Source organism: Streptomyces sp. CY-1 (assembly GCF_047218265.1).
GTDB classification, from domain to species: Bacteria; Actinomycetota; Actinomycetes; order Streptomycetales; family Streptomycetaceae; genus Streptomyces; species Streptomyces niphimycinicus.
The window spans coordinates 4339423-4570108 of the sequence record NZ_CP178393.1 but is presented as its reverse complement, the minus strand read 5'-3'; the positions used below and the strand labels follow the sequence as shown (position 1 = coordinate 4570108).

185 protein-coding genes, 3 tRNA genes and 3 pseudogenes (2 of these 191 running past the window's edge) are annotated in these 230686 nt (G+C 71.6%); 110 read left to right on the top strand and 81 right to left on the bottom strand.

Features of this window, described 5'->3' with window-relative positions; translation table 11 throughout:
* The 19 genes and pseudogenes from ACK1X7_RS19300 to ACK1X7_RS19210 all read left to right on the top strand — a co-directional run.
* Positions 1–76: the end of a beta-ketoacyl-[acyl-carrier-protein] synthase family protein gene (locus ACK1X7_RS19300; RefSeq protein WP_385144461.1), read on the top strand. The gene continues 1166 nt to the left of window position 1, outside the view; 76 of the gene's 1242 nt are visible here — the last part of the coding sequence; its start codon lies off the left edge, out of view; its stop codon occupies positions 74–76.
* Positions 73–1218 carry a beta-ketoacyl synthase N-terminal-like domain-containing protein gene (locus tag ACK1X7_RS19295; protein WP_390793536.1) on the top strand — a complete coding sequence of 382 codons (1146 nt, stop codon included), beginning with the start codon at positions 73–75 and terminating at the stop codon, positions 1216–1218. The genes ACK1X7_RS19300 and ACK1X7_RS19295 overlap by 4 nt, the downstream gene beginning before the upstream one ends.
* Positions 1215–2486: a beta-ketoacyl synthase N-terminal-like domain-containing protein gene (locus ACK1X7_RS19290; protein WP_413115400.1), complete on the top strand. Its 1272-nt coding sequence runs from the start codon at positions 1215–1217 to the stop codon at positions 2484–2486. Before ACK1X7_RS19295 ends, ACK1X7_RS19290 begins: the two co-directional genes overlap by 4 nt.
* Entirely contained in the window at positions 2483–3475 is a 993-nt protein-coding gene (locus ACK1X7_RS19285) for a hypothetical protein (RefSeq protein WP_390793538.1), read from the top strand. The genes ACK1X7_RS19290 and ACK1X7_RS19285 overlap by 4 nt, the downstream gene beginning before the upstream one ends.
* The gene (locus tag ACK1X7_RS19280; protein WP_385144469.1) at positions 3475–4704 is read left to right on the top strand and encodes a beta-ketoacyl-[acyl-carrier-protein] synthase family protein; all 1230 of its coding nucleotides are present in this window, start codon (positions 3475–3477) and stop codon (positions 4702–4704) included. Before ACK1X7_RS19285 ends, ACK1X7_RS19280 begins: the two co-directional genes overlap by 1 nt.
* Positions 4701–5801, top strand: coding sequence for a beta-ketoacyl synthase N-terminal-like domain-containing protein (locus tag ACK1X7_RS19275; protein ID WP_385144471.1), 1101 nt, complete (start codon positions 4701–4703; stop codon positions 5799–5801). Before ACK1X7_RS19280 ends, ACK1X7_RS19275 begins: the two co-directional genes overlap by 4 nt.
* Before the next feature lie 25 nt (positions 5802–5826).
* Entirely contained in the window at positions 5827–6618 is a 792-nt protein-coding gene (locus ACK1X7_RS19270; protein ID WP_059148466.1) for an SDR family oxidoreductase, read from the top strand.
* Positions 6615–6941 (top strand): hypothetical protein, encoded by a 327-nt coding sequence (locus ACK1X7_RS19265; RefSeq protein WP_385144473.1) that lies wholly within the window; start codon positions 6615–6617, stop codon positions 6939–6941. Before ACK1X7_RS19270 ends, ACK1X7_RS19265 begins: the two co-directional genes overlap by 4 nt.
* Positions 6941–7348, top strand: coding sequence for a hypothetical protein (locus ACK1X7_RS19260; RefSeq protein WP_385144475.1), 408 nt, complete (start codon positions 6941–6943; stop codon positions 7346–7348). Before ACK1X7_RS19265 ends, ACK1X7_RS19260 begins: the two co-directional genes overlap by 1 nt.
* A gap of 3 nt (positions 7349–7351) precedes the next feature.
* Positions 7352–7747 carry a hypothetical protein gene (locus ACK1X7_RS19255; protein WP_382956154.1) on the top strand — a complete coding sequence of 132 codons (396 nt, stop codon included), beginning with the start codon at positions 7352–7354 and terminating at the stop codon, positions 7745–7747.
* A 50-nt stretch (positions 7748–7797) separates the two neighbouring features.
* Positions 7798–8925 carry a beta-ketoacyl synthase N-terminal-like domain-containing protein gene (locus tag ACK1X7_RS19250; RefSeq protein ID WP_385144477.1) on the top strand — a complete coding sequence of 376 codons (1128 nt, stop codon included), beginning with the start codon at positions 7798–7800 and terminating at the stop codon, positions 8923–8925.
* A gap of 38 nt (positions 8926–8963) precedes the next feature.
* A complete protein-coding gene (locus ACK1X7_RS19245; protein ID WP_413115399.1) occupies positions 8964–10025 on the top strand; it encodes an ACP S-malonyltransferase in 1062 nt (353 codons plus the stop codon).
* 34 nt (positions 10026–10059) lie between these two features.
* Positions 10060–10314 carry an acyl carrier protein gene (locus ACK1X7_RS19240; protein ID WP_211125396.1) on the top strand — a complete coding sequence of 85 codons (255 nt, stop codon included), beginning with the start codon at positions 10060–10062 and terminating at the stop codon, positions 10312–10314.
* Position 10315: 1 nt separating this feature from the next.
* Positions 10316–10777 (top strand): 3-hydroxyacyl-ACP dehydratase, encoded by a 462-nt coding sequence (locus ACK1X7_RS19235; protein WP_413115398.1) that lies wholly within the window; start codon positions 10316–10318, stop codon positions 10775–10777.
* The gene (locus ACK1X7_RS19230; protein WP_413115397.1) at positions 10774–11409 is read left to right on the top strand and encodes a 3-hydroxyacyl-ACP dehydratase FabZ family protein; all 636 of its coding nucleotides are present in this window, start codon (positions 10774–10776) and stop codon (positions 11407–11409) included. The genes ACK1X7_RS19235 and ACK1X7_RS19230 overlap by 4 nt, the downstream gene beginning before the upstream one ends.
* 34 nt (positions 11410–11443) lie before the next feature.
* The gene (fabG, locus tag ACK1X7_RS19225; protein WP_413115396.1) at positions 11444–12229 is read left to right on the top strand and encodes a 3-oxoacyl-ACP reductase FabG; all 786 of its coding nucleotides are present in this window, start codon (positions 11444–11446) and stop codon (positions 12227–12229) included.
* A 54-nt stretch (positions 12230–12283) separates the two neighbouring features.
* On the top strand, positions 12284–13081 hold the full coding sequence (locus ACK1X7_RS19220) for a 2-hydroxychromene-2-carboxylate isomerase (RefSeq protein ID WP_385144487.1): 798 nt from the start codon (positions 12284–12286) through the stop codon (positions 13079–13081).
* Positions 13082–13226: 145 nt separating this feature from the next.
* Complete coding sequence (locus ACK1X7_RS19215; RefSeq protein ID WP_361513669.1) at positions 13227–14156, top strand: alpha/beta hydrolase; 930 nt, start codon at positions 13227–13229, stop codon at positions 14154–14156.
* Positions 14157–14210: 54 nt separating this feature from the next.
* Positions 14211–15662: pseudogene (locus ACK1X7_RS19210) on the top strand (acetyl-CoA carboxylase biotin carboxylase subunit); the annotation flags it as partial.
* Positions 15663–15804: 142 nt separating this feature from the next.
* Here the strand turns inward: ACK1X7_RS19210 and ACK1X7_RS19205 are convergent.
* On the bottom strand, positions 15805–16716 hold the full coding sequence (locus ACK1X7_RS19205) for an alpha/beta hydrolase (RefSeq protein ID WP_216347012.1): 912 nt from the start codon (positions 16714–16716) through the stop codon (positions 15805–15807).
* Between the two features lie 277 nt (positions 16717–16993).
* Here ACK1X7_RS19205 and ACK1X7_RS19200 point away from each other — a divergent pair, with 277 nt between their 5' ends.
* Both ACK1X7_RS19200 and ACK1X7_RS19195 read left to right on the top strand, forming a co-directional pair.
* Positions 16994–17812: a 4'-phosphopantetheinyl transferase family protein gene (locus ACK1X7_RS19200; RefSeq protein ID WP_385140747.1), complete on the top strand. Its 819-nt coding sequence runs from the start codon at positions 16994–16996 to the stop codon at positions 17810–17812.
* A gap of 59 nt (positions 17813–17871) precedes the next feature.
* On the top strand, positions 17872–18087 hold the full coding sequence (locus ACK1X7_RS19195) for a DUF2277 domain-containing protein (protein WP_216347015.1): 216 nt from the start codon (positions 17872–17874) through the stop codon (positions 18085–18087).
* Positions 18088–18146: 59 nt separating this feature from the next.
* On the opposite strand, the gene ACK1X7_RS19190 is transcribed toward ACK1X7_RS19195, so the two are convergent.
* The 7 genes from ACK1X7_RS19190 to ehuB all read right to left on the bottom strand — a co-directional run bounded on the left by ACK1X7_RS19190 (position 18147) and on the right by ehuB (position 23155).
* A complete protein-coding gene (locus ACK1X7_RS19190; RefSeq protein WP_413115395.1) occupies positions 18147–18668 on the bottom strand; it encodes a Uma2 family endonuclease in 522 nt (173 codons plus the stop codon).
* A gap of 164 nt (positions 18669–18832) precedes the next feature.
* Positions 18833–18909: transfer RNA gene (locus ACK1X7_RS19185), tRNA-Lys, on the bottom strand.
* A gap of 127 nt (positions 18910–19036) precedes the next feature.
* The gene (locus ACK1X7_RS19180; RefSeq protein WP_385140753.1) at positions 19037–19798 is read right to left on the bottom strand and encodes an IclR family transcriptional regulator domain-containing protein; all 762 of its coding nucleotides are present in this window, start codon (positions 19796–19798) and stop codon (positions 19037–19039) included.
* A 247-nt stretch (positions 19799–20045) separates the two neighbouring features.
* The gene (ehuA, locus tag ACK1X7_RS19175) at positions 20046–20816 is read right to left on the bottom strand and encodes an ectoine/hydroxyectoine ABC transporter ATP-binding protein EhuA (protein ID WP_059142026.1); all 771 of its coding nucleotides are present in this window, start codon (positions 20814–20816) and stop codon (positions 20046–20048) included.
* A 22-nt stretch (positions 20817–20838) separates the two neighbouring features.
* The gene (gene ehuD, locus ACK1X7_RS19170) at positions 20839–21489 is read right to left on the bottom strand and encodes an ectoine/hydroxyectoine ABC transporter permease subunit EhuD (RefSeq protein ID WP_216347018.1); all 651 of its coding nucleotides are present in this window, start codon (positions 21487–21489) and stop codon (positions 20839–20841) included.
* Positions 21486–22235 (bottom strand): ectoine/hydroxyectoine ABC transporter permease subunit EhuC, encoded by a 750-nt coding sequence (gene ehuC / locus ACK1X7_RS19165; RefSeq protein ID WP_385140757.1) that lies wholly within the window; start codon positions 22233–22235, stop codon positions 21486–21488. Before ehuC ends, ehuD begins: the two co-directional genes overlap by 4 nt.
* A complete protein-coding gene (gene ehuB, locus ACK1X7_RS19160; RefSeq protein ID WP_385140759.1) occupies positions 22232–23155 on the bottom strand; it encodes an ectoine/hydroxyectoine ABC transporter substrate-binding protein EhuB in 924 nt (307 codons plus the stop codon). Before ehuB ends, ehuC begins: the two co-directional genes overlap by 4 nt.
* Positions 23156–23276: 121 nt before the next feature.
* On the opposite strand from ehuB, the gene ACK1X7_RS19155 reads away from it, so the two are divergent.
* The gene (locus tag ACK1X7_RS19155; RefSeq protein WP_211125410.1) at positions 23277–23786 is read left to right on the top strand and encodes a DUF3830 family protein; all 510 of its coding nucleotides are present in this window, start codon (positions 23277–23279) and stop codon (positions 23784–23786) included.
* A 50-nt stretch (positions 23787–23836) separates the two neighbouring features.
* Here the strand turns inward: ACK1X7_RS19155 and ACK1X7_RS19150 are convergent, their stop codons facing one another.
* Positions 23837–25252, bottom strand: coding sequence for an amidase (locus ACK1X7_RS19150; protein WP_413115394.1), 1416 nt, complete (start codon positions 25250–25252; stop codon positions 23837–23839).
* A 25-nt stretch (positions 25253–25277) separates the two neighbouring features.
* Positions 25278–26225 (bottom strand): D-2-hydroxyacid dehydrogenase, encoded by a 948-nt coding sequence (locus tag ACK1X7_RS19145; protein WP_413115393.1) that lies wholly within the window; start codon positions 26223–26225, stop codon positions 25278–25280.
* A 208-nt stretch (positions 26226–26433) separates the two neighbouring features.
* Between ACK1X7_RS19145 and ACK1X7_RS19140 the strand changes: the two genes are divergently transcribed.
* The 6 genes from ACK1X7_RS19140 to ACK1X7_RS19115 all read left to right on the top strand — a co-directional run bounded on the left by ACK1X7_RS19140 (position 26434) and on the right by ACK1X7_RS19115 (position 34400).
* A complete protein-coding gene (locus tag ACK1X7_RS19140) occupies positions 26434–27399 on the top strand; it encodes a maleate cis-trans isomerase family protein (protein WP_413116891.1) in 966 nt (321 codons plus the stop codon).
* Between the two features lie 232 nt (positions 27400–27631).
* Complete coding sequence (locus ACK1X7_RS19135) at positions 27632–28387, top strand: maleate cis-trans isomerase family protein (protein WP_413115392.1); 756 nt, start codon at positions 27632–27634, stop codon at positions 28385–28387.
* 138 nt (positions 28388–28525) lie between these two features.
* The gene (locus ACK1X7_RS19130) at positions 28526–29773 is read left to right on the top strand and encodes an EfeM/EfeO family lipoprotein (protein WP_390793546.1); all 1248 of its coding nucleotides are present in this window, start codon (positions 28526–28528) and stop codon (positions 29771–29773) included.
* Positions 29770–30990, top strand: a complete 1221-nt coding sequence (gene efeB, locus ACK1X7_RS19125; RefSeq protein WP_385140774.1) for an iron uptake transporter deferrochelatase/peroxidase subunit — start codon at positions 29770–29772, stop codon at positions 30988–30990. The genes ACK1X7_RS19130 and efeB overlap by 4 nt, the downstream gene beginning before the upstream one ends.
* Before the next feature lie 156 nt (positions 30991–31146).
* Positions 31147–33021, top strand: a complete 1875-nt coding sequence (locus tag ACK1X7_RS19120; protein WP_413115391.1) for a phospholipase C — start codon at positions 31147–31149, stop codon at positions 33019–33021.
* Between the two features lie 251 nt (positions 33022–33272).
* A complete protein-coding gene (locus ACK1X7_RS19115) occupies positions 33273–34400 on the top strand; it encodes an LLM class flavin-dependent oxidoreductase (RefSeq protein WP_203348452.1) in 1128 nt (375 codons plus the stop codon).
* A gap of 9 nt (positions 34401–34409) precedes the next feature.
* Here ACK1X7_RS19115 and ACK1X7_RS19110 read toward each other — a convergent pair whose 3' ends face one another.
* Positions 34410–36380 (bottom strand): putative bifunctional diguanylate cyclase/phosphodiesterase, encoded by a 1971-nt coding sequence (locus ACK1X7_RS19110; protein WP_385140782.1) that lies wholly within the window; start codon positions 36378–36380, stop codon positions 34410–34412.
* 318 nt (positions 36381–36698) lie between these two features.
* On the opposite strand from ACK1X7_RS19110, the gene ACK1X7_RS19105 reads away from it, so the two are divergent.
* The 3 genes from ACK1X7_RS19105 to ACK1X7_RS19095 all read left to right on the top strand — a co-directional run bounded on the left by ACK1X7_RS19105 (position 36699) and on the right by ACK1X7_RS19095 (position 40552).
* On the top strand, positions 36699–37964 hold the full coding sequence (locus ACK1X7_RS19105; protein WP_390793548.1) for a M6 family metalloprotease domain-containing protein: 1266 nt from the start codon (positions 36699–36701) through the stop codon (positions 37962–37964).
* A gap of 192 nt (positions 37965–38156) precedes the next feature.
* The gene (locus ACK1X7_RS19100; protein WP_413115390.1) at positions 38157–39800 is read left to right on the top strand and encodes an AMP-binding protein; all 1644 of its coding nucleotides are present in this window, start codon (positions 38157–38159) and stop codon (positions 39798–39800) included.
* A gap of 146 nt (positions 39801–39946) precedes the next feature.
* Positions 39947–40552: a response regulator transcription factor gene (locus ACK1X7_RS19095; protein WP_216347822.1), complete on the top strand. Its 606-nt coding sequence runs from the start codon at positions 39947–39949 to the stop codon at positions 40550–40552.
* Positions 40553–40609: 57 nt separating this feature from the next.
* On the opposite strand, the gene ACK1X7_RS19090 is transcribed toward ACK1X7_RS19095, so the two are convergent.
* From ACK1X7_RS19090 to ACK1X7_RS19080, 3 genes are all read right to left on the bottom strand, one after another.
* Entirely contained in the window at positions 40610–41902 is a 1293-nt protein-coding gene (locus tag ACK1X7_RS19090) for a sensor histidine kinase (protein WP_398159920.1), read from the bottom strand.
* A gap of 138 nt (positions 41903–42040) precedes the next feature.
* Positions 42041–44416: a TOMM precursor leader peptide-binding protein gene (locus ACK1X7_RS19085; protein ID WP_413115389.1), complete on the bottom strand. Its 2376-nt coding sequence runs from the start codon at positions 44414–44416 to the stop codon at positions 42041–42043.
* 7 nt (positions 44417–44423) lie between these two features.
* Positions 44424–44681, bottom strand: a complete 258-nt coding sequence (locus ACK1X7_RS19080; protein WP_385140797.1) for a hypothetical protein — start codon at positions 44679–44681, stop codon at positions 44424–44426.
* A gap of 182 nt (positions 44682–44863) precedes the next feature.
* Here ACK1X7_RS19080 and ACK1X7_RS19075 point away from each other — a divergent pair, with 182 nt between their 5' ends.
* The 5 genes from ACK1X7_RS19075 to ACK1X7_RS19055 all read left to right on the top strand — a co-directional run bounded on the left by ACK1X7_RS19075 (position 44864) and on the right by ACK1X7_RS19055 (position 50471).
* The gene (locus ACK1X7_RS19075; RefSeq protein ID WP_385140800.1) at positions 44864–45688 is read left to right on the top strand and encodes an AfsR/SARP family transcriptional regulator; all 825 of its coding nucleotides are present in this window, start codon (positions 44864–44866) and stop codon (positions 45686–45688) included.
* Positions 45689–45948: 260 nt separating this feature from the next.
* Complete coding sequence (locus ACK1X7_RS19070) at positions 45949–47184, top strand: FAD-dependent monooxygenase (RefSeq protein ID WP_385140802.1); 1236 nt, start codon at positions 45949–45951, stop codon at positions 47182–47184.
* Positions 47185–47277: 93 nt separating this feature from the next.
* Positions 47278–48228, top strand: coding sequence for a GlxA family transcriptional regulator (locus ACK1X7_RS19065; protein ID WP_385140805.1), 951 nt, complete (start codon positions 47278–47280; stop codon positions 48226–48228).
* Between the two features lie 103 nt (positions 48229–48331).
* Positions 48332–49123 carry an SDR family NAD(P)-dependent oxidoreductase gene (locus tag ACK1X7_RS19060; protein WP_385140808.1) on the top strand — a complete coding sequence of 264 codons (792 nt, stop codon included), beginning with the start codon at positions 48332–48334 and terminating at the stop codon, positions 49121–49123.
* 91 nt (positions 49124–49214) lie between these two features.
* Positions 49215–50471 (top strand): nucleotide disphospho-sugar-binding domain-containing protein, encoded by a 1257-nt coding sequence (locus ACK1X7_RS19055; protein WP_413115388.1) that lies wholly within the window; start codon positions 49215–49217, stop codon positions 50469–50471.
* 54 nt (positions 50472–50525) lie between these two features.
* On the opposite strand, the gene ACK1X7_RS19050 is transcribed toward ACK1X7_RS19055, so the two are convergent.
* The 7 genes from ACK1X7_RS19050 to ACK1X7_RS19020 all read right to left on the bottom strand — a co-directional run bounded on the left by ACK1X7_RS19050 (position 50526) and on the right by ACK1X7_RS19020 (position 57566).
* A tRNA-Lys gene (locus ACK1X7_RS19050) sits at positions 50526–50599 on the bottom strand.
* Between the two features lie 56 nt (positions 50600–50655).
* On the bottom strand, positions 50656–51327 hold the full coding sequence (locus ACK1X7_RS19045; protein WP_398159917.1) for a bifunctional DNA primase/polymerase: 672 nt from the start codon (positions 51325–51327) through the stop codon (positions 50656–50658).
* 114 nt (positions 51328–51441) lie between these two features.
* Complete coding sequence (locus tag ACK1X7_RS19040; RefSeq protein ID WP_385140817.1) at positions 51442–51807, bottom strand: hypothetical protein; 366 nt, start codon at positions 51805–51807, stop codon at positions 51442–51444.
* Between the two features lie 372 nt (positions 51808–52179).
* Positions 52180–53529, bottom strand: coding sequence for an AAA family ATPase (locus tag ACK1X7_RS19035; protein ID WP_413116890.1), 1350 nt, complete (start codon positions 53527–53529; stop codon positions 52180–52182).
* A gap of 32 nt (positions 53530–53561) precedes the next feature.
* Positions 53562–55205: a hypothetical protein gene (locus ACK1X7_RS19030; RefSeq protein WP_413115387.1), complete on the bottom strand. Its 1644-nt coding sequence runs from the start codon at positions 55203–55205 to the stop codon at positions 53562–53564.
* On the bottom strand, positions 55196–56647 hold the full coding sequence (locus tag ACK1X7_RS19025; protein WP_413115386.1) for a hypothetical protein: 1452 nt from the start codon (positions 56645–56647) through the stop codon (positions 55196–55198). Before ACK1X7_RS19025 ends, ACK1X7_RS19030 begins: the two co-directional genes overlap by 10 nt.
* Complete coding sequence (locus ACK1X7_RS19020; protein ID WP_413115385.1) at positions 56544–57566, bottom strand: phosphatase PAP2 family protein; 1023 nt, start codon at positions 57564–57566, stop codon at positions 56544–56546. The genes ACK1X7_RS19025 and ACK1X7_RS19020 overlap by 104 nt, the downstream gene beginning before the upstream one ends.
* 310 nt (positions 57567–57876) lie before the next feature.
* On the opposite strand from ACK1X7_RS19020, the gene ACK1X7_RS19015 reads away from it, so the two are divergent.
* Positions 57877–58470, top strand: coding sequence for a histidine phosphatase family protein (locus ACK1X7_RS19015; RefSeq protein WP_216348130.1), 594 nt, complete (start codon positions 57877–57879; stop codon positions 58468–58470).
* A 14-nt stretch (positions 58471–58484) separates the two neighbouring features.
* Here the strand turns inward: ACK1X7_RS19015 and ACK1X7_RS19010 are convergent, their stop codons facing one another.
* On the bottom strand, positions 58485–59957 hold the full coding sequence (locus ACK1X7_RS19010; RefSeq protein ID WP_390793557.1) for a tetratricopeptide repeat protein: 1473 nt from the start codon (positions 59955–59957) through the stop codon (positions 58485–58487).
* Positions 59958–60144: 187 nt separating this feature from the next.
* Between ACK1X7_RS19010 and ACK1X7_RS19005 the strand changes: the two genes are divergently transcribed.
* Both ACK1X7_RS19005 and ACK1X7_RS19000 read left to right on the top strand, forming a co-directional pair.
* Positions 60145–60705: a hypothetical protein gene (locus ACK1X7_RS19005; protein WP_398159914.1), complete on the top strand. Its 561-nt coding sequence runs from the start codon at positions 60145–60147 to the stop codon at positions 60703–60705.
* A gap of 94 nt (positions 60706–60799) precedes the next feature.
* Positions 60800–61690 (top strand): spermidine synthase, encoded by an 891-nt coding sequence (locus ACK1X7_RS19000; protein ID WP_390793559.1) that lies wholly within the window; start codon positions 60800–60802, stop codon positions 61688–61690.
* A gap of 41 nt (positions 61691–61731) precedes the next feature.
* Here ACK1X7_RS19000 and ACK1X7_RS18995 read toward each other — a convergent pair whose 3' ends face one another.
* Positions 61732–62313, bottom strand: coding sequence for a hypothetical protein (locus tag ACK1X7_RS18995; protein WP_398159912.1), 582 nt, complete (start codon positions 62311–62313; stop codon positions 61732–61734).
* Between the two features lie 42 nt (positions 62314–62355).
* On the opposite strand from ACK1X7_RS18995, the gene ACK1X7_RS18990 reads away from it, so the two are divergent.
* The 4 genes from ACK1X7_RS18990 (at position 62356) to ACK1X7_RS18975 (ending at position 67259) form a co-directional block, all read left to right on the top strand.
* Positions 62356–63069, top strand: coding sequence for a response regulator transcription factor (locus ACK1X7_RS18990; protein ID WP_385140837.1), 714 nt, complete (start codon positions 62356–62358; stop codon positions 63067–63069).
* A complete protein-coding gene (locus ACK1X7_RS18985; protein ID WP_385140840.1) occupies positions 63066–64460 on the top strand; it encodes a HAMP domain-containing sensor histidine kinase in 1395 nt (464 codons plus the stop codon). Before ACK1X7_RS18990 ends, ACK1X7_RS18985 begins: the two co-directional genes overlap by 4 nt.
* Positions 64461–64598: 138 nt before the next feature.
* Entirely contained in the window at positions 64599–65654 is a 1056-nt protein-coding gene (locus ACK1X7_RS18980; RefSeq protein ID WP_361496587.1) for a chitinase, read from the top strand.
* A gap of 267 nt (positions 65655–65921) precedes the next feature.
* Positions 65922–67259: an IS630 family transposase gene (locus ACK1X7_RS18975; protein WP_386955605.1), complete on the top strand. Its 1338-nt coding sequence runs from the start codon at positions 65922–65924 to the stop codon at positions 67257–67259.
* 50 nt (positions 67260–67309) lie between these two features.
* On the opposite strand, the gene ACK1X7_RS18970 is transcribed toward ACK1X7_RS18975, so the two are convergent.
* The 5 genes from ACK1X7_RS18970 to ACK1X7_RS18950 all read right to left on the bottom strand — a co-directional run bounded on the left by ACK1X7_RS18970 (position 67310) and on the right by ACK1X7_RS18950 (position 73951).
* A complete protein-coding gene (locus ACK1X7_RS18970) occupies positions 67310–68992 on the bottom strand; it encodes a cytochrome b (RefSeq protein ID WP_390793562.1) in 1683 nt (560 codons plus the stop codon).
* 180 nt (positions 68993–69172) lie between these two features.
* Complete coding sequence (locus ACK1X7_RS18965; RefSeq protein ID WP_385140847.1) at positions 69173–70579, bottom strand: GH1 family beta-glucosidase; 1407 nt, start codon at positions 70577–70579, stop codon at positions 69173–69175.
* 72 nt (positions 70580–70651) lie between these two features.
* Entirely contained in the window at positions 70652–71566 is a 915-nt protein-coding gene (locus ACK1X7_RS18960; protein ID WP_361496593.1) for a carbohydrate ABC transporter permease, read from the bottom strand.
* 17 nt (positions 71567–71583) lie between these two features.
* Positions 71584–72609, bottom strand: a complete 1026-nt coding sequence (locus ACK1X7_RS18955) for a carbohydrate ABC transporter permease (RefSeq protein ID WP_385140852.1) — start codon at positions 72607–72609, stop codon at positions 71584–71586.
* 7 nt (positions 72610–72616) lie between these two features.
* Positions 72617–73951 (bottom strand): ABC transporter substrate-binding protein, encoded by a 1335-nt coding sequence (locus ACK1X7_RS18950; protein WP_390793563.1) that lies wholly within the window; start codon positions 73949–73951, stop codon positions 72617–72619.
* Between the two features lie 278 nt (positions 73952–74229).
* Between ACK1X7_RS18950 and ACK1X7_RS18945 the strand changes: the two genes are divergently transcribed.
* Positions 74230–75276 carry a LacI family DNA-binding transcriptional regulator gene (locus ACK1X7_RS18945; RefSeq protein ID WP_385140859.1) on the top strand — a complete coding sequence of 349 codons (1047 nt, stop codon included), beginning with the start codon at positions 74230–74232 and terminating at the stop codon, positions 75274–75276.
* 74 nt (positions 75277–75350) lie between these two features.
* Here ACK1X7_RS18945 and ACK1X7_RS18940 read toward each other — a convergent pair whose 3' ends face one another.
* A complete protein-coding gene (locus tag ACK1X7_RS18940; protein WP_413115384.1) occupies positions 75351–76718 on the bottom strand; it encodes a glycoside hydrolase family 6 protein in 1368 nt (455 codons plus the stop codon).
* Complete coding sequence (locus ACK1X7_RS18935) at positions 76715–77887, bottom strand: glycoside hydrolase family 5 protein (RefSeq protein ID WP_390793565.1); 1173 nt, start codon at positions 77885–77887, stop codon at positions 76715–76717. Before ACK1X7_RS18935 ends, ACK1X7_RS18940 begins: the two co-directional genes overlap by 4 nt.
* Positions 77888–78204: 317 nt before the next feature.
* Between ACK1X7_RS18935 and ACK1X7_RS18930 the strand changes: the two genes are divergently transcribed.
* Positions 78205–81096 carry a glycoside hydrolase family 48 protein gene (locus ACK1X7_RS18930; protein WP_398159910.1) on the top strand — a complete coding sequence of 964 codons (2892 nt, stop codon included), beginning with the start codon at positions 78205–78207 and terminating at the stop codon, positions 81094–81096.
* Positions 81097–81153: 57 nt separating this feature from the next.
* On the opposite strand, the gene ACK1X7_RS18925 is transcribed toward ACK1X7_RS18930, so the two are convergent.
* A complete protein-coding gene (locus ACK1X7_RS18925) occupies positions 81154–82785 on the bottom strand; it encodes a N,N-dimethylformamidase beta subunit family domain-containing protein (RefSeq protein ID WP_385154962.1) in 1632 nt (543 codons plus the stop codon).
* Positions 82786–82906: 121 nt separating this feature from the next.
* Here ACK1X7_RS18925 and ACK1X7_RS18920 point away from each other — a divergent pair, with 121 nt between their 5' ends.
* Both ACK1X7_RS18920 and ACK1X7_RS18915 read left to right on the top strand, forming a co-directional pair.
* Positions 82907–83179, top strand: coding sequence for a hypothetical protein (locus ACK1X7_RS18920; RefSeq protein WP_119988754.1), 273 nt, complete (start codon positions 82907–82909; stop codon positions 83177–83179).
* Between the two features lie 88 nt (positions 83180–83267).
* Entirely contained in the window at positions 83268–84014 is a 747-nt protein-coding gene (locus ACK1X7_RS18915) for a Clp protease N-terminal domain-containing protein (RefSeq protein ID WP_385154966.1), read from the top strand.
* Here the strand turns inward: ACK1X7_RS18915 and ACK1X7_RS18910 are convergent.
* Positions 83992–84501, bottom strand: coding sequence for an STAS domain-containing protein (locus tag ACK1X7_RS18910; protein WP_413115383.1), 510 nt, complete (start codon positions 84499–84501; stop codon positions 83992–83994). The two genes, ACK1X7_RS18915 and ACK1X7_RS18910, sit on opposite strands and share 23 nt — an antisense overlap.
* Positions 84502–84614: 113 nt before the next feature.
* Here ACK1X7_RS18910 and ACK1X7_RS18905 point away from each other — a divergent pair, with 113 nt between their 5' ends.
* Both ACK1X7_RS18905 and ACK1X7_RS18900 read left to right on the top strand, forming a co-directional pair.
* Positions 84615–84992, top strand: a complete 378-nt coding sequence (locus ACK1X7_RS18905) for a helix-turn-helix transcriptional regulator (RefSeq protein WP_398159908.1) — start codon at positions 84615–84617, stop codon at positions 84990–84992.
* 56 nt (positions 84993–85048) lie between these two features.
* Complete coding sequence (locus ACK1X7_RS18900) at positions 85049–85426, top strand: MerR family transcriptional regulator (RefSeq protein ID WP_385154987.1); 378 nt, start codon at positions 85049–85051, stop codon at positions 85424–85426.
* A 30-nt stretch (positions 85427–85456) separates the two neighbouring features.
* On the opposite strand, the gene ACK1X7_RS18895 is transcribed toward ACK1X7_RS18900, so the two are convergent.
* Positions 85457–86062: a hypothetical protein gene (locus ACK1X7_RS18895; protein ID WP_385154975.1), complete on the bottom strand. Its 606-nt coding sequence runs from the start codon at positions 86060–86062 to the stop codon at positions 85457–85459.
* A 165-nt stretch (positions 86063–86227) separates the two neighbouring features.
* On the opposite strand from ACK1X7_RS18895, the gene ACK1X7_RS18890 reads away from it, so the two are divergent.
* Entirely contained in the window at positions 86228–86419 is a 192-nt protein-coding gene (locus tag ACK1X7_RS18890) for a hypothetical protein (RefSeq protein ID WP_390793569.1), read from the top strand.
* A gap of 192 nt (positions 86420–86611) precedes the next feature.
* Here ACK1X7_RS18890 and ACK1X7_RS18885 read toward each other — a convergent pair whose 3' ends face one another.
* The 5 genes from ACK1X7_RS18885 to ACK1X7_RS18865 all read right to left on the bottom strand — a co-directional run bounded on the left by ACK1X7_RS18885 (position 86612) and on the right by ACK1X7_RS18865 (position 90276).
* Positions 86612–86950, bottom strand: coding sequence for a hypothetical protein (locus tag ACK1X7_RS18885; RefSeq protein ID WP_385154981.1), 339 nt, complete (start codon positions 86948–86950; stop codon positions 86612–86614).
* A gap of 334 nt (positions 86951–87284) precedes the next feature.
* Positions 87285–87357: transfer RNA gene (locus ACK1X7_RS18880), tRNA-His, on the bottom strand.
* Positions 87358–87468: 111 nt separating this feature from the next.
* Positions 87469–88077: an oligoribonuclease gene (gene orn / locus ACK1X7_RS18875; protein WP_078641577.1), complete on the bottom strand. Its 609-nt coding sequence runs from the start codon at positions 88075–88077 to the stop codon at positions 87469–87471.
* 5 nt (positions 88078–88082) lie between these two features.
* Positions 88083–89405 (bottom strand): helix-turn-helix domain-containing protein, encoded by a 1323-nt coding sequence (locus tag ACK1X7_RS18870; RefSeq protein ID WP_385150245.1) that lies wholly within the window; start codon positions 89403–89405, stop codon positions 88083–88085.
* 496 nt (positions 89406–89901) lie between these two features.
* Positions 89902–90276 (bottom strand): hypothetical protein, encoded by a 375-nt coding sequence (locus ACK1X7_RS18865; protein ID WP_385150248.1) that lies wholly within the window; start codon positions 90274–90276, stop codon positions 89902–89904.
* Between the two features lie 498 nt (positions 90277–90774).
* Here ACK1X7_RS18865 and ACK1X7_RS18860 point away from each other — a divergent pair, with 498 nt between their 5' ends.
* A complete protein-coding gene (locus ACK1X7_RS18860) occupies positions 90775–91296 on the top strand; it encodes a universal stress protein (protein WP_093462001.1) in 522 nt (173 codons plus the stop codon).
* Between the two features lie 701 nt (positions 91297–91997).
* Here the strand turns inward: ACK1X7_RS18860 and glmS are convergent.
* From glmS to ACK1X7_RS18845, 3 genes are all read right to left on the bottom strand, one after another.
* Positions 91998–93830: a glutamine--fructose-6-phosphate transaminase (isomerizing) gene (glmS, locus tag ACK1X7_RS18855; RefSeq protein WP_014060892.1), complete on the bottom strand. Its 1833-nt coding sequence runs from the start codon at positions 93828–93830 to the stop codon at positions 91998–92000.
* A gap of 122 nt (positions 93831–93952) precedes the next feature.
* Positions 93953–94228 (bottom strand): hypothetical protein, encoded by a 276-nt coding sequence (locus ACK1X7_RS18850; protein ID WP_037953108.1) that lies wholly within the window; start codon positions 94226–94228, stop codon positions 93953–93955.
* Positions 94229–94338: 110 nt separating this feature from the next.
* Positions 94339–95247, bottom strand: coding sequence for a DUF4429 domain-containing protein (locus ACK1X7_RS18845; RefSeq protein ID WP_413115382.1), 909 nt, complete (start codon positions 95245–95247; stop codon positions 94339–94341).
* Between the two features lie 103 nt (positions 95248–95350).
* On the opposite strand from ACK1X7_RS18845, the gene ACK1X7_RS18840 reads away from it, so the two are divergent.
* Complete coding sequence (locus ACK1X7_RS18840; RefSeq protein ID WP_385150254.1) at positions 95351–96991, top strand: beta-N-acetylhexosaminidase; 1641 nt, start codon at positions 95351–95353, stop codon at positions 96989–96991.
* A 104-nt stretch (positions 96992–97095) separates the two neighbouring features.
* On the opposite strand, the gene ACK1X7_RS18835 is transcribed toward ACK1X7_RS18840, so the two are convergent.
* From ACK1X7_RS18835 to ACK1X7_RS18820, 4 genes are all read right to left on the bottom strand, one after another.
* A complete protein-coding gene (locus ACK1X7_RS18835) occupies positions 97096–98262 on the bottom strand; it encodes an acyl-CoA dehydrogenase family protein (RefSeq protein WP_385150257.1) in 1167 nt (388 codons plus the stop codon).
* A gap of 3 nt (positions 98263–98265) precedes the next feature.
* Positions 98266–99198 (bottom strand): hydroxymethylglutaryl-CoA lyase, encoded by a 933-nt coding sequence (locus ACK1X7_RS18830; RefSeq protein WP_385150260.1) that lies wholly within the window; start codon positions 99196–99198, stop codon positions 98266–98268.
* Positions 99198–101435 (bottom strand): acetyl/propionyl/methylcrotonyl-CoA carboxylase subunit alpha, encoded by a 2238-nt coding sequence (locus ACK1X7_RS18825; RefSeq protein WP_385150263.1) that lies wholly within the window; start codon positions 101433–101435, stop codon positions 99198–99200. The genes ACK1X7_RS18830 and ACK1X7_RS18825 overlap by 1 nt, the downstream gene beginning before the upstream one ends.
* A 77-nt stretch (positions 101436–101512) precedes the next feature.
* A complete protein-coding gene (locus ACK1X7_RS18820; RefSeq protein ID WP_351889157.1) occupies positions 101513–103165 on the bottom strand; it encodes a carboxyl transferase domain-containing protein in 1653 nt (550 codons plus the stop codon).
* A 93-nt stretch (positions 103166–103258) separates the two neighbouring features.
* Here ACK1X7_RS18820 and ACK1X7_RS18815 point away from each other — a divergent pair, with 93 nt between their 5' ends.
* From ACK1X7_RS18815 to ACK1X7_RS18805, 3 genes are all read left to right on the top strand, one after another.
* The gene (locus tag ACK1X7_RS18815) at positions 103259–103876 is read left to right on the top strand and encodes a TetR/AcrR family transcriptional regulator (RefSeq protein WP_385150267.1); all 618 of its coding nucleotides are present in this window, start codon (positions 103259–103261) and stop codon (positions 103874–103876) included.
* Between the two features lie 227 nt (positions 103877–104103).
* On the top strand, positions 104104–105261 hold the full coding sequence (locus ACK1X7_RS18810; protein WP_361508986.1) for an acyl-CoA dehydrogenase family protein: 1158 nt from the start codon (positions 104104–104106) through the stop codon (positions 105259–105261).
* A 59-nt stretch (positions 105262–105320) separates the two neighbouring features.
* The gene (locus ACK1X7_RS18805) at positions 105321–106211 is read left to right on the top strand and encodes an acyl-CoA thioesterase (RefSeq protein WP_385150273.1); all 891 of its coding nucleotides are present in this window, start codon (positions 105321–105323) and stop codon (positions 106209–106211) included.
* A 178-nt stretch (positions 106212–106389) separates the two neighbouring features.
* Here ACK1X7_RS18805 and ACK1X7_RS18800 read toward each other — a convergent pair whose 3' ends face one another.
* From ACK1X7_RS18800 to ACK1X7_RS18790, 3 genes are all read right to left on the bottom strand, one after another.
* Complete coding sequence (locus tag ACK1X7_RS18800) at positions 106390–107199, bottom strand: phosphatase (RefSeq protein ID WP_413115381.1); 810 nt, start codon at positions 107197–107199, stop codon at positions 106390–106392.
* 133 nt (positions 107200–107332) lie between these two features.
* Positions 107333–108724, bottom strand: a complete 1392-nt coding sequence (locus tag ACK1X7_RS18795; RefSeq protein ID WP_390793650.1) for a DEAD/DEAH box helicase — start codon at positions 108722–108724, stop codon at positions 107333–107335.
* 98 nt (positions 108725–108822) lie between these two features.
* Positions 108823–109026 (bottom strand): cold-shock protein, encoded by a 204-nt coding sequence (locus ACK1X7_RS18790; protein WP_010986199.1) that lies wholly within the window; start codon positions 109024–109026, stop codon positions 108823–108825.
* A gap of 295 nt (positions 109027–109321) precedes the next feature.
* Between ACK1X7_RS18790 and ACK1X7_RS18785 the strand changes: the two genes are divergently transcribed.
* The 8 genes and pseudogenes from ACK1X7_RS18785 to ACK1X7_RS18750 all read left to right on the top strand — a co-directional run.
* On the top strand, positions 109322–109621 hold the full coding sequence (locus ACK1X7_RS18785) for an SCO5918 family protein (protein WP_385149645.1): 300 nt from the start codon (positions 109322–109324) through the stop codon (positions 109619–109621).
* Positions 109622–109779: 158 nt separating this feature from the next.
* Complete coding sequence (locus tag ACK1X7_RS18780; protein ID WP_216344815.1) at positions 109780–110151, top strand: ArsR/SmtB family transcription factor; 372 nt, start codon at positions 109780–109782, stop codon at positions 110149–110151.
* A 3-nt stretch (positions 110152–110154) separates the two neighbouring features.
* Complete coding sequence (locus tag ACK1X7_RS18775; RefSeq protein WP_390793651.1) at positions 110155–110784, top strand: SRPBCC family protein; 630 nt, start codon at positions 110155–110157, stop codon at positions 110782–110784.
* 168 nt (positions 110785–110952) lie between these two features.
* The gene (locus ACK1X7_RS18770) at positions 110953–111876 is read left to right on the top strand and encodes an alpha/beta hydrolase (RefSeq protein ID WP_413115380.1); all 924 of its coding nucleotides are present in this window, start codon (positions 110953–110955) and stop codon (positions 111874–111876) included.
* 64 nt (positions 111877–111940) lie between these two features.
* A complete protein-coding gene (locus tag ACK1X7_RS18765) occupies positions 111941–113158 on the top strand; it encodes an acyltransferase family protein (protein ID WP_390793697.1) in 1218 nt (405 codons plus the stop codon).
* Positions 113151–114524, top strand: coding sequence for a sensor histidine kinase (locus ACK1X7_RS18760; RefSeq protein ID WP_385149655.1), 1374 nt, complete (start codon positions 113151–113153; stop codon positions 114522–114524). Before ACK1X7_RS18765 ends, ACK1X7_RS18760 begins: the two co-directional genes overlap by 8 nt.
* On the top strand, positions 114521–115198 hold the full coding sequence (locus ACK1X7_RS18755; protein WP_385149658.1) for a response regulator: 678 nt from the start codon (positions 114521–114523) through the stop codon (positions 115196–115198). The genes ACK1X7_RS18760 and ACK1X7_RS18755 overlap by 4 nt, the downstream gene beginning before the upstream one ends.
* A 180-nt stretch (positions 115199–115378) precedes the next feature.
* A pseudogene (locus ACK1X7_RS18750) lies at positions 115379–116326 on the top strand (glycosyl hydrolase family 65 protein); the annotation flags it as partial.
* A gap of 139 nt (positions 116327–116465) precedes the next feature.
* Here ACK1X7_RS18750 and ACK1X7_RS18745 read toward each other — a convergent pair.
* Entirely contained in the window at positions 116466–117458 is a 993-nt protein-coding gene (locus tag ACK1X7_RS18745) for a helix-turn-helix domain-containing protein (protein WP_413115379.1), read from the bottom strand.
* Between the two features lie 342 nt (positions 117459–117800).
* Between ACK1X7_RS18745 and ACK1X7_RS18740 the strand changes: the two genes are divergently transcribed.
* Entirely contained in the window at positions 117801–121886 is a 4086-nt protein-coding gene (locus tag ACK1X7_RS18740; RefSeq protein ID WP_413116889.1) for an ABC transporter transmembrane domain-containing protein, read from the top strand.
* Between the two features lie 207 nt (positions 121887–122093).
* On the opposite strand, the gene ACK1X7_RS18735 is transcribed toward ACK1X7_RS18740, so the two are convergent.
* A complete protein-coding gene (locus tag ACK1X7_RS18735) occupies positions 122094–122537 on the bottom strand; it encodes a hypothetical protein (protein WP_078641555.1) in 444 nt (147 codons plus the stop codon).
* Positions 122538–122720: 183 nt separating this feature from the next.
* On the opposite strand from ACK1X7_RS18735, the gene ACK1X7_RS18730 reads away from it, so the two are divergent.
* On the top strand, positions 122721–124124 hold the full coding sequence (locus tag ACK1X7_RS18730; protein WP_413115378.1) for a S28 family serine protease: 1404 nt from the start codon (positions 122721–122723) through the stop codon (positions 124122–124124).
* A 97-nt stretch (positions 124125–124221) separates the two neighbouring features.
* Entirely contained in the window at positions 124222–125004 is a 783-nt protein-coding gene (locus tag ACK1X7_RS18725; protein ID WP_385149667.1) for an SDR family NAD(P)-dependent oxidoreductase, read from the top strand.
* Positions 125005–125033: 29 nt separating this feature from the next.
* Here the strand turns inward: ACK1X7_RS18725 and ACK1X7_RS18720 are convergent, their stop codons facing one another.
* A complete protein-coding gene (locus ACK1X7_RS18720) occupies positions 125034–126971 on the bottom strand; it encodes a glycoside hydrolase family 3 protein (RefSeq protein ID WP_413115377.1) in 1938 nt (645 codons plus the stop codon).
* Between the two features lie 220 nt (positions 126972–127191).
* Here ACK1X7_RS18720 and ACK1X7_RS18715 point away from each other — a divergent pair, with 220 nt between their 5' ends.
* Positions 127192–128412 (top strand): macrolide family glycosyltransferase, encoded by a 1221-nt coding sequence (locus ACK1X7_RS18715; RefSeq protein WP_385149673.1) that lies wholly within the window; start codon positions 127192–127194, stop codon positions 128410–128412.
* A 207-nt stretch (positions 128413–128619) separates the two neighbouring features.
* Here ACK1X7_RS18715 and ACK1X7_RS18710 read toward each other — a convergent pair whose 3' ends face one another.
* Positions 128620–129534, bottom strand: a complete 915-nt coding sequence (locus tag ACK1X7_RS18710; RefSeq protein WP_216344667.1) for a LysR family transcriptional regulator — start codon at positions 129532–129534, stop codon at positions 128620–128622.
* A 97-nt stretch (positions 129535–129631) separates the two neighbouring features.
* Here ACK1X7_RS18710 and ACK1X7_RS18705 point away from each other — a divergent pair.
* Positions 129632–130486 (top strand): annotated as a pseudogene (locus ACK1X7_RS18705) (EamA family transporter); the annotation flags it as partial.
* Between the two features lie 312 nt (positions 130487–130798).
* Here the strand turns inward: ACK1X7_RS18705 and ACK1X7_RS18700 are convergent.
* From ACK1X7_RS18700 to ACK1X7_RS18690, 3 genes are all read right to left on the bottom strand, one after another.
* The gene (locus ACK1X7_RS18700) at positions 130799–131596 is read right to left on the bottom strand and encodes a sugar phosphate isomerase/epimerase family protein (RefSeq protein WP_390793655.1); all 798 of its coding nucleotides are present in this window, start codon (positions 131594–131596) and stop codon (positions 130799–130801) included.
* A 236-nt stretch (positions 131597–131832) separates the two neighbouring features.
* Entirely contained in the window at positions 131833–133650 is a 1818-nt protein-coding gene (locus ACK1X7_RS18695) for a sensor histidine kinase (protein WP_385145717.1), read from the bottom strand.
* Complete coding sequence (locus ACK1X7_RS18690) at positions 133640–134380, bottom strand: response regulator transcription factor (RefSeq protein WP_390793656.1); 741 nt, start codon at positions 134378–134380, stop codon at positions 133640–133642. The genes ACK1X7_RS18695 and ACK1X7_RS18690 overlap by 11 nt, the downstream gene beginning before the upstream one ends.
* A 101-nt stretch (positions 134381–134481) precedes the next feature.
* Between ACK1X7_RS18690 and ACK1X7_RS18685 the strand changes: the two genes are divergently transcribed.
* Genes ACK1X7_RS18685 through ACK1X7_RS18670 form a run of 4 tightly spaced genes read left to right on the top strand, consistent with a single transcriptional unit; the run spans position 134482 to position 138176 of the window.
* A complete protein-coding gene (locus tag ACK1X7_RS18685; protein WP_390793657.1) occupies positions 134482–135105 on the top strand; it encodes a hypothetical protein in 624 nt (207 codons plus the stop codon).
* A complete protein-coding gene (locus ACK1X7_RS18680; RefSeq protein WP_413115376.1) occupies positions 135098–136219 on the top strand; it encodes a peptidoglycan-binding protein in 1122 nt (373 codons plus the stop codon). Before ACK1X7_RS18685 ends, ACK1X7_RS18680 begins: the two co-directional genes overlap by 8 nt.
* A gap of 47 nt (positions 136220–136266) precedes the next feature.
* Positions 136267–136968: an ABC transporter ATP-binding protein gene (locus ACK1X7_RS18675; RefSeq protein ID WP_385145773.1), complete on the top strand. Its 702-nt coding sequence runs from the start codon at positions 136267–136269 to the stop codon at positions 136966–136968.
* Entirely contained in the window at positions 136965–138176 is a 1212-nt protein-coding gene (locus tag ACK1X7_RS18670) for an ABC transporter permease (protein ID WP_390793658.1), read from the top strand. The genes ACK1X7_RS18675 and ACK1X7_RS18670 overlap by 4 nt, the downstream gene beginning before the upstream one ends.
* A gap of 146 nt (positions 138177–138322) precedes the next feature.
* On the opposite strand, the gene ACK1X7_RS18665 is transcribed toward ACK1X7_RS18670, so the two are convergent.
* The 3 genes from ACK1X7_RS18665 to ACK1X7_RS18655 all read right to left on the bottom strand — a co-directional run bounded on the left by ACK1X7_RS18665 (position 138323) and on the right by ACK1X7_RS18655 (position 141062).
* Positions 138323–139468, bottom strand: coding sequence for a methyltransferase (locus tag ACK1X7_RS18665; RefSeq protein WP_385145775.1), 1146 nt, complete (start codon positions 139466–139468; stop codon positions 138323–138325).
* A gap of 164 nt (positions 139469–139632) precedes the next feature.
* Positions 139633–139818, bottom strand: a complete 186-nt coding sequence (locus tag ACK1X7_RS18660) for a hypothetical protein (RefSeq protein ID WP_413115375.1) — start codon at positions 139816–139818, stop codon at positions 139633–139635.
* A 293-nt stretch (positions 139819–140111) separates the two neighbouring features.
* A complete protein-coding gene (locus ACK1X7_RS18655; RefSeq protein ID WP_398159815.1) occupies positions 140112–141062 on the bottom strand; it encodes a bifunctional helix-turn-helix transcriptional regulator/GNAT family N-acetyltransferase in 951 nt (316 codons plus the stop codon).
* 256 nt (positions 141063–141318) lie between these two features.
* Between ACK1X7_RS18655 and ACK1X7_RS18650 the strand changes: the two genes are divergently transcribed.
* The 3 genes from ACK1X7_RS18650 (at position 141319) to ACK1X7_RS18640 (ending at position 143617) form a co-directional block, all read left to right on the top strand.
* Complete coding sequence (locus tag ACK1X7_RS18650) at positions 141319–142551, top strand: helix-turn-helix domain-containing protein (protein WP_385145733.1); 1233 nt, start codon at positions 141319–141321, stop codon at positions 142549–142551.
* 167 nt (positions 142552–142718) lie between these two features.
* A complete protein-coding gene (locus ACK1X7_RS18645) occupies positions 142719–143309 on the top strand; it encodes a hypothetical protein (protein WP_390793661.1) in 591 nt (196 codons plus the stop codon).
* Positions 143306–143617, top strand: a complete 312-nt coding sequence (locus ACK1X7_RS18640) for a hypothetical protein (protein ID WP_413115374.1) — start codon at positions 143306–143308, stop codon at positions 143615–143617. Before ACK1X7_RS18645 ends, ACK1X7_RS18640 begins: the two co-directional genes overlap by 4 nt.
* 128 nt (positions 143618–143745) lie before the next feature.
* Here the strand turns inward: ACK1X7_RS18640 and ACK1X7_RS18635 are convergent, their stop codons facing one another.
* Positions 143746–144795, bottom strand: a complete 1050-nt coding sequence (locus ACK1X7_RS18635) for a LacI family DNA-binding transcriptional regulator (protein ID WP_382952666.1) — start codon at positions 144793–144795, stop codon at positions 143746–143748.
* A gap of 183 nt (positions 144796–144978) precedes the next feature.
* On the opposite strand from ACK1X7_RS18635, the gene ACK1X7_RS18630 reads away from it, so the two are divergent.
* From ACK1X7_RS18630 to ACK1X7_RS18575, 12 genes are all read left to right on the top strand, one after another.
* Positions 144979–146136 (top strand): Gfo/Idh/MocA family protein, encoded by a 1158-nt coding sequence (locus ACK1X7_RS18630; protein WP_390793663.1) that lies wholly within the window; start codon positions 144979–144981, stop codon positions 146134–146136.
* A 7-nt stretch (positions 146137–146143) separates the two neighbouring features.
* Positions 146144–147091: a PmoA family protein gene (locus ACK1X7_RS18625; protein WP_390793664.1), complete on the top strand. Its 948-nt coding sequence runs from the start codon at positions 146144–146146 to the stop codon at positions 147089–147091.
* A 5-nt stretch (positions 147092–147096) separates the two neighbouring features.
* Entirely contained in the window at positions 147097–147855 is a 759-nt protein-coding gene (locus ACK1X7_RS18620) for a cupin (protein ID WP_390793665.1), read from the top strand.
* Between the two features lie 69 nt (positions 147856–147924).
* Positions 147925–149214, top strand: coding sequence for an ABC transporter substrate-binding protein (locus ACK1X7_RS18615; protein ID WP_385145747.1), 1290 nt, complete (start codon positions 147925–147927; stop codon positions 149212–149214).
* Positions 149211–150173: a carbohydrate ABC transporter permease gene (locus tag ACK1X7_RS18610; protein WP_385145749.1), complete on the top strand. Its 963-nt coding sequence runs from the start codon at positions 149211–149213 to the stop codon at positions 150171–150173. Before ACK1X7_RS18615 ends, ACK1X7_RS18610 begins: the two co-directional genes overlap by 4 nt.
* On the top strand, positions 150170–151069 hold the full coding sequence (locus ACK1X7_RS18605; RefSeq protein ID WP_390793667.1) for a carbohydrate ABC transporter permease: 900 nt from the start codon (positions 150170–150172) through the stop codon (positions 151067–151069). Before ACK1X7_RS18610 ends, ACK1X7_RS18605 begins: the two co-directional genes overlap by 4 nt.
* A 6-nt stretch (positions 151070–151075) precedes the next feature.
* Positions 151076–151660 (top strand): hypothetical protein, encoded by a 585-nt coding sequence (locus tag ACK1X7_RS18600; protein WP_390793668.1) that lies wholly within the window; start codon positions 151076–151078, stop codon positions 151658–151660.
* A complete protein-coding gene (locus tag ACK1X7_RS18595; protein WP_398159811.1) occupies positions 151657–153471 on the top strand; it encodes a hypothetical protein in 1815 nt (604 codons plus the stop codon). Before ACK1X7_RS18600 ends, ACK1X7_RS18595 begins: the two co-directional genes overlap by 4 nt.
* A 115-nt stretch (positions 153472–153586) precedes the next feature.
* Positions 153587–154747, top strand: a complete 1161-nt coding sequence (locus ACK1X7_RS18590) for a Gfo/Idh/MocA family protein (protein ID WP_385145757.1) — start codon at positions 153587–153589, stop codon at positions 154745–154747.
* Positions 154744–155913, top strand: a complete 1170-nt coding sequence (locus ACK1X7_RS18585) for a dihydrodipicolinate synthase family protein (RefSeq protein WP_385145759.1) — start codon at positions 154744–154746, stop codon at positions 155911–155913. The genes ACK1X7_RS18590 and ACK1X7_RS18585 overlap by 4 nt, the downstream gene beginning before the upstream one ends.
* A complete protein-coding gene (locus ACK1X7_RS18580; RefSeq protein WP_413115373.1) occupies positions 155910–156740 on the top strand; it encodes a sugar phosphate isomerase/epimerase family protein in 831 nt (276 codons plus the stop codon). Before ACK1X7_RS18585 ends, ACK1X7_RS18580 begins: the two co-directional genes overlap by 4 nt.
* A 285-nt stretch (positions 156741–157025) precedes the next feature.
* Positions 157026–157709 carry a pentapeptide repeat-containing protein gene (locus ACK1X7_RS18575; protein WP_398159810.1) on the top strand — a complete coding sequence of 228 codons (684 nt, stop codon included), beginning with the start codon at positions 157026–157028 and terminating at the stop codon, positions 157707–157709.
* A 5-nt stretch (positions 157710–157714) separates the two neighbouring features.
* On the opposite strand, the gene ACK1X7_RS18570 is transcribed toward ACK1X7_RS18575, so the two are convergent.
* Positions 157715–157948 (bottom strand): hypothetical protein, encoded by a 234-nt coding sequence (locus tag ACK1X7_RS18570; RefSeq protein WP_390793671.1) that lies wholly within the window; start codon positions 157946–157948, stop codon positions 157715–157717.
* Between the two features lie 687 nt (positions 157949–158635).
* Between ACK1X7_RS18570 and ACK1X7_RS18565 the strand changes: the two genes are divergently transcribed.
* Positions 158636–159610: a tyrosine-type recombinase/integrase gene (locus ACK1X7_RS18565; protein ID WP_413115372.1), complete on the top strand. Its 975-nt coding sequence runs from the start codon at positions 158636–158638 to the stop codon at positions 159608–159610.
* 43 nt (positions 159611–159653) lie between these two features.
* Here ACK1X7_RS18565 and ACK1X7_RS18560 read toward each other — a convergent pair whose 3' ends face one another.
* Positions 159654–160589, bottom strand: coding sequence for a LysR family transcriptional regulator (locus ACK1X7_RS18560; protein WP_390793673.1), 936 nt, complete (start codon positions 160587–160589; stop codon positions 159654–159656).
* A 140-nt stretch (positions 160590–160729) separates the two neighbouring features.
* Between ACK1X7_RS18560 and ACK1X7_RS18555 the strand changes: the two genes are divergently transcribed.
* Together ACK1X7_RS18555 and ACK1X7_RS18550 are read left to right on the top strand one after the other, a co-directional pair.
* Positions 160730–161974, top strand: coding sequence for an MFS transporter (locus ACK1X7_RS18555; RefSeq protein ID WP_413115371.1), 1245 nt, complete (start codon positions 160730–160732; stop codon positions 161972–161974).
* Between the two features lie 97 nt (positions 161975–162071).
* On the top strand, positions 162072–162671 hold the full coding sequence (locus tag ACK1X7_RS18550) for a cysteine hydrolase family protein (RefSeq protein ID WP_390793675.1): 600 nt from the start codon (positions 162072–162074) through the stop codon (positions 162669–162671).
* A 141-nt stretch (positions 162672–162812) separates the two neighbouring features.
* Here the strand turns inward: ACK1X7_RS18550 and ACK1X7_RS18545 are convergent, their stop codons facing one another.
* The gene (locus ACK1X7_RS18545; RefSeq protein ID WP_413115370.1) at positions 162813–165869 is read right to left on the bottom strand and encodes a Tn3 family transposase; all 3057 of its coding nucleotides are present in this window, start codon (positions 165867–165869) and stop codon (positions 162813–162815) included.
* A 110-nt stretch (positions 165870–165979) separates the two neighbouring features.
* On the opposite strand from ACK1X7_RS18545, the gene ACK1X7_RS18540 reads away from it, so the two are divergent.
* The 3 genes from ACK1X7_RS18540 to ACK1X7_RS18530 are packed head-to-tail and all read left to right on the top strand — an operon-like array spanning position 165980 to position 166855.
* The gene (locus ACK1X7_RS18540) at positions 165980–166207 is read left to right on the top strand and encodes a hypothetical protein (protein WP_390793677.1); all 228 of its coding nucleotides are present in this window, start codon (positions 165980–165982) and stop codon (positions 166205–166207) included.
* 18 nt (positions 166208–166225) lie between these two features.
* Complete coding sequence (locus tag ACK1X7_RS18535) at positions 166226–166699, top strand: hypothetical protein (protein WP_413115369.1); 474 nt, start codon at positions 166226–166228, stop codon at positions 166697–166699.
* 27 nt (positions 166700–166726) lie between these two features.
* Positions 166727–166855 (top strand): hypothetical protein, encoded by a 129-nt coding sequence (locus ACK1X7_RS18530; protein WP_413115368.1) that lies wholly within the window; start codon positions 166727–166729, stop codon positions 166853–166855.
* Between the two features lie 86 nt (positions 166856–166941).
* Here the strand turns inward: ACK1X7_RS18530 and ACK1X7_RS18525 are convergent, their stop codons facing one another.
* The 8 genes from ACK1X7_RS18525 to ACK1X7_RS18490 form a co-directional block, all read right to left on the bottom strand.
* Entirely contained in the window at positions 166942–167292 is a 351-nt protein-coding gene (locus ACK1X7_RS18525; protein ID WP_385145769.1) for a hypothetical protein, read from the bottom strand.
* Positions 167289–167921, bottom strand: coding sequence for a SigE family RNA polymerase sigma factor (locus ACK1X7_RS18520; RefSeq protein ID WP_385145771.1), 633 nt, complete (start codon positions 167919–167921; stop codon positions 167289–167291). The genes ACK1X7_RS18525 and ACK1X7_RS18520 overlap by 4 nt, the downstream gene beginning before the upstream one ends.
* A gap of 70 nt (positions 167922–167991) precedes the next feature.
* Positions 167992–168390 (bottom strand): hypothetical protein, encoded by a 399-nt coding sequence (locus ACK1X7_RS18515; RefSeq protein ID WP_413115367.1) that lies wholly within the window; start codon positions 168388–168390, stop codon positions 167992–167994.
* Positions 168391–168743: 353 nt separating this feature from the next.
* On the bottom strand, positions 168744–169139 hold the full coding sequence (rbsD, locus tag ACK1X7_RS18510) for a D-ribose pyranase (protein ID WP_385158575.1): 396 nt from the start codon (positions 169137–169139) through the stop codon (positions 168744–168746).
* The gene (gene rbsK / locus ACK1X7_RS18505) at positions 169136–170062 is read right to left on the bottom strand and encodes a ribokinase (RefSeq protein WP_390793680.1); all 927 of its coding nucleotides are present in this window, start codon (positions 170060–170062) and stop codon (positions 169136–169138) included. Before rbsK ends, rbsD begins: the two co-directional genes overlap by 4 nt.
* A gap of 65 nt (positions 170063–170127) precedes the next feature.
* Complete coding sequence (locus ACK1X7_RS18500) at positions 170128–172071, bottom strand: substrate-binding domain-containing protein (protein WP_385153239.1); 1944 nt, start codon at positions 172069–172071, stop codon at positions 170128–170130.
* The gene (locus tag ACK1X7_RS18495; protein WP_385153242.1) at positions 172061–173629 is read right to left on the bottom strand and encodes a sugar ABC transporter ATP-binding protein; all 1569 of its coding nucleotides are present in this window, start codon (positions 173627–173629) and stop codon (positions 172061–172063) included. The genes ACK1X7_RS18500 and ACK1X7_RS18495 overlap by 11 nt, the downstream gene beginning before the upstream one ends.
* Complete coding sequence (locus ACK1X7_RS18490) at positions 173626–174642, bottom strand: LacI family DNA-binding transcriptional regulator (RefSeq protein ID WP_385153245.1); 1017 nt, start codon at positions 174640–174642, stop codon at positions 173626–173628. Before ACK1X7_RS18490 ends, ACK1X7_RS18495 begins: the two co-directional genes overlap by 4 nt.
* A 241-nt stretch (positions 174643–174883) precedes the next feature.
* On the opposite strand from ACK1X7_RS18490, the gene ACK1X7_RS18485 reads away from it, so the two are divergent.
* Together ACK1X7_RS18485 and ACK1X7_RS18480 are read left to right on the top strand one after the other, a co-directional pair.
* Positions 174884–177127: an ATP-dependent RecD-like DNA helicase gene (locus ACK1X7_RS18485; RefSeq protein WP_413115366.1), complete on the top strand. Its 2244-nt coding sequence runs from the start codon at positions 174884–174886 to the stop codon at positions 177125–177127.
* Positions 177128–177278: 151 nt separating this feature from the next.
* Positions 177279–178568 carry a citrate synthase gene (locus tag ACK1X7_RS18480; RefSeq protein ID WP_059142131.1) on the top strand — a complete coding sequence of 430 codons (1290 nt, stop codon included), beginning with the start codon at positions 177279–177281 and terminating at the stop codon, positions 178566–178568.
* Positions 178569–179221: 653 nt separating this feature from the next.
* Here the strand turns inward: ACK1X7_RS18480 and ACK1X7_RS18475 are convergent.
* From ACK1X7_RS18475 to ACK1X7_RS18465, 3 genes are all read right to left on the bottom strand, one after another.
* Positions 179222–181531, bottom strand: coding sequence for a heavy metal translocating P-type ATPase (locus ACK1X7_RS18475; RefSeq protein ID WP_413115365.1), 2310 nt, complete (start codon positions 181529–181531; stop codon positions 179222–179224).
* 87 nt (positions 181532–181618) lie between these two features.
* Complete coding sequence (locus ACK1X7_RS18470; RefSeq protein WP_216342024.1) at positions 181619–181846, bottom strand: heavy-metal-associated domain-containing protein; 228 nt, start codon at positions 181844–181846, stop codon at positions 181619–181621.
* Positions 181847–182066: 220 nt separating this feature from the next.
* Positions 182067–182726: a TetR/AcrR family transcriptional regulator gene (locus ACK1X7_RS18465; RefSeq protein WP_385153254.1), complete on the bottom strand. Its 660-nt coding sequence runs from the start codon at positions 182724–182726 to the stop codon at positions 182067–182069.
* Positions 182727–182894: 168 nt separating this feature from the next.
* Between ACK1X7_RS18465 and ACK1X7_RS18460 the strand changes: the two genes are divergently transcribed.
* On the top strand, positions 182895–185279 hold the full coding sequence (locus ACK1X7_RS18460) for an MMPL family transporter (protein ID WP_413115364.1): 2385 nt from the start codon (positions 182895–182897) through the stop codon (positions 185277–185279).
* A 31-nt stretch (positions 185280–185310) separates the two neighbouring features.
* Here ACK1X7_RS18460 and ACK1X7_RS18455 read toward each other — a convergent pair whose 3' ends face one another.
* From ACK1X7_RS18455 to ACK1X7_RS18430, 6 genes are all read right to left on the bottom strand, one after another.
* On the bottom strand, positions 185311–185520 hold the full coding sequence (locus ACK1X7_RS18455; protein WP_216342028.1) for a helix-turn-helix transcriptional regulator: 210 nt from the start codon (positions 185518–185520) through the stop codon (positions 185311–185313).
* Between the two features lie 313 nt (positions 185521–185833).
* Positions 185834–186853, bottom strand: a complete 1020-nt coding sequence (locus tag ACK1X7_RS18450; RefSeq protein WP_385146005.1) for a Gfo/Idh/MocA family protein — start codon at positions 186851–186853, stop codon at positions 185834–185836.
* An 80-nt stretch (positions 186854–186933) separates the two neighbouring features.
* Positions 186934–187854 (bottom strand): sugar phosphate isomerase/epimerase family protein, encoded by a 921-nt coding sequence (locus ACK1X7_RS18445; RefSeq protein WP_390793685.1) that lies wholly within the window; start codon positions 187852–187854, stop codon positions 186934–186936.
* 193 nt (positions 187855–188047) lie between these two features.
* Positions 188048–188941 carry an ATP-binding cassette domain-containing protein gene (locus ACK1X7_RS18440; protein ID WP_385146009.1) on the bottom strand — a complete coding sequence of 298 codons (894 nt, stop codon included), beginning with the start codon at positions 188939–188941 and terminating at the stop codon, positions 188048–188050.
* 5 nt (positions 188942–188946) lie between these two features.
* Positions 188947–190017, bottom strand: coding sequence for an ABC transporter permease (locus ACK1X7_RS18435; protein WP_385146011.1), 1071 nt, complete (start codon positions 190015–190017; stop codon positions 188947–188949).
* 7 nt (positions 190018–190024) lie between these two features.
* Entirely contained in the window at positions 190025–191035 is a 1011-nt protein-coding gene (locus ACK1X7_RS18430; RefSeq protein WP_390793686.1) for a sugar ABC transporter substrate-binding protein, read from the bottom strand.
* Positions 191036–191317: 282 nt separating this feature from the next.
* Between ACK1X7_RS18430 and iolC the strand changes: the two genes are divergently transcribed.
* The 10 genes from iolC (at position 191318) to ACK1X7_RS18380 (ending at position 207292) form a co-directional block, all read left to right on the top strand.
* A complete protein-coding gene (gene iolC / locus ACK1X7_RS18425) occupies positions 191318–192265 on the top strand; it encodes a 5-dehydro-2-deoxygluconokinase (protein WP_385146014.1) in 948 nt (315 codons plus the stop codon).
* A 257-nt stretch (positions 192266–192522) separates the two neighbouring features.
* Entirely contained in the window at positions 192523–193410 is an 888-nt protein-coding gene (locus tag ACK1X7_RS18420) for a Cgl0159 family (beta/alpha)8-fold protein (protein ID WP_216342042.1), read from the top strand.
* A gap of 29 nt (positions 193411–193439) precedes the next feature.
* Positions 193440–194432, top strand: coding sequence for a 5-deoxy-glucuronate isomerase (iolB, locus tag ACK1X7_RS18415; RefSeq protein ID WP_413115363.1), 993 nt, complete (start codon positions 193440–193442; stop codon positions 194430–194432).
* The gene (gene iolD / locus ACK1X7_RS18410; protein WP_398159804.1) at positions 194429–196315 is read left to right on the top strand and encodes a 3D-(3,5/4)-trihydroxycyclohexane-1,2-dione acylhydrolase (decyclizing); all 1887 of its coding nucleotides are present in this window, start codon (positions 194429–194431) and stop codon (positions 196313–196315) included. Before iolB ends, iolD begins: the two co-directional genes overlap by 4 nt.
* Before the next feature lie 38 nt (positions 196316–196353).
* Positions 196354–197850, top strand: a complete 1497-nt coding sequence (locus ACK1X7_RS18405) for a CoA-acylating methylmalonate-semialdehyde dehydrogenase (RefSeq protein WP_390793688.1) — start codon at positions 196354–196356, stop codon at positions 197848–197850.
* A gap of 152 nt (positions 197851–198002) precedes the next feature.
* Positions 198003–200723 (top strand): hypothetical protein, encoded by a 2721-nt coding sequence (locus ACK1X7_RS18400; protein WP_390793689.1) that lies wholly within the window; start codon positions 198003–198005, stop codon positions 200721–200723.
* Between the two features lie 92 nt (positions 200724–200815).
* Complete coding sequence (locus ACK1X7_RS18395; protein WP_385146024.1) at positions 200816–201280, top strand: hypothetical protein; 465 nt, start codon at positions 200816–200818, stop codon at positions 201278–201280.
* Positions 201281–201362: 82 nt separating this feature from the next.
* Positions 201363–203477, top strand: a complete 2115-nt coding sequence (locus tag ACK1X7_RS18390; RefSeq protein WP_385146026.1) for an FUSC family protein — start codon at positions 201363–201365, stop codon at positions 203475–203477.
* A gap of 139 nt (positions 203478–203616) precedes the next feature.
* The gene (locus tag ACK1X7_RS18385; RefSeq protein WP_385146028.1) at positions 203617–204378 is read left to right on the top strand and encodes a thioesterase II family protein; all 762 of its coding nucleotides are present in this window, start codon (positions 203617–203619) and stop codon (positions 204376–204378) included.
* A gap of 103 nt (positions 204379–204481) precedes the next feature.
* Positions 204482–207292, top strand: coding sequence for a helix-turn-helix transcriptional regulator (locus ACK1X7_RS18380; RefSeq protein WP_413115362.1), 2811 nt, complete (start codon positions 204482–204484; stop codon positions 207290–207292).
* 39 nt (positions 207293–207331) lie between these two features.
* Here ACK1X7_RS18380 and ACK1X7_RS18375 read toward each other — a convergent pair whose 3' ends face one another.
* Together ACK1X7_RS18375 and ACK1X7_RS18370 are read right to left on the bottom strand one after the other, a co-directional pair.
* The gene (locus tag ACK1X7_RS18375; protein ID WP_413115361.1) at positions 207332–207982 is read right to left on the bottom strand and encodes a response regulator; all 651 of its coding nucleotides are present in this window, start codon (positions 207980–207982) and stop codon (positions 207332–207334) included.
* Positions 207975–209219 (bottom strand): sensor histidine kinase, encoded by a 1245-nt coding sequence (locus ACK1X7_RS18370; protein ID WP_385146034.1) that lies wholly within the window; start codon positions 209217–209219, stop codon positions 207975–207977. The genes ACK1X7_RS18375 and ACK1X7_RS18370 overlap by 8 nt, the downstream gene beginning before the upstream one ends.
* Before the next feature lie 191 nt (positions 209220–209410).
* Between ACK1X7_RS18370 and ACK1X7_RS18365 the strand changes: the two genes are divergently transcribed.
* The 4 genes from ACK1X7_RS18365 to ACK1X7_RS18350 form a co-directional block, all read left to right on the top strand.
* The gene (locus ACK1X7_RS18365) at positions 209411–209956 is read left to right on the top strand and encodes a hypothetical protein (protein WP_253209337.1); all 546 of its coding nucleotides are present in this window, start codon (positions 209411–209413) and stop codon (positions 209954–209956) included.
* A 76-nt stretch (positions 209957–210032) separates the two neighbouring features.
* Entirely contained in the window at positions 210033–210533 is a 501-nt protein-coding gene (locus tag ACK1X7_RS18360) for a PH domain-containing protein (protein ID WP_078641499.1), read from the top strand.
* Positions 210530–212077: a PH domain-containing protein gene (locus ACK1X7_RS18355; RefSeq protein WP_385146036.1), complete on the top strand. Its 1548-nt coding sequence runs from the start codon at positions 210530–210532 to the stop codon at positions 212075–212077. Before ACK1X7_RS18360 ends, ACK1X7_RS18355 begins: the two co-directional genes overlap by 4 nt.
* Positions 212078–212395: 318 nt before the next feature.
* Positions 212396–230686: the 5' portion of a type I polyketide synthase gene (locus tag ACK1X7_RS18350; protein WP_413115360.1), read on the top strand. It continues 6522 nt past the right edge of the window; 18291 of the gene's 24813 nt are visible here — the first part of the coding sequence; its start codon is at positions 212396–212398; its stop codon lies off the right edge, out of view.

Below are 230686 nucleotides of genomic sequence, written 5' to 3'. Positions count from 1 at the left end.
CCAGAACAACGGCCTGGCCTTCGGCGGCAACAACGCCGTCGTCATCTTCGGCAAGAGCCGAGCGGACTGGTCATGAGTCCGCTGGTGACCGGCGCCGGGGCCGTGGCGAGCGTGGGCGAGGGCGTCGACGAGGTCTTCCAGGCTCTGTGCGCCGGCATCAGCGGACTCGGCGAACTGCGCGGCTTCGACCCGGAGCGGTACCGGACCCGCCACGCCTACGAGATCGACGACCGCCCCGCGCCCGGCACCGACCTCCCGGGCCGCGCCACCGACTGGCTGCTGCGCGCGGTCGGCGAGGCCGCGGCCCAGGCCGGGCTCGGCGATGACCTCAGCGAGGTGCCCGTCCTCGTCGGCACCGGGCTGCGGGAACTGCGCTCCGCCGAACTCGCCTGGCGCGACGGCACGCCCTTCGACATCGGCCGGCTGCACTTCGGCACCGCACTGCGGACACGTTTCGGCGCGGTGCGCACCCACACCTTCTCCGGGGCCTGCTCGGCCTCCCTCTACGCGCTCGCACTCGCCGCCGACCTGCTGACCACCGGGGCCGAGGACACCGTGGTGGTGGCCGGTGTGGACACCCTCACCGAGTCGATGTACGGGCTGCTGGACCGGGTCAACAGCGAACCCCCCGACCGCGTCCGGCCGTTCGACCGGGACCGCCGCGGGGTGCTGATGGGCGACGGCGCGGCGGCCGTGGTGCTGCGCCGGGAGGAGCCCGGCGCGGGCACCGGCGCGCTCGGCCGGGTGCGCGCCGTCAGCATGAACTGCGACGCGCGCCATGTGACCGCCCCCGACCCCCGCGGCATCGCGCGGGCGGTGCACGAGGCGCAGTGGCGGGCCGGCGTCAAACCCGGCGATATCGATCTGGTGCTGCTGCACGGCACCGGTACCCAGCTCAACGACGCCGCCGAGGCCGCCGCCATCGCCGAGGTCTTCGGCCATGAGGTGCGCGGGCCCCTGATGACCGCCATCAAGTCCATGACCGGCCACACCTCGGGCGGCTCCGGTCTGCTCAGCCTGATCGTCGCGCTGGAGTCCCTGGCATCGGGCCGGGTGCCGCCCACCCTGGGCCTGGCCGAACCGCTGCCCGAGGCCGAGGCGTTCCGGTTCGTCCGGGAGGAGGCGCGGGACGGCGGGGATCTGCGGGTCGCGCAGATCGACGCGTTCGGCTTCGGCGGTGTCAACGCGGTCGCCATCGTGGAGAGGGCCGGCCGATGACGCAAGGCCCCGGCGAAGTCGTCGTCACCGGCGTCGGCCTGGCCCTCCCGGGCGCCGACACCCCCGACGCACTGCTGCGCCGCACCGCCTGCCCCGTCACCGGACCCGCCGCCGAACCGTTCGACACCGCCGCCCGGATCGGCCGCCGGGGCCACCGCTACAAGGACCGGGCCACCCGGCTGGCGCTGTGCGCCGCGCTCGACGCGCTCCGGAACGCCCAACTGATCCCCTCCGACGGCGAGGAGCTGACGGTGCCCGGCGACACCGTGGGCGTGGTCGCCAGCTCCAACCTGGGCAACCTCGACACCGCCTGCCTCACCGCCGCCGCCATCGCCGAGCGGTCGGCCGTGGACCTCAGCCCCATGAGCCTGCCGAACGCCTCCAGCAATGTGATCGCCTCGTGGGTGGCCATCCGCCACGGTCTGCGCGGTCCCAACCTGATGCTGTGCAACGGGGCGACATCCGGCCTGGACGCCGTCCACTGGGGCGCCACGCTGGTCGCGGCGGGCCGGGTCCGGCGCGCGGTGGTGATCGGCGTGGAGACGCACAACGCCGTCGTGGAGGATCTGCTCGGCCGCTCCGCCGATGAGCTGCTGGACGGTGCGGCGGCCCTCGTCGTGGAGGGCGCCCGGTGGGCCGAGGCCCGGGGGGCGCGAGCCGCCGCCGCGCTCGGCCCGTACGAACGGCGGGCCGGGCTCAGCGGCTGTGTGGCGGCCGTGCTGCCGGGCGGCGCCGCGCCCGGCGTCTGGTTCACCCCCGAGCGTTACGCCGAGGGGCCCGCCGGGGCCGGGGCCGGGGCCGGGGCCGGGGTCGTGACCGACGGGCCCGCCGGGGCCGTACCGGTGCCGGAGTCCGTGCCGCGCTACGACGTCACCAGCGCGGTGGGCCGGGCCTCCGGGGCCCTCGGGGTGCTCCAGTGCGCGGCGGCCATCGGCTGGCTGGCCCGTGCCGAGGCCGGGGCGCACGCCGAGACCGGCGCCGGGCCGCGAGACGCCGGGCCGGAAGCCGCGGAGTCGCAAGCCGCAGGGCCACAAGCCGCAGGGCCACCAGCCGGGCCGGGAGCGGGGGCCGGGAGCCGTACCGCCTTCGCCGCCGGTCCCGGGGCCGCGCCGGGCCCGGGGCCCGTGCCCGCGTCCCGCCAGGCGCTGATCACCAGCGGTGATGACACCGCGGACGCCGTGGCCGGACTGCTGCTGCGCCCCACGCCCGACCGGTGCCACCCGCACCCGCCACGTGCCCCCCTTATCTCCATGGAGTGTTCCCGATGACCGCCGCCGCCCCGCCGATGTCGACCAAAGTCCTGCTGACGGACGCCACCACCGTCCGGCTGCGCCCGCGCTACGAGGGCTCGAACATCTGCACCTGGATCGGCTTCAAACACGTCAACTACCTCGTCGAGGAAGCCGTGCTGGTGCACTTCGCGGACTCCGGGGCGCCCGCTCGCCGGCTGTACGAGGAGCACGGTCTCGGACTGGACATCGTCGCCCTGGAGACCCGCATCCTGCACGCCCTCCACATGGACGACGTGGCCGAGGCCGAGGTGACGCCGGACACCGCCGACGAGGACCGCACCCTCGGTTTCCGGGTGACCCTGCGTGTGGAGCGCGACGGTTCGGTCCTCAAGGCCGTCGCCGCCAAGGTGCGGGTCTCGCTGCGCGCCGACGCCTATCTGCCGGAGCCCGCCGAACCCCCCGCCGAATTCGCGCCGTTCGTGGTGGACCGGCTGGGGGCCGAGGGGCCCACCGGCGACCTCGCGCGGATCCGGGTGGCGATGCCGGACGGCGACGAGGACGCCGTCCTGGCCTCGCTGACCGAGGGCCGCAACGCCTACGCCTGGAAGTGGAACATCCCCTATCCGTACTGCCACTTCACCGAGCGGCTCCAGATGTCCGGCTATCTGCGGCTGATGGAGGAGGCCAAGGACCGCTTCGTGCTGGACCGCGGCATCTCCATCAAGACCCTGCTGGACGACCGCAGGTGGATACCGGTCGTCCCCCGGTCCTCGGTGCGCGTCATCGACGAGGCGGTGATGGAGGAGGACCTCTACACCGTCTACACGGTCGAGGAGATCTTCAAGGACCTCACCTACACCGCCCGGATGGACTGCTTCGTCGTCCGTGACGGCACCCTCACCCTCACCGCCACCGGCCGGATCACGCACGGCTACGCGGTGATCGAGAACCGCAGTGACTGGCGGCTGGTCCCCTTCGACCAGCGGGTGCTGGACGCGCTGGCCGGAAAGCAGAGCGGCACCTGATGGACGACGTACTGGTCACCGGCCTCGGCGCGCTGTCCCCGCTGGGCACGGGCACGGACGCCTTCTGGCGGGGGATGCACGCGGCGGACACCGCGCCGGTGCGGGTCCCCGATCCGCTCGCGCATATGGACCATCCGCTGATGTACCTGGTGCCGGAGGCCGACCTTCCGGACGGGCCGGTGGAACAGGACGGGCTGCCGCTGGGGCGCGGCTCCCAGTTCGCGCTCGCGGCGGCGCGCGAGGCGGTCACGGACGCGGGGCTCGCCGTGTTGCCGGGGCCGGATGCCTCGGGCGCCACGGGCGCCGGGCTCGATCCGCGCCGGGTGGCCGTCGCCCTCAGCACCGGTATGGGCGACACGGATCTGCACGAGGGCTGGTGGACCGGCGAGGCGCCCGCGTCCGGCCGCTGGGCGCCCGCCTTTCCGCTGGCCTCGGTGGTCGGCGGCTGGTTCGGCGCGCAGGGCGTCAACACCTGTGTCAGCAACGCGTGCGCCGCCAGCGGCTACGCGCTGTCGATGGCCGCCGATCTGATCCGCTCCGGCGAGGCCGACGTGGTCATCGCGGGCGGCGCCGAGGCGTACTCCCGGGTCGCCCTCGCCTGCTTCAACCGGCTGGGCGCCATCGACCCCGAGCGCTGCCGCCCGTTCGCCGCCGAGCGGCGCGGCACCGTCTTCGGCGAGGGTGCCGCCGTACTCGTCCTGGAGTCCGCCTCGCACGCCCGCGCACGCGGCGCGCGCACCGTCTACGGCCGTCTGGCGGGCGCCGGTTGGAGCTGCGACGCCTACCACGCGACCGCCCCCGAGCCGTCCGGCGAGCAGATCGAGCGCGCGATGCGCGTGGCGCTGCGGGAGGCGGGGGCCGGGGCAGGGGCCGAATCAGGCTCCGGCGGGCTGGGGTTCGTGATCCCGCACGGCACCGGCACCGCGCTCAACGACGTCGTGGAGAGCCAGGTGCTGGACGCGCTGACCCCCCGGACGCCGCTCTACAGCGTCAAGGCGCTCATCGGGCACACCGGCGGCGCGGCGGGGGCGTTCGCCGCGCTGGCCGCCAGTCTGGTGCTGCACCACAAGACGCTGCCGCCGAATGTGCCGATCGGCACCCCGGACCCGGAGTGCGCGGTGCCGCTGGCGTACGGCTCCGCGCCCATGACCGGGGCGTATGGGCTGGTCAACGCCTACGCCTTCGGGGGCAACAACATCTCGCTCGTCTTCGGGGAGGCCGCCGCGTGAGCGACGCAGGTGCGGCCGCCGGGCCGCGGACGGCGACGAAGGCCGCGCCTGACCGCCGCGTGGGCGGAGAAGCGAACGAGGAGGCGGCGCGCAGCGAACCGGCCGTCGGCCTGGTGGTGACGGGCATCGGCACCGTGGGCGCGGACGGCTTCGACTTCCGTACGGCGCTCGGCCGGCACGGCTACAAGTATCTGCCCGCCGCCTCCCAGTACTTCCTCGCCGCGGCCAAGGGCGCGCTGGCACAGGCGGGCCCGGACGCCCTGGAGGCGGTCGGGCCCGAGGAGCGGGGCGCCGCGGTGGGCACCAACAGCGCGGCCGTCGCCCTGCACCACGCCATGGACCGTACGGTCACCGCCACCGGGGCCGGGGATCTGTCCCCGGTCACCGCGCCCTACTTCTCCATCAACCTCTTCGGCAGCCGGCTGGCCACCGAACACGACCTCAAGGGCTTCAACCTCACCTTCACCAGCCCCCGGGTCGCGGGCCTCGAAGCGCTCCAGAACGGCCAGCGCGCCATCGCCACGGGCCGGGCCCGGTGGCTGCTGGCCGGGGCCACCGAGGAGGCGCTGCCCGAGGGCGAACCGGGGGCCGACACCTCGGAGGCCGGGGCCGTCGCGCTGGTGCTGGAGCCCGAGACGGCCGCCCGGAGCCGGGGGGCGGCGGCGCTGGGCCGGGTGGGCGTCCGCTCGTTCTTCCTGCCGCCGCGGGTGGCCGCCTCCGCCGAGGGGACCGAGCGCGCCGCGGCGCTGCTGCGGGACGCGCTGGACGCCCTCGGCCACCGGCCGGACCAGCCCCTGGCCGTCACCGCCGTCCTGGACGGCTCCCCGGTCGGCGAGGCCGTGGCGGCGGCGCTGGAGGAGCAGGCGCCGGCGGAGCAGGTGCTGGACGCGCAGGTGCCGGGCGGGCGGACAGCGGCCGGGAAGCCCGAGCGGGTCCCGGCGGGCGCGGGCGCCCTGGAGCCGGTGGCGCGCGTGGCCGCCGCCTTCGGCGCCCCGGCGGGCCACGCCCATGCCGTCGTCACCGCGGCGGCCGAGGGGAACATCGCGGTCTGCCTGGTCACCCCGAGCGGGGCCGGTGCGGAAGCGAGCAGCCGATGAGCGGACGACGGAGGGCGAGCGGCCGATGATCACCCGACTCGAGGGTTCCTGGTGCCTGGTCCTGGGCGCCTCCAGCGGTATGGGCCTGGCCATCGCCCATGAACTGGCCCGCGAGGGCGTCCACATCCTGGGCGTCCACTTCGACACCACCGACGGCCAGGAGAAGGCCGCCGTCGCCCGCGAGGAGATGCGCGGCCACGGCGTCGAGGCCCACTTCTTCAACGCCAACGCGGCCTCCGCCCGCACCCGCGAGGAGCTGCTGCCCCGGTTCGAGGAGCTGACCGGCGGCACGGGCATCCGGATCGTGGTGCACTCCCTGGCCTTCGGCACCCTGCTGCCGTACGTCGGCGCCGAGGGCGAGGACAGCCTGACCGCCCGCCAGATGAACATGACCCTCGACGTGATGGCGCACTCCCTCGTCTACTGGACCCAGGACCTGTTCACCGCGGGGCTGCTGCGCGAGGGCGCCAAGGTGTACGCGATGACCAGCGCCGGGGGCACCCGGGTGATGCCCCACTACGGCGCCGTCTCCGCGGCCAAGGCCGCCCTGGAGTCCCATGTACGCCAGCTCGCCCTGGAGCTCGCCCCCTCCGGTATCGCCGTCAACGCGCTGCGCGCCGGGGTGACCCCGACCCCGTCCATGGAACGCATCCCCGGCAGCGACCGGCTCGCCGTCCACGCACGGGACCTCAATCCGCACCGGCGGCTGACCCGGCCCGAGGACGTCGCCGAGGCCGTCTCGCTGCTCTCGCGCACCGACTCCTCCTGGATCACCGGCAATGTGATCGGCGTGGACGGAGGTGAGCTGTTGACATGACGGCCCATCTGCTGATCGAGACGGGCGGGCCGCAGACCGGACCCGCCTGCGAGCGGTTCCTCGGCGACGCCGCGCGGCTGGCCAGGGACGGCCACCAGGTGGTGCTGTTCCTCGTCGAGAACGGCGTGACCGCCGCCGTCCCGGGCACCGCGCCGGGCATCGAGACGTTTCTCGGCGACGGCGGCGAGCTGTGGGTGGACTCCTTCTCCGCCGCCCAGCGCGCCCTGCCCGCCGCCGATCTGACGCCCAGGGCGCGGCTGGTGGAGATGGACGAGGTGGCCGCCAAGCTGCTGGAACCGCGGGTCAGGGCGGTGTGGCACTGATGCCCAGGCCCGTTCCCCGTACCGATGTGCTGCTCAACCTCTTCGGCGCGCCCCACCAGAGCGACCTGGTCACCTCGGCGCTGCGGCTGGCGTCCGCGCTGCTCGCCCGGGGGGCCAGGGTGCAGATCTGGACCTGCGGCGACGCCACCCGGCTGACCGGCGCGGCCCTCGGCGAGAGCAAACCGCGCGACTACACCGACCTGGGGCGCGAGCATCCGTCCACCGCCCGCGTCGTCCGCGAGCTGATCGAGGATCACCCGGACCGGCTGTACTGGTACGTATGCCGCTACTGCGCCGAGGAACGGGGCGCCGCCGAGCAGATTCCGCAGGTGCGCATGCGAGCCCCCTTCGTCTTCGCCGAGCATGTGAACGCGGCGGACAAGAGCCTGCTCATGGGGGTGTGCTGAGCCATGGGCGATCAGGCGCGCTGGCTGGTGATCGTGGAGAAGGCGTACCGGGGCTCGATCGAGACCCAGTACGCCGACGTGCTGTACTGCGTGCCCGATCTGCACCGGCAGAGCGGCGGCTGCGACGTGGCGCTGCGCGGCCCCGCCGTCGGCTACGCCCTCGACACGGGCCCGCGGCCCACGCTGCGCCTGGGCAACCGCACCCTGGACACCCTGCCCCACCCACCCGCCTCCGTGGCCAAGCTGCTGGCCGCCGGGGTGACCGTGCTGGTCGAGCGGGACGGCCTGGCCGCGCTCGGCCGCACCGCCGCCGAGCGGCTGCTGCCCGGCGTACGCGTCATCGAGGGCGACGACCTCGCGGCCCGCTGGCCCTCCTACGAACAGGTGTGGTTTCTGTGACCCGCCCCTCCCACGGCCCCCGGGCCTCTACCGAAGGAGTACCCGAACCCATGGTCAACGCCCCCGGCGGGGCAGCCCCGGTCATCTCGGCCTGGACCGCCGTATCGCCCCTGGGACTGCGCGCGGCCGACTTCACCGCGGCCCTGCGGTCCGGCCGCGCGGCCGGACGCCCGCTGGACCCCGAGGAGTGGTCGGTGCCGTTCCGCGAGGCCGGCCTCGTGCCCGACTTCCACATCCGGCAGATCCTCGGCCGCAAGGGCACCCGCTCCATGGACCGGGCCACCGGACTGGCCGTCACCGCGATCCGCCATCTGCTCACCGGGGAGCGGGAGGACGAGGGGGCCGAGCGGCTGCCGGGGGTGGGCGAGGAGACCGGCCTTGCGCTCGGCACCAGCACCGGCTCCGCCCAGAGCATCATGGACTTCACCCGGGACTCGCTGGTGGGGAAGAAGCCCTTCTACGTGGACCCGGCCCGGTTCCCCAACACCGTGATGAACTGCGCGGCCGGTCAGTCCGCCATCTGGCACGGGCTCAGGGGCCCCAACACCACCATCGCGGGCGGCCGCGCCACCGCACTGCTCGCCCTCCGGTACGCGCTGCGGCTACAGCGCGCCGGACGGGCCCAGGCCGTGCTGTGCGGGGCGGTCGAGGAGTTCTCCTCCGCCCGCGCCTGGCTGGAGTGGCACGCCCGGGCGGACGAGGAGAGCGCCGACAGCGCCGCCGTCCTCGGCGAGGGCGCGGCCGTATGGCTGCTGGAGCCCGACGCCTCGGCGCGCGAACACGGCCGTAAGGGGCTCGCCGAGGTCCTGGGCCTGGAGTTCGGCTGCGCGGCGGACGCGAAGCAGGCCCGTACGGTGCTCGCCGAGGCGATCGGCCGGCTGCTGGACCGCACCGGCGTGACCCCCGGCGAGCTGAGCGCCGTCGCCGACTCCGGCGCCCCCGGCGCCGAGGGGGAGGCCGAGCGCGCCGCCCTCGCCGACGCCCTCGGGGGTGCGGAGCCGCCGCGGATCACGGCCGCCGACACCGTCGGGGACACCTGCGCCGCCGCGGCGGCCTTCCAGATCGCCGCCGTTCTGGCGATGGCCGAGCGCAAGGAGATCGCCTCGGGCGACACCGCCCTGGTCACCACCGTGGACCGGGACGGCGTGGTCGGCGCGGCCATGCTGCGGATCCGGTGACGGGCCGGCCGCCCCCTGAGCTGAAGGAGCTGGTTGAGATGACGGACCGAGAGACGACGGGCGACGCCCCCGGCGGAGAGGCGCCCCGTACGGCGCTGGTCTTCCCCGGGCAGGGCGCCCAGAAGGCGGGCATGGGCCAGGCGTGGCGGGAGACCGCGTCCTGGGCGCTGGTGGCCGAGATATCGGAGTACACCGGTATCGACGTCGAGGAACTCCTGCTGAAGGCCGACGACGAGACGCTGCGTCGCACCGATCTCGCCCAGATCGCCGTCTTCACCACCGAGGTGGTCGCCCACCGCGAGGCGGCGGCCGCCGGGCTGCTGGGCGGGGTGGTGGCCTGCGCCGGGCACAGCCTGGGCGAGTACACCGCGCTGCACGCCGCCGGGGCCCTGCCGCTCGCCGACACCGCCCGTCTCGTCGCCGCCCGCGGCCGGGCCATGCGTGCGTGCGCCGAGCGGTCGCCGGGCACCATGGCCGCCGTGGTGCGGCTCGGCCCCGAGACCGTGGAGGCGCTGGTCGGCCGGGTCCAGGAGGACGGCGGCCAGGTCTGGATCGCCAATGTCAACGCACCCGGCGCCATCGTGCTCTCGGGCACCGCCGAGGCCGTGGACCGGCTCGCCGAACTGGCCGTCGAGAGCCAGGGCAAGGTGATCCGGCTCGCCGTCGGCGGCGCCTTCCACAGCCCGCTGATGGCCTCGGCCGCCGACGATGTGCGCGAGGCGCTGGCCGCCGTGCGGTTCGCCGCCGAGCACCTCCCGGTCGTCGCCAACGTGGACGCCCGCCCGTACGCGAGCGGCGAGCACTGGCGGGAGCTCGAACTGAACCAGCTCACCAGCCGGGTGCGCTGGGAGGAGAGCGTCCGCACGCTCGCCGGTGAACTGGGCTGCACCCGGTTCGTGGAGCTGGGCCCCGGGCGCCAGTTGACCGGCATGATCCGCCGGATCGCGAAGGGCGCGCTCACCGTCCCGGTCGAGTCGGCCGACGCCCTCGCCGAGCTCACCACGCCCGAAACCCCTGAGGCCCCCGAGAACTCCGAAACACCCGAGAACTCCGAAGCCCCTGAGACCTCCGAAACACCCGAAGCCCCCGAACCCCGCTGAGCCTCACGCTTTGAGAGCGGAAGGAGACCCCCGCATGGCCGACGCCACCGCCGCCCTGGACATGGATGAACTGCGCACCTTCGTCGCGGATGTGCTCGATGTGGACGAGGAGGACGTCACCGACGACGCCGACTTCGTCAAGACGCTGGGCGTGGACTCCCTGATGGCCCTCGAGGTCATGGTCGTCCTGGAGAAGAAGTACTCGGTGAAGCTGGAGGAGCGGGAGATGAAGGACATCACCACGCTCCGCAAGGTGCACGATCTGCTCGCCTCGAAGCTGGGGAAGTGAGATGACGACGGCCGCGTGCGGAGCGGTCGACGGCACCGTGGAGGTCGTGGACCCCGGCGTCCCCGGTGAGCGGCCCGCCCGGTGCGTGGCCGTGGTCGGCGCGTCGGAGAAGGTGTTCGCCGGGCACTTCCCCGGGTTCGCCATCTTCCCCGGCGTCTGTGTCGTGGAGTACGTCCAGCGCGGCGCCCTCGCCACGCTGCCGGAGCGCGAACCGGGCGGACGCTGGGTCCTGGCCGCCGTCGAGTCCTCCCGCTTCCTCAGCCCGGTCTACCCCGGAGACGAGCTGACCAGCGAATACGTCTGGTCCCGCAAGGACGGGGCGGTGCGCTGCCGGGCCTCGGCGGCCACCGGGCGCGGACCCGCCGCGCAGATAAGGCTGCGCTTCGAGAACCGGGACGCCCGGGGCGCGGAGGCCGCGGCGGGGGAGTGGAGGGGCCAGGGCCGAGGAGCGGACGCCGGATGATCACCGTCGATGAGATCAAGCGGGTGCTGCCGCACCGCTACCCCATGCTGCTGGTGGACCGGGTCACCGAGCTGGTGCCGGGCGAGCGGGCCCGCGGGCTGAAGGCGGTCACCTGCAATGAGCCCTGGTACGAGGGGATGCCGGACACCGCGTCCGAGGAGGACTACCACTATCCGTGGACGGTGCTCATCGAATCCTGGTGCCATGTGGCCGGGGTGCTGGTGGCCTGGGACCAGCCCAACCCCGATGTACGCAAGGGCAAGGCGATGCTGCTCGGCGGGATCACCGACGCCGAGTTCCACCGCCCGGTGGTGCCGGGCGATGTGGTGGAGCATCATGTGCGATTGGCCCGCCAGGTCGGCGAGACCTTCGTCTTCGAGGGCGAGAGCCTGGTCGGGAAGGAGACCGTCCTCACCATCGGGCGGCTGACGATGACCATGCGCCCGGCCTCCGACCTGGACGCCCCGCCCGTGACCGCCCCGCCCGTGACCGCCTCACCCGTGACCGCCTCATCTGTGACCGGCCCGACCGGCCCGACCGGCCCGACCGGCCCGACCGGCCCGACCGGCCCGGCCGACCTGCCGGTGGCCGCGCCGCCCGTGCCCGACCCCCCTGTGCCCGACCCCCTCTGACCGAACACCACCTCCGGGAGAAGGACCTCACCGTATGTCCGACCGAATATCCGACGACACGGGCCGCGCATCCGGTGACAACGAGCCGACGCCGCGCGTCGCGCTGGTCTCCGGCGGCTCCCGCGGCATAGGCCGGTCCACCGTGCTGCGGCTGGCCCGGGACGGCTTCGACGTGGCGTTCTGCCATCACTCCAGCCCCGACGCCGCCCGTGAGCTGGAGGCGGAGGCGGCGCGGCACGGCGGCGGGCGGGTGATCGGCCGGCAGGCGGATGTCCGCGACCCGGGCGCGGTGCGCGAACTGGTCGCCTTCACCGAGGAGTCGCTCGGCCCGGTCGATGTCGCGGTCACCTCCGCCGGGATCACCCGGGACAATCCGCTGCTGCTGATGAAGGACGAGGAGTGGCGGGACGTCCTGGAGGTCAACCTGGACGGCACCTATCACCTGTGCCGTTCCGTGGTGTTCGGAATGATGAAACGCAAGTCCGGATGCGTCATCAACATCTCGTCGGTGGCCGGTGTCCACGGCAATGCGACCCAGAGCAATTACGCGGCCTCCAAAGCGGGGATCATCGGTTTCACCAAGTCGCTCGCCAAGGAGGTCGGACGGTATGGCATACGGGCCAATGTGGTGGCACCCGGCTTCGTCGAGACCGATATGACGGCGGAGCTTTCCGACCGGGTGCGCAAGGAGGCGGAGCAGAGCATCCCGCTGCGCCGCTTCGGCCGTCCGGAGGAGGTCGCCGACATGGTCGCGTACCTGGTCGGAGCGGAGTATGTGACCGGTGCGGTGTTCCAGGTCGACGGCGGCATCGTCCTCTGACGGGCAGCGTCGGCACCTTTGTTCGAGCGGTGTTCGCCGGCCGAGGGCCGCTCAATGAGCGTCATGCACGAGACGGACGAGCGAGGGGGTACGGACGTGGCAGCCAAGCGCAGCAAAGTGCCGCGCTTCTATTTCAATTTCCGCAGCCCGTACTGCTGGATCGCCTACCGTGATCTGATGGACCGCTATCCGGATGTCGCACAGGCGGTGGAATGGCACCCGTGGTGGGAACCGGACGCGGATGGTGAGCGCCGTATGGCCGAACAACGCCATCACTTTCCGTATACGGCGATGTCCCGGGAGAAGCATCTCTATATCCTCCAGGATGTGCGCCGGCTGACGACCGACCGCGGCCTCGCGGTCAACTGGCCGGTGGATCAGGACCCGGTCTGGGAGGTGCCGCATCTGCCGTACTTCCTGGCGCTGGACGCGGGGCTCGGCCCCGCCTACATCGAGCGCCTCTACCGGGCGCGCTGGCAGGAGGGCCGCGACATCTGCGACCGTACGACCATCGCGGCCATCGCCGGTGAGCTGGGGCTTCCGGCCGGCCGGGCGGCGGCAGCCGCCGATGACGAGGAGCTGCGCGGCGGCCGGGGACTCCAGGCCCTGCTCGCGCTCAGCGACGCCGGGGCGTTCGGCGTGCCGTTCTTCACCCATGGCTATGACAAGTTCTGGGGTGTGGACCGGCTGCCGGCCTTCGTCGAAGCGGTCCGCTCCGGCTCCGGGCCGCGCCCGGACTCCGGTGACCGATCCGGCGCCCGCTCCCGGGACACGCCCGCCGCCGTGCCCTCGGACACCGACTTCGCCGCCGCCCGATCGGCCGATCCGGGCCACGCCGGAGGCTGTGGCTGACTCTTCGCCCGCCCGCTCGTTCACACGTTGTCGCCCGTCCCACCCGCCCGTCCCGCCCGTCCCGCCCGCCCGTTCCACCACTCGCCGCGACCGAGACGAGAACGCCCTGACCGCCGACGGACACTCCCCCTCCTGGAGGACGCAGATGCCCGAGCCACGCCAGACGTCGGCGCGCTCCCCCTCTCTGGGAGCCCGCGCCCTCTCGGCCGCGGCCCTGCCGATCGCCCCGCTGTACGGGGCCAGGCTGGCGTATCTGGCCTTCCATCCGCGGCGCCGGGAACAGCGGGAGCACCCACGGGACCACGGGCTGCCCTGTACGGAGCTGAAGGTGCCCTTCGCGGCGCGGAAGCACCTGGACACCTGGCTGTGCCCGGCGTCCCCCGAGAAGGTGGTGGTGCTCGGGCACAGCATGGCCACGGCGAAGGACCACAGCCTCCGCCACGCCAAGTTCCTGCACGACGCCGGGTACACCGTCTGTCTGTTCGACCACCGCAACCATGGGGCCAGCAGCGACGACCGGGCGCTGTTCGGGCTCGGCGACCGGTTCGCGAGCGATGTCACCTCCGTGGTCTCCCACCTGCGCGACCAGCGGGGATACGGCACGGCCCGGATAGCCTTCTACGGCTTCTCGTTCTCGTGCTTCTCGTCCATGTGGGCGCTGACGCACGACGGATTCGAACTTGACGCGCTGGTGTGCGACAGCGGGCCGGGGCACGACGTCCCGCCGCTGCTGCGCAAGTTCCTGGAGGCGGAGGCGCTGCCGCTGCCCGCCCTGCTGAAGGGCGAGCCGGCCCGTTCGGCGGTGGCGCGGACGCTGTGCGCGGTGGGCCCGGCCATGCTCCGGGCCCAGTGGCCCCCGCCCGCGACGGGCAAGTTCGCCAAGATCCCCCTGTTGTTCATGTCGGGCGAGCACGATGCGATCGTGCCGCCGTCCTCGGTGGACGCGCTGGCCGAGCGCTATGCCCAGGCCGAGACGCACGTCCTGCCGGGAGCCGAGCATCTGCTCGGGCTGGAGACCGATCCTGAAGGCTACGCGAGCGTGGTGCTGGATTTCCTTGAGCGGGCCCTGGGGTAGCAACCTTGACCGTCCCTCTCGGGGCGGAACTTTTCGGAAGAGGGAAGAGAGAGCATGCAAAAGGTGCTCATCGCCAACCGTGGCGAGATCGCTGTCCGTGTTGCCCGTGCCTGCCGGGATGCCGGGATCGCGAGCGTAGCCGTCTATGCCGATCCGGACCGGGACGCATGTCATGTGCGCGCGGCCGATGAAGCCTATGCGCTGGGCGGTGACACCCCGGCGGCCAGCTATCTCGACCAGGCCAAGGTCCTTGCCGCGGCGGCCGAATCCGGCGCCGACGCCGTCCACCCCGGCTACGGATTCCTCTCCGAGAACGCCGAATTCGCCCAGGCCGTCCTCGACGCGGGCCTGACCTGGATCGGCCCCCCGCCGCACGCCATCCGGGACCTGGGCGACAAGGTCGCCGCCCGCCATATCGCCCAGCGCGCCGGCGCCCCACTGGTCGCCGGCACCCCCGACCCGGTCTCCGGGGCGGACGAGGTCGTGGCCTTCGCCGAACAGCACGGCCTGCCGATCGCCATCAAGGCCGCCTTCGGCGGCGGCGGACGCGGCCTCAAGGTCGCCCGCACCATGGAAGAAGTCCCCGAGCTCTACGACTCCGCCGTCCGCGAGGCCGTCGCGGCGTTCGGCCGCGGCGAGTGCTTCGTCGAGCGCTACCTCGACAAACCCCGCCATGTGGAGACCCAGTGCCTGGCCGACACCCACGGCAACGTCGTGGTCGTCTCCACCCGTGACTGCTCCCTCCAGCGCCGCCACCAGAAGCTGGTCGAGGAGGCCCCGGCCCCGTTCCTGACCCAGGAACAGAACGACCAGCTCTACGCCGCCTCCAAAGCCATCCTCAAGGAAGCCGGCTATGTGGGGGCGGGGACGGTGGAGTTCCTCGTCGGCAACGACGGCACCATCTCCTTCCTCGAGGTCAACACCCGGCTCCAGGTGGAGCACCCGGTCACCGAAGAGGTCACCGGCATCGACCTGGTCCGCGAGATGTTCCGCATCGCCGACGGCGAGGCCATCGGCTACGACGATCCTCCGATGCGCGGCCACTCCTTCGAGTTCCGCATCAACGGCGAGGACCCGGGCCGCAACTTCCTGCCCGCCCCCGGCACGGTGACCTCCTTCGTCCCGCCCGCCGGCCCCGGTGTCCGGCTGGACGCGGGCGTGGAGTCCGGCAGCGTCATCGGCCCGGCGTGGGACTCGCTGCTGGCCAAGCTGATCGTCACCGGCGCCACCCGCACCCAGGCCCTCCAGCGCGCCGCCCGCGCGCTGGCCGAGTTCCAGGTCGAGGGCATGGCCACCGCGATCCCGTTCCACCAGGCGGTGGTCGTGGACCCGGCGTTCACCAGCGAGCCGTTCACGATCCACACCCGCTGGATCGAGACCGAGTTCAACAACACGATCGCCCCGTTCGCGCCGACCGGGATGGATGAGACCGACGAGCCCACCGCCCGTGAGACCGTCGTGGTCGAGGTCGGCGGCAAGCGGCTGGAGATCTCGCTTCCGGCGGCATCGTCAAGAGCCTGAACGCGAACGTCGGCGCCTCGGTCAGCGCGGGCGCCGTGATCTGCGAACTCAAGGACTGACCCGCCGCCATGACAGCCTTACGGCGGGCTCCGAGCGGAGCCCGCCGTCAAGGACCGGCTATGTGAGGTCAGTCCTTGAGCGTCCGCTCCAGGAAGTTCAGGACGGTCTCCGCGTACGTCTCCGGCTGGGTCTTGATCCCCTGGAGATGCTCGGTGTCCGGCAGGGTGTGCACCTCGGCCAGCGGATAGCGCTCGGCCAGCGCCCGCACCCCGGACGCGGGGATCATGGTGTCGAGCTCACCGGTCAGAAAGAGCATCGGGGTGCGCTCGTACGCGCCGCCGAGCGGCGGCGGCCACTGCACCCGCAGCATCGCCACGGCGGCGGACGAGGCGACCGTCTCCACGACCGCGCGGGAGGGGCCGGTGCCCAGCGGGCCGGGGATGGGCACGCCGCCGGCCGCGACGAAGTTCCGGAACAGCGGGGCCAGCTCCAGCGCCGGACCGCTGTCGAAGATCACCGCGTCGACCGGGCAGTCCTCCCTCTTGAGCATGTAGAAGGAGGGGAAGGTCGAGATGGAGAAGCCGTAGATCGCGATGCGTGCCGTGGCGTACTCGTCCATCGAGCGCATATGCCGCACCACGGCGACCACATCGTCGGTGTGGCGGTCGCTCATGCCCCAGCCCGCGCGGTCCGCGACGCTCTTACCGTGGTTGCGGTGGTCGAACATCGCGACCGTATAGCCGGCCTCGCTGAGCAGCCGCGCCTGCGCCAGGCTCGCGGACTTGCTCAGCCCCAGGCCGTGTCCGAGGACCACGACCCGCTCGGTGTCGCCGGGGATGAGCCAGACATGCAGTCCGCGCCCCTGCTGACCGTTCAGCGGAACGTTCACATCGGTGCTGGTCAGCCCCAGGTCGGCGGGCTTCTTGTGATGTGGCCTGCGGGGCGGGTGGTAGATCATGTACGAGAGGAAGGCGCCGTACAACGGTGCCACCGGGAGGGTCACCGCCGAGGCCGCCTTGGCCAGGAATCCCGTCGCCATGGTCGTCAAACCCCTATCACCGCTCGTGCCCGGACGTGCGCGATCGTAGTGCGGACGGGCAGGTGACCGCGTCGGCCGGGAGGCGAACGTGGCCGAAGTCACCGGGTGTCCCCGATCGGTAACGCCGCCGTGCGGCAAGGGCGTTGGGGGCGCCGGAACGGGTCGGCGCGGCGCGTTCGGACGGCGGGGCGCCCACGGCGCGCCGCGCGCGCCGCTGTACCGTCAGTACGTCCACAGCGAGCGCATCATCGGCCGATAGCACGGGGGAAGCGGAACAGTGTCCTTCACCAGCCCGGTTCAGCCCGCACGAGAGCCCCGGCGATGGGCCCCGGTCGGCGCCCTGCCCGGCCCCGGAGACCGTCCCGGCCCCGGTGAGGTGGCCGTATGGCTGCTGCGGATCCCGCCGTCCGCCGCCGCTGCCACCGCCGTCGCGGAGGGCATGCTGGACGAGCGGGAGCGCGAGCGTGCGGCGAGGATGCGGACCGACCTGCTGCGCGAGCGCTATGTGACCTCCCATGTGGGGCTGCGGACGCTGCTCGGCGGCTATCTCGGCATCGCCCCGGGCGAGGTCGAGTTCGTCCGGGAGACCTGCGGAATGCCGGACTGCGACAAGCCGCACGGCCGCCCGGCCCTCGCGGGCGAGGATTCGCTGCACTTCTCCCTCTCCCACTCCGGGGACGCCGCCCTGTGCGCCGTCGCCGGGGTGCCCGTGGGCGCCGATGTCGAGGAGCGGGACCCCGAGCGCACCGGAACCAGGCTGACGGGGCTGATCGGGCAGTTGCACCCGGAGGAGCGGGCGGCGATCGAGATGCTTCCGGAGGAGCTGCGGGCGGAGGCGTTCCTGGGCTGCTGGGTCCGTAAGGAGGCGTACCTCAAGGGCATCGGTACCGGGCTGCCGGGCGGGATCAGCGCCCACCATGTCGGTCTCGCCGAGGGGCTGGCCCCTACCGACGCGCCGTCCGGCCCCGGCGGCTGGGCCTTCGCCGACCTCGAGGCACCGCCCGGCTACCACGCCGCGGTGGCCGTACGGGACGAGGCCGCCGTACGGGACGAGGCCGGGCCGGTCGTGACCCTGGCGGGGCTGCGTCTGGAGTGATGGCCGCGGCTGACGTGAGGGCCGTGGCGTTGTCGGACCCCCGGCGTACCGTCGGAGGTATGTGCAGATCCATCAAGACGCTCCGCCCGCCCTATGCCGAGACCGTCACCCAGGACGACATGCGCGCCGCCGCCCTCCAGTACGTCCGCAAGATCAGCGGCTTCCGCCAGCCCGCCCCGCACAACGCCGCCGCCTTCGACAAGGCGGTCGAAACGATCGCCGCGGCCACTGAGGAGCTGCTGAGCACCCTGGAGGTCAAGGGCCGCACAGGATGACTGCCCGGGCATGGTGGGTATGGCCAAGGCGCACCGAGGACCCGGCGCCGGGCGGGGACTCAGCGGACGTAGTTCTTGAGGGTGTCCGTATCGAGCGTGATGCCCACCGGGTCGGGCAGGGCCACCCGCTCGCCGAAGGGGGCCCGGTGGATGTCGAGGTAGCAGGCGCTCTTCGGGTCGGGATTGGTGTGGACGATGACGGCGCAGGCGTCTCGGTCCACAAGGAGGTACACGGGAATGCCCACGGCCGCGTAGGCGGCTGGCTTCTCGACGCGGTCGCGGCGGTCGGTGTCTCCGTCGTGCAAGGTGACCTCGACGGTCATCAGAACCCCGTCCGGGGCCGACCATTCACCGTGCCCCGTGAAGTGCTCATCGGGCGCCAGCACGCCGTCCGGGCGCATGCGCCCCTCGCGGTAGGGCTCGACCTTCAGCCCCCGCTCGCTCGCGTAGAGCCAGAGAACGGGGCGATGCTGCATGCAGCGCTTCTGTAGCCACCTGACGATCGCTCGGTTAAAACCGTCATGTTGCACCCCTTTCCTGGTGGAAGCCAGTGTTCCCAGGTGCCGACGCGGCCGGGGCACAAAGCTCAGTCGATCACTCCTGCGAGTGAAGGGTGGCTGTCAGACGGTGACGGGCGCGGAAACTCAGGCATGCCGGGCGGACCGTTGCGGGCTGACCAGCAGATCATGGCCGCCCAAACATGACTGGGGCCTCTCGAACGATCGAGAGGCCCCAGTCACTGCCATGGTGCGCCGCCAGGGACTCGAACCCCGGACCCGCTGATTAAGAGTCAGCTGCTCTAACCAACTGAGCTAGCGGCGCGTGCTGACGAGGTAAATACTACCTGGTCCGGGAGGGTGGTTTTGACCATCGCTCTTCGGGGCACAGCCGGAGCCCGCCGAGGGCGGCCGGGACTCCCTCCGAGGGCGGCCGGGGCCGGGATCCCGGCTCAGATGGAGAGGGAGAGCAGCATCGGGGCCGCCTCACGGTTGAGGGCGTCGGCGGCCTGGCGCAGCCGGTGGGCATGGGCCAGGGGGAGGGAGAGGGCCAGACAGCCCACCGAGCGGCCGGCGCTGACCGGCACCGCCGCGCAGACCGTGCCGATCGCGTATTCCTGAAGGTCGAGGACGGGGACGGTGGCGGGCTGGCTGTCCAGCTTGCGGAACAGCACCCTTTCGCTGGTGGTGGTCCGGGAGGTGAGCCGCACCGTCTTGTGGCGGGAGAGATGATCGCGGCGGCTGTCGTGGTCGAGCTGGGTGAGCAGGCATTTGCCGAGTGCCATCGCATGGGCGGCGGAGCGGAAGTCCACCCACTCGTTGACCTTGGGCGTCCGCGGTCCGTCCGCATACTGCGTGATCTTGATTTCGCCGTCCACATAGCGGCTGAGATAGACCGCCGCGCCCACCGAGTCGCGCAGTGCCATGAGGGAGCGCTGGAGCTTGTCCTGGACGGCGTGGCCGCGGCCGGGGCCCGCGGAGCCCAGCAGGGTCAGCGAGATGCCGCCGACATAGGCCCCGTCGGCGATCTGCTCCACATAGCCCTCGCGGCGCAGCATCAGCAGCAGCTCGGTGAGCTGGTGGGCCGGCAACCGGGTCTCCCGGGCGATCATGATGTCGCTGACGCCGGACGCGTGTTTGGCGACGACCTCCAGGATCCGGAGGGCGTGCTGCACCGAGTGGAACGGTGCGGTCGGCTCGGGCCTGAGCGCCACGATTTCCCCCCTCGCAGGTTGGCGTGGCTTTGTATCACGATAACCGCCAAGGGCCTTATCCGGATCGGCTGTTGAGGATATTGCCGAGGTGCCGCACCCCGGTCAGCGGGGGCGTATATCCAGGGCATATGACATAGGCGTGCCCCCGCGGATGGGTCGCGGGGGCAGTGCCGGTCGGTGCCCCGGCTCGGGCCGCATGATCTACCTGGCAGGGGCCAGGTGATCTACCTGGCGGGGGCCGGATGATCTAGAGAACCGCGCTCAGGAACTCCCTCGTCCGCTCGTGCTCCGGCTCGGTGAAGATCTTCTCCGGCGGCCCGGACTCGATCACCCGGCCCGCGTCGAACATCAGCACATCGTCGGAGATGTCCCGGGCGAAGTTCATCTCATGCGTGACGCACAGCATGGTGATGTCCGTCGTATGGGCGATATCGCGCAGCACATCCAGCACCCCGGCCACCAGCTCCGGGTCCAGCGCCGAGGTCACCTCGTCCAGCAGCATCACCTGCGGCCGCATCGCCAGCGCCCGGGCGATCGCCACCCGCTGCTGCTGCCCGCCGGACAGTTGTGTCGGGTACGCGTCGCACTTGTCGCCGAGCCCGACCAGGTCGAGCAGTTCCCGGGCGCGGGTCTCGGCCTCGTCCTTGCTCAGGCCGAGCACATGCACCGGGGCCTCGGTGATGTTCCGCAGCACCCGCATATTGGGGAAGAGGTTGAACTGCTGGAAGACCATTCCGATCTTCTTGCGCACCTCACGGGTGTGCTTCTCGCCCGCCGGGACCAGCGAGCCGCCTCTGTCCTCGTGGGTGAGGTAGTCGCCGTCGACCTTGATCGTGCCCTCGTCCGGTTTGATCAGCGTCATCAGCAGCCGCAGGATCGTGGTCTTGCCCGATCCCGAGGGGCCTATCAGGGTGACGTGCTTGCCGGAGGAGACCGAGAAGTCGAGGTTGTCCAGGACCGTATTGCTGCCGAAGCGCTTGGTCACCTGGTCGAAGCGGATCAGTTCACTGCCGTCCACGGCAGGATTCGTGTGGTCGGTTTCAGTGGCCAAGACGACGCTCCAGGGCTCGCATCAGAAGGGAAGCCGGATAGGCGATGACGATGAAGGCGATGCCGACCATCGTGTAGGGCTCGATGTACTGGAAGGACGACGCGCCTTCCGCGCGCGCCTTCTGAAGCATGTCGACGACGCCGATCAGCGCGAGCATCGGGGAGTCCTTCAGCATCGCGATGACGTAGTTGCCCAGGGCGGGCACCACCCGGCGGATGGCCTGCGGCAGGATCACCGCGGTCCAGGTACGGGCGCGGGAGAGGCTGAGCGCGGTCGCCGCCTCCCACTGCCCCTTGGGCACACCATCGATACCGGCCCGGTAGACCTCTGCGGTGTACGTCGAGTAGTGCAGACCGAGCGCGATCACCCCGGTGGTGAGCGCCGAGAACTTGATGTCCCAGGTCGGCAGCACGTAGTAGAAGAAGAACAACTGCACCAGCAGCGGGGTGTTGCGGATGAACTCCACGACCGCCGCCACCGGCCAGCGCACAAAGCGGGTCGGCGAGCGGAAGGCCATCGCCCACACCAGGCCCAGCGCGAACGCCAGGATCGAGCCCAGCGCGGTCGCCTCCAGCGTGATCAGCAGTCCGCGGCCCAGCTCCGGGAGGAAGTCCTTGGCCACATCCCAGTTCCAGGTCACTGGGCACCTCCCGTGATGATGTTGGACGACTGCTCGGACTCCTGGCGCGCGGACAGCTTCCGGGTCACCAGCGGGCCCTTGTCGGACTTCACCGGAGCCTGGCCGATGCCCGCCTTGGCGCGCCGTTCCAGCAGCCGCATCAGCCGGGTGAGGACGAAGGCCAACACGAAGTAGAGGACCAGGATGATCGCGTAGATCTCCAGGCTGTCGCCGGTCGCCAGCCGCGAGAGCTGGGCGGCGAAGGTGATGTCGGCGACGCTCACCGCGGAGACCAGGGCGGTCGCCTTCAACAGCTCGATCAGCAGATTGTTGAAGGGCGGGATCATCTCCGGGATCGCCTGCGGCAGGATCACCCGGCGCATCCGCTGCGCGGGGGTGAAACTGAGCGCGATGGCCGCCTCACGCTGCGCCGGGGCCACCGAGGCGATCGCGCCGCGCACGATCTCCGAGCCGTACGCCCCGTAGGTGAGGCCCAGCGCCAGCACCGCCGCCCACATCGACACCAGTTGGTACCCGAAGGCCAGCGGCATCACGAAGAACAGCCAGAACATCAGCACCAGGGCCGAGGTGCCGCGGAAGATCTCTACATAGAAACCGGTCAGAAAGCGGACGATCCACAGCCGGGAGGTGCGGGCGATCCCGATGCCGAACGCCACGGCGGCCGCGAAGACCGCGCTGAGCAGGGTGAGCTGGATGGTGATCCAGACGCCCGGAAGAAGCCAGTTTTCCCACAGTCCGGCCGTCATGAGCACAGCTCCTTGGCGGTCAGATCGGTCATCTCTTCCTTGGTGAAGCCAAAGGGGCGCACGATGCGCAACAGCTCGCCGCTCTTCTTCATCTTGTGGAGCTCGATATTGAAGGCGTCCCGGAGCTTGGTCTCCTCCGGCCGGAAGGCGAAGCCGCCGGCGCCGATGTCCGGTTTGCCGTCGACGTACGCCTGGAACGGCTCGGTGGCCTCGGCCTGTCGGCTGTTCCGCTGCTTCACCACGTTGTGGACGGTCACGGTGGTGCCCGCGAAGACATCGGCCCGGCCCTGTTCCACGGCCAGCAGCCCGGCGAGCTGGTCGGGGAGGATCAGCATCTCGCTCTGCTTGATCCCGACGGCTTCCGCGTAGCCGATCTGGGCATATGCGGTGCCGGTGGCCATTTTGGCCTTCTTCTTGGCGATGTCCTCGTAGTTGTGGATGTTCTTGGGGTTCCCCTTGCGCACGATGAACGCGTCACGCATGCGGTAGTCGGGGTCGGAGAAGATCACCTGGGCGCAGCGGTCGGGGTTGATGTACATCCCCGCCGAGACCACGTCGAACTGCTGCGAGCGAAGGCCCGGGATCAGCGAGCCGAACTCGGTCGGCACCGGCTGGACCTTGGCCACTCCCAGCCGCTTGAAGATGATCTTCGCGATCTCCGGCGCCTCGCCGGTGAACTCACCGTTCTTGTCGATATAGCCGAATGGGATCTCCCCCGCTATTCCCAGTCGGACCGTGCCTTGCGACCGCAGTCGCTCCAGCAGATTGCCCCCGTCCTTGGCGCCGGAGCCGGACACCCGGCTGCATCCGGCCGCGCCCAGCAGGCCCAGGGCCGCACCGCCGGCGAGAAGCGAGCGGCGGCTTGGACCCATTTTCGCCATTTCTCTGCTATCGGTGTCTTTCTCACGTGGTGGAGCCATGGGCGCGCGGCTACCCGACTCCGGCAAATGTATGCAGGCTGTTTCCGGCCCTTGATATAGCCGATGCCTGGGTAGGCCCCCTACGGCAGGACTGGTTCCGAAGCGACCTGGAGGAAAGTCGATGGTTGACCGAGCCGACCGGTTCATCGAGGTCTCGCTCGAGAAGCGCGGGGTGAGCTGCACGGCCAAGCTCCTCGACGAGCGAGCGCCGATCACCTGCGAGGCGGTGTGGAACGCACTGCCGCTGGGGGGTGACGTATATCACGCGAAGTATGCGCGCAATGAGATCTATGCGCTGCTGCCCCCCTTCGCACCCGAGGAGCCGCCCCTGGAGAACCCGACGATCACCCCGATCCCCGGTGACCTGTGTTACTTCACCTTCACGGACACCCAGCTCGGGACGAAGTCGTACGGATACGAGACCGACGCCAAGCACCAGGGGCGGCGGCAGGTCGTCGACCTGGCGCTCTTCTACGAGCGGAACAACCTGCTGATCAACGGCGACGCGGGCTGGGTGCCCGGGATCGTCTGGGGCTCGGTCGTCGACGGCCTCGACCGGATGGCCGACGCCTGCCAGGACCTGTGGCGCGCCGGGGCGCTGGGGGAGACCCTCAGCTTCCGCCGGGCGTAGCGCACGCGGCCGGGCCCGGGGCGGTGTCGCCCCGGGCCCAGCCGCGCGCCTTAGGCCGCCGCGGGGCGCACCCCGTCCGCCAGCCCCGCCTCGAACAGCGCGTGCGCCGCCCGTAGCACCAGCGCGTCCGCGTGGCGCGCGCCCACCAGTTGCACCCCGATCGGCAGCCCCGCGCCGCTGAGACCGCACGGCACCGACGCCGCGGGCTGCTGGGTCAGGTTGAACGGGTAGGTGAACGGCGTCCAGCCCGTCCACCGGGTGTGCTCCGACCCCTTGGGCACCTCGACCCCCGCCTCGAACGCGGTGATCGGCAGCGTCGGGGTGACCAGCAGGTCGTACGCGGAGTGGAACCGTCCCATCGCATGGCCGAGGGCCATCCGGACATCCACGGCCGCCAGATGGTCCAGCGCGCTGTACGACGCCCCCTGGGCGCAGATCTCGCGCAGCCCCGGATCCAGCAGCTCCCGGTCCTCCGCCCCCAGCGGCTGTACCACCCGGGCCGCGCCGCTGAACCACAGCGCGTGGAACGCCTCCACCGGATCCTCGAACCCCGGGTCGATCTCCTCGACCACCGCGCCCAGCTCCGCCAGCAGATCCACCGCCCGCCGTACCGCCGCGGCCACCTCCGGGTCGACCGCGGCCGCACCGCCGAGCGCGGGGCTGTAGGCCACCCGCAGCCCGTCCACCCCGCCCCCGCCGGGGGCGAGCGCCTCCTGGAAGCCGCCCCCGGAGGGCGCCAGTTGGGACCAGTCGCGCCAGTCCGGACCGGAGATCACATCCATCAGCAGCGCCGCGTCCGCCGCGTCGCGGGTCATCGGGCCCACATGGGCCAGCGTGCCGAACGCGCTCGCCGGATAGAGCGGAACCCTCCCATAGGTGGGTTTCAACGCGAAGATGCCGCAGAAGGCCGCCGGGATACGGACCGAACCCCCGCCGTCCGTCCCCAGGCTCAGCGGACCCGCGCCCAGCGCCACCGCGGCCGCGCTGCCGCCACTGGAGCCGCCCGCGGTCCGCTGAGGGTCGTACGGATTGCCGGTGACCCCGTAGACCGGGCTGTCGGTGACGCCCTTCCAGCCGAACTCCGGGGTCGTCGTCTTCCCCACGAACACCGCGCCGTGCTCGCGCAGCCGGGCCACCGAGGGCGCGTCCTCGTCCCACGCCTGGCCCTCGGGCCGTACGGTCCGCGAACCGCGCAGCGTGGGCGCGCCGCGCAGCAGCAGGATGTCCTTCACCGACACCGGGACGCCGTCCAGCAGGCCCGCGGGGGCCCCGCGCCGCCACCGCTCGGCGGACTCCTCCGCCTGCCGCAGCGCGCCCTCGGCGTCCACCCGGCTGAAGGCGTTCACCTCCGGCTGTATCTGCTCGATCCGGTGGAGGACGGCACGGGTCGCCTCGACCGGGGAGAGCTCGCCGGAGGCATAGCGCTCGATGAGTTGAACGGCTGTCAGGTTGTGAATGTCCGTCATCCGGCTCTCCGTTCAGGTCGTGCGATCAGTCCACCGGTACGTACCCGAGGCGTTTGTCGACGATGTTGAGCAGTGGCTCGCCCGCGCACCAGCGCTCGTAGTTGTCCTGGAACTGCTCGGCCAGATGGTCGCGCCAGCCGACCGTGTCGCCGCTCATATGGGGCGAGATGAACAGCCCCGGCACGTCCCACAGGGGATCGTCCGAGGCCAGCGGCTCGTGTTCGAAGACATCCAGGGCCGCGCCGCCGATCCGCCGGGCGACCAGGGCCGCCGTAAGGTCCTTCTCGACGACCAGGGGGCCGCGGCCGACGTTGATGAACCGGGCGGTGGACTTCATCCGGTCGAAGATGTTCCGGTCGAACATGCCGCGGGTGGCGTCGGTGAGCGGTGCCGCGCACACCACCCAGTCGGCCGAGGGGAGCAGCTCGGGCAGCTCGTCGCCGCCGCGCACACCCGGCCGCGCGGTGCGGCCGACCAGGTCGACCACCACGCCGAGCGAGGCCAGGGTGGAGTCGATCGCCCGGCCGATGGGGCCCGCGCCCACGACCACGGCGCGGGTACCGGTCAGTCGCATCGTCTCCCGGTGCTGCCAGCGGCGCTGCCGCTGTAGCTCCCAGGTTCCGTGGAAGTCCTTGGCCATGGAGATCACCAGGCCGGCCACGTACTCGGCGATCGGCTGCTCGAAGACCCCTCGGGCATTGGTCAACACGGTGTCGGAGGTGACGAGTTCGGGGCAGAGCAGCCGGTCGACCCCCGCGCTCGCGGTATGGACCCAGGCCGGCCGGGGGCCCTCGCCCGGCCAGGCGTCGCGGACCGCGTCGGAGGTGAAATCCCAGACCAGGAGCACATCCGCGGCAGGGAGGGCCTGGGGGAGCGAATGCTCGTCGCAGACGAGCACCTTCGCCCGGTCCGCCACCCGGTCCAGGCGGACCGGCGGCTGGTCGCCGAAGACGACAACTGTGCTTTCGGACATAGGCGGGAAACCGTTTCGAAACGTGGATGGGTTTGCCTGAAGAAGGAGGGGGCAGGCGCCTCAGTTTGAGGATTGACCACGCTAGGCAGCGGAAACTACCGTCGTCAACAACGGCATCTGTCCCGGCGTCCCCGGCAGTAGGCCGGTCTCTCTCCATCGCAACCTCTGGCCAATGGTCCAGTCCCTCCGTTCCGTATTGGGGCTCGCTTTGGACGTCTCTTTTCTGGGTGGCCCACAGCCGCAGCGCGGCGTGGGTGTGGTGGCACCGTTCGACTTCGCACTCGATCGTGAACTATGGCGCTGGGTACCCGATGAGGTCTCCCTGCACCTCACCCGTACCCCGTTCGTACCCGTCGAGGTCAGCCTCGACCTGGCCCGGCTCGTGAGCGAACACGAGACCTTGCACGACGCGGTGCAGGCACTGGCGGCCGTCGCACCGGAAGTGGTGGCGTACGCCTGCACCTCGGGCAGTTTCGTCGGCGGCGTGGCCGGTGAGCGCGCGATGTGCGCGGCCATGTCCCAGGCGGGTGAGATCCCGACGCTGACCACCTCGGGCGCGCTGCTGGAGGCGCTGCGGGAGATCGGCGCCCGACGGATCGCGGTGGTGACGCCGTACACCCGCTCGGTCACCGACTCGCTCGAGGAGTACCTCGCCGAGGGCGGGATGACCGTCACCGGACGGGCGTATCTCGGCCTGACCCGGCACATCTGGAAGGTGCCGTACCGCGACGTGGTCGACATGGCCCGGCAGGCGGTGGTCGGGGCGACCGACGCGCTCTTCATCAGTTGCACCAATCTGCCGACCTACGACGTGATTCCGCAGCTCGAGGCGGAGCTGCGGATGCCCGTGCTGTCCGCGAACCAGGTCACCATGTGGGCGGCGCTGCGGGCGATCGGCGCCGAGGCGGTCGGGCCGTACCAGGCGCTGATGGACCCGGTCGCCCGGTCCGGTCCGGCGGGGATGTCGGCGTCGCCGATGAGCCGCCCGCTCCCGGTGACGGACCCCGTCGTCGAATCGGTCGAGGCCGTGGTGGACGAGCCGGAGGCGGCGCTGGCCGGGGCGGCGTCGCCCGGGCTGGACGGCGATCCGGCCGACGGGCTCGACCCGGGCTTTGGCACCGGCCTCGGCGAGGGCCCCTACCTCGACGATTCGGGCGGCCCGTCGGCGGTGTGACGGGCGGGCCCGCCCGCCGGAGTGCGGGGCGGGCTCGCCGCCGGTGTGACGGGCAGGTTCTGTCGCCGGTGTGCGGGGCGGGCCCGTCACCTGCGCGAGGGGCGGGCCCGTTCACCTGCGCGAGGGGAGTTGTCCGGCGGGTGGGAACCTGCCGGGCCTCCGCGGTGTATGAGAAGTGACAGCAGTGCAGCAGGGGGCGGCGCTCACGGGGGCCGCCAGTAAGGAGGCAGTCATGGTGGACTCGACGCACCCGGCCCCGGACACGGTCGGCTTTCTCTACCCCGGATACTCCGCCGAGGACGAATACCCCCGCCTGGAAGGCATGCTCGGCGGCGACAGCGGCGATATCCGGCTTCCCCTGGTCCATACCGACATCGGTGAGGACGCCCATCGGGTCGACGCCCTGCTGGAGATGGGGTCGGCGGCCCGCCTCGCGGCGGGGGTCGCCGAGCTCGCCGAGCGCGGGGCCCGGGCCGTGGTCTGGGCCTGCACCAGCGCCAGCTTCGTCTTCGGCTGGGAGGGCGCCCATGAGCAGGTGCGTGAGCTGGGCGAGACGGCCGGATTGCCCGCCTCCAGTACCTCCTTCGCCTTCGCCCACGCGGTGCAGGCGCTCGGCGCCGAGCGGGTGGCCATCGCCGCCACCTATCCGGAGGATGTCGCCGACTACTTCAGGGCATTTTTGAAGGCCGCGGGCGCCGAGGTGGTCTCGATGCGCGGCAGCGGGATCATCACGGCCGCGGAGGTCGGCACCTGGGGCCGGGCAGAGGTGCTGGAGCTGGCCCGCGCCGGGGATCACCCCGAGGCCCAGGCGGTGCTCCTTCCCGACACCGCCCTGCATACCGCCGCCTGGATTCCGGATCTGGAGGCGGAGCTGGGCAAGCCGGTGCTCACGGCCAACCAGGTCACCGTCTGGGAGGGGCTGCGGCTGCTGGGCCGCGATCCGGTCCATGACCGGCTGGGCACGCTCTTCGCCCGGAGCGGCGGATAGCGGCGGGTGGTCCGGCCGCCGAGGGGCGCGGCACGCTGGCCGAGCGGCGGTGACGGGGAGCTGAATCCCGGCGGAATTCCATGTTGCTCTTTCGCCATCACGGCATTCCGCTTATCGGACTGCGCCTAGCATGCAGCCGTGCGTCGCCAACATCTCTCCCCGGTCCCGCCGGCACGTTATCTGCTGGTCGCCGGCGCGGTGACGGTGGCCGCGGCCGTCGGAATCGGCGTGCTGGCGGTCGGCGGAGACTCCTCGGACGACCCTCGTGCGAACCCCTCCGCGACCGCGAGCGCGCCCGCGAAGGCATCGGACGGGCTTCGGCACACCTCCGTCGAGGTGTCCGAGGGCGGCTGCGGCCGCGGCTGGACCGATGCCTCCCGTGGCAAGCAGGTCTTCGATCTGCGGAACACCTCCAGCAGACCGGCCGAGGTCTATCTCACCGATCCGGCGAACGGCGCCGTCTACGGAGAGGTGGAGGGCCTGGGCCCCGGCACCAGCAGACCGCTGAGCGTCACGCTCGGCGGTGGCTCCTACGCCTTCGTCTGCCTGCCCGAGGAGGTGGACGCGGTCACCGGGCCCACCGTCACCGTCCCCGGACCGGCGCGGGGCGGTGGTCCGGCCGCGGTTCCGGTCAACCAGCAGGATCTGATCCCGCCCACCATCGCCTACCAGAAGTGGGTCACGGGCCGGATGGACGAGCTGGTGCGGCGCACGGACGCGCTGCGCTCGGCCATCCGCTGCGGTGACCTGGCCACGGCCCGTGCGGCCTGGCTGCCCGCCCATCTGGTGTACGAGCGGATGGGCGCCGCCTATGGTGCCTTCGGCGACGCCGACGGGGCCATCAACGGCACCACGGCGGGGCTGTCCGGCGGGGTCCATGACCCGGACTTCACCGGATTCCACCGCCTCGAGTACGGCCTGTGGCACGGCCAGTCCGCGAGTTCCCTGCGCCCGGTCGCCGACCGGCTCGTCAAGGACGTCCGAGGGCTGCGGGACGACTGGCCGCAGGAGCGGATGGACCCGGCCGACCTGGGCCTGCGTGCGCACGAAATCATGGAGAACACCGTGCAGTTCGAGCTGACCGGCCGCACCGACTACGGCAGCGGCACCAATGTGGCCACCGCGCGGGCCAACCTCGACGGCACCCGGGCCGTGCTGACCCGGCTGGAGCCGCTGCTGAAGCCCCGTGCCCCGTGGCTGCCCGAGCTGAAGAGCGACCTGGGCCGCACCGAGCGGACCCTGGAGCGCTCGCACCACGGGGACCGCTGGACCCCGCTGGACCGGCTGAGCCGCACCGACCGCCAGCGGCTCAACGCGGACGCGGGCGCGCTGGTGGAGCGGCTGGCGCGGGTGGCGGCGCTGATGGATGTGCGGAGGACCCGGTGAGCGAGGTGCTGCGCAGGGGCTTTCTGCTGGGCGCGGCCGCGGGCACGGTCGGCGCGGTGGCGGGCGCGGCCGGGGGCACTGCGGCCGCGAAGGAGGGGGAGCGGGAGCAGAAGCCCGCCCGCGTCCCCTTCCACGGCGCCCATCAGGCCGGCATCCTCACCCCGCCCCAGCGGGCCACCGCGCTCATCGCCTTCGACGCCATGGCCGAGGGGCGGGAGGAGCTGACCGACGCCTTCCGTGCGCTCACCGAGCGGTGCCGTTTTCTCACCACCGGAGGCACCCCCGACCCGGTCGGGATCACCGCGCCGCCCGCCGACTCCGGCACCCTGGGCTCCCAGGTGGCCGCCGACCGGCTGACCGCGACGGTCGGCGTGGGCGCCTCGCTCTTCGACGAGCGGTACGGACTGGGGGACCGCAGGCCCCGGCGGCTGACCGCGATGCGGTCCTTCCCCGACGACGATCTCGACCCCGACTGGTGCCATGGCGATCTGAGCCTTCAGCTCTGCGCCGACAACACGGATACGGTGCTGCACGCGCTGCGCGACATCGCCCGGCACACCCGGGGCGCGTTGCAGATCCGCTGGCGCGTCGACGGCTTCGTCAGCCCGCCGCGCCCGTCCGGCACCCCGCGCAATCACATGGGGTTCAAGGACGGTACCGCCAATCCGGACACCGATGACGCCCGTGCGATGGACCGTCTGGTGTGGGTGGGCGCCCACTCCGGGGAGCCGGCCTGGACGACCGGCGGCAGCTATCAGGTGATCCGGCTGATCCGGATGCTGGTGGAGTTCTGGGACCGGGTCTCGATCAGCGAGCAGGAGCGCATGTTCGGCCGCAACCGGGACTCGGGCGCCCCGCTGGACGGTCAGCATGAGTTCGACACCCCGCGCTACGCACAGGACCCCAAGGGCGACATCATTCCGCTGGACAGCCATATACGGATGGCCAATCCGCGCACCGCCCGGACCGAGGACCAGCGCATCCTCCGCCGCGCCTACAACTACGACCGGGGCATGGACGCCAACGGCAACTTGGACATGGGGCTGCTGTTCTGCTGCTATCAGCAGGATCTCGCCCGTCAGTTCGAAACCGTGCAGAAGCGTCTGGCGGGGGAGCCGCTGGTGGACTACATCACCCCCTTCGGCGGCGGCTATTTCTTCGCGCTTCCCGGGGTGAGAGACCGCTCCGACTGGCTGGGACGGACCCTTCTGTCCTGACACCGCCCCACCTTCCGGTCAAGAACGTCTCAAGAGTTCCTTGGATTCTTCTGACCCTCTATTCACTCGGCCGCCTCCATGGATTCCATCGGAGAGTCCTGCCCGCGGCACAGGATCAGGCGCAGGCGTGAATCGCGAATCATGTGGAGGCATGGGATGGGCGGCACGGCAGGATCCGAAGGCGGCCGACGGCGTGGCCGGGTAGCGCGCTGGGGTGCCCTGGCCGGCGCCGCGGCCCTGGCGACCGTGGGCGGGGTGGCCCCCGCATGGGCCGCGCCCGCCAAGAGCGGCGGCACCGCGACCCCGGTGAAGCATGTGGTGGTGATCTTCGACGAGAACATCTCGTTCGACCACTACTTCGGCACCTATCCGAAGGCGGCGAACACGGACGGCACGAAGTTCACGCCGTCCAAGCACACACCCGAGAACATCGACACCCTGGCGCATGCCGGGCTGCTGAAGAACAACCCCAATCTCTACAAGCCCAAGCGGCTGGCCGGCGACCAGGCCATGACCTGCGACCAGAACCACTCCTACGGGCCCGAGCAGTACGCGGCCAATGGCGGCAAGGCCGATAAGTTCGTGGAGAACACCGAGGTCAGCAAGTGCACCGGGCTCTTCGGCGAGCCCGGTCTGGTGATGGACTACTACGACGGCAACACCGTCACCGGCCTGTGGAACTACGCCCAGCACTATGCGATGAGCGACCGTTCCTTCAGCTCGGCCTACGGCCCCTCCACTCCCGGAGCGCTGGAGCTGATCTCGGGCCAGACCCACGGCGTGATCTCCACCGACCCCAAGTCCTCCACCGAGAACCCCCGGCCGACCGACAAGCCGGACGCGTACACGGTGGCCTCGCCCGATGCCAAGGGCGTCGGCACGATGATCAACGACCCGGATCCGGCCTTCGACGACTGCTCCAACAAGGACCACACCAGCGCGAACGCCCTGGCCCGCATGCAGGGCAGGAACCTCGGCGATCTGCTCAACGCCAAGGGCGTGACCTGGGGCTGGTTCCAGGGCGGCTTCCGGCCCAGCACCGCCTGGGACGGCCGGCAGGACCACTACGCCAAGTGCTCCGGCACCACCCATAAGAACGTCGGCGGCGCCGCGTCGGTGGACTACAGCCCGCACCACGCCCCGTTCCAGTACTACAAGTCCACGGCCAACCCGCATCACCTCCCGCCGAAGAATGTGCGGGAGATCGGCCGGAGCGGTCAGGCCAACCACAACTACGACCTCACCGACTTCGACGCGGCGCTCAAGACGGGCCATCTGCCGGCCGTCAGCTTCCTGAAGGCCGCCGAGTACCAGGACGGCCACGCCGCCTACTCCGACCCGATCGACGAGCAGCACTTCCTGGTCAAGCAGATCAACGCGATCCAGAAGTCGCCGCAGTGGAAGGACACCGCGGTCGTCGTCGCGTACGACGACAGCGACGGCTGGTACGACCACGCCTACGCCAAGCCGCTCAACGGGTCGACGGACAAGACCGCCGGCTCCAACGGCAAGGCCACCGACAGCCCCGCCTGCCAGTCCGGCCCCGAGCCCGCGGCCGGCTACCAGGACCGCTGCGGCCCCGGCCCCCGGCAGCCGCTGCTGGTGATCTCCCCCTTCAGCAAGGCCAACAAGGTCGACCACACCCAGACCGAGCAGACCTCGATCACCCGCTTCATCGAGGACAACTGGCACACCGGCCGGATCGGTGACGCCTCCTTCGACAGCCGGGCGAACTCGCTCTCCGGGCTGTTCGACTTCCGCCACCCCAACAACACCCAGGTGCTGCTGAAGTCCGACGGCTCGGTCGCATCGGTGCAGAAGGCCGGTCACTATACGACCTCCGCGCTGGCCGCCCACGCCCCGATCGTGAACGCGGCCGCCGCCAACGCCCTGACCACCCGGCGTCTGGCCGACGACCGGGGCACCTCCGTCGCCCTGCCCATCGGCCTCACAGCGGGTGTGCTGGTGCTCGGCGGCGCCGGTACGGCGCTGGCCATCCACCGTCGCCGCACCGTGCGGACCGCGGGCTAGGCCCCTCCGCGCGAGCACGGCACACCGCCGTCGGGTCCGCCGCCACACCTCCTCCCCAGGTGGCGGCGGACCCGGCCGTATGCGGGGGCGGGGATGTCGCGGGCCACACAGCGGCGGGGGGAAACAGCGGCTGGGAATAAAGCGGAGCCTTTCTCCGGTTGAATGCGGGCGGTAGACGTAGAGGCGTACCTGGACGGAGAAATCCGGACAGACGTACGCGCACCGCAGTGCGACCAGGGAGGCGGGCCACCGTGGCCGATGAGCAGGACCGGCGAGACGACCAGCACGACACCATCCGGGCCCGGCCGCTCGGCAGCGCACCGGTGCCCCTGTCGGTGCTGGACCTCGCGACCGTCGGCAGCGGGGTGACGGCCGCCGAGGCGCTGCGGACCACCACCGAGCTCGCCCGGCTCACCGAGCGCCGGGGCTTCCACCGCTTCTGGGTGGCCGAGCACCACTCCATGCCCGGGGTCGCCAGCACCTCCCCGGCGGTGATCCTCGCCCATCTCGCCGCGTACACCGAGCGGATCCGGCTGGGCTCCGGCGGGGTGATGCTCCCCAACCACGCCCCGCTGGTCATCGCCGAGCAGTTCGGCACCCTGGAGGCGCTCGCCCCCGGCCGGGTGGACCTCGGCCTCGGCCGGGCGCCCGGCACCGACGGGGCCACGGCCGCCGCCCTGCGCCGCACCGACCGGCTGCGCGAGGGCGCCGACGACTTCCCCCAGCAGCTCGCCGAGCTGACCCGCTTCCTCGACGACGACTTCCCCGACGGCCACCGCTACGCCCGTATCCACGCGGTGCCGGGGCCGGTGCAGGGCACCGTGCCCGGCGGGGTCCAGTCCGCCGACCGGCCCTCGATCTGGCTGCTGGGCTCCAGCGGATTCAGCGCCCGGCTCGCCGGGATGCTCGGTCTGCCGTTCTCCTTCGCCCACCACTTCTCCGCGGCCAACACCGTGCCCGCGCTTGACCTCTACCGCGAGACCTTCCGGCCGTCCGCCGCGCTGGACCGGCCGTACGCCTCGATCGGCGTCTCGGCCTTCGCCGCCGAGGACGAGAAGGAGGCCCACCGGCAGGTGCTCACCGGCGCCCTGGCCATGGTCCGGCTGCGCACCGGCCGTCCCGGTCTGGTGCCGACGCCCGAGGAGGCCGAGGCGTACGAGTTCAACGAGATCGAGCGCGACTTCATCAACAGTTGGCTCGCCAATGTCGAGTACGGCACCCCGGACCAGGTCCGCGAGGGGCTCGACGGGCTGATCAAGCGCACCGGAGTGGACGAAATCAAGATCACGGCCAATGCGCACGGCCGTGACGCCCGTCTGCGCTCGTACGAGCTGATCGCGGATGCCTACGATCTCCCGACGGCGCAGACGGAGGCGTAGCCCCAGGGCCTAGCCGGAGGCCGGGCAGGTGATCATCGTCTGTATGCGGTCCGGCGGCACCGGACGGGAGTAGAACCACCCCTGTCCGGTGTCGCAGCCGATCCGCCTCAGCCGCTCCGCCTGCTCGGCGCTCTCCACGCATTCGGCCGTCACCGTGAGGCCCAGCCGGTGCGCGAGCTGCACCAGCGCCTCGACGATGGTCTCGTCGGCCGGATTCGGATGCTCCTCCGCCCGGAACCCCTGGACGAACGAGCCGTCCAGCTTGAGCGTGGAGACCGGCAGCCGGCTGAGATAGGCGAGGTTGGAGTAGCCCGTCCCGAAGTCGTCGATCGCGATGGGCACGCCCATGTCGCTGAGCCGCTGAAGCGCCTGGAGCGGACGCCCGGTCGACCCCATCACCGCCGACTCGGTCAGCTCGAGCTGGAGCAGATGCGGCGGCAGCCCGGTCTCCGCCAGGATCGTGCCGACATCGGCGACCAGGTCGGAGTCCCACACCTGGCGGACCGCCACATTGACGCTGACCACCAGCGGATGGGTCGGATTGGCCAACTGCCAGGCGCGGGCCTGGCGGCAGGCGGTGCGCAGCACCCACCGCCCCAGCGGCACGATCGCGCCGTTCTCCTCGGCCAGCGGGATGAACCGGTTCGGCGACAGCCGCCCGAACTGCGGATGGTCCCAGCGCACCAGCGCCTCCACCCCCCGGACGACCCCGTCGCCCAGCCCCACCAGCGGCTGGTAGTCGAGCACGAACTCCTCGCGCTCGACCGCCGGGCGCAGGGTGCTGGAGAGCGCCTGACGGGTCATCCGATGGGCGTTGCGCTCGGGGTCGAAGAGGGTCCAGCGCGCCTTGCCGTCCTCCTTGGCCCAGTACAGCGTGGTGTCCGCGGCCTGCATCAGCCAGGTGGTGTGGGTGCCGGCCGCGGGCCGCTCCACCACGCCGATGCTCGCCGACACCGACAGCCGCTGCCCGCCCACGTCGAACGGCTCCTGTAGGGCGGCCAGCAGTGACCGGGCGAGGTCGCAGAGCTGTTCGGTGCCGGTGGAGTTGCGCACCAGCAGGGCGAACTCGTCCCCGCCGAGCCGCGCCACCAGATGGCCGCCGGGCGCGGCGCATTCGGTGAGCCGCTGGGCGACCGCGCCGAGCAGCCGGTCGCCGACCCGGTGGCCGAGGGTGTCGTTGACCGCCTTGAAACCGTCCAGGTCGAGATAGCAGAGCCCGATCCGCCCGGTGCCCCCGTGGTCGTAGGTGGCCGCCTCCAGCGCCGAGGTCATCCGCTCGAAGAACAGGCTGCGGTTGGGCAGCCGGGTCACCGGATCGTGCATCTGTAGATGGCGCAGCCGCCCCTGGAGGTCCCGCTGATCGCTGATGTCGGCCATCGACAGCAGAAGAGTGTGGCTGTCCGGGGCGGGCTCGATGGTGATCTCGGCCCACAGGGCATGGCCGTCGGGGCGCAGCAGGCGCCGGGTGCGGCGCAGCCGCGCGAGACGACCGCCCAGCACGTCCCGGTACTCCTTCCAGGTGCGCGGATCCTCGCGCAGATTGGCCAGATCCGCCGCGCTGCGGGTGGTCAGCATGGCCGGATCGGTGCCGAGCAGGGCGCCGAGCGCGGGGTTGGCGTCGCGCACCCTGCCCTCGCGGTCGACGACGGCCATGGCGAGGCGCGCCACATTGAAGGCGGCGCGGTAGTCGGCGGGCGCGGGGCCCGGGGTTGGGCCGGGGCCCGGGGGCGCGCCCGACGCCGAGGGCGCCCCCGGTGTTGGGGGCGTGCCCGGGGCCGGGGGCGCGCCCGGGGCCGACGGCGCGCCGATGGCTGGGCGAGGTGCGCCGGCGTCCTCCGCAACAGGAAGGACGCTGGGGGCAGCATCACGCTCTGTGATCGTCGGCAGCGTCGCGCCCAGGGCGCGGCCCTGCCCGTCAGGGATTCCGCTCACCGCTCGCTCCCGCGTGGCGTTCGTTGTGTCCAGGTTGTTCGTACGCATCTTGTTGTCTCACACCGGGTGCCGGGCAGACCGTAATTTCCTGCCTGAAGGGGGATTCCCCGCTGGACGTGTGCCGATCATAGGGGCTCGTACTCCGGGGGTTCCATCGACGTCATCGCGCTCACCGCCGCCTTGACAATGTGTTTGGTCGTATCTGTTCGACTCTGCGCGGGCCAACAGCCGCTCTGACCGATTGTGACCGTCTGTTACGTACCCGGATAGCGGCCTCTTCACTCGACCAGCCCATCTCAACAGGGCGTACCCCGCCAATTCACCTCAGGGTGGAGTGGGTGTTCGGACTACGCCCGGGAGGTCGACATGGTGCGTCCTCAGGTACCCGATGGGGCGCACCGACAGCCTCGGCTGCGTCGGACCGGGGCCCTGCTGACCTCGTTGAGCGCGCTCATCGCGACCACCGTGGTGGCGGGCCCCGCTGTCGCGGCCGGCCCCGGCGGACCCTGTGACCTGGAACGTACCGATGCCCACCACTCGGAGGGCCTGGACACCTGGAACTCCCGCTATCCGCGGCCGGTGCGCCGATTGGACGCGGCGATGGTCTTTCTGTCGTTCCCGGACGCCAAGCCCAGAGTATCCCCGGCCCGGCTGGCCGCCGACCATATCCCGGCGACCCCGGATTTCTTCAAGCGGGCGTCCTACGGGAAGTTCGCGCTGCGGGTGCATCCGCTGCGGCGCTGGCTCACCATGCCCCAGCGCTCCACCGCGTACGCCATACAGCGCGACTGGAACGCCAAGCGCCGGGCCGCGTATCTGCGCGACGCCATCGCCTCCGCCGATCCGCACCTCGACTTCGGCCGCTATGACCTCGTCTATCTGGTCGCCGACCCCGATGCGCCCGGTGTGGACGCCGATGCGACGAAAGTGGTCAACTTCGAAAAGCCACTGCGCGCCGATGGCGTCGATCTGCGCCGTCTGGTCACTGTTTTCGAACACCATCCGCCGGACCGCAATGTCCTGGCCCATGAGACCGGCCATGTCTTCGACCTGCCCGACCTCTACCACCGGCCGAAGGACACCGACGCCAGCGCCGAATGGGACACCTACGTCGGCGACTGGGATTTGATGGGAAGCCAGTTCGGCATGGCACCCGATCCGTTCGGCTGGCACAAGTGGAAGCTGGGCTGGCTCGGCGCGCGCCAGGTGGCCTGCGACCGCGTCATCGGTCCGCGCCGGTACACCCTCCAGCCCCTCGCCGCCCCCATGAAGCGGGACAGACCCGGCGGCGACACTCGCACCCGGCTGGTCGTGGTCCGCACCGGGCCCACCACCGCGCTGGCCATCGAGGCCCGCGGCGGCCGTGGCAACGACGCGGGCACCTGCACCGAGGGCGTGCTGGTCTACCGCGTCCAGAACGACAAGGCGTCGGGCGACGGCCCCGTCCAGGTGCTGGACGGCCACCCCACCACCTCCGCCTGCTGGAACGAGTCGGTCTACCCCGAACTCGCCGATGCCCCGCTCGGCGTCGGCGACAGCCTGTCGGTCAAGGAGGACTCCGTACGGATCACGGTGGCCGGCCGCGCCGCCGACGGGGGCTGGACCGTCCGGGTCAACCGCCGGGCGCCGTGATGACGGTGCCGCGCCGATCTCCGGCGACCGGTTGCCGGGCGGCTGACGGAGCCCCGCGCATGACCAGGTCGGGCGGCTGACCGAGCCGCGCCGATGGCCGCCGCGCGCTCATAACCGGTGATCAAGTCGGCTTCGAGGTGCCGCTTCGAGACTGTGGGCCCCTTTCCGACGTCGGGCGCCCGGGAGTTGAGAATGCCGCGACACGCGAATCTGGCCGAGGCCCTGAAGGAACGGGCCCTGCGGCACGCCGACGGTACGGCGCTCGCCCACCCCGTCGACGACGGCACCGAACACCGCGTGTCCTACGCCGCGCTCGACGCCCGAGCCGACGCCGTGGCCGCCTGGCTGCGCGCCCGGGACGCCGCCGGCCGCCGGGTGCTGCTCGCCATGGACCCCGGTCCGCACGCCGCGGTGGCGCTGCTCGGCTGTCTGTACGCGGGCGCCGCCGCGGTGCCCGTCCCCGCGCCGTCCGCCTCCCGGACCGATGCCGAGCGCACCGCCTCGGTCGTCCGTGACGCCGCCGTGGACCTCGTCCTCACCGAGACCGCCCACGCCACCGAGACCTCCCGCAGGCTCTCCCGGATCGGCCGCGCCGGTCTGACCTGCCTCGCCGTCGACGGACTCCGCCCCGACGCGTACGCCGACGCGCCCCGGCAACCCGTCCGCACCACCGCCGACAGCCTCGCGCTGCTCGCCTACGACTCCGGGCCCGCCACCGCCCCACGCGGCGCCCTGCTCACCCATGGCAGCCTTACGGCGGCCATGGCAGGGCTGCGGCGGACGCTCGGCACCGACCGCCACTCCCGGATCGGCGGCTGGCTGCCGCGCCGCCACACCCCCGGGCTGATCGGGCAGGTGCTGCATCCGCTGTGGCTGGGCGCCACCGCCGTGACACTTCCGGCGGAGCCGTTCCGTACCGATCCGCTCGGCTGGCTGCGGGCCATCAGCCGCCATGGCATCACCGAAACCGTCGCGCCCGACATCCTCCACGCCCGTTGCGCCGCCCTTCTCGGCGACGAGCGGCCGGCCGGGCTCGACCTCTCCCGCTGGCGCACCGCGCTGAACGCCGGGGAGCCGGTCTCGCCCGGGACCATGGCCGCCTTCCCCCACCGCTGCGCGCCCCTGGGGCTGCGCCCGGGCACCCTGGTGGCCGGATACGTCCCGGCCGAGGGATCCCCGGTGGCGCTGGCCACCGGGCGCGCACCGGTGCCGGGCGCGGACTTCGCCGTCGTGGACCCGCTGACCGGGCGCCGGCTGCCGGACGGGGCGCCCGGGGAGATCTGGGTGCGCGGCCCCGCCGTCGCCACCGGCCACTGGGGTGGTCCGCCGGACACCGCGCCGCTGTTCGCCGCCCGCGTCGCCGAGGGCCCGGGCGGCTTTCTGCGCACCGGCGATCTCGGCCTTACGGTGAACGGCCAGCTCCGGATGACCGGCCGGCTCCGGGACGCCCTCCTGGTGGACGGCCACACCTTGCATCCCCAGGACGTGGAGCGCGAACTGCTGCGCTGCGCACGGGCGCTGGGGTCCGCCCGGGTGTTCTGCGCGGGGCCCGGCGCGGGGGCGCTGGTGGTCGTCCAGGAGGTCGTCCGTACGGCGGGTGGGGCGCGCACCGGGCTGCCCCGGCTGGCGGCGCGGATCCGGGCCCTGATCGCGGAGGAGTTCGGCGTCGTGACCGGCGCGCTGCTGCTGGTGCGCCCCGGTACCGTGCGCGGGGCGGGAACCGCCAAGGTGCGGCGCGCCCTGCTGCGCGAGCGCTATCTGCGGGGGGAAGTGCGCGCCCTGCACGCCGAGTTCGGTCCGGAGGTCGGTGCGCCCTGCCGGGGTGGTGCGGCATGACAAAGGGGCGCGCGGTCGCGCTCGCGCAACCAGATATGCGTTCGACGGGCGCATTTGCCCGCGAATCTATGGAAGGGCCGGGAGAGCCGGGGAATAATCGGCATGCGGGGTGATGACGGCGGGGCGCGGGGAAAGCAGGGGGCGGGATGGTCAGAGTGCTGATCGCGGAAGACATGCATATGTTGCGCAAGGCATTGGTCGCCCTGCTGGAATTCGAACCGGACATCGAGGTGGTGGCCGATTTCTCCAACGGCGCCGATATCCTGCCGCGCGCCCGTGAACTCCGCCCGGATGTCGCGGTCCTCGACATCGATCTGCCGGGTATGGACGGGCTCACCGCCGCGGCCGAGCTGAGCACCGCCGTTCCCGAATGCCGCACCATGATGCTCACCAGCCTCGGCCGCCCCGGAAATCTGCGCCGGGCGCTGGCCGCCCATGTCTCCGGCTTTCTGCTGAAGGACAGCAGCCCCGAGAAGCTGAGCGACGCCATCCGCGCCGTCGCCCGGGGCGAGCGGGTGATCGATCCACAGCTCGCGCTGGCCGCCCTGGACGACGGTCCGCAGCCGCTGACCCCGCGTGAGCTGGAGGTTCTGCGGTTCGCCGCGAAGGGGGAGGAGTCCGCGCAGATCGCGGCCAAGCTGTTTCTGTCGGTGGGCACCGTGCGCAACTATCTGACGTCCGCCGTGACCAAGCTGGACGCCCGCAACCGGGTCGACGCCATCCGGATCGCCCGCGAGGCGGGCTGGCTGTAGAACGCGCCGGGCCCGCACGACCGTCAGGCCGCTACGCCCGTCAGGCCCGCACGCCGGTCACGCCGTCACGGTCGGCCCCGGGCCGTACTCTTCCTTGGAGTCCTTGGAGTCCTTCGAGTCCTTGGAGCCCTTGGAATCACTCGAGTCCTTCGTGCCGCGCTCCCGGCCGCTCCGCGGCGGCGCGTCCACGGACACATCCAGCTCCGCCCGTAACTCGAAGCAGCCGTCGGGCCGTACGCCCGCGCGCAGCCGCCCGCCCAGGTTCTCCACCCGGACCCGGAGGTTGCCGATTCCGCTGCCGCCGTCCGTGCTGTCGGTGCGCAGGATCGTGGACGGCCGGCCGACCCCGTCGTTGACAAGGGTCAGCCACACCTGGCGCCCGCTGCGCCGCGCCTCGATCGCGCAGTGGTCGGCCTTGCTGTGGCGCAGCACATTGGTCAGCCCCTCGCGCAACACGCTCGCCAGCACCGTGTCCACCAGCTCCGGCAGCGGTCCGCAGTCGATCGCGGAGGTGGTGCTGATACCCGCCGCGGCCAGCATCGAGCGAGCCGTCGCCGACTCCGCCGACAGCGACATCTTGCGATAGCCGCTGGCCACGGCCCGTACATCGGCCAGGGCCTGACGGGAGGTCTGAAGGATCTCCGAAAGCTCCTGCTGGGCGCGTGAGTTCTGCCGGGGCACCAGCCGGTGCACCAGCTCGCATTTGAGGGTGATCGTGGACAGGCTGTACCCGAGCAGATCGTGCACATCCCGGGAGAACCGCAGCCGCTCCTGGGCGACCGCCAGCCGGGCCAGCTCCGCCCGGGACCGGGACACCTCGGCGACCAGCCCGGACAGCCGCGAGAGCCCGAAGACCACCAGCCCGGTCAGCGCGGTGGAGACCGAGGTGTACGCGACCTGGCCCCAGCCGAAGCCGACCTGGAACAGCAGCACATCCGTGCACAGCAGGATGGCCGCGAACGCAGGCCACGCCAGCGCCGGTGCCAGCACCAGCAGCGAGGAACCGGCCAGAAAGCCCGGCATGCCCAGCCAGGCGTGCTTGAAGACCGCGAAGGGGGCGAAGGTCAGCACCGCCTGGAGGGCCAGCGTCCAGCGGCGCGCGCCGCTGAGCCGGGGCGCGAGACCGGGGAAGGAGTGCAGCATCTGGAGGCAGAGCAGCATGGTCATCGGCAGCAGCGCCAGCCCGAGCATCGCCGCGTCGATCGTCCTGCCCGAACGATTGCCGTCGACTACATAGGTGACGGCCACGGCGAAGTAACCCACCAGCACGAAGACCGTGATGACGACGGCCAGGCGTGGCGCCAGATTGCCGTGCTGGCGCGGTGGGTGGTTCCCGGCATCGTCGGGCAAGAGGCTCCCCTGCACTCGTCCTCCGGATGGTCGGGCCGGATTGGGCGGCTTGCCCGAGAGTATCCGATCTTTGCCGGCGGTGGAGAGGCCGCGTGGAAGGCTCATGGTGTACGCAGAGTTACCGGTTATCACGGGGGATCACAGGAAAAACGGAATCGGGTTGAGATCCGCGTAGGGCGTGGGCCCCGGCAGCCGCCCGAGCGCGACCGGGACGTCGAAGAGCCGGCCGGGCGCGAACCGGGCCCAGTGCGGGCGCATTCCGGGCACCAGCACCTTGGCCACCGGCAGCCCCACATCCGGCCGGGTCTGGTCCAGCACCAGCAACTCCATCCCGCGTTGCCGCGCCAACTCCCTTACGGCGGCCAGTGCGCCGCCCTCCGGGAGGCCGGATATCCCCGGGGGCGGTACGGCGGCCGGATCGGGCGTCAGATACGGATGGCCGGCCAGGGCCGCGGTACGGAACCAGCGCAGCGCCTCGGGCTCGGCGGCGCCGTAGCCCCCGCCGTCGGCACGGGCCTCGACCACCGCCGGGAGCATCTGGTTCAGCTCGGCGAAGGCGTGGCACAGCGCGGTGTGCCGGTCGAAGTGGGCGCCGAAGCCGAGGGTGATGTCCTCGGCGGGCTTGTCGAGGCGCCGGGAGAGCGCGGCGACCACCGGGATGCCGAAGTCCGTGGTGAGGTCCAGGGCCCACACCTCGCGCCGCAATCCCCGGTGGACGGCGCGCACTTCGGCCAGCCACGGGTCGTCGAAGGCGTCCAGGGCCACGGCGGGCTGCCGGGTGCGGTTGTACCACCACAGGGCGACCGCGTCCCGCTCCACCAGCTCCAGGAAGCCCCGTACGACGGCGTCGGCCAGCGTGCCGCCCGCCGCCGCGCCGTTGGAGTCCGCACGGCAGCAGCGGCGGCCCGGGGGCTGCGGGGCGCCGTAGTACAACAGCGCGGTGGGCAGCAGCCGGTGGCGCTCGGCGGTCAGCGACCACACCGGGGTCCAGTCCAGCTCCGCGCCCTCGTCGAACGGGTCGTGGATCCGGTGGCGCGCGGGGAGGGCGGGGTCCCGGAACTGCCGCTGGTCGAAGAGCTGGACGGTGTCCGGGTGCACCGCGTCGTCCGGGTGCAGATCGCGGTAGCGGGCGCGCTGCCGCGGCTCGTCCCCCTGGAAATGGCCGCTGTAGTGCTCCAGTGCCTCGCACAGCGCGCTCGCCCGCGCCTGCTCGGCGGTGCGGCCCTTACCGTGGGCGGCGGCCCGCAGCCCGGCCCTTACGGCGTCCAGGCCGCTCTGGGGGACCGCTCCCGCGTACGAAGGGTGGCGGGCGTGGAAGCAGTTGAGGACGGCGGGGCCGCGCGGATCGCGCCGGATCTCGGTGACCAGCCCGGTGACCGGGTCCACCAGATGTCCGTAGCGCTCCATGATCCGGCGCGGGGAGGTGCCGGTGCCGGTTTCGGCCAGCGGCTCCCGTGGCGACGGCAGCGCCAGGGGCGCCCGTATCCGGGCCGCGACCAGCGCCGGATCGCCGCAGCCGGCGCACTGCGGGCGCCGGGAGAGCGGATGGCGGTCCACGGTGGCGGTGAGGCTGTCCAGGGTGCGCAGCTCCCGCTGGCCCGGATGCCGGTGCCCGGCCAGCCACTTGGCGGCCTCCAGGGCGGCGAGCTGGAGCGCGGCGGCGCGGCTCGCGGGCAGTGAGGCGGGCGGGCGCGGCACCGGTCCTGGGCGGCCGAGCCGGTGCTGGAGATACGCCTCGGCCTGCCGTCCGCGCCACAGCCGGTCGGCCAGGCAGACCCAGCACGGGTCGTCGGGAGCGCCGAGGAACGGGCCCAGCCACGCCTGGGTGCCCACCGGTTTGACGGGCAGCCAGCGACGGCCGGCGGCGCGGTGGGCGGCGTCCACGGCGGCGAGCCGCGGATCGAGGTAGTCATCGCACACCACAAGGGTGAGTTCTGCGTCGTCATGTTGACGGGGGGCGATTTGACATATCTCTCGCCGGGGGCTAACGGCCCCAGGAGCCGTCGGATCGCCGTCCGCCGCCTTCCCGGCCACGGTCCTCAGATCCACGGCCCTCAGGTCCGCGATCCGCAGCCCCGCGGCGCGCAGCGCCCGGACCACCTCGCCCGGGTCGGCCGAGCCGAGGACCAGCGGGGCCACGGTGGGGCGGGACGGCGGGGGCGCGGCGGCCGGGGCCGGGCCGCCCGCGGTGGTCAGCCCGGCCAGCTCCCAGTACGCCTCCTCGGGGGTCCAGGCGTGGTCCCGCTCGGAGACCAGCCCGGCCGCGCGCAGGCGGGCGATCACGCGCTCGGCCTGCCCCGCCGTGACCGCGCCGGGCGGACCCGCGGCACGGGCGGGCGCGGCGGCCTCCATGAGGATGTGGGCGAGGTCCCGCGACCCGTCGAGCAGCGGCGCGAGCGCGGCGATCGCCCGCCCGTGCAGCGCCGTGACCCCGTGCTCGGAGACGAGATACACGGCCTCGCCCGGCACCGGCTCGACCCGCAGATGTGGTGTGAAGCCCAGTTCGCCGGTCATCGGCCGGTCATTCGACGCCGACGGTGCAGATGCAGATGGCGGGCGCGCCGATGGGCCAGGCGGCGTCGGAGAGGTCCTCGATGACCAGGTCGTCGCCCTCGGCGGGCGGCTGAACGGCCTCGGCGGCGGTCCTCGTGGCCCCGGCACGCTGGACGATCCTGGCGCGCTCGGCGGTCTCGACGACCCCGGTGACCTCGGTGTTCTCGGCGGAATGAGCCAGGACGGCGGGGCTCGTGGACTCATAGGGGACAGGCGTATCGGTCATCGCGGACTCTCTCATCGCCAGGGTGTGAATTTGTCATGGTGCGGCGCTCTGGAACTCATATCGAGCTCGTTACTCCGGCACTGGCCGCACAGGTCGCCCACAAGCGAGGCTCTTAAATGCCTCGGTGGCAGGGCCGCGCGGCCAGGAGGCACTTGACGGACCGTTGACGGAGGTACACGACCATGGACATCAAGGTGTTGGGGCCGCTGAGCGTCGAGGCGTGCGGTCAGTCGATCGTGCCCAGCGCGGGCAAGCCGCGCCAGATCCTTGCACTGCTTTCCGTCTACGCCAACCAGATGCTGCCGGTGCCCACTCTTATGGAGGAAATCTGGGGCACGCAGATGCCGCGCAGCGCACTCACCACTTTGCAGACCTACATCCTGCAATTGCGCCGCAGGCTGGCCGCGGCCTATGGACCGCAGGCCCCGCAGGCTTCCAAGGACGTCCTCGCCACGCGCTACGGCGGATATGTGCTGGAGGCCCAGCCGGGCGCGGTGGACATCCATGAGTACGACCGGCTGGTGGCCGCGGGGCGGGACGCGCTGGACGCCGGGGACGATGTGCAGGCGTCCCTGCTGTTGCGCGAGGCGCTGGCCGTCTGGCGCGGCCCCGCGCTGGTGGATGTGAAGGTCGGGCCGGTCCTGGAGATCGAGCTGGCCCGTCTGGAGGAGAGCCGGCTCGGCGTCCTGGAGCGCCGTATCGAGGCCGATCTGCGGCTGGGCCGCCATGCCGAGCTGCTCACGGAGCTGACCGAGCTGACCGCCCGTCATCCGCTGCACGAGGGGCTGCACGCCCAGTGCATGGCCGCGCTCTACCGCGCGGGCCGCCCCTGGCAGGCGCTGGAGGTCTACCAGGGGCTGCGCGCCAGACTGGTCGAGGACCTCGGACTGGAGCCGTCGCCGCGACTCCAGAAGCTCCAGCAGGCGGTGCTCGCCTCCGACCCGGCGCTCGATCTGGACCTGGAGGGCCACTGGCGCCGCCCGGTGCTCGACCTGTTCGCCGCATAAGACCGACAGTCCACAGCCAACAGTCAGTCCACAGCCAACAGTCCACAGCCAATAGCCCCAATAGCCCCCCACCGCCCTCGTCCGGAGCCCCGTAAGTTCCCCCAGCCGTCCCCGTCCGGCGAACCCTCCCCCCCCAGAACGCCCGGCGCCGCCCTTCAGCCGGGCTTGCTACGGCTCCGCTGCCCGATCCCCCCGCGCGGGCAAGCGGAGCCGTAGTGCGTCCAGGGGCTGCCGCAGGCGCTCGACCAGCAGGAGGCGCGATGACGCGCGAGATCGACACCGATGTGTGCGTGGTCGGCGGCGGCCCGGCCGGTCTGGTGCTGGCGCTGCTGATGCTGCGGTCGGGGGCCCGGGTGACCGTGGTGGAGTGCGCCCGCGCGCATCAGCGCGTGTTCCGCGGCGAAATCCTCCAGCCCGGCGCGATGGCGCTGTTGGACGCGCTCGATGTGCTGGCCGGCGCACGCGCCCGCGGTGCCCATGAGCACGACCGGTTCCTGGTGATCGAGGGCGAGCGAGTGCTGCTGGAGGCCGACTACCGGCTGCTCGCGGCCCCGCACGACCACCTGTTGAGCGTTCCGCGCCCGCATCTGCTGGATGAGCTGCTCGCCCGCTGCCGCCGCTCGCCCGGTTTCCGCTATCTGCCCGGACGGCGGGCCGGGGCCCTGCTGTGGCGGGAGGAGCGGATCGCCGGGGTCATCGCCGAGGGACCGCCTGGCCGCTGTGCGGTACGGGCCCGGGTCGTCGTCGGCGCGGACGGCCGGTTCTCCCGGATCCGGCGGCTGGTGGGCATCGGGGCGGGCCGCGCCGACGCGTTCGCCCAGGATGTGCTGTGGTGCACGCTCATCGCGCCCCGGGAGGAGCCGCCGCTCCGCGATGTGCGGGTGTTCCGCACCGGCGGCGGCCCGGTGCTGGTCTACGGCTCCTGGCCGAACCGCATCCAGATCGGCTGGACCCTGCCGCACCGGCGCTACGGCCATATCGCCGCCCTTGGCCTCGACCATGTCAAGGAGCGGCTGGTGCGTGCCGTGCCGGAGTACGCCACGCTGATCCGCGATCAGATCCGCACCCCGGCCGACTACGGTGTGCTCGAGGTCTTCTCCGCACGCGCCGAGCGCTGGGTCGCCGATGGACTGGTGCTGATCGGCGACGCCGCCCACACCCACAGCCCGATCGGCGCCCAGGGCATCAACCTCGCGGTGCAGGACGCGGTGGTGCTGCACCCCCTGCTGGCCCGCGCCCTGGCCGAGGGCGACACCAGCGCCGAGCGGCTGGCGGAGTTCGAGCGGCGGCGCGGGCCCGATATCGCGGCGGTGATGCGGATGCAGACCCTCCAGAGCCGGGCGATCCTCTCGCAGGGCGCGTTCACCACCCGGGTGCGCCCCCGTCTCGCGCGGGCGCTGCGTCGTACGCCGCTCTATCGCAAGATCCTTCAGCGCATGGCCTACGGGAACCCGTCGATCCGCATCGCCGACGCCGGAGTGTGCGGCCGGACATGACACCCCGGAGCGCGATGGCCGGAAACCACCTCTACACCTGCTTCTCGCCACCCCGGCTTCGGCCTCGTCTACCGCACCGCCTAGGTTGAGGCCATGCACACTGTCGTGATCCTGGCGCTGGACCAGGTCATCCCCTTCGATCTGGCCACCCCGATCGAGGTCTTCAGCCGCACCCGGCTGCCCGACGGCCGGGAGCCCTACCGGGTCCGGGTCTGCGGCCCCGTCCCCAGCGTCGACGCCGGGGTGTTCGCCCTCCAGGTCCCGTATGGGCTCGAGGCGCTCGCCGAGGCCGACACGATCGTCGTGCCCGGCCGCGGCGACGTCCTGCTCCCGGTCCCCGACGAGGTGATCGACGGCCTGCGGGACGCCGCCGACCGGGGCACCCGTATCGCCTCGATCTGCACCGGGGCCTTCGTCCTCGCCGCCACCGGGCTGCTCGACGGACACCGGGCCACCACCCACTGGCTCGTCGGTGCGCTGCTCTCCGAGCTCCATCCGAAGATCCAGGTCGACCCGGATGTGCTCTATGTGGACAACGGCCAGTTCCTCACCTCGGCGGGCGCCGCGGCCGGGCTCGATCTGTGTCTGCATATGATCCGGCGCGACCATGGCTCCGCCGTGGCCGCCGACGCCGCGCGGCTGTCCGTGATGCCCCTGGAACGGGAGGGCGGGCAGGCCCAGTTCATCGTTCACGACCAACCGCCCGTACCGCGCGGATCGCTGTTCGAACCCCTGCTGCGGTGGATGGAGGACAACGCCGGACGGGACCTCACCCTCAACGAGATCGCCGCCCATATCGGCATGAGCACCCGCACCCTCAACCGCCGCTTCCGGGAGCACACCGGGACCACCCCGTTGCAGTGGCTGCACCGCGCCCGGATACGGCAGGCGCAGTATCTGCTGGAGGCCACCACCCACCCGGTCGAGCGCATCGCCACCCAGGTCGGCTTCGGTTCGCCCACCTCCTTCCGGGACCGCTTCAAGCGCGTCGTCGGCACCAGCCCGCACAGCTATCGCTCCTCCTTCCAGCGAAACGCCGGATAGTCGCCGAGCGGTCCCCTGGGCAGCCTCGGGCGCGGGTCGAGGCGGACTCGAGTCACGGCGGCGACCATGGCCTTCTCAGTGGGAACGACCGCGAGGAGCGCCCATGTTGGACCTCGGCCTGGAGGGGCGCACGGTCCTGGTCACCGGGGCCACCGGGGCCATCGGCCGGGCCACCGCACGCGCCTTCGCGGAGCAGGGCGCCCGGGTGGCGCTCGCCTTCCGGCACCACCGCGAGGCGGCCGAGGCGCTGGCCGCGGAGCTGTCCGGGCCGGACCGCGGTCGGGCCTTCGCCGTGCCGTACGCCTTGGACGACGCCGCGTCGCCGCGCTGGGTCGTGGCGGCCGTGGAGGAGTACTGGGGCGGGCTGGACGTGCTGGTGGCGGCCGCCCGGCGGCGGGGCGCACGACGCGATCCGCACACCCGGTTCGAGGACGTACCGGAGGAGCACTGGCGGCCGCTGGTCGCCGACGGCTTCGTGCCCGCGGTCCGTACCGTCCAGTGGGCCGTCGCCGGGATGCGCAAGCGCGGCTGGGGCCGGATCGCGCTGGTGGCCTCGCCGCAGGCACCGGACGGCGCGACCGACGGGGAGTTCCACGCGGTGGAGCGGGCCGGGCTGCACGGTCTGGTCCGCGGTCTGGCGGGCGAAGTGGGCGGCGACGGAGTGCTGATCAACGCGGTGTGCCCCGGGCCCACCCCGCCCGACCGGCCGCCCACTTCGCCCGACCGGCCGCCGACTCCGCCGGACCGGCCGCCGACCTCGCCCGCCCGGCCGTTCACCTCGCCCGGCCGGTCCTCCACCACCCCCGAGGGCATCGCCCGCACCCTCCTCTTCCTGTGCTCGGCGGCCAACGGCACGATCACCGGCGAAGCGCTGACGCTCGCGGGGTGCCGCTGAGCCCGGCTTGGGGAGCGATGGTCGGCTCGGTGTCATGTCCATCGGCCGGACGGGGCGGCCCGGCCGGCTCGACCTCTGCGGGAGGTGAACCGTGCGCATCCTCTTCACTACCTGGGCCTCTGGCGCCCATCTCGTTCCCATGGTGCCGCTGGCGCGCGCCCTGCTCGGCGCCGGGCACCAGGTGCGGGTCGCGGTGCCGTCCGAGTGCGCGGCGGCCGTCGCCCGGACCGGCCTGGTGCCGGTGCAGATCGGTGCCCTGCCGGTGGCGGTGGTCAGGGCGCCGGACGCGACGCGGCGCCCGCGCGGCATCTGGCCGACGGACTGGCCGGTGCGGCCCGCCGCGTTCACCGCGGAGCAGCACGGTGTGCTGCGTGCGTTGGGCGATCGGCAGGTGCGGATCGCCGAGGCGATGGCCCAGGGCCTGGTGGCCTTCGCCCGCTGCTGGCAGCCGGAGCTGGTGGTGCATGACGCCGGCGCGTACGCGGGCACGGTCGCCGCGGGGGCGCTGGGGGTGCCCGCGATCGGCCAGCTTTGGGGGAGCGCGGCCGTGCTGCGGCTGGACCGGCAGCGGCTCGACGGCCCGCCGCTGCCCGGCTACGCCCGGCTGATGCGGCGTTACGGCGCCGACCCGGCGCGCGAGCCCGACCTCTGGCTCGACCCCTGCCCGCCGAGCCTCGCGCTGCCCTCGCGGGCGCGGCGGCTGCCGGTGCGCCTCGTTCCGCAGGACGGGTCGCCGCCGCATGAGACACGGTCGCCTTACGAGGCCCTCCGCGCCGGGCCGCACCCGGCGCGCCAGGCCGTCGCGCCGAACGGGCGGCGCGCGCCGGGCGGCCCCAGGCGCTCCGGGCCGGTGCGGGTGTGCGCGGCCTGGGACGACGCCAGTGGCCCGCCGGACGCCGTAAGGGCGGCGCTGTGGGCCGCCGAGGCGCGGGGCGTGGAGGTCGTCCGGGTCGGCAGCGCCGCCGAGGGGCGGCCGCCCGCCGGGCCGCTGCACCGGGTGCTGCCGGGCTGCCGGGCCCTGCTCCACCAGGGCGGGGGCGCGGCGGTGCTGGCCGCCGCCACGGCCGGGGTGCCGCAACTGGTCGTCGCGCCCCGCCTCGAGCAGCAGCTCAACGGGGCGCGGCTGGCCCGGACGGGCGCCGGGATGTATCTGCCCGCCGACGCCCTCGACGGCACCCGGCAGGGGGCGCGGGCGGCGGGCGGGCGGCTGGCCCTGGACCTGTTCACACTGCTGGAGCAGCCCTCGTACACGGCGGCGGCGCACGCCCTGCGGCGGGAGGCGCTGGCGATGCCCGGCCCGGACAAGGCGGTCCTGGCGGTCACCCGGCTCACGGGCCCGACGATGTGAGCGCCGCTGCACGCGAAAAGCCCCTCACCGAGGTGAGGGGCTTTTCGCCGTCTGTGCGCCGCCAGGGACTCGAACCCCGGACCCGCTGATTAAGAGTCAGCTGCTCTAACCAACTGAGCTAGCGGCGCCTGCTGACGTAGGAGACCTTAGCACCCGGACGCCACGGAGTGAAAATCGATAACTTTCAGCCCGGAAAAACGGCGGGTGCGCTGGTCACAGCCGTGCCGACAAGATCACAACCGGCGGCGCGGGCCGCCCTCACACAGGCCCACAGCAGCACCTCGGGACCGGGCAGCCAGGGCTTGCGGACATCGGGCGCGACCAGCCAGCGCGGGGACGGCACCGGGGCGCACTCCCGGGCGCCGCACTCCGGGGTCCCGGTCTCCCGGGCATCGCGCTCCCGGGCGTCGGTCTCCCGGGCATCGCGCTCCACGGGCGCCGCCTCCGGCGGATCGGGGTCCGGCGGGAACAGCGGCGGCACGGTCACCGCGTCGCCCCGCCCGTAGCAGAGCAGCGGGGGAGCGGTCGCGCCCCACTCCTCCCAGCCGAGCAGCGCGGGCAGCCGCTGGGCGGTCCCCGGGGTGGCGAAGAGCAGGACGCGGCCGCCCCGGGCCGCGACCGGTCCGGTGCCGGGGCCGTCGGTCCATAACCGGCCCACCACCCGGCGGCCGAAGAGCGCGTCCATGCTGATGACGTCGAACGCCGTACCGCACGGCAGCGTCACCGCGGCGGTCGGGGCAGCGGCCCACAGGGCCTGCACACCGCGCGGCGAGGCGCTGGCCGAGGCGAGCCAGTCCGCGCCCGCCGGGGTGACGTAGGCGGCGGTGTGAAGTGCGTCCTGCGGCGTTCTGGTCATGTTTCCACCTTTACCGTCGGCGATGACGGTGTAGAGAGATGCGGCGAAACCGGGACATCGGGTGTCGGCATCGGGTATCTTCCGCCCGCATATGCCCCAGGCTCACGCCTGCCGTCATTCCGGCAGCTCGCCGCTCCGCATCAGCTCACGGCCGAACTCGACCATCTTCTTGGCGTAGTCCTCGGTCCACTCGGCACGCTCGGCGATCACGGCGGGGGTCAGCCGATCGAACCGCCTCGGGTCGGCGAGCTGGGCGGCCGCCATCGCCTGGAACTCCATGGCCCGGTCCGTCGCCGCGCGGAACGCCAGCACCAGCTCCGTCGAGCGGGACAGCAGCTCACGCGGGTCCTCGATCGACTCCAGGTCGAAGAAGTGCGCCTCGTCCGAGGCGGCGGCGGCCGGTTCGAAGAGCAGGGGCGCTGGTTTCAGCCGCCGGGGCGCGGAGCCGTGCCGGCCTTGAGCCGCATCCGGCTCGGGCATGTGATCTCTCCTCCTGGGTCGTGAGGCACCTACGGTTCGCGGTGGGCCTGTTGTCTCCATTGTCGCGCGTAGGGCAAGGGCGCCCCCGCCGTACGCCGCCGACCTGGGGTCTCTCCCCACCGAGCCGCCCCCTGAACCATGGCCGGGCCGTCGCTCCTGGTGACGCACCGTACGGCCGCAGGCGACGCGAGGTCCTTACGGCCGCCACCGACACGCCGTTACGGCCTTGAGGCAGCCACCGACACAGCTTTGCGCCGGCCTCCGCCGCGCCACTTACGGCCACCTCCGACCCGCCCTTACGCCAGCCATGGCCGCCGCCAACGCGCCCTTACGGTGCCCCCAACGCGCTCTTACGGGGCCGTCAACGCGCCCTCACGGCCGCCATGTCACGCGGTGCTCGGCCAGATGCGCCAGCACCGCGTGGTTGGCCTCCCAGCCGTCCGGGAACTTCACGGTGACGCCCAGTTGCACCGGTTCCGTGGACGGATGTTCGTCCAGCAGCTCGGCCACCCCCGCCCGGCACACCACCACACACGCCTGCCGGTGCCGCGACGCCAGCACGCACAGCCGTCCCGTCTCCAAGTGGAAGGCCGTGGCGTCCGGCCGCCCCGACAGCGGGTGCAGAACGACCGTGACCTCGAACTCACGCCCTTGGAGTCGATTGGCGGTGTCGACGGTGACGCCGGAGACCCCGAGCCCCGTCAGCGCCGCCCGGACCGCCGCCGCCTGGTCCCGGTGCGCCGTGCCCACCGCGATCCGGTCCGCCACGACCGGCAGCGGTTCGTCGGACCGCTCGCTGACCGCCACCGCGCCCCGGTCCAGCAGCCGCCGCACCACCTGGGCCACGGCCGCCACCGCCTCCGGGTCGGTGCGCGGGGTGCGCCGGGCGGGCAGCTCCAGCAGCCCCCAGCCGGACTCGGCGGCCTCGTCCAGCACCCGGTCCGGCCCTGAGCCGTCGGAGGCCACCCCGAAGCTCAGCCGCCGCTCGCCGTGGCCGGTGCCGCTGCGGAAGGGCGTGTACGGATAGAACGCGGCCGAGACCAGCGGCGCGGCCGAGGCCGGCAGCCGCCAGGACACCGGCAGCCGGTGCTGCGGAAGCCGCGGATTGTGCGCGAGCAGGGTGGTGACCGCGCTCGCCGACGGGTCGTACGAAAGCCCCGCCCACTGATCGGCGCCCACCACGCTGAACGGGTCGAGCTGCCCCGGGTCGCCCACGAACAGCGCCCGCTCGAACAGCCCGGCGACCGCCAGCAGCGCGTCGGAGCGCATTTGGTACGCCTCGTCCACGATCGCGTGCCGCCATGGCTCGACGTTCTTGATGTGCGCCCACTTCGCGGCCGTGGAGACGACGATGTCGAGCCCGGCGAGGTCGGCGATCTTCGCGGAGGCGCGGACCGACGCATGACCGTCGAGCACCGGGTCGTACGGATGCGGATCGCTGCTGTGCAGCCGCCCCACCGGAAGATCGGGGTCCGCCGTGGCCAGCCGGTCCACCAGGTCGTCCACCTGGGCGTTGGTCTGCGCGACCACCATCAGCGGCCGCCCGGCGGCGGCCAGCTCCCGCGCCGCCCGCACCACCAGCGTCGACTTGCCCGCACCGGGCGGGGAGTCCACGACGACGCCGCGGTCCGCTCCGTGCAGCGTGTCCCGCAGGATCGCCTCGGTCGAGCGCGCCGCCGCGGCCGACGGGTCGAACGGCTCGCCCGCTCGGGCACGGCCCAGATGGGCCGCGGCGGCGGCCGGGTCCGCGGCGATCACAGATAGTCCTCCTCGGTCATCGGGTCGGGCTCGGGGCCCTGAGCGGGCGCGGCGGCGTCCGGCGGGCCGCCGTGGGTCCACGGAGTGCTCTCCGCGTCGGGCAGCTCCGGGCCGCCGCGCGGGGCGTGCTCGAACAGCGTCCAGCACACCCGGTCGCCCTTCTCGGGCACCGAGCCCGGCTCGGGCTGTTTGCCCCGGCCCATCCCGCCGGTCAGCCGCACCACCAGCGCGCGGGCCGGGTCCTCCGCGACGCCCGGAGCGTCCGCGCCGTCGACGTTGTCGGACTTTTCGGTGTCCGCGAAACCGGCGAACTCCCCGCTCTGCGCCTTGCCGTCGGCCATGACCCGGTGCAGCTTGACCCGCTCGGCCAGATGCGGACGGTCCTCGGTGCGGACCGTGACCAGCGGGCGCGGGCGCGGCACCTTCGCGTCCGACCAGGCCATCTCCACATCGATCACCTCGCCCGCGAACGCCTCACCGGCCAGCCGCCGCCCCGCCATGACCAGCGGATCGTCCAGCGCCTCATGGGCGTCGAGCTGGGCCTGCGCGGTCTCGCGCGCGGCGAGCTTCTGCGCCGCCGTCACCGCGTCGTCCCGCTTGGGCTGCGGCGGCTCCCCGGCCCGGACCCGGTCCCGGTGGCCGGTGTAGGACCAGCGGTCCCGCTTCCAGCGGTCCGCCACCCGCGCGCCCTCCGGGAGGGCGCGCAGCAGATCCACCCCGTGCCACAGGGCGTCCCAGGTGGGCCGCAACTGCGACTCGATCAGCCCGCGCAGCTCCGCCTCGGCGAGCCGCAGCCGCGCCTCGCCCCCTGCCACGCCCTGGGATGTCTCGGCACGCGCCGCGTCGTAGCGGGACATCGCCGGTGCCAGCAGCTTGTTGTCGAAGGCGGGGTCGGTGGCCGGGCCGGCGGGCGGGCAGCGCAACTGGCCGTCCTCGTCCCGCTCCGACTCCGCCCGCAGCGCCGCCTCCGCCCCCGGCACGCCCTCCGGGGGGTCGATCCAGGCCAGCAGCGAGCCCAGGTGCTGATCCTCCAGATTGCTCTGCCCGGTCGCCCAGTGACGGCTCAGCAGCTCGGTGAGCGACAGCAGCAGAGACGAGCCGGGCACCCGCGACCGCTCCCCGTAGTGGGTCAGCCAGCGGCCGAGCAGCGGCACCCGCGCGGGCGCCGGGAAGGGCGTCTCCGGGTCCTGCTCGGCGGTCCGCCGGAACCGCATCGACCGGCCCAGCAGCCGGACGAACGCCACGCCCGCGGCGCTGGGCACCAGCAACTGCGGCGCGTCCTCGCACAGCTCGACCTGGACCGGCACCTTCTTACCGGTCTCCGGATCGGTCTCCTTGCGCTCCTCCAGCTCGACCTGCTCCGCGTACGAGTCCAGATACGGCTGGATCTCCTCCGCGAGCGCGGCGAGGAACGCGAACCGCAGGTCGCGGTCGCGCGGCTGGGCCACGATCAGCAGTCGCGGCGCGTCCCGGTCGGTGCCCACCAGCGCCCCGAGCGGCGCCCCCGCCTCACCGGCGGTGGTGAGCGGGACGAACGCCAGCGGGCGCTCCGACAGATGGCGGTGGCGCACGGTGGTCAGGGGCTGGGCCCGCCCCTCCCGGACCGCCTCCATCCGGGCCAGGGTGGTGATCAGCGACATGCCACCGCCTCGGGGCGGGACGCGAGCGCCTCGGCGCGCAGGGCCGCCGCGCGGCGCAGGGCGTCCACGGTGGGGTCGCCGGTGGGGGAGTCGTCCGCGGGGCGTTCCATGGCGGCCGTAAGGACGGCGTCCATGGTGGTGAGCCCGCCCAGCTCGCCCCGGACGCCACGGCCCAGCGCCTCGACCCGGCCCGCCGCGCGGGACCGCGTCCGGCAGTGGGCGGCCAGCTCGCATGTGGACAGGCACTCCGGGGCGTACGCCGCGTCCACCGCCTCGACGGCGGCCGTCAGCTCCTCGACCGGCCGGGTCGGGGTCCGGCCGTCGTCGGTGAACCGGAGGTCGAAGGTGGTGCCCTCGGGGAGGGCGGCGGCGATCTCCTCGATGCGGGTCAGCCGGTCGAGCTGCCGCCGGGTGACCGCGAGCTGCTTGCGCACGTCGACCATTTCGGCGGTCGGCAGGTTGGAGAAGTCCTTGGGGCACACGAGCAGCACGTGATACCGCACCCGGGCCCGTACGGAAGCGGCCCCCGCCGGGGCCACCGAGCCCTCCCGCGCCGCCGTTCCGGCCGGGGTCACCGGGGCTGCCGCCTCCCGCGCCACAGCCGGGGCCGCCGCGCCCGCCGGGCCTGCCGTTTCGGCCGCCCCGGCAGCCTCAGCCGTCCTCGCCCCGCTTGCTGTCTCCGCCACGTCCACGGCGTCCACGGCGTCTGCCGCGTCGCCCCCGTCCTCCGGCGGGCGGCCGATCATCGACGCCACCCGCTCCAGGGCCAGGGTGTAGACCGCCGACTGGCGGGCGGCCGCGCCCACCTTGGCCGGGTCGGCGGAGCCGTCCACCATCGGGAAGGACTTGATCTCGACGACCGTCCACGACCCGTCGGGGTGGACCACGACCGCGTCCGGCTCCAGGAAGGCGGGCGAGCCGGCGACGTCCAGGCTCACCATCGGATGGTCCAGCAGCGCCCAGCGCCCCGCCTCCGTGGCCTCGCGCAGCGCGAGCGCCGTACGGGCCGTGCGGCCCTGCGGCCCGGGCGCGGTCAGATCGGGGGTCGCGACGGCGCCCGGACCGGGCGGCTCCGAGCCGTCACGCAGCCGCTCATGCAGCAGCCGCACCAGATCCGCGCCGCCGTCCGCCTTGACCCGGGCCTCGAAGGAGTTGCCGCGCTGATGCGCGAACTGCGACTGGCCGAAGTTCGCGGGAGCCCCCAGCGCCGAGGCCAGCGCCCCCTTGTCGACCCCGGCCCCGTCCAGCAGCGCGCGGCGGCGGCAGCCCGGGTTGGCGGCCAGCGCCGCCAGCGCGCGGGCGTCCATCGGATGCGGAACGGCGGCCGGGCCGCGCAGCTCAGCGAGCCGCTGCCGCAGCCCCGTCACCTGCCGTGGGGGCCGGACCGCCCGCAGCGGCTCCCCGGCCGCTGGTACCGGCACCGGCTCCCCGGCCGCCGTCATCCGCGGCACCGTCGGTGCGTTGCCTGTCCGCGCCCCTGTCCTGCTGTCGGGGGATCCGTTCCCGTTCACGCGCCGAAGTCTCGCACTTGTCACCGACATTCGCGGGCACACCCGCGTTTCGGGAGGAGGCGACGGTCTCGCGGGCCGGGCGCAGGCGAGTGCGCAGGGACTCCGTGAGCCGCAGCGCGGGGACCGTCAGCAGCGCCCCGAGCCCCATGGTGGCGGCGCCGGCGGCCGCGTCCAGGAAGTAGTGGTTGGCGGTGCCCATCACCACGAGTGTGATCGTCAGCGGATAGCCGACCGCGGCGATCTTGGTCCAGGTCGAGCGTCCGTGCCGCCACAGGGCGACCCCGCACCACAGCGCCCATCCCACGTGGAGGCTGGGCATCGCCGCGTACTGGTTGGTCAGCCCGCCAAGGCCGCGCGGTGCGCTGGCGTCCCCGCCCCACCAGCCGTACGCCTTGTACTGCGCCATGGTGTCGACAAAGCCGTGGCCCCCCTCCAGAAGCCGCGGCGGGCAGGTCGGCAGCAGCGTGAAGCCGATGAGCCCGATGATCGTGGAGACCAGCAGCCAGGTGCGCAGAAAGCGGTAGTCCGACGCCTTACGGCGCTTCCACATCCACATCAGGATCGCGGGGGTCAGGACGTAGTGCAGCGAGGCGTAGGCGAAGTCCGCCGGTATGCCTATCAGTGCGTGGGCCGTGAACAGATCGTTCAGCGGCGACTCGAAGTCGATGTTCAGACGCTGTTCGAAATGGAGGATCGCCAGACCATGATCGACGGCGGTGGACACGTCGCCGCGGGCCAGCAGCCGACCGGCCGAGTAGGCGGCGTACACCACCGCTATGAGCGGCAGTTCGGTCCACCAACGGGGCCGACTGCCCTGTGCTGCTCCGGCACGGGGCACCGTATGGGGCATTCGGACGCTCTCCAAAGTTCAGGCGGCCACAAGAAGGCGCGCGGTCAACCGTACGGTGTAGGCGAAGCGACCCACGCACCGCCCCCGTCCACGAGCGGCGCCCACTGTCGGAACCCCCCTGGCGGACCCGCGCGCAGACAGGAAGACGCCAGGAGTGCCCCGGAGGTTGCCTGCCGATCACATGCGCGATGATGGAGGGATGGCGATCGGCCATGTGCCGGTCCCGCAAAATGCATGAAACCGCGGGCAGCGGCGTGTAATGGGGCACGCCGTCGCAGCGGTGCGAAACCGGTGAAAGAAGGCAGTACCCATGCCCCCACGCATCCTCCTGGCCCGGCACGGACAGACGCGGTGGTCGCTCTCCGGGAAGCACACCGGCCGTACGGACATCCCGCTGCTGGACGAGGGGCGGCGGGGCGCCAAGCTGCTCGGCGAGCGGCTGCACCACGGCCCCTGGGCGGGCCTCGCGGACGTCGAGGTGCGCACCAGCCCGCTGTCGCGGGCGAAGGAGACCTGTGAGCTGGCGGGCTTCGGCGACCGGGCGCGGGAGTGGGACGCGCTCCTGGAGTGGGACTACGGCGCGTACGAGGGGATGACCCCCGCCGAGATCAAGGCCACCCGGCCGGACTGGCTCATCTGGCGCGACGGGGTGCCCGAGGGCGAGTCGATCGGCTCGATCGCGGCGCGGGCCGACGAGGTCGTGGAGTGGGCGCGCTCGGCCGACCGCGATGTGCTGGTCTTCGCGCATGGCCACATCCTGCGGACGCTGGGCGCCCGTTGGCTCGGCCATGACGCCTCCTTCGCCGCCCGTATCCGGCTCGATCCGACGTCCCTGTCGGTGCTCGGCTGGGCGTACGGCGAACCCGCCATCGAGCGCTGGAACGACACCGGCCATCTCGACTGAGAGCCGAACCGGCGTCAGACCGGGCAGGCGCGGCCGGCCGCCTCATGACGGGTGCCGGTTGCCTCAGGGCGGGTGCCGGTCGCCTCATGACGGGTGACGGCCGTGTCATGGCGGTCGAGGAAGTCCGCGACCGCCTCATCGCGACCGTAAGGACGCAGTATCCGGGCCGTGTCGTCGAGCATCCGGCGGATCCGTGACGACTTCACCTGGTCCAGCAGGCCCAGGGCCCGGCCGGCCGCGGCGGCGGCCGCGTCCGGCGCGCCCCCGGCCACCAGATCGCTCGCCAACTCCGTGGTGAACAGCGCGATATTGCGCGTGAAATGCGGGTTCTGGAGGGCGACCGCGCGCCGGGCGTGCTCCACGGCGCGTTTCCAGTCGCCGAGCGCCGACCAGCACTGCGCCTCCAGCCCCTCCAGTTCGGCCTCCCCGAAGAAGCTCATCCACTCGGGGTCGGCGTCGCGGGGCCCGCGCCCGAACTGCGTCCGGGCGCGCAGCAGCGCCCGCTCACAGCCGCCCCTGTCGGGCAGCCAGGCGAGCCCCCCGGCCTCGCGCAGCGCGAGCAGCGACAGCAGCCGTGGTGAGGCGAGCCGCTCGGCGACCCGCTGAGCCGCCTGCGCCGCCCGTACGGCCTCGCGGGGGCGCCCGGCGTCGCGGGCGAGGAAGGCGGTGTTGCAGAACGCGTGCGTCTCCAGGGCGGCGTCGCCGGAGACGCGTGCGGTGGCCAGGGCCTCGGCGTAGTGCGACCGCGCGTCGGACAGCCGCCCGGAGTCATGGGCCAGCCAGCCCACCGAGATGGCCAGTTCACCGGCGCCCGCGAAGAGCCGCTCGGCGATCGAGCGGCTGTAGCCCCCCGCGTCGAGCAGTGCGTAGGCGGCGCTCAGCGGCTTGGCGGTGTGTGCGTAGAGGGGATCGGCGCCGTGCTGGTCGTCCAGCACCCGGATCCGCCGTACGGCCTCCTCCACGGCGGCGGCCTCGGCCTCTCCCACCCGTCGCCCCGCCCGCCGGGGCGGCGTCCCGGTCCGGGGCGCGGCGGCCACGGCGGCGGCCGCCGCCCCACCGGTCATGAACGAGCGCCGTAGCAGTTCGCTCTCCTCGAAGATGTCGACGGTCCCCTTGCCCTGGGGCTCGGAAGGCCCGGGCCGCGGGCCGGGGACCGATACAGAGACGGTTACGGGTACGGATACGGGAGGGCCCGCGGGGCCGCGGGCCTGGTGGCCGCGCACCGACTCACGGGAGGCGAAGCCGAGATCCGTAAGGGTGCGACCGGGGAACATATGGCGGAAGACCCGCTCGTAGGCGTAGTTGGGGCAGCGGATCGCCCCCGACTCGACACGGCCGATATAGCGGGCGTCGCAGGAGACCCGCTCGCCGATCTCGAGGGCCGCGCGGCGCACGGACGCCGCGAACTCGGAGGGCGAGAGCTGTCCGCGCAGTCGGCGGAACGCGGTGTTCGGCCGGGGAGGCGGGGGCTCCGGAAGCGGCGTCATGCTGTGCCTCTCCCTTGGTGATGCCAGGTGGGCGGGGGAGAACCGTACCGGCTGCGAGATCTCCGACACTCGGATATTTCCGGCAAACGTCACATCTCGCCCATGATCTGCCATGAACTGCCATCCTTTACGGCGTCATTCGGCCGTAGCCGTTGACACCGCCGCGCGTTGAATCAGGTGCGACCCGATGAAGAGGGAGGCCGGAGTGGACATCAGCCGCTCGCGGACTACTGCCCAGCACCCCCAGCGCCAGGACTGCGATCTCGTCACCGTGCCCGCCCGCCAGGGGCTGGAAGCGGTGGACATCCTGCGTCGTGCGTGCGACGGCCTCGGTCCCGTCCTGCATGACAACGCCTGCGACACCCTAGGCTTCCTGGTGCCGCCCGGAACGGCGGACGGCTGGGATCTGCCGGGCTCGGCATGCACCCAGACATCCGGGCGTGGCATCCGGATAAATATCGGCTCCGGCACCGGCACTCCCGCCGAAGCCGGAGACACCCAACCCGGAGACACCCACACCGGAGAGTCCCGGCCCTGGGACATCCCGTCCGCGGACGCCGCCTTCGGAGACCCCGAAGCCGGAGACACCGCGTCCGGAGCGGCCGGGGACGACCCGCCACCCGGCATCGGCACCGGCTGGCTGGTGCCGCCCGACGCGGCGTACACGGTCGCCACCGACCCCGCCGAGCTACGGGCGGCGCTCGGTGAGGCGGCCCGCACGATCGAGGCCGTCGACCGCTGCCAGTGAATCCGGACCCCGGGTGACCGCCGCCACCAGCGGTGACCATCCGGACCTTCCTGCCGGCGACCGGCTGTCAGTGGTCCGCCGCATACTGGGGCACATGGCGAAAGGCACGAACAAGCGAGCCGCGCGCGGGCGCGGAGCGGCGCGAGGGCGCGGCCCTGAGCCGGTCACCGCATCCGTCGACGGGGGGCTCGCCGAGCTCGTGCCGGACCGGGACCGGCGGCGCGGCTGGACGCTGCTGCTCGACGGCAAGCCGCAGTCGCATGTGGATCTTGACGACCCCGGATATCTCGACTTCGAGTACCAGCGCAGATTCGGCCACCTCGCCGATCTCGTCGCCCCTCCCGGCCGTCCGCTGCACGCGGTCCATCTGGGCGGCGGCGCCTTCACGCTCGCCCGCTATATCGCGGCGACCCGCCCCCGCTCCACCCAGCAGATCATCGAGATCGACGCCCCGCTCGTCCAGTTCGTCCGCGGTGAGCTGCCGCTGGACCCCGGCGACCGGATACGGGTGCGCGGTGCCGACGCCCGGGCCGGGCTCGCCAAGGTGCCCGACGGCTGGGCGGATCTGATCATCGCGGATGTCTTCAGCGGGGCCCGTACGCCCGCCCATCTCACCAGTGTGGAGTTCCTGGCCGAGGTGCGGCGCGCCCTGCGCCCGGACGGGTGGTACGCCGCGAATCTCGCCGACGGTCCGCCGCTGGCCCATCTGAAGGCCCAGATCGCCACCGCCCGGGCCGCGTTCGCCGAGGTGTGTCTGACCGCCGACCCCGCCCTGCTGCGCGGCCGCCGTTTCGGGAACGCCGTGCTGCTGGCCGCCGACCGCGAGCTGCCGCTGGCCGAGCTCACCCGCCGGGCCGCCGGTGATCCGCACCCCGCCCGGGTCGAACACGGGCGCGCGCTCGTGGACTTCACCGGTGGCGCGGCCCCGGTCACCGACGCGACCGCCGCGCCCTCCCCGGCCCCGCCGCCCGCCGTCTTCACCTGAGCCGAGCCGAGCCGAGCGGACCGGCAGCCAGTCAGCCCCCGCTAGTGCTCGTCGATACGGACCTGCGGCGGGCCGTCATGCCAGGTGCAGAAGATCGTGGTGGTGTCGGCCCCGGAGACGAAGTCCACCCGGATCCACTCGGTCTGCTTCCACACCTGCATCTGCCAGCCGCCGTCCGGTGTGGCCGAGACCAGATCCGCCGACGCCGCCCGGATGTCGAAGACCGCCCGGCCGCCCTTGGCCGGATAGCTGCGCACCTCTCCGCTCTCCTCCGGCCGCGCCGTTTCCCGCCGGGTCGGCGCCTGCGTCGGCTTACGGGTGCGCCCCGCAGAACCGGAACCCTTGTCCTTGTCCCCATCGGCCCCCGCGTCCGCCCCGGGACGCGAAGGCGAGGACGAGGAAGAAGAAGAAGGTGAAGTCGCCGAGGGCGAGGGCGGTTTGGGCCGGTGCGTCGAGGAGGACCAGGCCCCGCTCGCCGAACGGGAGCCGTCCGCGATCGGCAGCGCGCGCGGCGGATCGTAGGCCGTCCCGGTCAGCACGGTCCGCACGCCGTACCACGACAGCGTGACCGCGGCGCCAGTCGCGAGGACCCACGCCAGACATTGGACCAGACCTCTTCGCATCTTCCCCATCCTGCCTCACCCGAATGGCGTACGGTGCCGCTCATGGCAAGTGTGCTCGTCGTCGAGGACGACCAGTTCGTACGCTCAGCCCTCATCCGGCAGTTGACCGAGGCGTCCCATACCGTGCGCAGCGTCGGCACCGCCCTGGAGGCGTTGCGCGAGGTGGCACAGATCGGATTCGACGTCGTCATCCTGGACCTCGGCCTGCCCGATCTGGACGGGGCGGAGGCGCTCAAGATGCTGCGCGGCATCACCGATGTGCCGGTCATCGTGGCCACCGCCCGGGACGACGAGGGCGAGATCGTCCGGCTGCTCAACGACGGTGCCGACGACTACCTGGTCAAGCCGTTCTCCGTGGCGCATCTCTCCGCCCGGATGACCGCCGTGCTGCGCCGCGTTCGCGGCGCCGGGGCGGGCGAGCCGGGCGGTGCGGCGGCGCCCCCGGCGGTGCTCCGGGTGGGCGGGCTGGCCGTCGATCCGCTGCGCCGCCAGGCCCAGTTGGACGGGCTGACGCTCGATCTGACCCGGCGGGAGTTCGATCTGCTGGCCTATCTGGCGGGGCGGCCCGGTGTCGTGGTGCCGCGCCGGGAGCTTCTCGCCGAGGTCTGGCGGCAGGCGTACGGGGACGACCAGACGATAGACGTCCATCTGTCCTGGCTGCGCCGCAAGCTGGGCGAGACGGCCGCCCGGCCGCGCTATCTCCATACGCTGCGCGGGGTCGGCGTCAAACTGGAGCCCCCGGCGGAGCCCGTGTGAGATGGGCCCTGGTCAAGGTCTGCCTGGCGGTCACCGCGATGGTGGTGGTCGCCTTCGCCGTACCGCTCGGTCTCGTCGTCAAGGAGCTGGCCCGGGACCGGGCGTTCGCCGACGCCGAGCGGCAGGCCGCCACCATCGGCCCGGCGCTCGCCATCACCACCGAGCGGGCGCGGCTCCAGCGCGCGGTGGCCAGCACCCAGGCGGGCGGGGACGGCCGGATGGCGGTGCATGTGCCCGATGAGCCGGGCGAGCCGGGGAGCGGCTACGACCTGGGCAAGAGCCGTGCGGCCAAGGGCGAGCTGGCCACCGCGCGGCGGCTCGGCCGCGCCTCGGTGTCCGCCGCCCCCGGGGGCTACGCGCTGCTCCAGCCGACCGCGCTGAGCAGCGGTCAGGTCGCGGTCGTGGAGGTGTTCGTCCCGCGCGGGGTGGTCACCAGCGGGGTGACCACGTCCTGGCTGGTGCTGGCGGGCGTCGGCCTCGCGCTGATCGTCGGCGCGGTCGCCACCGCCGACCGGCTCGGCACCCGGCTGGTGCGTCCGGCCGGGCGGCTCGCCGACGCCGCCCACGACCTGGGCCATGGTGAGCTGGGGGTGCGGGTCCCGGAGGACGGCCCGGCCGAACTCCGGGCGGCAGCCGCCGCGTTCAACTCCATGGCCGACCAGGTGGTCCAGTTGCTGGCCGGTGAGCGCGAGCTGGCCGCCGACCTCTCCCACCGGCTCCGTACGCCGCTCACCGTGCTGCGCCTGAACGCCGCCTCGCTGGGCGAGGGACCGGCGGCCGACCAGACCCGCGCCGCCGTCGCCCAGTTGGAGCGCGAGGTCGACCAGATCATCCGCACCGCGCGCCAGCAGAAGACGCACACGCCCTCCGGCTGTGACGCCTCCGAGGTGATCCGGGACCGGATGGAGTTCTGGTCCGCGCTCGCCGAGGACGAGGACCGTACGGTGCGGCTGGCCGGGGTCGACCGGACCGTACGGGTGCCGGTGGCCCGCCCCGAACTCGGCGCCGCGCTGGACGCCCTGCTCGGCAATGTCTTCCGGCACACGCCGGAGGGCACGGCGCTCGCGGTCGATGTCCACAACGGCGAGGACAGTGTGATCATTCTGGTGTCCGATGCGGGACCGGGCATCGCCGATCCGGACGCGGCGCTCCGCCGCGGCCATGGCGACGGCGGCCCCGGCTCGACCGGTCTCGGCCTGGACATCGTGCGCCGGGTCGCCGAGTCCACGGGTGGCGATCTGCGGATCGGGCGGTCGGTGCTGGGCGGCACCGAGGTACGGGTGTGGCTCTCGCTGAACGGCGGCGGCTCCGCGGACCCGGGGCAGCGGCGGCGCGGCCGTAAGCGGAAAGCCCGGGGCCGCACCCGGCCCAAGGCGCCCGCGGAGCATTAATCGCCGCCGATGGGTTCCTTAAGGCAGCCATAAGATCCGTGGCCGGTGCACGGATCCTGCCGTTTGTCCGACTTCCCCTCGCTAGCGTGGCGCCCGCACCATCACCCCCCACATCCGCACAGCGAAGGCAGGGACCTGATGAGCAGCACGCACCGTCGCAAGGCGAGCCGGACCACCAAGGCGATCGGCGCGACCGTCGCCGCCGTCGTGGCCGGCGGCACGGCGTTCGCGCTCAGCGGGGCGGCGAACGCGGGCACCGTCTCCGAGAAGCCCGCCGCCTCCGAGAAGGCCGCCGCGGCGGCGACCGGCGGCTTCGCCCCGTACATCGACACCTCGCTCTACCCCGCCTACGACATGGTGGGCACCGCCGAGAAGACCGGCGTCAAGCAGTTCAACCTCGCCTTCATCACCTCCGGTGGCGGCTGTACCCCGAAGTGGGGCGGCGTCACCGAGGTCGGCGACGACGCGGTGGCCAAGCAGACCGAGCAGTTGCGGGCGGCCGGCGGCGACGTCCGGGTCTCCTTCGGCGGCGCTTCCGGCTCCGAGCTGGGCCTGGCCTGCACCTCGGTGGACGAGCTCGCCGCGGCCTACGGCAAGGTCGTGGACACCCTCAAGCTCACCAAGGTCGACTTCGACATCGAGGGCAGCGCGCTTCCGAACAAGGAGGCCAACACCCGCCGCGCCCAGGCCATCGCCAAGCTCCAGGAGCAGCACTCCGACCTGGACGTCTCCTTCACCCTGCCGGTGCTCCCGACCGGCCTCACCCAGGACGGTGTCGACCTCGTCGCCGACGCCAAGAAGAACGGGGTGAAGGTCTCCGCCGTCAACATCATGGCGATGGACTACGGCGCCTCGTTCGACGACGACATGGGCCAGTACGCCATCGACGCCGCCACGGCGACCCAGGGCCAGATCAAGGGCGCGCTCGAGCTGAGCGACGACGAGGCGTGGAAGGCCGTCGCGGTCACCCCGATGATCGGCGTCAACGACGTCAAGAACGAGATATTCAAGGTCGACGACGCCTCCCAGTTGGTGGAGTTCGCCAAGTCCAAGGGGCTGGCCTGGCTGTCGATGTGGTCCGCGACCCGCGACAAGCAGTGCCCCAGCCCGCAGGACACCGCGTCGCCGACATGCAGCTCGATCGACCAGGAGGAGTTCGCCTTCACCAAGGCGTTCGGCGCCTACAACGGCTGAACGGCTGAACGGCTGACGTCGGCTGACACCGGGGCGGCCCCGCACCGCCCGTCAGCCGGATGAGCCGCGGGGCCCGTCGGCCGGATGAGTCGCGGGGCCCTCGGCCTCATGAGCCCCACCATCACCACCCCCCACGGCACCCCCCACACGGCGGGGCGCGGACGGAATCCCCCACCCGCCGCGCCCCGCCGTTTCCGTCGCCCTTAGGCGTCGTCGCCCTAGTATGATGCGCCAGAAATGATGAGATTAAGTCTGTAGGCTGTTTTCATGGTGTCTCGGGGTCCTCGTGCTGTCGAAGTGGTGCTGTCTGCCGAGGAGCGGTCGGAGCTGTCGCGTTGGGCGGGTGGTGCGGTGTCGGCCCGTGTGGCGGAGCGGGCCCGGATCATTCTGGCCTGTGCGGAGGGAGCGTCGAATGCCGGTGTAGCGGCGGACTTCGGGGTCTCCACGGAGACGGTGCGCAAGTGGCGCATGCGGTTCGTGGCCCGGCGGATGGCGGGCCTGGTGGACGAGCCGCGGCCGGGGCGGCGTAAGCCGGAGCTGGTGCTCTCGGAGGTCGAGCGGGCGGAGCTGACACGCTGGGCGCGGCGGGCGAAGACCGCGCAGTTCCTTGCGTTGCGGGCGAGGATCGTGCTGCGGTGTGCGGACGGTGGGACGAACAAGGAGGTCGCTGCCGAACTCGGTGTATCGCAGGGAACGGTGAATCGCTGGCGGTCGAGGTTCGTCCGGTTGCGGCTGGACGGGCTGACCGATGAGCCGCGTCCGGGCAGGCCGCCCTCGATCCTGCTGGAGCAGGTCGAGGATGTGCTCACGGCGACGCTGGAGTCCACCCCGGGCGAGGACACGCACTGGTCGCGGGCCTCGATGGCGAAGCACTCCGGGCTGTCGAAGTCCTCCATCGGGCGGATCTGGAAGAAGTTCGATCTCAAGCCCCATCTCCAGGACGCTTTCAAGCTTTCCACTGACCCGCAGTTCGTCGCGAAGGTCGTCGACGTCGTCGGCCTGTACCACGATCCGCCCGAGAAAGCGGTGGTGCTGTGCGTGGACGAGAAGAGCCAGATCCAGGCGCTGGACCGGTCCCAGCCGGTGCTGCCGATGATGCCGGGCATGCCTGAGCGGCGCACCCACGACTACTACCGGCACGGCATCACCAGCCTGTTCGCGGCCTTCAACATCGCCGACGGCAGCGTCATATCGGAACTGCACCGCCGCCACCGAGCGATCGAGTTCAAGAAGTTCCTGGTCACGATCGACAAGGCCGTGCCCGCCGGCCTCGACGTTCACCTGGTCTGTGACAATTACGCCACCCACAACACCGCCGAGATCAAGACGTGGCTCGGAAAACACCCACGCTTCCACGTCCACTTCACCCCCACCGGCTCCTCGTGGATGAATCAGGTCGAGCGGTGGTTCGGCCTGCTGACGGACAAGCTCATCCGCCGCGGAGTGCACACCTCCGTGAAGGCCCTGGAGCAAGACATCAGGGCCTGGATCGACGGATGGAACGAGAACCCCAGGCCCTTCACCTGGACCAAGACCGCCGACGAGATCCTCAACTCTCTCGCTGACTACCTCACCAAAATCAACCCGCCGACCACTGAAACCTGAGACAGACTTAGCCTCATCATTTCTGGCGCATCACACTAGAGGCCGTCGCCCTAGGGGCGCTGGGGCTCCTCGGCCCGCTCCGCCTCCTCATGCTCCTCGTGCTCCGCCACCTGCTCCTTCGTGGGCTTGGCGATCTGGCCGTCGATACCGAAGTAGCTCCGGGACAGCGAGACGCGCAGCCGCTGCATGAAGGAGAGCTTGCGGGTGACCCCGGCCTCGTCGACCGTCGGCGGCAGCTCCAGCGGCTCGTACTGTTCGTACGCGGTCAGTGTGTACTTCTCCGCCGCCGACAGCGGCTTGTGCACTTCGAGGAACTCGCCGTGCGGCAGCCGCTCGATGATGCCGGTCTCGCGGCCGTGCAGCAGCAGCTCCCGGTCCTTGCGCTGGAGTCCGAGACAGATCCGTTTGGAGATGATGAAGACCACGACCGGCACCACGAAGAAGCCGATCCGGCAGGCCCAGGTGATCGCGTTGATCGACAGATCGAAGTGGGTGGCGATGAGGTCGTTGCCGCCGCCCGCCAGCAGGACCGCGTAGAGGGCGACCCAGGCGTTGCCGAAGGCGGTGCGGGTCGGGGCGTTGCGCGGGCGCTGGTTCAGATGGTGCTCGCGTCTGTCCCCGGTGATCCATGCTTCCAGGAAGGGATAGAGCCAGATCACCAGCAGCACCGTGGGGAAGACCAGGAAGGGGATCAGCACCCCGAGCACCAGGGTGTGGCCCCAGAGATTGATCTCCCAGCCCGGCATCAGCCGGATCAGCCCTTCGGAATAGCCCATGTACCAGTCGGGCTGGGCGTCGGTGGACACCTGGTCGGGCCGGTAGGGGCCATAGGCCCACACCGGATTGATCTGGGCGATGGCCGACATCAGCGTGGTGACGCCGAAGACCAGGAAGAAGAAACCGCCTGACTTGGCCACGTAGACCGGCCACAAAGGCGGACCCACGATATTCATGTTCTTTCTGCCGGGCCCCGGGAGATGCGTGTGCTTGTGATAGACGAGCAGGATCATATGGAGCGCCAGCAGCCCGACCATGATGCCCGGAATCAGCAGTACGTGCACGGTGAACAGCCGTGGCACGATGGAGTCTCCCGGGAATTGGCCGCCGAAGAAGAAGAACGACAGATAGGTGCCGACGATCGGGATCGACAGGATCGCGCCCTCCATGAAGCGCAGCCCGGTGCCGGACAGCAGATCGTCGGGCAGTGAATAGCCCATGAAGCCGTCGAACATTCCGAGAATCAGCAGACCGGCGCCGGAGAGCCAGTTGATCTCGCGGGGTTTGCGGAAGACGCCGTTGTAGAACGTCCGCATCATATGGGCGAGCATGCTGGCGATGAAGATGATCGCCGCCCAGTGGTGGACCTGCCGCATCAGCAGTCCACCGCGCACATCGAAGCTGATGTCCAGGGTGGACGCGTACGCCTGCGACATGCGGATGCCGTTCAGCGGCGTCCACCGGCCGGCGTAGACCACCTCGTTCATCGCCGGTTTGAAGAACAGGGTCAGATAGACGCCGGTCAGAATGATGATGACGAATGTGTAGAGGGCGATCTCGCCGATCAGGAAGGACCAGTGGTCGGGGAAGACCTTGCGCAGATTGGCCTTGGCCATCTTGAAGAGGCCCACCCGGCCGTCGAACCAGTCGGCGAGGGCCTCGCCTTTTCCGGCGGGCGCGCGCCGACCGGATCCCTCATCGCGGACCCTCTGTCGGCGCTCCGGAAATGCTCTCATGTCTCAATGGGTTTACCAGGCATTCTCCATGGATGACGGCGCTCTTCGGCCGGGTGGGTCAGGGTGTAACCCCTTTGAAGGAAGAACGCACCGGCCCGGTTGCGGCCCCGCACGCCGCCTCGACTGCCATCCGCGGCGCCGCCCGCCCCCCAGCGGGCGGCGCCGCGGACGCGGGTCCCCCTACGCCGCCGGAAGCTCTCCGGTGCGGGCCACCTGGGCATACCAGCGGGCGCTGGACTTCGGCACCCGGGCCTGCGTCTGATAGTCGACGTAGACCGCGCCGAAGCGCTTGCTGTAGCCGTACGCCCATTCGAAGTTGTCCATCAGCGACCACAGGAAATAGCCGCGCAGATCGGCGCCGTCCGCGATGGCCCGGTGGGCGACGGCCAGATGGTCCCGGAGGTAGTCGATCCGCCGCGGGTCGTGGACCGCGCCCTCCGCGTCCGGCTTGTCGTCGAACGCGGCGCCGTTCTCGGTGATGTACAGCGGTACGCCCGGCGCCTCACGGGTGTAGCGCATCAGCAGGTCGTGCAGTCCGGTCGGGTCGATCGTCCAGCCCATCTCGGTGCGCTCGCCCGGCGTCTGGTGGAAGGCCACCTGCTCCGAGCCCGGCCAGGGGGAGTGGGCGCTGGCGCCGTGGCCGTCGTGACGGGCGGGCGAGCCCTCGTTGTCGGTGCCTGCTGCTACCAATGACGGTGTGTAGTAGTTGATGCCCAGCGCGTCGAGGGGGTGCTTGATGACGGCCAGATCGCCGTCCCGGACGAACGACCAGTCGGTGATCGAGGCGGTGTCCTTGATCAGGTCGGTGGGGTACGCACCGCGCAGCATCGGCCCGGTGAAGACGCGATTGGCCAGCGCGTCGATACGCCGCTGAGCGTCCAGGTCCTCGGGCTTGTCGCTGAGCGGCCGGACCACGGCCGGGTTGAGGCTGATGGCGATCTGGGCGCGGGCGGGGAGCGCGGCGCGCAGCGCCTGGGCGCCGAGGCCATGGGCGAGGTTCAGATGGTGGGCGGCGCGCAGCGGGGCCAGCCGCTCGGTGCGGCCCGGGGCGTGCACCCCCGAGCCATAGCCCAGGAATGCGGTGCACCACGGCTCGTTGAGGGTGGTCCAGAACTCCACGCGGTCGCCGAGCGCCCCCGCCACGATGCCCGCGTACTCGGCGAACCGCTCGGCGGTCTCGCGCTCCGGCCACCCGCCGGCGTTCTCCAGCTCCTGGGGGAGGTCCCAGTGGTAGAGCGTGAGCACCGGCTGGATGCCCGCGCCCAGCAGCTCGTCCACCAGCGAGCGGTAGAAGTCGAGCCCGCGCTGCACGGCCGGTCCCCGGCCGGTGGGCTGCACCCGTGACCAGGACACCGAGAAGCGGTACGCCGCCAGGTTCAGCTCCGCCATCAGCCGGACGTCCTCGCGGAAGCGGTGATAGTGGTCGATGGCCACATCACCGGTGTCACCGGCGAGCACCTTGCCGGGGGTGTGGCTGAAGGTGTCCCAGATGGACGGGGTGCGGCCGTCCTCCTGTGCGGCGCCCTCGACCTGGTAGGCGGCCGAGGCAGCGCCCCACAGGAATCCGGGCGGGAAGGTAAGGGTCATGGAAGCGCTCCCATTCGAGGTCGTGGGGAGGGGGAAACGGGGAGGGAGGACCGAGTGGTGGTGGCGGGCCGCTCAGCCCTTGACCGCGCCCTGCATGATGCCCCCCACGATCTGCTTGCCGAAGAGGACGAAGGCGATCAGCAGCGGCAGGGTGCCCAGCAGCGCCCCCGCCATGATCAGTGATTGATCCGGGGTGTACCCCCGGCTCAGACCGGTCAGTGCCACCTGCATGGTCGGGTTGCCGTTCTGGGTGAGCGCGATGAACGGCCAGAAGAAGTCGTTCCACGATTGGACGAAGGTGAGCATTCCCAGCACCGCCATCGCCGGACGCGCCGCCGGGAAGACGACATGCCAGATGATCCGCAAGCTGCTCGCGCCGTCCATCCGCGCCGCCTCGATCAGCTCGGTCGGCAGCGCCTGGGAGAGGTACTGCCGCATGAAGAAGACCCCGAAGGCGCTGACGAGTGTCGGCACGATGACCGCCTGGAGCTGGTCGGTCCACTCCAGCTTGGCCACCATCATGTACAGCGGCACGACGCTGAGCTGGGGCGGCACCATCATCGTCCCGATGGTGAGCATCAGCAGGATGTTCTTGAAGCGGAAGCGCAGCTTGGCGAAGGCGAAGCCCGCGATGGTCGAGAACAGCACGGTCGACGCCGCGACCGTGCCCGCCACCACCGTCGTGTTGAGCAGCGCGGTGCCCATGTTGGCACCGTTCCACGCCTTGTCCAGGTTGTTGAAGAGGTTGCCGCCGAACCACAGGGGAGGGGGTGTCTGGGCCAGCCGGGTGTTGGTGCGGGAGGCGGCGATGGCGGTCCACACCAGCGGGAAGAGGGAGCCGATGGTGAACAGGATCAGCACGGCGTAGGTGATCTTGCCCCCGTGCAGTTGCCTGCCCGCTCGGCCGCGGCCCTTTCCGGCTCGCGGAGTGGTGTGCGCGGAAGCTGCCGGATCGAGTGTCCGCCGGGAAGAGACAGTGGCGCTCATGGTTCTCCTCGTCTCCCTCACTGGCTCTTTCGCAGCCGTCGCGCGAACAGCGCGTTGGCCGCGGCGATCAGCAGCAGGATCAGGAACATCGTCCAGGCGATGGCGGAGGCCCGGCCGAGGTGCAGGTTCACCCAGCCCTGCTCGTACATGTACAGGCCGAGCGTCTGGTACTGGTGATCGGCGCCGCCGGTGGCCGTTCCCGCGGTGTTGAACAGCAGCGGCTCACCGAAGAGCTGGGTGGCCCCGATCGTGGAGACGACGACCGTGAAGAGGATGGTGGGCCGCAGCGACGGGACGGTGACATGCAGGAACTGCTTCCAGCGCGAGGCCCCGTCCAGCGCCGCCGACTCGTACAGATCGTTCGGCACGGCCTGCATGGCGGCCAGGTAGATCAGCGCGTTGTAACCGGTCCACCGCCAGATGACGATCGTGGAGACCGCGATCTGCGAGGTCCAGGTGCCGTTCTGCCAGTCGATGCCGTCCAGCCCGACCAGCCCCAGAGACCAGTTGACCATGCCGTAGTCACGGCCGAAGAGCAGTGCGAAGACCAGCGTGGCGGCAGCGACGGAGGTGGCGTACGGGGTGAGGATCGCCACCCGGAAGAACATCGAGGCGCGCAGCCGGTAGTTGAGCAGATGCGCGATCCCGAGGGCCATCATCAACTGCGGAACGGTGGAGATCACCCCGATGGTGAAGGTGTTCCGCAGCGCTTTCCAGAAGAACTCGTCTTCCCACAGCCTGGAGTAGTTGTGCCACCCCGCCCACTCCATATGGGTGGGGTCGGTGAGCTCCACTTGGTGCAGCGAGGCCCACCCCGTGTAGAGCAGGGGGAAGAGGCCGAAGGCGGCGAAGAAGACGAAGAAGGGGGCGACGAAAGCGTACGGGCTCCATCGCACATCCCAGCGGTAGCGGCGGCTGCGCCGGTCGCGCCGCCGCTGCTCGGCCGGGTCGGGCGCCGGCGCGGTCGCGGCGCGCGGGGCCGCGCCCCCCTGCCCTGCGGGGGGCGCGGCCGTATCAGGGGTGAAACCGGAAGGTGCGGTCATGTCCGGGTCACTGATCCAGCGCGTTGTCGTTCGTCTTGATCGCGGCCTTCCAGCCTTCGTCGGCGGACTTGCCCTGCTGCTCGACCTGGAGCAGGCCGACATCGGTGAAGTTCTGCTTGATGACGGCGTCCTTCGGGCCCAGGACCTGCGTCGGACTGTCCTTCGCGGCCTGGGAGAAGATCTTGCCGATGGGCGCGTTGTCGAAGTAGGGGAGCTTGGCGTCGGCCACCTGGGGCAGGTCGTACGCGGCCTGGGCGCTGGGGAAGCTCGCCTGCTTCTCGAAGAGCTTGGCCTGCTGCTCGGGCGCGGTCAGCCAGGTGGCGAGCTTGACCGCCTCGTCCTTGTTCTTCGCCGCCTGCGGCACGGAGAGGAAGGAGCCGCCCCAGTTGGCGGGCTTGGGGGCGGCGGCGACGTCCCACTTGCCCTTGTACTTGTCCCCGGCGTACTCCTTGATCTGGCCGAGCATCCAGGCCGGGCAGGAGACGGTGGCGAACTTTCCGTTGGCGAGCGCCTGCTGCCAGGGCTTGGTGAACTCCTGGAGCCCCGCGGAGAGTTTGGCCGCGGACGCGTCGGTCGCCAGCTTCCACGCCTTCTTGACGGCCGGGCTGTCCTTGTAGATGGGCTTCCCGCTCTTGTCGTAATAGACCTCCGAGCCGCCGGAGACCGCCGCGTTGAACAGTCCGCCGGCCGAGTCCAGGAACGCGGCTCCGCCCGGCGCCTTCTTCGCGTAGTCCTTGCCGGCCTCGAGGTACTTCTGCCAGTCGCCCGCCCAGAGCTGGGAGACCGCGTCCCGGTCGGCCGGGAGCCCGGCCTGCTGGAAGAGGTCCTTGCGGTAGCAGATCGCCATCGGGCCCACGTCCGTGCCGAGGCCGATCGTCTTTCCATCCTTGGCGGTGGCCTGCGACCACTTCCAGCCGAGGAAGTTCTCTTTTTTGACGCCGTCCGCCTTCGAAAGATCAACGAACTTGTCGGCCTGGGTGGTGGTGACCTCATTGATGTTGCCCACCTCGACCGCCTGGATATCGGCGAGCCCGCTGCCCGAGCCGAGATGGGTGAGCAACTGCGGATAGTAGTTCGAGGCCGGGTCGATCACATTCTCTTCGATCTTGATATCCGGGTGCAGCTTTGTGTACTCGTCATAGAGCCCGGCCTGTTTGAAACCCATGACGCCGTAGGTGCCTACGGTCACGACCGTCTTGCCCTTGCTGTCGCCGCCGCCGGACGAGCCGGCGGATCCGTCGTCGCCGTCGTCGGCGCAGCCGCTGAGCACCCCGGCTCCTAAAGCGGCGACGGCCGCGAGGACCACGGCTCTGCTGCGGTGACTACCAGTGCTCCTGCGCATTCCGTCCTCCTAGCGCCCCGCCCAACGGCTTCCGGCCAATAAGTAGCGATACATGGGTCTTTGAGATGCATCGAGCCGGGTGGACATCGTGCGGGTTGTGTATGGCTCAGGTACTGTGGGAGCGCTCCCAGCGGTGATGTGTTGAAGGGTCGCGGCTCCTCGCAGGGGTGTCAAGGGAGTGCGCGAAACAACTTCCCGAAACCACACTGCTGTTGAATGACTCCGCAGCCGCCCATTGGGGGGTGGAGCTGCTGGGTACGGACGGCTGGAGGCGCGATATGGCAGGAACGCGGCGGCATGGCGCGGGGCGGGGACGGCCGACCCTCGAGGAAGTGGCGGCCCGTGCCGGAGTCGGCCGCGGCACCGTCTCGCGCGTGATCAACGGTTCGCCGCGGGTCAGCGACCGCACCCGGACCGCCGTCGAGCAGGCCGTCGCCGAACTCGGCTATGTGCCCAACCGGGTGGCCCGCGCGCTCGCCGCCAACCGTGCCGACGCCGTCGCCCTGGTCATCCCCGAGCCCGAGACCCGGCTCTTCGCCGAACCGTACTTCTCCGACATCATCCGCGGCGTCGGCGCCGAACTCGCCGACACCGATCTCCAGCTTCTGCTGACCCTCATCCGCACTCCCAAGGAACGGCAGCGGCTCGCGGACTACCTCTCCGCGCACCGGGTCGACGGAGTGCTGCTGGTCTCCGTGCACGCGGACGATCCGCTGCCGGACCTGCTGGAGCGGATCGAGATGCCCGCGGTGCTCAGCGGCCGCCGCTCGGCGCATGAATCGGTCCCGTACGTCGACTCGGACAACACCGGGGGCGCCCAGTCCGCCGTGGAACACCTCATCGGCCGCGGCCGCTCGACGGTCGCCACCATCACCGGACCGCTGGACATGTATGTCGCCCAGTGCCGCCTGGAGGGCTACGGCGCCGCGGTCCGGGCGGCGGGCCGCGAGGTGGAGCCGGAGCTGGTGGCGTCCGCGGACTTCACCGAGGAGGGCGGCCGCCGGGCCATGCGCCAACTGCTCGACCAGCGGCCGGAGCTGGACGGGGTCTTCGCCGCCTCGGACGTGATGGCCGCGGGCGCCCGTCAGGTGCTGCGCGAGAGCGGGCGCCGCGTCCCGGACGATGTGGCGCTGGTCGGCTTCGAGGACTCGGCCGTCGCCCGCCATATGGACCCTCCGCTCACCAGCGTCCGGCAGGCCACGGAGGAGATGGGCCGGGCGATGGTGCGGGTGCTGCTGGAGGAGATCGAGGGGTTGTCGGACCGCACCTCCAAGCGGCCGCAGATGGTACTTCCCACCCAACTGGTGCGGCGGGCGTCTTCCTGAGGGGCAAAGCGTGTGGGGCCGGTGGTCGCGTATCGCGCGACCACCGGCCCCACCTCAGGGGACGGGCGGTGTGCTTACAGCGCCGGATAGGCGTTCTTCAGCAGCTCCTGGAACTGGGCCGAGAACCAGTGGCCCGACAGCGGAGCGTTCGCCAGCGCACCCGACATGTTGTTGCCGTTGCGCGGGTTGCCGGTGTACGTCGGGTCGCACATCCGGTCGAAGCCCTTGCCCTCGTCGTTCGGGATCGAGGAGCTGGAGCCGTCCGACTCGCCCGGGGGCTTCATCCACACATACGCGTCGATCCCGGCCGCGGGTGCCGCCTTGGGCCGCTCACCGAGTCCGGCGCCGGACTGGTTGCACCAGTTGCCGATGTGGATCCGGCGGTCGTAGCGCCCGCCGTTGACGTACGTGTCCACGTCCGTCTTCGCGCCGGGGCCGCTGGGCCGGGCCGAGCCGCCCCAGCCGTTGCGGGAGGTGTCGATCAGCGCGCCGATGTTGCTCGGGAAGCCGACGTTGACCAGTTCCTGGCGGAACCCTTGGGCGAAGGAGAGCTCGTCCACGTACTGGTTCCAGTCCACCCACTTCGACTGGCGCACGGTGGTGCCGTTGACCGAGTCGTTGATGGTGAAGTTGTTCTCCTTCAGCGCGCTGTAGTTGGCCGTGTTGACGATGATCCCGGCCACCTTGTCGACCGTGCTGCCCTCGGCCGTCGCCGCCTGCTTGATCACCTGTGCGGTGGGGTTGAAGTTGCTGTCCCAGCCGATCCAGCCGTGGTGGCCGGCGTCCACGTAGTTGTAGACGTTGCCGATGGCGCCCAGCTTGTTGAGGGCGTAGCCGACGCCCTTCACATAGTTGCCGTTGGCCTTCATCGTGTCGCACTGGGGAGTCGCGGTGGCGCTGCCGCCGGTGTTGGTGACCAGGTTGGGCAGCGAGTCGATCTCGATCGTGTTCACGATCCGCAGATTGGAGTTGGCGTACTTCGACTCGGAGAGGATCGCCGCGATCGGGTCGATGAACTGCGTCTTGTACTTGTCGATCTCGGTCGGGCCCAGCTCGCCGTTGGACGCCAGCGCCGAGCAGTCACGGCCGGGCAGATCGTAGACCACCAACTGGACGACGGTCGGGCTGCCGGCCGACTGCTGAAGCGCCTTGTCGAGGTGGGCGCGCAGCCCCATCGCGCCGCCGGTGCCGTTGATCGCGGCGATCCGGTCCAGCCAGATGCCGGTCGGCTGGTTGGAGACTTTGCTGCCGCCGGGCTCGGCGGCGGCCTTCGCCGACCAGTCGGGGTTCACATACACCTTGGCGCCCGCGTACGGGTTGTCGACCTTCGCGGCGGCCGCCCTGCCGCTGTCCACCTGGGCGGACGCCACACCGGTCAGCGCCCCCATGGTCAGCGCGGAGGCGGCGAGCAAAGTGCCCGCCATTCGGATTCTGCGGCTCATTGCATTCCCTTCAGGTGATCACGGAGTCCCACGCCGAAGTTGGTCGGCGTGCCGTTGTAATCGCTGATCAGAGACGGGCCCGAGGAACAGTCCCAGGTGTTCCAGGTCCAGCCCAGATACGAGGCGCCCTTGGCGTCCAGCCAGGCCATGACCCGGTCGATATAGCCGTGGGAGCAGGTGTTCTCGCCGATCTCGCCCGCCACGAAGGGGACCTGGGCGATGACCGGGGCGAGCTGTTCGTTGAAACAGCTCTCACTGGCGCAGGTGTTGAAGTTGTAGGTGTGCCAGGCGGCGGCGAGGTTGCCCGCCGGGTCGTTGGGCTTGTACGTCAGCCACTGGCGCAGATCGTTGGAGTAGGCGACCCCCGGGATCAGGACCAGATTCTTGGCGCCCGCGGTCCGCACGGCGTTCAGCAGGGTCTGCATCCCGGCGACCTGGAAGTCGATTCCGGGGCAGCTTCCGCCGTCGCGCCAGCACTTCCACGCCGCCGTGAGATCGGAGGTGGCGCGGTCCGGGAACGGCTCGTTGAACAGGTCGAAGACCACGGCCTGGTCGCTCTTGAAGGTCTGGGCGACCGAGGTCCAGAAGGCCGGGGTGTACTGCGCGTTGGGCATCGGCTTCTGGCAGGTGGCGTACTCGGTGCCGGGGCAGTGGTTGTCCCCTCCGGTGTATTTGCCGTGCGACCAGTGGAGTTCGACGATGGGCGTGATGCCATGGGCCTCCAGCCGGGCGACGAGTGCCTTGACCGCCGCGATGTAGTTGGCCCCTCCATAGGCCGGGTTGATATGGGAAAGGCCCAGCCAGCACTCCTCGTTGAGCGGGATCCGGACCGCGTTGACCTTCCAGTCCGCGATGGCCTTGACGGAGGCGTCGTCCACGGGGCCGTCGAAGATGCCGTATCCCTGGACGCACATGAACTCACCGCCGGAGCGGTTGACGCCGAGCAGCCGCCGGGTGGCGCCGTTCTCGTCGACCAGCTTGTTGCCCGAGGCGCGCAGCTTCGGCGGTGCGGTGGCGGGGACGACGGGCGCGGTGGTCGTGGCCGGTGCGGTGGTCGTGGCCGATGCGCTCGCCGCCGAGGCGGTGGCGGCGGTGGGCACCAGGGCGGTGCCCATCACGGATAGGACCGCGGCGGCCACCAAGGCATAAAGGCGTGGGGGTGCTCGCATGGAGCGACTCCTTGAGGTCAAAGCGCCGTTCGATACGGCGCTGACTGCTGGAACCGCTCCCACTGGTTGAAGTGAAGGTAGCGCTCGACGGGCTCATGTCAACAGTTCCCGTTCACGGAATTATCGGTAGAAGACCTCTGAGCACCCGGTGTTGTTCAAAGACTTGACACCTCATCAGGCTGACACGAACCTTGGGAGCGCTCCCACTGGTTCGCACTTTCCCCCACCACCCGCACGAACCGCGAGGAGGTCCCCCGATGCGCGTACAGCGTGGCTCCCCCTTATCCGGCGCACGGCTCTCAGGGGCACGACGGCGCATGAGACGGCTGGTGACCGCCCTGGCCGCCGCGCTCTCGCTCCCCGTGGCCATGACCGCGGCGGGCGGCGCCGCCCCCGCGCACGCCGCGGCGGTCGAGTGCGGGGTCGACTACAAGACCAACGACTGGGGCTCCGGCTTCACCGCCGACCTCACCCTCACCAACCCCGGCACCGACGCCATCGACGGCTGGACCCTGACCTACGACTACGCGGGCGACCAGAAGCTGGGCAACGGCTGGAACGGCAACTGGTCGCAGTCCGGCAAGACCGTCACCGTCACCAACGCCGGGCACAACGCCAAGATCGCGGCCGGGGGCAATGTCACCACCGGCGCCCAGTTCACCTACAGCGGCACCAACGCCGCGCCCACCTCCTTCGCCGTCAACGGCGTGGCCTGCCGGGGTGCCCATCAGCCACCCATCGCGGTGCTGAGCAGCCCGTCCCCCGGCGCCGTCTTCACCTCGGGCGGCACCGTCCCGATGACGGCCACGGCCGCGGCGGCCGACGGGGCGACGATCACCAAGGTCGAGTTCTACAGCGACACCAAGCTCCTCGGCACCGACACCACCTCCCCGTACTCCTTCGACCACAAGGACGTCCCGGCGGGCGACTACTCGCTCTACGCCAAGGCGTACGACAGCCAGGGCGCCTCCGCCGAGTCCACCCCCGTCGGCATCCATGTGGCGGCCGGTCCCACGCTGGTGGCGAGCCCCGGTCAGCTCGGGGTGCAGCAGGGCAAGACCGGGACGTTCGGCGTCAAGCTGTCCACCAAGCCGTCCGCGAACGTCACCGTCTCCGTCGCCCGCACCTCGGGCAACACCGGGCTGACGATCTCCTCGGGCGCCACCCTCACCTTCACCCCCGCCAACTGGGACACCGCCCAGCAGGTGACGGTGGCCGCCGCGAACTCCGGCACCGGCGCCGCCACCTTCACCGCGACCGCCGCCGGCCACACCAAGGCCGAGGTCACCGTCACCCAGCTCGCCGCCGCGAAGGTCTACGACGCCCGCTTCCTGGACCTCTACAACAAGATCACCGCACCCTCGGCGGGCTACTTCTCGCCCGAGGGCATCCCGTACCACTCGGTGGAGACCCTGATCGTCGAGGCCCCCGACCACGGCCATGAGACGACCTCCGAGGCGTACAGCTATCTGATCTGGCTCCAGGCGATGTACGGCAAGGTCACCGGCGACTGGGCCAAGTTCAACAACGCGTGGGACATCATGGAGAAGTACATGATCCCCACCCATGCCGACCAGCCCACGGGCAGCTTCTACAACGCCTCCAAACCGGCCACCTACGCGCCCGAATGGGACCAGCCCTCCCAGTACCCCTCCCAGCTCAACGGCAATGTCCCGGTCGGCAACGACCCCATCGCCGCCGAGCTGAAGAGCGCGTACGGCACCGATGACATCTACGGCATGCACTGGATCCAGGACGTCGACAACGTCTACGGCTACGGCAACGCGCCCGGCAAATGCGAGGCGGGCCCGAGCGACACCGGCCCGAGCTATGTCAACACCTTCCAGCGCGGCCCACAGGAGTCGGTCTGGGAGACCGTGACCCAGCCCACCTGCGACGGCTTCAAGTACGGCGGCAGGAACGGCTATCTGGACCTGTTCACCGGCGACGCCTCGTACGCCAAGCAGTGGAAGTTCACCAACGCCCCCGACGCCGACGCCCGCGTCGTCCAGGCCGCCTACTGGGCCTCGGAGTGGGCCAAGGCACAGGGCAAGGGCGGCCAGATCTCCGGCAACATCGCAAAGGCCGCCAAGATGGGCGACTATCTGCGCTACGCGATGTACGACAAGTACTTCAAGAAGATCGGCAACTGCGTCGGCGAGACCGGCTGCGCGGCGGGCAGCGGCAAGAACAGCTCCCACTACCTGCTGTCCTGGTACTACGCCTGGGGCGGCGCCACCGACACCTCCGCGGGCTGGTCCTGGCGCATCGGCTCCAGCCACGCCCACGGCGGCTACCAGAACCCCATGGCGGCCTGGGCCTTGAGCTCGTACGCCGATCTCAAGCCCAAGTCCGCGACGGGCGCCGGCGACTGGTCCACCAGCCTCAAGCGCCAGTTGGAGTTCTACCGCTGGCTCCAGTCCAGCGAGGGCGCCATCGCGGGCGGCGCCACCAACAGTTGGCAGGGCCGCTACGCCACGCCGCCGTCGGGCAGGTCCACCTTCTACGGCATGTACTACGACGAGCAGCCGGTCTACCACGACCCGCCGTCCAACCAGTGGTTCGGCTTCCAGGCATGGTCCATGGAGCGGGTCGCGGAGTACTACAACCGCACCGGTGACGCCTCCGCGAAGACGGTCCTGGACAAGTGGGTCAAGTGGGCGCTGTCCAAGACCACCGTCAACGCCAACGGCACCTACCAGATCCCGTCCACCCTCCAGTGGTCCGGCCAGCCCGACACCTGGAACGCCTCCAGCCCCGGCGCCAACGCGAGCCTGCACGTCACCGTCGCCGACTACACCAATGACGTGGGCGTGGCGGCCGCGTACGCCAAGACCCTGTCGTACTACGCCGCCAAGTCCGGTGACACCCAGGCCAGGGACACCGCGAAGGCGCTGCTGGACGGCATGTGGAACAACTACCAGGACGCTCTCGGGATCGCGGTCCCCGAGTCCCGCGCCGACTACAACCGGTTCGACGACCCGGTCTACGTCCCCAGCGGATGGACGGGGACCATGCCGAACGGTGACAAGATCGACGCCGGCTCCACCTTCCAGTCGATCCGCTCCTTCTACAAGAACGACCCGGCCTGGTCGAAGGTCGAGGCGTATCTGAAGGGAGGCGCGGTGCCCAGCTTCACGTACCACCGGTTCTGGGCCCAGGCGGATATCGCGCTGGCGATGGGGTCGTACGCGGACCTCTTCGAGTAGTCACCACCGCGCGACGGCGGGGCTCCCGGGCCGGGGGCCCCGCCGCTCATGCGCCGTTCAGCGCGCGGCCCGCTCCGCCGCCCCCGCACCGGACCCGGGCCCGGTCCGCGCCCCGGTCCCGTACACCGCGCGGACATTGTCCGCCGGCCGCGGCTTGTCCCTCCCGGCGGGCCCCGCCGCGAAGGCGCGCAGCAGATTCTCCGTGGTGCGGGTGACGAAGGCCCTGGTGCGTGCGTCCATCCCGTGATCGCGCCCGTTCTCACGGGTCCCCGCCATCAGGGCCTCCACCCAGCGCATCGTCCCCGAGGCGAAGACCCCCGCCCCGCTCGCCACGGTGTAGTACGCGGAGTCCGAGTGGCTGTGCCGCCCCCGGCAGACCAGGGGGGAGTGGGCGATGATCCGCAGCGGTGCCGGGGTGGGATCGCCCGGGGTGACCCGGTCGTACTCCACACCCACCAGATGGTCGAAGGAGTCGCCGTCGTCCACCCCGGTCCCGGCGAACAGCCAGTGGCCGCTGTCCAGGACGACGTACGGGGCGTCGGTCGGGTAGCCCTCGTAGAGGACGCCGGTCAGCGAGGACTCGGGATCGGGCGCGGGGGGCTGCCGGAAGTCGGTGGTCGCCAGGTCGCGGTGGTTCACCAGGTACGGGTCGTCCCGGTAGGCGGTCTTGTAGCAGACCACGGTGCGCGCGGGGGCACCGCCGGGGCCGGGCTCCAGCCGGATCCGGCGGAAGCAGGTATTGGCGCCGAGGAAGGCCAGATTGGTGCCGTCGTCCCGGGCCCGGGTCACGTACCGCCGCTGCTGAGGGGTCCAGTACTCGTCGTGACCGAGCGACAGGGCGGCCGAGGCGCCCTCGAGCACGGCCGGTCGCAGATGGACGTCCACGCCCGTGGTGTACGCGAGCGGAAGGCCCAGCCGTTCGGCGAGGACCACCAGGGCCCGCTCGTAGACCAGGAACTTCTCCGCCCCGCTTTTCGCGTACGGCCGGTCGAAGCTGACGGCCAGCGAGCGGCTCCCGTACGCACCGTCCCGGCCCTGGTAGAGGCTGTAGCCGCCCCAGGTGTTGTACGCCTGCCAGGTGGCCGGTGCGTGCATCAGCAGCGTCCGGCCCCGCGCCTGCCGTGAGCGCACGATCAGCGGCACATAGCGCTGATGGCCGTTCGAGGCGTCCAGCCGCAGCAGATACGCGCCCTCCGGCCAGTTCCGGGCGCGTATGCGCAGTGAACGGTCCCAGTCGGCCCGCACCGTGCGGGTGGCGTCGAGAAACAGGGGCGCGCCTTGCCTTCTGCCGTCCACCCGGCCCGACCGCCACACCAGCCGCGCCTGCGCCCCGCCGTACCAGCCGATCCGGTAGGCCGATACGCGGAAGGCGGGGGCGGTGGTCGACACGTAGAGGCCGACCTCCTCGTCGGGCAGCACGCTCACCCGGTCGGTATAGCCCTCGATGGCGTCGGGCGGCCCCGTCGAGCGGATGCGCCAGTCGGCACTGCCCGGCCGGGCCCGTTCCGCCTCCTCCGCCCGGCGCGCGGCGTCGGCGCGACGGGAGGGGCGGGCGCGGTGGCCATCGCGCCCGGAGGAGTCGCAGCCCGTCGCGGCCACCCCGGCGGCCCCGGCACCGGCCGCCGCCGCGGCTCCGAGGAAGCCCCGGCGGATCAGCCCGCCGGCTGCGCGGCCCTGTTCTCCGTCCACCGGATCATCGTGGGCCGCGCCGCGGACGCGGGCGAGCCGGTGCGGTCCGACGGAGTATCCGGCCGCGCGGTCCGGCGCCTCCGAGGTGCGGCGTGGGGGCGCGGGGAGCAGCCTGGGACATATGACGGAATCCCAGGCGCCGCGCATTCACCGGCCTCCGATCGTGGTGCTCGGTGTGCAGCAGAACGACCCTCCGTACCGTCTGGTCGAGATCGCCGGTGAGCTGGCGGGCAAGGCGCACTCGGTCCTGGACGTCATCGAGATCGCCCGGGAGGTGGGTCTGGACGATGTCGATCTGGACGATCCGGATGTGGTCCGGTGGGTGGGCGGCGACAAGTTCACCTGGACGTCGTTCTGGCCCCCGCATCGGTCGCACCACGAGCACCGCGGCTAGGCGAGAGGCCCGCGGGCGGCTCGGGAGACATGGATTCACTGTCAACCCGACGTTGACGCCCTATGGAGTGTCAACCTATGGTTGACGCATGACGAAACCAATCGGACTCAGTCATCCCGTACGCCTCGACGATCTGATCGAGGCCATCAAGAAGGTCCACACCGACGCCCTCGAGCAGCTCACCGACGCGGTGATCGCCGCCGAGCACCTCGATGAGGTGGCCGACCACCTCATCGGCCACTTCGTGGACCAGGCCCGCCGCTCCGGCGCCTCCTGGACCGACATCGGCAAGAGCATGGGGGTGACGCGGCAGGCGGCCCAGAAGCGCTTCGTCCCCAAGGGCTCCGCCGCCCAGGACCTCGACCCCAGCCAGGGCTTCGACCGCTACACGCCGCGCGCCCGGAGCGTCGTGGTCGCCTCCCAGAACGAGGCCCGCGCCGCCTCCAACGCCGAGATCCGCCCCGAGCACCTCGTCCTCGGCCTCCTGGCCGACCCCGAGGGGCTGGCCGCCAAGGCGATCGTCGCCCAGGACGTCCTCCTGGACACCGTCCGCCAGGCAGCCACCGCCGCCCTCCCGCCCGCAGCCGACTCCATGCCCGCACTGGTCCCCTTCGACGCCGACGCCCGCAAGGTCCTGGAACTCACCTTCCGCGAGGCGCTGCGGCTGGGCCACAACTACATCGGCACCGAGCACATCCTCCTGGCCCTCCTCGAACACGAGGATGGCGCGGGCCTGTTGACCGGCCTGGGCATCGACAAGGCCACCGCCGTGGACACCCTCACCAAGGCACTGACCCGGATCGCCGAGGCCATCAACGACGAGATGGAGGGGTGATCGAGCGCCCCTCGGCGGCCCAACGGCGGGGGTGCGGCGGCCGGAACAGCGAAGCTGTGCCGGTCAGGCTGAGGACTCGCCCGACCGCGCGACTCGGGGAGCGGACGATGACCGTCTTGCCGTGTGCGAGCGCCTCGCGGCGAAGCCTCAGCAGTGCGTTGAGCCCCGAGCAGTCCCAGAACCTCACCGCTCTCAGGTCCACGTCGACGCCCTCGGCGGAGGCGTGGAGAGCCGTGCGCAGGGCGGCGGCCACGGCAGGGGCGGTCTCGTAGTCCACTTCCCCCCGGATCACGACAACCTTCCGGGGCCCCTCCTGGTAGCTGTCGGTGAGGAGGGCGGGCGGGGGCGCGGGCGTGGATGCGCGGCGCGACGGCGTCGGCGTCGGTGTCGGTGTCGAAACGACCGATGTCCCGGGCGTCGCGTCGTGCACGGGCCGGTACGGCGAGCGATGCCCGGGCTCGGGCGTGGAGATGTCTCGGGCGTGCATCTGTCTCTGCTCTCCCCTCAAGTCGCCGCACCGGCATCACACGACTTGCTTTACGCGAAGCATAATTCATGTTTCTGGATGCGTCATCATCGCTTCGGCAATATCATGAGCGCATGGGAGGAGTGCCTGAACCGCACAGCGGATGGACGTTCCTGACGAACCACGCCCGCGTGCTGGCCACGATCGCCGACGACCCGAACGTGCGGATCCGGGACATCGCCGCGCACTGCCGGCTGACGGAGCGCGCCGTCCAAAAGATCATCGCCGACCTGGAACAGGACGGGTATCTGTCCCACACCCGTGAGGGGCGCACGAACACGTACCGCATCGAGCCCGGGAAGGTCCTGCGCCACCCGGCCGAGGCCGGCCTCCCCGTGGCCTCGCTCCTCTCCCTGCTCGTCGAGGACGAGGCCCGGCGCAGGCACACCGACGGACCGATCGGCGGCGGGAGCGCGAACGCGAACCCGAACCCGAACTCGACAGCGCACTGACGCTCCTGCCCTCGACTACGCTGAAACGACCCTTGACGTCAGAGGTAGGAGTCACGGTGCGCATCGGCGAACTCGCCACCCAGACCGGCGTCAGTGTGCGAGCGCTGCGCTACTACGAGGAGCAGCACCTGCTCACCTCGGAGCGCAGCCCCAGCGGCCAGCGCCACTACCCGGACACCGCGGTCGACCGCGTGCTGCTGATCCAGTGCCTCTACGCCTCGGGCCTGTCCAGCAAGACCATCCGCGAACTCCTCCCCTGCATGTGCACCGGCGCCGCCACCCCCGCCACGCTCAACCGCCTGACCTCCGAACGCGACCGCATCAACGCGCAGATCGCCGACCTGGCCATGGCCCGCGACCGCCTGGAGGCCGTCATCGCGGCGGCGGGCGCCACGGTCGAAGGCGAGACCATGTGCGCCCCGCAAAGCGCTTGATCCACCGCACCGGCTAGGGCAGGCGGCCGGTCAGCGGCGGGCGCCGCTTCCCCCGTGATAGCCGAGTTCGAGGTAGCGGGCGCGGGTGCTCCAGGGGCCGAGGTCGGGCGCGTTGGCCAGGACGTCGTGCCAGCGCGAGCCGCCGGAGGCCGCCTTATCGGAACGGCCCCCTGAGTCATGCGCGGGGCGCCCGGCCCAGAGCCGTACCCCCGACCGCGCCTCGGACTCGCGGACCGGCTCCCACAAGCCCACCGAAAACATCCCGGCGAGCTGGTGCATGGCGATGAAACTGACTATGCCCGCTTCGGGAGCCGTGGAGTCCGGGCGCTCGGTGAGGGCGCGCCACAGGAAGTACGGGTTCGGCAGCCGTACATCGGGCTGGAAGCGGTAGACGAGCCGCACCAGCCTGATCGAGCCGATGCGCGGCAGCTCCATCCGGCTGAGCGGGACGACCTCGCGCTGCCCGCCGGTCCAGGTCAGCGTCTTGTTGTGGCCCATGTAGCCGGGCTCGCTGTAGACCGTGACGTGAAGGCGTTCCCTACGATCGGGCCGCCGGTTGTGCAACATGCCCGCGCCGACGGCGGCACCGCCGACGGAGGCCAGGCCCGCCAGGAGAATTCTGGTCTTGCGCTTCATCGGGACGCCACACCTCACTTCCGACGGGACGACCGCCCCCATCATGCGCCACGCCAAGAAGGACCTCCATGGTTCCTCGCTTCCTGCAACCCGGCCCAACTCGGCCACGTCTCTCCCCGGTGAAACGGTCACGAGGACCGTAAGAACGAATGCAAGGGCGGGAACATGACTGTTCTGGTGCTGCTCGGCGCCTTGGCACTTGCCATCGGCGGATGCGCGTGTGTGGTGTGGGCGGAGCGCGGCGGGCCCCGCTGGGCCCGCGTCGTGGCGACCGTGACGCTTGCCGTGGGGGAGCTGTTGCGGCGCTCCCGGAAGAACCGGCGCCGAAGCGTGAACCGGACCAGCGGTGACGGTTGACCAGGGTTCCCAGCGGTAGCCGGTGGTGGGAGCGGCCCGCCCCCGGCCGGCGGGGAAGCCCAGTGGGGTACCGCGATAGCAGAGGAGCCCGGCACCTTGCCGGGCTCCTTCGCGCTGTACGTTCGCCGCCCTCCGCGTCAGGGATCTCGGGGCGCCGGGTTTCGCTGCTCAGGATCGACCGACTGCGGTCATTCAGGATGAAGTTGAGCTGTTTGGCGACTTCGGTTTGGCGACGGTTTGCGGGGTGATGGCGACACCGTTGGGTGCGTCGCCGACGGGGATGGTGGTGGTGACGGTGTTGGTTCTGGTGTCGATCACCGACACACTGTCGTCGTCGATGTTGGTGACGTAGGCGTGGGCAGGGTCGTCATACGCGGCGGCGGGCGATGCCACGGCGAGCGGGACCGTCAGGCCCACGAGCACCGCCAATCCCACCCAGGCCCGCACGACCCTCCCCCGCGAGCGCTCACCGCCGTCACATCGCCCGGTGATTCCCCGTTCCGGCGTTCCCTGTACCGCGATATCTGACACGAAGACCTCCTGAAGTGCACATGAGCCGAACTAGCGATGACCGCGTCCACGCTATGTGCCGGTATCTCCCTGTACATCCGAGATCACATGCCTAGGGTTGTATGGGCGATTCGAATCCCATCTCCGACCACCCGTCCACGGCATCGGGCGCGGGACACCGACACGCCGCACGGCCTGGCCCTGACCAGAAGGCGAACCTGCCACTGTTCGGGCGCACCAGGCACTTCGTTCCGCCGCCGTCATCCGGGAGTCGGGAGAAGTCGGGGAGAAGCGGGGAGAATACGAGAAAGAGGCCGCTGTCCCGTTCTCACAGGTCAGCGGCCTCTTCGAAAAGGGTGAGTAACGGGACTCGAACCCGCGACATCCTGGACCACAACCAGGTGCTCTACCAACTGAGCTATACCCACCATGACCGGCGCTTTCCGCACCGGCCGAGAAAAAGTGTACAGGGTCCGAAGGGGTGCTCGCTCCCGGCTTTCGGGGTGTCGGGAGCGAGCACCGGGTCGGGCCGGCCCGGGTCAGGTCTGCCGGGCGGGCAGGACGTGCTTGGCCGCGATGGTCTTCGCCGTGTCCGAGTCCGGGCCGGGCGCGGGGACGAAGATCGCTTCACGGTAGTAGCGCAGCTCGGCGATGGACTCGTGGATGTCCGCGAGCGCGCGGTGGTTGCCGTTCTTCTTGGGGCTGTTGAAGTAGGCCCGCGGATACCAGCGGCGGGCCAGCTCCTTGATCGAGGAGACGTCGACGATCCGGTAGTGGAGGTAGCTCTCGAGCGTCGGCATGTCCCGGAGGAGGAAGCCCCGGTCGGTGCCGACCGAGTTTCCGCACAGCGGGGCCTTGCCGGCCTCGGGGACGTGCTCGCGGATGTAGGCCAGGACCTGGTCCTGGGCATCTTCGAGCGTGGTCCCGCCCTCGAGCTCGGCGAGCAGGCCGGAGGTGGTGTGCATGTCGCGCACCACCTCGGGCATGGTGACCAGCGCTTCTGCGGGGGGCCGGACAACGATGTCCACTCCCTCGCCCTGGATGTTCAGCTCGGAGTCCGTGACCAGCGCGGCCACCTCGATAAGCGCGTCGTTCGCCAGCGAGAGCCCGGTCATCTCGCAGTCGATCCACACCATGCGATCGTTCATACGTCTCACCCTACGGGGCGTTCCCGCTGGCCGGGCAGGGACGGACGGCCCGGAGCGCGGCCCGTGGCCTGTTCGGGCAGGCGTGGGGCGTAGGCGTCCGACTCCGGTTTGCCAGGGTCCGGATGCGGAGCGTGATGGTGGTGCGGAGGGTGCCCCGAGTGACCGGTGGGACCGCCGGGCGCGCCCTGTCGCCGCAGCGGCAGGGAGTGGTCGCCCGAGCGGGGCTCGATCACCTCGGCGCGGTCGGGCCGGTCGGCCCGCTCCAGCCGCTCCAGGCGGTCGGGCCGGTCCGTACGATCCGCCGGCCCGCCCTGGGGCCTGCGGGCGCGGTACGCGGCCCGGTAGGCGGCCGGGGAGGACCCGAGCTGCCGCCGGAAGTGCCCGCGCAGCGCGACCGGCGAACGGAAGCCGCAGCGGCCGGCGACCTCGTCGACCGAATAGTCGGAGGTCTCCAGAAGCCGCTGCGCCTGGAGCACCCGCTGGGTGATCAGCCACTGGAGTGGAGCGCTCCCAGTGAGCGAGCGGAACCTGCGGTCGAAGGTTCTGCGGCTCATATAGGCGCGCGCCGCCAGGGCCTCGACGTCGAACTGCTCATGCAGATGCTCGAGCGCCCACGCCACCACCTCGGCGAGCGGGTCCGCCCCGATCTCCTCTGGTAACGACCTGTCCAGATAGCGCTCCTGCCCTCCGCTGCGGCGTGGCGGGACGACCAGGCGCCGGGCGAGGGCGCCGGCGGCGTCCGCGCCGTGGTCGGTGCGCACGATGTGCAGGCACAGATCGATCCCGGCGGCGGTGCCCGCCGAGGTCAGTACGTCACCGTCGTCGACGAAGAGCTCGCGGGGGTCCACATGGACCGACGGATAGCGCTTGGCGAGCGTCGGTGCGTACATCCAGTGGGTGGTCGCCGGGCGGCCGTCCAGCAGCCCGGCGGCGGCCAGTACGAAGGCCCCGGTGCACAGGCCCACGATCCGCGCGCCCTCCTCGTGCGCGCGGCGCAGCGCGTCGAGCGCGGCGGCCGGTGGCGGCTGGGTTATCGACCGCCAGGCCGGTACGACGACGGTGCCGGCCCGGGAGAGTGCCTCCAGGCCGTATGGTGCGGTCAGTTCCAGTCCGCCAGTCGTTCGCAGTGGCACATCTTCGCCCGCGCACACCAGCAATCGGTACCGAGGGACTCCGGCGTCCTGCCGGTCGATACCGAAGACGGAGAGCGGGATGGAGCTTTCGAAGATGGGGCCGCCGCTGAACAGCAGCACCGCGACGATTTCTCGTCGCCGGCGTCCGGAGAGCTTGCGCGAGGTCTCCGGTACGGTCGTGGAGTCCTGGCTCATGGCACTAAGCCCCCCTCGGTGGTCGCGTCCTCTCGGTCCTGCACGTTTCCCCTCGGTCCTGAACGGTTCCCCCGCCGGTCATGGCCAAGATCGAATCTACTGTGTCGCGTGTGGTCGCCGTGACCAGTTCACCACCCGCCACTATGTCGACATGGGAACTTGGCGCGAAGCATTCGATCACGAAGCGTTGCACTCGTAGCCCTCGCTGTGAAGTACGCCTTGTGCGGACACCCACTTCCCGTAGGGGGTACGTGCGCCCCGGACCCCTTTCCACGCTGGCCGGACGGGTGTTGAGCACGTCGTTTGCCAAGGGAAGAAGTGTGGCCCGAAGTTGGCTTAAAACAAGCGGGCGCATGCGTACGCATGCGTCATGCGACCGGCGTACGGCCGGCTCGTACACCCTGAGGGCTTGAGCGACGCTCCAGCGGCGCTCCATCAGCGCTGAGTGTACGGAGCGCTACGGACCGCGTCCCCGGCCCGGTCCCTTCGCGCGTCCTCAGACGCGGCGGCCGCCCCGGTGCGCGCCGATCCCCGTACGGCCGTGGCGGCCCCGGTGCGGGCTGGCGCCGTCCGCGTCCAGCCGGGCCGCGGTGCGCTCGGAATGGCGCAGCAGGGCGCGGCTGGCGGCCGTCACGGCGGCGAGGCCCGCACCGGCTGCCAGGGCGCCGCCGACGGGTAATCCGCACATGAGCAGGACGACGGGGACCACGGCACAGCCAAAGGCCGCCCAGCGGATCACCTCGCTCACCGCGTCGCTAGCGGTGGCCTGGACCGGGGCTCGAGCGGGGCTTGGGATATGGGGCCGTCCGGGTGTCCCGGCCGTGTCGCCGGGGATGCCGCCGGGGGCGTCGTACTCGCGGGCGACGGACACGGGCAAGGCTCCTCTCGAGCGGCCGGCGAGATATCGGCAGGGCGCTCCGCGCGGGGGTGGGGAGGGGCGGCGGGCCGGGGATCCGGGCAGGTGAGCGGGTCGGGCCGGGGCCGCCGCACCGGCTGCCGCTACTACAACGCCCGGCCCGCCCCCAGGTCACTGCCGGGCGGTCGCGCGGCCTGCCGCGGCGGTCCGGCCGGGCCGGGTACCGGGCCTGGGCTCGGGCTTGGTGGGGACCACTTGGGGCATTGCGTTACGGGCCGCCCTCCGGCATGCTCCGGGGAACGCTTCGGGCGGCTCCGCTCCCGTGGCTACCTCTGGGCAGGTGGTGAATGCCGCCGTACCCTTGGGGGTAAGGGCTTGGAAAGATGAATCCCGGACGGATTTCGACCCCTCGAGATCGTCCCCGAGCTCCAGCGGAGCTCAAGTCCCCCGACAACCCCCAACCTGAGCCCCCGCCGATCCCTCCGCACGAGGACATCCTTCGCCGAGACACCGATGGCCGGTCACGAAATCCCCGAACCCGCGGACCGCAAGCGGGTCGCCGATCACATGGCGACCCCCGAAGCGGCGGAAGAAACACGTCATTCCTGCGATCCAGCGTTCCAGCACGGTGTTGTGGTGGGATTCGACGGCTCCACGTCGAGCGAACGCGCCCTCGCCTACGCGATCGGCATGGCCCGGCGCTCAGGCTCAGGGCTGATCATCGTCCACGTGGCCAACCGGCTGCCGACGACGGTGTGGGCGGGCTGTGAGCCGCCGGTCTTCGTCGATGTCCCCGATCACCGCACCGAGGTGCTGGGGCTCGAGCTGGCCTGCGCCGATCATCTCTCCGAGGTGCCCTGGATCCTCGTCGAGCGCGGCGGGGACATCTGCCATGAGCTGGAGGAGGTCGGCCGGGAGTACGCGGCCGACGCCATTGTGGTGGGCTCCACGCACGGGCTGGTGGGGCGGATCTTCGGCTCGGTCGCGGGGCGGCTCGCACGGCGGGCGCAGCGGCCCGTCATCGTCATCCCCTGAGCATCGGCTGGGCATGGCCTGCCGTCGGCTGAGCATGGCCTGGGCATCGCCTGCCGTCGGCTGGGCGTCCCTCGACGTCGGCCGGGTGTCCCTCGACGTCCGCTGGGGCATCCCCTGAGCCTCCGGGGCATCCCCTGAGCATCCGCTGGGTGTTGCCCGGGCGCCCGCTGAGCATCTCCTGAGCGTCACCGGGGCCTCTGGGTGCCTCCTGGCGCCTCAGAGCGCTCCATGCGCTCCACGCGCTCCAGCATGGCCCCGAGCGCGCCCAAGCGCCCCTGAGCGGCTTCTCCGGGCCTTCCCGGCTCCGCCAAGTCCCCGTGCCCTCGCCCGCCGTGCCCCGGCGCATGCCTGTCAAGCGCGATTGTTCAGCCCAAAACCTCTGCCGTCGGCACGACTTGGCCCGGGTGCCTGGAACCGGACACCCCCAACTCCCCTTGACCGCAGGTGAGATGGCGTCAAGTCCATCTTGACAACGGACAAACCTACCCGCGCGTAGAGGTGGATTGTGCGTTTGTGAGGGGTACAAACCGTTCGGTCGTGCCGACGCGCGGGAAGTGACGGTTCCCGCGCGTCGGCCAGCCGCCGGCGTAATAGGGCGACGCCGGTGAAGGGGAGGCGGCCCCCGCGTGCGTGGTGGCACACGCGGGGGACCGCCAAGGGGTCCGCGGCGGGATTCGCCGAGGTCGCGCGGGGGTTCGGGGCTATTCGACCGTCACCGACTTGGCGAGGTTGCGGGGCTTGTCGATGTCCCGGCCGAGCGCCAGCGCCGTGTGGTAGGCGAGCAGTTGGAGCGGGATGCCCATGAGGATCGGGTCGAGTTCCACCTCGTTGCGGGGTACCACGATCGTGTGGTCCGCCTTCTCCTGCTCGCGGTGGGCGACGGCCAGGATCCGGCCGCTGCGGGCCTTGATCTCCTCCAGCGTCGCGCGGTTCTTCTCCAGCAGGTCGTCGTCCGGCAGCACCGCCACCGTCGGCACCTCGGGCTCGATCAGCGCGAGCGGCCCGTGCTTGAGCTCGGAGGCCGGGTACGCCTCGGCGTGGACGTAGGAGACCTCCTTCAGCTTCAGGGACGCCTCGCGCGCCACCGGGTAGCCGCGAACCCGCCCGACGAACATCATGCTCTTTGCGTTCGCATATTCCGCGGCGAGCTTTTTGATCTCTTCCTCGCCGCTCAGTACCTCGGCGATCTGCTCGGGCAGCTTGCGCAGCCCGGCGATGATCCGCTTGCCGTCGGCGACCGAGAGATCGCGGATCCGGCCCAGGTGGAGGGCGAGCAGCGCGAAGGCGACGGCGGTGTTGGTGAAGCACTTGGTGGAGACGACGCACACCTCCGGGCCCGCGTGGACGTACACCCCGCCGTCCGTCTCCCGGGCGATGGCGCTGCCCACGACGTTGACGACGCCCAGCACCCGCGCGCCCTTGCGCTTGAGCTCCTGGACGGCCGCCAGGGTGTCGTAGGTCTCGCCGGACTGGCTGACCGCGATGTAGAGGGTGTCCGGGTCCACGACCGGGTTGCGGTAGCGGAACTCGCTCGCGGGCTCCGCGTCCGCCGGGATACGTGCCAGCTCCTCGATGAGCTGGGCCCCGATCAGGCCCGTGTGGTACGCCGAACCACAGCCGAGGATCTTGACCCGGCGCACCCCGCGCGCCTCGCGGGCGTCCAGGTTGAGCCCGCCCAGCCGGACGGTGGAGAACCGGTCGTCGATCCGGCCGCGCAGCACCCGGTCCACGGCGTCGACCTGCTCGTGGATCTCCTTGTGCATATAGGTGTCGTGGCCGCCCATGTCGTACGACTCGGCCTCCCACTCCACGGTGGTGGGGGAGGGGGCGGTGCGGCTGCCCTCGGTGGTGTAGGTGCGGTAGTCGTCGGCCTTGAGGGTGGCCATCTCGCCGTCGTCCAGGGTGACCACCTGGCGGGTGTGGCTGACCAGCGCGGCGACGTCGGAGGCGACGAACATCTCCTTCTCGCCGATGCCCAGCACCACCGGCGAGCCGTTGCGGGCGACGACGATGCGGTCCGGGAAGTCGGCGTGCAGCACGGCGATGCCGTAGGTGCCCTCGACCATCGAGAGCGCGTGGCGGACCTTCTCCTCCAGGGTGGGCGCCTGGGAGCGGCCGATGAGATGGGCGAGCGCCTCGGAGTCGGTGTCGGAGGCCAGCTCCACGCCGTCGGCGGCCAGCTTGGCGCGCAGATCGGCGGCGTTGTCGATGATGCCGTTGTGGACGACGGCGACCTTGCCGTCCGCGTCCAGATGCGGATGCGCGTTGGTGTCGTTGGGGGCGCCATGGGTGGCCCAGCGGGTGTGGGCGATCCCGGTGGTGCCCGCGAACCGCTTGGGAAGCCTGGCCTCGAGCTCGCGGACCCGGCCCTTGGCCTTGGCGGTCTTCAGCCCGGCGCTCTGGGCGCCCTTGGCGGGCTTGCCCTGGATCGCGATGCCCGCGGAGTCATAGCCGCGGTACTCCAGGCGCTGGAGCCCCTCCAGCAGCAGCGGTGCCACATCGCGCTTGCCGATGTATCCGACGATTCCGCACATGGTGTTCAGGCCCTCCCATTGATCGCTTGTGCATGCTCGTGCTCGGGTCCGGCGGTGGCGGCCGCCATCGTGGACCGGTGCCGTGGACCGGCGTTGTGGACCGGTGCCGTGGACCGGTGCCGTCAGCCGTAGACGATGCGGCGCAACTGGCGCAGCGAGAGTTCGGGCGGGGCCACCGCGCGGTACGGCAGCTCGGCCGTGATCCGCTCGAAGATGTCCGCGTTGGTCAGCCCGCCGGACTGAAGCTCGCGGTGGCGGCGCCGGACGAACTCCTCCGTCGTCTCGTCGAAGTACGCCAGTACGTCCAGCACCACCCGGCCCGCCTCGCCGCGGCTGAGCGGCGTACTGCGGACCAGGTGGTCGATCAGGTCATCGTGGGACATTCGGCGGTCGAGCATCCGTTGATACTGCGATGCGGCGACGTGTTTCGCAACATTCCTGCCCGATATCGGGCAGGTGTGAGTCTCAATGGCGAGAAAAGCGCTCCTCGGCGGCGCGAGCCCGCTGCTCAGGCGCCGGAAAAGCGGCGGAGTACGGCCTGTTTGGCGGTGGTGAACTCCGACTCGGTGAGGATCCCGCTCTGGTGAAGATCGCCGAGTTCGCGCAGCCGTCGCAGCAGAACGTCGTGATCCACGTCACCCTCGTCGCCCCCGGTGGGCGGGGCGTCCGCGGGCGGCTCCGGGGCGGGCGGCTGGGCGGGGAGCGTCTTCGCCGGGGCGCCCGGATGCGGCATCCGCGCGATGACGGCCGCCGCGACCAGTGCCATCAGCGGATCCTTCTTGAAGCCGTAGAGCACCACGGCATGCGGGTCGTACTTGGGCGCGGCCGTCGCCGTGGCCTTCGCCACGACGAAGCGGAGGTAGCCGTTCTCCAGCCCGGCCGCCGGGACCCACTCCACCAGTTCCAGATCCGGCAGCAGGATCGTGCGGGGGCCGCCGGACTTCTTCGACTCCTCGGTCTTCCAGTTCCAGTCCAGCCGGATCCGCTCACCGTCGAACGAGGCCGTGGCGTCGCCCGCCGAGGCCGAGACCGGCACCGAGGGGCCGGGCAGCACATAGTGGTCGCAGGGGCCGGACGGCACCTGATCCAGGGCCAGGCCCTGGCGGACCTCGTCGACCAGATACTCGGCGAGATCCCTGCGCTCCGGTTCCACCGAGAGCTGATACGGATCGGCGGCGTCCGGCAGCTTGCCGCCGGTGGTCTGGAGCAGCGGGTCCGCCCCCTCGCGCAGCCGCAGCCGCAGCCGGCCCGACTTGCGCCCCGGCTCATAGGCGATACCGGCCAAGGCCACCAGGGGGACCGTCAGTTCGCCGAGCGCCTGCCGTACGGCGTGCACGCTGCGGTCCCGCCCCGGGACGATCCGGATCGCTTCCCCATCAAAGCTCCAGGCGCCATCGCGCTGGGTGATTTCCGCCATGCGGGGAATTCTGACAGGCCCACAGCGACACATTGGTCTACACCTTGACCACAACTGGGCGTCGCGGTACCCAAGATGCCACGTTTCGTTGAAGGGACCCCCTGTGAGACGACGTCGTGCCCGACTTCTGTGTTCCCTGCTGCTGACCGTGGTGGCCGGGGCGGGGACCGCGGCCTCCTCCGCCTCCGCCGCTCCGGCCTCCCCCTCGTCCGCCGCTCCGGACGCCGCCGCACCGACCCCCCTGGACCGGGTCGTGCCCGCGCCCGCGTCCGTACGGCCCGCGGCGGGCTCGTACGCGATCCACCCCGACACCCCCATCCGGGTGTCCGGCTCCGACGGCTCCGACGGCTCGGCGCGCTCGGCGCGCCGGGTGGCCGACTACCTCGCGACGGTGCTGCGGCCCGCCACCGGCTATCGGCTGCCCGTCACCGCGCGGGCGGGCGGCGACGGCATCCGGTTGCGGCTGACGCCCAAGGGCGCCGGGGCGCCGAAGCTGGGCGCGGAGGGATACCGGCTGGAGGTGACCGGCCGCGCGATCACCGTCACCGCGCGCGCCTCCGCGGGGCTGTTCCACGGCGTCCAGACGCTGCGGCAGTTGCTGCCCGCGTCCATCGAGCGCACCACCCGGCAGGCGGGCCCCTGGCGGATCTCCGCCGGGACCATCACCGACGAGCCGCGCTATGCCTGGCGGGGCGCGATGCTCGATGTCTCCCGGCACTTCTTCGGCGTCGATCAGGTCAAGCGCTATATCGACCAGCTCGCCCTCTACAAGATCAACAGGCTGCATCTGCACCTGTCGGACGACCAGGGGTGGCGGATCGCCATCGACTCCTGGCCGCGGCTGGCCACGCACGGCGGCTCCACCCAGGTCGGCGGCGGGCCCGGCGGCTACTACACCAAGGACGACTACCGCGAGATCGTGAGCTACGCGGCCGGCCGTGAGCTGACCGTCGTCCCCGAGATCGACATGCCGGGCCACACCAACGCGGCGCTCGCCTCCTACGCGGAGCTGAACTGCGACGGCGTCGCCCCGCCGCTCTACACCGGCACCGAGGTCGGTTTCAGCTCGCTGTGCGTGCCGAAGGACGTCACATACGACTTCGTGGACGACGTCATCCGGGAGCTCGCCGCGCTCACCCCCGGCCCCTATCTCCACATCGGCGGGGACGAGGCCCATTCCACCAGCCATGAGGACTATGTGGCCTTCATGGACCGGGTGCAGCCGGTGGTCGCCAAGTACGGCAAGACGGTGGTCGGCTGGCACCAACTGACCGGTGCGCACCCCGCGAAGGGCGCGATCGCCCAGTACTGGGGGACGGACGGGAGCGAGAAGGAGGTCGCGGATGCGGCCAAGGCGGGCACCCAGTTGATCCTCTCACCGGCCAACCGGGCCTATCTGGACATGAAGTACGACGCCAATACGCCGCTGGGGCAGAACTGGGCCGGGTACGTCGAGGCGAAGCAGTCGTACGACTGGGACCCGGGCACGTACATCAAGGACGCCCCGGCGTCCTCGGTGCTCGGTGTCGAGGCGCCGCTGTGGACGGAGACCCTCGAGACCAGCGCGCATATCGAGTACATGGCCTTCCCGCGCCTGCCCGGCATCGCCGAACTCGGCTGGTCGCCCGCGAGCGCACATGACTGGGAAAGCTACCGGGTCCGGGTGGCGGCGCAGGGCCCCCGCTGGGACGCCATGGGCATCACGTACTACCACTCCCCGCAGATCCCCTGGCCCACGAGCTGAGCCACTCCCGGCACGGTGCCGGTGCCGGTTGGTGCCGGTGCCGGTGCGGGGGCCGGGTCCCGGGGGTGCTGCCTCCGGGACCCGCCCGCCCGCTCCGTTCTGGCTCAGCTCACGAAGCCGAGCTCTCGCGCGATCAGCATCCGCTGGACCTCGCTGGTGCCCTCGCCGATCTCCAGGATCTTGGAGTCGCGCCACATCCGGGCCACCGGATACTCGTTCATAAAGCCGTAGCCACCGTGGATCTGAGTGGCCTCGCGGGCGTTGTCCACCGCGATCTCGGAGGAGTAGAGCTTCGCGATCGACGCCTCCTTCTTGAACGGCTCGCCGAGGACGAGGCGGGAGGCCGCGTCCCGCCAGGCCACCCGGGCCATATGGGCGCGCATCTCCATATCGGCCAGCTTGAACTGGATGGCCTGGTTGGCGCCGATGGTCCGGCCGAACGCCTCGCGGGTCTTGGCGTACGCCACCGACTCGTCCACACAGCCCTGGGCGAGCCCGGTGGCCAGGGCGGAGATCGCGATCCGGCCCTCGTCCAGTATCCGCAGGAACTGGGCGTAGCCCCGGGCCTCGGCGCCCAGCAGATTCGCGGCCGGGACCCGGCAGTCGGCGAAGGACAGCTCGCGGGTGTCCGAGGCGTTCCACCCCACCTTGGAGTAGGGGGCGGCCACGGTGAAGCCGGGGGTGCCGGACGGCACGATGATCGAGGAGATCTCGGGGCGGCCGTCCTCCTTGCGGCCGGTGACGGCGGTGACGGTGACCAGCGCGGTGATGTCCGTACCGGAGTTGGTGATGAAGCACTTGGTGCCGTTGATCACCCACTCGCCGGTGGCCTCGTCCAGCCGGGCCGTGGTGCGGGTGGCGCCCGCGTCCGAGCCGCCGCCGGGCTCGGTCAGGCCGAACGCGCCCAGGGTCTCCCCGGAGCAGAGCCCCGGCAGCCAGGTGCGCTTCTGCTCCTCGGTGCCATAGAGGAAGATCGGCATCGCGCCGAGCGAGACCCCGGCCTCCAGGGTGATCGCCACCGAGGAGTCCACCCGGGCCAGCTCCTCCAGGGCGAGGCAGAGCGCGAAGTAGTCCCCGCCCATGCCGCCGTACTCCTCCGGGAAGGGCAGGCCGAACAGGCCCATCCGGCCCATCTCGCGGACGATCTCGTACGGGAACTCATGGTGCTCCCAGTACTCCCCGATCTTGGGGGCGACCACATCATGCGCGAACGCCTCGACGGTGCGGCGCAGTTCCTCGTGTTCGGGGGAGAGTCGGTGGTCGATCGGCATGGCTCAGGTCTCCTTCTGGGAGAGGGCGCGGACGGTGCGGGACGGGCTGGGCCGGCCCAGATGCCGGGCCATCCACACGCTGGTGGCGGTGAGACGGCCGATGTCGACCCCGGTCTCGATGCCGAGGCCGTCGAGCATCCACACGAGGTCTTCGGTGGCCAGATTGCCGGTGGCGCTCTTGGCGTACGGGCAGCCGCCGAGGCCACCGGCGGAGGCGTCGACGGTGGTCACGCCGTGCTGGAGTGCGGCGAGGGTGTTGGCGAGTGCCTGGCCGTAGGTGTCGTGGAAGTGCACGGCCAGCCGGTCGTTCATGACGCCCGCCTCATTGAGCGCGGCCAGCAGCTCCCGCACATGGCCGGGGGTGGCCACGCCGATGGTGTCGCCGAGGCTGATCTCGTCGCATCCCATGTCCAGCAGGCGGCGGCTGACCGAGACGGTCTGGGAGACCGGGACCTGCCCCTCCCACGGGTCGCCGAAGCACATCGACAGATAGCCGCGCACGGCCACGCCCGCGTCCTCGGCCTTGGCGACGACGGGCTCGAACATCTCCAGCGCGCCGTCCACCGTGCGGTTGAGATTGGCCTTGGCGAAGGACTCCGTGGCGCTGGCGAAGACGGCGATCTCGCGTGCGCCCAGCGCGAGGGCGCGGTCGAGACCGCGCTCATTGGGCACGAGCACGGGGAGCCGGGCGGCCACGTCGTCGATCAGCGGCATCAGCTCCTCGGCGTCGGCCAGTTGGGGCACCCACTTCGGATGGACGAAGCTGGTGGCCTCAATGGTGGTGAGACCGGCCTCGGCGAGCCGCCGGATGAACTCGGCCTTGATGGCCACCGGGACCAGCGCCTTCTCGTTCTGAAGCCCGTCCCGCGGGCCCACCTCATGGATCCGGACCCGGGCGGGCAGCCCGGGGGCCGGGACGGTCATGGGGAGGGTCATCACTCACGCTCCTCGCTCTGGTGCGGGGTGACCACGGCCAGCAACTGGTCCATGGCGACCGTGCTGCCGGGGGTCACCTCGAGCTCGGTGACGGTGCCGTCGTGCGGGGCGGAGATGAGGTGCTCCATCTTCATCGCCTCGACCACCAGCAGGCCCTGACCCGCGGTGACCTCGTCGCCGACGGCCGCCTTCACGACGGTGACGGTGCCGGGCATGGGCGCGGTCAGCCCCCCGGCGTGGGCGGCGGAGGCGCCTGGGCGCAGCGCCTCCTCCACGGGGTCGTGTCCGACCACGCGCCAGGCGTCCCCGTCCCGCCCCAGCCAGTGGCTCGCGCCGTGCGCGGCATGCCGGAAGCGGTGGGTGACCCCGCCGAGGTCCAGCAGCACGGTGCCCTCGTCGAGGGCGATGAGCCGTGCCGGCGTGCCCGTGCCCGCGTCGACGGCCGCGTGCGGGTCCGCCGCGGCGGTCGTGTCCGCCGCCCCCGCTCCGCCCTGGCCCGTGCCCTGGGGCCCGCCGGGCCGGTCCGTCGCCGCGGCTGCCGCCGAGGTGCCGTCGGGGTGCTCGATGAGGAGCTCCGCGTCGTGTGCGCGGCCGCGGACGCGGACCGTGACCGGGGGGTGGCCCGCCACGCGCAGACGGTGGACCGTCCAGGCGGGTGCGCCGCCGAGTCGCCAGCCGGTCGGCACCGAGAACGGATCGACCCAAACGTCCGCGGCCGGGCCGCCGGGGCCGGAGCCGCCAGGCTCCGGGCGCCCACGGGATCCGCCGCCATGCGGAGCGCTGGGCTCCAGCGCCGCCTGGCGCAGCAGGGCCGCCGCCGCGTAGATCTCCTCCGGTATGGCCGGCGGGATCAGTGAGGCCGCCGCGCGGTCGACCAGGCCCGTGTCGAGCTCGCCCGAGGCGACCGAGGGGTGGGCGGCCAGCCGGCGCAGAAAGCCGGTGTTGGTGTCCACGCCGAGGACGGTCAGGGAGCCGAGGGCGGCGCGCAGCCGGCGCAGGGCGGTGGGGCGGTCGGGGCCATGGGCGATGACCTTGGCGAGCATCGGGTCGTAGACCGTGCCGACCTCGGTGCCCGCGCTGAGCCCGGAGTCGACCCGCACCCCCTCGCCCGCCGGCTCGTCCAGCGCCAGCACGGTGCCGGCCGAGGGCAGGAAGTCCACCCGGCCGTCGGCCGCCGCGCGGGCGGTCTCGGCGCAGATACGGGCCTCCACCGCATGGCCGCTGAAGCCGATCTCGTCCTGCCCGAACGGCAGCGGCTCGCCCGCGGCGACGCGCAACTGCCACTCGACCAGGTCCAGCCCGGCCTGGCCGCCGACCGACGCCGTCAGCTCGGTGACCGGATGCTCCACCTGGAGCCGGGTGTTCATCTCCATGAAGCAGTACGCGGACGGATCGTCGCCCGGCACGATGAACTCGACCGTGCCCGCGCCCACATAGCCGCACGACCGCGCGGCGGCCACGGCGGCCTCGCCCATCCGCGCCCGGGTGGCCTCGTCCAGCAGCGGGCTGGGCGCCTCTTCGATGATCTTCTGATGGCGGCGCTGTAGCGAGCACTCGCGCTCCCCGAGGTGCACGGCGTGCCCCTGGCCGTCCGCCAGCACCTGGATCTCGATATGCCGGGGCCGGTCGATCCAGCGCTCCACCAGCAGCGTGTCATCGCCGAACGCCCCGCGCGCCTCGCGCCGGGCGGCCGCGATCTCGTCGGCCAGCAGCGCCTCGTCGCGGACCAGCCGCATGCCCTTGCCGCCGCCGCCCGCCGAGGGCTTCAGCAGCACCGGCATGCCGATCTCCCGGGCGGCGGCGGTGAGCTGGTCGTCCGTCAGCCCGCTGCCCGAGGAGCCCGGCACCACCGGCACCCCGGCCGTGTGCACGGTCTCCTTGGCGCGGATCTTGTCGCCCATCAGCTCGATGGCCCCGGCGGGCGGCCCGATGAAGGCCAGGCCCGCGTCGGCGCAGGCGGCGGCGAACGCCCCGTTCTCCGCGAGGAAGCCGTAGCCGGGGTGGACGGCCTGGGCGCCGGTGCGCGCCGCGGCGTCCAGCAGCCGCTCGATGGACAGATAGCTCTCCGCGGCGGGGGCGGGGCCGATCCGCACCGCCGTGTCCGCCTCGCGCACATGGCGGGCGTCCGCGTCCGCGTCGCTGAAGACGGCGACGGAGCGCACGCCCAGCCGCCGCAGGGTGCGGATGACGCGCACGGCGATCTCACCGCGGTTGGCCACCAGCACGGTGTCGAACATCGCGGGCGACGGGCCCGCCGCACGCGGACCACTTGCCGAACTCACTGGGCTCGTCGGGCTCATCTGGTGCATCCCCCTCACATCCGGAAGACGCCGTAGCCGGGCGCCGCGGGCTCGGTGGCCGTACGGCCGGGCAGCGGTGCGTTGGCGCAGGCCGTAAGGGCGAGGCCGAGCACCGTGCGGGTCTCCAGGGGGTCGATCACACCGTCGTCCCACAGCCGGGCGGTGGCGTAATACGCGTTTCCCTGCGCCTCGTACTGCTCGCGGACCGGGGCCCGGAACGTCTCCTCCTCCTCGGCGCTCCACTCCTCCCCGCGTGCCTCCATCTGGTCGCGCTTGACGGTGGCGAGCACGGAGGCGGCCTGCTCACCGCCCATCACCGAGATCTTGGCGTTGGGCCACATCCACAGGAAGCGCGGCGAATAGGCGCGGCCGCACATCGAGTAGTTGCCCGCGCCGTAGGAACCGCCGATCACGACCGTCAGCTTGGGGACGCGGGTGCAGGCCACGGCGGTGACCATCTTGGCGCCGTGCTTGGCGATACCGCCCGCCTCATAGCTGCGGCCCACCATGAATCCCGAGATGTTCTGAAGGAAGACCAGGGGGATGCCGCGCTGGTCGCACAGCTCGATGAAATGGGCGCCCTTCTGGGCCGATTCGGAGAACAGGATGCCGTTGTTGGCGACGATGCCCACCGGGTGGCCCATGATCCGCGCGAAGCCCGTGACCAGCGTGGTGCCGAACTCGGCCTTGAACTCGGCGAACCGCGAGCCGTCCACCAGCCGCGCGATGACCTCCCGCACGTCGTACGGCGTGCGCGAGTCGACCGGAACGGCCCCGTACAGCCCCGCCGGGTCGACCGCGGGCTCCTGGGAGGGCTCCAGCGCCCACGGCGGCGACCCCTGCCGCATCGCGGACGGCGGCAGGGTGGCGACGATGGAGCGGACGATCCGCAGCGCGTGGGCGTCGTCCTCCGCCAGATGGTCGGTCACGCCCGAGACCCGGGAGTGGACCTCGCCACCGCCCAGCTCCTCCGCCGAGACGACCTCCCCGGTGGCCGCCTTCACCAGCGGCGGCCCGCCCAGGAAGATCGTGCCCTGCCCGCGCACGATCACGGCCTCGTCGCTCATCGCCGGGACATACGCCCCGCCCGCCGTGCAGGACCCCATCACCGCCGCGACCTGCGGAATCCCGGAGCCGGACAGCCGCGCCTGGTTGTAGAAGATCCGCCCGAAGTGGTCGCGGTCCGGGAAGACCTCGTCCTGCATGGGGAGGAAGGCGCCGCCGGAGTCGACCAGATAGACGCACGGCAGGTGGTTCTCCAGCGCGACCTCCTGGGCGCGCAGATGCTTCTTCACCGTCATCGGGTAGTACGTGCCGCCCTTGACGGTGGCGTCATTGGCGACCACTACCACCTCGCGGCCGGCCACCCGGCCGATCCCGGCGATCACCCCCGCCGCCGGGGCCTGGCCCTCGTACATCCCCTCGGCGGCGAGCGGGGCCAGCTCCAGGAACGGGGAGCCCGGATCCAGGAGTGTGTCCACCCGGTCGCGCGGCAGCAGCTTGCCGCGTGCGGTGTGCCGCGCCCGCGCCCTCTCACCGCCGCCCAGCCGGGCCACGGCCAGCTTCTCGCGCAGCCGCGCGGCCAGTTCGCGGTGCGCTGCCTCATTGGCCTTCCAGGCGTCGGACGCCGGGTCGGCGCCACTGTGCAGCGCCGGTGCCTGCTCCATGGCTGCGAGCCCCCTCGCTCCGTACCGTTAGTGAACGTTAACTAGTCACCACCAGGTTAACGACCACTAACCCGGCTGTCTAGAATCGATTTCATGAGCACGCAAGCAGCCGCCCCGACCCGTCGCGAGCAGATCCTCAAGGAGGCCGCCCGCCTCTTCGCCGAGCGCGGCTTCCATGGCGTCGGCGTCGATGAGATAGGCGCCGCGGTCGGCATCAGCGGACCCGGTCTCTACCGCCACTTCCCCGGCAAGGAGGCGATGCTCGCCGAGCTGCTCGTCGGCATCAGCGGCCGGCTGCTGACCGGCGGCAAGCGGCGCGCCGCCGAGGGGGAGGGGGCCGGGCTCGCCCCCGCCGAGGTACTGGACTCGCTGATCGAGGGCCATATCGACTTCGCCCTCGACGACCGCCCGCTGATCATCCTCCACGACCGCGAGCTGGACCGGCTCCGGGACACCGACCGCAAGCTGGTGCGCTCGCTCCAGCGTCAGTACGTGGAGCTGTGGGTCGAGGTGGTGCGCGAGGTCTACCCCCGGCTCGCCGAGGCCGAGGCCCGCGCGTGTGTCCATGCCGTCTTCGGGCTGCTCAACTCCACGCCCCACCTCGGCCGCCCCGGCGCCCTCCCTGGCCGCGCTGCCACCGCCGCCCTGCTGCACCGCCTGGCCCTCGGCGCCTTCGGTGGCGCCCACGGCGCGGATGGCCGGGCTTCATGAGGCGAACCGAGCCGCATGAGGCGAGCTGAGCCGCATGGAGCGAACCGGGCCTCATGAAGAAGAAGGGTGGGCACAATAAGGAGGCTGGACAGGCCCGGTAACTCGCGGGTAGCTTTCGCTGAGCAAGCGCTTAGGTGAGTGTCGCCAAGCTATCAGTTGAGGAACCACGACGGCGGTCGGCCGGTCCGCGCAGCGGCGACGGCTCAGCCGTAAGGAGGGCCGCGCCAATGCGCCGCACGGTGTTCAACGAGGACCACGAGGCGTTCCGGGAGACCATCCGCGACTTCATCGCGGCCGAGGTCGTGCCGTACTACGACCAGTGGCGGGAGGCCGGCCAGGCCCCGCGCGACTTCTACAAGAAGCTCGGCGAGCTGGGTGTCTTCGGCATCGAGGTGCCCGAGGAGTACGGCGGGGCGGGGGAGACCAGCTTCAAGTTCAACGCCGTCATCACCGAGGAGACCGCCCGCGCCGGGGTCAGCTTCGGCGGCAGCAGCGTCCACACCGCGCTGTGCCTGCCGTACCTCCTCAAGTACGCCGACGAGGAGCAGAAGCGGCGCTGGCTGCCCTCCTTCGTCACCGGCGACCTGATGACCGCCATCGCCATGACCGAGCCCGGCACCGGCTCCGACCTGGCGGGCATGAAGACCACCGCCAAGCTCTCCGAGGACGGCACCCACTACGTCCTCAACGGCGCCAAGACCTTCATCACCGGCGGCGTCCTGGCCGACCGGGTGCTGGTCTGCGCCCGCACCGCCCCGGCCACCCCCGAGGACCGCCGCGGCGGGATATCCATCCTCGTGGTCGACACCAAGAGCGAGGGCTACGCGGTCGGCCGCAAGCTGGAGAAGCTCGGCCTGAAGACCTCCGACACCGCCGAGCTCTCCTTCACCGACGTCAAGGTGCCGGTGGCGGACCTGCTGGGCGAGGAGGGCAAGGCGTTCGGCTACCTCACCCACAATCTGCCGCAGGAGCGCCTGGGCATCGCGGTCGGGGCGTACGCACAGGCCGCGGCGGCCGTCCGGTTCGCCACCGAGTACGTCCGGGACCGCACCGTCTTCGGCCAGGCGGTGGCGTCGTTCCAGAACACCAAGTTCGTGCTGGCCGACTGCCAGTCCGAGGTGGACGCGATGCAGGCGGTCGTGGACCGGGCCCTGGACGCGCATGACGCCGATGAGCTGACCGCCGCCGACGCCGCCTCCGCCAAGCTCTTCACCACCGAGCGGGCCGCCGTCGTCATCGACAAGTGCCTCCAGCTCCACGGCGGTTACGGCTACATGATGGAGTACCCCATAGCCCGGCTGTACGCGGACACCCGCGTCAACCGGATCTACGGCGGCACCAGCGAGGTCATGCGGTCCATCGTCGCCAAGTCGATGGGGCTGTGACGACCGTCATGAGCGGCGGCAACAGGACCGCAATCCAGGTCTGCAAGACTGCTTGAACCATGAATGACGCACTTCAGAGCCTTCTCGATCTGCTCGATCTGGAGCAGATCGAGGAGGACATCTTCCGTGGCACCAGCGACGCCGCCCCCCTCGTACCGCGGGTCTTCGGCGGTCAGGTCGCCGCCCAGGCCCTGGTCGCCGCGGGGCGCACCGTCCCCGAGGACCGCTCGGCGCATTCGCTGCACGCGTACTTCCTGCGGCCCGGCGACCCCGGGGCGCCCATCGTCTACACCGTCGACCGGATCCGGGACGGCCACTCCTTCACCACCCGCCGGGTGGTCGCCGTCCAGCACGGGCAGCCGATCTTCCATCTCTCGGCCTCCTTCCAGCTCTACGAGGACGGCCTCGAGCACCAGGAGCCGATGCCGGACGTACCGGACCCGCTGACCCTGCCCACCGCCGAGGAGCTGCTGCCCCGCTATGAGCACCTCTTCGGCCCCGGGGTGGCCGAGCGGATGCTCCAGGCGCGGGCCTCGATCGATCTGCGGTACGTGGACGAGCCGCCCTTCGGCAGCGTCGGACGGCCGCGCGAGCCCAAGTCGCAGGTTTGGTTCCGGACCAACGGCAAACTGGACGGCGTCGCCGACCACCCGCTGCTCCACGTCTGCCTGGCGACCTATGTCTCCGATATGACGCTGCTGGACTCCATCCTGCTCGCCCATGGGCGCGGCGGCTGGGCGGTCGGCGACATCGTCGGGGCCAGCCTGGATCACGCCATGTGGTTCCACCGGCCGTTCCGGGTGGACGACTGGCTGCTGTACGACCAGGAGAGCCCCTCCGCGTCCGGCGGACGCGGCCTGGCCAAGGGCCGCATCTTCACCGCCGACGGGCGGCTTGCCGTCTCGGTGATCCAGGAGGGGGTCATGCGGGTGCCGCGCGGGAAGAAGTGAGCGCGGCGGGCGGCGGGGCCGCCCGGGCCCGCCGGACGCCCGCGGGGACGGTCCGGGCCCATCGGTCCGGGCCCATCAGACGTCCGTAACGTCCGTAAGGACGGCACAGGAATGACAGCAGGGCGCCCGCGGGGGCACCCAGGGTCCGCCGGGCGCCTGCCGCGGCGGCCCGGCGCCGTCAGAACTGGGCCGACAGCCCTGCCGCGTCCAGCAGATACGCCGTCATCGCGTCGTAGAACCGCGGGTTGGTGACGTGGTCGTCCAGCGGGACCACCACCGACAGCGTGCCCTCGGACTCGCCGAGGAAGAGCGCCGGGTCGTTGCAGTCCGCGTAGCCGACCGCGTCGATGCCCCGCTGTCCCGCGCAGCCCGCCCAGCCGTGGTCGGCGACCACCAGATCGGGCAGCGGCCGCCCCTCGTGGGCCAGCCCGTCGAGGATCGCCGCCATGGGCGCGGGGGAGTGGGTGTGCCACAGCGTGGCGCCCCGCTCCAGCATCGCCACATCGCAGAACTGGAAGACATACCCCTCGTCCGCCTGAAGCCCGCCCGGGATCTCCACGATCTCGCAGCCGGCCGCCCGCAGCGCCGCCGCCGTGGCCCGGTGGACCTCCAGCAGCCCGCCCGGATGCCCGGTGGCGAACAGCACCCGCTCGTTCGCCTCCGCGGCCTTCCGCAGCACCGAGGCCATCCGGTCCAGGGCGCCGACCGTCAGCTCCGGGTCGATGGTGTCCTGCCCCGAGCGGTACTCCGGGTCGTCCACCACACCGCACCGCTCCGCCATGACCGCCAGCACATCCTGCTCATCGGTCCAGCGGTCGCCCAGCTCCAGGCCGAGCCAGTAGTGGCGGTCGCCGTTCGCGAGCTTGCGGTAGTGGGAGAGGTTGTTCTCACGAGGCGTGGCGACATCGCCCGCGATGCGCGTATGGATGAGGTGGTCGATCAGTTCGGCACGGCTGGGCACGGAGCTGGGTATCGGCATGTGGCCCATTGTCGCCTCTCCGACGGGGGAATGGGGACATCCGCCGCCGGTCGGACGTGACGCGACCATGGCGAAATTCCGGATGCCGGCCCGGACGGCCGCCGCCCGGGCCCCGTATCGGGCCTGATCCAAACGACAGACCCTAGCGGCCGGGGCGACGACTCCGGGCGGAGCGACGGGGGGCGCCGGGGCGGCGCGCACGCTGCGGTTGGGGCTGGGGCGCGCTGATGATCACGGGCACGCCGGAGGGATCCTGGGCGCCGGTGATCCGGGCGAGCTCGGGGTCGGCGGAGTGGACCTGGGCGGTCTGCGGGGTGATGCCCGCGTCGGCCATGAGACGGCCCATCTCCCGGCGCTGGTCCGGGGTGACCAGCGTGATGACGCTGCCGGAGCCGCCCGCACGGGCCGTACGGCCGCCACGGTGCAGATAGTCCTTGTGGTCCGCGGGCGGATCGACATTGACCACGAGATCGAGATCGTCCACATGGATGCCCCGGGCCGCGACGTTCGTGGCCACCAGCGCGGTGACATGGCCGGACCTGAACTGGTCCAGGGTCCGGGTGCGCTGCGGCTGGGACTTGCCGCCGTGCAGCGCGGCCGCCCGAACGCCGCTGGTCAGCAGGTGCCGGGTGAGCCGGTCCACGGCCCGCTTGGTGTCCAGGAAGAGGATCACGCGGCCGTCCCGGGCGGCCACCCGGGTGACGACGGAGCGCTTGTCGGTGTCCGCGATGTGCAGGACGTGGTGCTCCATCGTGGTGACGGCACCGGCGGACGGGTCGACCGAGTGCACGGCCGGGTCGTCGAGGAACTGGCGCGTCAGCTTGCTGATGTCGTGGTCGAGGGTCGCGGAGAACAGCAGGCGCTGGCCGTCGGCCGGGACCTGCCGCAGCAGCCGGGTCACCTGGGGCAGGAAGCCCATGTCGGCCATCTGGTCGGCCTCGTCGAGGACGGTGGTGCGCACCTGGTCCAGTCGGCAGTCGCCGCGTTCGATCAGGTCGTAGAGGCGCCCGGGGGTCGCGATGACCACCTCCGCGCCATGGCGCAGGGCATCGGCCTGGCGGTTGATCGACATGCCGCCGACCACCGTGGCCGCACGCAGCCCCAGCCGCCGGGCGTAGGGGGTGAGCGCCTCGGTGACCTGCTGGGCCAGCTCCCGGGTGGGGACCAGCACCAGCGCGAGGGGGCGGCGGGGCTCCGCGCGCTGTCCGGCGGTGCGGGCCAGCAGGGCGAGGCCGAAGGCGAGGGTCTTGCCGGAGCCGGTGCGGCCACGGCCCAGGACGTCCCGGCCGGCCAGCGCGTTCGGGAGGGTGGCCGCCTGAATGGGGAACGGCACGGTGACGCCCTGCTGGGTCAGCTCCGCGATCAGTTCCTTCGGCATGTCGAGCTCGGCGAAGGAGGTGACGGCGGGCAGTACCGGGGTGGCGCCGGGCGCCAGGGCGAATTCGTTCGCGCCGGATGAGCGGGGGCGCCCACTGACGGCGGAACGGGAGGGTACGGGTTTTTTGCGGCGGTGCGAGCGGGTGGTTCGGGTCAACGCGGTGCCTTTCGGCTGGGCGTGGTCTGTGGAAATGCGTACGAGCCGGGGCCCGCACCCCTTCAGGTGCGGGCCCCGGCTCGTGACAGGCGCTGCTATCAGGCGGGAACGATGTTCTCGGCCTGCGGGCCCTTCTGGCCCTGGGTGACGTCGAAGGTCACCTTCTGGCCTTCCTGGAGCTCACGGAAGCCCTGGGTGGCAATGTTCGAGTAGTGGGCGAAGACGTCGGCGCCGCCGCCGTCCTGCTCGATGAAGCCGAAGCCCTTTTCCGCGTTGAACCACTTCACGGTGCCAGTAGCCATGTCATTCTCCTTTTACCTGGGATCGGTCCGGAACGCGCAGGAAACGCGTCCCGAGTCGCCGAAATGACCCCATCCGGAAATGACCGGCAGAAACAAAAAATGCGCCGGACGCTACATATCGTCAGGCGCACACAAGTCCATGGGTACCAAAACTGCAACTAGTAAGGACCCTATCACGTGCCACCTCGGAACGGCGCGAACCACGTGGGCGATTTTTGCCGCCGGGCTGTGCCATCCCGCTTCGAGGTGTGACACGCTGACAGTCCCGGCTCCCTTCTCTCCCCGTTGAGGCACTATGCGCTGCATCATCGCCAATTTCGCCTTCGACCTGACCGCGCGGGAGGTGACGGACGCCATGAGCGGCGTCAGCCCGGAACCGATCACCGGCCCGTCGGTCCAGATCGGCCGCCGTGCCTACCCGGTCAAGCAGGTCGGCGCCGTGATCACCCGCCAGGACCGCCGCGACTTCACCGCGGGCGAGATCATCCGGGCGATGACGCGCCTCGGCTTCACCTGTCACCCGGCGCCCGCGGTCGCCGCGGCCGACCCCCTCGAGACCGCCTCCGATCTTCTGGGCAAGCCGCTGGAGGGCTGACACCCACCGGCGCGGCGCGGGCGCGGGCGCGGTAAGACCGTCGAGTCCGCGCTGACCTGCCGCGCTTCCGCCAGTGGGCGGAATCTTCGGCCGTCCATGGCGGCCATGAGTGAATTTAAGCATTGACTTATATAAGCGGCTACTGGCATAGTCCTGGCGTGCACGCACTCGATGTCCTCGGAGACCCCGTCCGGCGCCGGATATTGGAGCTGCTGGCCGCGGGGGAGCGATCCTCCGGCGAGGTCAGCACGGTGATCCGGTCCGAGTTCGGCATCTCGCAGCCCGCCGTGTCACAGCATCTGCGGGTGTTGCGGGAGGGCGGCTTCGCCTCCGTACGGGCCGAGGGCACACGGCGGTTATACGCCGTCGAGGCCGCGCCCCTGCGGGAGGTCGACCGGTGGCTGGATCAGTTCCGGGGCTTCTGGGAACAGCGGCTGGACGCGCTGGGGACCGAACTGGCGCGGGGCAAGCGGCAGCGGCGGCTCGATCAGGGGCGCGGCGGCGACAGTCGAACCGGTGAGGAAACATAGGTCATGAGCGAGATCGTCGACCAGATCAACGACGTCCACCGCGAGGTCGGCACCCGTGAGGTGGCCGACGGCGAGGCCCGTACCGTCCTGCTGCGGCGCACCTACGACGCCGCGATCGAGGACGTATGGGACGCGTGCACCGACCCGCGGCGGATCAGCCGCTGGTTCCTGCCGGTGAGCGGCGACCTCAAGCTCGGCGGCCACTACCAACTGGAGGGCAACGCGGGCGGCGAGATCCTGCGCTGCGAGCCCCCGCGGCTGCTCACGGTGAGCTGGCTGTTCGGCGAGAACCCCGGCTTCAGCGAGGTCGAGGTGCGGCTGAGTGCCGAGGGCGAGGAGCGGACCGTCTTCGAGCTGGAGCATGTCGCCGTCGTACCGCCCGAGATGTGGGACCAGTTCGGCCCCGGCGCGGTCGGCGTCGGCTGGGACGGCGCACTGCTCGGCCTCGTCCTGCATCTGGCGGGACGGACGCCCGCCGACCCGGAGGCATGGCAGACCTCGGACGAGGCGCGGGAGTTCATGACCCGCTCCAGCGCGGCCTGGGGCGCGGCGTACGAAGCCTCGGGGGCGCCGGCGGAGGTCGCGGCCGCCACGATGCGGGCGACCACGCGGTTCTACGTACCCCAGAGGTAGCCGCGCGGGCCCGCCGCGAGGCCGCTCCGCCCCACCGCAGCGGCCCTACCCCCTACCCGTCATACCTGGGGACTACCCCGCGGATGCACTCCCCGGTGGGACGCCAACCACACGGTCGACTCCATAACTTCCGTACTCACACAAGCTGTCGGTACGGAAGGAACAGCCATGGTGTCCCGTCTTCGCCGCGCCCTGCTCGCGGCGCTCGTCACCACCTCGGTGGTGGTGCCCCTGGTGGGGGCCGCAGGGCCGAGCGAGGTGCCGGCGCCCGCACCCGTGGCCCTGGGGCCCGTCAGCGTCCAGGGGCTGGACCACCGGTACGCGGCCAACCGGGAGGGGATCGCGGCGGCCGAGGCGATGGCGGCCCGGCACGGCGACCGCGCCCGGGAGCGCGCGCTGCGGAAGATGCGGAAGCCATCACGGCACTTCCTCTCCTTCGACGGGCGGAACGGCGGCCGCGCCGTCGAGGTGTACGGGGACCTGGGCCGGGCCACGCGCGTCGCCGTGCTGGTGCCCGGGTCGGACACCAACCTGGAGACATACGACCGGTTCCGGGCCGGGGCCCTCGCGCTGAGCCATCAACTCGGCAGCCGTACCGCCGTCGTCGGCTGGCTCGGGTACAAGACGCCGGGCACGGTGGGACCCGAGGTGCTGACCACGCACCGGGCCGCCGGTGCCGCTCCCCGACTGGCCGCATTCGTACGGGAGTTGAACGCGGCCAAGCCCCGGGCCCGGATCTCGCTCCTGTGCCACTCCTACGGTTCGGTGGTCTGCGCCCGGGCCGCGCGGGGGCTGAACGCCGCGGACATCGTCCTGTACGGCAGCCCCGGTACGGGATTCGACGACGCCCGGCAGTTGCACACCCGGGCCACCGTCTGGGCCGGGCGGGGCGCGAACGACTGGATCGGCGGGGTGCCGCATGTGCGGATCCGGCTGCTGGGCACGACCGTCGGCTTCGGCACCGATCCAGTCTCCGGGCGGTTCGGCGCACGGAAGTTCGACGCCGGGGACGTCGGGCACAGTGACTACCTCAAGCCCGGATCCGCCGCCCTGGTGAGCATGGGCCGGATCGTGGAGGGCCGCGATGCGTAACCTCCTTCGTACGCGTGACACCTTCCGTACGCCTGACACGGTTCGTACGCGTGACACCTTCCGCATGCGGGACCTCGCCCGGCGGATCGAGGCCGCCACCCCGCCCGACCGCGACCGCGCCGTGGACGCCCTGCGGGCCATCGCCATCCTCGGCGTGGTGCTCGGCCACTGGCTGGTGACCGCACTGGTCGCCGACAGCGGCACCCTGCGCACGGCCAGCCCGCTGCTGTACCAGCCCGGACTCACCCCCGTCTCCTGGGCGTTCCAGACCCTCGCGGTGTTCTTCCTGGTCGGCGGGCAGATGGGCGCCAAGAGCCAGGCCGACGCCCGCGCCCGGGGGATCGGCTACCGGCGGTGGCTGCGCGCCCGGCTGGCCCGGCTGTTCCGGCCCGTCGCCGCCGTGCTCGCCGTATGGGCCGTGGCGACGGGGGCGATACTCGGCTCCGGGGGGAGCCTGCCGACCGTCCACACGCTGCTCAAACTCGTCCTGTCCCCGCTGTGGTTCCTGCTGGTCTACGCGGTGCTCACGGCCGCGACCCCGCTGGTGGCGCGGCTGCATCCGCTGTGGCCGCTGGCCGTCGTGCTCCATGTCGACCTGATCCGGTTCGGCTTCGGCGGCCCGGCCTGGCTCGGCTGGATCAATCTGGCGGCGGGCTGGCTGGTCCCGTACTGCCTGGGCGCCACCTGGGGCCGGGGCTTGCTGCGCGGCCGTACGGCCGGGTGGGTGCTGCTGATCGGGGGCGCGGTGGTCACCGCCGGGCTCGTCCTGTTCGGCGGCTATCCGGCGGCGATGGTCGGGGTGCCCGGCGCCCCGATCTCCAACCTCAACCCGCCCACCCTGGCCGCCGTCACCTTCGGTCTCACCCAGTGCGGCGCGGCCCTGCTGCTGCGCGGCCCCCTGCGCCGGGTGCTGGCGCGGCCCGCCGCGTGGGCGGTGGTGGCGCTGGTCAACCTCTCCGCGATGACCGTGTTCCTGTGGCACCAGACCGCGATGATGGCGGTCAGCGTGACCACGCTGCGGCTGTACGGGCCGCTGCCCGGGCTGCACACCGTGCCCGACGGCCCCGGCTGGGTGCTGGCGCGGCTGTGCTGGCTGCCGGTGTTCGCGGGGGCGCTGCTGATCTGCTGGGCGGCGTTCCACGGCTACGAGGCGGGGCGACCGCGCAAGGGTGGTGGCGGGGTCGTCCGCCGTGGCGGCGGGGCCGTACGCGGCGGGAGCCGCGTCGTTCGCGAGGGACGTTCGGTCCGGGCGGCCCGGCATGTGGAGAAGCCCAGTGTCTAAAGTCAAGGCCATGACGGGCGGGCGGATGGCGGACCGGCTGGCGGAGGGTGCGCGCGCCCTGCCGCGCACCATGGGCGAGGGACTGCGCGCGGCACCGGGCATCCTCCGTGCGGACCTGTGGACGATGGCGCGCGACCCGCTGCCGCGGATGCGCTGGCTGGGCCGGCTGCCCCATGGCCATGTGGTGTTGTTCGCGGTGCTCATGGCCTGGCTCAGCATGGCGCAGTTCCAGGAGCCCGCCAGTCCGGGGACGGCCCAGGACCCGGTGCCCATGATCGGTTTCGTGGTGCTCGAAGGGCTGGCCGTCCAGGTGGCGCTGACCCGCCCGATACCGGCGTGGTGGCTCTCGACCGCCATGCTGTTGGTGACGGCGCTGGTCGCGGAGAATCGCGTCCCCGACTATGTGCTCTATCCCTGGAACTACGGTCAGATCGCGCTGCACACCGCCGTGCTGCTCCTCCTCGCGCTGCGGGTCCGCCCCCGGATCGCCGCCGAGGCGCTGATATTGACCCTGTTGGTGGGGGTGGCCACCTCGGCCTTCGCCACCCGGCCCCATACGGACGGCCTTTACGAGGCGTTCGTGTCCTTCACCACCGCCGTCGTGGTGGGCGCAGCCCTGCGCGGCCGACGGGTGGCGCGGACCCGGCTGGTCGAGCAGGAGGAGCTCACCGCGGAGGAACGGGCCCGGCGCACCCTGCTGGAAGAGCGCAACCGCATCGCCCGCGAGCTGCACGACGTGGTCGCCCATCACATGTCGGTGATCTCCATCCAGGCGCAGGTCGCCCCGCATCTGGCCGAGAACCCCTCCGACGACCTGAAGGAGAACCTCGCGGGCATCCGCCAGAACGCGGTCGAGGCGCTGGCCGAACTGCGTCGCGTGCTGGGCGTGCTGCGCTCCGAGGACGCCCTGGCCGACGGCGCCCGGCACGCCCCGCAGCCCACCCTGGACCGGCTGGACGAGCTGGTGGGCTCGGTGCGCGGGACCGGAATCACGATCCTTACGGATGTCACCGGGGAGCGGCGGCCGCTGCCGCCGGGTGTTGAGCTGTCGGCGTTCCGCATCGTGCAGGAGGCGCTGAGCAATGTGATGCGGCACGCGCCGGGCGCCCAGGCGCGGGTGGAGCTGGGGTACCAGCGGCGCGGGCTCACCGTCCGGATCGTCAATACGGCCCCGGACCGGCCGGCTCCGCCGTCGCCGGGCGCCGGGCACGGACTGCTCGGGATGCGGGAGCGCGCTGCGATGCTAGGGGGTGAGCTGACCACCGGCCCGACGCCGGACGGCGGTTACGAGGTGACCGCCGTGCTGCCCACGCACCACCCCGACCCGTCCGCCGCCGCGCCCGAAACCGCCGAGGATCCCGCATGACGACGACCATCCGCGTCCTGATCGCCGACGACCAGATGATGGTCCGCCAGGGCTTCACGGTGCTCCTGAACGCCGAACCGGACATCGAGGTCGTCGGCCAGGCCGTGGACGGGGCCGACGCCATCGACCAGGTCGCCGAACTGGCCCCGGACGTGGTCCTGATGGACATACGGATGCCGGGAGTCGGCGGTATCGAGGCCACCCGCCGGCTCACCGAACCCGCCGGGGCCACCGTCAAGATCCTGATCCTCACCACCTTCGACCTCGACGAGTATGTCTACGAGGCGCTGCGCGCGGGCGCGTCCGGGTTTCTGCTGAAGGACGCCTCGGCGGATGAACTGGCCCATGCGGTACGGGTGGTGGCGGCCGGTGACGCGCTGCTGGCGCCGAACATCACCAAGCGCCTGATCGGCGAGTTCTCCCGGGTGAGCGCCGCCGCCCCGCGCGGTCCGCTCCGGGACCGGGTGGGCGATCTGACGGAGCGCGAGACCGAGGTGCTCACCCTGATCGCCCAGGGGCTGTCGAACGCGGAGATCGCCGCGCGGCTGGTGGTGGCCGAGCAGACCGTGAAGACCCATGTGAGCCGGATCCTGTTCAAGCTGGGGCTGCGCGACCGGACCCAGGCGGCGGTCTTCGCGTACGAGACGGGGCTGGTGCGCCCGTCCGCGTTCTGACGGGTCGGCGCGCCTGGTTCCGTATCGATCCCCAGGACAGCTCCCACGCGTATGTGGGCAACGGCTATCTCGGGCATCGGGTGCCGCCCCAGGGGACCGGGTACTCCCGAGGGGGCGACAAGACCGGCTGGCCGCTGTTCACCGTTCCTAAAGACTGAGCGGGAGTGAGTCCTGTTGCCAGGTCTCATGCTCAAGCAGGCGGACACCGTGCTGCTGATGTACCCCCTGGAGTGGCCGATGTCCGGTACGTCGGCGGCCAGGACCCTCGACTACTACGCGGCCCGCACCGACCCGGACGGCCCGGCCATGACGGACTCGGTGCACGCCATCGACGCCGCCGCCATCGGCGAGCCCGGCTGCTCCACGTACACCTACCTCCAGCGGTCCATCAAGCCGTTCGTGCGCGGCCCCTTCGACACGTTCTCGGAGGCGCGGGGCGAGAAGGCGGGGGCGCAGGACCCCCTGTCGGGCTCCCCGGCGCAGGACTTCCTCACCGGTAAGGGCGGCTTTCTCCAGGTCTTCACCCACGGTCTGACCGGGATGCGGATGGACGAGGACGGGGTGCGGCTCGACCCGACACTGCCGCCGCAGCTCCACGACGGTGTCACCCTGCGGGGGCTGCACTGGCGGGGCCGCACCTATGACGTGGCCATCGGCCCGCACGAGACGACCGTAAGGCTGACCGAAGGCGCGCCGATGCGGATCGGGACCCCGCGGGGCGGAGCGCGGCTCGTGAGCCGGGGCGCGCCCGCGGTGCTCAAGACCCGCCGCCCCGACCTCGAACCGACCGACAACGTCGCGCGCTGCGGAAGGGTCACGGCGAGCACGGAGGAGCCCGGGATGTACGCGGGCGCCGCCGTGGACGGCAACGCGGCCACCGCCTGGGTCCCCGACGCGGCCGAGGGCACGCTCACGGCCGACCTCGGCCGCACCGTGCGCCTGGCGAAGGTCAGCCCGGAGTGGACCCGCACCCGGCCCGCCTCCCATGAGGTGCGGACCTCGCTCGACGGCCGCCACTGGCGCGAGGGGACTACCGGCCCGGCCCGCTACGTACGCGTCACCGTGCGCTCGGCGGACGACAAGAAGCGCGCGGGCATCGAGGAGTTGCGGGTGACCCGCGCCAAGTGACGCCCTGGCGGTTGGGACGGCGGCATCCTGTGCACAGAGGATCAAGGCACTGTGCACAGGATGCCAATGACATCCCGGCCCCGCCGGGCCCATGCTGATCAGTGACGGGTGAGCAGGGTTACCACGGGGGGAGCCCCGCTCACCTGTTCGTCCACAGCGCCGTATGGCGGAAGTCCCGTGGGGGCACGCCATAGGCGCCGCGGAAGGCACGGCTGAAGTCCGCGGCGTGACTGAATCCCCAGCGGGCGGCGATGACATGGATGGGGGTGTCGCCCAGGACGGGATCGGCGAGGTCGCGGCGGCAGCGCTCCAGGCGCTGGGCGCGGATCCACGCGGCGACCGTGTGCCCCTGCTCCTCGAAGAGGCGGTAGAGGTACCGGAGCGAGATGTGATGGGCCGCGGCGACCGACGCCGGGGTGAGCCCCGGGCTGTGCAGGTTCTGCCGGACGAATTCCTCGATGCGTAACCGCAGGGTGCGCCGACGGCTCTCGGGGGTGAGCCGGTTCTCGGCGCGCGCCTCGGCACCGGCGTCCAGCTCATGCGCGAGCAGCGCGTTGAGCAGATCGACGGCGACGGTGCCGAGGCGCGGTGCGTCGGCCGGGCCGTAGCGGTCGGATTCGGCGGCCAGCCGGGTGAGGAAGTCGGCGAGCATGGCCCCGATCCCGGACCGCCCGGACAGCCGCCGCCCGAGCAGCCGGTCGAGCTCGGCCGCCGGGAACGGCAGCAGCGAGGGGCGGAGGGTGATCGACATCCCGTCGACCCTGCCGCGCTCGCACACCGCCACATACGGCGTGGAGGTCGAGGTGAGCATGAGCTGCCGGGCGCCGACCGTGGCTTCGATGTCCCCGTGGCGCACATCGCTCTCCCCGCGCAGGGTGAGCCGCAGATGGTAGAGCTCCGGGTCGGAGCGCCGGATATGGGCCGCAGTCCGCTCGTTGCGCAGTGACGGTACGGAGGTGGAGGTCAGCATCACCTCGCCGAGGCTCACTCCGCCCCGTACGCTCGCCCGGAAGTCGTGCTCATGGTCGCTGCGGAGTTCCATCGGTATCGCCGTCAGCTCGCACAGGGCGCGCCAGGCCGCGAATCGCTCCTCGGGCGGGATGTCGTCGATCTGGAGTCCCGTCACGATCATCACCCTTTCGCCGTACGGTGGTGAGCTTTTCGGTGGACGCGACCTTAGACGGCACTGCTAAGTGTTTGATGAACGGTCCGGTATTGAACAGTCCGCTTTTGGGCGATTCCGCGAACGCGTATCCGAGCGGGGTGGAGCGGGCCGAGGCGGCGGCCCGGCCGGATGTGACCCGGTCCGATTGTTGCTGAAGGATGAAATCCGCACATCAGTGTGTTGGTGCCTTCCGGAAGCGTGTGCGGATCGGGAGGTCGGCGGGTGGCGGACGTAGCGGCGGATGCAACGGATGAAACGGGCAAAAAGGATACGGGCGGGCCGGATACCGGGCAGGGCTGGGTAAGGCGGCTGTTCGGCTACTGCTGGCTGTACCGCAAGGACGTGCTGCTCGCCCTCGGTGCCTCGCTCGCCGGAATGGCCGTCATGGCGCTCGTCCCGCTGGTGCCGAAGCTGATCATCGACGATGTGATCGTCCAGCACGACCGGTCGCTCGCCCCCTGGGCCACCCTGCTGATCGTCGCCGCCCTCGTGGTGTACGTCCTCACCTATATCCGCCGCTTCTACGGCGGACGGCTCGCCCTCGACGTCCAGCACGCCCTGCGCACCGAGATGTACGCCTCCATCGCCCGCTTCGACGGCCGGCGGCAGGACAACCTCTCCACCGGCCAGATCATCGGCCGGGCCACCAGCGACCTCCAGTTGATCCAGGGCCTGCTCTTCATGGTGCCGATGATGATCGGCAACGTCCTCCTCTTCCTGGTCTCGCTCGTCGTGATGGTGACGCTCTCGCCGCTGCTCACCGTCGTCGCCCTCGCCGTCGCCCCCGCCCTGTGGATCCTCGCCTCGCGCAGCCGCATCCGGCTCTTCCCCGCCACCTGGTACGCCCAGGGGCAGGCGGCCGCCGTCGCGGGTGTCGTCGACGGGGCCGTGACCGGTGTCCGGGTGGTCAAGGGGTTCGGGCAGGAGGCGCAGGAGACAGACAAGCTGCGGGCGGTCGGCCGCCGGCTGTTCGCCGCCCGGCTGCGGACCGTACGGCTGAACTCCCGCTACACCCCCGCCCTCCAGGCCGTCCCGGCCCTCGGCCAGGTCGCCATGCTGGCGCTCGGCGGCTGGATGGCCACCCGCGGCCAGATCACCCTCGGCACCTTCGTGGCCTTCTCGACGTATCTCGCCCAGCTCGTGGGCCCGGTGCGGATGCTCACGATGATCCTGACCATCGGGCAGCAGGCGCGGGCCGGGGTCGAGCGCGTCTTCGAGCTGATCGACACCGAGCCGGTCATCGACGAGCGCCCAGACGCCCGGGAGCTTCCCGAGGACGCCCCCGCGACGGTGGAGTTCGACCGGGTGAGCTTCGGCTACGACCCCGAGCGCCCGGTGCTCTCCGAGGTGTCCCTGCGGATCGAACCGGGCGAGACCCTGGCCGTCGTGGGCGCCTCCGGAAGCGGCAAGTCGACGCTGTCCATGCTGCTGCCGCGCTTCTACGACGTGTCGTCGGGCGCGGTGCGGATCGGCGGCCACGATGTGCGGGAGCTGACGTACGACTCGCTGCGCGGCGCGGTCGGGCTGGTGCCGGAGGACAGCTTCCTCTTCTCCGACACCGTGCGCGCCAACCTGGCCTACGGGCAGCCGGACGCGAGCGAGGAGCGGATCCGGGCCGCCGCCCGCGCCGCGCAGGCCGACGGCTTCATCTCCGCGCTGCCGGGCGGCTATGACACCGAGGTCGGCGAGCAGGGGCTGACCCTCTCCGGCGGCCAGCGCCAGCGGCTGGCCCTGGCCCGCGCGATCCTCACCGACCCCCGGCTGCTCGTCCTCGACGACGCCACCTCGGCGGTGGACGCGCGCGTCGAGCACGAGATCCACGAGGCGCTCCGGGGCGTCATGGCGGGCCGTACGACCCTGCTGATCGCCCACCGCCCCTCCACGCTCGCCCTCGCCGACCGCATCGCGGTCCTGGACCGGGGCCGGGTCGTGGACGTGGGCACGGATGAGGAGCTGAGGGCGCGGAGCGCCGTCTACCGGCGGCTGCTGGCGGACGGGTCCGAGGCGGTCGCCGCCCCGGGTGGCGAGGGCCCGGGGCACGTGGTCGCGCCGCCGACGGCGAACGGCCCCCGGCCGTGGTCCGGGGCCGACGACCCGGCCCCGGACCACGCCGAGCCGCGCGGCGCCGACGCCTCCTCGCACGCGGTCGCCCTCGCCGGGGCGTTCGGCGGGGAGTCCGCCGCGACGGGGCTGGCCGAGCCGGGTATCGACGGCGGGCCGTCCGTGGACGGCGACGGTGACGGCCACGGCGCGGCGCATGGCCGCGAGGAATGTCCCTGCCCGGCGACCGGTCTGCGGGCGCGCGGTGGGGACGATCCCGAGCACGCCGCTGGTGAGGCGGCCCGCGACGGGGTGGCGACCGAGCCGTGGGTGCGGTCGGACGGCGGTAACGGGCAGGGCCGGCCGCGTGGCGGGGACGACCCCGAGCATGCCGACGGCTGCCCCCGCCCCGGCGGGGTGACCCCGGAGCTATGGGTGCGGCCCGATGGTGACAAGGGCGACACGGCGGCCGGAGCCGGGACGGCGGCCGTGGCCGGGCCCGGGATCGCCGGGGCGCTGTCCGGGATGCCCGCCACCCCCGAGCTGCTCGCCAAGGTCGCCGCCCTGCCGCCCGCCACCGACACCCCCGACATCGACGAGAAGCAGGCCGCCCGCCCCGAGGAGAGCTACGGGCTGCGGCGGCTGCTGCGCGGCTTCGGGGCGCCGCTGGCGGTCGCACTGCTGCTCGTCGCCGTGGACGCGGTCGCCGGGCTGCTGCTGCCCGTGCTCATCCGGCACGGGATCGACCAGGGCGTCCAGCAGCTCTCGCTCGGGGCCGTGTGGGCCGCCTCCGGACTCGCGCTCCTGGTCGTCCTCGTGCAGTGGGCGGCCCAGATCGGCGAGACACGGATGACCGGTCGGACCGGCGAACGGGTGCTCTACGCACTGCGCGTCAAGATCTTCGCGCAGTTGCAGCGGCTCGGCCTCGACTACTACGAGCGCGAGCTGAGCGGCAAGATCATGACGCGGATGACCACCGACGTCGACGCGCTGTCCACGTTCCTCCAGACCGGTCTGGTCACCGCCGTCGTCAGCCTGCTGACCTTCTTCGGCATCCTGGTCGCGCTGCTCATCATCGACGTGGGCCTCGCACTGGTGGTCTTCCTGACCCTCCCGCCGCTCATCATCGGCACCATCGTCTTCCGGCGCCTGAGCGTCAAGGCGTACGAACTGGCCCGCGAGCGGGTGAGCGTGGTCAACGCGGATCTCCAGGAGAGCGTCGCGGGGCTGCGGATCGTGCAGGCGTTCCGGCGCGAGCGGTCCGGCCGGGAGCGGTTCGCGGCGCGCAGCGACGCCTACCGCCAGGCGCGGATGCGCGGTCAGCGGCTGATCTCGGTGTACTTCCCGTTCGTCCAGTTGCTGTCGTCCGTGGCCTCCGCGCTGGTGCTCATCGTGGGCGCCGGGCGGGTCGGGGACCACACTCTGACGGCGGGCGCCTTGGTGGCCTATCTCCTCTACATCGACCTGTTCTTCGCCCCCGTCCAGCAGCTCTCCCAGGTCTTCGACGGCTATCAGCAGGCATCGGTGTCCCTGGGCCGCATCCAGGAGCTGCTGCGCGAGCCCACCACCACACCGGTCGCCGACGATCCGCGCGAGGTGCGCACCACGCGCGGCGAGATCGCCTTCGACGATGTGCGGTTCCGCTACGGGGACGACGAGGAGGCGCTGGCGGGCATCTCGCTCACGATCCCCGCGGGGCAGACCGTGGCGTTCGTCGGGGAGACCGGGGCCGGTAAGTCCACCCTGGTCAAGCTGGTGGCCCGGTTCTACGACCCGACCGGGGGCGCCGTGCGGGTGGACGGCGCGGATCTGCGCGAGCTCGACCTCACCGGGTACCGCGGCCATCTCGGGGTGGTCCCGCAGGAGCCGTATCTCTTCGCCGGGACGGTGCGCGACGCCATCGCCTACGGACGGCCCGGGGCGAGTGACGCGGAGGTGGAGGCCGCCGCGCGGGCGGTCGGCGCCCATGCCATGGTGGCGTCGCTCGACGGTGGCTATCTGCACGAGGTCGCCGAGCGCGGGCGCAATCTCTCCGCCGGACAGCGGCAGTTGATCGCACTGGCGCGCGCCGAGCTGGTGAACCCGGACATCCTGCTGCTCGACGAGGCCACGGCCGCGCTCGATCTGGCCACCGAGGCCCTGGTCAACCAGGCCACGGATCGCCTCACGGGACGGCGCACCACGCTGGTCGTCGCGCACCGGCTGACCACCGCCGCTCGTGCGGACCGGGTGGTGGTCCTGGACCACGGCCGGGTCGTCGAGGACGGCACTCATGAGGAGCTGGTGGCGCGGGACGGCCGGTACGCCGCGCTGTGGCGCACGTTCATGGGCGAGACGGCCCCCGCGGCCGTCTGAGCGCGCGGCCGGAAGTGCCCCGACCCGCCGTCGGCCGTCCGCGGCGCCGTCGTGGCCGGTCGCGCACGTGGCGCAGCCGCATATCGACACAGCCGCGGCGGAGCCGCATATCGACACAGCCCCGCGCCCCTTTCGGGGCGCTGTGCACCGGTCATCCGCCGTACGGCGGTGACGCTCAGCGTTCGCCCGCTGTTACGTACGGTAACATCACGGTTCCATGCCGCTTGCCCTCGCGATGGCCTCCACCTCCCGCCGGTCCTGCTCCCGCTGCTCCGCCTCGGCCGCCACCCGCTGCTTGTGGCGGTGCAGGAAATCCGGGTCCCCGGCCCGCTCCTGAGGCACCAGCACCTTCATGCCCTTGGCGTGCGGGCTGTCGCCGAGGTCGACCACCACCCGCTCGTCCTGGGAGGTGAGCAGGCCGAACAGCACCAGCAGCTCGGCCTGGAGGGCGGGGGTGAACAGCTCTTTCTCCTCCGGCCCCATACCGAGCTCGTATGTCCCCCCGCGGACGGCCGGTGAGGTGCTCAACTCGCGCAGCAGCCGCATCAGCAGCTCGAGGGAGCGGGGATCGATTCGTTCCTGCAATTCGTTCAGATACCGCGTCAGCCGCTCGGCCCGTTCACTCCGGTCGTGCCGTTCGTCTCGGTCCATACAGGCAGCATGAGCCATCACAGCCCGCTACGAAAGAGGGCGACGGTAACAACTCTCCGTATTCGGCGTCCTGTTGGAGCACCGACGACCTCTGGCGACCCGAGTGTGTGCCCGGATAGGTTCTCGGCGGCCTGTGCGAATTTTCGGGCCGTAAGGGTCATGACGGCAACAAGGGGAGGGTGCATGCGCAAGATGCTCAGATGGCTGTTGGCGCTCGCGATACTGATGGGGGCGGTCGGTGCGGGCGCCGGAGGCGCGTCCGCGGAGCCGGCCGCCCCCGCCCAGCCGGATATCAAGGAGCGCGTCCTGGCGATTCCCGGGATGCGTTTCGTGGAAGAACAGCCCTATGAGGGCTATCGCTTCCTCGTCTTCACCTACGCCCAGCCGGTGGACCACCGGCATCCCTCCAAGGGCACCTATCCGCAGCGGTTCACCCTGCTGCACAAGGCCACCGACCGGCCCACGGTCTTCTACACCTCGGGCTACAACGTCACCACCGCACCGCGCCGCAGTGAGCCGACGCAACTGGTGGACGGCAACCAGGTGTCCATGGAGTACCGTTTCTTCACTCCCTCCCGGCCCCAGCCCGCCGACTGGTCCAAGCTGGACATCCAGCAGGCCGCGAGCGACCAGCACCGCCTCTACCGGGCCCTGAAGCCCATCTACGGCAAGAAGTGGCTGGCCACCGGCGGCAGCAAGGGCGGTATGACGGCCACCTACTACCGCCGCTTCTACCCGCACGACATGGACGGCACCGTCGCGTATGTCGCGCCCAACGACGTGGTCAACAACGAGGACTCCTCCTACGACCGCTTCTTCGCGGGCGTCGGCACGGCCGAATGCCGTACCAAGCTCAACGCGGTGCAGCGCGAGGCGCTGGTGCGGCGCGACGAGATCGTGCAGCGCTACCAGAAGTGGGCGGACGACGAGAAGCAGACCTTCACCGTCGTCGGCAGCGCCGACAAGGCGTACGAGAACGTCGTCCTGGACCTGGTGTGGGCCTTCTGGCAGTACCACCTGCTGAAGGACTGCGCGGACGTCCCCGCCCCGACCGCGTCGACCGACGAGCTGTACGGCTTCATCGACGAGATCTCGGGCTTCTCCGCCTACACCGACCAGGGCCTGGAGACCTACACGCCGTACTTCTACCAGGCGGGCACCGAACTGGGCTCGCCCACCTTCAAGACCCCGCATCTGGACGGGCTGCTGCGCTACCCCGGCATCTACGCCCCGCGCAACTATGTGCCCCGCGACATCCCGATGCGCTTCAAGCAGGGCGTGATGCGGGACGTCGACAACTGGGTGCGGCACGACGCACGGCGGATGCTGTTCGTCTACGGCCAGAACGACCCGTGGGGCGCCGAGCGCTTCCGGGTCGGCAAGGGCGCCAAGGACTCGCACGTCTACACGGTCGCCGGTGGCAACCACGGCTCCAGCATCGCCCAGCTCACGGGCGAGGAGAAGGCCGAGGCCACGGCGGAGGTGCAGCGGTGGGCGGGCGTCAGCCCGACGAGCAAGCCGCTCGCCCGGCATGACGCGAAGCTGGACCGCCGTGAGGTCGAGCGCGAACCGGCCTTGCGGCCGTAAGTGAGCCCATTCGTGGGGGAAGAGGGTGTCCGCCCCGGCGGGCACCCTCTTCGCGGTCAAAATGAAGCATGGCTCCACATGACCGAAGGACACCACGATGGACCTGAAGCTGATGGGCCGCCGGGCCCTCGTGACCGGTTCCAGCTCCGGGCTCGGCGCGGCGATCGCCCGGCTGCTCGCCGCCGAGGGCGCCGATGTCGTGGTGCACGGCCGGGACGAGGCCCGGACCCACGGGGTGGCGGAGGAGATCGGCGCGGCCGCCGTGGCGGTCGGCGACCTCGCCACGGACCAGGGCGCCGACGCGGTGGCCGCTGTCGCCGGTGAGGCCGACATCCTGGTCAACAACGCCGGTGCGTACGGCCATCCGCACCGCTGGTCCGAGGCCACCCCGGACCTGTGGGCCCACCTGTACGAGATCAACGTGATCTCCGCCGTACGCATGATCCAGCGGCTGGTGCCGGGGATGCGCGAGCGCGGCTGGGGCCGGGTGATCCAGATCGGCGGCGGCCTCGCCTCGCAGCCGATGCCCGAGCAGCCCCACTACAACGCCACGCTCGCCGCCCGTCACAACCTCGCCGTCTCGCTGGCGCGCGAGCTGAAGGACACCGGGGTGACGTCCAACGTGGTCTCTCCCGGGGCGATCCTCGTCGACTCGGTGAAGGAGCTGGTGACCGATCTCGCGCCGGAGCACGGCTGGGGCGCGTCCTGGGAGGAGATCGAGCCCAACGCCGCCCGCGACTTCGTGCCCAACGACATCGGCCGATTCGGCCGCCCCGAGGAGATCGCGGGCGCCGTCGCCTATCTGGCCGGTCCGTACGGCGCCTATGTCAGCGGCGCCACGCTCCGCGTGGACGGCGGCACGATCCGCTCGGTGATCTGACCGGCGCTCAACGCCCGGGTGACCGGCGCTCAATACCCCAGCCCGTGCCCGATCGGGTACAGCACCCGGGACGGGTCGTCCGCGCGCCGCACGGCGACCGGCAGCCTGCCTTGCGGGGTGACCCGCCCCGCGATCACCCGGGCGGCGGCGCGCAGCTCCACATCCGTCCAGCAGTACGTGGCCAGCGACGCGGCGGGCTCCGTGCCGCGTCCGCCCAGCCGTGCGATGTCGTACGGATCGCGCAGCGCCAGATGCACCACCGGCACCCCGGTGGCCACCAGCCGCGCCACCAGGGTGCGCTGGGTGGATCCGGCCGCGATGTCGTACGTCGCCACGATCACCGCGTCCCGCCCCCGCGCCGCCGCGACCGCCGCCTCGATCCGCTCGGCCGAGGGGCCGGGCGAGTCGCCCGTGCCGGTGGGCAGCGCCTCCGCCGTGAAGCCGAGGCCGGACAGGGCGCGGGCCAGAACGGCCGTCGGCGGGCCGCCGGTGCCCGAGGGCGCGGCGGCGTCCACCCCGACCACCAGCAGGTCGTGCCGGCGGCGCGGCGACAGCGGCAGCAGCCCGCCGCGGTTGGTGATCAGCGTGGTGGTGCGATCGGCGATCCGGTCGGCGGTGGCCCGGTGCTCCCGGGTGCCCACCGTGCGGTTGACCGCGCGGTCGCTGGTGTACGGATCGTCGAACAGCCCCCGGCGCGCCTTGAGTTCCAGGATGCGCCGCAGTGAGCGGTCGATCCGGTCCTCGTCCAGCTCGCCCGCCCGCACGGCCTTGCGCACCCCCTCGAAGGCACGGGAGAGGCTCGGCGGGTTGAGCAACTGGTCCACCCCCGCCTTGAGCGCGAGCACCGGCACCCGGTCGTCGCCGTACTTCTTCCGCACGCCCTCCATGCCGAGCGAGTCGGTGACCACCACCCCGTCGTAGCCCAGCTCCTCGCGGAGCACACCGGTGAGGATGGGGCGGGAGAGCGTGGCGGGGTCGTCGGCCGGGTCGAGCGCGGGGAAGAGCAGATGCGCCGTCATGATCGAGTCGATCCCGGCCTCGATCGCGGCCCGGAACGGCGGCGCGTCCAGCCGCTCCCACTCCTTGCGGGAGTGGGTGATCCGCGGCAGGCCGACATGGCTGTCCACGGAGGTGTCGCCGTGGCCGGGGAAGTGCTTGGCGGTGGCCGCGACCCCGGCGCTCTGATAGCCCTCCACCTGGGCCGCCACCAGCCGCGCCACGGCCTTCGGATCGGCCCCGAAGGAGCGGACGCCGATCACCGGATTGGCGGGGTTGACGTTGACGTCCGCGATCGGCGCGTAGTCCTGCCGGATGCCGAGCGCGGCCAGCTCCGCCCCCGCGGTGCGGGCGGCCGTACGGGCGTCGGCCGCGCTGCCGCCCGCGCCGAGCGCCATGGCGCCCGGGAACAGCGTGGCGGGCGCGCCGACCCGGGCCACGGTGCCGTACTCCTGGTCGGTGGAGAGCAGGACGGGGACCGGCACGGAGGCGGCCAGCGCGGCCTTCTGGATGCCGCCCGAAAGCGCGGCGACCTGGTGGGGGTCGCGGATGTTGTGCGCCCAGCGGATGTACATCACCCCGCCCACGTGGTACTTCGCGATCAGCTCGGCGGCGTTGTCGACGCCGATGTCCTTGCGGTTGGCCGCGACATCGGCCGGGTCGGGGCGGGTGGCCGAATGGCCGTACACCCGCATCACGAAGAGCTGGCCGATCTTCTGGTCCAGCGTCATCCGGCCGATCAGCTCGTCGATCCGGCGGCGGTCGCGCTCCTGGTCCCGGCCGGGCTGTGTGGTGGCTCGTGAGGGCGCCGGGGAAGGGCCGCCGGAACCGCCGGTGGTGTGGCGCGCGGGGGCCGCGGGCGCGGGGGAGCTGCTCGTCGGCGCACTACAGGCACCGGCCGCGGCGGCGGCCAGGGTGGCGGTGAGCAGGGCGCGGCGAGACGTCGTCGTGTGCACCCGCACTCCTTCCATGGGACGTTCGGAGGGGGTGGCCGAAGGTGGTGCAGGACACGCTGGGACACAAAGCGGGGCCGGGTCAAGGAGAGTTGGACTTTCCGACGGCCCGGAAGCGTAAAGGAAAAGACTCGTTAAAGACAGGGATCTGGCGCTCGTGCTAAACCGGCGCTAATGTACCGATCGGGTATGCGCACTATTTGTATGCGGCATCCGTTCTCGCTTAGGTTCCGTTTTCATGACCCCATCGACGGGTGCCAAGCCCCCCACACATATCGCCATGTTCGGCATCGCGGCGCACGGGCACGTCAACCCGAGCCTGGAGGTGATCCGCGAGCTGGTGGCCCGCGGCCACCGGGTTACCTACGCCATTCCCGAATCGTTCGCCGAGAAGGTCGCCGAGACCGGCGCCGAGCCGAAGACCTACACCTCGGTCCTCCACGGTGAGAATGTGCCGGGCGCCAGAGGCTCCGATCTGATCGACTACATCGAGCCGTTTCTCACCGAGGCCGAGCAGGCGCTGCCGCAGCATCTCGCGGCCTACGAGGGCGATGAGCCGGATCTGGTGATGTACGACGTCACGGCGTACCCGGCGCATGTCCTCGCCCACCGCTGGGGCGTGTCCGCCGTCGAACTCGCGCCCAGCTTCGTGCCCTGGGACGGCTACCGCGAAGAGGTCTTCGAGCCGATGTACGCGCAACTGCGGTGCTCCGAGCGCGGCCGGGCCTACTACGCGCGCTACCGCGCCTGGCTGGAGGAGAACGGACTGGCCGGTACCGACCCCGACCGGCTCATCGGCCGCCCCAGCCGCTGTGTCGCCCTCATCCCCGAGCTGCTCCAGCCCAACGCCGACCGCGTCGACCCGTCCGTCTACAGCTTCGTCGGCGGCTGCCAGAGCGCCCGCCGCGAGGTGGCGGAGTGGCGCCGCCCGGAGCGGGCCGCCGAGACCGACCGGATCCTGCTGGTCTCGCTCGGCTCGACCTGGACCCAGGAGCCCGGCTTCTACCGCGCGTGCGTCGCCGCGTTCGGCGATCTGCCGGGGTGGTACGTGGTGCTACAGATCGGCGAGTTCGTCGACCGGGCCGACCTCGGCGAGATCCCCGCCAATATCGAAGTGCACAGTTGGATACCGCAGTTGAGCATCCTGCGGAAGGCCGACGCCTTCGTCACCCACGCGGGTGCGGGCGGCGCACAGGAGGGGCTGGCCTGCGGGGTGCCGATGGTCGCCGTACCGCAGGCCGTCGACCAGTTCAGCAACGCGGACACCCTCGAAGCGCTCGGGGTCGGCCGCCATCTGCCCAAGGAGGAGGCCACCGCGCCGGCGCTGCGCAAGGCGGTGCTCGACCTGGTGGACGACCCCGAGGTGGCCGCCCGCTGCGCCGCGCTCAAGGCGCGGATGGCCGCCGAGGGCGGGCCGGACCGCGCGGCTGACCTGATCGAGGCGGAGCTGCCCGTCTGAACGGCCGTGGGGAACCGGCGCGGCGCGCCGCGCGTCGAAGCGGCGTGCTGATGGGGAGTCTCCGCACGGCGGTCATCGGCCTCGCTGCCGGTTGCGTCGCTGACCACCCTCTCCGCCGCCCTGCGGCCAGCAGCACCCTCGCCGCCGACGCGACACCCCTCCCAGAGCGTCGGCGGCGTCCGGGGCCGCCGGGCCCATGCGGTGTGCTCAGACCGTGCGCCGCGGCCACAGGCCGCCCAGCAGCCGCACCGTTTCGGTGATGGCGGGTCGGCGGGCCGCGCCGGTGCGCCACAGCGCGTACAGCCGCCGTACCGGGACCGGCTCCAGGGGCAGCGCCAGCACCCCGTCCGGCAGCGGACCGCGCCCCAGGCGGGGCATGAGGGCGACGCCGAGACCGGCCGCCACCAGGGCGATCTGGGTGTGGTTCTCGGCCGCCTGATACGCCAGGTCCGGCTCATGGCCCGAGGCACGCAGCGTACGGACCAGCCAGTCGTGGCACACCGACCCGGGCGGCTGGCAGATCCACCGCTGGCCCGGCAGGTCCTCGCGGCGCAGCGTCCGCCGTGCGGCCAGCCCGGCCAGCGGATGTCCGGCCGGGGCGAGCAGATCGCACAGATCGTCCCCGATGACCGCCCGTTCCTGCCCCTCCGGGGCGGGCAGCGGGGCGATGTCCCAGTCATGGGCCACCGCCAGATCGATGACCCCCTGCGCCACCAGGTCCACCGACAGATGCGGGTCCACTTCGAGCAGCCGGGCGTCCAGGGAGGGGTGTTCGGCCGTGAGCGCGGCCAGCACCATGGGCATCAGCCCGCGCGCCGCCGAGGCGAAGGCGCCGATCACCAGCCGGCCCGTCGGCTGTCCGCGCCGCTCCTCCAGGGTGGTCTCGGCCTCCTCGACGATGGCGAGCAACTGCTGGGCGGTGGCGGCCAGATGCCGGGCCGCGTCGGTCAGCGTGATGCCCCGGCCCTGTCGCTCCAGAAGGGCGGTCCGGGTCTCCCGCTCCAACTTGGCGATCTGCTGCGATACGGCGGACGGGGTGTAGCCGAGCGCGGTGGCCGCGGCGCTGACCGAGCCGTGTACGGAGACCGCGTGCAGGGCCCGCAGTCGACCCAGATCCAGCACAGTTCGCCCTCCTCCTCGCACCTTTAACCGCTACTGCATCCAAGCATGAAGACATCCGCGCTGGTGCTACAAGGTCCCGGCACCTGATCCTCGATCCATGCGACCTGTGCACATAGCCCTCGCCGTGCTGGTCACGGCCCTGTGGGGGGTCAACTTCGTGGTCATCGAGGTGGGCCTCGACCACTTCCCGCCCCTGCTCTTCTGCGCCCTGCGATTCCTGGTGGCCGCGCTGCCCGCCGTCTTCCTGGTCGGCCCGCCGAGGGTCGCCTGGCGATGGATCCTGGGGGTGGGGCTGGCCCTGGGCGTGGCCAAGTTCGGGCTGCTGTTCATCGGGATGCACGAGGGGATGCCCGCCGGGCTGTCCTCGCTGGTGCTCCAGATCCAGGCGGTGTTCACCGCGCTGTTCGCGGCCGTCGTGCTCGGCGAACGCCCCGGCCGGCGGCGGCTGCTGGGCATGGCCGTCGCCCTCGCCGGGATCGCGGTGGCCGCCGTGGACGAGGGCACCTCGGGGCCGCTCATCGGCTTCGTCCTCGTCGTCGCGGCGGCGGCCTTCTGGGGCGTCTCCAACGTCCTCACCCGCAAGGCGGCGCCGCCCGACGCCCTGAACTTCATGGTGTGGGTGAGCCTGGTGCCCGTACTGCCGCTGCTCGGGCTCTCGCTGATGTTCGAGGGCGCGCGCCCCGATCTCGACGCGCTGAGCAGGCTCGACTGGGCCGGAGTGGGCGCCATCGTCTACGTCGCCTGGGTCACCACCGTGTTCGGCTTCGGGGTCTGGGGCTTTCTGCTGCGCACCTACGACGCCTCGACGGTCGCCCCCTTCTCGCTGCTGGTGCCCGTCTTCGGGATGTCCTCGGCGGCGCTGGTGCTGGGGGAGGGGATCAGCGCACCGCGCTGGCTGGCGGCGGCGCTGCTGGTCGGCGGCGTGGCCCTGACCTCGCTCCCGCGTATGCGCCTACGGCGCGAGGCGCGCCGCCGACCTGAGGTGCCCGGGGCGGGCGCTAAGCGCTCCGCGGGAAGTGCCGCTAGGTCCGGTCGTTCATCTGCGGCTGTGTCGTGGCTGGTCGCGCAGTTCCCCGCGCCCCTTCGGGGCGCACCCAAACCGCACCGCACTTCATCGAGGCCGCTTAGGCCAGATGTGCCCGGGGTGGACTCCCGACCCGAGCCGGACGGTCCCGAGTCGGGCAGCCCCGAGCCGGGCGGCCCGGAGTCGGGCAGCCCCGAGCCGAGCGGCTCCGAGCCGGGCTCTGCCGGGGCACCGGCATGGTCAGGCCGAGTCGGTCAGCAGACGTAGCAGGTGTTCCCGGCCCGGGGCCAGCAGCTCCGGGAACTCCCGGGCCTGCGGATACCACCGCTTCTCGTACTCCCAGCACAGCCAGCCGTCCCAGCCCTCACGGCTGAGCAGCTCCACGCACTCGGTCAGCGGCAGCACCCCCTCGCCCAGCGGCAGCGGGGTGGTGTCGTCGGCCGAGGCGATGTCCTTGACCTGGACGTAGCCCAGATGCGGGAAGAGCGCCGGACAACTGGTGGCCGGGTCCTCACCGCCCAGCCAGGTGTGCATCACATCCCAGATCGCCCCGACGCTGCCATGGCCCACCAGCCCGAGGACGCGGGCCGCGTCCGCGCCCGTCCGGTGCGAGTCGTGGGTCTCGAGCAGCAGCCGTACGCCGAGGTCGGCGGCGTGGGGCGCGGCCGCCGCGAGCCGCCGGGCGGCCGTGGCGTCGGCCTCCTCCGGGCTCTGCTCCCCGCCGCCGGGGAAGACCCGGACATGGCGGGCGCCCAGGTCATGGGCGAGCTCCAGCAGCTTCCGCAGCCCGGCCAGCACCGGCTCGTCCGGCCCGGCCTGCGCGGCGCGCACATACCCGGCGACGGTGAGGATCTCGATCCCGGCGTCCCGGAACTCCGCCGCCACCCGGGCGCGTTCATCCGCCCCGATCTCCGGGTGCACCGGCTCCTCGGGGTGGGCGCGCAGCTCCACCCCGTGGTACCCGGTCCCGGCGGCGAGCCGGGCGACGTCGGACATGGGCATACCGGGGACGCCGAGAGTGGAGAAGGCGAGCTTCATGCGGGCTCCCTTGATGGAGGTCGTGCGGTACGTGGGGATCTTCCTGCCCTTCATCCCGGACGCTAAGCAGGGGCACCAGTCGGGTCAATCCTGACCTCACGCCTACGGCGTGTCTCGTCGGTCGGCAGGCCGTGGCCCACCACCTGGGCCTGCGGGCGCCCGGTGCGTCCGTGTGGGCGATATGCGCCGCTCGGCCGGATGTGCGCCGCCGCGCCCGGGAACGCCTCCACCACCGGTCAGCGGGTGTGCGGCAGGTGGATCGTGAACTCCGAGCCCCCGCCCACCGTGCTCCTCACCGTCACCGTCCCGCCGTGCGTTTCCACCAGCTTGCGCACGATGGACAGCCCCAGGCCACTGCCCCCGGTCAGACGGCTGCGGGACTTGTCCGCCCGCCAGAACCGGTCGAAGACATGCGGCAGTTCGTCGGCCGCGATGCCGGAGCCGGTGTCCGCGACCTCGATCAGCACCTCGCCACCGGCAGCGCGGGCGCGGAGGGACACGGTGCCGCCGGACGGGGTGTGCCGCAGAGCGTTCGCCACCAGGTTGCCGAGCACCTGGCGCAGCCGTACCTGGTCGGCCTGGATCTCCGGGCAGTCACCGGGTGCCTCCACCCGCAGGGCGACACCGGCGTTCTCGGCCGCGATGTGATGGGCGGTGGCCGTGTGTGCCAGCAGGTGCGCGATGTCGACCGGCGCGAGGTGGAGCCGCAGCTCGCCCGCGTCGGCCGCGGACAGGTCCCGCAGGTCGTCGATGAGGTGCTGGAGGTGCAGCGCCTCTTCGAGCAGCGAGGACACCAGCAGGTCGCCGTGGGGTACGACACCGTCCTGGGCGCCCTCCAGCCACCCGCGGATGTTGCTGAGCGGTGTGCGCAGTTCGTGCGCGACGTCGCTGGCCATGTCCTTGCGCGCCGCCTCCAGTTGGTCGCGTCTGCTCGACATCGAGTTGAACGCCGCGGTGAGCCGGCCCAGTTCGTCGTTGCTGGTGACCTTCACCTGGGCACCGGCCTCCCCGTCCGCCATGCGCTGCGCCGCGTCGGTCAGTGCGCGCAGCGGCCGGACCAGCCGTATCCCGGCCAGGGTGGTGGCGGTGACGGTTACCAGCAGGACGAGTACGGTGCCACCCGCGATGCGGGCGCGGTTGCCCGCGGACAGGTCGAAGAAGGTGGTGGCGCTCCGGCCCGGGCTGGTGACGTACAGCGCCGCCGCGGGTGCGACGTACGGCGCGAGCTGCTGGGCGCGGCTGCTCGCCAGGCACGAGCTGATCAGTGAGCCGTCCGCGTCCCCACCGCGCGTCCGCGAAGGCGGCTCGGTGCGCGGCTCGGCGCGTGGCTTCCCGTGGTCGTCCAGGGTGAGTCTCACCCGCGCCGCGTGGCGCCGGGACAGGCACGCGTCGACGAGCTCGTCGAGGGCGGACAGCGCCCTGGCCTCGGTCGGGGTGGGCGAGTCGAGCGTCGCGGAGGCGCAGCGCGGGGTGTCCAGGTCGCTGGAGGTGTCGGTGCCCACACGTGACCGCCCGCTCGGCTCTTCCACCACGGTCATCCCCGGGCCGAAGACGGTGCGCAGGCATGCGGCCCGGCGTCGCGCGGCCCCGCGCAATCGCGCGCGTTCGTCCCCGCTCAGCTCGAACGGCCCGACGGCGCGTGGATCGATCCGGTCGGAGGCGGAGTCCGGGAGCAGATCGGGGCTGACCGCCAGCGGGTCGATGACGGCGGTCGCCTTGTCGGGCGGCCGGTAGGGGAGCCGCGCGGCGGACTGCGAGTCGGCGACCTGCCGGCCGTCGCTGGTCACGATGATGCGGTGCCCGGTCTCCCGGGCCAGGGCGCGTACGGTCGGGCCCACGCCGTCCCAGCGCGGGTGGCGGGCCGCGTAGCCGAGCAGACTGTCGTAGATCCGGGTGTCGTCGGCGAGTGCCTGGCCTCGTTCCTCGCGGATGGCCACCGCGGTCGTCCGGATGGCCAGCCAGGCGGTCGCGGCGACCGAGCAGGCGGACACCAGCGCGGACACGGCGAGCAGGCGCAGCAGCAGGCTGCGGCGCAGCGGCACGTCACGGCGCACGGTGGGATTCTCCGTCGGTGGCCCCGCCCACGAGCTTGTATCCGACGCCGTAGACGGTGACCAGGAAGCGGGCCCGGCGCGGATCGTCCTCCAGTTTCCTGCGGAGGTTCATCACATGCGCGTCGACGGTCCGGGCGGTGACGTACCGGTCGAACCCGTGCAGCCGTTCCAGGATCCGCGGGCGGGTGAAGACGTGGCCGGGACTGGCCGCCAGCATCTCCAGCAGCCGGAATTCACCGGGTGTGCAGTCCACCGGCCGGCCGTGCATCGAGACCTCGTGCCGTGCCGGAGCGATGGTCAGGGGGCCGACGGTGAGCACCGGTTCCGGCGGCGTGGCGGCGGTGGCGGCGGTGGGGGCCGTGGTGGCGGCGTGGCGGCGCAGCAGCGCGCGTATCCGGGCCATCAGCTCGCGCGGGCTGAACGGCTTGGTCAGGTAGTCGTCGGCGCCGAGGTCCAGGCCCAGCAGCAGGTCGTCCTCGGTGGAGCGGGCGGTCAGCATCAGCACCGGCAGGGCCGATTCCGCGCGCAGTACACGGCATACGTCGAGGCCGTCCACCCGGGGCATCATCACGTCCAGGACGAGCAGATCCGGCGGTTGCCGCCGGACCGATTCGAGCGCGGATCGACCGTCGTGCACGACGGTCACCCGGTGGCCCTCGTGCTCCAGATAGCGGCGGACCAGTTCGGCCTGCTTCCGGTCGTCCTCGGCCACGACCACGTATGCGCACATGACGGCGAGTTTAGGAACGCCGGCGGCGGGTGGAGCGGGGAGCATCACCTGGGCAAAGGTTCCTGACAGGTTCCTCAAAAGTGTCCGCGATGGTCGTCGGCATGCGAATGACCAAGACAGCGGCCCTGCTGTGGGCCACGGCCGCGCTGAGCCTGGCCCTCACCGCGTGCGGCGGCGGCAGCGGGGTCAAGACCGACAAGGGCGTCGACTCCATCGACAGCCAAGCCCCGGCGGCGGGCGGCAAGGCGGACACGGACCGGCGCGGGGGCAAGAAGGACGTCACCGCGGACCGCCCCCAACTGCGCCTGGACAGCTCGCAGGAGGAGCGGGACCGGCTGGGCGACGCCTACAACGCCTGCCTCGAGGCCCACGGCGTTCCGATGAACCATGAGCGCGCCAAGCTGGCGGGCGCCAAGCAGGCGTCCCCGGTGCAGGATCCGGCCGTCGTGAAGAAGCACCAGGCCGGCTACGACGCCTGCCTGGTGAAGCTGCCGCGTCAGCCACCCGAGACCGAGCCCGAGACCAACCCGCACTTCGCCGACGACTACCGGGCCTACGTCAAGTGCCTCAACAAGCACGGCATGCGGGTCCACATGGTGTCCGACACGAGTGTCAGCCCCGACGGTCTCGCCTGGCGGTACGACGACGGCGAGCAACGGCAGCTCTCCGATGCCGAGGAGACCAAGGTCGACCGCGCCTGCGAGCTGGCAGCCTTCAGTGACTGACCCCGCCACCGACACCGAGCCCGCACCGCGGCGGGCGAACCGACGGCGCCTCGTCCTCGCGGCGGCGGCACTCGTCACCGCCGTCGCGGCGGGAGCCGGGGCCCTGGCGCTGTCCGCCCACGGCGAGGCGAAGGCGGAACGACCGGGCTCCGCGGCGCCCTCCACCGCGCTGACCACGGTCGTCCGCGGGGATCTCGCCGACAGCCGGACGCTGACCGGGACGCTGGGCTTCGCCGGCACCAGGACCGTCAAGGGCACCGGCAAGGGCGTGGTGACCCAGTTGCCCAAACCCGGCGCCACCGCCACCCGCGGCAAGCCGCTGTACCGGATCGACGACCGGCCGGTCATGGTGTTCTTCGGGGACACCCCGCTCTTCCGCACGCTGGTCAAGCCCGGCGTCAGCGGCCGGGACGTGACCGTGCTGGCGGACAACCTCCAGGCGCTCGGCTACGACATCGGGCCGCCCGGGCGGACCACCGCGAACGGCACCCGGTTCACCCCGTCGCTGGCCGCCGCCCTCAAGCGGTGGCAGCGCGACACCGGGCAGCAGCAGACCGGCACCCTGGACCCCGGCCGTGTCGTCGTCCTGCCGGGGGAGGCCCGGGTCGGCGACGTCAAGGCCCAGTTGGGCGATCCCGCCACCGGCGACATGCTGACCGTCACCTCCGCCACCAAGACCGTCGGCGTGAAGGTGGACGCCGCCGACGCCGCCCCGATCCGCGTGGGCGACGAGGTGAGCATCGCGCTGCCGAGCGCCAAAACCATCCCCGGCAAGGTCACCGCGGTCAGCCACACCGTGCAGGGCGGCGGCGACGAGCGGGACGAGGAGGTCACCGGCCCGCCGAGCCTGCGGGTCACCGTCACTCCCACGCACGGCGCCGATGTGAAGGGGCTGGACTCGGCGTCGGTACGGGTCACCTTCACCGCCGAGACCAGGAAGAACGTGCTGTCCGTGCCCGTCGGCGCGCTGCTGGCGCTCCGGGAGGGCGGATACGCGCTCCAGCGCCGCGACGGCGGGCTGCTCGCCGTCGACACCGGGCTGTTCGCCAAGGGCATGGTCGAGGTGTCCGGCAAGGACGTACGCGAGGGCCTGCGGGTGGTGACCACCTCGTGACCGGTCCCGTACACACCCTGGCCGGGCCCGCACCCGGCGCCGCCGCCATCCCGGCCACGCCCGTGCTGGCCGTTCGCGGCGCGAGCAAGGCGTACCGCGGCGGGGTGCTGGCGCTGGACGACGTCTCGCTCACCGTCCACCCGGGCGAACTCCTCGCCATCGTCGGCCCCTCGGGCTCCGGCAAGTCGACCCTGCTCAACATCATGGGCACGCTGGACCTGCCCACCAGCGGATCCGTGGAGATCGCCGGCCGGGACGCGGCGGCGCTGTCCGACCGCAAGCTGTCGGCGCTGCGCGGCCGCTGGCTCGGCTTCGTCTTCCAGCACTTCCACCTCACCGAAGGGCTCACCGCGGCGGAGAACGTGGCCACCGGCCTGCTGTACGCCGGGGTGCCGCGCCGCCGGAGACGGCCGCTCGCGCTCGCCGCCCTGAAACGGGTCGGCCTCGGCGCCCGGACCGCGCACCTGCCGCACCAGCTCTCCGGCGGGGAACGCCAGCGTGTCGCCATCGCCCGCGCCCTGGTCAACGACCCCGCGCTGGTGCTCGCCGACGAGCCGACCGGAGCACTCGACTCGGCCAACGGGCGGGCCGTACTGGATCTGCTGGTCAGCCTGAACCGCGAGGGAACCACCATCGCCGTCATCACCCACGACCGGGACATCGCCGCCCGGATGCCACGCCGTGTCGAGATCCGCGACGGCCGCGTCGTCTCCGACACCGGAGCGGGCACGGGGCGGGGGCGCGAATGATCCACCCCACCGACATCCGGCCGGTGCGACTGGCCCCCTCCGACGTGCTGCGCCTCGGCCTGCTCGGCCTCCTCACCCGCAGGATGCGGGCCGCGCTCAGCGCACTCGGCATCTCCATCGGCATCGCCACCCTGGTCCTGGTCACCGGCATCCCGGCGTCCAGCCAGGAGCACCTGGACGAGCAACTGTCCGCGCTCGGTACGAACATGCTGCGGGCCCAGCCGCAGGCGGACCAGGAGCCGCCCGTCCTGCTGCCGGAGCAGGCCCACCGGATGGCCGAGCGGATCCGCCCGGTCACCGAGGCGAGCGCCGTCGCCAACACCCACGCCCTCGTCCGCCGTTCGGATCGCACCGACCCGAACGACGGCCTCGGCCTCAACGTCCTGGCCGCCAGGACCAACCTGCTGCCCGCCGTGAGCGGCACGGTCCGCTCCGGCCGGTTCCTCTCCGCCGCCACCTCGTCGTTCCCCACCGCGGTCCTCGGCTACCAGGCCGCCGCCCGGCTCGGAATCCCCCGGCTGGTCCACGGCCGGCAGCCGCCGCAGGTCGTCATCGACGACCGGTGGTTCACCGTCGTCGGGATCCTGGACCGCATGCCGCTCGCCCCCGAGCTGGACCGCTCCGTCCTCGTCGGCTGGCAGGCCGCCAAGAGCGAGCTGGGCTTCGACGGGCACCCCACGGTGATCTACGTGAAGGCCGAGGAGGACGCCATCGAGGACGTCAGCGCGGTCCTGCCGGACACGCTGTATCCCCAGTTGCCCGGCCTGGTCCAGGTCAGCCGTCCGTCCGACGCCCTGCTGGCCAAACGCGCCACCCGGACGACGTTCTCGGCCCTGTTCCTGGGCCTGGCGGGGGTGGCGCTGCTGGTCGGCGGGATCGGCGTGGCCAACACGATGTACATCTCGGTTCTGGAGCGCCGCACGGAGATAGGTCTGCGCCGGGCGCTGGGAGCCGGACGGGGCCAGATCCGCGCCCAGTTCCTCACCGAGTCCGTGGTGCTCAGTACGCTCGGCGGTGTCGCGGGTACGGTCCTCGGTGTCCTCGCGACCCTCGGCTACGCCACCTACCAGGGCTGGCCGACCGTGATCCCCCTCCCCGCGCTCGCTCTGGGCACGGCGAGCACGGTCCTGATCGGCATGGTGGCCGGCGTCTACCCGTCGATCCGTGCCTCGCGGCTGCCCCCGACCGAGGCGCTGGCGGCGGCCTGACCGGCGAGCACCACCGTGTCCGGGGCGGGCACGTCCAGGGTGAGCACGTCCAGGGTGAGCACGTCCAGGTTCGGCACCTCCCGCGCGGACAGCGGTCCGGCGGGGGCGGTGGCCTGTGCCGGGCCCCCGCTCCCCGCGGCGCTCGCTCAGCCCGCCGTCAGCCGCCACAGCGAGGTGACCTCCGCCGCGCGGGCCGCGTGGAGGGGGTCGGTGGGGTCGACGGCGCGGGGGTGGGTGGGGCGGATGTCCAGGCGGTCCGCGACCGTCAGGCCCGCCGTGGCGAAGGCGGCCAGGAGTTCGGCGCGTGGCCGCAGGCCGAGGTGTTCGGCGAGGTCGGAGAGGATCAGCCAGCCCTCGCCGCCGGGGGTCAGATGCCCGGTCAGCCCGTTCAGGAAGCCGCGCAGCATACGGCTGGACGGGTCGTAGACCGCGTATTCGAGCGGTGAGGAGGGCCGGGCCGGGACCCAGGGCGGGTTGCAGACCACCAGCGGGGCGCGGCCCGGCGGGTAGAGGTCGGCCTCGACCACCTCGACCCGGTCGGACAGGCCCAGGCGGGCCGCGTTCTCGCGGGCGCACCCCAGCGCCCGTGCGTCCTGGTCGGTGGCCACCACCCGCTGGATGCCGCGCCGGGCGAGGACGGCGGCCAGCACGCCGGTTCCGGTGCCGATGTCGAAGGCCAGCTCATGAGTGGGCAGCGGGGCCTCGGCCACCAGGTCGACGTACTCGCCGCGCACCGGCGAGAAGACCCCGTAGTGCGGATGGACGCGGTCCCCGCCCAGCGCCGGCACCTTGACGCCCTTACGGCGCCACTCATGCGCGCCGATCAGCCCGAGCAACTCCGGCAGCGAGGTCACCGACGGGTGCCCGCCCGCCGGGCCGTACGCCTCGGCGCACGCCTGCCGTACGTCCGGCGCCCGGCGCAGCGGGATGCCGAAGTCCGCGTCCAGCGGCACCAGCAGCATCCCCAGCAGCCGGGCCCGCCGGGACCGGGCCTGGCGGTGCCGGTGGAACGCCTCGGCCGGTGACGCCGCCGGGGCCCGCCGCTCCTTGGCCCGGCGCGGTCCGCGGTCGATCCGGCGCGCCATCGCCGTCAGCAACTGGCGGGCGCCCTGGTAGTCGCCGCGCCACAGCAGCGCGGTGCCCTCGCAGGTGAGGCGGTGGGCGGTGGCGACGGGCATCCGGTCGTCCGCCACCTCGATCCGCCGGGGCGGTGGCGTGCCGTTCTCGGAGCGCCAGTGGGCGGTCCGGGTCCGGCCGTCCTCGGTCCACTCGATGACCTGCTGGGTACTCAGGGGTACGCCCTTTGCTCTTGTGCCGTGCCGACGCGCCGCACGGGTGCGTCGTGTGGATGGTTCCCCGTGCGATGTCCGCGTGCTGTACGGGCCTGCGTGTGCGCTGATCCTTCCCTTACCGGGCCCGTCCGCGCGAGCGGATTTCCGGTCGAGGTGACGCCTCGTCATCTGCGCGACTGGGAAGGGCGCCCGCCGGAGTGGCGCCGGTTGGCTGCTTGACGGGCGGCTCGGCCCCAGTCGCCGGTCAGCCGGACGGCATGCCGGTAGACCACCGAGGCGCACTCGTCGAAGAGCTGCCCGAAGGCATCCGGGTCCCCGGCTCGCACGCGGGTGCGCAGTGAAGTCTCCACACTCCCCCCTGTCCACCGCGCGGACCCCGCTGCGGTGACCTGCGTCACGGTGTGGTGGTGCTCGGCGCTCCGCTGGATGTGCCGTGATGTGCCGTCGTTCGTCCGCGGCGCGGTCGTGGCTGGTCCCACGCGGCGGAGCCGCACATCGACACAGTCGCGGCGGAGCCGCACATCGACACAGCCCCGCGCCCCTTGGCCGCGCCGCTGAACCGCGGCCGACTTCACCAGGCCCGCCTGGCTGTGCACGGCACATCACCCGGACCGCGGGCGGACCGCACGCGGACCGCGGGCCGTCAGCCGTGCGACGAGCCCTGGAGCGCGAGCCGCCAGTCCTGCCCGACCAGGGGCGAGCCATAGCCGCGGTGCGGCTTCTCGGCGATCAGCTCGAACCCGGCCCCCTCGTAGATCCGGCGGGCGGAGGTCAGGACGTCATTGGTCCACAGCACGAGATCGCGGTAGCCCGCCTCGCGTGCGAAGTCGATACAGGTGCCGACCAGCCGCTCGCCGAGCCGCCGCCCCCGCGCCTCCGGTTCGACGAGCAGCAGCCGCAGCCGGGCCGTATCGGGCCGCTCGTCCCGGACGCACATCACCGACCCGACGGGGCGGCCGTCGAGTTCCGCGATCCACGCCCGCTCGCGGGCCGGGTCATGGCTCGCGCCGAACTCCCCGACGATCCGGGCCACCAGGGCCTCGAACTCGGCGTTCCACCCGAACTCCCGGGCGTACACGGCGCCGTGGCGCTGCACGATCCAGCCCAGGTCGCCCGGCTCCAGCCCGCGCAGCCGCAACTCGGGGTCGGCCGGACCGGTGAGCGCGTGCCGCGCGGTGGCCAGGGCCTCCCGCAGCCGCCCCAGCTCGTTCCAGGGGACCTTGGCCAGCAGCCCGGTCACCGCCTCCCGCGACCGCCGGTCCAGATCCTCCGCCGCCGCCCGGCCCTCGGCGGTGAGCAGCACCTCCTGGAAGCGGGCATCGCGGTAGTGGCGCTCGCGCGTCACCAGCCCCCGCTCCTCGAACCGGCTGAGCGTCCGGCTCAGATGCGCGGCGGTGACCCCGAGGTGCTCGCGCAGCGCCGAGACGTGGGTGCGCTCCCGCCGCGCCAGCTCGTAGAGGATGCGGGCCTCGCTGAGCGTGTACGGGGTGTTGAGCTGCCCCGGGTAGTCGAGGACGCCGATCAGGCGGGTGTACATCCGGTTGAAGTCGCGGACCTCGTCCACGGCCAGATCGAGATTGTCGCGCGGGCCCATCCGGCACCCCTCCGTACCCCTGTGTCGATTTCGCTTGACCTTATAGTTGCGCCAGATCAAGTATTTGGGAAGAGGGGTCCCCACCCCGGGGAGGCAGATGTCGGCGGCGGCGACCGCGCCGCCAACGCGCTTCGAGCTTGTCCGGCCTGCGGGCCGGGCGAAGGGCTCCTTCGTGTGCCCAATGCCTGCTGGGCTCCCACGGCTCCCCGCTCCGGGCGTACCGTGGCCCAAAGACCTTCTGGCGGTGGTGTATCGCATGACTGATCTGTCCGTTGGCAAGCGACTGGCCCGACTTCGCGACATCCGCGACCTCACGCAAGAGCAACTCGCCGACCGCGCGGGGGTGTCCGTCGACACCATCCGCAGGTTGGAGCAGGGCACCCAGCGGGGAGCGAGAATCGTCACGTATCAGAAGCTCGCGGGCGCACTCGATATCGAGCTCGCCCGCCTGCTGGGCCAGCCCACCATGACGCGATCTCTCGCGCCCGACGGCGGAGTCATCGCGTTGCGGGCCGCCATCCAGGCCCCGAGCGATCTGCCGGGGCTGGACCTGTGCGGCGCGGACAGTGACGCGCCCGGCCCGGACGATCTCCGCCCGGTCATGGAGCAGGCCCAGAGGCACTATCGGCGCGGCCAGTTCACCGACCTGGTCGGCATGCTGCCCGGGCTCGTCACCGATCTGAAGGCGGCGACCCGTGAGGCCGAGGGCGGCCCCGACCACGACACGGTGTGGTCGATGTCCGCCGCCGCTCACATCATCGTCGCCGACGTGGCCGCGCAGTTGGGGCAGACCGATCTGGCCTACACGGCGGTGGAGCGAGCCATGCACGCCACCGCGCGCGCCGGCGACGAGCTGCGGCACGCTCTCGCCGTCTCGACCCTTTCGCTTGTGCTCCTGCGGCAGGGCCGATGGAGCGATGCCCAGCAGGTCGCGACCCGCAGGGCGGCCGAGATCGAGCCCCGGCTCTCCGACCGCGATCCCGAGAAGTTCGCGATGTTCGGGATCCTGCTGCTGTCCGGTGCCGTCTCGGCGGCCCGGGCGAACCGGGATGAGTCCGACAGCACAAAGGACGACGCGCTCACCTTCCTCAGGCAGGCGGAGGCGGCGGCCGCGCTGTCCGGGGCGGTACGGGTGCGAGGCACCGCCTTCGGCCCGGCGAGCGTGGGCATGCAGGCCACCACCGTCCAGGTGTCGCTCGGCCATCCGGACAAGGCTTTGGCCACAGCCAGTGGCGTCAATCTGGATGAGCTGCCGTGGAAGATCTCGCGCGCCAGGCACCGGCTGGATCTGGCATTCGCCCGCTACCAGACGCATGACGACGAGGGAGCCCGCGATGTGCTGCTCACCCTCGACGAGGAGCATCCCGAGTGGCTGACCCACCAGATGCTCGCCGCCTCCACAGTGGGCGGACTGCTGGAGACCGAGCGGCGTCGCGACCGAGACCTGCGAAAGCTCGCGGTGCGGCTGGGCGTGGACCCGGCAGCATGAACAAGTGCCGTAGTCCGGCCGAAAACTGAGGCCGGACTACGGCACTTCGTCACTGGGCTGTGATCGCGCGCGCACCTAGCGTGATCCGCATCGCGGCGGCGTCGGCCCTTGCTCCCGCCAGGAACCTGTTCGGCGCCGCCCCTCGTAGATCAGCAGGGGAGCCCGACGTGACGACCAGAGCCTTGTGGACACCGCCGCCCGCCACCGATGTTCAGGCGTTACCCGCAGGCAGACAATGGGACGCCGTACGGGCCGCGCCGACCGTCGGGGAACGTGCCTTAAAACTCCTCGGCGACGAGAACGGCGCCGTCATCCAGGACAAGTACGGCACCCTGTACTGGCTCGTCGCGGTGGGCTCCGCCACGAGCTGGCATCTGCGGCAGGTGCGGGTCCTGAGCGAGCTGGCGGACGAGTGCAGCTACCTCGGTGTGCCGCCCAACTCATGGACCACGCCGCCCGGCACCCACTGGCGCGTGCCGCTCTCGGTCGACCGCTACCTGACCGACGCCTGGAAGCTGTGGGGAGCGCTGGCCGAGGCCGACCGCGTCGAACTCGGCCCGGTCCCGCAGGGGCGCCAGACCTGCTACCGCTGCGAGCTGCCCACCGACGAGCCCGTCATCGTGGACGTCCAGCACGGCGGCAGCGGACCCGGCCGCACGGTGTACGCCTGCCCGCCCCACGCCCTGGCCCACCGGCGCGACCCGGTCGCCGAGGCCGCCGCCATGCGCCGCGCCCGCGAACGGGGGCGTACCCGATGACGGAGGGCGAGCGCACCGAGCGGGAGCGGATAGCGGAGCTACAGACCCCGGGCCGGACGTGGGTCTTCGGCCAGCTCCAGGGCTGGAACTGTGCCCTGTGCGCGGCACGCCTCTACGCGGACCGGCCGATCTGCACGGTGGAGGTGGAGTACGGCAGCGTCACCGAGACGTACCGGCTCTACGTCTGTGCCCCCTCGTGCGAGGCGGTCAGCGCCGCATGCGAGGCGGCCCGCGCCGCACAGCGCCCCGCCCCGCCGGACGGCGGCCGTCCGGTGATCCGCGCTCCCCGCCGGCGGACCGGCGCATAGCCGGGGTGGGCTGCTGGGCTCCGGGCCCCCGCCGGAGTGACGGCGCCGGTGGCCCACCCTCCGTACGTAGGAGGCCCGCCCCGCACGTCTCCGTACGTAGGAGCCCCGCCCCGCACGGAGTGCATCGTTCAGCCGCGCGGCGGCGCCGTCGAGGCGCGAGCCATCAGTTCGGCGCGGACCATCGCCACCCCGCCCGGCGGCTGCGGCTCGCGGCCCAGGGCCAGGCGCCCGGCCCGCGCCCCCGCCTCGTGCAGGGGCAGCCGCATCGTCGTGAGGGCCGGGACCGCGTCCGCGCTGAACGGAAGGTCGTCGAAGCCCGCGACCGAGACGTCCTCGGGGATCCGCAGACCCTGATCGCGCAGGGCTGCGCAGACGCCGAGCGCGATGGTGTCGTTGGCGGCGACTATGGCCGTCAAATCCCGGTCGCGGCGCAGCAGTTCGAGGGTCGCGTCGTAGCCGGAGGCGCGGTCGTACAGGCCGTGCACGGTCAGCCGCTCCAGGTCGGCGTCGAGACCGGCGGCGCCGAGCGCCGCCCGGTGGCCCTCCAGCCGGTGGCGGGTCGTGGTGCGCTCGGCGGGGCCCGCCACATAGCCGATCCGGCGGTGGCCGAGGGTCAGCAGATGTTCGGTGAGGCGGCGGGCGCCGCCGCGGTTGTCGAAGGTGAGGGTGGTCGCGTCCGCGATCGGCGGACGGCCGCACAGCACCACCCGGGTGCCGGACGCGGCCAGCCGGGACGCCTTGGCGGCCACGGCGGCGGCGTGGTCGGGGTGCTCGACCGCGCCGCCGGTGAGCACGACGGCGGCGGCGCGCTGCCGCTGGAGCAGGGTGAGGTAGTTCAGTTCGCGCTCGGGCGACCCACCGGTGTTGCAGATGACCGCGAGCTTCTCGCCGCCCCGGCCCGGTTCGCCCGCCGGTGCGCCCATCTCGGCCTGTACGGCGCCCGCCATGATGCCGAAGAAGGGGTCCGCGATGTCGTTGACGAGCACCCCGACCAGATCGGAGGTGGCGGCGGCGAGAGCGCTTGCCGGGCCGTTGACCACGTACTCCAGCTCATCGACGGCGCGCAGCACCCGGGTCCGGGTCGACTCCGCCACGGGGTAGTTGCCGCTCAGGACGCGCGACACGGTGGCCGCCGAGACCCGAGCCCGTGCCGCCACATCGGCCAGGGTCACTGCCATGTTTCCTCCGTTGGATGGTCACCCGGTGGTCACCTTGTGGGACACCGCGCGCACTTGTCGGCGCCCCCATGCTCTCACTCCATGAGCGGCGCGATTCTGCCGTCCAGGGTCTTGTCCTGTCATCCGGACCATGCCTAGGGTCCTCCCCAGCAAGCGCTTACCCCCGGCGAGGAGCCTGAGCCCATGGCCGCAGCAGCCACCGCCCGTATCCGTGCCGCAGTGGTCGGCACCGGAGCCATCGTCACCGGCAGCCATTTGCCCGCACTACGTGATCACGCCGACCGTGTGGACCTCGTCGCCGCCGTCGACGTGGCCGCCGACCGGCTCGACGCCTTCCGCGCCACGGCGGCCGAAAACGACACCTTCGCCGTCACCGGCTACCCCGATGTGGCGGCCATGCTGGAGGCCGAGCGCCCCGACCTGGTCCTCATCGGCACCCCGCCCTCCCTGCACCGCGAGCAGACGGTGGCCGCGCTGAAGGCCGGTGCCTGGGTGCTGTGCGAGAAGCCGCTGTGCCTCACGCTCGCCGAGTACGACGAGATAGCCGCGGCCGAGCGGGAGGCGGGCGGCCCGTACGCCTCGGTGGTCTTCCAGCACCGCTACGGCTCGGGCGCCGTCCACGCCCGCGAGCTGCTGGCCGAGGGCGCCCTGGGGCAGCCGCTGGTGGCCCACTGCCAGACCACCTGGCACCGCGACACCGCCTATTACGCGGTGCCGTGGCGCGGCCGCTGGGAGTCCGAGGGCGGCGGCCCCTCGATGGGCCACGGCATCCATCAGATGGATCTGCTGCTCCATCTCCTCGGCGACTGGACCGAGATCCGCGGTATGGCCGGACGGCTGGTCCACGCGGTGGAGAGCGAGGACGTGTCCACCGCGCTGGTGCGGTTCGCCAATGGCGCCATGGCCACCGTCGTCAACAGCGTGCTCTCGCCCGACGAGGTCAGCCGGATCCGTATCGACTGCGCGGACGCCACCGTCGAGCTGACCCACCTCTACGGCCACCGCAACGACGACTGGGTCTATACCCCCGCCCCGCACGTCCGCGACGAGGCCGCCAGGCAGCGGCGCTGGCGCACCCCGGCCGCCGATCTGCCCAGCTCGCACGGGGCCCAACTGACCGGGCTGCTGGACGCGATGCGCGATGGCGTACGGCCCCCCGGCAGCGGTCAGGACGCCCGTCGCACCCTCGAGTTCATCGCCGCGCTCTACAAGGCGGCCTTCACCGGGCAGCCCGTGCGCGCGGGCGAGATCGTGCCCGGGGATCCGTACTACGACGCCATGCACGGCAACCACCCCGCATGGGCGCCGAAGGCAGCGACCGCCACCACCAAGGAGAGCTGAGGCCGCCATGACCCAGCACATCACCGTCACCCACACCCACGGCGAGCGGATCTCGGTCGCCTCCGGCGGCGTCGAGCTGATGGCCTACGTCTACCGGCCCGACCCGGAAGCCTTCGAGGCCCGTAAGCCCTACGCCCACCCGCTGCGCACCCTGGCCGGAAACCCGGTCTCCGGCTACCGGCCCAGCGACCACCGCTGGCACAAGGGCCTCCAGATGACCTCCAGCCATCTGTCCGGCCAGAACTTCTGGGGCGGCAACTCCTACCTCGGCCCCGAACAGGGTTACCAGCATGTCGAGGAGCGCGTCGGCTCGATGCGCCACGACGGCTTCGAGGAGTTCGCGGTCGCGGACGACCGGCTGCGCTTCGTGGAGAACCTCACCTGGGTCGAGAACGGTGGGCAGGAGTGGGCGCGTGAGGTGCGCACCATCGAACTCCACTCGGTGGAACCGGAGCAGGGCACCTGGGCCCTGGACTGGTCCATCCGCCTCACCAACATCCGCGGCGAGGCCCTGCACTTCGGCTCCCCGACCACCGCCGGCCGGGAGATGGCCGGGTACACCGGGCTCAACTGGCGCGGCCCGCGCGACTTCACCGGCGGCGATGTGATCGGCCCGGACGGGCGCGGCGGCGAGGGCGAGAAGGGTGCATCGGACCTGATGGGCACCCCGGCCGCCGAGGCCCCCTGGGTCGCGTTCACCGGCGAGCACGACGGCGTGGACGGGCACTCCACGCTGCTGTTCGCCCATGCGCCGGAGAACGCCGACTCCATCCACGCCTCCCACTGGTTCGTACGCTCCGAGCCGATCCCCTCGGTCGCCCCCTCCTGGGCGTTCTTCGAGGAGTTCGAGCTTCCGCCGGGGGAGTCCTTCGGCTACCGCTACCGGGTGGTGGTCGCGGACGGCGCCTGGGACCGGGCGCGCGCCGAGGGCTACCTCGAGAAGCACGGGTGGTGAGCCGGATGAGCGCGTCCTCCGAGATGTTCGCCCCGCTGCCGGGCGGTGTGGGAATGTCCCACATCAGCGCGTACGAGTGGGAGGCCGCCGACGGGGTGTGCGGCGGCAGCCCCCATCTCCATCTGGCCTGCACCGAGGCGTATGTGGTCACCGCCGGACGCGGCGCCGTGCAGACCCTGACTGTCGGGGACGGCTTCACGCAGACCCCGCTGGAGCCGGGCGCGGTGGTGTGGTTCACCCCCGGCACGGTGCACCGGATGGTGCAGGGCGGTGGGCTCAAGGTGACCGTGCTGATGCAGAACAGCGGGCTGCCGGAGGCCGGGGACGCCGTCTTCACCTTCCCGCCGGAGGTGCTGGCCGACCCCGAGCGGTACGCGGCGGCCGCCGCGCTGCCCGCCAAGGAGGGGCCGGAGGCCGACGCGGCGGCCCGGCGCCGTCGGGACCTGGCGATCGAGGGCTATCTGACGCTGCGGGCCGCCGCCGAGCAGGGCGACGACGGGCCGCTGCGCGCCTTCCACGAGGCGGCGGTGCGGATCGCCGCGCCCAAGGTGAAGGAGTGGGAGCCGCGCTGGCGGGACGGGGCGCTCGCCGCCGCGCGGCGCACCGGAGAGCAGCTCACCGCGCTCGCCGCGGGCGACCCCTCGCATCTGGCCGAGGCGCGGGTCACCGCGACCGGGCCCAGCCGCCGGGGCGGCTACGGCATGTGCGGCCGCCGGGACGAGTACGAACTGCCCGGTGTCACGCTCCCGTATTACGGCGAATAGCCGCCGTAGCACACCACCACGCACGCTCATACGCTCAACGGACAATTTAGGAGGGAGGTCGGCTCCGGTATGCGCAGAAACAGGACAAAGGCGTCCTGCGCCCTGGCTCTCGTGCTCACGCTCGGGGGGACCCTCACGGGCTGCGGCGGCGATGGCGGCGGCGGCTCGGGCGGCAAGGTCAGCCTGCGGTTCACCTGGTGGGGAAACCCCGACCGGGCCGCCCGCACCGAAGAGGCCGTCAAGCTCTTCGAGAAGCGCCACCCCGATATCGACATCAGCACGTCCTTCGCGGGCTTCGACACCTACAAGGCGAAGCTGGCCACGCAGGCGGCGGGCGGCGACGCGCCCGATGTGATGCAGCTCGACTACCGGCAGATCAACCAGTACGCCACCTCCGGCATTCTGCTGAACCTCGGCGAACACCCCGAGCTGCGCACCTCGGAGATCGACAAGGGGCTGCTGGCCACCGGGGTGGTGGACGGCAGGCAGTACGCCCTCCCGGTGGCCCGCGGCACCGAGACGATGGCGTACGACGCCACCCTGTGGCGCAAGGCGGGCGTCCCCGAGCCCACCCTGACCTGGACCTGGGACGACTGGGCCGACGCGATGCGCAAGCTGGCGGCGTCCCCGGCGACCAAGGGGCGGGTCGGCTCCACCGATCCGGGCCAGAGCGAGGACGTCTTCGAGATCTGGCTGCGCGGCCAGGGCAAATCCCTCTACGTCAAGGACGAGAAGCTCGGCTTCACCGCCGACGATCTGACCCGCTACTGGGAGTGGTGCACGGGGCTCCGCAAGGAGGGCGCGGTCTCGTCGGCCGAGCAGACCACCCAGATGGACGGGACGGTGGAGAACACCCCGCTGGGCCGGCTGAAGTCCGTCGCCGACTTCAACTGGGACGCCCCCGTCAGCGGCTATTCGGCCATCGTCGGCGAGGGGCTGAAGCTGGCACCGTTCCCGGTCGGCGAGGACGGCACCCCCGGGCAGTACTTCAAACCGTCGATGTTCTTCGGCGCCTCGGCCAAGACCGGACACCCCAAGCAGGCGGCCCAGTTCATCGACTTCCTGCTCAACGACAAGGAGGCGGGCGCCATCCTCGGCGCCTCTCGCGGCATCCCGGCCAACGACGCCATCCGGCAGGGCGTACTGCCCAAGCTGGAGGGCTTCGACCAGGTCATCTCCACGTACCAGAAGCAGTTCGAGGGCAGGCTGAAGGATCCCCCGCCCGCGCCGCCCAAGGGTGACACCTCCCTTCAGTCCACCTTCTCGCGCGACTACGACCAGGTCAGCTACGAGCGCATGTCGCCACGCGAGGCGGCGGAGAACTACATCACCGAGGCGAAGGCGGAGCTGAGGCAATGACCGCGACCGCGACCCGCCCCCAGGACGCCGCGCCCCCCGCCGCAGGCGGCAAGCGGGCGCCGAAGCGCGAGCGGCAGGGGGCCGCCTGGGTGTTCCTGTCCCCATGGGTGCTCGGCGCCGCCGTGCTGACGCTGCTGCCCATGGCCGTGTCCCTGTATCTGTCGTTCACCGACTACGACATGTTCGACGCGCCCCAGTGGATCGGCTTCCGCAACTACACGCAGATGTTCACCGAGGACCCCCGCTACTGGCGGTCGGTCATCACGACCCTGACGTATGTCGTGATCGCGGTGCCGCTTCAGCTCGCCATGGCGCTCGCCGTCGCGATCGCGCTGAAGTCGGTCAAGCGCGGCAAGGGCTTCTACCGCTCGGCGTTCTACGCGCCCTCGCTGCTCGGCGCGTCGATGTCCATCGCCCTGGTCTGGCGGGCGATCTTCAACGACGGCGGCTCGGTGGACAATCTGCTCTCCGGCATGGGCATCGACATCGGCGGCTGGATCAACAAGCCGGGCTGGGCCATCCTGTCGGTCGCGCTGCTGACCATCTGGCAGTTCGGCGCCCCCATGGTGATCTTCCTGGCCGGGCTTCAGCAGATACCCGTGGAGCTGTACGAGGCGGCGGCGGTCGACGGGGCGTCCTGGTGGCGGCAGTTCCGCTCCATCACCATCCCGATGCTCTCCCCGGTGCTCTTCTTCAACCTGGTGCTCCAGATGATCCAGGCGTTCCAGGTCTTCACCCCCGCCTTCGCGGTCAGCGCGGGCAAGGGCGGACCCGCCGACTCCACGCTGGTCTACACGCTCTACCTCTACGACCGCGGCTTCACCGCCTCCCATATGGGCTACGCCTCCGCCATGGCCTGGGTGCTGCTGCTGGCCATCGGGGCCGTCACCGCGGTCCTCTTCCGCACCTCCCGGGCCTGGGTCTTCTACGCCAACGACAACAACGAGGGGGCCCGATGACCACCGCCCCGATCTCCACCGCCCCGGCCGGCCCGACCAGCCCGGCCACCCCGGCGGCGCGGCGGCGGCCCGCGGGCCGGATCGCGCTGCACGCCTGCCTGATCGCCGTGCTGCTGGTGATGCTCTATCCGCTGGCCTGGCTGCTGGCGACCTCGTTCAAGCCCGCCGACGAGGTCATCGCCAGCCTCAAGCTGCTGCCCAGCCACTTCGAATGGAGCAACTACTCCACCGCCCTGGACGGGGTGAACGAGGTCAGCGTCGGACGCCTGCTGTGGAACTCGCTGCTCATCGCCTGCGGCGCGGTGCTCGGCAACGTCATCAGTTGCTCGCTCGCCGCGTACGCCTTCGCACGGCTGCGGTTCAGGATGCGCGGTCCGCTCTTCGCGTTCATGATCGCGACGATCATGCTGCCGCACCACGCCATCCTCATTCCGCAGTACATCATCTTCAACCAGCTCGGCATGGTGAACACCTACTGGCCGATGATCCTGCCGAAGTTCCTGGCCACCGACGCCTTCTTCGTCTTCCTCATCGTGCAGTTCATGCGCGGACTGCCGCGGGAGCTGGAGGAGGCGGCGCGGATCGACGGCTGCGGGCCCTTCCGCTCGTTCTTCAGCGTCATCCTGCCGCTGACCAGGCCCGCCCTGATCACCACCGCGATCTTCACCTTCATCTGGACCTGGAACGACTTCTTCACCCAGCTCATCTATCTCTTCGAGCCGGAGAAGTTCACCCTGACCCTGGCCCTGCGGTCCTTCGTGGACGCCTCCAGCCAGTCGGCCTTCGGCCCGATGTTCGCGATGTCGGTGTTCGCGCTGCTGCCCATCGTGCTCTTCTTCCTCGCGTTCCAGCGGTTCCTGGTCGAGGGCATGGCCAGCTCCGGACTGAAGGGGTGACCGGCCATGGACACCGCCACCAAACGTGAACCCGGCGAGCTGTTCGGCCCGCGCTTCGCGCTCTTCGCCGACGTCCTGGCGGTGGGCCTGGCCACCGCCGCCGCCTCGCTGCCGCTGATCACCGCCCCGGCCGCCATGTCCACGGCCTGCGCCGTCCTGGACCGGCGGGTGCGCCAGGACGCGCCCACCACGGCGGGCGGCTACCTCCGCGCGCTGCGGCAACGGCTGCGCACCGGCGATCTGCTGGCCGGGGCGGGGCTGCTGGCCGGGGGCGTCCTGCTGCTGTTCAACGCGCTCGCGGCGGGGGCGGGACTGCCGGGCGCGGTGGTCTTCCGGCCCGCGCTGCTCGCCGTGGCCGGACTGCTCGCCGTCGTGTATCTGCGGGCCTGCGCCCGCCCCGAGTCGGCGACGAGCTGGCGGGCCGCGCTGCGCTCGGCGGCGTACGACAGCGTGCGCGGGCCACGGGCGAGCGCCGTGCTGCTGCTGGCCGTCGCCACCGCCGCCGTCTGCGCCTGGGCCTATCCACCGCTGCTCTTCCTCGTCCCCGGCCCCCTCGCGATCGCCGCCAGAGCCACGGAGCGCCACCTGTGACCCCTCTTCCCCGCCGTCACTTCCTCGCCGGGACCGCCGTCGCGGGCGGGCTGCCGGCCGTCGGCGCCCCGGGTGCCGCCTCGGCCGCGGACCGGGCCTCGGCCGCGGACCGGGTCGACCAGCCGTTCCTGGCCCTGCTCACCGAGGCGGCCGACGCCCGGGTGGCCGAGGTCGTGGACGGACTCGACGCGGTCCTCGACCAGCTCAACAACCTCGGTCAGGCCCGCCCCGCCGCCCGCGGCCTGCGGCTGCTCACCTCCGTCCATGTGTGGGGCGACGCCGCCCACCACCACGACGGCGCGCTGCTCGCGCCGATGACCCGGCTCGTGGACGCCCTGGCCGCCGCCCAGTTCGACGACGGCCTCTACGACCAGGGCGCGGTCCACTCGCCCCCGGACACCGCCTTCTCGATCGTCGACCTGGGGCTGGTGTACGGCCTGCTGGACGCGGACGGCCACACCGGCACCCGGGCGATCCGCGCCACCTTGAAGACGATCCTGCTCAAGGCGGGCAAGGGCCTGTCCACCGGCGGGGTGCACACCCCCAACCACCGCTGGAAGGTGTGCGCCGCGCTGGCCCGGATCAACTCCTTCTGGCCCGACGCCCGCTACACCCGCCGTATCGACGCCTGGCTGGCCGAGGGCATCGACCAGTACGCCGGCGGCCAGTACAGCGAGCGCAGCGCCACCTACGCGCCCATCGTCACCAACCCCTCGCTGCTGACCCTCGCCCGGCTCACCGAGCGCCCGCGGCTGTACGACCACGTGCGCCGCAACCTGGAAGCCACCCTTCACCTCCTGGAGCCGAACGGCGAGGTGGAGACGGTGCATTCGCGCCGCCAGGACCAGAAGACCCTCAAGCATCTGTCCGAGTACTGGCTACAGTTCCGGGCCCTGGCGCTGCGGGAGCGGGACGGGCGGTTCGCGGCCGTCGCCGCCACCATCCAGCGGCGCGGGGCGGACCAGACCTTCGACGAGACCCCGCTCGGGGACTTCCTGGCCGAGGTGCTGGACCATCCGGAGCTGGCCGCGCCGCTGCCCAAGGCCACCGGCGCGCCCGAGGAGTTCACCTTCCACGACCGGGACTGCGGGCTGGTCCGGATCGCGAAGGGAAACACCCGGACCACCGTCTTCGGCGGCACCGACTTCCCCGACGTCCACGCCATCTCCTCGGGTCTGTCCACCAACCCCACGTTCTTCAAATGGCGCAGGGGCGCGGCCATCCTGGACTCGCTCCGGCTGTCCCCGCAGTTCTTCTCGCTCGGCCACTTCCGGGCCGAGGACGTGGCGGCCACGGCGGACGGCTGGCGGCTGTGGGCCGAGGTGCGGGCCGGTTTCCATCTGCCGCTGCCGCCCCAGCACCGTCGCCCCGACGGGCGGTATCCGCTGACCGACGACGGCCGGTTCTGGTCCGCGATGGACTTTCCGCACCGCCCCAAGGAGTGGCGGACCCTGCGCACCGAGATACGGATCGCGGAGGCCGCCGGCGGCTGGAACCTGGACGTCGAGATCGGCGAGTCCGAGGTCCCGTTCGCCCTCGAACTGTGCTTCCGCAGTGGCGGGAAGCTGACCGGGGTCGACCCCGTGCCCGGCCAGAAGGATACGTATCTGCTGGTCAAGGGGTACGGGACATATACGGCGGGCGATGACGTGATCACCTTCGGGCCCGGCAACGGCAGCGGCCCGCGCCAGCCCGCCGTCGTGGACTCCGGCGAGCGCTATAGCTGGATGGGCGGCGATCTGACCCCGGCGGGACAGCGGGTCCTGATCACCGGGCGTTCGCCCCTGCGCTATCGGCTGACCTTGCGCTGAAGCGCTGACTGTCCACGCCCCTGTGTTCGGTCCTCTGTACAGAGGCGGGGCGGGGCGGTTAGCGTTGATGCTTAGAAAGCGCTTACTGTTACTCGCGGTGAGGAGAAGAACCCACGTGACACGCAAGACAGTGCGGATCGCCATGAACGGTGTGACCGGCCGGATGGGCTACCGCCAGCACCTCGTCCGCTCTCTCCTCGCCATCCGCGAACAGGGCGGCCTGGACCTCGGCGACGGCACCGTGCTGTGGCCCGAGCCGCTGCTCGTCGGCCGCCGGGAGCAGGTGCTCAAGGAGATGGCCGAGCGCCATGGCCTCGACCCGGTCGCGGATGTCTCGACCGACCTGGACGCCGTGCTCGCGGACGACCGCGTCGACATCTACTTCGACGCCCAGGTCACCGCCGCCCGCGAGGAGGCCATCAAGAAGGCCGTCGCGGCGGGCAAGCACATCTACACCGAGAAGCCGACCGCCACCGGTCTGGCGGGCGCCCTGGAGCTGGCCCGGCTCGCCGAGGCGGCGGGCGTCAAGCACGGGGTCGTCCAGGACAAGATCTTCCTGCCGGGGCTGCTGAAGCTCAAGCGCCTCATCGACGGCGGCTTCTTCGGCAGAATCCTTTCCGTGCGCGGGGAGTTCGGCTACTGGGTCTTCGAGGGCGACTGGCAGAGCGCCCAGCGGCCCTCCTGGAACTACCGGTCCGAGGACGGCGGCGGCATCGTCGTCGACATGTTCCCGCACTGGGAGTACGTGCTGCACGAGCTGTTCGGCGCCGTGCGCACCGTCCAGGCGCAGGCCACCACCCACATCCCGACCCGCTGGGACGAGCAGGGCAAGCCGTACGAGGCCACCGCCGACGACGCGGCCTACGGCGTCTTCCAGCTCGAGGGCGGTGCCATCGCCCAGATCAACTCCTCCTGGGCGGTCCGGGTGGGCCGCGACGAACTGGTCGAGTTCCAGGTCGACGGCACCGAGGGCTCCGCCGTCGCGGGGCTGCGCAACTGCCGCGCCCAGCACCGCTCGGCCACCCCCAAGCCGGTCTGGAACCCCGATCTGCCCGCCACCGAGTCCTTCCGCGAGCAGTGGCAGGAGGTGCCGGACAACGAGGAGTTCGACAACGGCTTCAAGGCGCAGTGGGAGCTGTTCCTGCGCCATGTCGCGCTCGACGAGCCCTGGCGCTGGGACCTGCTGGCCGGCGCGCGTGGCGTCCAGCTCGCCGAGCTGGGCCTGAGGTCGTCGGCCGAGGGCCGCCGCCTCGACGTACCGGAGCTGAGCCTGTGACCCTCCACCTCCCCGCGCCGGGCGGCACGACCCGCCCTTATGAACCCCGCACCGAGCCGCTGTCGCTCACCCCTGGGGCCCCCTTCACCTCCCGCGTCGTCTTCTCGGCCGCCCATGTGGTGGCCGACCCGTACGCCGATGTGACCCCCGACAGCCCGGCCGCCGTCGACTGGGACGCCACCCTGGCCTTCCGCCGCCATCTGTGGTCGCACGGGCTGGGCGTGGCCGAGGCCATGGACACCGCCCAGCGCGGTATGGGTCTGGACTGGGCGGGCGCCGCCGAGCTGATCCGCCGCTCGGCGGCCGAGGCGAAGGCGGCCGGCGGCCGGATCGCCTGCGGCGTCGGCACCGACCAGCTCTCCGCCACCGAGATCGGCTACCCCTTCGGCGTGGCCGAGGTCCGGGCCGCCTACGAGGAACAGCTCGCCGTCTGCGAGGAGTCCGGCGCCCAGGCCATCCTGATGGCCTCGCGCGCCCTGTGCGCGGTGGCCAAGGGCCCCGAGGACTATCTCGAGGTCTACGGCCATCTGCTGCGCCAGTCCGCCGAGCCGGTGATCCTGCACTGGCTGGGCCCGATGTTCGACCCGGCCCTTGAGGGCTACTGGGGCAGCACCGATCTGGACGCCGCCACCCGCACCTTCCTCGATGTCATCGCCGCCCACCCCGACAAGGTCGACGGCATCAAGGTCTCCCTGCTGGACGCCCAGCGCGAGATCGACCTGCGGCGCAAACTGCCGGACGGGGTCCGCTGCTACACGGGCGACGACTTCCACTACCCCGAGCTGATCGAGGGCGACGACCGGGGCTTCAGCCACGCCCTGCTCGGCATCTTCGACCCGCTGGGCCCGCTGGCGGCCGAGGCCGTGCGCAGACTGGACACCGGCGACGCCACCGCCTTCCGGGCCCTGCTGGACCCGACGGTGGAACTCTCCCGCCATCTCTTCCGGACCCCGACCCGCTACTACAAGACGGGCGTGGTGCTGCTGGCCTGGCTGGCGGGCCACCAGTCGCACTTCACGATGGTCGGCGGCCTCCAGTCGGCCCGCTCGCTGCCGCATCTGGCGCGGGCGTACGAACTGGCGGACGGTCTCGGCCTGTTCCCGGACCCGGCGCTGGCCGAATCCCGGATGAAACACCTGCTGTCCGTGTACGGAGTCACCCGATGAGCGCCCCGTCCCGGCTGAGCCTCAACCAGGAAACGATCAAGCAGTGGTCGCTGCCCGAGCTGGCGGAGGGCTGCGTCAAGGCGGGCGTCACCGGCGTGGGCCTGTGGCGCGAGCCGGTCCAGAAGTACGGCGTGGCCGCCGCCGCCGAACTGGTGCGGAACGCGGGCCTGACCGTCACCAGCCTGTGCCGGGGCGGCTTCTTCACCGCGATCGACCCCGAGGCGCGCGCCACGGCCCTGGCCGACAACCGTAAGGCCATCGACGAGGCCGCCACCCTGGGCACCGACACCCTCGTCCTGGTCTCCGGCGGCCTCCCGCCCGGCAGCCGCGACCTCTTCGCCGCCCGCGAGCGCATCGCCGACGCCCTGGGCGAGCTGGCCCCGTACGCCGCCGACCACGGCGTCCGCCTGGCCATCGAGCCCCTGCACCCCATGTACGCCGCCGACCGCTGCGTGGTCTCCACCCTCGCCCAGGCCCTCGACCTGGCCGAGCGCTTCCCGGCGGACCAGGTGGGCGTGATCGTGGACACCTACCACCTGTGGTGGGACGACACCGTGGCCGCCCAGATCGCCCGCGCGGGCGCGGGCGGCCGTATCGCCGCCTTCCAGCTCGCCGACTGGATCACGCCCCTCCCCGAGGGCGTCCTGCTGGGCCGGGGCCAACTGGGCGACGGATCGGTCGACTTCCGCTGGTTCCGCGAACAGGTCGACGCCACGGGCTACACCGGCCCGATCGAGGTGGAGATCTTCAACCCGGACCTGTGGGCCCGGGACGGCGCGGAGGTCCTGGCGGAGGTCGCGGACCGCTATGGGGCGCTGGTGCTGTAGGGATTGCTTCGGGGTGTGTTCGGCAGGCGTGCGTCCAGGCCGCCGTACGCACCCCGGCGCGGGGAGTCCTGAGACTCGCTGAACGATGCCCGACGCCAGCTTGGCAGGGCTATGTCATGCGAGGGCGCCGACGCGCTGAGCGAACCCACGTACGCCGGGAAGTGCGCGGTCGTGCCGCATCAGCCCGGCGGCCAGCGTCCGCACGGAGCCGCGGCGGAGGGGGCTCCGCGGCCTAGACTCTGGGTCTCCACCCTCCACACCATCCGGCGAATGGATCGACTTCGCATGACTCAGGCGATTCGGCGAGGCGGCAGGACCACCCGCATCAAGAACCCCACTGCCCCGAAGGTCTTAGCTGCCCTGCGGCCGGCCGACATGGCGAGAGACGGCCTGGAAGACGACGCGATGATCCGTGGGGTGCAATACGAGGGAACGTCCTTCGTGGCTGTCGCGGCTGAGGCCGTCGAAATGGAGGGCTGCACGTTCGACAGCTCCCGCTTCACCGGAACGCGTCTGATCCGCAGCCAGTTCAGCGACTGCCGGTTCAACACCTGCGACTTCGCGGAAGTAGGTGCCGAAGATGTTTCACTGATCCGGTGCGCGGTGAGCGGGAGCAGGTTTACGGGCTCGTCATGGAGGTCTGGAACGTTCCGGGACGTGCGCATGGAGAACTGCGTCATCGCCCCCGGCCTGTTCCGCCATATGAGGCTCTACGCTGTCGTGTTCACCGACTGCAAGATGGTGGGCGCGGACTTCCAGGGTGCCGAGTTGCACAATGTGAAATTCGAGGGCTGCGACCTGACCGGAGCGCAGTGGGCCAACTGCCGGGTCGGCACCGCGCGGTTCGAGAACTGCACGCTGGTTGGCGTTGGCGGAGGCGCGAGCCTCAAGGGCGCCACAGTGCAAGGCCCAGGGCAGATGGAGTTGGCCCTGAGCCTTGCACGGGAGGCGGGAATCCTCTTCGAGTAGCTGGGTCAGGTGGTGACCGCTGGCACGAAGCCCGCCCAGTCGGGACTGGAGATGCACCGGGTGATGTGATCGAAGTCCAGCGGCTCGCCCTCCCAGTCGCCGGGGCTCATGACGACCAAGCCGGGCAGCGTATTGGCGCTCCCGCCGCCATCGGACCTGGAGTTGACGACCACGACGTCCGTCACGAGCAGATCGACCAATCGTCCGAGGTCCGGACTGAGGTCGTGGATGTGCTGCATGGCCTGACGGACCATCGCGCTGCGTCGCGCATGGGCTGCTTGCCGAGGGGCCCCTCAGCGCTCTGGTTACGCGCCTCACTCACGCAGGCAGCCTCCACGAGGGGCCCTGAGGTGTCTCGTACCAGAGGCGATGCTCTTCGTCCGAGACCGTCAGGCCGAAGCGATCCCATGTCGGCATATCGTGATCAACGAACCAGCCCCACCAGCCCTCGACGGTGTCCCGGATGCCGTGGTCACCTGTCTCGCGGAACTGCGTCTGTCCGCGGTCCCGATGCAAGCGGCGGGGGAGGGGCCGGCGCCGCCGTGCGCGCCGCCATGAAGGATCCGCCGTCCGCCTGGAAGCGCCCCTCCAGGCTCCCGTCCGGCATGCGGTCGAGGACGGCCAGACCCCCGCTCAGCGGCGGGAAGAGGTTCGCGACGAGTCGTCCCCCGGGAGCGACCGCGGACCTCAATGTCTCGGTGATCCGTGGGAGGGCTGCTCGGGGGTTGAGGAACATCCATGTCAGATCGTGCGCTAAGCCGGCGTCGGCCCTGGTGGGCGACTGACGGAACGTCGGCGGCCGGATCCGCTTGAAGTCTTCCCACGGATAACACCCCAATATCTGCGGTAGCTTGATCCGTCACCTGCGGTGATGTTCTCCGGCCGCTACGTGAAGAGGCCCTGTTATCTGCGGCAAGGGGGAAGTGGTGCCTACCGTCGTACAACTGCCGGCCGGGAAGGCGTTGACCGTCCGCGCGGCGGCGGACGTGTTTCTCGACTCGCTCGGCAACCCGAACACGGTCCGCAACTACGGGATCGGGGTGGGCAAGACCGCCGAACGGCTCGGCGAGGCCCGGCCGCTGGCGTCGGTCGCGGACGACGAGATCGGCGAGGTCCTGGAGCTGCTCTGGGGCACCGCGGCGGTCAACACCTGGAACTCCCGCCGGGCAGGGGTGCTGTCCTGGCTCGGCTGGTGCCGCGAGCGCGGCTACGAAGGGCCGATGGTCCCGGCCTGGACGAAGCGGCTGACGGTGCCGGACTCCGAGACCCCGGCCCGCTCGAAGATGGCGGTCGACCGGCTGATCGCGCGGCGCGAGGTCCACCTGCGGGAGAAGACGCTGTGGCGGATGCTCTACGAGACCGCCGGGCGGTCCGAGGAGATCCTGGGCGTCAACATCGAGGAACTGGACCTCGCCGGGCGCCGTTGCCTGGTCAAGGCCAAGGGAGCCCGGACCAAGGTCCGCCGCCGGGGCCAGTCGCGCGAGGACTACGTGCTGGAGCCCGTGTACTGGGATGCCGGCACCGCCCGGCTGCTGCCCCGGCTACTCAAGGGACGAACCCGCGGGCCGGTGTTCGTCACCCATCGCCGCCCGGGGCCGAGCAAGGTCGTCAGCCCCCGGGACGTATGCCCGGACACCGGGCTGGCCCGGCTGTCGTACGGGCAGGCCCGCGCCCTGCTCGACGAGCACACCGCCCTGCGCGGGCCGGGTACGGGCTGGGACCTGCACGAGTACCGCCACTCCGCCCTGACCCATCTCGGCGAGCAGGGTGCCTCGCTGTTGATGCTGATGGCGAAGTCCCGGCACAAGAAGCCGGAGAACGTCCGCCGCTACTTCAAGCCCTCCCCGGAGGCGATCGCCGAGCTGACCAGCCTGCTCGCCCCCGGCGACGCCCGCCGTTAGCCGCCTGCGCTGGGCGGGGCTGGCCGCACGGGCGGGGAGCCGTTCAGCGAGGAATCGCCCAGCTCGGTGTCCAGGTCCCGGTGGCGTCGTGGCCGGTCGTCGTGGTGGCGAGGTGGGTGCGGAGGGTGGCCAGCGCTGGGTGGGGGTTGTCGCGGTGCCAGAGGAGTGAGTGCGGGTAGACGGGTGTCGGGTCGGTCACCGGGATGCGGCGCAGGCCGTGGTCGGTGGGCCAGATGAGGCGGGTGTGTTCGCCCATGAAAGTGGCCAGGGCAGGGGTGTCGGCGATGGTGTCGAGGAGTGCGTCGGAGCCGAAGTTGGGGCCGGTCACTTCGATGGTGAGGCCGAACTCGGCGACGAGGTCGTCGTAGTAGGCGCCCCACTCGGTACCGGGGGCGATGCCGGGCATCCAGATCCGGTGCCCGGTGAGCCGGGCGACGGTCACCGACCGGGCGCCCGCCAGCGCGTGGGCGGGTCCGGTGAGGAGCTGGAGCGGTTCGTCGAGCACCCTGACGGAGGCGATGTCCTCGGGCAGGGGCCGGCCGGGCGCGGCGACGGCGCGGAAGGACGCGTCGATCGCACCGGAACGAATGGCGGTGACGGCCGTCTCGATGTCGAACAGCGTCATCACGTCGAGTTCGATGTCGGGGTGTGCGCGGTGGAAGTCGCGCATCAGGCCCGACTGCGCGCTGCGCGAGGCGATCACGTCGACGCGCAGCGGACGGCGGCCCGGGCGCACGGACGCACCCGCGCGCTCGGCGACGCGCAGCAACTCGCGTGCGTGGGGCAGGAACGCCTGCCCGTCGATGGTGAGCTCGGCGCCGCGTGGGGCACGGGTGAACAACCGCACACCGAGGTCGTGCTCCAGTGTGGCGATGCGTTTGGAGACGGCCTGCTGGGTGATCGACAGGTCGGTGGCGGCTTTCTGGAACTGGCCCGCTTCCGCGACGGCGACAAAGGTACGTACTGCTTCGAGGTCCACGCCGACCCACCTTAGTGCACAACTACTGGTTGTGGATTACTGGTAGGTCAGTTGTTTGACCTGCCGTTGTCCTGCCCGCTTACCTCTCATCAGTCAACGGCAGTTTGTTCAGATGGGATTTCAAGGGGAGTGCGCTGAGCATGGTGGGCAGGAGACGGTTGGGTCGGCAGTTCGGTTGGCTGTGGGCGTCATATGCGGTGAGCGCGTACGGGTCCGGGCTGGGATTCGGGGCGTTGCCGCTGATCGCCGTGCTGGTGTTGCATGCCGGACCCGCCGAGGTGTCCGCGCTGTCCGCAGTGGGGCCTGCGGTGGGCGCGCTGATCGCGGTGCCGCTCGCGCCGTGGGTGGAGTTCCGGCGCAAGCGCCCGGTCATGATCATGATGGACCTGGCCCGGTTTGCGGCCATGGCGACGATCCCCGTCGCCTACGCCTTCGGACGGCTCAGTTTCGTCCAACTGCTCGTGGTCTCGGCCGTGGTCGCCGCAGCCAAGATCGCCTTCAACGCGGCCAGCGGCGCCTACCTCAAGGCCCTCGTGCGGCCGGACGACTTGCTGGTCGCCAACGCGCGGTTCGAGTCCACGAACTGGAGCTCCATCGCGGTCGGACCACCGCTCGGCGGGGCGGCGATCGGCCTGTTCGGGCCGGTCACCACCGTGGTGGCCGACGCGCTCAGCTACCTGCTCTCCGCGCTGGGCATCACCGCGATCCGCGGCCAGGAAGAAGCGCCGCGAACGACCGACAAGAGCCCGCTCCGGGCGGGCGCACTGCTCGACGGCTGGCGACACATCATGGGCCACCCCGGTCTGCGGCCTCTCTACCTCAACCAAATGCTCGTCGCCGGTCTGATCATGGCCACCGAGCCGCTGCTGGCCGTGCTCCTCCTTCGTCAACTCGGGTTCCCGCCCTGGCAGTACGCCCTCGCCTTCGCCGCCCCCTGCCTCGGCGGATTCATCGGCTCCCGGCTGGCACGCCGTGTCGTGGCCCGCTTCGGCCGGCACTGGGTCTTCCGGACTGTCGGCACCCTGCGCGCCATCTGGCTGATCGGCCTGGCCTTCGTCCGTCCCGGCATCGTCGGCCTCGTCACCGTGATGGCCGTCGAGCTGGCAATCATCATCAACATGAGCCTGTACAGCCCCGTGCTCGCCACCTACCGGCTCGAACACACCCCCAAGCATCTCGTCGCCCGCACCCTGACGGCGTGGTCGATCGGCCAGCAGGCGTCCATCGCCGTCCTCACCGCGCTCGCCGGGCTGCTCGCCAACGTCACCAGCCCACGCACCGCTCTCACGGTCGCGGGACTGCTCATCCTGACCACCCCGCTCCTGCTTCCCCGACAGGACCAGACGTCGCAGCACGAGCTGGAACTGTCCCGCAGCCACTCATGAGGCACCGCAACTCACCGCCGAAGCCCACAGGCCGCAGCCGGTCCGCCGGTGCGCGTCCGCGTCGACCAGGCACACCACCAGCAAGGAGAACACTCGCGTGAGCACTGCGCCCGTACTTGACCCCACTCACACCGCGCTTCTCGTCATGGACTACCAGCCCGCGATCCTGGCCTTTGTGCCCGAAGGCGAGGACCGCAACGCCCTGCTCGGTCGCGTGGAAGGGGCCATCGCCGACGTTCGCGCAAACGGCGGCACCATCGCCTACGTACGCGTCGGCTTCACCGAGGCCGACTGGGACGCGATCCCGGCCACCAACAAGTCCTTCGCCCCGCTGGCCCAACACCGCGCCATGCATCACGAGGACCCTGCCACCACCATCCACGAGCGCCTGGCTCCCCAGGACGGCGACATCATCGTGCGCAAGAACCGCTACGGCAGCATGTCCACCACCGACCTTGACCAGCAGCTACGCGAGCGCGGCATCACCACTCTGGTCGTCTCCGGCATCAGTACCAGCGGCGTCGTCCTGTCCACCGTCATCGACGCGGCCGACCGCGACTACCAGCTCTATGTACTGTCCGACGGCGTCGCCGACCCAGACACCGAAGTCCACAACGTTCTGCTCCACCGGGTCTTCCCCTCACGGGCCCACATCATCGACACCATCGAGCTGCATTCCCTGCTCCGGGCTGGCTGACTCGGACCACGAGCCGATCCCACCCCGGGCCTCCGCACCCACCCGGTGCGGAGGCCGCTCGCACTCCAGTGCCAGCCCAGCAGCAGCCCGGAGCTTTCACCGCCGAGATAGCCCCGGCGGTGAATGCCACCCGCACCGGGTTCACGCTTCTTCGGCGGCCTCCGGGTCACGCAGCGGACGCAGGCCGCCGGGCAGGTCGGGGAGCTGGAAGGAGTACCGGCCGAGCATGTTGATGTGGTGCCGCACAAACGGCGAGAGGCGGGCCACGTCCTCGTCACGGACGTCGAAGCCATCCGCCCGCAGCGGGTCCACCGCAGCGTCCATGTACCGGGTGTTGAACAGCACGAGTGCGTTGAGGACCAGGCCCAGCGCCCCGATCTGGTCCTCCATGCCGTCCTGGTAGCGCTGGTAGAGCTGCCCGTGCCTGCCGTGGAAGATCTTCCGGGCGAGGGAGTGGCGGCCCTCCTGGAGGTTGGCCTGGCTCTTGATCTGCCTGCGGTAGCCGGGCTCGTCGGCCAGCCGCAGGATGTGCAGGGACTTGGCGATCCGCCCGTAGTGCGCGATCGTGTCCCCCAGCGGGGTCGGCCGCCCGTCCCGCGACAGCATCCGGATCACGTCGTACGCGCGCACCGCGCCGGTGTGGATCGAGCCGATGATTCGCAGGATGTCCTCCCACCACCGCTCGATCCGGGCGAGGTCGACCCGGCTGCGGGCCGCGTCCTGGAAGGCGCCGTAGTCGGCGGTACGGTCGATGCGCCACATCTTCTGGTCCGGCAGGTCGGCGAGCTGCGGGGCGTACGCGAACCCAGCGAGCGTGAGCAGGCCGAACACGATGTCGCTGTACGAGGCGGTGTCCGTGACGATCATCTCGGGGCGCCTGCCGCCGTCGCGGTCGTAGAGGACGTCCAGCACGTACAGGGAGTCGCGCGGGGTGCCGGCCACCACCTTCCCGCCGAGCCCTGCGGCCTGGTCGTTGATCATGTTCAGCCAGGTCGCGCCGCCCCGGCGCCCGAAGTACTTCGGGTTGGGGCGGGCGTACACCGACGGGACGGGGACGACGAACCGCATGCCGTCTACGGAGGCGACCAGGCCGCCGCCCCACGCCTGCGCGAGCGGGATGGATGCCTGGCAGTCGATCAGCGTGGCGTTCGCGGCCCGGTACGTCGCCAGCCGCAGATACGTCTGGTCGACGTGGGACAGGCGGCCGTACTTCAGGGCGTCCGCGGCCCCGATGACCGGGGTGTAGCCGACGTTGCAGCTGTGCGCGACCAGCAGCGCGGCGATTGTCACGTGCAAGTCCTTCAGCCGGGCCTCACCGCCGGTGACCGAGGTGAACGCCTGGTCGGCGCCGGTCCACGAGAACACCTCCAGCAGGGCCTCCGGCAGGTCGACACGGGGCAGCATCGCCTCCACCGCCTTCCGCAGCTGGCGCAGGGAAGCGGGTTCCGGCTCCGGCTCCAGCGCGGCGAAGTACAGGCGGCCGTCGTCGTCGAACACGATCTGCGAGTTCGCCGGCACCCGTGCGGCGACCTCACGGTAGGTGCCGTCCAGCAGCGCGGCCCGTGCCGCCAGGTGCTCACCCGCCCCGGCGGGCAGGCCGAGCGAGGCGAGCACGCTGGGCTTGGCCTGCTCCCACGCCTCCCCGTCCAGCAGCTTCGCGCGGGGATCGCCCCACTTGGAGGAGTTCTTAGCGAACACCTGCTTGCTCCGCAGCATCCGGTACATCTGCTCCAGCACGCAGAACGCGTACGCCTTCCAGTCCACCGTGCCCGGCTCCAGGTGCGGCGCGGACAGCACCAGACGCCGCCAGGAGCCCGTGAGCAGGCCCGTGTTGATCTCGGCGGGCCCGACCTTCTTGCGCCCCATCAGGTCCGGCAGCGACTTCAACGCCTTCAGGACCGGCAGGCCCTCCGGGGTAGCGTCGAAGTCGACCACCGTCACCAGGAGTTTCAGGAACGGCCGTACGACGGCGAACCGGGTGACCAGCTGGGTCCGCCATGCCTCGTCCGCATCAGAGTCGAGCGGCGGAGTCAGCTCGAACAGTGCTGCGATCGCTGCCGCCAGCTCGCGCCGGGGCACCACCTGCTCGATCCGCTCCCACATCGCCTCCAGCGTCTCCACCTCGGGCGGGGTGATCTCCCCGGTGTCGGTGTCGACCTGCTCGCTGGTGCTGTCGAACACGATCTGGAACGCGGCGGCCAGCTTCGCCGACGCCCTCTCCACGCGCGGCAGGGTCTTCAGCTTCTCCTTCGCCGTCTCCCGCTCCGCCCTGGCCGGCAGCTTCGTCGCGATCAGCACCTCCAGCAGGTCCAGGGCGTCATCGACCGCCCGGGACGTCAGGTAGACCGCAGTGGCCAGCAGCGTGGCCAGGCGCCGGGAGTCACCGTGCCGCCGCAGCAGCGACGCCTTGCCGTCGATCCCGTACCGGGACAGCTCCGCCAGCCGCCGCGGCGGTATCGCGGACACGTCCACCTCGCCCATCCCGAAGGCTGCAATCTCCTGTGCCCGCTCCAGCGCCCACTTCATCTGGGGCCCGGAGATCCGCACCGGTCCACGGCGCAGCCGGTCCAGCTCCGAGATCCGGGCGCCCGGCGGAACGGACAACAGCGAGTCCAGCACCGCCTGTTGGCCGGTGCTCAGCAGGCCGTACAGGGTGTCCCACAGCCGGTTGTTCGCCGTCTCCCGAACCGTGCCCACCAGCCGGGCCAGACGGCTCGCCCCGGGCAGCAGCACCCGGCGCTCGCGCAGCCACCCGGCCGCTGCGTCGAACAGCGACTTCGGCCCGTCGCCGGTCGTCCAGGCCCGCGCATCCAGCCACTCGCTCAGCTCGTCGCGCACCTCGGCGAAGTCACGCCAGCCTCCGGCCTCCTGGATCTCACCGGCGTGTGTACGGGCCGTCCCGTCCCGCTCGCCGTACTCCTTCAGGCACGACGCATCCGCGATCCCCAGCTGCTCGGCGAGGTACTCGGCGACCTCCGCCGGCACCTGCCGCGGGTCCGGCATGAACCGACCCAGATAGCGCACGCTCGTCAGCTGGACCGCGAACCCGAGCCGGTTGTGCGAACGCCGTTTGGCCTGCACTTTCTCCAGATCCGAGTCATCCAGGAAAAAGTACCGCTCCAGCTCCGCACGTGACGGTGCTCCGTTGAACGCCGCGTACTGGGCTGCCTGTTGATCAGACAGGAACTCGACTGCCACCAGGTCCTCCGAAGATCGACAACATCGACCCGCGAAGGCTGCGCCGTACGATCATCGCAGGTCAAAGCGTCAATCGAGGCCGCGAGCGCTTAGCGCACGATCTGACATGGATGTTCCTCAACCCCCTGCTCATGCTCGACCTGGCCGCCGCGCAACTGACGACTGGCCGACTGGATGGCGCGTTCGCTCTGGCCGGGCGGGCACTCGAGACGGGGGCACGGTATCGGTCAGGCCGGATCATCGAGCGCGCCCGTGCGCTCCGACGGTCCTACACTTCGGCGACTCCCCCCAGGGCTGTCCGCGAGTTCGACGACCGACTGCACGGCATCTACCTGTGATCACGAAAGGAGCGGCCCATGCGCCTCGGCATCACCGGCCACCGCGGTCTTCCCCCTGAGACGGAGCGATTGGTCCGCCGGGCCCTTCAGGAGGAAGTCGCGCGCTACGGACCTGATCTGATCGGGGTCTCGTGTATTGCCGACGGCCCGGACGCCTGGTTCGCTGAGCTGGTGCTGGAGGCCGGCGGTCGCCTTGAAGTGGTGGTCCCTGCGGAGAAATACCGCGAGGGCCTGCCGGAGGAGCACCACCCGACCTACGACCGTCTCATCCAGCAGGCTGCCGACATCCACCGCACGGGCATCGTGGAGTCGGACTCGCAGGCGCACATGGCCGGAAGCGAGATCCTGGTGGGTCTGGTGGACGGGTTGGTCGCTGTGTGGGACGGGCAGCCGGCTCGCGGGTACGGCGGCACGGCCGATGTTGTGGCCTACGCCGAGCGCACCGGTGTCCGGTCTCGGGTGATCTGGCCGGAGGGCGCTACCCGGGACTGACCGAGAGCGCCGCTTATCGTCCAGCGTGTGGAAATCCCCGACAGATTCATCACGCTCCAGCAGGCCGCCGGCGTCGAGCGCGGCAAGCTGCCCGACCTCGAAGGCGACGAACACGCCGTCCGGTGGCAGCGCCCCTCGAATCCGCGGCTCCAGTAGGCCCCCGGGACGCCGGGGCGCTCGGGGGTCAGGGCGTCGGAGCGATGGTCCCGGGGCCGGTGGCGGGGGCGTGCGAGGCGACCGCGTCAGCGCTGGGTGGGGAGGGAGGTCGGGGTTCCGGGCGGTGAGGTGGGGGAGGGCCGGTTCGGAGTGCCCGTGATGGACGAGGGGACCGAGGTCGGAGAGGAGGTGCGGGGGTCGCGGGCGGGCGGGGCCGGGCGGTTGTCCTCCGGGGAGCCGGACAGCAGCAGGAAGGCCACGGCCGCCGCCGCTGCCGCCGCCACGGCGACGGCGGACACCACCCGCCGGATCCGCCGGGTGCCCCAGGCCGGGCCGGTGGGCGGCCGGTACGGGGACAGTTCGTGGGCGTCGATGAGCCGCGCACGGGCGTCGAGCGCGGCGCGCAACCGGTCCTCGACGGGTGGGGGAGTGCTCATCGGGCCGCCTCCAGCAGCTTTTCCAGAGTGGCGAGCGCACGGCTCGCGGTCGACTTCACGGTGCCTCGGGAGACGCCCAGCGTTTCGGCTATCTGCGCCTCGGACAGTTCCGACCAGTAGCGCAGCACCAGCACCTCGCGCTGGCGCGCGGTGAGTTCGGCCAGCGCGTCCAGGACCTGCCGGTGTTCCTCGGCGAGCAGCAGCGGCTCGTCCACGGGCGCTCCCGGCCCCTGGTACGGCGGGGTGTAGGCGCGCGCGGTACGCCGTCGGCGCAGCACCGAGCGGGCGGCGTTGACCACGGCGGTGTGCAGATAGGCGTGCGCGTCCTGGAGGCTGTCCAGCCGTGAGCCGTGCCGGCGGCAGACGGCGGCGAAGGCGTCCTGGACGACGTCCTCGGCGGTGTGCAGGTCGTCCACCAGGAAGACCGCAAGCCGGATCATGTCCAGCCGCCGGGCCTGGTACAGATCGGCCAGCGTGGGGCCGGGCTCGCCGTCGCCCCGGCCGCCCACCGCCCTCAGCGCCCGCGGCCGCCGCCCGGCGCGTCCCGTCTCCACCGGCGGTGTCGAGGCGGTCGTCCGGGCGCGGCGGAGCAGCCGGGTCCACCAGGGCAGGACAAGAGTGAGCTGCATCGTCCTCGTTCACCTCATCGGCGGGGCGGGGCCGGCTCCGGAACCGGCCCCGCCCCATCCGTGGTTGCGGCTAGCGACCGGCCTTGGTGGGCTCGGGCACGCTGGTCGGCGGCTCTGTCGGGCCGGGCTTGGTCGGCTCGGGCGCGCTGGTGGGCGGCAGCGTGGGCTCGGGCTTGCTGGTCGGCGGCTTGGTGGGCTCGGGGACGCTGGTGGGCGGCTTGGTGGGCTCGGGGACGCTGGTGGGCGGCTTGGTGGGGGCGGGCTTGGTGGGCTCCGGCACGCTGGTGGGCGGCTTCGTGGGCTCCGGCTTCGAGGTCGCCGACGGGACCGGCTTGGCCGGGCCGGAGTGGTCGGAGGTGGCCGCCTGGGCGGCGATGCCCCCGCCCACGATCAGGGCGATACCGGCGGCCGACCCCAGGATCCAGGGGCGCAGACGGCGGTTGGGCTTCTTGGCGCGGTCGTGCTGCATACGGAACGACTCCCGAAAGGGTTGGGCGAACGCTGATGGCCAGGCGCGTCCCGAGGGCCCGAAGGACCCGTTCCGGAACCCGCCTTCACCCCACCAGACGTGCGGCCCCACCCGAGGTTGTCGCGCCCCGGAAAAACCTTCCCGAGCTGACGCCACGTAACGGATCGATAACTACCGGAAACCGTGCAACCGTTCCCGCCCCTGGCGGGTCGTACCTGGCATCGGGCTTCCCGGGGAGGATCCGGGGGGATTGAGGGGAAGCCCTGTGGAGGGGGAGACGAGGGGCCCGGCCGAGGCCGGGCCCCTCGAAGCGTCCCGCCCGACGCTCCGGGAGCGACCGCGCGTCGCACGCCTCAGAACGGCACCCCGCACCGCAGCAGCACATTCGCGTACGGCCGCGCCTCGCCCGTACGCACCACCAGCCTCGCCCGTCCAGTCATCGTCTTCAGCTCCTCGTGCGGGACCAGATCCAGCGCGGAAGCCGGGAAGAGGCGGTCGAGCAGGGCGGTCGCCCCGGGGTTGTGGTCGCGTACCTCCCGCGCCGCCGTGGCCCGTTCGACCACCAGCTCCTCCAGCAGCCCGGTGAGCACCCGCTCGAACGAGGGCACCCCGGCCGTGAAGGCGAGGTCCACCACGAACGGCCCGTCGGGTATCGGAAGGCCCGCGTCGCACACCATCACCGTGTCGGTGTGGCCCAACAGGGCGATGCCCGCGCTCAGATGGCGGTTGAGAATCCCGGACCGCTTCACAGCGCCGCCACCTCCCCGGCGCTCGGGAAGGACGCCTGCGCCCCGGCCCGGGTCACCGCGGCGGCGCCCACGCGCACCGCGAACCGCACCGCGGTCGGCAGGTCGTCGCCGACGCCCAGGCGCCAGGCGAGCGCGCCGGTGAAGGCGTCCCCGGCGCCCGTGGTGTCCACGGCCGTCACCGCGGGACTGGGCACCAGCACCGTACGGTCGCCGTCGGCGACCAGCGCGCCCTCGGCGCCCAGGGTCACCACGACCGAGCGCGGACCGCGCGACAGCAGGGCGTCGGCCCACTCCTCGGGGTCGTCGGAGGACCCCACCGGGGCGTCGCTCAGCAGGAACCGCGCCTCGTGCTCGTTGACCACCAGCGGATCACAGGCGGCCAGCACATCGGTGGGCAGCGGCGCGGTCGGCGAGGGGTTGAGCACCACCCGCGGCCCGGGGCGGCCGCCGAAGCCCGCGCCCGCCGCGCGGACCACCTCGGCGACCGTCTCCAGGGGGATCTCCAGTTGCAGCGAGACCACCCGCGCCGCGGCCAGCAGGCCCGCCGCGGCCCGGACGTCGTCGGGGGTCAGCCGGGCGTTGGCCCCCTGGGAGACCACGATGCTGTTGTCACCCGAGGGGTCCACCGTGATCAGCGCGACCCCGGTGGGCGCGCCGCCGACCAGGACTCCGGCGGTGTCGACCCCGGCCGTCGCTTGCGAATCCAGCAGCAGCCGGCCGTAGTCGTCGTCGCCGACCCGGGCCAGCAGCGCCGTCCGGGCCCCCAGCCGGGCGGCGGCGACGGCCTGGTTGGCCCCCTTGCCGCCCGGGTGGACCGCGAGGTCCGACCCGAGGACGGTCTCGCCGGCCCCGGGGCGGCGGTCGACTCCGATCACCAGATCGGCGTTGGCCGACCCCACGACCAGCAGGTCGTAGTCGTGCATCCGCACGTCCTTTCGTTTGTCACTTCGCAGCGACGACCTTCGTCACCGCGCCGTGACGACCCTTGTCACTTCGCGGTGACGACCTTCACCGGCACCTTCACCGTGCCGTCGATCTTCTGCCCCTTGGCCGCCTTGACGGCATTCCGCACCACCATCCGGCCCAACTCCTTCGGCTGCTGGGCGACGGTCGCGGCGAGGCTGCCGTTCTCGACGGCCTTGAGCCCGTCCGGGGTGCCGTCGAAGCCGACCACGTCCACGGACTTGCCCGCCTTGGAGCCGAGCGCCTTGACCGCGCCGAGCGCCATCTCGTCGTTCTCGGCGAAGATCCCGTCGATACCGGGGTGGCCCTGGAGCAGATTGGTGGTCACATCCAGCCCCTTGGCCCGGTCGAAGTCGGCGGTCTGCTTGCCGACGACCTTGATGTCCGGGTACGCCTTGAGTCCCTCGGCGAAGCCCTTACCGCGCTCACGGGAGGCGGAGGTGCCGGGGGTGCCCTGAAGCACCAGGATCGTGCCCTTCTTTCCGAGCCGCTCGGCGAGCGTCTTGGCGGCCAGCTTGCCGCCCGTGATGTTGTCCGAGGCCACCAGGGTCGCGATCTTCGCCTTGTTGACGCCGCGGTCGGCGGCCAGCACCGGGATGCCCGCCTTGTCGGCGGCCCGGACGGACGGGCCCGCGGCATCGGAGTCGACCGGGTTGATGATGATCGACTTCATGTTCTGGCTGGTGAAGTTCTGAATCTGATTGGCCTGCTGGGAGGCGTCGTTCTGGGCGTCGGTGACCGTAAGGCTGACACCGGCCCGCTTGGCCTCCTCCTGGGCGCCCGCCTTCAGTTGCACGAAGAAGGGGTTGTTGAGGGTGGAGACCGAGAGCCCGACCTTGGTGGACGCGCCCCCGGAGGAGCCGGAGCGCCAGACGGAGGCGCCGATGGCGATGGCGGCGACGACCACGGCGGCCAGCGCGAACTTGCCCGCGTTGACGGCCTTCTTACGGCCGCCACCGGACGATCCGCCCGCCGCGGCCCCGGGCGCGCCCGGGCCGGCCCCGGCCCGCCGGCGCAGCGTGTCCAGCAGCACCGCGAGCGCGATGACCACACCGATGACGACCTGCTGCCAGAAGGGGGAGACCTCCAGCAGGTTGAGCCCGTTGCGCAGCACCGCGAGGATCAGCGCGCCGATGAGCGTGCCGGACGCCTTACCGACGCCACCGGACAGGCTCGCGCCGCCGATGACGACCGCGGCGATCGCGTCGAGTTCATAGCCGACGGCCGCCTGCGGCTGCGCGGAGGACAGCCGGGAGGCGAGCACGATGCCCGCGATGGCCGCGAAGCCGCCGGAGAGCGCGTAGATGACCAGCTTCTGGCGGGTCACCCGGATCCCGGAGAGCCGGGCGGCCTCCTCGTTGCCGCCGATCGCGTACATCGCGCGGCCCGCGTACGTACGGCCCAGAACACCGGCGGTGATCAGCCCCATGCCGATCATCACGAGCACCGGGATGGGCAGCCAGCCGCCGATGGTGTCGCCGAGGCCGGACATCGAGTCCGGGATGGCTATCGGGCTGCCCTGGGAGATCACCAGGGCCAGACCGCGGCCGATCGACAGCATCGCGAGCGTGGCGATGAACGGCGGCAGCTTCCCGAAGGCGACCAGCGCCCCGCTGACCAGACCGCAGGCGACACCGGTGACGACGGCCAGGAGCGCGGCGATCCACACCGGCAGTCCCTGTGAGGTCGCCGACCAGGCGAGCACGGTGGCGGACAGCGCGGCCACCGAGCCGACCGACAGATCGATCCCCGCGGAGACGATGACGAAGGTGACGCCGAAGGCGAGGATCGCGGTGACCGCCGCCTGGACGCCGACGTTGAGGAGATTGCCGGTGGTGAGGAAGTCGCCGGACAGCAGCGACATGGCCGCCACCAGCAGCACCAGGGCGCTCAGGGCGCCGTTGTCGAGCAGCACGCGGCGCAGCACCGCCGAGCCCCCGGGGTCCTTCGTAAGCGTGTCAGTGGCCACGGGAGCCCTCCTTTTCGTTGCCGCCGACTCCTTCGTCGGCGCCCTTGACGTCCTTCACTGCCAGGGCCATCACGGCGTCCTGGGTCGCTTCGCGAGCGGTCAGCTCGCCCGAGATCCGGCCCTGGGCCATGACCAGGACCCGGTCGCTCATCCCCAGCACCTCGGGCAGATCGCTGGAGATCATCAAAACGGCGTGGCCGGACGCGGTCAGTTCGTTGATGAGCTGGTAGATCTCGACCTTGGCGCCCACGTCGATCCCGCGCGTCGGCTCGTCGAGGATCAGCACCTTGCTGTCGGCGAGCAGCCACTTGCCGATGACGACCTTCTGCTGGTTGCCGCCGGAGAGGGTGCGCACCCGCTGGTCGAGCCCGGCCATCCGGACGGCCAGCCGCTCGGCGACACCGGCCGCCGCGCTCCGCTGGGCGGCCCGGTCGACCAGCCCCGCGCGGGTGGCGGCGCGCAGCGTGACCAGGCCCAGGTTCTCCTGCACGCTGCCGTCCAGGACCAGGCCCTGGCCCTTACGGTCCTCGGGGACGAGGCCGATCCCGGCCCGCATGGCGGCCACCACGTCATGGCGGGCCAGCGGGCGGCCGAGCACCTCGACGGAGCCGGAGTCGTACGGATCGGCGCCGAAGAGCGCCCGGACGACCTCCGTACGGCCCGCGCCGACCAGCCCGGCCAGGCCCACCACCTCCCCGGCGCGCACCTCGAAGCCGATGTCCTGGAAGCTGCCGTTCCGGGTGAGCCCCCGGACCTTCAGCAGAGGGTCACCGGCGTCCGTGCGCTCCCGTGGGTACTGCTGCTCGATGGAGCGGCCCACCATCAGCCGCACCAGCTCGTCCTGCTCGGTGGTGGCCGGGACCTGGGTGACGCTGCGGCCGTCGCGCAGCACGGTGACGCGGTCGCCCAGGGCGGCGATCTCCTCCAGGTGATGGGTGATGAAGACGACGCCCACCCCGTCCGCGCGCAGCGTGCGCACGATCCGGAAGAGCTTGTCGACCTCCTCGGTGGTGAGCACGGCGGTCGGCTCGTCCATGATCAGGACGCGGGCGTCCAGGCTCAGCGCCTTGGCGATCTCCACCATCTGAAGCCGGGCGATGCCGAGGTCCCGGACCCGGGTCCGGGGCGCGACGTCCACCCCGACACGGGCCAGCAGCTCGGCGGCGCGCTCGTCCATGGCCTTGCGGTCGATCATGCCGAAGCGGCGCGGCTGGCGGCCCAGGAAGATGTTCTCGGCCACGGTGAGGTCCGGGACGAGGTTGAACTCCTGGTAGATGGTGGCGATTCCGAGCCGCTCGGCGTCCTGCGCGCTGTTGATGCGCACCGGGGTGCCGTCGACCAGGATCCGGCCCCCGTCGGGACGGTGCGCCCCGGAGAGCATCTTGATCAGCGTGGACTTGCCCGCGCCGTTCTCGCCCAGGAGGACGTGGACTTCGCCGCGGCGCAGATCGAAGTCCACCCCGTCCAGGGCGATCACCCCGGGGAAGGTCTTGCGGACGCCCTCCATACGCAGCAGTTCCGCCCCGCCGGGGGAGGACCGTTCGGACTCGGCACTCATGGTGTGCTCCCTTCGGGCTCGCCGCACGAGCGGCGGGTGACCAGACGGGCGGACAGGGTCACCGACTCGGCGGGCCGCCCCTCGACGAGGTCGATCAGCGCGCGTACGGCGGCATGGCCGAGCGCTCCGGTCGGCTGGGCGACGGCGGTGATCGGTGGATCGGTGTGGACGAACCAGGGGATGTCGTCGAACGCGGCGAGCGCCACGTCGTCCGGCACCCGCAGGCCCCGCGCGTGGATCTCGTCCATCGCGCCGAGCGCCATCAGGTTGTCCGCGGCGAAGATCGCGTCCGGGGGCCGCGGCAGATCGAGGAAGCGGGCGGTCACCCGGCGGCCGCTGTCCGCCTGGAAGTCCCCCTGGCCGATGTGGTCCTCGGACAGCGCCAGACCGAACTCGCGCAGCGCGGAGCGGAAGGCGTCCACCCGTTCGCGGCCGGTCGTGGTGGCCGCCGGGCCCGCGATGATCGCGAGCCGGCGGTGTCCCAGGGCGCACAGATGGTCCACCAGATCGCGGATGGCGCCCCGCCCGTCGGTGCGGATCACCGGCACCGCGTCCAGGCCCTCGCCCTCGATCCAGCGGTCGACGAAGACCATGGGGGTGCCGGCGCGGGCGGCGGCCAGCATCATCGGGGAGCCGCCGTCGGTGGGGCTGACCAGCAGTCCGTCTATGCGGCGGTCCATCAGGGTGCGCACATGGTGGTCCTGGAGTTCGGGCCGCTCGTCGGCGTTGCCGATGATCACGCTGTAGTCCAGCTCGCGGGCGGCGTCCTCGACCGAGCGGGCCAGCTCGGTGAAGAAGGGATTCAGCACATCGCTGATGACCAGCCCCAGGGTCCGGGTCTGATCGGTGCGCAGCGAGCGGGCCACCGCGTTGGGGCGATAGCCGAGGTCGGCGACCGCGGCGAGCACCCGTTCACGGGTGTCCAGACGAACGGAGGGGTGGTCGTTGAGCACCCGTGAGACCGTCGCGACGGAGACCCCGGCACGCCGCGCCACATCCTTGATGGCCGGCATCGTCCACCTCCTTGTGGAATCGATTACATGGATTGGAATCGATTACATCGGCGGAGGCAAGGGGTCGGTCCCCGGTGAAACCGGATCGTGATATTCCGCCGCGGGGCCGACGGCCCCGTTCTTCACCCCGGGCGTTGTCGCCGGGTTGTCCACGGGTCGCCCCCGGACTGTCCCCGGGTTGTCCACAGGCGTTGTCCACAGGCCCCAACCGCCTGTCGGCTCCCGGCGGTACGGTCGAGGCATGCTCAAACTCGCGGTGGTCGAAGGGGTCCTGGAGCGGATCACCTACGCCAATGAGGAGAATGGCTATACGGTCGCGCGGGTGGACACCGGCCGGGGCTCCGGCGATCTGCTGACCGTGGTCGGCTCGCTGCTGGGCGCCCAGCCGGGCGAGTCACTGCGGATGGAGGGCCGCTGGGGTTCCCATCCGCAATATGGCAAACAGTTCACCGTCGAGAACTACCAGACCGTCCTCCCCGCCACCGTCCAGGGCATCCGGCGCTATCTCGGCTCGGGTCTGATCAAGGGCATCGGCCCCCGGATCGCCGACCGGATCACCGAGCACTTCGGCGTCGACACCCTCGATGTCATCGAGGAGCGGCCCGAGCGGCTGGTCGAGGTCCCGGGCCTCGGTCCCAAGCGCACCAAGATGATCGCCGCGGCCTGGGAGGAGCAGAAGGCCATCAAGGAGGTGATGGTCTTCCTCCAGGGGGTGGGCGTCTCCACCTCCATCGCGGTGCGGATCTACAAGAAGTACGGCGACGCGTCGATTTCGATTGTGAAGAACGAGCCGTATCGGCTGGCGGCCGACGTCTGGGGCATCGGCTTCCTCACCGCCGACAAGATCGCCCAGTCGGTGGGCATTCCGCATGACAGCCCCGACCGGGTGAAGGCCGGTCTCCAGTACGCGCTGTCCCAGTCCGCCGACCAGGGCCACTGCTATCTCCCCGAGGAGCAACTCATCGCGGACGCCGTGAAGTTGCTCCAGGTGGACACCGGTCTGGTCATCGACTGCCTGGGGGAGCTGGCGGCCCAGGACGAGGGCGTGGTGCGTGAGCCGGTCCCGGGCCCGGCGGACGGCGAGCCGGTCTCCGCGGTCTATCTGGTGCCCTTCCACCGCGCCGAGATCTCCCTCGCCGGCCAGGTGCTGCGGCTGCTGCGCACCCAGGAGGACCGGCTGCCCGCCTTCGGGGACGTGGACTGGGACAAGGCGCTGGGCTGGCTGGCGAGCCGCACCGGGGCCGATCTGGCGCCCGAGCAGAGCCAGGCGGTGCGGCTCGCGCTGACCGAGAAGGTCGCGGTGCTCACCGGCGGGCCGGGCTGCGGCAAGTCGTTCACCGTGCGGTCCGTGGTGGAGCTGGCCCGCGCCAAGAAGGCGAAGGTGGTGCTCGCGGCGCCCACCGGCCGGGCCGCCAAGCGGCTGTCCGAGCTGACCGGCGCCGAGGCGTCCACCGTCCACCGGCTGCTGGAGCTGAAGCCCGGCGGGGACGCGGCGTATGACCGGGACCGCCCGCTCGACGCGGATCTGGTGGTGGTCGACGAGACGTCGATGCTCGATCTGCTGCTGGCCAACAAGCTGGTCAAGGCGGTCCCGCCCGGCGCCCATCTGCTCTTCGTCGGGGATGTGGACCAGTTGCCCAGCGTGGGCGCCGGGGAGGTGCTGCGCGATCTGCTGGCCCCCGGCAGCCCCGTTCCGGCGGTGCGGCTGACCCGGATCTTCCGTCAGGCCCAGCAGTCCGGTGTGGTCACCAACGCCCACCGGATCAACGAGGGGGTGCCGCCGGTCACCCAGGGCCTGTCGGATTTCTTTCTCTTCGTCGAGGACGACACCGAGGAGGCCGGGCGGCTCACGGTCGATGTGGCGGCCCGCCGCATCCCCGCCAAGTTCGGCCTCGACCCCCGCCGTGACGTGCAGGTTCTGGCCCCGATGCACCGCGGCCCGGCGGGCGCGGGCACGCTCAACGGACTGCTTCAGCAGGCCATCACCCCGGCCCGTCCGGACCTCGCGGAGCGCCGCTTCGGAGGCCGGGTCTTCCGGGTCGGCGACAAGGTGACCCAGATCCGTAACAATTATGAGAAAGGGGCCAACGGGGTCTTCAACGGCACGGTTGGCGTCGTCACCTCACTCGACAGCGATGAGCAGCGGCTGACCGTGCGGACGGACGAGGACGAGGAGGTACCGTACGACTTCGACGAGCTGGACGAGCTGGCTCATGCCTATGCGGTGACCATCCACCGGTCACAGGGCAGTGAGTACCCGGCCGTCGTGATTCCGGTGACCACCGGGGCCTGGATGATGTTGCAGCGCAACCTTCTGTACACGGCGGTGACCCGTGCCAAGCGCCTTGTGGTGCTGGTCGGCTCGCGCCGCGCGCTGGGGCAGGCGGTGCGCACCGTCTCGGCGGGGAGGCGCTGTACCGCGCTGGATCACCGACTCGGCGGCGATGTGTCAGTCGAGCGTGTCAAGAGGGTTTCCGAACGATGACGAACGGGGCAGGATGGCCGTGAAGGCGGCACTGAGTGCCGCCAAAAGGCTCTTCAGCCGACCCCGAGTGCACGTTCTCTACCCGAGTAGGGGAAGGTGGGGGGAGTCAGGGCACCTCGAAGAAGAGAACCAGACGTCGGTGAGGGATGACGTGAGCGACAACTCTGTAGTACTGCGGTACGGGGACGGCGAGTACACCTACCCGGTGGTCGACAGCACCGTCGGCGACAAGGGCTTCGATATCGGCAAGCTGCGTGCCCAGACCGGTCTGGTGACCCTGGATTCCGGTTACGGCAACACCGCCGCGTACAAATCCGCGATCACCTATCTGGACGGTGAGCAGGGCATCCTGCGATACCGCGGCTACCCGATCGAGCAGTTGGCGGAGCGTGCCTCCTTCCTGGAGACCGCCTTCCTGCTGATCAACGGGGAGCTGCCGACCGTCGATGAACTGGCGGCCTTCCGTGGGGAGATCACCCGCCACACGCTCCTGCATGAAGACGTCAAGCGGTTCTACGACGGTTTCCCGCGGGACGCCCATCCGATGGCGATGCTGTCCTCCGTGGTCAGCGCGCTGTCGACCTTCTACCAGGACAGCCACAACCCCTTCGACGAGAAGCAGCGCAACCTCTCGACGATCCGGCTGCTGGCCAAGCTGCCGACCATTGCCGCGTATGCGTACAAGAAGTCGGTCGGCCACCCCTTTGTCTACCCGCGCAATGACCTGGGCTATGTCGAGAACTTCCTCCGGATGACCTTCTCGGTCCCCGCGCAGGAGTACGAGCTCGACCCGACCGTGGTCTCCGCGCTCGACAAGCTGCTGATTCTGCACGCCGACCACGAGCAGAACTGTTCGACCTCCACGGTCCGGCTGGTCGGCTCCTCGCAGGCCAATATGTTCGCCTCCATCTCGGCGGGCATCAACGCGCTGTGGGGCCCCCTGCACGGCGGCGCCAACCAGTCCGTGCTGGAGATGCTCGAGGGCATCCAGGCTTCGGGCGGCGACGTCGACACCTTCATCCGCAAGGTGAAGAACAAGGAAGACGGCGTGAAGCTCATGGGCTTCGGGCACCGCGTCTACAAGAACTTCGACCCCCGGGCGAAGATCATCAAGTCGGCGGCGCACGATGTCCTCTCCGCGCTCGGCAAGTCCGACGAGCTGCTCGACATCGCGCTCAAGCTGGAGGAGCACGCCCTCGCGGACGACTACTTCGTCGAGCGCAAGCTCTACCCGAACGTGGACTTCTACACCGGTCTGATCTACCGGGCGATGGGCTTCCCGACCGAGATGTTCACCGTGCTGTTCGCGCTCGGCCGGCTGCCGGGCTGGATCGCCCAGTGGCACGAGATGATCAAGGAGCCGGGCTCCCGCATCGGCCGCCCGCGCCAGATCTACACGGGCGTCGTCGAGCGCGACTTCGTCCCGGTCGAGGAGCGCTGACCTTCGCTTCTCCGGTGCCCCCGTCCTGGCCGCCTGGCCGGTCGGGGGCACTTGGCGTCTCCGGGTGCTTGGCTCCGTCAGGGAGTGCCCACGGGAAAGGGCCGGGTGCGGTCGCGTTTCCGGCCCTTTGGTCTGACCGGCGAGTGAGCCGAAGGGGCGCGTCGCTGTCGTAAGGGAGAGCGCGCGCAGGGAGCGAGGTACGAGCGACCGAGCACGGTCGACCGTCGACAGCGGCTCAGGCGCCCCGGAGGCGAACCGAGCCCCCAAAAAAGCAGAAGCGCCCCGCTTCCGATCCCCCCACGGGTCGGAGCGGGGCGCTTCCCTTGCCCCGGAGCGGATTCCCCCCACGGGATCCGGCCGGGTGTCCACGGGCCCTTGCGGGCCGTTTGGTGACGCGATCCGCCGGGACGCGTACCTACGGGAGGGCCGCTCAAAGCTCCCCGAGTACGTCGTCCCGGCTACGCGTAGCGGGATGCGTCCCCCAAGACGAATCCCCACCGTCCCATTAGACTCGCGTCCCCCCTCGATGGTTACGTTGGGTTGTATGTGATCTGCGTCTCTTGCCATATGGGCCATAAAAGGGCAAGAGCCTCGATTTGAAAATCGAGGCTCTGCTGTATGGGTGTTGTGCGGCTTATGGGGACTTGGTGAATCTATGTGGACGCTGTGAAGGTCCGCAGTCGCAGACTGTTCGTCACCACGAACACGGACGAGAACGCCATGGCCGCTCCCGCGATCATAGGGTTCAGCAGTCCGGCCGCCGCGAGCGGCAGCGCGGCGACGTTGTAGCCGAAGGCCCAGAAGAGGTTGCCCTTGATGGTGCCGAGCGTCCGGCGCGCCAGCCGGATCGCGTCCGCCGCGACCCGCAGGTCGCCCCGGACCAGTGTCAGATCCCCGGACTCGATGGCCGCGTCCGTGCCCGTGCCCATCGCGAGCCCGAGGTCGGCGGTGGCGAGGGCGGCCGCGTCGTTGACCCCGTCGCCCACCATGGCGACCGTACGGCCCTCGCCCTGGAGCCGCTTCACGACGTCCACCTTGTCCTGGGGCAGCACCTCGGCGATGACGTCGTCGATGCCGACCTCGCGGGCCACCGCCTCGGCGACGAGCCTGTTGTCGCCGGTCAGCAGCACCGGGATGAGGCCGAGCGCCCGCAGTTGGGCGACCGCCTCGGCGCTGGTCTCCTTGACGGCGTCGGCCACCAGGAGGACGCCGCGCGCCTCACCGTCCCAGGCCACCGCGACCGCCGTCCGCCCCTCCGACTCGGCCGCCGCCTTGGCGGCCGCCAGCTCCTCGGGCAGTTCGACGGCCCATGCGCCGAGCAGCTTCTCGCGGCCGACCAGGACCGCGTGACCGTCCACCGTGCCCTGGACGCCGAGGCCGGGCTCGGACCGGAAGTCCGCGGGCGTCGGGAGGTCGCCGATCCGCTCGGCCGCGCCGTCCGCGATGGCGCGCGCGATCGGGTGCTCCGAGGCGTGCTCCAGGGCGCCCGCGAGCCGCAGCAGCTCCTCCTCGTCCACGCCGGGCGCCGTGATGGCCCCGCGCAGCCGCATCTGCCCGGCCGTCACCGTGCCGGTCTTGTCCAGGACGACGGTGTCCACCCGGCGGGTCGACTCCAGCACCTCGGGCCCCTTGATCAGGATGCCGAGCTGGGCGCCGCGGCCGGTGCCGACCATGAGCGCGGTCGGGGTGGCCAGGCCCAGGGCGCAGGGGCAGGCGATGATCAGGACGGCCACGGCCGCGGTGAAGGCGGCGGCCGTCTCGCCGGTGGTGAGCAGCCAGCCCAGCAGGGTGCCGACGGCGATCAGCAGCACGATCGGCACGAAGATCCCCGAGACCCGGTCGGCGAGCCGCTGTACCTCGGCCTTGCCGTTCTGCGCGTCCTCGACCAGCTTGGCCATGCGGGAGAGCTGGGTGTCCGCGCCCACGCGGGTGGCCTCGACCACGATCCGGCCCGCCGTGTTGACGGTCGCGCCCGCCACCGCGTCGCCCGCCACCACGTCCACCGGCACCGATTCGCCGGTCAGCATCGAGACGTCCACGGCGGAGGAGCCCTCGACCACCGTGCCGTCGGTGGCGATCTTCTCGCCGGGGCGCACCACGAAGTGGTCGCCGACCGCCAGCTCACCGACGGGGATCCGCACCTCGGATCCCCCGTGCAGCACGGCCACGTCCTTGGCGCCCAGCTCCAGGAGCGCGCGCAGTGCCGCGCCCGCCCGCCGCTTGGACTTCGCCTCCAGGAAGCGGCCCAGCAGGATGAGGGTGGTCACCCCGGCGGCCGCCTCCAGATAGATCGAGGACGCCCCGTCGGCCCGGGAGACGGTGAGATCGAAGCCGTGGCGCATGCCCGGCATGCCCGCGTCGCCGAAGAACAGCGCCCACAGGGACCAGCCAAGGGCCGCCAGAGTGCCGATGGAGACCAGGGTGTCCATGGTGGCCGCGCCGTGCCGCAGGCCCGTCCAGGCGGCCTTGTGGAAGGTTGCGCCGCCCCAGACGACGACCGGCGCGGCGAGGGTGAGCGAGAGCCACTGCCAGTTGTCGAACTGGAGCGAGGGCACCATCGCCAGCACCACGACGGGCAGGGACAGGGCGAGGGAGACGAGCATGCGGTGGCGCAGCGGGTCCGGTCCGGCCTCGCCGTGCCGGTCGGCCTCCGGTGCGCCGGTGTCCCCGGGGGTGCGGGGCTCGGGCACGGCGGGGCGCGGTTCCTCGGCGGTGTAACCGGTCTTGACGACGGTGGCGATCAGGTCGGCGACCTCGATCCCGGCGCCGTAGGACACCTTGGCCTTCTCGGTGGCGAAGTTCACCGTGGCGGTGACGCCGTCCAGGCGGTTGAGCTTCTTCTCGATGCGCGCGGCGCAGGACGCACAGGTCATACCGCCGATGGCGAGCTGGACCTGAGAGGGTCCGCCGGCCGTCGCCGTGGTGTCGGGGGCGGCCCCGGCGGGGGGTGCCGTGCTGGTCATGTCTGGTCTCCTGAGAGGAGGGCCGGGCCGTACGGCAACTGTATGAGCAGGGCGGTACGGTCCGGCGGAGGTTTGGTGGGGGCTCGCTCAGGCCGCCCGGCCGGTGAGCTCGTAGCCCGCCTCGTCCACGGCGGCGCGGACGGTCTCGTCGTCCAGCGGAGCGGCCGAGATCACGGTGACCTGGCCGGTGGACGCCACGGCCTTGACGGAGCTGACGCCGTCGAGGGCGCCGATCTCCTCGGAGACCGCGCCTTCGCAGTGGCCGCAGGTCATACCGGTCACCTGGTAGACGGTGGTGACAGCCTCGGAGCTCATGGGGTTTCTCCTGTGTGGGGTGAGCGTGACGGTCGGTGCGCAGGAGGCACAGGAGGCATCGGAATGCCTCAGCGTCTCCTGACGCTCTCCACTTTATACCCCTAGGGGGTATCGATGGAAGCCGGTGGTGCGCCGGTCCGTGACGGGTGGGCCGCGCCCGCGCGCACTCTTCCCCGGTCGGTGCGGGGCGAGGGTGGATGAAGGGCGTGCGGCGCGGGGGTCAGGGGCGGGTGCCGACTGCCCCGGTGCCGAGCACCGGGGCCAGATAGCCGTACAGGGCGGCCTTCAACTCCGCGGCGTACGCCTCCCGTTCCGCGCCCTCATGGCCGAGGATCAGCGTCAGTCCGGCCTTGAACAGGGCGAACGTCATGGCGGTGGTGTGGGTGCGGCGCTCGGGGGAGAGGTCGGGGTTGCGGATGCCGATCAGCTCGCTGATGCGGTCCTGGATCGAGTCGTGCAGTTCGGCGTGTTCTTCGAGGAGCCGGCCCGGTGCGTCGGAGGACTGGATCAGGGCCAGGAAGACCGGATTCGCGCAATTGAACTCGATCATCGGGTCGAGGACCGTGTCGAGCAGCTCGCCGAGGGGCAGCCCCGCGTTCGCCGGTGTGAGGACCGTTCCGTGGGTCTCCGTCATCCGGCGGTTGAGGCGCTCGCCGAGCTCGACGGCGATGGCCTCCTTGTTCGGGAAGAACTGGTACAGCGTGCCGGGGGAGACCCCCGCCTCGCGGGCGATGGCGTTGGTGCTCGCCGAGGTGTAGCCGGTGCGGCAGAAGACATGGGCGGCGGCGTCGAGTAGTTGCTGGATCCGGCGCTCACCGCGCGCCTGTCTGCGGCGCGGCTTCGCCGTGTCGTCGCGCGGATCCGTCGTGCTCTCGCTCACCTGTTTTCTCCGGCTCTCCGTGTTCGATTGACAAACACGAGCGCCCGCTCGCATTCTTGAGAAACGCGAGCGGTCGCTCGTGTTTACCACCCATGGTAATCAGCGACCCGTGCTGCCTACGGACGTGTGAGTGGCGGCATGGGACACAGGTGAAGGGGACACCGCGCCATGACCGATGTCAACCGCCCACCCGGGGAACGAATCGGAGGGTGGACACGCCTGGTCACCGCGCGGCCGCGGCTGTCCCTTCTGATCGCCCTGCTCTTCACGGCGCTGGCCGTCGTGGCCGGGAGCGGGGTCGCCGACCGGCTGGGAAGCGGCGGCTGGGAGGACCCGGCGGCCGAGTCCTCATATGCCACCAAGGCACTGGAGAAGCGCTTCCCCGCCTCCCAGCCCAATCTGATCCTGCTCGTCGACAGCGGCGGCAGGACCGTGGACGATCCGGCCGTCGCCGCCGAGGGCCGGGCCCTCGCCAAGAAGCTCTCGGGCGAGCGGGCGGTCACCGGTGTCACCTCGTACTGGGCCACCGGCGCGCCCTCGCTGCGGGCCCATGACCGGGGCGAGGCGATCATCGCCGCGCGGATCGTGGGCGACGAGTCCGCCGCGGGCAAGACGCTGGAGCGCATAGCGCCCCATTACCGGGGCGCCCATGGCCCGGTCGAGGTGTCGGTCGGCGGCATGGTCGCGGTCCGCCATGAGCTACAGACCACCATCCAGGAGGATCTGCTGCGGGCCGAGATGATCGCCCTGCCCATCACCCTGGTGCTGCTCGTCATGGTCTTCGGCAGCGCCGTGGCCGCCCTGCTTCCGCTCGGCGTCGGCATCATCGCCATCCTCGGCACCGACGCGGTGCTGCGCGGGCTCACCGAATTCACCGATGTCTCGGTCTTCGCGCAGAACCTGACCACCGCGCTCGGCCTCGGACTCGCCATCGACTACGCCCTGTTCATCGTGCGCCGCTTCCGGGAGGAGCTGGCCCAGGGCGCCGAGAAGCTGCCCGCCGTCGCGACCACACTGCGCACCGCGGGGCGCACCGTGCTCTTCTCGGCGCTGACCGTCGCCGCCTCGCTCTCCGCCATGCTCGTCTTCCCGCAGTACTTCCTGCGCTCCTTCGCCTATGCGGGGATCGCGGTGGTGCTGATCGCCGCCACCGCCGCCCTGGTGGTTCTGCCCGCGGCACTCATCCTTCTGGGCGACCGGGTCAACGCACTGGACCTCACCCGGCTGCTGCGCCGCGGCCGCCCGGCCCGCGAGGGTGAGTCCGGAGCGGGCTGGGCGCGGCTCGCCCGGCTGGTGATGCGGCGCGCCCCGCTGTTCGCGCTGGCCACCGTCGCCGGTCTGGTCGCGCTCGGACTGCCTTTCCTGAGGGTGGAGTTCGGCACCGCGGACGACCGCCAGTTGCCGTCGAGCGCCGAGTCCCATGTGGTGCAGCAGCACATCAGGGAGGGGTTCCCCGGCGGTCCCGGGGGCGCGGTGGAAGTCCTCGCCGAGGGCGGCACCGGCACCAAGGCCCTCGCCGACTACAGCGCCAAGGTCTCCGCCCTCCCCCAGGTGCTGCGGGTGGACAGCCCGGCGGGCCGGTTCGCTGACGGGCGGCGGGTGGCCGAGCCGGGGCCGGCGGAGACCGCGCGTCTGGCCGGTGGCTCGGCCGACATCACCGTGCTGCCCAAGGGCGAGGCCGTGGACGCCGCCAGCCAGGACCTGGTGCGGACGATCCGCGCCCAGGAGCCGTCGTTCACCACCTCGGTCACCGGCACCGCCGCCGTCCTGGTGGACACCAAGGACTCCATAGGCGACCGGCTGCCCTGGGCCCTCGCCATCGTCGTCGCCGTCACCCTGCTGCTGGTCTTCCTGCTCACCGGCAGCGTGCTGATACCGATTCAGGCGGTGCTGCTCAACGCGCTCAGTCTGACCGCGATGTTCGGCGCGGTGGTGTGGGTCTTCCAGGACGGGCATCTGTCCGGTCCGCTCTCCTTCACCACCTCCGGCGATATCGAGACCACCCTGCCCGTGCTGATGTTCTGCGTCGCCTTCGGGCTCTCCATGGACTACGGGGTCTTTCTGCTCTCCCGGATCAAGGAGGAGTACGACCGCAGCGGGGACCATCAGGCGGCGGTCGAGTTCGGACTGCGGCGCACCGGCGGCCTGATCACGGCGGCGGCGCTGATCCTCGCCGTGGTGATGGTGGGCATCGGCACCTCGCGGGTCACCAACACCAAGATGCTGGGGCTGGGCATCGCCCTGGCGGTGCTGATGGACGCGATGGTGGTGCGCGGGCTGCTGGTGCCGGCGGTGATGAAGCTGACCGGCCGGGCCACCTGGTGGGCCCCGGGCCCGCTGCGCCGACTGCACACCCGGTTCGGGCTGAGCGAGGGGGAGTCCGCGCCCACCGGAAGCCGCACGGATGCCGGGACCGGCACCGGGACTGGCACAGATGCCGCCAGTGGCGGCGAGGGTGACGGCCGGTGCGGCAGCAAGGACGGGTCTCATGCCGAGGATGGGCTGTCGGGAGAGGGAGAGACGGCGCGGGACCGGGTGAGTACGGGCCGCTAGCGGATTACGGGGATACGGCACCACGGCCCGGCTAATCCTTGGCGTCTCGCCGGGCGCGGCGGTTGCCAGGTCTGCGGGCCACCCAGGCGCGGATCGTATCCGCGTACCAGTACGGCTTGCCGCCCTCCACCAGATCGGGGGGCGGCAGCAGGCCGTGCTTGCGGTAGGACCGTACGGTGTCGGTCTGCACACTGATATGTGCGGCGATCTCCTTGTAGGACCACAGCCTCCGGTCGGTCATCTCACATGCCCTTCCGCAGGTCGTCGCGGCCACGGCCCAGCGGGCCGTCGGGGGAGCCGCGGCGCGCCTGCTCACGCTCCATCAGCCTGTGCCCGGGTCAACGACGCCGAGCCAAGGGCGGCCAGGGGCTGTTGAGCACCTGTGACGTAGACGTGTGGAGATGTGACGGCTGTGACATACGAGTGACGCAGCGGACGATGACTCCGCCGTCATGGCGGCAGCGGACCGGCCATGGCGGCAGCGGACCGGCCATGGCGGCAGCGGACCGGCCGTGGGGAAACGGCCGGTCCGCTGCGGGTCAGTTGGCGGGGCGTCAGCTATAGAACGCGGGGCGCTCGATCATCTCGACGGCCGTTCGCTGACCCGTGGCCTGGGCCCGGACCCCTGCCTCGCTGACGGCGGTCGCGGCATAGCCGTCCCAGGCGCTGGGGCCCTCGACCTCGCCGCGCCGGGTGGCGTTGACCCACGCCTGCACCTCACGGTCGTACGCCTCCTCGAACCGGGCCACGAAGTCCGGGGCGATCTCCCCGCCCCAGGTGCCGGGCCGGTTGACCAGCATGCCGTGGGCGTCGCCGACGCGGGCGGTGCCCCGTTCGCAGACCGCCTCCGCCTGGACCTGGTAGCCGAAGCCGCAGGTGGCGAAGATCTCCACATTGACGATCGCCCCGCCGGTGGTCTCGAAGACCACGAGCTGGGGGTCGCTGAGCGGCTCGGGGGACAGCGAGCTGGGGGTCGGCTTGAGCACGGTGACCGCGGTGATCTCCTGCTCCAGCAGCCAGCGCGACTGGTCCATCTCGTGCACCACCGAGTCGGTGATCATCATCTCGTTGGTGAAGTACGAGTGCACCGAGGCGTTGCGGTGGCGGCAGTGCAGCAGCAGCGGGCGGCCCAGTTCACCACCGGCCAGCAGCGCCTTGAGCTTCATGAACTCGGTGTCGTAGCGGCGCATGAAGCCCACCTGGACCCGGCGGTGGCCCAGCTTCTGCTCGGCCTCCAGCACCCGCAGCGCGGACGCGGAGTCCGGGGTGAGCGGCTTCTCGCACAGCACCGGCAGATCGCGCTCGAACGCGCTGAGCAGCGCGGCCTCGTGCGCGGGCCCCGGCGAGGCGATCAGCACCGCGTCCACGCCGGGTGCGGCCATCGCGGCGGCCGGGTCGGTGAACGCCTGACAGCCGTCGGCGGTATCGGCGACCGCCTTGGCCCGCGCCTCGTCGATGTCGACCACGGCGGCCACCCGGGCGCCGCTGATCACCTCGTTGATGCGGCGGACATGGTCGGCGCCCATCTTGCCGGTCCCGATGACGGCGACCCCGAGCGTTCCCTGCTGCGTCATAGGCTGTTCTCTCTTCTCTCTCTGCTCTGGACGGTTCGACGGCCCGTGGGGGAATGCGGCCCGTGGGGGCGGAAGGGAGGTCAGGCGCCGCAGGAGCGCAGGAAGCGCCGGGTGCGCTCGGCGATGGGGAAGGGCTGGTCGGGCGGGCAGGGGTACATGTCCTGCTCGACGATGGCGAACAGGTCCACATCCAGGTTCTGGGCCGCGGTCAGCACCGGTCCCAGCTCCGGAACGCCGTTCGGCGGTTCGCACATGACGCCGCGCTGGACGGCGGGGCCGAACGGCACCTGGTTCTTGACCACATCGGCGAGGATCTCCGGGTCGACCTGCTTGAGGTGGAGATAGCCGATGCGCTCGCCGTAGGTCTCGATCAGCTTGACGCTGTCGCCGCCGCAGTAGGCGTAGTGGCCGGTGTCCAGGCAGAGGTTGACCAGGTCGGAGTCGGTGGCGTCCAGGAAGCGGGCCACGTTCTCCTCGGTGTCGATATGGGTGTCGGCATGCGGGTGGACGACGATGTCGAGCCCGAAGCGCTCCCGCACCTCACGGCCGAGCCGCTCCATCCCGGTGGACAGATGGCGCCACTGCTCGGCGGTGAGCGTCGGAGGCTCGATCAGCTCGGCGGTCTTGTCGTCCCGCCAGAAGGAGGGGATGACCACGAGGTGCTTGGCGTTCATCGCCCGGGTCAGCTCGGCCACCTGGGAGACATGCTCCCAGGTGGCGTCCCAGACCTCGGGGCCCCGGTGCAGCGAGGTGAAGATGGTGCCCGCGGAGACGGTGAGGCCGCGCCGGGTGGTCTCCTCGGTGAGCCGGGCCGGGTCGGTCGGCAGATAGCCGTACGGACCCAGCTCGATCCACCGGTAGCCGGCCTCCGTGACCTCGTCGAGGAAGCGCTGCCAGGGGACCTGCTGGTCGTCGTCGGGGAACCAGACCCCCCAGGAGTCGGGGGCCGAGCCGACCCGGATGCGGTCCAGGGCGGGTGCGGGGGAGGCGTCGGCAGTCATGGCAGAGGGTCTCCTCGGTGTTCTGGGGTGCCCGCGTCGTGCTGTTTTGGGCAGCTTCACCGGCCGGGCGGGCGGCCGTCAAGAGTTCGTCAGGACATTCGGACGTCTTGTCAGGAGAAAGACATCCGGAGGATGGCGTCCTGTCAGGGGGCAGAGGGGCAGAGGGGCAGGGAGCCAGGGGGAAGGCGTTCGGTCAGGCGGAAGGGGCGGTCACCTCCTCGGGCAGCTCATCCACATCGACCCCGCGGACCTGGGCCAGCTCATGCTTGAGCGCGGCCAGTTCGGCGCCGCCCGCCATGTGGTTGGTCAGCTCTTCGAGGCTGACGTCCTCGCGCGCCGCGTTCAGCTCCAGGGCGCCGAGCCTCAGCACCGCGAAGTGATCGCCGACCATATAGGCGTGGTGCGGGTTGTGGGTGATGAAGATGACGCCGAGCCCGCGCTCGCGCGCCGCCGCGATGTACTTGAGCACGACACCGGACTGCTTGACGCCGAGCGCCGCGGTCGGCTCGTCCAGGATCAGCACCCGGGCGCCGAAGTGGACCGCCCGGGCGATGGCCACGGACTGCCGCTGGCCGCCGGAGAGGGTGCCGATGGGCTGTTCCAGGTTGTCGAGGTGGATGCCCATGGCGGACAGCTCCTCGTCGGTGATCTTCTTCATCCGCTGGATGTCCAGTCGGCGCACCGGCCAGGGGCCGCGGGTCAGCTCGGAGCCGAGGAAGAAGTTCCGCCACACCGGCAGCAGGGGCACGGTGGCCAGGTCCTGATAGACGGTGGCGATGCCCAGGTTCAGGGCGTCGCGCGGGTTGTTCAGCCGCACCGGCTTGCCGTCGACGAGGTACTCGCCCTCGTCGTGCTGGTGCAGCCCCGAGATGATTTTGATCAGGGTGGACTTACCGGCGCCGTTGTCGCCGAGCACACAGGTCACCCGGCCCGGCCGGACGGCCAGGTCGATGCCCTCCAGGGCGCGTACGTTCCCGTAGAGCTTGCCCACGCCCCGCAGCCGGACCACCGGCTCATCGGTCGGTGCGGCGGCCTGCGCGGCGCCGGCGGGGCCGGCGGGGCTGTTCTTGGGTTCCTTCGTTGCCATTACGGTCACCTCCTGGCGGCCTGACGGCGCACCCACAGATTGACGAGGGTCGCGAGCAGCAGCATCACGCCGACGAAGAACTTGAACCAGTCGGGGTTCCAGTTGGCGTAGACGATGCCCTGGTTGACCATGCCGAAGATGAAGGCGCCGAGGACCGCGCCGATCGCCGAGCCATAGCCGCCGGTGAGCAGGCAGCCGCCGATCACGGCCGCGATGATGTAGTAGAACTCGTTGCCGACGCCCTCACCGGCCTGCACGGTGTTGTACTCGAAGAGCAGATGCATGCCGACGAACCAGGCCGCGAAGCCCACCGTCATAAAGAGGGCGATCTTGGTGAGGTTCACCGGTACGCCCACGGCCCGGGCGCTCTCCTTCGAACCACCGGCCGCGAAGATCCAGTTGCCGAACTTGGTGCGCAGCAGCACCCAGGTGGCGATGGCGGCGAAGATCAGCCACCACAGCACGGTGATCTTCACACTGACGCCGAAGACGTCGATCTCGGAGGCGAAGAGCGACTTGGCCTGGTCGAAGCCGTCCATGTCGGTGATGGAGTCGGTGGCCACGTTGTCGGTCAGCAGCTTGGTGATGGCCAGGTTGGCGCCCTGGAGCATCAGGAAGCTGGCGAGGGTGACCAGGAAGCTGGGCAGCCCGGTCCTGATCAGCAGCAGTCCGTTGATCAGCCCCACGGCGAGCGAGACCAGCAGGGCGACCACCACACCCACCCACACATTGGCGGTGAGCTGGAAGCTGAGCATGCTCGCGGTCAGCGCCGAGGAGGTGACCGCGACCCCGGCCGACAGATCGAACTCACCGCCGATCATCAGCAGGGAGACCGCGAGCGCCATGATCCCCATGGTGGACGCCTGGTAGAGGACGGTGGCGAAGGAGTCGGCCTGGCGGAAGGTGGGGGCGGCGACGAAGAAGAAGAGATAGACGCCGATGGCCGCGACCAGCGCCCCGATCTCGGGGCGGGCCAGCGCCCGCCGGGCCAGCGAGCGCTCGGCGGTGCGGCTCTTCGGCGGGGCCGCGGGGGAGGCGGGCGGGGTGGCGGCCGCCGGGGTGGCGGTATGGGTCATGGCCGGGTCACCGCGTTCCGTTCTTGGCGAACTTGGCGATGGTGTCCACGTTCTCCTTGGTGACGAACGCGGGCCCGGTCAGTACGGGCTTCTCCCCGCCGCCGCTGAAGTTGCCGTTGTTCTTGAAGAGCCACAGGGAGTCGATGGACAGATAGCCCTGGAGGTAGGGCTGCTGATCGACGGCGAACTGGACATCGCCGCTCTGGACGGCGGAGACGAGGTCCTTGTTGAGGTCGAAGGTGGCGACCTTGGCCTTGCCGCCGGCGTCCTTGGCGGACTGGACGGCGGTCAGGGCGAACGGGGCGCCCAGGGTGACGACATAGTCGATGCTCGAATCCTGCTTGAGCTTCGCGGCGATGGTCGACTTGACCGACGGCATATCGGTGCCGTTGACGTAGAGGGTGTCCGTCTTGCCCTTGAAGGTCTTCTTCACACCCGCGCAGCGGGCTTCGAGGGCGACATGGCCCTGTTCCTGGATCACACAGATGTTGTGCTTGGCGCCGATCTCGTTGAGATGTTTGCCGAATGCCTGGCCCGCGATGCTCTCGTCCTGGCCGAAGTACTCCAGCAGGCCCAGGTCCTTCCACTGCTCGAGCCCGGCGTTGAAGGCGACGACCGGGATCCCGGCCTTCTTCGCCTTGGCTATCGCGCCCTTCATGGCGTCGGGCTTGGCGAGGGTGACGGCGATGCCGTCGACCTTCTGGTTGATCGCGTTCTGGATCAGGTTGGCCTGGTCGGCTCCGTTGGGGTTGCTGGAGTAGACGAGGTCGACATTGTCCTTGGCCGCCGCGGACTTGGCGCCCTTGCGCACGGTGTCCCAGAAGGTGTCGCCCGGGGCCGCGTGAGTGATCATCGCGATCCTCAGCCGCGGGGTGTCGGCCTTCCCGGCCGCGAGGCCGGAGTCGGCTTCCTGGGCCTTCTTGCCGCCCTGGCTGCTGCACCCCGCTGCCAGCAGGACGGCGGCGGTGGCGAGTGCGGCGAGGCCCGCTCTGCGGTGTCGATTGAGTCTGAGGTCCATCCGTTCCAGCACCTCTCAAGGCAGGTCCGTCGTGTTGGCACGGCCGTTGCAGAACGGGAGCCAACTCCCCGCGACTGTCCTCTGTCAAGGCTTTGTCATGACAACATTTCATCTGGACGTAACGACGCGATAACGTGCCCCATGGCCCCGGATGATTACGTCAGTATGTAAGGACAAAGCCTTGACAGTGGCTGGGGGACACGTCTAGACCTGAAGGGCCGGGGCATCTCCCGGAGTTCTGTGCACCAGACCCTGAGCTGCGTCTTTCCCGAAGGGGCAGGCATGAGTGAGCCGTACGACCTGATCACGATGGGCCGCATCGGAGTGGACCTGTATCCGCTCCAGACCGGTGTGCCGCTGCCGCAGGTCGAATCGTTCGGAAAGTTCCTCGGCGGCTCGGCGACCAATGTCGCGGTCTCCGCGGCCCGCTTCGGCCACCGCTCCGCGGTGATCAGCCGCACCGGGGCGGATCCGTTCGGCGACTACATCCACCAGGAGCTCCGGGCCTTCGGGGTGGACGACCGCTTCGTCACCCCCGTCGAGCAGTACCCCACCCCGGTCACCTTCTGCGAGATCTTCCCGCCCGACGACTTCCCGCTGTACTTCTACCGCCGCCCCAAGGCACCCGATCTGGAGATCTACTCCGCCGAGCTGGACCTCGACGCCATCCGCGCCACCCGGATCTTCTGGATGACCGGCACCGGGCTCAGCGAGGAGCCCAGCCGCACCAGCACCCTCGCCGCACTCGCCGCCCGCGCCAAGAGCGGCACCACCGTCTTCGACCTCGACTGGCGGCCGATGTTCTGGGCCGACCCGGAGACCGCCCGGCCCTTCTACGCCGAGGCGCTGCGCCATGCGACCGTCGCCGTCGGCAACGTGGACGAATGCGAGATCGCCACCGGTGCGCGCGAGCCCAAGGCATGCGCGCAGGCGCTGCTGGACGCGGGCGTGGAGCTGGCCGTCGTCAAACAGGGCCCGCGCGGGGTGCTCGCCGTGCACCGCGACGGCACCACCGCGGAGGTCCCGCCCGTCCCGGTCGAGGTGGTCAACGGACTCGGCGCGGGCGACGCGTTCGGCGGCGCCCTGTGCCACGGACTGCTCTCCGGCTGGCCCTTGGAGCGCGTCATGCGGTACGCCAACGCGTCGGGCGCCATCGTCGCGTCCCGCCTCGCCTGCTCCTCCGCGATGCCCACGGAAGCGGAGGTCGAGGCCCTGCTGGGTGGGGGCTGACCCGGGGCCCAGCGGTAAGGCCGTTGGGCGCCCATCGTTACGGGGTGTCCCCGTCAACCGGCCGGGGGGACCTCCCAGCGGTAGCTGGGGGCGAGCCGAAGGGGCGCGTCGCTGTCGAAAGGGAGAGCACGCGCAGGGAGCGAGGAACGAGCGACCGAGCACGGTCGACCGTCGACGGGGGGCACCTCCCAGCGGTAGCTGGGGGAGGCTGGAGCGCCCCGGAGGCGAACCGAGCCTCGAAAAGGAGGAGCAGAATCTTGAGTATCAGCGTTTCCGACCTCGTGACGGTGCGGAGCCGCCACCCGGAGGCCATCGCCGAGGCGGCCGCCCGCCGGGTCCGCCGCCCCCTCATCGGTGACAGCGGCCGTCTGATGATCGTGGCCGCCGATCACCCGGCGCGCGGCGCCCTCGCCGTCGGCGGCCACAAGCTGGCCATGGCCAACCGGGTCGAGCTGCTGGAGCGGCTGTGCGTGGCGCTGTCCCGTCCCGGGGTCGACGGGGTGCTCGCCACCGCCGACATCCTCGAGGACCTGCTGCTGCTCGGCGCCCTCGAGGGCAAGGTCGTCATGGGCTCGATGAACCGTGGCGGCCTCGCCGGGGCCTCGTTCGAGCTCGACGACCGGTTCACCGGGCACCGCCCCCAGGACCTGACCCGGCTGCGCTTCGACGCCGGCAAGCTGCTGCTGCGCATCGACTACGACGACGCCGGTTCGCTGACCACCATGGTCACCACGGCCCGCGCCATCGACGAGATGGCCGAGCGGCGGCTGCCGGTCTTCGTCGAGCCGTTCATCTCCCGGCGCACGGGCGGGAAGGTCGTCAACGATCTGAGCGCCGAGGCCGTCACCAAGTCCATAGCCATCGCCTCCGGGCTCGCCGGAACCTCCGCCTACACCTGGCTGAAGGTGCCGGTCACCAACGACGCCGACGAGATGGCGGCGGTGATGGAGACGAGCACCCTGCCGGCGGTGTTGCTCGGCGGCGACGTGGGCAAGTCTCCGCAGGACCAGGAGGAGGCGTACGAGAAGTGGCGCAAGGCGCTGGGGCTGCCCACCGTGCAGGGGCTGGTCGTCGGGCGCTCCCTGCTCTATCCGGCGGAGGGCAGCGTCGAGACCGCCGTGGACACCGCCGTCGGCCTGTTGTGACGCTGTAAGAAAGGCGATGAGTTCACGCCATGACCACCAACGATCCGTTCCCCGGCTGCCATGTGCAGGCCGGCAAGGCGGCCGACGGCCCCTACGCCGTGGACATCAGCCCCGAGCGGGCCGGCTGGGGCTACTCCAGCCTGCGGATTCTCGAACTGCCGCCCGGCGGTTCGCACTCCCTGGCCACCGGTGACAGCGAGTGGATCCTGCTGCCGCTGAGCGGCGGCTGCACCGTGATCGCCGAGGGCGAGAGCTTCGAACTGCACGGCCGGGAGAGCGTGTTCAGCGGGGTCAGCGACTTCGTTTATCTGCCGCGCGACTCCCATGCCCAGATCGCCAGCGGGGCGGGCGGCCGCTTCGCGCTCACCGGCGCCCGCTGCGAGCGGCGGCTGCCCGCGCGCTACGGACCGGCCTCCGCCGTCCCCGTCGAGCTGCGCGGCAGCGGCAACTGCTCGCGCCAGGTCAACAACTTCGCCGCGGCGGCCCCCGCCGGAGGCGGAACATCAGGTGGCGGTTTCGAATGCGACAAGCTCATCGCCGTCGAGGTGCTGACCCCGGGCGGCAACTGGTCCTCGTATCCGCCGCACAAGCACGACCAGTGCCGCCCCGGCGAGGAGAGCGAGCTGGAGGAGATCTACTACTTCGAGATCGCGGAGGCCCACGGCAACGAGGGCATCGGCTATCAGCGGGTCTCCCCGTCGGGCCACGGCCGCGGCACCGACGTGCTCGCCGAGGTCCGCTCCGGGGACACCGTGCTGATCCCCGACGGCTGGCACGGCCCCTCCATCGCCGCCCCCGGCCATGACATGTACTACCTCAACGTCATGGCGGGCCCGGAGGCGGAGCGCGCCTGGCTCATCTGCGACCACCCCGACCACGGCTGGATCCGCTTCACCTGGCCGGACCAGCCCGTCGACCCCCGGCTGCCCCTCTATCAAGCACCCGATCAAGCACCTGATCAAGCACCCGAGCAGGCACCCGACCAAGGACCCGATTCCGCATCCGCTGGAGACCCACGATGACCGCTTCGGCAGTGCGCCGTCTGACCGTCGCCCAGGCGCTGGTGGAGTTCCTGGCCCACCAGTACACCGAGCGGGACGGGCAACGGCATCGCCTGATCAACGCCACCTGGGGCATCTTCGGCCATGGCAATGTGGCCGGGCTCGGCCAGGCGCTGCTGGAGTCCGGGCCGGAGACCATGCCGTATCTCCAGGGCCGTAACGAGCAGGCGATGGTGCATGCCGCGGTCGGCTACGCCCGCCAGAACAACCGGCTCGCCGCCCAGGCCGTCACCACCTCCATCGGCCCCGGCGCCACCAACCTCGTCACCGGCGCGGCGCTCGCCACCGTCAACCGGCTGCCGGTGCTGCTGCTGCCCGGCGACATCTTCGCCACCCGGCCCGCCGATCCGGTGCTTCAGCAGCTCGAAGTGCCCTACGCGGGCGACATCTCGGTGAACGACGCGCTGCGCCCGGTCTCCCGCTACTTCGACCGGGTGATGCGCCCCGAGGCGCTGATCCCGGCCGCGCTCCAGGCCATGCGGGTGCTGGCCGACCCGGCCGAGACCGGCGCCGTCACCCTGGCCCTGCCGCAGGATGTCCAGGCAGAGGCGTTCGACTGGCCGGAGGAGTTCTTCGCGGACCGGGTCTGGCATGTCCGCCGCCCCGCTCCCGAAGCGGCCGAGGTGGCCGCGGCCGCGCGGGCGGTCCGCGCCGCCCGCCGGCCGCTGATCGTCGCGGGCGGCGGGGTCCACCACAGCGAGGCCGAGGACGCGCTGCGCGCGCTCGTGGACGCGACCGGCATTCCGGTGGCCTCCACCCAGGCGGGCAAGGGCTCGCTGCGCTACGACCACCCCGCCGACATCGGCGGGATCGGCCACACCGGCACCGCCGTCGCCGACGACCTGGCCCGCACCGCCGACCTGGTCATCGGCGTGGGCACCCGCTACAGCGACTTCACCACCGCCTCCGCGACCCTGTTCGCGGACCCGGCCGTGCGCTTCCTCAACCTCAACATCACCCCGTTCGACGCCCATAAGCTGGGCGCCACCACGGTGGTCGCCGACGCCCGCGCCGCGCTCCAAGCGCTCACCGCCGAGCTGGCCGGGCACCGGGTCGAGGAGACGTACGAGGCCGAGTACCGCACCGGCAAGGCCGCGTGGGAGCGCCGGGTGGACGCCGCGTACGCCGCCGGGGACGAGAGTGCCCGGCCGTCCCAGACCCAGGTGCTGGGCGCGCTGGACGCGGTCGTCGGCGACGAGGACGTGGTGATCAACGCGGCGGGCTCGCTGCCGGGCGACCTCCACAAGCTGTGGCGCGCCCGCTCCCCGCGCCAGTACCACCTCGAATACGGCTACTCCTGCATGGGCTACGAGATCCCCGGCGCCATCGGCGTACGGCTCGCGGCGCCCGCCACCCCGGTCTGGGCGCTGGTCGGCGACGGTACGTATCTGATGATGCCCACCGAGATCGTCACCGCGGTCCAGGAGGGCATCAACATCAACATCGTGCTGCTCCAGAACCACGGCTACGCCTCGATCGGCGGTCTATCGGAGACCACCGGCGCCGAGCGCTTCGGCACCGCCTACCGCTACCGGGCGGCCGACGGGCAGTACACCGGCGATCCGCTGCCGGTCGATCTGGCCGCCAACGCCGCCTCGCTGGGCATGGACGTGCTGCGCGCCGAGAGCGTGGGCGAGCTGCGCGAGGCGCTGGCCGTGGCGCGCGCCTCGGACCGGCCCACATGTGTCTATGTGGAGACCGAAACGGCCGACACAGTGTCCGGCGCACCCGAGGCACAGGCGTGGTGGGATGTGCCTGTCGCCCAGACCGCGACCCGTCCGGCCGCCGTGAAGGCCCGCGAGGACTACGACCGGCAGGCCGCCGCACGCCGCCGCCACCTCTGACGTTTCTGACGTTGTTCGAGAGAAAGGCTCACGCACCCATGAAGACCGTCAACCACTGGATCGGCGGAACGACCGTCGAGGGCGCGACCGGCGCGTACGGCCCGGTCTACAACCCCGCCACCGGCGCTCAGGACACCCAGGTCGCCCTGGCCTCCGTGGAAGAGGTCGACGCGGCCGTGGCCGCGGCCAAGGAGGCGTTCCGCTCCTGGGGCACGGTGTCCCTGTCCAAGCGCACCGCGATCCTCTACAAGTACCGCGAGCTGCTGGACGCCCACCGCGACGAGATCGCCGAGCTGATCACCGCCGAGCACGGCAAGGTCCACTCGGACGCGCTCGGCGAGGTGGCCCGTGGTCTGGAGATCGTGGAGCTGGCCTGCGGAATCGCCGAGAAGCTGAAGGGCGAGCTGTCCACCCAGGTCTCCACCGGGGTCGATGTGTCCTCGATCCGCCAGCCGCTCGGGGTGGTCGCGGGCATCACGCCGTTCAACTTCCCGGCGATGGTGCCGCTGTGGATGTTCCCGGTGGCCATCGCCTGCGGTAACACCTTCGTCCTCAAGCCCAGCGAGAAGGACCCCTCGGCCTCCCGCCGGCTGGCCGAGCTGGCCACCGAGGCGGGGCTGCCGGACGGGGTGCTCAATGTCGTCCACGGCGACAAGGTGGCCGTCGACCGGCTGCTGGAGCACCCGGACATCGCGGCCGTCAGCTTCGTCGGCTCCACGCCGATCGCGAAGTACATCCAGTCCCGGGCCATCGAGCACGGCAAGCGGGTGCAGGCGCTCGGCGGCGCCAAGAACCACATGCTGGTGCTGCCCGACGCGGACCTGGACTTCGCCGCGGACAACGCCATCAACGCGGCCTACGGCTCGGCCGGTGAGCGCTGCATGGCGGTCTCCGTCGTGGTCGCGGTCGGCGACATCGGCGACGACCTGGTGAAGAAGATCGCCGACCGGGCCGCCAAGCTCCGCATCGGCCCCGGGAACGACCCGGCCTCCGAGATGGGCCCGCTGATCACCAAGGAGCACCGGGACAAGGTCGCCGGTTATGTGCACGGGGCCGCGGCCCAGGGCGCCGAGGTGGTCGTGGACGGCACGGGTTACAGCGTCGAAGGCCATGAGGACGGCTTCTTCATCGGCGTCTCGCTGCTGGACAAGGTCCCGACGACGGCCGACGCCTACCGTGACGAGATCTTCGGCCCGGTGCTGTGCGTGGTGCGCGCCGAGAGCTACGACGAGGCCATCGAGCTGATCAACAGCTCCAAGTGGGGCAACGGCACGGCCATCTTCACCCGCGACGGCGGCGCCGCCCGCCGCTTCCAGTTGGAGGTGGAGGCGGGCATGGTCGGCGTCAATGTGCCGATCCCGGTGCCGGTGGGCTACCACTCCTTCGGCGGCTGGAAGGACTCGCTCTTCGGCGATCACCACATCTACGGCAACGACGGGGTGCACTTCTACACCCGCGGCAAGGTCGTCACCACCCGCTGGCCGGAGCCGTCGGAGGAGGTCGGCATCAACCTCGGGTTCCCGAAGAACCACTGAGGCGTATGTGACGTGTGATTCGCACGTTTGAGTGGTTTCCCCAGCCCCCTGCCGGACCCGGTCCGGCAGGGGGTTTCGCCGTCACGGGGGCCGGGGATTCCAGGCCCACGGAGAAAACGGGGGAAATCGGGGGTGGCGGCATGCCTGGGTTCATGGCGGGAGAAGGGGCCGAGGAGTTCATCGAGGCGCTCAAGGGCGCCGTGGTGCCTCGGGACCGGAAGGCCAAGGGGCGGGATCTGCTGCCGCCCGTGCTGCTGCTCGCGGACGGCGAGCGGGCCGCGGCCCACGCCCATCAGGCGATGCGGGGGCTGCGCCGGATGCTCTATCCCGATGGCGCCAAGCGGGTGCCGTACGCGGCGCTCGGCCCCGATGAGATCCGCGACACCGCCGGGCGGCGGCCGCTGACGCTCGATCTCGGCCGCGAGCTGTGCGTCGATGTGCCCCGCCGCACCGGCCGTCTGCGGCTCACCGACTTCTTTCTGATGCGGGACATCGTCGAGCAGGCGCTGGACCCGCGGGCCCCCGAGCCGGATGGCCGCGCGCTGCGCGACCACTGCTACGCACAGCGGATCGCCCGAGGGCCGCTGCTGCGGGCGTTATGGACGCTCGGCGGCGAAAGCGCCGAGGGCGGCACGACAGGCCCGGGCTGGGTCGCGGAGCTGCGCCGGCTGCTGATGCGGCCCCTCTTCCAACTGCTGCCGCGCTGGTGGTGGGGGCGCCGCCGCACCCGGCTGCTGCTGCGCTCCACCCGGCGCGGCTGGTACGCCGACTGGCGGCGCATCAGCCACGGCCGCACCGCCGAGGACTTCTTCGAGAACGCCGCGCGGCTGCTGCGCGCCGAGCGCGGCCGGGACCGGGAGGCGGCGGTCGGCCGGTGGGAGGAGCTGCTGCTGCACGCGCTGCTGGCGGATCTGCGGCGCGCGGCCCGGCCGGGCCGGATCTCGCCCTGGCGGCGCCGGCGGCGCACCCGGTGTGTCTTTCTGCTGGAGCTGCCGGAGGACGCCGCCGGTGCGGCGGCCGGGGAGCGCTTCCTGGAGCGATACGGGGAGGCCGCCCGGGACACCCGGTGCGGGGCGGTCGTGGTGGTGGCCGTCGCCCCGGCGGGCGCGATGGACGTGTCCCGGGCGGGCGGGGTGGCCCCGTCCTCGGCGGGCGGGGCGGGCGCGGGGGAGAGCGGTGGGCTGGGCCGTGCGGCGGCCAGGCTGCGCGGCGCGAGCGGGATGCCGTCGCGGGCGCCCCGGCCGCTGCGGGCCGTACTGTCCGGGCCCGTGCCGGAGTCGGAGGGGCTGGACCTCGACCCCGTCTCGCCGCGCACCTTCCGGCTCGGCCCGGCCGCCGAGCTGGCCCTGACCGGGGTGGTGGTGGCGGCCCTGCTGAGCGCGCCGGGCGTGTGGCTGCTGGACCGGGTCGGGGCCGAGCCGGACCGCGGCTGTCTGGGCGGGGCGTCCAGCGAGGTCGTCGCGGGCCGTCCCGAGCTGAGCGCGGATTCGCCCCGGAAGCAGTACGAGGACGCCCGGCGGCTGATCCGCGAGGAGAACGCACGGGTGGACCGCGAGGTCGGGGACGGCGACGGCACCGCCCGTACGGTGGTGCACATCGGCTCGGACGTGGCCGCCGACCCGGAGGGCCAGCGGTACAACGCGGCCGTGCCCGAGCTGCGCGGTATCGCACTGGCCCAGCGCGCGCTGAACGACGAGGCGCGCAACGACTCCCAGAAGGTGTGGCTGCGCGTCGACAGCCGTAACGCGGGGGACGACTTCGGACACGCCCCGCGTATCGCCCGCCAGGTCGCCGAGGACGCCCGGAAGAAGGGCTCCGGGATCATCGGCGTGGTGGGCTTCTCCAAGAGCCTGAAGCAGACCCAGGAGGCCGTGCGGATCCTGGGCGGCGCGCGGATCCCGGTCATCGGCACCACGGCCACGGCGGATCTGATGCAGGTGAACGGGTACTACCGCAGGGTGGCGCCCACCGACAGCCGGGAGGCCGCGGTCGAGGCCGACTTCGCCCGCCGGGGCAACATCATGGACGACGGCACCGGGAGCTGCTCCCCGGCCCGCGCCGCCGTGGTCGTCAAGGACCCCCGGGATCTGTACAGCGATGAGATAGGGACGCTGTTCGCCGGGCGGTTCGGCGCCCGGCCGTTCACCCTGGAGTACACCCCCGGCGGCCGGTCCGGTGGTATCGCCGAGGGCCCGGGGCAGGAGGGTGTCGCCCGTAAGGACAGCATCGGGGAGCTGGCCGACGCGGTGTGCGAGCGGGTCATCGCCAACCCCCGTACGGTCGTCTACTGGGCCTCCCGCGCCCTCCAGTTCAGCGCGTTCCTCGACGACTTCGGGGACAACACGGCGTGCGAGGGCAGAAAGCTGACGGTGCTCGGCGGCAATGACCTCACCACCGCCGCCCTCGCCGGTGAGTACGCGGACCGGCCCTGGCTGCGGCTGTACCACACCGTCCATGTGCTGCCCGCGGGCCATCCGCGGCTGAGCGATATCGCCAAGAAGTTCAACGCCGACTACGCAAGGGACTTCGGATCCCATGACCTGTGGCGCGACGACGGACGCGCCGCCCTGGCCTACGACGCGATGCAGTTGATGGCCGAGGCGGCCAACCGGGCCTTCCGCAGCACCGACGACGTGGAGCGCTCCAATGTGCAGATCGGCCTGGACAACGGCATCCGGAAGCAGGGCGCCAGCGGCTATCTGGACGTCGGGCGGGGCCGCTCGGTGCCCCGGGACAAGCCGCTGGTGATCCTGCATCACACCGACCGGGGCTCGGAGCCGGTGCTGTACTGCGGCGCGTTCACCCAGAATCCGGCCGGGCGGGCCACGCACTGGGGGCCGAAGGGGAAGTTCTCATGTCCCAGGGACAGTTGAGCAACCATTCGCGGGGCTGAAGGGTCTTCTTGTGTGCTCGCCCGCATAAGGGGCGAATCATCAACGCAAGACCGTAAACAGGGGGATTTGTCATGTCTGTTGTGATGCGCTCACTTCGCTCCCGTGCCGCGGTGGCCGGCGGCTGTGTGGCCGCGCTCGGCCTCGGATTCGCGCTGGCCGCCGGGTCGCCCGCCTCGGCCGCCGCGCAGACCGACCCGAACGGCCGCTACACCGCCGAGGAGATCCACCACTTCCTGGAGGGCTTCTACGGGAACCACGGCCCGCGCGCCTGGGAGCGGGAGCACCTGGTCTCGGACCAGCTCAAGGAGCGGGCCGCCCAGACGCCCGACTTCGACCTGCTGCTGTGCGCGCAGAACCAGCCGCGGGACATCGAGGTCGGCGAGGTGACCACGGCCCAGTCCGCGCGGGTCGGCTGGGCGACCATCACCACCCGCTGGGGCCAGGCGCCGACGACCCGCACCTTCACCGCCTATGTGGACCTCGACGGCAGCCGCCCGCTCCAACTTCTCCAGGTGGACTGCGAGCCCGGGGACTGATCCCCGCCAGGGGCCGGACCCGGGGAAGCCAGAGCGGAACGGTTGGTTCAGTTCTCCCGGGGCCACCCCGTAGTCTCGCCGCATGACCTGGTCGCACGCGTTGAAGGAGACCGCCCGGACCGGCCTTGCGATCGAGCGCACCAGGATGGAGCCGCTGGTCGCGCTCCGCGGTGCGTGCGGGGTCGCGCTCGTCATCGGGATGGCGTTGTGGCTCGGCTCGCCGACGCTCGCCGTCTCGGCGGCCTTCGGCGCCTTCTCCGCCGGGGTCGCCACCTTCCAGCGCAGTTGGCGCCCCCGCCCCTGGCTGGCGCTGGCCGCCGCGGCCGGTCTCGCGGTGAGCACCTTCCTCGGCTATCTGGCCGCCACCCACACCCTCACCTTCGTCATCATGCTCGCCGTATGGACGCTGATGACGGGCATGTCATGGGCGGTCGGCCCGGTCTCCGGGCTGGTCTCCACCCAGATGGTGGCCGTCATGCTGATCACGGTCACCCTGCCGACCTCGACCCTGGGCGCCCTGGGGCACGCCCTGCTGGTCGGGCTCGGCGGCGTGGTGCAGGCCGCGCTGATCGTGCTCTTCCCGGTCCGCCCGTGGGGCGTGCAGCGCGACGCCCTCGCGGACGCGCTCGCCGCCGTCGCGGACTACGCCCGCAAGCTGCGCTACGAACCGGTGGCGCACTTCGACCCCAAGCCGCTGATGGAGGCCCGCAGCGCCGCCGCCCTGACCCCGCGTCAGGCCCGGCGCCGTCCCCGGCAACTGCGCGGCTACCGGCTGCTGGCCGAGCGGATCCGCCCGGTGCTCGCCTCGCTCGCCGACCCGGTGGTCGGCGCCCCCGAGGAGGGGCCCGAGCGCGACCGGGTGCGGGAACTGCTGGCCGCCACGGGCACCGTGCTGGACGCGGTGGCCCACGCCATCCGCCACGGCAGACCGGTGCGGGTGCCCTCCGAGGCCATGTCCGTCCTGCGGGTGCCGGAGGACGGGCCGAAGCTGAGCGGTGCCGCCCGACGTGCCGCGCTGCGGCTCTTCTCGCTGGTGGCCGACGTGGTGGAGGCGTCCGATGAGCCGGTGGAGGAGGTGTCCCCCGAAGGCCGCACGGTCCACCGCTTCCGGCCCCGCCCCGGTATCCCGGGCACCGTGACCATGGCGCTGCGCTCCATCCGCCGCGAGGCCCGCTGGTCCTCGCCGGTGCTGCGCCACGCGGTGCGGCTGTGCGCGGTCAGCGTCAGCGGCTATCTGCTGAGCACGGCCCTGCCGCTGGGGCACTCCTACTGGGCCCCCCTGACCTCCACGATGGTTCTGCGGCCGGACTTCGCCCAGACGTACTCCCGCGGCGTCGCCCGGTTCCTGGGCACCCTCGCGGGTGTGCTGGTCGGCGGCGGGGTGGTGGCGCTGGTCCACCCCGGCTCCTATCTGAGCGCCGGGCTGGCCGTGGTGTGCGTCCTGGCGATGTACCTGTTGCTGCGCACCGGGTTCATCGTGACCTCCGCCTGCGTGAGCGCGTATGTGGTCTTCCTGCTCAGCATCGCGGGCGAGGCATGGGGGCAGACCGTGCAGGCGCGGGTGGCGCTGACCCTGCTCGGTGGGGTGCTGGCGATGGTGGCGTACGCGGTCTTCCCCGCCTGGGAGACACCGCGGCTGCGGGACCGGCTCGCGGACTGGCTGGCCGCGAACGGCTCCTTCGCCACCGCCGTCTTCGACGCCTACGCCCGCCCCGCCGACCGCCGCCCCCGCCAGGTGCGGGACGCCCTGCTGGACGCCCGCGCGGCGCGGGCGGCCTGGGAGCAGAGTGAGGCACAGGCCCACCGGGAACCGGTGCGCCACCGCGGACTGTCGCGGCGCGCGGCGCGGGCGGCGCAGACGGCGCTGTCCACGATGGGACGAGTCGTCATGCTGCTGGAAGCGCATCTGCCGGAGCGCGACGCGGCGCCGTCCGAAGGGGCCGGGGACTTCGCCGAGGCACTGCGGCAGGCGATCCCGAAGGCGGCCGAGGCGGTACGGGAGCGGCGGCCGCTGAACTGGGAGGCGGTGCGCCGGTCGCTGGAGCGGTGGCGGCAGAAGGCGGGGGACCGTCCGGGGGTGGCGCTGCGCGACGCCGAGCAACTCGTGCACGCCCTGGACGATCTGGCGGAGGCGCTCAGCAGGAGTGCACGACAGTCGCACACGCCCCGGGGGCCAAGTCAAGGAGAATCCCCCTAGACTGGGGGTGCCCCCTACATCAATGGGCGTGTTAATCATGAAGGGGCAGTGCTGTGCCGAGGTGCCCTGGACGCACGCCCGGTAGGCTCTGCCGTCTGTCCGCACGGATTGCCTGACGAGTGAAAGAACTTCCCTACGCATGGGTGCACAGCGAGAAGACAGCGTCTGGATACGACGATTCCATCCGGCGCCCGAGAGTCGCGCCCGTCTGATATGTCTGCCGCATGCCGGCGGTTCGGCGTCGTTCTTCTTCCCGATGTCACAAACGATTTCCTCGTCCGCGGATGTCCTGTGCGTGCAGTATCCGGGGCGTCAGGACCGGCGGCAGGACCCGCTGATCGAGAACATCGATGAGTACGCGGACGCCATCGCCGCGGAGTTGAAGCCGTGGCTCGATCTCCCGGTGGTCTTCTTCGGGCACAGCATGGGAGCCGTTCTCGCGTTCGAGGTGACCCGTCGGCTGGAAGAGGCCGATGCGGAGTTCTCCGCGCTCGCCCTCTTCGCGTCGGGCCGCCGGGCGCCCTCCCGTTACCGCGATGAGAATGTGCACCGGCGCGATGACGACGGCGTCGTACGCGAGATGAAGCTGCTGAGCGGCACCGATTCCCGCGTCCTTGGAAATGAGGAGATTCTACGCATGGCGATGCCGGCGATCCGCGGTGACTACAAGGCGATCGAGACCTACCGCTCCGTGCCCGGTGCCGCGGTCCGCTCGCCGATCACCGTGCTGACCGGCGACAACGACCCCCGGACCAGCCTCGAAGAGGCGGAGGCGTGGCGGTCGCACACCACGGGCGCGTTCGACATCCGGGTGTTCCCCGGTGGTCACTTCTTCTTGGCCGGGCATCAAGAGCCGATTATGAGTCTCGTCGCGGAGCGGCTCTCGGGGTCGAGACCCTGACCCGGGCGCTTCAGGAACCTGGCCGACGTACTGGAAATCACCACTCGTCACGCTTGTTGCCCCCGGCGGTCCGTTGGGGGTATCAGGTGGCGTTCATCGGGGGATGAATTCTTTGCCTGCGAACCTCTTCGAATGGGAGAACCACCTCTCCGCCCTGCGCGAAATGCTGCGCGGCGCGACCCAGGGCAGAGGCCGGCTGGCTCTGGTCAGCGGCGCGGTGGCCAGTGGTAAGACCACGCTGCTGAACACCTTTGCCGAACAGGCCATCGAAAGCGGTGCGTTGCTCCTGGAAGCGACCGGTTCGAGAGCCGAGAGAGATCTCCCGTTCGGGATTGTCCGGAAGATTTTCGACAACGGCGCTATGCCCTCCGATGTGCGATCCGAAGTGATCGCACTGCTTGACGGAAACGGGCCGGAAAGCACCGCCGCGGGACGCATGCACGTGATGTCCCAGATTTCCTCGGTACTGCTGCGGATGGTCGACGATCGCACTCTTGTCGTCCTCGTCGACGATGTGCACTGCGGCGACGAGCAGTCCCTGCAATTCCTGCTCCACCTGGCCCGCCGGGTGCGCCAGGCGAGGGTTCTCATCGTCCTCACCGAATCCCCCCGGCTCCGTCAGGAACAGTTCACCTTCCACGCCGAGCTGCTCCGCCAGCCCAACTGCGTCCGCATGCGGCTGCACATGCTCACCGAACCGGGCGTCGCCGAGGCGCTGTCCGGCTCCCTGTCCGCCACCGTCGCCGCCCGCCTCGCCCCCGAATGCCACCGCGTCTCCGGCGGCAACCCGATGCTGCTGCGCGCCCTGCTGGAGGACTGGCGGACCGTTGGCGAGCACGGCGAGGCCCAGCAGCGCCCCGCGCCCGGCGAGGCGTTCGCCCACGCCGTCCTCGGCTGTCTGCACCGGAGCGAGCCCGAGGTGCTGGAGGTCGCCCGCGGGGTCGCCGTCCTCGGCGACGCCCGCTCCCCCCGGCTGCTCGGCCAGCTTCTCGACCTGAGCCTCAGCACGGTCCAGCAGGGCGTCCAGGACCTGCACCAGTGCGCCATCCTGGAGCACAACGCCTTCCGCGACGAAGTGGCCCGTACCGCGGTGCTCGACGCGACCCCCGCGACCGCCCGCGGCGCCCTGCACGCCCGCGCCGCCCGGCTGCTGCACACCGACGGCGCCTCCGCCCTCGACGTCGCCCGCCAGTTGGTCTCCGCCCGGCAGGACGGCGAGCGCTGGACCGTCCCCGTCCTGCGCGAGGCCGCCGAATTCGCCCTGGTCGAGGAGGAGTTGGAGTTCGCGCTCCGCTGCCTGGAGCACGCCCACCACGGCTGCGGGCCCGGCCCGGAGCGCACCGCGCTCAAGGCCCGGCTGGTCAGCATCGCCTGGCGGATCGGCCCCGCCGCCGCCGAGAGCCATCTGCCGGAGCTCATCGCGGACGCCGAGCGGGGCCGGCTCGCCCCGCGCGACGTCGCCCCGATCACCTCCTACCTCGTCTGGTCCGGGCGGCTGGACGCGGCGGCCGCCGCCGTCGCCGCGCTGGCCCGCTCGGCCGGCACCGGCGAGGACCCCGCGATGACCGCCGCCGTCTCCGCCTCCGCCCAGTGGCTGACGATGTTCAGCCCCCCGCTGCGCGACCGCCTCCCCACCGTCGGGACCGGCGTCACGGCGGCCACCGGCGCCCCCCGCGACATGGCCTACCTGGCCTACGCCCACGCCGCCGCCACCATGTCCGCCGCGCTCACCGAGGGCCAGGCCGACCGGGCCGTCATCGAGGCCGAACGGGTCCTACAGCGCCACCACCTGAGCGACAGCACCCTCCAGCCGCTGGTCGTCGCACTGCTGGCGCTGGTCCTGGCCGGCCGGCTCGACCTCGCCCTGTCCTGGTGCGAGCGGCTGCTGGGCGAATGCTCCGCCCGCCGCGTCCCCACCTGGCAGGCGCTGCTGTCCGCCGTACGGGCCGAGATAGCACTGCGCCAGGGCGATCTCCAGGTCGCCGCACACCAGGCGCGCACCGCGATGTCGCGGATCTCCATCCAGGGCTGGGGCGTGGGCATCGGGCTGCTGCTGTCCACCCTGATCCAGGCCGAGACCGGGATGGGCCACTACGACGAGGCCATGGCGCTGCTCGAACAGCCGCTGCCCGACGAGCTCTTCCAGACCCTCCCCGGGCTGTTCTACCTGCGGGCCAGGGGCCGCTGCCATCTGGCCACCGGCCGCTACCACGCCGCGCTCGGCGATTTCACGGCCGCCGGTGAGCTGATGGACGCCTGGCGGATGGACATGCCCCTGCTGACCCCCTGGCGGGTGGACGCCGCCGAGACCTGGCTGGCCCTCGGCGACCCCAAGCGCGCCCGCGCGCTGGCCGAGGAGCAGTTGCGGCTGGGCCCGGAGGACGCCCGGCTGCGCGGCGCCCTGCTGGTGGTCCTGGCCCGCACCGACGAGCTCAAGCGCCGGGTGCCCCGGCTCAAGGAGGCCGTCGAGATCCTGGAGGGCGGCGACGACCGCATCCAGCTCGCCATCGCGCTGGGTGAACTCGGCCGCGCCTACCGCTCGCTGGGCGACTTCAACCGGGGCCGGGTGTTCGTCCGCAAGGCGTGGCATGTGGCCAAGACCTGCGGCGCCGATCCGCTCTGCCGTGAGCTGATGCCCCGGCACGCGGACGCCGGTGAGCTGGCGGCGGCCGCCGCCCAGCCGGGCCAGGGCGCCGAGCAGCAGCGCGATGTGGAGGCGCTGACCGAGGCGGAGGTGCGGATCGCGGTGCTGGCCGCGCACGGCAACACCAACCGGGAGATTGCCTCCAAGCTGTTCGTCACCGTCAGCACCGTGGAGCAGCATCTGACCCGCATCTACCGCAAGCTGAACGTCAAGCGGCGCCGTGACCTGCCCGCGAAGCTCTCGGACAGCAGCCTGACGGGGACGGTGTAGCGGGGCCCACCCGCGGTCGTGGGCCCCGCTACGGCCGCGCTAGCTCAGGAACCCGCGCTCCATGGCCGTCATCACCGCGGCCGTACGGTCGGAGACGCCGAGCTTGCGATACGAACGCAGCAGGTGCGTCTTGACCGTGGCCTCGCTGACGAACAGCTCGGTGCCGATCTCGGCGTTGGTCAGCCCCCGGCCGACCAGCCGCAGCACCTCGCGCTCACGGCCGGAGAGCGGGGACGGCTCGACCGTCCGGGGGCGGAAGAGCTTGCCCGCGAGCGACGGGGTGAGCACCGTCTCGCCACGCGCCGCGGTCTGCACCGCGTCGATCAGCTCCTGGCGTGAACTGCCCTTCAGCAGATAGCCCGCGGCGCCCGCCTCCACCGCGCGCAGAATGTCGGAGTCGTCCTCGTAGGTGGTCACGATGACCACCTTGCAGCCCGGCACCTGCCGCAGGATCTGCCCGGTGGCCTCGACCCCGTCCATCCCGCCCATGCGCAGATCCAGCAGGGTGATGTCCGGCCGCAGCGCGACCGCCTGGACCACCGCCTCCTCACCGGAACCGGCCTGCCCGACCACCGTGATCCCCTCGGCGGACTCCAGCATGGCGCTCAGCCCCTCCCGCACCACGGGATGGTCATCGGCCAACAGGACCCTGATGGGGCCGCTCGGTCCGCCCGACGTACCCTCAGCCACTCACTGCCTCCCCGGTCAGCGCCGTCACCGGCACGCTCACCTCCACGGTGGTGCCCCGTCCGGGGCTGCTGGTGACGGACGCCACCCCGTCGATCTCCTCCACCCGGGCCTGCATCCCGCGCAGCCCGTAGCCTTCCTGGGTGCCGTCCGGGGTGAATCCCTCGCCGTCGTCGCGGACCAGCAGCCGGACGCCGCCCTGGTCGAAGACCACGATCACATCCACCGTACGGGCCTGATGGGCGTGCTTGCGCACATTGGCGATGGCCTCCTGCACCGTGCGCAGCAGCACCACGCTCACGGCCATCGGCAGCGACTTCTCCTCGCCCATCACCGAACACCGCACCTCCAGACCGGTCTCGGCGATCAGCCCCTCGGCCTGCCGGCGCACCGCCTGGGAGAGCGAACCGCCGCGCAGCGCGGGCGGGGTGAGGGCGGCCACGAAGTCACGGGCCTCGGCGAGCGACTCCTTGGCCACCCGCCCGGCCAGCGACAGATGGTTCACCGCCTGGTCCGGGGCGTCGCGCACCTCCGACTCGGCCGCCTGCACCAGGCTGATGATGCTGGTCAGGCCCTGCGCCAGAGTGTCGTGGATCTCCCGGGCCAGCCGCTCGCGTTCGGCCGAGATTCCGGCCTCGTGGGAGAGCCTGGCCACCCGTTCCCGGCTGCGCCGCAACTCCTCGATGAGCTGCCCGCGCCCCTTGCTCTGCCGCACCACCCGCTTGATCCACAGCCCCAGCAGCATCGACAGCGCGATGCTCAGCAGCGAGATGGGCAGGACGCCAAGGACGCTCAGCCCCAGGTCCTCCCCGATGAACGCCACCACCAGCACCGGGCAGAGATTGGCCACCGTGGCCAGCGCCACCGCCGAGACCATCGGCAGGCTCATGATCAGCATCGGGATGACGGCGAACAGCGCGAACGCGCCGATGAGGTTGAACGCCGTGGTGACGCAGAACAGCGCCACCAGACCCGCCGCGAACACCAGGTTCCGCGGGCCGTAGGTGTCCTCGATCATCAGCGTCCGGCCGACCGCCGCGTACCACGGCACGCACAGCGTCAGTGCGGCGATCGGGATGGAGTGGCTGGCCTGGGAGCCGCTGGAGAGGAAGAGCAGGATCGCCGTGACGAGATAGGAGACGGCGAAGAAGCCGTCCCACAGGCCGAACCAGCGGGTGCCGGACTCGGGACCGTAGTACGCCCCGGTCTGCGAGCCCTCCCCCGGAGAGTGATTGCGCACGGGCTCAGTACTACCACGCGTGTCCACCGTGTCCACCGGACGGTTGACAGCCAGAACCCACCGTTCAGTCGTCTCGCGTCGGCCGGTGCGCTTCTAGCGTTGAGTCAGGTGAGACGGAGAGTCGTCACACCGCCTGCACATCACCCTTTTTGGCTTGGAGAACGTCCCGTATGCCACAGATGAGCCAGTTCATGTCCGCACTGATCGCCAGTGGCACGATCCTGATCATCATCCTGGCGACCGACATCGGCCGCCGCCGCATCACCACGATGCGGATGGTGCGCTCGGTCATCGCCGTGGCCATCGTCATCGCGATCTTCGTCGATTCCTTCCCGACCAAGGGCAACGACCTCTCCCTCCAGCTTGTGGGCGTCGGCACCGGTGTCATCTGCGGTCTGATCGCCGGAGTGCTGCTGCCCGCCTACAAGGACGCCACCTCCGGCGACCTCTACACCATCGGTGGCATCGGCTACGCCCTGGTGTGGATCGTCCTGTCCAGCGGACGCATCCTCTTCGCCTACGGCGCCGAGCACTGGTTCACCATGGACCTGGTCAAGTTCTCCATCGACTACAAGATCAGCGGCCAGGACACCTACGCCAACGCGTTCGTCTTCATGTCGCTGGCCATGGTGCTGACCCGTACCGCCGTGCTGCTGGCCAAGATGCGCAAGCTGAAGAGCCAGGACATCGCGAGCGCTCAGTTGCCGCAGCAGACCACCACCGGTGCGTCGGTCTGAACCGCCTGATTTCATAGTCCACCAACCCCGCCGGGCCCGCCCCGGCACCCGCCAGACGCAAGAGCAGGGTGAAGCAGTGGAACGCCATGACAACCTGAGGCTCCGACCGCCTCGGCACCGGGTCGACCGCCGTGCGATCGGCTGGTGGACCGTGCAGTCCGCCGTCTTCGCCCTGCCTCTGCCGCTCGTCTTCGGAATCCTGTGGGCCTCCATTCCCCCCACGCGTGAGTTCTTCATGTGGGCCACGCTGATCTCGCTGGTCCCCGGGCTGCTCTACATGGCCGTCATGCCGGCCTGGCGCTACCGGGTCCACCGCTGGGAGGCCACCGGCGAGGCGGTCTACGCGGCCTCCGGCTGGCTCTGGCAGCAGTGGCGGGTCGTTCCGCTCTCCCGCGTCCAGACCGTGGACACCCTGCGCGGCCCGATCCAGCAGATGTTCGGGCTCTCCGGCGTCACCGTGACCACCGCCTCCGCCGCGGGCGCGGTGAAGATCAAGGGCATCGACCACAAGATGGCCGCCGACCTGGTCGAGTACCTTGCCAAGTCCACCCAGGCCGTCCCGGGAGACGCCACATGACGTCGGACACCACCGTGCGGCCGCCCGCCCACGAGGCCGGCCAGGACTGGGGGCGGCTCAACAGCCGGCTGCTCCTGGTCAACCTGTCCATCCTCGCCGCACCGGTGGCGATGTTCCTGGTCAGCCTCGCGGTCACCGGCGGCGACACCAACCTCCAGGTCATCATCACCCTCGGCTCGCTGTTCGTGACCTTCCTGGTCATCAGCGGCATCGGGCTGATGCGGCTGTTCACCACCCGCTTCCGGCTCACCGAGGACCGCTTCGAGCTCCACACCGGTCTGCTCTTCCGCAGCGAGCGCTCGGTCCCCATCGGCCGCATCCGCGGTGTCGACCTCACCGCCAACCCAGTCCACCGGATCTTCGGCCTCACCACCCTGCGGATCGACAGCGGGGACCAGAGCGACGCCGCCGCGCGCAGGCTCGCCCTCGACGGCATCACCAAGGCCGAGGCCCTGGAGCTGCGCGGCCGGATCATCGCGCTGCGCGACGCGGGCCGGGCCCGGCCGGTGGCCGACAGCGACGGCGTGCTCAGCCGGCTGGACTGGTCCTGGCTGCGCTACGGCCCGCTGACCCTCTGGGGCGTGGGCGGTGTCTTCATCGCCGCCGCCAGTACCTACCGCACCCTGAGCGAGCTCCAGGTCAACCCGCTCGACCTCGGCGTCATCAAGGACCTCGAGAACCGCTTTGGCACCATTCCCCTGTGGTACGGAGTCCTGCTGGCCGCCGTTCTCATCGTCGTCCTCGGCATGATCGGCTCCACCGCCACCTACATCGAGAACTGGGCCGGTTACGAACTGCGCCGCGAGGACGGCGGGATCTTCCGCATCCGCCGCGGACTGCTGGCCACCCGCTCCGTGAGCATCGAGGAACGCCATCTGCGCGGCCTCGAACTCGTCGAGCCCATCCCGCTGCGCTGGGCCAAGGGCGCCAAGCTCAACGCCGTCGCCAGCGGCCTGGGCAACCAGGAGGACAACCGCAGGCGCCGCGCCCTGACCCCGCCCACCCCGCGCGGCGAGGCCCTGCGGGTCGCCGCCGAGGCGCTGCCGACCGGCCCCGGTCTGATCGAGCGCAAGGGTCTTCTCCCGCACCCCCGGGCGGCCCTGCGGCGCCGGATCAACCGCGCCCTCATCTGGTCGGTCCTGATCGCGGCCGTCCCGGTGGGCCTGGGCCTGTGGCTCGGCTCCTGGCTCGTCATCACCGGCGTGATCACCGGTGTGGTGCTGGTGCCGGTCCTGGTGGCGTTCGCCGTGGGCGCCTACCACAGCCTCGGCCATCTCCTGCGCGGCCGCTTCCTGGTGATGTGCTCCGGGGCGTTCGCCCGCCGCACCGTGGCCCATCAGCGTGAGGCCATCATCGGCTGGAAGTTCTCCCGGACGCCGTTCCAGCGCCGGGTCGGGCTGATCACCCTCGGCGCCACCACCGCCGCCGGTGAAGGCGTCTACCACGTGCACGACCTGACCGAAGGCCAGGGAATCGCCCTCGCAGAGACCGCGGTACCGGGGCTGCTCGCTCCGTTCATCGAGAGAGCCCCCGACCGCGGCTGACCCCACCCCGAGACCAACTGGCGATCCCCCGAGAGGTGGAGGGGCGGACCGAAAGGCCGCCCCTCCACCTCTGAACCCCCTCCACTTCTGGGAAAATTGAATACTGGGCGCATTATTTGCTCGAGATCCTTGTCGCCACCGGAATTCTCATGCACTCTGGTGAATTAAGCGTGGCCATTGCCCGCTGCCCCCGGATACGGGACCCCAAAGGGATGATAGGGGTCCATAGGGGGTTTGAAGGGGTTTCTAGCCGCCCTGCCCTGTGTAAAGCTGACGTACGGTCTTGGTGTTATGTCTGCGAGGGTAATGGGGCGCGCGATGGTGAGTGAGTCCGTGGATTTCACGCCCGAGCACACCGAAATGGGGGGCACGAGCCCCGAAGGAGCGTCCCCGTGGCGGGACCGGCTCGCCCAGCTCCCCGAGGCCGAGCGCGCCGAGGCCCTCACCGCCTGGGTCGGCGAGATCGTCGAGCAGGCCCTCAAGGACAAGGCGCCGGATCTGCTCGACCCCGAGCGCCCCTTCCTCGACCTGGGCTTCGACTCCCTCGCCACGGTCGATCTGCACGCCCGGCTGACCGCCGCCACCGGACTGCGGCTGCCGGTCACCCTAGCCTTCGACCACCCCACCCCCGCCGACCTCGCCCGCCATGTGCGCGCCGAACTGCTCGGTGAGAACGACGGCCCCGACGCGTCATCGGCCGACGCCACAATGGGCCCGATCGCCGCCGACGAGCCCATCGCCATTGTCGGAATGAGCTGCCGATTCCCCGGTTCGGTCAGCTCTCCCGAAGAACTGTGGGAAATCGTCGCGGGCGGAAAAGACGTCATCTCCGAATTCCCGGTGACCCGGGGCTGGGATCTCACCGGGCTTTACGACCCCGACCCGGACAAGGCAGGCAGCAGCTATACCCGCGAAGGCGGATTCCTGCACGACGCCGATGAGTTCGATCCGGCGTTCTTCGGCATTTCGCCGCGCGAGGCCCTCGCGATGGATCCGCAGCAGCGGCTGCTGATGGAGACCTCCTGGGAGGTCTTCGAACGCGCCGGTATCGACCCCGCGACCCTCCGGGGCGGCCGGGCCGGTGTGTTCGTCGGCGCCGAGACCCAGGACTACGGCCCCCGGCTGCACGAGGCCGAGCAGGGCTTCGAGGGCTATCTGGTCACCGGCAACGCCGCCAGCGTCGCCTCCGGCCGGATCGCCTACACCTTCGGCTTCGAAGGCCCCACCGTCACCGTCGACACCGCGTGCTCCTCCTCGCTGGTCGCGCTCCACCTGGCCGTCCAGGCGCTGCGCGCGGGCGAGTGCACCATGGCGCTCGCCGGTGGCGCGGCCGTCATGGCCAACCCCGGCTCGTTCATCGCCTTCAGCCGCCAGCGCGGCCTCGCGGCCGACGGACGCTGCAAGCCGTTCGCCGCCGCCGCCGACGGCACCGCCTGGGGCGAGGGCGTCGGCATGCTGCTCGTCGAACGGCTCTCGGACGCCCAGAAGAACGGCCACCGGGTCCTCGCCGTCGTCCGCTCCACCGCCATCAACCAGGACGGCGCCAGCAACGGCCTCACCGCCCCCAGCGGCCCCGCCCAGCAGCGCGTCATCCGCCAGGCCCTCGCGGGCGCCGGACTGTCCTCCGGTGAGGTCGACGTCGTCGAGGCCCACGGCACCGGTACGACGCTGGGCGACCCCATCGAGGCCCAGGCGCTGCTCGCCACCTATGGCCAGGACCGGGAGGCGGACCGGCCGCTGTGGCTCGGCTCGCTCAAGTCCAACATCGGCCACACCCAGTCCGCGGCCGGTGTCGGCGGCATCATCAAGATGGTCATGGCGATGCGCCACGGCGTCCTGCCGCGCAGCCTGCACATCGACGAGCCGACCCCGCATGTCGACTGGACCGCCGGTGACATCGAGCTGCTGACCGAGGCGCGGCCGTGGCCGGAGAGCGACCGCCCGCGCCGCGCGGGCGTCTCCTCGTTCGGCATGAGCGGCACCAACGCCCACGCCATCATCGAACAGCCTCCGGCCGAACAGCCCCCGGCCGAACAGCCCTCGGCCGAACAGCCCTCGGCCGAACAGCCCTCGCTCGACGGCGGGGAGCGGAACAAGACCGAGGACCCCGATGGCGAGGGCTCCGCGGAACCCGCCGTCCTGCCCTGGACCCTGTCCGCGAAGACCACCGACGCCCTCCGCGGCCAGGCCGAGCGGCTGCACACGCTGCTGGAGGCCGACCCCGAGCTCGCCCTCACCGACATCGGCCACTCCCTGGCCACCACCCGCGCCACCTTCGAACAGCGCGCCGTGCTCCTCGCCGGCGACCGCGACGGCTTCCTCGCCGCCCTGCGCACCCTCGCCGAGGACGGCGACGCGCCGACCGTCGTGCGCGGCGCCCCCGCAGCCGGAAAACTCGCCCTGCTCTTCACCGGACAGGGCAGCCAGCGCCTCGACATGGGCCGCGAGCTGTACGGCGCCTACCCCGTCTTCGCCGAAGCCCTCGACGACGCCTGCTGGTACCTCGAGGAACAGCTCGAACACCCGCTGCTCGACGTGCTCTTCGCCGAGGAGGGCAGCCCCGAGGCCGCCCTCCTGGACCGCACCGACTACACCCAGCCCGCCCTGTTCGCGATCGAGGTCGCGCTGTTCCGGTTGGCCGAGTCCTGGGGACTGCGCCCCGAACTGCTCGCCGGACACTCCATCGGCGAGCTGGCCGCGGCCCATGTGGCCGGGGTGCTGTCCCTGGAGGACGCCGCCGCGCTGGTGGCGGCCCGTGGCCGGCTGATGCAGGAGCTTCCGGCCGGTGGCGCGATGGTCGCGGTGCAGGCTTCGGAGGACGAGGTACTGCCGCTGCTCGCCGGACGCGAGGACCGGATCGGTATCGCCGCCGTCAACGGCCCCCACTCCGTCGTCGTCTCGGGCGAGGAGGACGCGGCGCTGGAGATCGCGGCGTCGTTCGAGGAGCGGGGGCGGAAGACCAAGCGGCTCACCGTCAGCCACGCGTTCCACTCCCCGCTGATGGACGGCATGCTCGCCGAATTCCGGCGCGTCGCCCAGGTGCTGGACTACGCACCGCCGCGCATCCCCGTGGTCTCCACCGTCACCGGGCGCGTCGCCACCGCCGAGGAGCTGTGCTCGCCCGAGTACTGGGTACGCCATGTCCGCGAGGCCGTCCGCTTCCTGGACGGTGTGCGGACACTGGCCGACAAGGGCGCCACCACCTTCCTGGAGCTCGGCCCCGACGCCGTGCTCACCGCCATGGCCCAGGACTGCCTGCCCGACGCCGACGGCACCGCGTACGCCGCCACGCTGCGCGGCGGACGCCCCGAGGCCGAAACGCTGACGGCGGCCGTGGCGCTCGCGTACGTCCGGGGCAAGAAGGCCGACTGGGCCGCCCCGTACGCCACCACCGGCGCCCGCACGATCGACCTGCCCACCTACGCCTTCCAGCGCCAGCGGTACTGGCTCAACGCCCCGGCCCCGGCCCTGGCCGGACCGGCGGAGGCCGCCGCGTCGGGCTCGGCGGTCGACGGGCGGTTCTGGGATGTGGTGGAGCGCGGGGATGTGGCCGCGTTGGCTGCGGAGCTGGCGGTGGATCCGGGGGTTTCGCTGGGTGAGGTGCTGCCCGCGTTGTCGTCGTGGCGGCGGCAGGAGTCGGTGCGGTCTGCGGTTGATGGCTGGCGTTACCGGGTGTCGTGGAGGCCGGTGACGGAGCGGTCGGCGGCCGGGGTGTTGGGCGGCTGCTGGGTGGTTGTGGTCCCGGTGGACGGGGCCGGGGGTGTGTGGGCCTCGGGTGTGGTGCGGATGCTGGCGGGGCGTGGTGTGGATGTGCGCGTGGTCGAGTCGGACGCGGCGGACCGCGCCGGGATCGCGGATGAGCTGCGTGCGGCGGTGGGCGACGCCTCGGTGACGGGTGTGGTGTCGCTTCTTGCGGTGGGCGACGCCTCGGTGACGGATGTGCTGCGGACGGCCGCGTTGGTGCAGGCGTTGGGTGATGCGGGTGTGGGTGCGCCGTTGTGGGTGGCGACGCGGGGCGCGGTGTCGGTGGGGCGTTCGGACGGTGTGGTGAATCCGGGTCAGGCGTTGGTGTGGGGTCTTGGCCGGGTGGCGGCGTTGGAGCTGCCGGAGCGGTGGGGCGGTCTGGTCGATCTGCCGGAGTCGGCGGATGAGCGGGTGCTGGGGCGGTTGGCGGGTGTGCTGGCCGGGGCCGGTGGCGAGGACCAGGTCGCGGTGCGCGGCTCGGGTGTCTTCGGACGCCGGCTGGTGCGGGCGGCAGTGGCGGGTTCGGCAACGGGTTCGGCCTCCGAGGGCTCCTGGTCCCCGGGTGCCGGGTCGGTGCTGGTCACGGGCGGCACGGGCGCGTTGGGGGCGCATCTGGCTCGCTGGCTGGTGGAGAACGGTGCCGAGCATGTGGTGCTCACCAGCCGTCGGGGGCTGGCTGCCCCGGGTGCGGTGGAGCTGCGGGATGAGCTGGCGGCCTCGGGCGCTCGGGTGACCGTTGCCGCGTGTGATGTGGCGGACCGGGACGCGCTCGCGGAGCTGCTGGCCGGGCTTCCGGAGGAGCTTCCGCTGACCGCCGTGGTCCATGCGGCCGGTGTGCTCGACGACGGCGTACTGGACTCGCTCACGCCCGAGCGGTTCGCCTCGGTGCTCCGGGCGAAGGCCGATGCCGCCCGCCATCTGGACGAGCTGACGCGCGACCTGGACCTTACGGCGTTCGTCCTCTTCTCCTCGATCACCGGATCGGTGGGTGCCGCCGGGCAGGGCAACTACGCTGCTGCGAACGCCTACTTGGACGCGCTGGCGGAGTCGCGCCGTGCGGAGGGGCTGCCCGCCACCTCGATCGCCTGGGGCCCGTGGGCCGAGGGCGGCATGGCCGGTGACGACGCCATGGAGCGGCGGATGCGCCGCGAGGGCATGCCGCCGATGGCGCCCGAATCCGCCGTTGCCGCCCTGCGGCAGGCGCTGGACCTCGATGACACGGCCGTGACGGTCGCGGACATCGACTGGGAGAACTTCACCCGCACCCTCACCGCCGTACGGCCGAGCCCGCTGATCGCCGAACTGGCGGCGGCGGAGGCCGGGCCGCGCGCCGCGACCGGCGCCGAGACCGGAAAGGTCGTCACCGACGCCGACTCCGCCACTCCGCTCGGCGAGCGGCTGCGCGGCCTTCCCAAGGCCGAACAGGACCGTGCGCTGCTGGAGTTGGTGCGTACGCAGGTGGCGTCGGTGCTGGGGCATGGCAGGGCCGAGGCGGTGGAGGCCGGACGGGCCTTCAAGGAGCTGGGCTTCGACTCGCTGGCCGCGATCGAGCTGCGCAACCGGCTGAACGCGGCGACGGGCCTGCGGCTGGCCGCCACGCTCATCTACGACTACCCGAACGCCACCGCTCTCGCCGACCATCTGCGGACCGAGCTGGTGGGCGCGGATGCTGGGGTGAGTGGTGGTGTGGCCACGCCTGCGGTCGCGGTGGCCGATGATCCGATCGCGATCGTGGCGATGAGCTGCCGTTTCCCGGGTGGGGTGCGGTCGCCGGAAGAGCTGTGGCAGTTGCTGACGGCCGGTGGGGACGCGATCGCGGAGTTCCCGTCCGACCGTGGCTGGGATCTGGCGGGGCTGTACGATCCGGACCCGGACCGTCAGGGGACGTCGTACGCGCGTGAGGGTGGTTTCCTCTACGACGCCGGGGACTTCGACGCGTCGTTCTTCGGCATTTCGCCGCGTGAGGCGCTGGCGATGGATCCGCAGCAGCGGTTGCTGCTGGAGACGTCGTGGGAGGCGTTCGAACGCGCGGGCATCGACCCGGCCACGCTGCGCGGCAGCCGTACCGGTGTCTTCGCGGGCACCAACGGACAGGACTACGCCGCCCTCGTCTCCACCCCGCCCGAGGGCCTGGAGGGCCATCTGGGCACGGGAAACGCGGCGAGCGTGGTGTCCGGCCGGGTGGCGTACACCTTCGGTCTCGAGGGCCCGGCGGTGACGGTGGACACGGCGTGTTCGTCGTCGCTGGTGGCCCTGCACATGGCCGTTCAGGCGCTGCGTGGTGGCGAGTGCACGATGGCGCTCGCGGGCGGCGTCACGGTGATGTCCACGCCGGAGGCGTTTGTCGACTTCAGCCGTCAGCGCGGGCTGGCGGAGGACGGCCGGATCAAGGCGTTCGCGGCCGGTGCGGATGGCACCGGCTGGGGCGAGGGCGTCGGCATGCTGCTGGTCGAGCGGCTGTCGGACGCGGAGAAGAACGGCCACCCGGTGCTGGCGGTGGTGCGGGGCTCCGCGATCAACCAGGACGGTGCGTCGAACGGTTTGACGGCGCCGAATGGCCCGTCCCAGCAGCGCGTCATCCGGCAGGCGCTGGCCGGTGCGGGCCTGTCGGCCGGTGATGTGGATGTGGTCGAGGCGCACGGTACGGGTACGACGCTGGGTGACCCGATCGAGGCGCAGGCGCTGCTGGCCACGTACGGCCAGGAGCGGGATGCCGAGCGGCCGTTGTGGCTGGGCTCCATCAAGTCCAACATCGGTCATACGCAGGCCGCCGCCGGTGTCGCGGGCATCATCAAGATGGTGCTGGCGATGCGGCATGGGGTGCTGCCGCAGACATTGCATGTGGATGAGCCGTCGCCGCATGTGGACTGGTCGGCGGGCGCCGTCGCGCTGCTGACCGAGCAGGTGGAATGGCCGGAGGCCGGCCGCCCGCGCCGTGCGGGCGTGTCGTCCTTCGGGCTCAGCGGCACCAACGCGCACACCATCATCGAGCAGGCCCCGGCCCCGGCCCTTCCGGTCGCCCCGGCCGAGGAGCCCGCGCCGCGTGCTCTGCCCGCGCTGCCGTGGCTGCTGTCGGCCAAGGACGGTCAGGCGCTGCACGCCCAGGCCGCACAGCTCGCCACCCACCTCCGCACCCACCCCGAACTGAGCGCGACCGACCTCGCCTTCTCCCTCGCCACCAGCCGTGCCGCGCTGGAACGGCGCGCGGCGCTCATCACCACTGACCGCGAGTCGTTCCTCGCGGGCCTGGACGCGGTGGCGCGTGGCGAGTCCGCCCCCTCCGTGGTCGAGGGGGCGGTTGCCGAGGGCAAGGTGGCGTTCCTGTTCACGGGGCAGGGGAGTCAGCGGCTGGGGATGGGGCGTGAGTTGTATGACGCCTATCCGGTGTTCGCGGATGCGTTGGATGAGGTGTGTGCGCATCTGGAGCTGTATCTGGAGCGGCCGCTGCGGGATGTGCTCTTCGGGGATGACGCGGAGGCGCTGGATCGGACGGGGTTCACTCAGCCCGCGCTGTTCGCGGTCGAGGTGGCGCTGTTCCGACTGGTCGAGGCGTGGGGTCTGACACCGGACTTCCTCTCCGGGCACTCCATCGGTGAGTTGGCCGCGGCGCATGTGGCGGGTGTGTTGTCGCTGGCGGATGCGGCGAAGTTGGTGGCGGCGCGTGGGCGGTTGATGCAGGCGCTGCCTGCCGGTGGCGCGATGATCGCGGTGCAGGCTTCGGAGGACGAGGTCACGCCGCTGCTGACCGAGCGGGTGTCGATTGCCGCGCTGAACGGGCCCACGTCGGTCGTGGTCGCGGGTGATGAGGACGAGGCTGTCGCGATCGCGGCGGGCTTCGAGGCGCAGGGCCGTAAGACCAAGCGCCTCACGGTCAGCCACGCGTTCCACTCGCCTCGCATGGACGGCATGTTGGACGCGTTCCGCGAGGTTGCGGAGGGGCTGTCGTACGAGGCCCCGAGCATCCCGATCGTCTCCAACCTCACCGGTGGCGTGGTGTCCGCCGAGGAGATCACCAGCCCCGACTTCTGGGTGCGCCACGTCCGCGAAGCCGTGCGCTTCCTCGACGGTGTGCGGACGCTGGAAGCGGAGGGTGTGACGACCTTCGTCGAGCTGGGCCCCGATGGCGTGCTCTCCGCGATGGCGCAGGAGTGCGTGACCGGCGAGGACGCCGCGTTCGCCGCCGCACTGCGGAAGGGGCGCGCGGAGGCCGAGTCGGTGACCGCCGCCCTCGCCCTGCTGCATGTCCGGGGCCAGTCCCTGGACTGGGGTGGCTATTTCGAGGGCACCGGGGCCCGGCGGGTCGAGCTGCCGACGTACGCCTTCCAGCGCACGCGGTACTGGTGGGAGGAGGCCCCGGCGGCGGAGGCCGCCGTGTCCGGCGGTGCCGTTGACGGGCGGTTCTGGGATGTGGTGGAGCGCGGGGATGTGGCCGCGTTGGCTGCGGAGCTGGCGGTGGATCCGGGGGTTTCGCTGGGTGAGGTGCTGCCCGCGTTGTCGTCGTGGCGGCGGCAGGAGTCGGTGCGTTCGGCGGTTGATGGCTGGCGTTACCGGGTGTCGTGGAGGCCGGTGACGGAGCGGTCGGCGGCCGGGGTTCTGGGTGGCTGCTGGGTGGTTGTGGTGCCTGCCGGTGAGGCGGGGGGCGTGTGGGCCACGGGTGTGGTGCGGATGCTGGCGGGGCGTGGTGTGGATGTGCGCGTGGTCGAGTCGAATGCGGTGGACCGCGCCGGGATGGCGGAGGAGCTGCGTACGGCCGTCGTGGGCGGTTCGGTGGCGGGGGTGTTCTCCCTGCTGGCCACGGCCGATGGTGAGACGGGTCTGCTGCGGACGGCCGCGTTGGTGCAGGCGTTGGGTGATGCGGGTGTGGGTGCGCCGTTGTGGGTGGCGACGCGGGGCGCGGTGTCGGTGGGGCGTTCGGACGGCGTGGTGAATCCGGGCCAGGCGTTGGTGTGGGGTCTTGGCCGGGTGGCGGCGTTGGAGCTGCCGGAGCGGTGGGGTGGTCTGGTCGACCTTCCCGAGACGGCCGACGAGCGTGCGCTCGGGCGGCTGGCGGGTGTGCTGGCCGGGACCGGTGGCGAGGACCAGGTCGCCGTTCGCGGCTCGGGCGTCTTCGGACGACGGCTGACGGAGGCTTCCGGGGCCCGGACGCCGGACGACGAGGGCTGGCGGCCCTCGGGTTCGGTGCTGGTGACCGGCGGCACGGGCGCGCTGGGTGCGCATCTGGCTCGCTGGCTGGTGGAGAACGGTGCCGAGCATGTGGTGCTCACCAGCCGTCGGGGGCTGGCTGCCCCGGGTGCGGTGGAGCTGCGGGATGAGCTGGCGGCCTCGGGCGCTCGGGTGACCGTTGCCGCGTGTGATGTGGCGGACCGGGGCGCGCTCGCGGAGCTGCTCGCGTCCACACCGGCCGAGTTCCCGCTGACCGCCGTCGTGCACGCGGCCGGTGTGCTGGACGACGGACTTGTGGAAACGCTGGACGCCGAGCGCCTGGAGCGCGTGGTGCGCGCCAAGGCCACCTCCGCGCGGAACCTCCATGAGCTGACGCGCGACCTGGACCTTACGGCGTTTGTCCTCTTCTCCTCGTTCGCCGGATCGATCGGCGCCGCCGGGCAGGGCAACTACGCTGCTGCGAACGCCTATTTGGACGCGCTGGCGGAGCTGCGCCGTGCGGAGGGGCTGCCCGCCACCTCGATCGCCTGGGGCCCGTGGGCCGAGGGCGGCATGGCCGCCGACGAGGCGCTGGAGCGGCGGATGCGCCGTGACGGTGTGCCGCCGATGGCGCCCGAGTCGGCGCTCACCGCGCTGAGGCAGGCGCTGGACCTCGATGACACCGTCGTGACGGTCGCGGACATCGACTGGGACCGGTTCCTGGCCGAGTTCACCGCCGTACGGCCGAGCGCGCTGTTCGGCGAGGTACGGGCCGCGCGTCCGGCGCCGGCCGCCGAGGGCGCGCCGCGCATGGCCGCCACCGCCGGGACCGGCACACTGGCGGAGCGGCTGTCCGGTCTGACGGACAACGAGCGCGCGCAGACGCTGCTGGAGCTGGTGCGTACGCAGGTCGCGTCGGTGCTGGGGCATGGCGGGGCCGAGGCGGTGGAGGCCGGACGCGCCTTCAAGGAGCTGGGCTTCGACTCGCTCACCGCCGTCGAACTCCGCAACCGGCTGAACGCGGCGACCGCCCTGCGGCTGCCCGCCACGCTCATCTACGACTACCCGAACGCCACCGCCCTCGCCGACCACCTCCGCACGGAGCTGCTGGGCGCGGACGCTGCGGTGGCCGGTGGCGTGGCCGCGCCTGCGGTCGCGGTGGCCGATGATCCGATCGCGATCGTGGCGATGAGCTGCCGTTTCCCGGGTGGGGTGCGGTCGCCGGAAGAGCTGTGGCAGTTGCTGACGGCCGGTGGGGACGCGATCGCGGAGTTCCCCACCGACCGTGGCTGGGATCTGGCCGGGCTGTACGATCCGGACCCGGACCGCCCGGGCACGTCGTACGCGCGTGAGGGTGGTTTCCTCTACGACGCCGGGGACTTCGACGCGTCGTTCTTCGGCATTTCGCCGCGTGAGGCGCTGGCGATGGATCCGCAGCAGCGGCTGCTGCTGGAGACGTCGTGGGAGGCGTTCGAGCGCGCGGGCATCGACCCGGCCACGCTGCGCGGTCAGCAGATCGGTGTCTTCGCCGGGACCAACGGCCAGGACTATCTGTCACTGCTGATGCAGGCGCCCGAGGGTCTGGAGGGCCATCTGGGCACGGGCAACGCGGCGAGCGTGGTGTCGGGGCGGGTGGCGTACACCTTCGGTCTCGAGGGCCCGGCCGTCACCGTCGACACGGCCTGCTCGTCGTCGCTGGTGGCGCTGCATCTGGCGGTGCAGGCGCTGCGGCAGGGCGAGTGCACGATGGCGCTCGCGGGCGGCGTCACGGTGATGTCCACCCCCGAGAACTTCATCGACTTCAGCCGTCAGCGTGGCCTTGCCGCCGACGGCCGGATCAAGGCGTTCGCCGCCGGGGCCGATGGCACCGGCTGGGGCGAGGGCGCGGGCATGCTGCTCGTGGAGCGGCTCTCGGACGCGCGGCGCCAGGGGCACCCGGTGCTGGCGGTGGTGCGGGGCTCGGCCATCAACCAGGACGGTGCGTCGAACGGTTTGACGGCGCCGAATGGCCCGTCCCAGCAGCGCGTCATCCGGCAGGCGCTGACCAGCGCCGGGCTGACGACCGGCGATGTGGATGTCGTCGAGGCACACGGCACCGGTACGACGCTGGGTGACCCGATCGAGGCGCAGGCGCTGCTGGCCACCTACGGGCAGCAGCGGGATGCCGAGCGGCCGTTGTGGCTGGGCTCCATCAAGTCCAACATCGGTCATACGCAGGCCGCCGCCGGTGTCGCGGGCATCATCAAGATGGTGCTGGCGATGCGGCATGGGGTGCTGCCGCAGACATTGCATGTGGATGAGCCGTCGCCGCATGTGGACTGGTCGGCGGGCGCCGTCGCGCTGCTGACCGAGCAGGTGGAATGGCCGGAGGTCGGCCGTCCGCGCCGCGCCGGTATCTCCTCGTTCGGTATCAGTGGCACCAACGCGCACACCATCATCGAGCAGGCCCCGGCTCTTCCCGCCGCACCGGCCGAGACGCCCGAGCGGAACGGCCTCGATGGCCTCCTGCCGTTCGTCCTGTCCGCCAAGAACACCGAGGCGCTGCGGGAGCAGGCCGCGCGGCTGCACACCCACCTCTCGTCGCGGCCGGAGTCGGCGCCGCTCGACATCGCCCACGCCCTGGCCGTCGGCCGCGCCGCCCTGGAGCGGCGTGCCGTGGTGACCGTCGGCGACCGGGACGAGCTGCTGCGGTCGCTCGACGCGGTGGCACGTGGCGAGTCCGCCCCGTCCGTGGTCGAGGGGACGGTTGCCGAGGGCAAGGTGGCGTTCCTCTTCACGGGACAGGGGAGTCAGCGGCTGGGGATGGGGCGTGAGTTGTATGACGCCTATCCGGTGTTCGCGGATGCGTTGGATGAGGTGTGTGCGCATCTGGAGCTGTATCTGGAGCGGCCGCTGCGGGATGTGCTCTTCGGGGATGACGCGGAGGCGCTGGATCGGACGGGGTTCACTCAGCCCGCGCTGTTCGCGGTTGAGGTGGCGCTGTTCCGGCTGGTCGAGGCGTGGGGTCTGACACCGGACTTCCTCTCCGGGCACTCGATCGGTGAGTTGGCCGCGGCGCATGTGGCGGGTGTGTTGTCGCTGGCGGATGCGGCGAAGTTGGTGGCGGCGCGTGGGCGGTTGATGCAGGCGCTGCCTGCCGGTGGCGCGATGATCGCCGTCCAGGCGTCCGAGGACGAGGTCACCTCGCTGCTCACCGAGCGGGTCAGCATCGCCGCGCTCAACGGCCCGGCCTCCGTGGTCATCGCGGGTGACGAGGACGAGGCTGTCGCGATCGCGGCGGGCTTCGAGGCGCAGGGTCGGAAGACCAAGCGGCTCACCGTCAGCCACGCGTTCCACTCGCCGCGCATGGACGGGATGCTGGACGCGTTCCGCGAGGTTGCGGAGGGGCTGTCGTACGAGGCCCCGAGCATCCCGATCGTCTCCAACCTCACCGGTGCCATCGTCTCCGCCGAGGAGATCACCAGCCCCGACTTCTGGGTGCGCCACGTCCGCGAGGCCGTCCGCTTCCTCGATGGCGTCCGCACATTGGAAGCCCAGGGCGTCACCACCTACCTCGAACTCGGCCCCGACGGCGTGCTCTCCGCGATGGCGCAGGAGTGTGTGACCGGCGCGGACACCGCCTTCGCCGTCGCGCTGCGCAAGGACCGCCCGGAGGCCGAGGCGCTGCTCTCGGCCGTCGCGCGGGCGCATGTCCGTGGGCTGACGCCGGACTGGGCGACCGTCTTCGCCGGTGCGGGCGCCGCTCCCGTGGACCCGGCCGAGCTGGCTGTGTTGCCCACGTATCCCTTCCACCGCCAGCGCTACTGGCCCAGCGCCGCCGCCCTCGCGGCGGGCGACCCCGAGTCGATCGGGCTGGGCGACATCGACCATCCGCTCCTCGGCGCCGCCGTCGCGCTCGCCGACGCCGATGGACTCCTGCTCACGGGTGTGCTCTCCACCCGTACGCACCCCTGGCTGGCCGATCACGCGGTCATGGGCACCGTGCTGCTGCCCGGTACGGCCTTCGTCGAGCTGGCCGGCGCCGCCGGCGCCCAGGTCGGCTGCGAGCGGCTGGACGAACTGACCCTGGAAGCCCCGCTCGTGCTGCCCGAGCACACCGGGGTGCGGGTGCAGCTCGTCGTGGACGGGCCGGACGAGTCCGGCCGCCGTTCCTTCAGCCTGCATTCGCGTCGACAGGACGCGCTCGGGACCGAGCCGTGGACGCGCCACGCCACCGGTGTGCTCGCGCCCGGCGCCCGGATCGCCGAGTCCGGCGAGCCCGATGAGCTGGCCGTATGGCCGCCGCAGGGTGCGACGCCGATCGCCGTCGAGGGGCTGTACGAGGAGCTGGCCGGGGCGGGTCTCGGCTACGGGCCGGTGTTCCAGGGGCTCAAGGGCGCCTGGCGGCTCGGCGAGAACCTCTACGCCGAGGTGGGCTTCACCGAGGACGCGCCGCTGACGTCGGGCGCCGAGGCCGAGCGGTTCGGGCTGCACCCGGCCCTGCTGGACGCCGCGCTGCACGTCATCGGCCTCGACAGCGCCGACCGCGAGGCGGCGCTGGCCGAGGGCGCGCTGCTGCCGTTCGCGTGGAACGGCGTTCAGTTGCACGCGGCCGGGGCCGGTGCGCTGCGGGTGCGGCTGTCCGAGCGGCCGTCGAACGCGGTCTCGCTGCTGGTGGCCGACGGTACGGGCCGCCCGGTGGCCACGGTCGAGTCGGTGGCGCTGCGGGCGGCCTCAGCCGATCAGGTCCGCGCGGCGCGCGGCGGGCTGCACGAGTCGCTGTTCCGGCTGGACTGGACGGCGGTTCCGGCGCCCGCGACGGGCGCGGCCACGGGCGACTGGGCGGTGCTCGGTGCGGACGCCGGTCAACTGGCCTTGCTGGAGGGCGCGTTCGGGTCCGGGGTCCGGCTGGCCGCGTATCGCGATCTGTCGGTGCTGCGGACGGCCGTGGCGGCCGGGGCACCCGCGCCCGACACCGTCCTGCTGGCCGGTGCCGGTGCCGCTGTGGGTGCCGGTGCCGCTGTGGGTGCCGGTGCCGCTGTGGGTGACGGTGCGGCTGTGGGTGCCGGTGCGGCGGCCGTGTACGAGGCCACGCGGACCGCCCTCGCCCTGCTCCAGGAGTGGCTGGCCGATGAGCGGTTCGCCGCCTCGCGGCTGGTGCTGCTGACCCGGGGCGCGGTGGAGACCGAGCCGGGGGCGGGCGTGGCGGATCTGCCGTACGCCGCCGTACGCGGTCTGTTCCGCTCCGCGCAGTCGGAGAACCCCGGCCGTCTGGTGCTGCTGGACGTGGACGGCGAGGAGGGCTCGTACCGTACGGTGCCCGCCGCGCTCGGCGTTGACGAGGCGGAGCTGGCGCTGCGCGCGGGCGTGGCGCTCGCGCCCCGGCTGGCCCGGGTGCCGGTCACCGAGAACACCGCCGACACCGACGCGGATACCGCCACCGAGAACACCGCCGACACCGACGCGGATACCGCCACCGCCCCCTCGTACGACCCCGACGGCACCGTGCTGATCACCGGCGCCACCGGAACCCTCGGCGGCCTCTTCGCCCGCCACCTCGTCTCCGCCCACGGCGTACGGCGACTGCTGCTGGTCAGCCGCCGTGGCGCCGACGCCGACGGCGCCGAGGAGCTGGCCGCCGGCCTCACGGCGGCCGGTGCCACCGTGACCTGGGCGGCCTGCGATGTGGCGGACCGGGACGCGCTCGCCGCGACCCTGGCCGCCGTCCCGGCCGAGCATCCGCTGACCGCCGTGGTGCACACGGCGGGCGTCCTGGACGACGGCATCCTCGGCTCGCTGACGCCCGAGCGGGTGGCGCGGGTGCTGCGTCCCAAGGTGGACGCGGCGCTCAATCTGCATGAGCTGACCCGCGGCCACGAGCTGTCCGCGTTCGTGCTGTTCTCCGGTGCCGCCGCCGTGTTCGGCGCGCCCGGACAGGCGAGCTACGCCGCCGCCAACTCCTTCCTGGAGGCGCTCGCCCAGCACCGGGTGGCCCAGGGGCTTCCGGCCACCGCGCTGGCCTGGGGCCTGTGGGGCGGTGCGGGCATGGGCAGCGGCCTTGACGAGGTCGACCTGCGGCGCATCGCACGTGGCGGGGTCGCCCCGATCGCCGCCGACGAGGGGCTCGCGCTCTTCGACGCGGCCCGCGCCGACGGCGCCGCCGTGCTGTTCCCGATGCGGCTCGACTACGCGGGACTGCGCACCGAGGCCACCGCGACCGGCACCGTCCCGGCGCTCTTCCGCGGCCTGGTGCGGACCCCGGTCCGGCGGGCCGCCGCCGCGGCTGTCACCGCCGACGGCTCCTCGCTCGCCCAGCGGCTGGCCGGGCTCGCCCGGCCCGAACAGGACCGTGAGCTGCTGGAGCTGGTGTGCGGCCGGGTCGCCGCGGTGCTCGGTTACGCGGGCCCGGACGCGGTCGAGGCCGGGCGGGCGTTCAAGGAGCTGGGCTTCGACTCGCTGACCGCCGTCGAACTCCGCAACGACCTCAAGACCGTCACCGGACTGCGGCTCCCGGCCACGCTCGTCTTCGACTACCCGACCCCCACCGCCCTGGCCGGTCATCTGCGCGAGGAGCTGCTGGGCGCCGAGGAGACCACGGCGCCGCTCGTCCCCGTACCTACGGGCGCGGCCCCGGCGGTCGACGACGACCCGATCGTCATCGTCGGCATGAGCTGCCGCTACCCCGGCGGGGTGCGCACCCCGGAGGAGCTGTGGGAGCTCGTCGCCACCGGCGGCGACGGCATCTCCGGCTTCCCCGTGGACCGCGGCTGGGACCTCGACGGTCTGTACCACCCGGACCCCGACCACGCGGGCACCTCGTACACCCGCGAGGGCGGCTTCCTGCACGACGCCGCCGACTTCGACCCGGACTTCTTCGGCATCTCGCCGCGTGAGGCCCTGGCCATGGACCCGCAGCAGCGGCTGCTGCTGGAGACGTCGTGGGAGGCGTTCGAGCGCGCGGGCATCGACCCGGCGACCGTGCGCGGCAGCAGGACCGGCGTGTTCGCGGGCGTCATGTATCACGACTACGTGACCGGGCTCGACGGCATCCCCGACGGTGTCGAGGGCTACATCGGCACCGGCAACGCGGGCTCCATCGCATCCGGCCGGGTGGCGTACACCTTCGGTCTGGAGGGCCCGGCGGTCACCGTCGACACGGCGTGTTCGTCGTCGCTGGTGGCGCTGCACTGGGCGATCCAGGCGCTGCGCGCAGGCGAGTGCACCATGGCGCTGGCCGGCGGTGTGGCGGTCATGGCCACCCCCGAGACGTTCATCGACTTCAGCCGTCAGCGCGGCCTGGCCACGGACGGCCGGTGCAAGTCGTTCGCCGCCTCGGCGGACGGCACGGGCTGGGCCGAGGGCGCGGGCATGCTGCTCGTGGAGCGGCTCTCGGACGCGCGGCGCAACGGCCACCCGGTGCTGGCGGTCGTGCGGGGCTCGGCCATCAACCAGGACGGCGCGTCCAACGGTCTGACGGCGCCCAACGGTCCGTCCCAGCAGCGTGTCATCCGGCAGGCGCTGGCCGCCGCCGGGCTGTCGGCGGGCGATGTGGACGCGGTCGAGGCGCACGGCACCGGTACGACGCTGGGTGACCCGATCGAGGCGCAGGCGCTGCTCGCCACCTACGGCCAGCAGCGGGACGCGGAGCGGCCGTTGTGGCTCGGCTCCATCAAGTCCAACATCGGTCATACGCAGGCCGCCGCCGGTGTCGCGGGCATCATCAAGATGGTGCTGGCGATGCGCCACGGTGTGCTGCCGCAGACGCTGCACGTGGACGCGCCCTCGGCCAATGTCGACTGGGAGGACGGCGCCGTCTCGCTGCTCACGGAGCGGATGGAGTGGCCGGAGACCGGCCGTCCGCGCCGGGCCGGTGTGTCGTCGTTCGGCATCAGTGGCACCAACGCGCACACCATCATCGAGCAGCCGCCGGTCGCCGAGGACCACGAGGACGGGGCGGCGCGGCCCGCCGCCGTACCGCCGGTGCTGCCGTGGCCGCTGTCGGCCGTGGGCCGGGACGCGCTGCGCGACCAGGCCCGCCACCTGCGCGACCGGCTGCGCGCCGACTCCGCCGACTCCGCTGACGAGGACGTGGACCTGGCCGCCATCGGCTACACCCTGGCCGCCGGGCGCACCACCTTCGAGGACCGCGCGGTGCTGGTGGCCGACGGCCGCGACGGTTTCCTGCGCGCCCTGGAGGCACTGGCCTCCGGTGAACCGGCCACGGGCCTGGTGCAGGGCTCGCCGGTGGCCGGGAAGCTGGCCTTCCTGTTCACGGGGCAGGGCAGCCAGCGGCTGGGGATGGGGCGTGAACTGTATGACGCCTATCCGGTGTTCGCGCAGGCGCTGGACGCGGTGTGTGCTCACCTGGACGCGCATCTCGAACGGCCTCTTCGCGAGGTGCTGTTCGGGGATGACGCCACGACCCTGGACCAGACCGGATTCACCCAGCCCGCTTTGTTCGCGGTCGAGGTGGCGCTGTTCCGGCTGGTGGAGGCGTGGGGGCTGCGGCCCGACTTCCTCTCCGGGCATTCGATCGGTGAGCTGGCCGCCGCGCATGTGGCGGGTGTGCTCTCGCTGGCCGATGCGGCGAAGCTGGTGGCGGCTCGTGGCCGTCTGATGCAGGAGCTGCCTGCCGGTGGCGCGATGATCGCCGTCCAGGCGTCCGAGGACGAGGTCACCCCGCTGTTGAGCGAGCGGGTCTCGATCGCCGCGCTCAATGGGCCCACCTCCGTGGTCATCGCGGGCGACGAGGACGCGGCCGAGCGGATCGCGGCGGACTTCGAGGAGCGGGGCCGTAAGACCAAGCGCCTCACCGTCAGCCACGCGTTCCACTCCCCGCGCATGGACGGCATGTTGGAGGCGTTCCGCGAGGTCGCGGCGGGTCTGACGTACGAGGCCCCGCAGATCCCGATCGTCTCCAACCTCACCGGCGCGGTCGTCTCCGCCGAGGAGATCACGACGGCCGACTTCTGGGTGCGCCACGTCCGCGAGGCCGTCCGCTTCCTCGACGGTGTCCGCACCCTCGAGGCCCAGGGCGTCACCACCTACCTCGAACTCGGCCCCGACGGCGTCCTGTCCGCCATGGGCCAGGACTGCCTCACCGAGGGCGACGCGGCCGCGGCCTTCGTCGCGGCCCTGCGCGGTGGCCGCCCCGAGGCCGAGACCGTCACCACCGCCCTCGCCGCGCTTCAGGTCCGGGGCGTGGCCCTGGACTGGGAGGCGTTCTACGCCGGAACCGGTGCGCGGCGCGTGGAGTTGCCGACGTACGCGTTCCAGCGGCGGCGCTACTGGCTGGACGTGCGGACCTCCGCCGCCACCCCCGACGCCGCCACGGCTCAGGACGCGGTCGACGCCCGCTTCTGGGAGGCCGTCGAGCGCGCGGACCTGGCCTCGCTCGCCGAAACCCTGAACCTCGGCACCGAGGACAACGGCGCGCTGGAGGCCCTGCTGCCCTCGCTGTCGTCGTGGCGGCGGCAGCAGTCGGAGCGTTCGACGGTGGACGGCTGGCGCTACCGGGTGTCGTGGAAGCCGGTCACCGACCGCTCCGCCGCGTCCCCGAGCGGCCGTTGGCTCGTGGTGGTACCGGCCGAGGCGGCCAAGGACGCCTGGGTCGCGGGTGCCGTACGGATGCTGAACGAGCGCGGTGCCGACGTACGCCGCATCGAGCTGACCGCCGCCGACGACGACCGCGCCGCGGTGGTCGAACGGCTGGCCGGAGTCATCGGCGACGAGCCCGTGACCGGT

What these genes read in the sequence shown, in the direction of transcription:
- ACK1X7_RS19145 (WP_413115393.1), bottom strand. Translation starts at nt 26,225, where the DNA reads ATGTCCGAAAGCACAGTTGTCGTCTTCGGCGACCAGCCGCCGGTCCGC.
- ACK1X7_RS19005 (WP_398159914.1), top strand. Translation starts at nt 60,145, where the DNA reads ATGAAGAGGGAGGCCGGAGTGGACATCAGCCGCTCGCGGACTACTGCC.
- ACK1X7_RS18525 (WP_385145769.1), bottom strand. Translation starts at nt 167,292, where the DNA reads ATGAGCACTCCCCCACCCGTCGAGGACCGGTTGCGCGCCGCGCTCGAC.
- orn (WP_078641577.1), bottom strand. Translation starts at nt 88,077, where the DNA reads ATGAACGATCGCATGGTGTGGATCGACTGCGAGATGACCGGGCTCTCG.
- ACK1X7_RS18960 (WP_361496593.1), bottom strand. Translation starts at nt 71,566, where the DNA reads ATGAGCGCCACTGTCTCTTCCCGGCGGACACTCGATCCGGCAGCTTCC.
- ACK1X7_RS19155 (WP_211125410.1), top strand. Translation starts at nt 23,277, where the DNA reads ATGGTTGACCGAGCCGACCGGTTCATCGAGGTCTCGCTCGAGAAGCGC.
- ACK1X7_RS18455 (WP_216342028.1), bottom strand. Translation starts at nt 185,520, where the DNA reads ATGACCGACCGGAGGCTGTGGTCCTACAAGGAGATCGCCGCACATATC.
- ACK1X7_RS18920 (WP_119988754.1), top strand. Translation starts at nt 82,907, where the DNA reads ATGACGGAATCCCAGGCGCCGCGCATTCACCGGCCTCCGATCGTGGTG.
- ACK1X7_RS19025 (WP_413115386.1), bottom strand. Translation starts at nt 56,647, where the DNA reads ATGACGGCGGCCGGGGAGCCGGTGCCGGTACCAGCGGCCGGGGAGCCG.
- fabG (WP_413115396.1), top strand. Translation starts at nt 11,444, where the DNA reads ATGTCCGACCGAATATCCGACGACACGGGCCGCGCATCCGGTGACAAC.
- ACK1X7_RS18440 (WP_385146009.1), bottom strand. Translation starts at nt 188,941, where the DNA reads ATGGCAACGAAGGAACCCAAGAACAGCCCCGCCGGCCCCGCCGGCGCC.
- ACK1X7_RS18650 (WP_385145733.1), top strand. Translation starts at nt 141,319, where the DNA reads ATGACTGATCTGTCCGTTGGCAAGCGACTGGCCCGACTTCGCGACATC.
- ACK1X7_RS18980 (WP_361496587.1), top strand. Translation starts at nt 64,599, where the DNA reads ATGAGCAGCACGCACCGTCGCAAGGCGAGCCGGACCACCAAGGCGATC.
- ACK1X7_RS18720 (WP_413115377.1), bottom strand. Translation starts at nt 126,971, where the DNA reads ATGGAAGGAGTGCGGGTGCACACGACGACGTCTCGCCGCGCCCTGCTC.
- ACK1X7_RS19000 (WP_390793559.1), top strand. Translation starts at nt 60,800, where the DNA reads ATGGCGAAAGGCACGAACAAGCGAGCCGCGCGCGGGCGCGGAGCGGCG.
- ACK1X7_RS19060 (WP_385140808.1), top strand. Translation starts at nt 48,332, where the DNA reads ATGTTGGACCTCGGCCTGGAGGGGCGCACGGTCCTGGTCACCGGGGCC.
- ACK1X7_RS19080 (WP_385140797.1), bottom strand. Translation starts at nt 44,681, where the DNA reads ATGACCGATACGCCTGTCCCCTATGAGTCCACGAGCCCCGCCGTCCTG.
- ACK1X7_RS18815 (WP_385150267.1), top strand. Translation starts at nt 103,259, where the DNA reads ATGAGCACGCAAGCAGCCGCCCCGACCCGTCGCGAGCAGATCCTCAAG.
- ACK1X7_RS18945 (WP_385140859.1), top strand. Translation starts at nt 74,230, where the DNA reads ATGGCAGGAACGCGGCGGCATGGCGCGGGGCGGGGACGGCCGACCCTC.
- ACK1X7_RS18450 (WP_385146005.1), bottom strand. Translation starts at nt 186,853, where the DNA reads ATGACGCAGCAGGGAACGCTCGGGGTCGCCGTCATCGGGACCGGCAAG.
- ACK1X7_RS18620 (WP_390793665.1), top strand. Translation starts at nt 147,097, where the DNA reads ATGAGCGCGTCCTCCGAGATGTTCGCCCCGCTGCCGGGCGGTGTGGGA.
- ACK1X7_RS18905 (WP_398159908.1), top strand. Translation starts at nt 84,615, where the DNA reads ATGGGAGGAGTGCCTGAACCGCACAGCGGATGGACGTTCCTGACGAAC.
- ACK1X7_RS18785 (WP_385149645.1), top strand. Translation starts at nt 109,322, where the DNA reads ATGCGCTGCATCATCGCCAATTTCGCCTTCGACCTGACCGCGCGGGAG.
- ACK1X7_RS18830 (WP_385150260.1), bottom strand. Translation starts at nt 99,198, where the DNA reads ATGACCCTCCCCATGACCGTCCCGGCCCCCGGGCTGCCCGCCCGGGTC.
- ACK1X7_RS18935 (WP_390793565.1), bottom strand. Translation starts at nt 77,887, where the DNA reads ATGCGAGCACCCCCACGCCTTTATGCCTTGGTGGCCGCCGCGGTCCTA.
- ACK1X7_RS18700 (WP_390793655.1), bottom strand. Translation starts at nt 131,596, where the DNA reads ATGAAGCTCGCCTTCTCCACTCTCGGCGTCCCCGGTATGCCCATGTCC.
- ACK1X7_RS18445 (WP_390793685.1), bottom strand. Translation starts at nt 187,854, where the DNA reads ATGACTGCCGACGCCTCCCCCGCACCCGCCCTGGACCGCATCCGGGTC.
- ACK1X7_RS18640 (WP_413115374.1), top strand. Translation starts at nt 143,306, where the DNA reads ATGACGGAGGGCGAGCGCACCGAGCGGGAGCGGATAGCGGAGCTACAG.
- ACK1X7_RS19100 (WP_413115390.1), top strand. Translation starts at nt 38,157, where the DNA reads ATGCCGCGACACGCGAATCTGGCCGAGGCCCTGAAGGAACGGGCCCTG.
- ACK1X7_RS18835 (WP_385150257.1), bottom strand. Translation starts at nt 98,262, where the DNA reads ATGCCGATCGACCACCGACTCTCCCCCGAACACGAGGAACTGCGCCGC.
- ACK1X7_RS18515 (WP_413115367.1), bottom strand. Translation starts at nt 168,390, where the DNA reads ATGCAGCACGACCGCGCCAAGAAGCCCAACCGCCGTCTGCGCCCCTGG.
- ACK1X7_RS18890 (WP_390793569.1), top strand. Translation starts at nt 86,228, where the DNA reads ATGACTGTTCTGGTGCTGCTCGGCGCCTTGGCACTTGCCATCGGCGGA.
- ACK1X7_RS19120 (WP_413115391.1), top strand. Translation starts at nt 31,147, where the DNA reads ATGGGCGGCACGGCAGGATCCGAAGGCGGCCGACGGCGTGGCCGGGTA.
- ACK1X7_RS18460 (WP_413115364.1), top strand. Translation starts at nt 182,895, where the DNA reads ATGACCGATGTCAACCGCCCACCCGGGGAACGAATCGGAGGGTGGACA.
- ACK1X7_RS18435 (WP_385146011.1), bottom strand. Translation starts at nt 190,017, where the DNA reads ATGACCCATACCGCCACCCCGGCGGCCGCCACCCCGCCCGCCTCCCCC.
- ACK1X7_RS18950 (WP_390793563.1), bottom strand. Translation starts at nt 73,951, where the DNA reads ATGCGCAGGAGCACTGGTAGTCACCGCAGCAGAGCCGTGGTCCTCGCG.
- ACK1X7_RS19235 (WP_413115398.1), top strand. Translation starts at nt 10,316, where the DNA reads ATGACGACGGCCGCGTGCGGAGCGGTCGACGGCACCGTGGAGGTCGTG.
- ACK1X7_RS18570 (WP_390793671.1), bottom strand. Translation starts at nt 157,948, where the DNA reads ATGCAGCACATCCACGACCTCAGTCCGGACCTCGGACGATTGGTCGAT.
- ACK1X7_RS19230 (WP_413115397.1), top strand. Translation starts at nt 10,774, where the DNA reads ATGATCACCGTCGATGAGATCAAGCGGGTGCTGCCGCACCGCTACCCC.
- ACK1X7_RS18745 (WP_413115379.1), bottom strand. Translation starts at nt 117,458, where the DNA reads ATGATCGTGACGGGACTCCAGATCGACGACATCCCGCCCGAGGAGCGA.
- ACK1X7_RS18755 (WP_385149658.1), top strand. Translation starts at nt 114,521, where the DNA reads ATGACGACGACCATCCGCGTCCTGATCGCCGACGACCAGATGATGGTC.
- ACK1X7_RS18810 (WP_361508986.1), top strand. Translation starts at nt 104,104, where the DNA reads ATGCGCCGCACGGTGTTCAACGAGGACCACGAGGCGTTCCGGGAGACC.
- ACK1X7_RS18995 (WP_398159912.1), bottom strand. Translation starts at nt 62,313, where the DNA reads ATGCGAAGAGGTCTGGTCCAATGTCTGGCGTGGGTCCTCGCGACTGGC.
- ACK1X7_RS18495 (WP_385153242.1), bottom strand. Translation starts at nt 173,629, where the DNA reads ATGAGTGCCGAGTCCGAACGGTCCTCCCCCGGCGGGGCGGAACTGCTG.
- ACK1X7_RS18630 (WP_390793663.1), top strand. Translation starts at nt 144,979, where the DNA reads ATGGCCGCAGCAGCCACCGCCCGTATCCGTGCCGCAGTGGTCGGCACC.
- ACK1X7_RS18635 (WP_382952666.1), bottom strand. Translation starts at nt 144,795, where the DNA reads ATGGCAGTGACCCTGGCCGATGTGGCGGCACGGGCTCGGGTCTCGGCG.
- ACK1X7_RS18770 (WP_413115380.1), top strand. Translation starts at nt 110,953, where the DNA reads ATGGTGTCCCGTCTTCGCCGCGCCCTGCTCGCGGCGCTCGTCACCACC.
- ACK1X7_RS18575 (WP_398159810.1), top strand. Translation starts at nt 157,026, where the DNA reads ATGACTCAGGCGATTCGGCGAGGCGGCAGGACCACCCGCATCAAGAAC.
- ACK1X7_RS18605 (WP_390793667.1), top strand. Translation starts at nt 150,170, where the DNA reads ATGACCACCGCCCCGATCTCCACCGCCCCGGCCGGCCCGACCAGCCCG.
- ACK1X7_RS18975 (WP_386955605.1), top strand. Translation starts at nt 65,922, where the DNA reads ATGGTGTCTCGGGGTCCTCGTGCTGTCGAAGTGGTGCTGTCTGCCGAG.
- ACK1X7_RS19015 (WP_216348130.1), top strand. Translation starts at nt 57,877, where the DNA reads ATGCCCCCACGCATCCTCCTGGCCCGGCACGGACAGACGCGGTGGTCG.
- ACK1X7_RS18610 (WP_385145749.1), top strand. Translation starts at nt 149,211, where the DNA reads ATGACCGCGACCGCGACCCGCCCCCAGGACGCCGCGCCCCCCGCCGCA.
- ACK1X7_RS19070 (WP_385140802.1), top strand. Translation starts at nt 45,949, where the DNA reads ATGACGCGCGAGATCGACACCGATGTGTGCGTGGTCGGCGGCGGCCCG.
- ACK1X7_RS19255 (WP_382956154.1), top strand. Translation starts at nt 7,352, where the DNA reads ATGGGCGATCAGGCGCGCTGGCTGGTGATCGTGGAGAAGGCGTACCGG.
- ACK1X7_RS18820 (WP_351889157.1), bottom strand. Translation starts at nt 103,165, where the DNA reads ATGGAGCAGGCACCGGCGCTGCACAGTGGCGCCGACCCGGCGTCCGAC.
- ehuB (WP_385140759.1), bottom strand. Translation starts at nt 23,155, where the DNA reads ATGGCTCCACCACGTGAGAAAGACACCGATAGCAGAGAAATGGCGAAA.
- ACK1X7_RS19020 (WP_413115385.1), bottom strand. Translation starts at nt 57,566, where the DNA reads ATGCCCCATACGGTGCCCCGTGCCGGAGCAGCACAGGGCAGTCGGCCC.
- ACK1X7_RS18735 (WP_078641555.1), bottom strand. Translation starts at nt 122,537, where the DNA reads ATGGACCGAGACGAACGGCACGACCGGAGTGAACGGGCCGAGCGGCTG.
- ACK1X7_RS18690 (WP_390793656.1), bottom strand. Translation starts at nt 134,380, where the DNA reads ATGTGCGCATACGTGGTCGTGGCCGAGGACGACCGGAAGCAGGCCGAA.
- ACK1X7_RS18385 (WP_385146028.1), top strand. Translation starts at nt 203,617, where the DNA reads ATGGGTGCACAGCGAGAAGACAGCGTCTGGATACGACGATTCCATCCG.
- ACK1X7_RS18365 (WP_253209337.1), top strand. Translation starts at nt 209,411, where the DNA reads ATGTCCGCACTGATCGCCAGTGGCACGATCCTGATCATCATCCTGGCG.
- ACK1X7_RS18580 (WP_413115373.1), top strand. Translation starts at nt 155,910, where the DNA reads ATGAGCGCCCCGTCCCGGCTGAGCCTCAACCAGGAAACGATCAAGCAG.
- ACK1X7_RS18670 (WP_390793658.1), top strand. Translation starts at nt 136,965, where the DNA reads ATGATCCACCCCACCGACATCCGGCCGGTGCGACTGGCCCCCTCCGAC.
- ACK1X7_RS19105 (WP_390793548.1), top strand. Translation starts at nt 36,699, where the DNA reads ATGGTGCGTCCTCAGGTACCCGATGGGGCGCACCGACAGCCTCGGCTG.
- ACK1X7_RS18910 (WP_413115383.1), bottom strand. Translation starts at nt 84,501, where the DNA reads ATGCACGCCCGAGACATCTCCACGCCCGAGCCCGGGCATCGCTCGCCG.
- ACK1X7_RS19030 (WP_413115387.1), bottom strand. Translation starts at nt 55,205, where the DNA reads ATGTCGCTGATCACCACCCTGGCCCGGATGGAGGCGGTCCGGGAGGGG.
- ACK1X7_RS19195 (WP_216347015.1), top strand. Translation starts at nt 17,872, where the DNA reads ATGTGCAGATCCATCAAGACGCTCCGCCCGCCCTATGCCGAGACCGTC.
- ehuC (WP_385140757.1), bottom strand. Translation starts at nt 22,235, where the DNA reads ATGACGGCCGGACTGTGGGAAAACTGGCTTCTTCCGGGCGTCTGGATC.
- ACK1X7_RS19010 (WP_390793557.1), bottom strand. Translation starts at nt 59,957, where the DNA reads ATGACGCCGCTTCCGGAGCCCCCGCCTCCCCGGCCGAACACCGCGTTC.
- ACK1X7_RS18990 (WP_385140837.1), top strand. Translation starts at nt 62,356, where the DNA reads ATGGCAAGTGTGCTCGTCGTCGAGGACGACCAGTTCGTACGCTCAGCC.
- iolD (WP_398159804.1), top strand. Translation starts at nt 194,429, where the DNA reads ATGACCGCTTCGGCAGTGCGCCGTCTGACCGTCGCCCAGGCGCTGGTG.
- ACK1X7_RS19265 (WP_385144473.1), top strand. Translation starts at nt 6,615, where the DNA reads ATGACGGCCCATCTGCTGATCGAGACGGGCGGGCCGCAGACCGGACCC.
- ACK1X7_RS19095 (WP_216347822.1), top strand. Translation starts at nt 39,947, where the DNA reads ATGGTCAGAGTGCTGATCGCGGAAGACATGCATATGTTGCGCAAGGCA.
- iolB (WP_413115363.1), top strand. Translation starts at nt 193,440, where the DNA reads ATGACCACCAACGATCCGTTCCCCGGCTGCCATGTGCAGGCCGGCAAG.
- ACK1X7_RS18850 (WP_037953108.1), bottom strand. Translation starts at nt 94,228, where the DNA reads ATGCTCGACCGCCGAATGTCCCACGATGACCTGATCGACCACCTGGTC.
- ACK1X7_RS19040 (WP_385140817.1), bottom strand. Translation starts at nt 51,807, where the DNA reads ATGCCCGAGCCGGATGCGGCTCAAGGCCGGCACGGCTCCGCGCCCCGG.
- ACK1X7_RS18600 (WP_390793668.1), top strand. Translation starts at nt 151,076, where the DNA reads ATGGACACCGCCACCAAACGTGAACCCGGCGAGCTGTTCGGCCCGCGC.
- ACK1X7_RS18730 (WP_413115378.1), top strand. Translation starts at nt 122,721, where the DNA reads ATGCGCAAGATGCTCAGATGGCTGTTGGCGCTCGCGATACTGATGGGG.
- ACK1X7_RS18970 (WP_390793562.1), bottom strand. Translation starts at nt 68,992, where the DNA reads ATGAGAGCATTTCCGGAGCGCCGACAGAGGGTCCGCGATGAGGGATCC.
- ACK1X7_RS19065 (WP_385140805.1), top strand. Translation starts at nt 47,278, where the DNA reads ATGCACACTGTCGTGATCCTGGCGCTGGACCAGGTCATCCCCTTCGAT.
- ACK1X7_RS19240 (WP_211125396.1), top strand. Translation starts at nt 10,060, where the DNA reads ATGGCCGACGCCACCGCCGCCCTGGACATGGATGAACTGCGCACCTTC.
- ACK1X7_RS18380 (WP_413115362.1), top strand. Translation starts at nt 204,482, where the DNA reads ATGAATTCTTTGCCTGCGAACCTCTTCGAATGGGAGAACCACCTCTCC.
- ACK1X7_RS19045 (WP_398159917.1), bottom strand. Translation starts at nt 51,327, where the DNA reads ATGACCAGAACGCCGCAGGACGCACTTCACACCGCCGCCTACGTCACC.
- ACK1X7_RS19110 (WP_385140782.1), bottom strand. Translation starts at nt 36,380, where the DNA reads ATGCGTACGAACAACCTGGACACAACGAACGCCACGCGGGAGCGAGCG.
- ACK1X7_RS18655 (WP_398159815.1), bottom strand. Translation starts at nt 141,062, where the DNA reads ATGGGCCCGCGCGACAATCTCGATCTGGCCGTGGACGAGGTCCGCGAC.
- iolC (WP_385146014.1), top strand. Translation starts at nt 191,318, where the DNA reads ATGAGTGAGCCGTACGACCTGATCACGATGGGCCGCATCGGAGTGGAC.
- ACK1X7_RS19280 (WP_385144469.1), top strand. Translation starts at nt 3,475, where the DNA reads ATGGACGACGTACTGGTCACCGGCCTCGGCGCGCTGTCCCCGCTGGGC.
- ACK1X7_RS18870 (WP_385150245.1), bottom strand. Translation starts at nt 89,405, where the DNA reads ATGAGCCAGGACTCCACGACCGTACCGGAGACCTCGCGCAAGCTCTCC.
- ACK1X7_RS18540 (WP_390793677.1), top strand. Translation starts at nt 165,980, where the DNA reads ATGTTCCTCAACCCCCTGCTCATGCTCGACCTGGCCGCCGCGCAACTG.
- ACK1X7_RS19215 (WP_361513669.1), top strand. Translation starts at nt 13,227, where the DNA reads ATGCCCGAGCCACGCCAGACGTCGGCGCGCTCCCCCTCTCTGGGAGCC.
- ACK1X7_RS18685 (WP_390793657.1), top strand. Translation starts at nt 134,482, where the DNA reads ATGCGAATGACCAAGACAGCGGCCCTGCTGTGGGCCACGGCCGCGCTG.
- ACK1X7_RS18765 (WP_390793697.1), top strand. Translation starts at nt 111,941, where the DNA reads ATGCGGGACCTCGCCCGGCGGATCGAGGCCGCCACCCCGCCCGACCGC.
- ACK1X7_RS19075 (WP_385140800.1), top strand. Translation starts at nt 44,864, where the DNA reads ATGGACATCAAGGTGTTGGGGCCGCTGAGCGTCGAGGCGTGCGGTCAG.
- ACK1X7_RS18915 (WP_385154966.1), top strand. Translation starts at nt 83,268, where the DNA reads ATGACGAAACCAATCGGACTCAGTCATCCCGTACGCCTCGACGATCTG.
- ACK1X7_RS18860 (WP_093462001.1), top strand. Translation starts at nt 90,775, where the DNA reads ATGGCCGGTCACGAAATCCCCGAACCCGCGGACCGCAAGCGGGTCGCC.
- ACK1X7_RS18355 (WP_385146036.1), top strand. Translation starts at nt 210,530, where the DNA reads ATGACGTCGGACACCACCGTGCGGCCGCCCGCCCACGAGGCCGGCCAG.
- ACK1X7_RS18775 (WP_390793651.1), top strand. Translation starts at nt 110,155, where the DNA reads ATGAGCGAGATCGTCGACCAGATCAACGACGTCCACCGCGAGGTCGGC.
- ACK1X7_RS18470 (WP_216342024.1), bottom strand. Translation starts at nt 181,846, where the DNA reads ATGAGCTCCGAGGCTGTCACCACCGTCTACCAGGTGACCGGTATGACC.
- ACK1X7_RS18845 (WP_413115382.1), bottom strand. Translation starts at nt 95,247, where the DNA reads ATGGCGGAAATCACCCAGCGCGATGGCGCCTGGAGCTTTGATGGGGAA.
- ACK1X7_RS18940 (WP_413115384.1), bottom strand. Translation starts at nt 76,718, where the DNA reads ATGAGCCGCAGAATCCGAATGGCGGGCACTTTGCTCGCCGCCTCCGCG.
- ACK1X7_RS18825 (WP_385150263.1), bottom strand. Translation starts at nt 101,435, where the DNA reads ATGTTCGACACCGTGCTGGTGGCCAACCGCGGTGAGATCGCCGTGCGC.
- ACK1X7_RS18490 (WP_385153245.1), bottom strand. Translation starts at nt 174,642, where the DNA reads ATGCCGGCCATCAAGGATGTGGCGCGGCGTGCCGGGGTCTCCGTCGCG.
- ACK1X7_RS18790 (WP_010986199.1), bottom strand. Translation starts at nt 109,026, where the DNA reads ATGGCTACTGGCACCGTGAAGTGGTTCAACGCGGAAAAGGGCTTCGGC.
- ACK1X7_RS19220 (WP_385144487.1), top strand. Translation starts at nt 12,284, where the DNA reads ATGAGCGTCATGCACGAGACGGACGAGCGAGGGGGTACGGACGTGGCA.
- ACK1X7_RS18725 (WP_385149667.1), top strand. Translation starts at nt 124,222, where the DNA reads ATGGACCTGAAGCTGATGGGCCGCCGGGCCCTCGTGACCGGTTCCAGC.
- ACK1X7_RS18965 (WP_385140847.1), bottom strand. Translation starts at nt 70,579, where the DNA reads ATGACCCTTACCTTCCCGCCCGGATTCCTGTGGGGCGCTGCCTCGGCC.
- ACK1X7_RS19150 (WP_413115394.1), bottom strand. Translation starts at nt 25,252, where the DNA reads ATGACGGACATTCACAACCTGACAGCCGTTCAACTCATCGAGCGCTAT.
- rbsK (WP_390793680.1), bottom strand. Translation starts at nt 170,062, where the DNA reads ATGCACGACTACGACCTGCTGGTCGTGGGGTCGGCCAACGCCGATCTG.
- ACK1X7_RS18615 (WP_385145747.1), top strand. Translation starts at nt 147,925, where the DNA reads ATGCGCAGAAACAGGACAAAGGCGTCCTGCGCCCTGGCTCTCGTGCTC.
- ACK1X7_RS18395 (WP_385146024.1), top strand. Translation starts at nt 200,816, where the DNA reads ATGTCTGTTGTGATGCGCTCACTTCGCTCCCGTGCCGCGGTGGCCGGC.
- ACK1X7_RS19295 (WP_390793536.1), top strand. Translation starts at nt 73, where the DNA reads ATGAGTCCGCTGGTGACCGGCGCCGGGGCCGTGGCGAGCGTGGGCGAG.
- ACK1X7_RS18895 (WP_385154975.1), bottom strand. Translation starts at nt 86,062, where the DNA reads ATGAAGCGCAAGACCAGAATTCTCCTGGCGGGCCTGGCCTCCGTCGGC.
- ACK1X7_RS19285 (WP_390793538.1), top strand. Translation starts at nt 2,483, where the DNA reads ATGACCGCCGCCGCCCCGCCGATGTCGACCAAAGTCCTGCTGACGGAC.
- ACK1X7_RS18520 (WP_385145771.1), bottom strand. Translation starts at nt 167,921, where the DNA reads ATGCAGCTCACTCTTGTCCTGCCCTGGTGGACCCGGCTGCTCCGCCGC.
- glmS (WP_014060892.1), bottom strand. Translation starts at nt 93,830, where the DNA reads ATGTGCGGAATCGTCGGATACATCGGCAAGCGCGATGTGGCACCGCTG.
- ACK1X7_RS18430 (WP_390793686.1), bottom strand. Translation starts at nt 191,035, where the DNA reads ATGGACCTCAGACTCAATCGACACCGCAGAGCGGGCCTCGCCGCACTC.
- ACK1X7_RS19135 (WP_413115392.1), top strand. Translation starts at nt 27,632, where the DNA reads ATGGTGGACTCGACGCACCCGGCCCCGGACACGGTCGGCTTTCTCTAC.
- ACK1X7_RS18390 (WP_385146026.1), top strand. Translation starts at nt 201,363, where the DNA reads ATGACCTGGTCGCACGCGTTGAAGGAGACCGCCCGGACCGGCCTTGCG.
- ACK1X7_RS19270 (WP_059148466.1), top strand. Translation starts at nt 5,827, where the DNA reads ATGATCACCCGACTCGAGGGTTCCTGGTGCCTGGTCCTGGGCGCCTCC.
- ACK1X7_RS19260 (WP_385144475.1), top strand. Translation starts at nt 6,941, where the DNA reads ATGCCCAGGCCCGTTCCCCGTACCGATGTGCTGCTCAACCTCTTCGGC.
- ACK1X7_RS18800 (WP_413115381.1), bottom strand. Translation starts at nt 107,199, where the DNA reads ATGGGCCACATGCCGATACCCAGCTCCGTGCCCAGCCGTGCCGAACTG.
- ACK1X7_RS18625 (WP_390793664.1), top strand. Translation starts at nt 146,144, where the DNA reads ATGACCCAGCACATCACCGTCACCCACACCCACGGCGAGCGGATCTCG.
- ACK1X7_RS18535 (WP_413115369.1), top strand. Translation starts at nt 166,226, where the DNA reads ATGCGCCTCGGCATCACCGGCCACCGCGGTCTTCCCCCTGAGACGGAG.
- ACK1X7_RS18405 (WP_390793688.1), top strand. Translation starts at nt 196,354, where the DNA reads ATGAAGACCGTCAACCACTGGATCGGCGGAACGACCGTCGAGGGCGCG.
- ACK1X7_RS19250 (WP_385144477.1), top strand. Translation starts at nt 7,798, where the DNA reads ATGGTCAACGCCCCCGGCGGGGCAGCCCCGGTCATCTCGGCCTGGACC.
- ACK1X7_RS19205 (WP_216347012.1), bottom strand. Translation starts at nt 16,716, where the DNA reads ATGGCGACGGGATTCCTGGCCAAGGCGGCCTCGGCGGTGACCCTCCCG.
- ACK1X7_RS18475 (WP_413115365.1), bottom strand. Translation starts at nt 181,531, where the DNA reads ATGACCAGCACGGCACCCCCCGCCGGGGCCGCCCCCGACACCACGGCG.
- ACK1X7_RS18485 (WP_413115366.1), top strand. Translation starts at nt 174,884, where the DNA reads ATGCTCAAACTCGCGGTGGTCGAAGGGGTCCTGGAGCGGATCACCTAC.
- ACK1X7_RS18930 (WP_398159910.1), top strand. Translation starts at nt 78,205, where the DNA reads ATGAGACGGCTGGTGACCGCCCTGGCCGCCGCGCTCTCGCTCCCCGTG.
- ACK1X7_RS18805 (WP_385150273.1), top strand. Translation starts at nt 105,321, where the DNA reads ATGAATGACGCACTTCAGAGCCTTCTCGATCTGCTCGATCTGGAGCAG.
- ACK1X7_RS18715 (WP_385149673.1), top strand. Translation starts at nt 127,192, where the DNA reads ATGACCCCATCGACGGGTGCCAAGCCCCCCACACATATCGCCATGTTC.
- ACK1X7_RS18400 (WP_390793689.1), top strand. Translation starts at nt 198,003, where the DNA reads ATGGCGGGAGAAGGGGCCGAGGAGTTCATCGAGGCGCTCAAGGGCGCC.
- ACK1X7_RS18955 (WP_385140852.1), bottom strand. Translation starts at nt 72,609, where the DNA reads ATGACCGCACCTTCCGGTTTCACCCCTGATACGGCCGCGCCCCCCGCA.
- ACK1X7_RS19085 (WP_413115389.1), bottom strand. Translation starts at nt 44,416, where the DNA reads ATGACCGGCGAACTGGGCTTCACACCACATCTGCGGGTCGAGCCGGTG.
- ACK1X7_RS19290 (WP_413115400.1), top strand. Translation starts at nt 1,215, where the DNA reads ATGACGCAAGGCCCCGGCGAAGTCGTCGTCACCGGCGTCGGCCTGGCC.
- ACK1X7_RS18555 (WP_413115371.1), top strand. Translation starts at nt 160,730, where the DNA reads ATGGTGGGCAGGAGACGGTTGGGTCGGCAGTTCGGTTGGCTGTGGGCG.
- ACK1X7_RS19245 (WP_413115399.1), top strand. Translation starts at nt 8,964, where the DNA reads ATGACGGACCGAGAGACGACGGGCGACGCCCCCGGCGGAGAGGCGCCC.